Source organism: Rhodococcus sp. KB6 (assembly GCF_001445685.1).
In the GTDB taxonomy this organism is placed as follows: Bacteria; Actinomycetota; Actinomycetes; order Mycobacteriales; family Mycobacteriaceae; genus Rhodococcus_F; species Rhodococcus_F qingshengii.
On the sequence record NZ_LNAK01000043.1, the window covers coordinates 514468 to 745153 of the forward strand.

225 protein-coding genes, 1 tRNA gene and 1 riboswitch (2 of these 227 running past the window's edge) are annotated in these 230686 nt (G+C 62.7%); of the genes, 115 read left to right on the top strand and 111 right to left on the bottom strand.

Going from position 1 to position 230686, the window contains the following annotated elements:
* Positions 1-905 carry the 5' portion of a DMT family transporter gene (locus ASU23_RS09520; RefSeq protein WP_003940332.1) on the bottom strand. 43 nt of this gene lie to the left of the window's left edge, so only the first 905 of its 948 coding nucleotides appear in the window; the start codon lies at positions 903-905; the stop codon falls past the left edge of the window.
* Between the two features lie 68 nt (positions 906-973).
* On the opposite strand from ASU23_RS09520, the gene ASU23_RS09525 reads away from it, so the two are divergent.
* On the top strand, positions 974-1519 hold the full coding sequence (locus ASU23_RS09525; protein WP_003939872.1) for a CGNR zinc finger domain-containing protein: 546 nt from the start codon (positions 974-976) through the stop codon (positions 1517-1519).
* Positions 1520-1632: 113 nt separating this feature from the next.
* Positions 1633-2931, top strand: coding sequence for an NtaA/DmoA family FMN-dependent monooxygenase (locus ASU23_RS09530; protein WP_058037793.1), 1299 nt, complete (start codon positions 1633-1635; stop codon positions 2929-2931).
* Here the strand turns inward: ASU23_RS09530 and ASU23_RS09535 are convergent.
* Complete coding sequence (locus ASU23_RS09535; protein ID WP_003940479.1) at positions 2928-3893, bottom strand: proline dehydrogenase family protein; 966 nt, start codon at positions 3891-3893, stop codon at positions 2928-2930. The genes ASU23_RS09530 and ASU23_RS09535 overlap by 4 nt on opposite strands.
* Positions 3893-5554: an L-glutamate gamma-semialdehyde dehydrogenase gene (gene pruA, locus ASU23_RS09540; RefSeq protein WP_058037794.1), complete on the bottom strand. Its 1662-nt coding sequence runs from the start codon at positions 5552-5554 to the stop codon at positions 3893-3895. The genes ASU23_RS09535 and pruA overlap by 1 nt, the downstream gene beginning before the upstream one ends.
* Positions 5555-5749: 195 nt before the next feature.
* Between pruA and ASU23_RS09545 the strand changes: the two genes are divergently transcribed.
* From ASU23_RS09545 to ASU23_RS09555, 3 genes are read left to right on the top strand one after another with little or no spacing between them, the layout of a single operon-like run.
* Complete coding sequence (locus ASU23_RS09545) at positions 5750-7420, top strand: CdaR family transcriptional regulator (RefSeq protein ID WP_058037795.1); 1671 nt, start codon at positions 5750-5752, stop codon at positions 7418-7420.
* Positions 7417-7734 (top strand): nuclear transport factor 2 family protein, encoded by a 318-nt coding sequence (locus tag ASU23_RS09550; protein WP_007733586.1) that lies wholly within the window; start codon positions 7417-7419, stop codon positions 7732-7734. Before ASU23_RS09545 ends, ASU23_RS09550 begins: the two co-directional genes overlap by 4 nt.
* Positions 7734-8834 (top strand): hypothetical protein, encoded by a 1101-nt coding sequence (locus tag ASU23_RS09555; RefSeq protein ID WP_058037796.1) that lies wholly within the window; start codon positions 7734-7736, stop codon positions 8832-8834. The genes ASU23_RS09550 and ASU23_RS09555 overlap by 1 nt, the downstream gene beginning before the upstream one ends.
* A gap of 11 nt (positions 8835-8845) precedes the next feature.
* On the opposite strand, the gene ASU23_RS09560 is transcribed toward ASU23_RS09555, so the two are convergent.
* The 3 genes from ASU23_RS09560 to ASU23_RS09570 all read right to left on the bottom strand — a co-directional run bounded on the left by ASU23_RS09560 (position 8846) and on the right by ASU23_RS09570 (position 10849).
* A complete protein-coding gene (locus tag ASU23_RS09560) occupies positions 8846-9292 on the bottom strand; it encodes a DUF2752 domain-containing protein (protein ID WP_051649551.1) in 447 nt (148 codons plus the stop codon).
* Positions 9293-9342: 50 nt separating this feature from the next.
* Entirely contained in the window at positions 9343-9633 is a 291-nt protein-coding gene (locus ASU23_RS09565; RefSeq protein ID WP_058037797.1) for a CD225/dispanin family protein, read from the bottom strand.
* A gap of 166 nt (positions 9634-9799) precedes the next feature.
* Positions 9800-10849, bottom strand: a complete 1050-nt coding sequence (locus ASU23_RS09570; RefSeq protein ID WP_039973352.1) for an ABC transporter substrate-binding protein — start codon at positions 10847-10849, stop codon at positions 9800-9802.
* A gap of 373 nt (positions 10850-11222) precedes the next feature.
* Here ASU23_RS09570 and ASU23_RS09575 point away from each other — a divergent pair, with 373 nt between their 5' ends.
* A complete protein-coding gene (locus ASU23_RS09575; RefSeq protein WP_003940571.1) occupies positions 11223-12311 on the top strand; it encodes a 3-deoxy-7-phosphoheptulonate synthase in 1089 nt (362 codons plus the stop codon).
* A 54-nt stretch (positions 12312-12365) separates the two neighbouring features.
* Here the strand turns inward: ASU23_RS09575 and ASU23_RS09580 are convergent, their stop codons facing one another.
* From ASU23_RS09580 to ASU23_RS09615, 8 genes are all read right to left on the bottom strand, one after another.
* Positions 12366-13169 carry a sugar phosphate isomerase/epimerase gene (locus ASU23_RS09580; protein ID WP_054188895.1) on the bottom strand — a complete coding sequence of 268 codons (804 nt, stop codon included), beginning with the start codon at positions 13167-13169 and terminating at the stop codon, positions 12366-12368.
* Positions 13166-14893, bottom strand: coding sequence for an FAD-dependent oxidoreductase (locus ASU23_RS09585; RefSeq protein WP_058037798.1), 1728 nt, complete (start codon positions 14891-14893; stop codon positions 13166-13168). Before ASU23_RS09585 ends, ASU23_RS09580 begins: the two co-directional genes overlap by 4 nt.
* Positions 14890-15984: a Gfo/Idh/MocA family protein gene (locus ASU23_RS09590; protein ID WP_058037799.1), complete on the bottom strand. Its 1095-nt coding sequence runs from the start codon at positions 15982-15984 to the stop codon at positions 14890-14892. Before ASU23_RS09590 ends, ASU23_RS09585 begins: the two co-directional genes overlap by 4 nt.
* Positions 15984-16808 carry an aldo/keto reductase gene (locus ASU23_RS09595; RefSeq protein WP_058037800.1) on the bottom strand — a complete coding sequence of 275 codons (825 nt, stop codon included), beginning with the start codon at positions 16806-16808 and terminating at the stop codon, positions 15984-15986. Before ASU23_RS09595 ends, ASU23_RS09590 begins: the two co-directional genes overlap by 1 nt.
* Positions 16805-18757, bottom strand: a complete 1953-nt coding sequence (locus ASU23_RS09600; protein ID WP_058037906.1) for an FAD-dependent oxidoreductase — start codon at positions 18755-18757, stop codon at positions 16805-16807. The genes ASU23_RS09595 and ASU23_RS09600 overlap by 4 nt, the downstream gene beginning before the upstream one ends.
* A gap of 44 nt (positions 18758-18801) precedes the next feature.
* Positions 18802-19683, bottom strand: a complete 882-nt coding sequence (locus ASU23_RS09605; protein WP_058037907.1) for a shikimate dehydrogenase — start codon at positions 19681-19683, stop codon at positions 18802-18804.
* Positions 19684-19746: 63 nt separating this feature from the next.
* On the bottom strand, positions 19747-21123 hold the full coding sequence (locus ASU23_RS09610) for an MFS transporter (RefSeq protein ID WP_058037801.1): 1377 nt from the start codon (positions 21121-21123) through the stop codon (positions 19747-19749).
* Between the two features lie 139 nt (positions 21124-21262).
* Complete coding sequence (locus ASU23_RS09615) at positions 21263-22180, bottom strand: LysR family transcriptional regulator (protein WP_054831264.1); 918 nt, start codon at positions 22178-22180, stop codon at positions 21263-21265.
* A gap of 134 nt (positions 22181-22314) precedes the next feature.
* Here ASU23_RS09615 and ASU23_RS09620 point away from each other — a divergent pair, with 134 nt between their 5' ends.
* Complete coding sequence (locus ASU23_RS09620; protein WP_003940470.1) at positions 22315-23007, top strand: SDR family NAD(P)-dependent oxidoreductase; 693 nt, start codon at positions 22315-22317, stop codon at positions 23005-23007.
* A 22-nt stretch (positions 23008-23029) separates the two neighbouring features.
* Here ASU23_RS09620 and ASU23_RS09625 read toward each other — a convergent pair whose 3' ends face one another.
* Entirely contained in the window at positions 23030-23803 is a 774-nt protein-coding gene (locus ASU23_RS09625; protein WP_058037802.1) for a hypothetical protein, read from the bottom strand.
* Positions 23804-23908: 105 nt separating this feature from the next.
* Between ASU23_RS09625 and ASU23_RS09630 the strand changes: the two genes are divergently transcribed.
* Positions 23909-24736, top strand: a complete 828-nt coding sequence (locus ASU23_RS09630) for a crotonase/enoyl-CoA hydratase family protein (protein ID WP_003939849.1) — start codon at positions 23909-23911, stop codon at positions 24734-24736.
* The gene (locus ASU23_RS09635; RefSeq protein WP_058037803.1) at positions 24733-26271 is read left to right on the top strand and encodes an AMP-binding protein; all 1539 of its coding nucleotides are present in this window, start codon (positions 24733-24735) and stop codon (positions 26269-26271) included. The genes ASU23_RS09630 and ASU23_RS09635 overlap by 4 nt, the downstream gene beginning before the upstream one ends.
* Here ASU23_RS09635 and ASU23_RS09640 read toward each other — a convergent pair.
* Positions 26264-26896 carry an alpha-ketoglutarate-dependent dioxygenase AlkB gene (locus tag ASU23_RS09640; RefSeq protein WP_007733562.1) on the bottom strand — a complete coding sequence of 211 codons (633 nt, stop codon included), beginning with the start codon at positions 26894-26896 and terminating at the stop codon, positions 26264-26266. The genes ASU23_RS09635 and ASU23_RS09640 overlap by 8 nt on opposite strands.
* A gap of 147 nt (positions 26897-27043) precedes the next feature.
* On the opposite strand from ASU23_RS09640, the gene ASU23_RS09645 reads away from it, so the two are divergent.
* Positions 27044-27460 carry a hypothetical protein gene (locus ASU23_RS09645; protein ID WP_007733561.1) on the top strand — a complete coding sequence of 139 codons (417 nt, stop codon included), beginning with the start codon at positions 27044-27046 and terminating at the stop codon, positions 27458-27460.
* A gap of 94 nt (positions 27461-27554) precedes the next feature.
* On the opposite strand, the gene ASU23_RS09650 is transcribed toward ASU23_RS09645, so the two are convergent.
* On the bottom strand, positions 27555-27782 hold the full coding sequence (locus ASU23_RS09650; protein WP_020970523.1) for a hypothetical protein: 228 nt from the start codon (positions 27780-27782) through the stop codon (positions 27555-27557).
* A gap of 248 nt (positions 27783-28030) precedes the next feature.
* On the opposite strand from ASU23_RS09650, the gene ASU23_RS09655 reads away from it, so the two are divergent.
* Complete coding sequence (locus tag ASU23_RS09655) at positions 28031-28822, top strand: MerR family transcriptional regulator (protein ID WP_042921734.1); 792 nt, start codon at positions 28031-28033, stop codon at positions 28820-28822.
* Positions 28823-28905: 83 nt separating this feature from the next.
* A complete protein-coding gene (locus tag ASU23_RS09660) occupies positions 28906-29370 on the top strand; it encodes a hypothetical protein (RefSeq protein ID WP_042921731.1) in 465 nt (154 codons plus the stop codon).
* A 53-nt stretch (positions 29371-29423) separates the two neighbouring features.
* On the opposite strand, the gene ASU23_RS09665 is transcribed toward ASU23_RS09660, so the two are convergent.
* Positions 29424-29798: a hypothetical protein gene (locus ASU23_RS09665; RefSeq protein WP_050654739.1), complete on the bottom strand. Its 375-nt coding sequence runs from the start codon at positions 29796-29798 to the stop codon at positions 29424-29426.
* 373 nt (positions 29799-30171) lie between these two features.
* Between ASU23_RS09665 and ASU23_RS35090 the strand changes: the two genes are divergently transcribed.
* Complete coding sequence (locus ASU23_RS35090) at positions 30172-30303, top strand: hypothetical protein (RefSeq protein WP_274534915.1); 132 nt, start codon at positions 30172-30174, stop codon at positions 30301-30303.
* Between the two features lie 22 nt (positions 30304-30325).
* Here the strand turns inward: ASU23_RS35090 and ASU23_RS09670 are convergent, their stop codons facing one another.
* The 3 genes from ASU23_RS09670 to ASU23_RS09680 all read right to left on the bottom strand — a co-directional run bounded on the left by ASU23_RS09670 (position 30326) and on the right by ASU23_RS09680 (position 32671).
* Entirely contained in the window at positions 30326-31471 is a 1146-nt protein-coding gene (locus tag ASU23_RS09670) for a HoxN/HupN/NixA family nickel/cobalt transporter (RefSeq protein WP_082661372.1), read from the bottom strand.
* Positions 31472-31611: 140 nt separating this feature from the next.
* Positions 31612-31941: a branched-chain amino acid transporter permease gene (locus ASU23_RS09675; protein WP_003940007.1), complete on the bottom strand. Its 330-nt coding sequence runs from the start codon at positions 31939-31941 to the stop codon at positions 31612-31614.
* Positions 31934-32671: an AzlC family ABC transporter permease gene (locus tag ASU23_RS09680; protein WP_058037804.1), complete on the bottom strand. Its 738-nt coding sequence runs from the start codon at positions 32669-32671 to the stop codon at positions 31934-31936. The genes ASU23_RS09675 and ASU23_RS09680 overlap by 8 nt, the downstream gene beginning before the upstream one ends.
* A gap of 79 nt (positions 32672-32750) precedes the next feature.
* Here ASU23_RS09680 and ASU23_RS09685 point away from each other — a divergent pair, with 79 nt between their 5' ends.
* Together ASU23_RS09685 and ASU23_RS09690 are read left to right on the top strand one after the other, a co-directional pair.
* A complete protein-coding gene (locus tag ASU23_RS09685; RefSeq protein WP_020970517.1) occupies positions 32751-33191 on the top strand; it encodes an Lrp/AsnC family transcriptional regulator in 441 nt (146 codons plus the stop codon).
* A gap of 57 nt (positions 33192-33248) precedes the next feature.
* Positions 33249-33674, top strand: a complete 426-nt coding sequence (locus tag ASU23_RS09690; RefSeq protein WP_003940409.1) for a VOC family protein — start codon at positions 33249-33251, stop codon at positions 33672-33674.
* Here ASU23_RS09690 and ASU23_RS09695 read toward each other — a convergent pair.
* Entirely contained in the window at positions 33671-34681 is a 1011-nt protein-coding gene (locus ASU23_RS09695; RefSeq protein ID WP_030535335.1) for an AraC family transcriptional regulator, read from the bottom strand. The two genes, ASU23_RS09690 and ASU23_RS09695, sit on opposite strands and share 4 nt — an antisense overlap.
* The gene (locus tag ASU23_RS09700; protein ID WP_003939670.1) at positions 34678-35868 is read right to left on the bottom strand and encodes a pyridoxal phosphate-dependent aminotransferase; all 1191 of its coding nucleotides are present in this window, start codon (positions 35866-35868) and stop codon (positions 34678-34680) included. The genes ASU23_RS09695 and ASU23_RS09700 overlap by 4 nt, the downstream gene beginning before the upstream one ends.
* 135 nt (positions 35869-36003) lie before the next feature.
* Between ASU23_RS09700 and ASU23_RS09705 the strand changes: the two genes are divergently transcribed.
* The 5 genes from ASU23_RS09705 to ASU23_RS09725 all read left to right on the top strand — a co-directional run bounded on the left by ASU23_RS09705 (position 36004) and on the right by ASU23_RS09725 (position 39826).
* Positions 36004-36582, top strand: coding sequence for a carboxymuconolactone decarboxylase family protein (locus ASU23_RS09705; protein ID WP_003940090.1), 579 nt, complete (start codon positions 36004-36006; stop codon positions 36580-36582).
* 125 nt (positions 36583-36707) lie between these two features.
* A complete protein-coding gene (locus ASU23_RS09710; protein ID WP_003940157.1) occupies positions 36708-37103 on the top strand; it encodes a molybdopterin-binding protein in 396 nt (131 codons plus the stop codon).
* Positions 37104-37128: 25 nt separating this feature from the next.
* Positions 37129-37938, top strand: a complete 810-nt coding sequence (gene modA / locus ASU23_RS09715; RefSeq protein WP_058037805.1) for a molybdate ABC transporter substrate-binding protein — start codon at positions 37129-37131, stop codon at positions 37936-37938.
* Complete coding sequence (locus tag ASU23_RS09720) at positions 37935-38744, top strand: ABC transporter permease (protein WP_020970514.1); 810 nt, start codon at positions 37935-37937, stop codon at positions 38742-38744. Before modA ends, ASU23_RS09720 begins: the two co-directional genes overlap by 4 nt.
* On the top strand, positions 38741-39826 hold the full coding sequence (locus ASU23_RS09725; RefSeq protein ID WP_007733546.1) for a sulfate/molybdate ABC transporter ATP-binding protein: 1086 nt from the start codon (positions 38741-38743) through the stop codon (positions 39824-39826). The genes ASU23_RS09720 and ASU23_RS09725 overlap by 4 nt, the downstream gene beginning before the upstream one ends.
* On the opposite strand, the gene fadD11 is transcribed toward ASU23_RS09725, so the two are convergent.
* Genes fadD11 through ASU23_RS09760 form a run of 7 tightly spaced genes read right to left on the bottom strand, consistent with a single transcriptional unit; the run spans position 39802 to position 48071 of the window.
* Positions 39802-41604, bottom strand: coding sequence for a fatty acid--CoA ligase FadD11 (gene fadD11, locus ASU23_RS09730; protein WP_058037806.1), 1803 nt, complete (start codon positions 41602-41604; stop codon positions 39802-39804). The two genes, ASU23_RS09725 and fadD11, sit on opposite strands and share 25 nt — an antisense overlap.
* Complete coding sequence (locus ASU23_RS09735) at positions 41601-42563, bottom strand: SDR family oxidoreductase (RefSeq protein WP_058037807.1); 963 nt, start codon at positions 42561-42563, stop codon at positions 41601-41603. Before ASU23_RS09735 ends, fadD11 begins: the two co-directional genes overlap by 4 nt.
* Positions 42564-42567: 4 nt before the next feature.
* The gene (locus tag ASU23_RS09740) at positions 42568-44001 is read right to left on the bottom strand and encodes an aldehyde dehydrogenase family protein (RefSeq protein ID WP_058037808.1); all 1434 of its coding nucleotides are present in this window, start codon (positions 43999-44001) and stop codon (positions 42568-42570) included.
* Positions 43998-44498 (bottom strand): SRPBCC family protein, encoded by a 501-nt coding sequence (locus ASU23_RS09745; RefSeq protein ID WP_042451249.1) that lies wholly within the window; start codon positions 44496-44498, stop codon positions 43998-44000. Before ASU23_RS09745 ends, ASU23_RS09740 begins: the two co-directional genes overlap by 4 nt.
* Positions 44495-45586 (bottom strand): PDR/VanB family oxidoreductase, encoded by a 1092-nt coding sequence (locus tag ASU23_RS09750; protein ID WP_058037809.1) that lies wholly within the window; start codon positions 45584-45586, stop codon positions 44495-44497. The genes ASU23_RS09745 and ASU23_RS09750 overlap by 4 nt, the downstream gene beginning before the upstream one ends.
* Positions 45583-46515 carry a metal-dependent hydrolase gene (locus ASU23_RS09755; RefSeq protein WP_003940129.1) on the bottom strand — a complete coding sequence of 311 codons (933 nt, stop codon included), beginning with the start codon at positions 46513-46515 and terminating at the stop codon, positions 45583-45585. Before ASU23_RS09755 ends, ASU23_RS09750 begins: the two co-directional genes overlap by 4 nt.
* Positions 46515-48071 carry an NAD(P)/FAD-dependent oxidoreductase gene (locus ASU23_RS09760; protein ID WP_042451247.1) on the bottom strand — a complete coding sequence of 519 codons (1557 nt, stop codon included), beginning with the start codon at positions 48069-48071 and terminating at the stop codon, positions 46515-46517. Before ASU23_RS09760 ends, ASU23_RS09755 begins: the two co-directional genes overlap by 1 nt.
* A gap of 183 nt (positions 48072-48254) precedes the next feature.
* On the opposite strand from ASU23_RS09760, the gene ASU23_RS09765 reads away from it, so the two are divergent.
* Both ASU23_RS09765 and ASU23_RS09770 read left to right on the top strand, forming a co-directional pair.
* On the top strand, positions 48255-48911 hold the full coding sequence (locus ASU23_RS09765; RefSeq protein ID WP_007733534.1) for a TetR/AcrR family transcriptional regulator: 657 nt from the start codon (positions 48255-48257) through the stop codon (positions 48909-48911).
* Positions 48908-49534 carry a TetR/AcrR family transcriptional regulator gene (locus tag ASU23_RS09770; RefSeq protein WP_030535343.1) on the top strand — a complete coding sequence of 209 codons (627 nt, stop codon included), beginning with the start codon at positions 48908-48910 and terminating at the stop codon, positions 49532-49534. Before ASU23_RS09765 ends, ASU23_RS09770 begins: the two co-directional genes overlap by 4 nt.
* A gap of 4 nt (positions 49535-49538) precedes the next feature.
* Here ASU23_RS09770 and ASU23_RS09775 read toward each other — a convergent pair whose 3' ends face one another.
* Positions 49539-50717, bottom strand: a complete 1179-nt coding sequence (locus ASU23_RS09775) for an acyl-CoA dehydrogenase family protein (protein ID WP_047271188.1) — start codon at positions 50715-50717, stop codon at positions 49539-49541.
* 187 nt (positions 50718-50904) lie between these two features.
* Here ASU23_RS09775 and ASU23_RS09780 point away from each other — a divergent pair, with 187 nt between their 5' ends.
* A complete protein-coding gene (locus tag ASU23_RS09780) occupies positions 50905-52626 on the top strand; it encodes an FUSC family protein (protein WP_058037909.1) in 1722 nt (573 codons plus the stop codon).
* On the opposite strand, the gene ASU23_RS09785 is transcribed toward ASU23_RS09780, so the two are convergent.
* Positions 52602-53564, bottom strand: coding sequence for a sigma-70 family RNA polymerase sigma factor (locus ASU23_RS09785; protein ID WP_058037810.1), 963 nt, complete (start codon positions 53562-53564; stop codon positions 52602-52604). The two genes, ASU23_RS09780 and ASU23_RS09785, sit on opposite strands and share 25 nt — an antisense overlap.
* A gap of 277 nt (positions 53565-53841) precedes the next feature.
* Here ASU23_RS09785 and ASU23_RS09790 point away from each other — a divergent pair, with 277 nt between their 5' ends.
* Genes ASU23_RS09790 through ASU23_RS09815 form a run of 6 tightly spaced genes read left to right on the top strand, consistent with a single transcriptional unit; the run spans position 53842 to position 60211 of the window.
* Complete coding sequence (locus ASU23_RS09790) at positions 53842-54921, top strand: ABC transporter substrate-binding protein (protein WP_058037811.1); 1080 nt, start codon at positions 53842-53844, stop codon at positions 54919-54921.
* Complete coding sequence (locus ASU23_RS09795; RefSeq protein WP_003940477.1) at positions 54918-55739, top strand: ABC transporter ATP-binding protein; 822 nt, start codon at positions 54918-54920, stop codon at positions 55737-55739. Before ASU23_RS09790 ends, ASU23_RS09795 begins: the two co-directional genes overlap by 4 nt.
* The gene (locus ASU23_RS09800) at positions 55732-56604 is read left to right on the top strand and encodes an ABC transporter permease (protein WP_050654731.1); all 873 of its coding nucleotides are present in this window, start codon (positions 55732-55734) and stop codon (positions 56602-56604) included. Before ASU23_RS09795 ends, ASU23_RS09800 begins: the two co-directional genes overlap by 8 nt.
* Positions 56605-56635: 31 nt before the next feature.
* Entirely contained in the window at positions 56636-57982 is a 1347-nt protein-coding gene (locus ASU23_RS09805) for an LLM class flavin-dependent oxidoreductase (protein WP_058037812.1), read from the top strand.
* The gene (locus ASU23_RS09810; protein WP_058037813.1) at positions 57979-59211 is read left to right on the top strand and encodes an MFS transporter; all 1233 of its coding nucleotides are present in this window, start codon (positions 57979-57981) and stop codon (positions 59209-59211) included. The genes ASU23_RS09805 and ASU23_RS09810 overlap by 4 nt, the downstream gene beginning before the upstream one ends.
* Before the next feature lie 13 nt (positions 59212-59224).
* Positions 59225-60211 carry an LLM class F420-dependent oxidoreductase gene (locus tag ASU23_RS09815; RefSeq protein WP_003940565.1) on the top strand — a complete coding sequence of 329 codons (987 nt, stop codon included), beginning with the start codon at positions 59225-59227 and terminating at the stop codon, positions 60209-60211.
* Positions 60212-60220: 9 nt separating this feature from the next.
* On the opposite strand, the gene ASU23_RS09820 is transcribed toward ASU23_RS09815, so the two are convergent.
* From ASU23_RS09820 to ASU23_RS09840, 5 genes are all read right to left on the bottom strand, one after another.
* Complete coding sequence (locus ASU23_RS09820) at positions 60221-60883, bottom strand: DUF3239 domain-containing protein (protein ID WP_007733514.1); 663 nt, start codon at positions 60881-60883, stop codon at positions 60221-60223.
* 73 nt (positions 60884-60956) lie between these two features.
* Positions 60957-63035 (bottom strand): hypothetical protein, encoded by a 2079-nt coding sequence (locus ASU23_RS09825; RefSeq protein ID WP_058037814.1) that lies wholly within the window; start codon positions 63033-63035, stop codon positions 60957-60959.
* A 102-nt stretch (positions 63036-63137) separates the two neighbouring features.
* Positions 63138-64796, bottom strand: a complete 1659-nt coding sequence (locus tag ASU23_RS09830; protein ID WP_003940219.1) for a DNA repair helicase XPB — start codon at positions 64794-64796, stop codon at positions 63138-63140.
* A gap of 180 nt (positions 64797-64976) precedes the next feature.
* A complete protein-coding gene (locus ASU23_RS09835; protein ID WP_058037815.1) occupies positions 64977-66053 on the bottom strand; it encodes an alcohol dehydrogenase catalytic domain-containing protein in 1077 nt (358 codons plus the stop codon).
* Complete coding sequence (locus tag ASU23_RS09840; RefSeq protein ID WP_058037910.1) at positions 66050-67243, bottom strand: LLM class flavin-dependent oxidoreductase; 1194 nt, start codon at positions 67241-67243, stop codon at positions 66050-66052. The genes ASU23_RS09835 and ASU23_RS09840 overlap by 4 nt, the downstream gene beginning before the upstream one ends.
* A 215-nt stretch (positions 67244-67458) precedes the next feature.
* Between ASU23_RS09840 and ASU23_RS09845 the strand changes: the two genes are divergently transcribed.
* Positions 67459-67770, top strand: a complete 312-nt coding sequence (locus tag ASU23_RS09845; protein WP_003939736.1) for a hypothetical protein — start codon at positions 67459-67461, stop codon at positions 67768-67770.
* Positions 67771-67824: 54 nt separating this feature from the next.
* Entirely contained in the window at positions 67825-68475 is a 651-nt protein-coding gene (locus ASU23_RS09850; protein WP_003940633.1) for a TetR/AcrR family transcriptional regulator, read from the top strand.
* A 424-nt stretch (positions 68476-68899) separates the two neighbouring features.
* Here ASU23_RS09850 and ASU23_RS35095 read toward each other — a convergent pair whose 3' ends face one another.
* Together ASU23_RS35095 and ASU23_RS09860 are read right to left on the bottom strand one after the other, a co-directional pair.
* Positions 68900-69025 carry a hypothetical protein gene (locus ASU23_RS35095; protein WP_007733507.1) on the bottom strand — a complete coding sequence of 42 codons (126 nt, stop codon included), beginning with the start codon at positions 69023-69025 and terminating at the stop codon, positions 68900-68902.
* 87 nt (positions 69026-69112) lie between these two features.
* Positions 69113-71437, bottom strand: coding sequence for a helicase-associated domain-containing protein (locus ASU23_RS09860; RefSeq protein WP_030535357.1), 2325 nt, complete (start codon positions 71435-71437; stop codon positions 69113-69115).
* Positions 71438-71497: 60 nt separating this feature from the next.
* On the opposite strand from ASU23_RS09860, the gene ASU23_RS09865 reads away from it, so the two are divergent.
* Positions 71498-71686: a hypothetical protein gene (locus ASU23_RS09865; protein WP_019744939.1), complete on the top strand. Its 189-nt coding sequence runs from the start codon at positions 71498-71500 to the stop codon at positions 71684-71686.
* Between the two features lie 83 nt (positions 71687-71769).
* Here ASU23_RS09865 and ASU23_RS09870 read toward each other — a convergent pair whose 3' ends face one another.
* Positions 71770-72333, bottom strand: coding sequence for a transglycosylase family protein (locus tag ASU23_RS09870; protein ID WP_003939675.1), 564 nt, complete (start codon positions 72331-72333; stop codon positions 71770-71772).
* Between the two features lie 8 nt (positions 72334-72341).
* Positions 72342-72562, bottom strand: a riboswitch (cyclic di-AMP (ydaO/yuaA leader).
* A 384-nt stretch (positions 72563-72946) separates the two neighbouring features.
* Here ASU23_RS09870 and ASU23_RS09875 point away from each other — a divergent pair.
* Positions 72947-74344, top strand: coding sequence for a YncE family protein (locus ASU23_RS09875; protein ID WP_058037816.1), 1398 nt, complete (start codon positions 72947-72949; stop codon positions 74342-74344).
* A gap of 94 nt (positions 74345-74438) precedes the next feature.
* On the opposite strand, the gene ASU23_RS09880 is transcribed toward ASU23_RS09875, so the two are convergent.
* Positions 74439-74828, bottom strand: coding sequence for a YccF domain-containing protein (locus tag ASU23_RS09880; protein ID WP_003939919.1), 390 nt, complete (start codon positions 74826-74828; stop codon positions 74439-74441).
* A gap of 33 nt (positions 74829-74861) precedes the next feature.
* Complete coding sequence (locus ASU23_RS09885) at positions 74862-75089, bottom strand: hypothetical protein (RefSeq protein ID WP_003940194.1); 228 nt, start codon at positions 75087-75089, stop codon at positions 74862-74864.
* Positions 75090-75304: 215 nt separating this feature from the next.
* Here ASU23_RS09885 and ASU23_RS09890 point away from each other — a divergent pair, with 215 nt between their 5' ends.
* Entirely contained in the window at positions 75305-75718 is a 414-nt protein-coding gene (locus ASU23_RS09890) for a cold-shock protein (RefSeq protein WP_007733502.1), read from the top strand.
* Between the two features lie 88 nt (positions 75719-75806).
* On the opposite strand, the gene ASU23_RS09895 is transcribed toward ASU23_RS09890, so the two are convergent.
* From ASU23_RS09895 to ASU23_RS09905, 3 genes are all read right to left on the bottom strand, one after another.
* Entirely contained in the window at positions 75807-76301 is a 495-nt protein-coding gene (locus ASU23_RS09895) for a DUF2771 domain-containing protein (RefSeq protein ID WP_207624414.1), read from the bottom strand.
* Positions 76301-77995: an MFS transporter gene (locus ASU23_RS09900; RefSeq protein ID WP_223304424.1), complete on the bottom strand. Its 1695-nt coding sequence runs from the start codon at positions 77993-77995 to the stop codon at positions 76301-76303. Before ASU23_RS09900 ends, ASU23_RS09895 begins: the two co-directional genes overlap by 1 nt.
* A gap of 69 nt (positions 77996-78064) precedes the next feature.
* Entirely contained in the window at positions 78065-78895 is an 831-nt protein-coding gene (locus ASU23_RS09905) for a glutaminyl-peptide cyclotransferase (RefSeq protein ID WP_253741268.1), read from the bottom strand.
* A gap of 38 nt (positions 78896-78933) precedes the next feature.
* Here ASU23_RS09905 and ASU23_RS09910 point away from each other — a divergent pair, with 38 nt between their 5' ends.
* From ASU23_RS09910 to ASU23_RS09920, 3 genes are all read left to right on the top strand, one after another.
* Positions 78934-79755, top strand: coding sequence for a DUF3027 domain-containing protein (locus ASU23_RS09910; RefSeq protein ID WP_030535360.1), 822 nt, complete (start codon positions 78934-78936; stop codon positions 79753-79755).
* A 68-nt stretch (positions 79756-79823) separates the two neighbouring features.
* Positions 79824-82496, top strand: coding sequence for a molecular chaperone Hsp90 (locus tag ASU23_RS09915; protein ID WP_058037817.1), 2673 nt, complete (start codon positions 79824-79826; stop codon positions 82494-82496).
* Positions 82497-82502: 6 nt separating this feature from the next.
* Entirely contained in the window at positions 82503-83030 is a 528-nt protein-coding gene (locus tag ASU23_RS09920) for a phosphatase PAP2 family protein (RefSeq protein ID WP_058037818.1), read from the top strand.
* Positions 83031-83043: 13 nt separating this feature from the next.
* Here the strand turns inward: ASU23_RS09920 and ASU23_RS09925 are convergent, their stop codons facing one another.
* Together ASU23_RS09925 and ASU23_RS09930 are read right to left on the bottom strand one after the other, a co-directional pair.
* The gene (locus tag ASU23_RS09925) at positions 83044-84084 is read right to left on the bottom strand and encodes an iron-siderophore ABC transporter substrate-binding protein (protein WP_058037819.1); all 1041 of its coding nucleotides are present in this window, start codon (positions 84082-84084) and stop codon (positions 83044-83046) included.
* 90 nt (positions 84085-84174) lie between these two features.
* Positions 84175-84432 carry a DUF2530 domain-containing protein gene (locus ASU23_RS09930; RefSeq protein ID WP_007733492.1) on the bottom strand — a complete coding sequence of 86 codons (258 nt, stop codon included), beginning with the start codon at positions 84430-84432 and terminating at the stop codon, positions 84175-84177.
* A gap of 102 nt (positions 84433-84534) precedes the next feature.
* Here ASU23_RS09930 and ASU23_RS09935 point away from each other — a divergent pair, with 102 nt between their 5' ends.
* From ASU23_RS09935 to ASU23_RS09945, 3 genes are all read left to right on the top strand, one after another.
* A complete protein-coding gene (locus tag ASU23_RS09935; RefSeq protein WP_003940242.1) occupies positions 84535-85989 on the top strand; it encodes an NCS2 family permease in 1455 nt (484 codons plus the stop codon).
* A 65-nt stretch (positions 85990-86054) separates the two neighbouring features.
* Entirely contained in the window at positions 86055-86486 is a 432-nt protein-coding gene (locus tag ASU23_RS09940; protein ID WP_003939901.1) for a MarR family winged helix-turn-helix transcriptional regulator, read from the top strand.
* A gap of 80 nt (positions 86487-86566) precedes the next feature.
* Entirely contained in the window at positions 86567-87874 is a 1308-nt protein-coding gene (locus ASU23_RS09945) for an MFS transporter (protein ID WP_007733487.1), read from the top strand.
* Here ASU23_RS09945 and ASU23_RS09950 read toward each other — a convergent pair.
* The gene (locus tag ASU23_RS09950) at positions 87858-88406 is read right to left on the bottom strand and encodes a hypothetical protein (RefSeq protein WP_003940103.1); all 549 of its coding nucleotides are present in this window, start codon (positions 88404-88406) and stop codon (positions 87858-87860) included. The genes ASU23_RS09945 and ASU23_RS09950 overlap by 17 nt on opposite strands.
* 70 nt (positions 88407-88476) lie before the next feature.
* Here ASU23_RS09950 and ASU23_RS09955 point away from each other — a divergent pair, with 70 nt between their 5' ends.
* Genes ASU23_RS09955 through ASU23_RS09965 form a run of 3 tightly spaced genes read left to right on the top strand, consistent with a single transcriptional unit; the run spans position 88477 to position 90179 of the window.
* Entirely contained in the window at positions 88477-89067 is a 591-nt protein-coding gene (locus ASU23_RS09955) for a TetR/AcrR family transcriptional regulator (protein ID WP_037128521.1), read from the top strand.
* 48 nt (positions 89068-89115) lie between these two features.
* Positions 89116-89922 carry an RNA methyltransferase gene (locus ASU23_RS09960; RefSeq protein ID WP_003939731.1) on the top strand — a complete coding sequence of 269 codons (807 nt, stop codon included), beginning with the start codon at positions 89116-89118 and terminating at the stop codon, positions 89920-89922.
* Positions 89919-90179 (top strand): DUF2537 domain-containing protein, encoded by a 261-nt coding sequence (locus ASU23_RS09965; RefSeq protein WP_030535366.1) that lies wholly within the window; start codon positions 89919-89921, stop codon positions 90177-90179. The genes ASU23_RS09960 and ASU23_RS09965 overlap by 4 nt, the downstream gene beginning before the upstream one ends.
* 20 nt (positions 90180-90199) lie before the next feature.
* On the opposite strand, the gene ASU23_RS09970 is transcribed toward ASU23_RS09965, so the two are convergent.
* The 4 genes from ASU23_RS09970 to ASU23_RS09985 form a co-directional block, all read right to left on the bottom strand.
* Positions 90200-90985 (bottom strand): hypothetical protein, encoded by a 786-nt coding sequence (locus ASU23_RS09970; RefSeq protein WP_042451221.1) that lies wholly within the window; start codon positions 90983-90985, stop codon positions 90200-90202.
* 52 nt (positions 90986-91037) lie between these two features.
* Positions 91038-91997, bottom strand: a complete 960-nt coding sequence (sepH, locus tag ASU23_RS09975) for a septation protein SepH (protein ID WP_058037820.1) — start codon at positions 91995-91997, stop codon at positions 91038-91040.
* Positions 91998-92197: 200 nt separating this feature from the next.
* Positions 92198-93319: a phosphoserine transaminase gene (gene serC, locus ASU23_RS09980; RefSeq protein ID WP_058037912.1), complete on the bottom strand. Its 1122-nt coding sequence runs from the start codon at positions 93317-93319 to the stop codon at positions 92198-92200.
* Positions 93320-93382: 63 nt separating this feature from the next.
* The gene (locus tag ASU23_RS09985; RefSeq protein ID WP_003940025.1) at positions 93383-94510 is read right to left on the bottom strand and encodes a citrate synthase 2; all 1128 of its coding nucleotides are present in this window, start codon (positions 94508-94510) and stop codon (positions 93383-93385) included.
* A 244-nt stretch (positions 94511-94754) separates the two neighbouring features.
* On the opposite strand from ASU23_RS09985, the gene pdxH reads away from it, so the two are divergent.
* The 5 genes from pdxH to ASU23_RS10010 all read left to right on the top strand — a co-directional run bounded on the left by pdxH (position 94755) and on the right by ASU23_RS10010 (position 99777).
* A complete protein-coding gene (gene pdxH, locus ASU23_RS09990; protein ID WP_042451217.1) occupies positions 94755-95468 on the top strand; it encodes a pyridoxamine 5'-phosphate oxidase in 714 nt (237 codons plus the stop codon).
* Positions 95465-96730, top strand: a complete 1266-nt coding sequence (locus ASU23_RS09995; protein ID WP_021332219.1) for an MFS transporter — start codon at positions 95465-95467, stop codon at positions 96728-96730. The genes pdxH and ASU23_RS09995 overlap by 4 nt, the downstream gene beginning before the upstream one ends.
* A gap of 41 nt (positions 96731-96771) precedes the next feature.
* A complete protein-coding gene (locus ASU23_RS10000) occupies positions 96772-97719 on the top strand; it encodes an aldose 1-epimerase family protein (RefSeq protein ID WP_003939677.1) in 948 nt (315 codons plus the stop codon).
* 358 nt (positions 97720-98077) lie between these two features.
* Positions 98078-99376, top strand: coding sequence for a citrate synthase (locus tag ASU23_RS10005; RefSeq protein WP_020908786.1), 1299 nt, complete (start codon positions 98078-98080; stop codon positions 99374-99376).
* 38 nt (positions 99377-99414) lie between these two features.
* Positions 99415-99777 (top strand): FKBP-type peptidyl-prolyl cis-trans isomerase, encoded by a 363-nt coding sequence (locus ASU23_RS10010; RefSeq protein WP_003940440.1) that lies wholly within the window; start codon positions 99415-99417, stop codon positions 99775-99777.
* Positions 99778-99869: 92 nt separating this feature from the next.
* On the opposite strand, the gene ASU23_RS10015 is transcribed toward ASU23_RS10010, so the two are convergent.
* Together ASU23_RS10015 and ASU23_RS10020 are read right to left on the bottom strand one after the other, a co-directional pair.
* A complete protein-coding gene (locus tag ASU23_RS10015) occupies positions 99870-100631 on the bottom strand; it encodes an ABC transporter permease (RefSeq protein ID WP_058037821.1) in 762 nt (253 codons plus the stop codon).
* Positions 100628-101581 carry an ATP-binding cassette domain-containing protein gene (locus ASU23_RS10020; RefSeq protein ID WP_058037822.1) on the bottom strand — a complete coding sequence of 318 codons (954 nt, stop codon included), beginning with the start codon at positions 101579-101581 and terminating at the stop codon, positions 100628-100630. The genes ASU23_RS10015 and ASU23_RS10020 overlap by 4 nt, the downstream gene beginning before the upstream one ends.
* 93 nt (positions 101582-101674) lie before the next feature.
* On the opposite strand from ASU23_RS10020, the gene ASU23_RS10025 reads away from it, so the two are divergent.
* Entirely contained in the window at positions 101675-102478 is an 804-nt protein-coding gene (locus tag ASU23_RS10025; RefSeq protein ID WP_007733476.1) for a TetR/AcrR family transcriptional regulator, read from the top strand.
* On the opposite strand, the gene ASU23_RS10030 is transcribed toward ASU23_RS10025, so the two are convergent.
* Positions 102413-103396, bottom strand: coding sequence for a sugar-binding transcriptional regulator (locus ASU23_RS10030; protein ID WP_007733475.1), 984 nt, complete (start codon positions 103394-103396; stop codon positions 102413-102415). The two genes, ASU23_RS10025 and ASU23_RS10030, sit on opposite strands and share 66 nt — an antisense overlap.
* A 239-nt stretch (positions 103397-103635) precedes the next feature.
* Between ASU23_RS10030 and ASU23_RS10035 the strand changes: the two genes are divergently transcribed.
* From ASU23_RS10035 to ASU23_RS10045, 3 genes are all read left to right on the top strand, one after another.
* Entirely contained in the window at positions 103636-104463 is an 828-nt protein-coding gene (locus ASU23_RS10035; RefSeq protein WP_003940085.1) for an MIP/aquaporin family protein, read from the top strand.
* A gap of 64 nt (positions 104464-104527) precedes the next feature.
* Positions 104528-106036, top strand: a complete 1509-nt coding sequence (gene glpK / locus ASU23_RS10040; RefSeq protein ID WP_058037823.1) for a glycerol kinase GlpK — start codon at positions 104528-104530, stop codon at positions 106034-106036.
* A 48-nt stretch (positions 106037-106084) separates the two neighbouring features.
* Positions 106085-107800, top strand: a complete 1716-nt coding sequence (locus ASU23_RS10045; protein WP_058037824.1) for a glycerol-3-phosphate dehydrogenase/oxidase — start codon at positions 106085-106087, stop codon at positions 107798-107800.
* Positions 107801-107867: 67 nt separating this feature from the next.
* Here the strand turns inward: ASU23_RS10045 and ASU23_RS10050 are convergent, their stop codons facing one another.
* The 4 genes from ASU23_RS10050 to ASU23_RS10065 are packed head-to-tail and all read right to left on the bottom strand — an operon-like array spanning position 107868 to position 111044.
* Positions 107868-109145, bottom strand: a complete 1278-nt coding sequence (locus ASU23_RS10050; protein ID WP_050654708.1) for a HAMP domain-containing sensor histidine kinase — start codon at positions 109143-109145, stop codon at positions 107868-107870.
* Positions 109142-109819, bottom strand: a complete 678-nt coding sequence (locus ASU23_RS10055; protein ID WP_003939990.1) for a response regulator transcription factor — start codon at positions 109817-109819, stop codon at positions 109142-109144. Before ASU23_RS10055 ends, ASU23_RS10050 begins: the two co-directional genes overlap by 4 nt.
* Before the next feature lie 12 nt (positions 109820-109831).
* Positions 109832-110395: a hypothetical protein gene (locus ASU23_RS10060; protein ID WP_054781865.1), complete on the bottom strand. Its 564-nt coding sequence runs from the start codon at positions 110393-110395 to the stop codon at positions 109832-109834.
* Positions 110388-111044 (bottom strand): hypothetical protein, encoded by a 657-nt coding sequence (locus ASU23_RS10065; protein ID WP_003939689.1) that lies wholly within the window; start codon positions 111042-111044, stop codon positions 110388-110390. The genes ASU23_RS10060 and ASU23_RS10065 overlap by 8 nt, the downstream gene beginning before the upstream one ends.
* A 253-nt stretch (positions 111045-111297) precedes the next feature.
* Between ASU23_RS10065 and ASU23_RS10070 the strand changes: the two genes are divergently transcribed.
* The 7 genes from ASU23_RS10070 to ASU23_RS10100 all read left to right on the top strand — a co-directional run bounded on the left by ASU23_RS10070 (position 111298) and on the right by ASU23_RS10100 (position 118878).
* Positions 111298-111864, top strand: coding sequence for a hypothetical protein (locus ASU23_RS10070; RefSeq protein ID WP_042451198.1), 567 nt, complete (start codon positions 111298-111300; stop codon positions 111862-111864).
* 63 nt (positions 111865-111927) lie between these two features.
* The gene (locus ASU23_RS10075; protein WP_007733468.1) at positions 111928-112389 is read left to right on the top strand and encodes an RNA polymerase sigma factor SigD; all 462 of its coding nucleotides are present in this window, start codon (positions 111928-111930) and stop codon (positions 112387-112389) included.
* A gap of 236 nt (positions 112390-112625) precedes the next feature.
* Complete coding sequence (locus tag ASU23_RS10080) at positions 112626-113549, top strand: thiamine pyrophosphate-dependent dehydrogenase E1 component subunit alpha (protein ID WP_051649553.1); 924 nt, start codon at positions 112626-112628, stop codon at positions 113547-113549.
* A 10-nt stretch (positions 113550-113559) separates the two neighbouring features.
* The gene (locus tag ASU23_RS10085) at positions 113560-114609 is read left to right on the top strand and encodes an alpha-ketoacid dehydrogenase subunit beta (RefSeq protein WP_007733466.1); all 1050 of its coding nucleotides are present in this window, start codon (positions 113560-113562) and stop codon (positions 114607-114609) included.
* A 2-nt stretch (positions 114610-114611) separates the two neighbouring features.
* Entirely contained in the window at positions 114612-116129 is a 1518-nt protein-coding gene (locus tag ASU23_RS10090) for a 2-oxo acid dehydrogenase subunit E2 (protein ID WP_058037825.1), read from the top strand.
* A gap of 6 nt (positions 116130-116135) precedes the next feature.
* Positions 116136-117533, top strand: coding sequence for a dihydrolipoyl dehydrogenase (lpdA, locus tag ASU23_RS10095; RefSeq protein ID WP_058037826.1), 1398 nt, complete (start codon positions 116136-116138; stop codon positions 117531-117533).
* 106 nt (positions 117534-117639) lie between these two features.
* Positions 117640-118878, top strand: coding sequence for a helix-turn-helix domain-containing protein (locus ASU23_RS10100; RefSeq protein ID WP_082661373.1), 1239 nt, complete (start codon positions 117640-117642; stop codon positions 118876-118878).
* Positions 118879-118888: 10 nt separating this feature from the next.
* On the opposite strand, the gene ASU23_RS10105 is transcribed toward ASU23_RS10100, so the two are convergent.
* Positions 118889-120100 (bottom strand): low temperature requirement protein A, encoded by a 1212-nt coding sequence (locus ASU23_RS10105; protein ID WP_058037827.1) that lies wholly within the window; start codon positions 120098-120100, stop codon positions 118889-118891.
* Positions 120101-120185: 85 nt separating this feature from the next.
* Between ASU23_RS10105 and ASU23_RS10110 the strand changes: the two genes are divergently transcribed.
* The 4 genes from ASU23_RS10110 (at position 120186) to ASU23_RS10125 (ending at position 123057) form a co-directional block, all read left to right on the top strand.
* Complete coding sequence (locus ASU23_RS10110; RefSeq protein WP_007733461.1) at positions 120186-120995, top strand: helix-turn-helix transcriptional regulator; 810 nt, start codon at positions 120186-120188, stop codon at positions 120993-120995.
* 94 nt (positions 120996-121089) lie between these two features.
* Positions 121090-122256, top strand: a complete 1167-nt coding sequence (locus ASU23_RS10115) for an LLM class flavin-dependent oxidoreductase (protein WP_058037828.1) — start codon at positions 121090-121092, stop codon at positions 122254-122256.
* 49 nt (positions 122257-122305) lie between these two features.
* Positions 122306-122755 carry a flavin reductase family protein gene (locus tag ASU23_RS10120; protein ID WP_007733458.1) on the top strand — a complete coding sequence of 150 codons (450 nt, stop codon included), beginning with the start codon at positions 122306-122308 and terminating at the stop codon, positions 122753-122755.
* A gap of 11 nt (positions 122756-122766) precedes the next feature.
* Entirely contained in the window at positions 122767-123057 is a 291-nt protein-coding gene (locus ASU23_RS10125; protein WP_058037829.1) for a hypothetical protein, read from the top strand.
* Positions 123058-123066: 9 nt separating this feature from the next.
* Here the strand turns inward: ASU23_RS10125 and ASU23_RS10130 are convergent, their stop codons facing one another.
* Positions 123067-125484, bottom strand: coding sequence for a lysylphosphatidylglycerol synthase transmembrane domain-containing protein (locus tag ASU23_RS10130; RefSeq protein ID WP_007733454.1), 2418 nt, complete (start codon positions 125482-125484; stop codon positions 123067-123069).
* Between the two features lie 210 nt (positions 125485-125694).
* Between ASU23_RS10130 and ppk2 the strand changes: the two genes are divergently transcribed.
* Complete coding sequence (gene ppk2 / locus ASU23_RS10135; RefSeq protein ID WP_003940295.1) at positions 125695-126660, top strand: polyphosphate kinase 2; 966 nt, start codon at positions 125695-125697, stop codon at positions 126658-126660.
* Positions 126661-126673: 13 nt separating this feature from the next.
* Here ppk2 and mgrA read toward each other — a convergent pair whose 3' ends face one another.
* Positions 126674-127705: an L-glyceraldehyde 3-phosphate reductase gene (gene mgrA, locus ASU23_RS10140; RefSeq protein WP_007733451.1), complete on the bottom strand. Its 1032-nt coding sequence runs from the start codon at positions 127703-127705 to the stop codon at positions 126674-126676.
* 324 nt (positions 127706-128029) lie between these two features.
* On the opposite strand from mgrA, the gene ASU23_RS10145 reads away from it, so the two are divergent.
* Positions 128030-130306, top strand: a complete 2277-nt coding sequence (locus ASU23_RS10145) for a bifunctional SulP family inorganic anion transporter/carbonic anhydrase (protein ID WP_058037830.1) — start codon at positions 128030-128032, stop codon at positions 130304-130306.
* A gap of 5 nt (positions 130307-130311) precedes the next feature.
* Here ASU23_RS10145 and ASU23_RS10150 read toward each other — a convergent pair whose 3' ends face one another.
* From ASU23_RS10150 to ASU23_RS10160, 3 genes are read right to left on the bottom strand one after another with little or no spacing between them, the layout of a single operon-like run.
* Positions 130312-131655, bottom strand: coding sequence for a sensor histidine kinase KdpD (locus ASU23_RS10150; protein ID WP_003939972.1), 1344 nt, complete (start codon positions 131653-131655; stop codon positions 130312-130314).
* Entirely contained in the window at positions 131652-132356 is a 705-nt protein-coding gene (locus tag ASU23_RS10155; protein ID WP_003939853.1) for a response regulator transcription factor, read from the bottom strand. Before ASU23_RS10155 ends, ASU23_RS10150 begins: the two co-directional genes overlap by 4 nt.
* A 40-nt stretch (positions 132357-132396) precedes the next feature.
* Positions 132397-132972 (bottom strand): TetR/AcrR family transcriptional regulator, encoded by a 576-nt coding sequence (locus ASU23_RS10160; RefSeq protein WP_058037914.1) that lies wholly within the window; start codon positions 132970-132972, stop codon positions 132397-132399.
* Positions 132973-133061: 89 nt separating this feature from the next.
* Here ASU23_RS10160 and ASU23_RS10165 point away from each other — a divergent pair, with 89 nt between their 5' ends.
* Entirely contained in the window at positions 133062-134057 is a 996-nt protein-coding gene (locus ASU23_RS10165; protein ID WP_058037831.1) for a hypothetical protein, read from the top strand.
* Here ASU23_RS10165 and ASU23_RS10170 read toward each other — a convergent pair.
* Entirely contained in the window at positions 134054-134431 is a 378-nt protein-coding gene (locus ASU23_RS10170; RefSeq protein ID WP_003939721.1) for a DUF952 domain-containing protein, read from the bottom strand. The genes ASU23_RS10165 and ASU23_RS10170 overlap by 4 nt on opposite strands.
* A 76-nt stretch (positions 134432-134507) precedes the next feature.
* Between ASU23_RS10170 and ASU23_RS10175 the strand changes: the two genes are divergently transcribed.
* Together ASU23_RS10175 and ASU23_RS10180 are read left to right on the top strand one after the other, a co-directional pair.
* The gene (locus tag ASU23_RS10175) at positions 134508-135095 is read left to right on the top strand and encodes a TetR/AcrR family transcriptional regulator (RefSeq protein WP_058037832.1); all 588 of its coding nucleotides are present in this window, start codon (positions 134508-134510) and stop codon (positions 135093-135095) included.
* Positions 135096-135105: 10 nt separating this feature from the next.
* Entirely contained in the window at positions 135106-136452 is a 1347-nt protein-coding gene (locus ASU23_RS10180) for a deoxyribodipyrimidine photo-lyase (protein ID WP_047270918.1), read from the top strand.
* Positions 136453-136456: 4 nt separating this feature from the next.
* Here the strand turns inward: ASU23_RS10180 and ASU23_RS10185 are convergent, their stop codons facing one another.
* From ASU23_RS10185 to ASU23_RS10195, 3 genes are all read right to left on the bottom strand, one after another.
* Positions 136457-136825: a VOC family protein gene (locus ASU23_RS10185; protein ID WP_003939994.1), complete on the bottom strand. Its 369-nt coding sequence runs from the start codon at positions 136823-136825 to the stop codon at positions 136457-136459.
* A 155-nt stretch (positions 136826-136980) separates the two neighbouring features.
* A complete protein-coding gene (locus ASU23_RS10190; RefSeq protein ID WP_058037833.1) occupies positions 136981-137427 on the bottom strand; it encodes a hypothetical protein in 447 nt (148 codons plus the stop codon).
* A gap of 134 nt (positions 137428-137561) precedes the next feature.
* On the bottom strand, positions 137562-138800 hold the full coding sequence (locus ASU23_RS10195; protein WP_003940229.1) for an MFS transporter: 1239 nt from the start codon (positions 138798-138800) through the stop codon (positions 137562-137564).
* A 113-nt stretch (positions 138801-138913) separates the two neighbouring features.
* Between ASU23_RS10195 and ASU23_RS10200 the strand changes: the two genes are divergently transcribed.
* Complete coding sequence (locus tag ASU23_RS10200; protein ID WP_058037834.1) at positions 138914-139504, top strand: TetR/AcrR family transcriptional regulator; 591 nt, start codon at positions 138914-138916, stop codon at positions 139502-139504.
* On the opposite strand, the gene ASU23_RS10205 is transcribed toward ASU23_RS10200, so the two are convergent.
* A complete protein-coding gene (locus ASU23_RS10205; protein WP_058037915.1) occupies positions 139462-140082 on the bottom strand; it encodes a GNAT family N-acetyltransferase in 621 nt (206 codons plus the stop codon). The genes ASU23_RS10200 and ASU23_RS10205 overlap by 43 nt on opposite strands.
* A gap of 57 nt (positions 140083-140139) precedes the next feature.
* Positions 140140-140724, bottom strand: a complete 585-nt coding sequence (locus ASU23_RS10210) for a TetR/AcrR family transcriptional regulator (protein WP_058037835.1) — start codon at positions 140722-140724, stop codon at positions 140140-140142.
* Between the two features lie 87 nt (positions 140725-140811).
* Here ASU23_RS10210 and ASU23_RS10215 point away from each other — a divergent pair, with 87 nt between their 5' ends.
* Positions 140812-141198 (top strand): DUF1304 domain-containing protein, encoded by a 387-nt coding sequence (locus tag ASU23_RS10215; RefSeq protein ID WP_003939752.1) that lies wholly within the window; start codon positions 140812-140814, stop codon positions 141196-141198.
* A 7-nt stretch (positions 141199-141205) separates the two neighbouring features.
* Here ASU23_RS10215 and ASU23_RS10220 read toward each other — a convergent pair whose 3' ends face one another.
* The 3 genes from ASU23_RS10220 to ASU23_RS10230 form a co-directional block, all read right to left on the bottom strand.
* Positions 141206-141715 carry a hypothetical protein gene (locus ASU23_RS10220; protein WP_235808376.1) on the bottom strand — a complete coding sequence of 170 codons (510 nt, stop codon included), beginning with the start codon at positions 141713-141715 and terminating at the stop codon, positions 141206-141208.
* Between the two features lie 301 nt (positions 141716-142016).
* Positions 142017-142862 carry a mycofactocin-coupled SDR family oxidoreductase gene (locus ASU23_RS10225; protein ID WP_007733421.1) on the bottom strand — a complete coding sequence of 282 codons (846 nt, stop codon included), beginning with the start codon at positions 142860-142862 and terminating at the stop codon, positions 142017-142019.
* A 92-nt stretch (positions 142863-142954) separates the two neighbouring features.
* Positions 142955-144871 carry a propionyl-CoA synthetase gene (locus tag ASU23_RS10230; protein ID WP_058037837.1) on the bottom strand — a complete coding sequence of 639 codons (1917 nt, stop codon included), beginning with the start codon at positions 144869-144871 and terminating at the stop codon, positions 142955-142957.
* Positions 144872-145049: 178 nt separating this feature from the next.
* Here ASU23_RS10230 and ASU23_RS10235 point away from each other — a divergent pair, with 178 nt between their 5' ends.
* Positions 145050-146321, top strand: coding sequence for an MFS transporter (locus ASU23_RS10235; RefSeq protein WP_058037838.1), 1272 nt, complete (start codon positions 145050-145052; stop codon positions 146319-146321).
* 4 nt (positions 146322-146325) lie between these two features.
* Here ASU23_RS10235 and ASU23_RS10240 read toward each other — a convergent pair whose 3' ends face one another.
* The 6 genes from ASU23_RS10240 to ASU23_RS10265 form a co-directional block, all read right to left on the bottom strand.
* A complete protein-coding gene (locus ASU23_RS10240; protein WP_058037839.1) occupies positions 146326-147366 on the bottom strand; it encodes a hypothetical protein in 1041 nt (346 codons plus the stop codon).
* Positions 147363-148850: a carboxyl transferase domain-containing protein gene (locus ASU23_RS10245; RefSeq protein WP_058037840.1), complete on the bottom strand. Its 1488-nt coding sequence runs from the start codon at positions 148848-148850 to the stop codon at positions 147363-147365. Before ASU23_RS10245 ends, ASU23_RS10240 begins: the two co-directional genes overlap by 4 nt.
* Before the next feature lie 94 nt (positions 148851-148944).
* Positions 148945-150138, bottom strand: coding sequence for an ABC transporter permease (locus ASU23_RS10250; protein WP_007733417.1), 1194 nt, complete (start codon positions 150136-150138; stop codon positions 148945-148947).
* Positions 150135-151031: an ABC transporter ATP-binding protein gene (locus ASU23_RS10255; protein ID WP_003939757.1), complete on the bottom strand. Its 897-nt coding sequence runs from the start codon at positions 151029-151031 to the stop codon at positions 150135-150137. The genes ASU23_RS10250 and ASU23_RS10255 overlap by 4 nt, the downstream gene beginning before the upstream one ends.
* 43 nt (positions 151032-151074) lie before the next feature.
* Complete coding sequence (locus tag ASU23_RS10260; RefSeq protein WP_003939943.1) at positions 151075-151620, bottom strand: hypothetical protein; 546 nt, start codon at positions 151618-151620, stop codon at positions 151075-151077.
* On the bottom strand, positions 151613-151963 hold the full coding sequence (locus ASU23_RS10265; RefSeq protein ID WP_042952669.1) for a helix-turn-helix transcriptional regulator: 351 nt from the start codon (positions 151961-151963) through the stop codon (positions 151613-151615). The genes ASU23_RS10260 and ASU23_RS10265 overlap by 8 nt, the downstream gene beginning before the upstream one ends.
* A 109-nt stretch (positions 151964-152072) precedes the next feature.
* On the opposite strand from ASU23_RS10265, the gene ASU23_RS10270 reads away from it, so the two are divergent.
* From ASU23_RS10270 to ASU23_RS10280, 3 genes are all read left to right on the top strand, one after another.
* Complete coding sequence (locus tag ASU23_RS10270) at positions 152073-152492, top strand: hypothetical protein (protein ID WP_253741270.1); 420 nt, start codon at positions 152073-152075, stop codon at positions 152490-152492.
* A 70-nt stretch (positions 152493-152562) separates the two neighbouring features.
* On the top strand, positions 152563-152976 hold the full coding sequence (locus ASU23_RS10275; protein ID WP_021332241.1) for a VOC family protein: 414 nt from the start codon (positions 152563-152565) through the stop codon (positions 152974-152976).
* Positions 152977-153552, top strand: a complete 576-nt coding sequence (locus tag ASU23_RS10280; RefSeq protein WP_058037841.1) for a TetR/AcrR family transcriptional regulator — start codon at positions 152977-152979, stop codon at positions 153550-153552.
* 12 nt (positions 153553-153564) lie between these two features.
* Here the strand turns inward: ASU23_RS10280 and ASU23_RS10285 are convergent, their stop codons facing one another.
* The 3 genes from ASU23_RS10285 to ASU23_RS10295 form a co-directional block, all read right to left on the bottom strand.
* Positions 153565-154404 carry an aldo/keto reductase gene (locus ASU23_RS10285; RefSeq protein ID WP_058037842.1) on the bottom strand — a complete coding sequence of 280 codons (840 nt, stop codon included), beginning with the start codon at positions 154402-154404 and terminating at the stop codon, positions 153565-153567.
* A 145-nt stretch (positions 154405-154549) separates the two neighbouring features.
* Complete coding sequence (locus ASU23_RS10290) at positions 154550-156181, bottom strand: ABC-F family ATP-binding cassette domain-containing protein (RefSeq protein WP_058037843.1); 1632 nt, start codon at positions 156179-156181, stop codon at positions 154550-154552.
* Between the two features lie 66 nt (positions 156182-156247).
* Positions 156248-156844: a class I SAM-dependent methyltransferase gene (locus ASU23_RS10295; protein ID WP_030535396.1), complete on the bottom strand. Its 597-nt coding sequence runs from the start codon at positions 156842-156844 to the stop codon at positions 156248-156250.
* A gap of 130 nt (positions 156845-156974) precedes the next feature.
* On the opposite strand from ASU23_RS10295, the gene ASU23_RS10300 reads away from it, so the two are divergent.
* Positions 156975-157823 (top strand): aldo/keto reductase, encoded by an 849-nt coding sequence (locus ASU23_RS10300; RefSeq protein WP_037128502.1) that lies wholly within the window; start codon positions 156975-156977, stop codon positions 157821-157823.
* Between the two features lie 64 nt (positions 157824-157887).
* Here the strand turns inward: ASU23_RS10300 and ASU23_RS10305 are convergent, their stop codons facing one another.
* On the bottom strand, positions 157888-159039 hold the full coding sequence (locus ASU23_RS10305) for an NADH:flavin oxidoreductase (protein WP_054188856.1): 1152 nt from the start codon (positions 159037-159039) through the stop codon (positions 157888-157890).
* 202 nt (positions 159040-159241) lie between these two features.
* On the opposite strand from ASU23_RS10305, the gene ctaD reads away from it, so the two are divergent.
* The 3 genes from ctaD to ASU23_RS10320 are packed head-to-tail and all read left to right on the top strand — an operon-like array spanning position 159242 to position 161990.
* On the top strand, positions 159242-160996 hold the full coding sequence (gene ctaD, locus ASU23_RS10310; RefSeq protein WP_020970441.1) for a cytochrome c oxidase subunit I: 1755 nt from the start codon (positions 159242-159244) through the stop codon (positions 160994-160996).
* Positions 160997-161041: 45 nt separating this feature from the next.
* Positions 161042-161515 (top strand): MarR family winged helix-turn-helix transcriptional regulator, encoded by a 474-nt coding sequence (locus ASU23_RS10315; protein ID WP_003939892.1) that lies wholly within the window; start codon positions 161042-161044, stop codon positions 161513-161515.
* A gap of 55 nt (positions 161516-161570) precedes the next feature.
* On the top strand, positions 161571-161990 hold the full coding sequence (locus tag ASU23_RS10320) for a DUF5313 family protein (RefSeq protein WP_042451127.1): 420 nt from the start codon (positions 161571-161573) through the stop codon (positions 161988-161990).
* A gap of 9 nt (positions 161991-161999) precedes the next feature.
* Here the strand turns inward: ASU23_RS10320 and ASU23_RS10325 are convergent, their stop codons facing one another.
* On the bottom strand, positions 162000-163022 hold the full coding sequence (locus tag ASU23_RS10325; protein ID WP_058037844.1) for an NAD(P)/FAD-dependent oxidoreductase: 1023 nt from the start codon (positions 163020-163022) through the stop codon (positions 162000-162002).
* Between the two features lie 39 nt (positions 163023-163061).
* On the opposite strand from ASU23_RS10325, the gene ASU23_RS10330 reads away from it, so the two are divergent.
* Both ASU23_RS10330 and ASU23_RS10335 read left to right on the top strand, forming a co-directional pair.
* Entirely contained in the window at positions 163062-163688 is a 627-nt protein-coding gene (locus ASU23_RS10330; RefSeq protein ID WP_007727793.1) for a helix-turn-helix domain-containing protein, read from the top strand.
* A 56-nt stretch (positions 163689-163744) separates the two neighbouring features.
* On the top strand, positions 163745-164203 hold the full coding sequence (locus ASU23_RS10335; RefSeq protein WP_058037845.1) for a GNAT family N-acetyltransferase: 459 nt from the start codon (positions 163745-163747) through the stop codon (positions 164201-164203).
* Positions 164204-164215: 12 nt separating this feature from the next.
* Here ASU23_RS10335 and ASU23_RS10340 read toward each other — a convergent pair whose 3' ends face one another.
* From ASU23_RS10340 to ASU23_RS10365, 6 genes are all read right to left on the bottom strand, one after another.
* The gene (locus ASU23_RS10340) at positions 164216-164752 is read right to left on the bottom strand and encodes an AAA family ATPase (RefSeq protein WP_054781217.1); all 537 of its coding nucleotides are present in this window, start codon (positions 164750-164752) and stop codon (positions 164216-164218) included.
* Between the two features lie 63 nt (positions 164753-164815).
* The gene (locus ASU23_RS10345; RefSeq protein WP_003939865.1) at positions 164816-165610 is read right to left on the bottom strand and encodes an MHYT domain-containing protein; all 795 of its coding nucleotides are present in this window, start codon (positions 165608-165610) and stop codon (positions 164816-164818) included.
* 40 nt (positions 165611-165650) lie between these two features.
* Positions 165651-166238 (bottom strand): ATP/GTP-binding protein, encoded by a 588-nt coding sequence (locus ASU23_RS10350; RefSeq protein WP_003940118.1) that lies wholly within the window; start codon positions 166236-166238, stop codon positions 165651-165653.
* Entirely contained in the window at positions 166219-166593 is a 375-nt protein-coding gene (locus ASU23_RS10355) for a DUF742 domain-containing protein (RefSeq protein WP_058037846.1), read from the bottom strand. Before ASU23_RS10355 ends, ASU23_RS10350 begins: the two co-directional genes overlap by 20 nt.
* 5 nt (positions 166594-166598) lie before the next feature.
* Positions 166599-167015 carry a roadblock/LC7 domain-containing protein gene (locus tag ASU23_RS10360; RefSeq protein ID WP_003940329.1) on the bottom strand — a complete coding sequence of 139 codons (417 nt, stop codon included), beginning with the start codon at positions 167013-167015 and terminating at the stop codon, positions 166599-166601.
* A complete protein-coding gene (locus tag ASU23_RS10365; RefSeq protein ID WP_253741272.1) occupies positions 167012-169858 on the bottom strand; it encodes an ATP-binding protein in 2847 nt (948 codons plus the stop codon). The genes ASU23_RS10360 and ASU23_RS10365 overlap by 4 nt, the downstream gene beginning before the upstream one ends.
* Before the next feature lie 377 nt (positions 169859-170235).
* Between ASU23_RS10365 and ASU23_RS10370 the strand changes: the two genes are divergently transcribed.
* Positions 170236-170745, top strand: coding sequence for a hypothetical protein (locus ASU23_RS10370; protein WP_058037916.1), 510 nt, complete (start codon positions 170236-170238; stop codon positions 170743-170745).
* Between the two features lie 4 nt (positions 170746-170749).
* Here the strand turns inward: ASU23_RS10370 and ASU23_RS10375 are convergent, their stop codons facing one another.
* On the bottom strand, positions 170750-172192 hold the full coding sequence (locus tag ASU23_RS10375) for a phospholipase D-like domain-containing protein (RefSeq protein ID WP_058037848.1): 1443 nt from the start codon (positions 172190-172192) through the stop codon (positions 170750-170752).
* Positions 172189-173292, bottom strand: a complete 1104-nt coding sequence (locus ASU23_RS10380; protein ID WP_058037849.1) for an NAD(P)-binding domain-containing protein — start codon at positions 173290-173292, stop codon at positions 172189-172191. The genes ASU23_RS10375 and ASU23_RS10380 overlap by 4 nt, the downstream gene beginning before the upstream one ends.
* Before the next feature lie 112 nt (positions 173293-173404).
* Here ASU23_RS10380 and ASU23_RS10385 point away from each other — a divergent pair, with 112 nt between their 5' ends.
* From ASU23_RS10385 to ASU23_RS10395, 3 genes are all read left to right on the top strand, one after another.
* On the top strand, positions 173405-174136 hold the full coding sequence (locus tag ASU23_RS10385; RefSeq protein ID WP_003940192.1) for an enoyl-CoA hydratase: 732 nt from the start codon (positions 173405-173407) through the stop codon (positions 174134-174136).
* Positions 174137-174198: 62 nt separating this feature from the next.
* A complete protein-coding gene (locus ASU23_RS10390; protein WP_058037850.1) occupies positions 174199-175314 on the top strand; it encodes an MBL fold metallo-hydrolase in 1116 nt (371 codons plus the stop codon).
* A 76-nt stretch (positions 175315-175390) separates the two neighbouring features.
* Entirely contained in the window at positions 175391-177895 is a 2505-nt protein-coding gene (locus ASU23_RS10395; RefSeq protein WP_003940410.1) for a cation-translocating P-type ATPase, read from the top strand.
* Between the two features lie 6 nt (positions 177896-177901).
* Here the strand turns inward: ASU23_RS10395 and ASU23_RS10400 are convergent, their stop codons facing one another.
* Positions 177902-179044: a diguanylate cyclase gene (locus ASU23_RS10400; protein WP_003940053.1), complete on the bottom strand. Its 1143-nt coding sequence runs from the start codon at positions 179042-179044 to the stop codon at positions 177902-177904.
* A gap of 180 nt (positions 179045-179224) precedes the next feature.
* On the opposite strand from ASU23_RS10400, the gene ASU23_RS10405 reads away from it, so the two are divergent.
* The 12 genes from ASU23_RS10405 (at position 179225) to ASU23_RS10460 (ending at position 191435) form a co-directional block, all read left to right on the top strand.
* Positions 179225-179416: an antitoxin gene (locus tag ASU23_RS10405; protein WP_003940164.1), complete on the top strand. Its 192-nt coding sequence runs from the start codon at positions 179225-179227 to the stop codon at positions 179414-179416.
* A gap of 121 nt (positions 179417-179537) precedes the next feature.
* Entirely contained in the window at positions 179538-181184 is a 1647-nt protein-coding gene (locus ASU23_RS10410) for a Na+/H+ antiporter (RefSeq protein ID WP_003939739.1), read from the top strand.
* 15 nt (positions 181185-181199) lie between these two features.
* Positions 181200-182417, top strand: coding sequence for a lipase family protein (locus ASU23_RS10415; RefSeq protein WP_050654687.1), 1218 nt, complete (start codon positions 181200-181202; stop codon positions 182415-182417).
* Positions 182418-182421: 4 nt separating this feature from the next.
* Positions 182422-182808 (top strand): MmcQ/YjbR family DNA-binding protein, encoded by a 387-nt coding sequence (locus ASU23_RS10420; RefSeq protein ID WP_042921394.1) that lies wholly within the window; start codon positions 182422-182424, stop codon positions 182806-182808.
* Positions 182805-184022 carry a sensor histidine kinase gene (locus ASU23_RS10425; protein WP_030534943.1) on the top strand — a complete coding sequence of 406 codons (1218 nt, stop codon included), beginning with the start codon at positions 182805-182807 and terminating at the stop codon, positions 184020-184022. The genes ASU23_RS10420 and ASU23_RS10425 overlap by 4 nt, the downstream gene beginning before the upstream one ends.
* Positions 184023-184034: 12 nt before the next feature.
* Positions 184035-184865 (top strand): LytTR family DNA-binding domain-containing protein, encoded by an 831-nt coding sequence (locus ASU23_RS10430; RefSeq protein ID WP_202425847.1) that lies wholly within the window; start codon positions 184035-184037, stop codon positions 184863-184865.
* Positions 184862-185233 (top strand): hypothetical protein, encoded by a 372-nt coding sequence (locus tag ASU23_RS10435; RefSeq protein ID WP_082661374.1) that lies wholly within the window; start codon positions 184862-184864, stop codon positions 185231-185233. Before ASU23_RS10430 ends, ASU23_RS10435 begins: the two co-directional genes overlap by 4 nt.
* Positions 185234-185243: 10 nt before the next feature.
* Complete coding sequence (locus ASU23_RS10440; protein ID WP_037128497.1) at positions 185244-186995, top strand: cation acetate symporter; 1752 nt, start codon at positions 185244-185246, stop codon at positions 186993-186995.
* A gap of 162 nt (positions 186996-187157) precedes the next feature.
* A complete protein-coding gene (locus tag ASU23_RS10445; protein WP_007727754.1) occupies positions 187158-187517 on the top strand; it encodes a DUF485 domain-containing protein in 360 nt (119 codons plus the stop codon).
* A complete protein-coding gene (locus ASU23_RS10450) occupies positions 187517-189154 on the top strand; it encodes a cation acetate symporter (RefSeq protein WP_007727752.1) in 1638 nt (545 codons plus the stop codon). Before ASU23_RS10445 ends, ASU23_RS10450 begins: the two co-directional genes overlap by 1 nt.
* A gap of 73 nt (positions 189155-189227) precedes the next feature.
* The gene (locus ASU23_RS10455; RefSeq protein WP_003939735.1) at positions 189228-189659 is read left to right on the top strand and encodes an SRPBCC family protein; all 432 of its coding nucleotides are present in this window, start codon (positions 189228-189230) and stop codon (positions 189657-189659) included.
* A gap of 120 nt (positions 189660-189779) precedes the next feature.
* A complete protein-coding gene (locus ASU23_RS10460; RefSeq protein ID WP_058037851.1) occupies positions 189780-191435 on the top strand; it encodes a substrate-binding domain-containing protein in 1656 nt (551 codons plus the stop codon).
* Between the two features lies 1 nt (position 191436).
* On the opposite strand, the gene ASU23_RS10465 is transcribed toward ASU23_RS10460, so the two are convergent.
* Positions 191437-192342, bottom strand: a complete 906-nt coding sequence (locus ASU23_RS10465; RefSeq protein WP_003940429.1) for a transporter substrate-binding domain-containing protein — start codon at positions 192340-192342, stop codon at positions 191437-191439.
* Positions 192343-192407: 65 nt separating this feature from the next.
* On the bottom strand, positions 192408-192680 hold the full coding sequence (locus tag ASU23_RS10470) for a WhiB family transcriptional regulator (protein WP_037128762.1): 273 nt from the start codon (positions 192678-192680) through the stop codon (positions 192408-192410).
* 115 nt (positions 192681-192795) lie between these two features.
* On the opposite strand from ASU23_RS10470, the gene ASU23_RS10475 reads away from it, so the two are divergent.
* On the top strand, positions 192796-195078 hold the full coding sequence (locus ASU23_RS10475; protein ID WP_003940540.1) for an ATP-dependent DNA ligase: 2283 nt from the start codon (positions 192796-192798) through the stop codon (positions 195076-195078).
* Here the strand turns inward: ASU23_RS10475 and ASU23_RS10480 are convergent.
* Positions 194978-196519, bottom strand: coding sequence for an MFS transporter (locus ASU23_RS10480; protein WP_058037852.1), 1542 nt, complete (start codon positions 196517-196519; stop codon positions 194978-194980). The two genes, ASU23_RS10475 and ASU23_RS10480, sit on opposite strands and share 101 nt — an antisense overlap.
* Positions 196520-196596: 77 nt before the next feature.
* On the opposite strand from ASU23_RS10480, the gene ASU23_RS10485 reads away from it, so the two are divergent.
* On the top strand, positions 196597-197244 hold the full coding sequence (locus ASU23_RS10485; protein WP_003940096.1) for a TetR/AcrR family transcriptional regulator: 648 nt from the start codon (positions 196597-196599) through the stop codon (positions 197242-197244).
* Positions 197245-197248: 4 nt separating this feature from the next.
* Here the strand turns inward: ASU23_RS10485 and ASU23_RS10490 are convergent, their stop codons facing one another.
* Positions 197249-197971 carry a TioE family transcriptional regulator gene (locus ASU23_RS10490; protein ID WP_042921385.1) on the bottom strand — a complete coding sequence of 241 codons (723 nt, stop codon included), beginning with the start codon at positions 197969-197971 and terminating at the stop codon, positions 197249-197251.
* Between the two features lie 108 nt (positions 197972-198079).
* Between ASU23_RS10490 and ASU23_RS10495 the strand changes: the two genes are divergently transcribed.
* Positions 198080-199303: an erythromycin esterase family protein gene (locus ASU23_RS10495; RefSeq protein WP_003940531.1), complete on the top strand. Its 1224-nt coding sequence runs from the start codon at positions 198080-198082 to the stop codon at positions 199301-199303.
* Between the two features lie 5 nt (positions 199304-199308).
* On the opposite strand, the gene ASU23_RS10500 is transcribed toward ASU23_RS10495, so the two are convergent.
* Complete coding sequence (locus ASU23_RS10500) at positions 199309-200418, bottom strand: serine hydrolase (protein ID WP_058037853.1); 1110 nt, start codon at positions 200416-200418, stop codon at positions 199309-199311.
* A 250-nt stretch (positions 200419-200668) separates the two neighbouring features.
* Between ASU23_RS10500 and ASU23_RS10505 the strand changes: the two genes are divergently transcribed.
* From ASU23_RS10505 to ASU23_RS10520, 4 genes are all read left to right on the top strand, one after another.
* The gene (locus ASU23_RS10505) at positions 200669-201202 is read left to right on the top strand and encodes an NlpC/P60 family protein (protein ID WP_020970417.1); all 534 of its coding nucleotides are present in this window, start codon (positions 200669-200671) and stop codon (positions 201200-201202) included.
* Between the two features lie 65 nt (positions 201203-201267).
* Entirely contained in the window at positions 201268-201954 is a 687-nt protein-coding gene (locus tag ASU23_RS10510; protein WP_058037854.1) for a response regulator transcription factor, read from the top strand.
* Positions 201951-202946 carry a HAMP domain-containing sensor histidine kinase gene (locus tag ASU23_RS10515; RefSeq protein WP_050654680.1) on the top strand — a complete coding sequence of 332 codons (996 nt, stop codon included), beginning with the start codon at positions 201951-201953 and terminating at the stop codon, positions 202944-202946. Before ASU23_RS10510 ends, ASU23_RS10515 begins: the two co-directional genes overlap by 4 nt.
* Positions 202947-203054: 108 nt before the next feature.
* Positions 203055-204557 carry a DUF4153 domain-containing protein gene (locus ASU23_RS10520; RefSeq protein ID WP_367646118.1) on the top strand — a complete coding sequence of 501 codons (1503 nt, stop codon included), beginning with the start codon at positions 203055-203057 and terminating at the stop codon, positions 204555-204557.
* A gap of 73 nt (positions 204558-204630) precedes the next feature.
* On the opposite strand, the gene ASU23_RS10525 is transcribed toward ASU23_RS10520, so the two are convergent.
* Positions 204631-206967 carry an arylsulfatase gene (locus ASU23_RS10525; protein ID WP_058037856.1) on the bottom strand — a complete coding sequence of 779 codons (2337 nt, stop codon included), beginning with the start codon at positions 206965-206967 and terminating at the stop codon, positions 204631-204633.
* 205 nt (positions 206968-207172) lie between these two features.
* Here ASU23_RS10525 and ASU23_RS10530 point away from each other — a divergent pair, with 205 nt between their 5' ends.
* Together ASU23_RS10530 and ASU23_RS10535 are read left to right on the top strand one after the other, a co-directional pair.
* Positions 207173-207841 carry a TetR family transcriptional regulator gene (locus ASU23_RS10530; RefSeq protein ID WP_058037857.1) on the top strand — a complete coding sequence of 223 codons (669 nt, stop codon included), beginning with the start codon at positions 207173-207175 and terminating at the stop codon, positions 207839-207841.
* A gap of 35 nt (positions 207842-207876) precedes the next feature.
* The gene (locus ASU23_RS10535) at positions 207877-208794 is read left to right on the top strand and encodes a TauD/TfdA family dioxygenase (protein ID WP_058037917.1); all 918 of its coding nucleotides are present in this window, start codon (positions 207877-207879) and stop codon (positions 208792-208794) included.
* Position 208795: 1 nt separating this feature from the next.
* Here ASU23_RS10535 and ASU23_RS10540 read toward each other — a convergent pair whose 3' ends face one another.
* Complete coding sequence (locus tag ASU23_RS10540; RefSeq protein ID WP_058037858.1) at positions 208796-209758, bottom strand: formylglycine-generating enzyme family protein; 963 nt, start codon at positions 209756-209758, stop codon at positions 208796-208798.
* A gap of 49 nt (positions 209759-209807) precedes the next feature.
* Positions 209808-209883, bottom strand: a tRNA-Arg gene (locus tag ASU23_RS10545).
* A 242-nt stretch (positions 209884-210125) separates the two neighbouring features.
* Here ASU23_RS10545 and ASU23_RS10550 point away from each other — a divergent pair.
* Positions 210126-211505, top strand: coding sequence for an LLM class flavin-dependent oxidoreductase (locus tag ASU23_RS10550; protein ID WP_058037918.1), 1380 nt, complete (start codon positions 210126-210128; stop codon positions 211503-211505).
* A 9-nt stretch (positions 211506-211514) separates the two neighbouring features.
* On the opposite strand, the gene ASU23_RS10555 is transcribed toward ASU23_RS10550, so the two are convergent.
* From ASU23_RS10555 to ASU23_RS10575, 5 genes are all read right to left on the bottom strand, one after another.
* The gene (locus ASU23_RS10555) at positions 211515-212513 is read right to left on the bottom strand and encodes a helix-turn-helix domain-containing protein (RefSeq protein ID WP_003940366.1); all 999 of its coding nucleotides are present in this window, start codon (positions 212511-212513) and stop codon (positions 211515-211517) included.
* Between the two features lie 81 nt (positions 212514-212594).
* Positions 212595-213461, bottom strand: coding sequence for an acyl-CoA thioesterase II (locus ASU23_RS10560; protein ID WP_058037859.1), 867 nt, complete (start codon positions 213459-213461; stop codon positions 212595-212597).
* Positions 213458-214282: a DUF1295 domain-containing protein gene (locus ASU23_RS10565; protein WP_042451087.1), complete on the bottom strand. Its 825-nt coding sequence runs from the start codon at positions 214280-214282 to the stop codon at positions 213458-213460. The genes ASU23_RS10560 and ASU23_RS10565 overlap by 4 nt, the downstream gene beginning before the upstream one ends.
* On the bottom strand, positions 214279-215202 hold the full coding sequence (locus tag ASU23_RS10570; RefSeq protein ID WP_058037860.1) for an SDR family NAD(P)-dependent oxidoreductase: 924 nt from the start codon (positions 215200-215202) through the stop codon (positions 214279-214281). The genes ASU23_RS10565 and ASU23_RS10570 overlap by 4 nt, the downstream gene beginning before the upstream one ends.
* Positions 215199-216410, bottom strand: coding sequence for an acetyl-CoA C-acyltransferase (locus tag ASU23_RS10575; protein WP_030534917.1), 1212 nt, complete (start codon positions 216408-216410; stop codon positions 215199-215201). The genes ASU23_RS10570 and ASU23_RS10575 overlap by 4 nt, the downstream gene beginning before the upstream one ends.
* A gap of 123 nt (positions 216411-216533) precedes the next feature.
* Between ASU23_RS10575 and ASU23_RS10580 the strand changes: the two genes are divergently transcribed.
* The 3 genes from ASU23_RS10580 to ASU23_RS10590 are packed head-to-tail and all read left to right on the top strand — an operon-like array spanning position 216534 to position 220055.
* On the top strand, positions 216534-217766 hold the full coding sequence (locus tag ASU23_RS10580; protein ID WP_030534916.1) for an acetyl-CoA acetyltransferase: 1233 nt from the start codon (positions 216534-216536) through the stop codon (positions 217764-217766).
* Positions 217767-217809: 43 nt separating this feature from the next.
* On the top strand, positions 217810-219327 hold the full coding sequence (locus tag ASU23_RS10585; protein ID WP_058037861.1) for a carotenoid oxygenase family protein: 1518 nt from the start codon (positions 217810-217812) through the stop codon (positions 219325-219327).
* Positions 219324-220055 carry a hypothetical protein gene (locus ASU23_RS10590; protein ID WP_058037862.1) on the top strand — a complete coding sequence of 244 codons (732 nt, stop codon included), beginning with the start codon at positions 219324-219326 and terminating at the stop codon, positions 220053-220055. Before ASU23_RS10585 ends, ASU23_RS10590 begins: the two co-directional genes overlap by 4 nt.
* 74 nt (positions 220056-220129) lie before the next feature.
* Here ASU23_RS10590 and ASU23_RS10595 read toward each other — a convergent pair whose 3' ends face one another.
* From ASU23_RS10595 to ASU23_RS10610, 4 genes are read right to left on the bottom strand one after another with little or no spacing between them, the layout of a single operon-like run.
* Positions 220130-221788 (bottom strand): long-chain-fatty-acid--CoA ligase, encoded by a 1659-nt coding sequence (locus ASU23_RS10595; RefSeq protein ID WP_058037863.1) that lies wholly within the window; start codon positions 221786-221788, stop codon positions 220130-220132.
* Positions 221785-222840, bottom strand: coding sequence for a dihydrodipicolinate reductase (locus ASU23_RS10600; protein ID WP_058037864.1), 1056 nt, complete (start codon positions 222838-222840; stop codon positions 221785-221787). Before ASU23_RS10600 ends, ASU23_RS10595 begins: the two co-directional genes overlap by 4 nt.
* Positions 222837-223607: an SDR family oxidoreductase gene (locus tag ASU23_RS10605; RefSeq protein WP_042451076.1), complete on the bottom strand. Its 771-nt coding sequence runs from the start codon at positions 223605-223607 to the stop codon at positions 222837-222839. The genes ASU23_RS10600 and ASU23_RS10605 overlap by 4 nt, the downstream gene beginning before the upstream one ends.
* The gene (locus ASU23_RS10610; protein ID WP_042451074.1) at positions 223604-224191 is read right to left on the bottom strand and encodes a nuclear transport factor 2 family protein; all 588 of its coding nucleotides are present in this window, start codon (positions 224189-224191) and stop codon (positions 223604-223606) included. The genes ASU23_RS10605 and ASU23_RS10610 overlap by 4 nt, the downstream gene beginning before the upstream one ends.
* Positions 224192-224305: 114 nt before the next feature.
* Here ASU23_RS10610 and ASU23_RS10615 point away from each other — a divergent pair, with 114 nt between their 5' ends.
* The 6 genes in view from ASU23_RS10615 to ASU23_RS10640 are tightly spaced (at most 58 nt apart) and all read left to right on the top strand, a layout consistent with a single transcriptional unit that may run on beyond the window.
* Positions 224306-225109: an ABC transporter ATP-binding protein gene (locus ASU23_RS10615; protein WP_003940309.1), complete on the top strand. Its 804-nt coding sequence runs from the start codon at positions 224306-224308 to the stop codon at positions 225107-225109.
* A complete protein-coding gene (locus tag ASU23_RS10620; protein ID WP_003939931.1) occupies positions 225106-225819 on the top strand; it encodes an ABC transporter ATP-binding protein in 714 nt (237 codons plus the stop codon). The genes ASU23_RS10615 and ASU23_RS10620 overlap by 4 nt, the downstream gene beginning before the upstream one ends.
* Positions 225820-225822: 3 nt before the next feature.
* A complete protein-coding gene (locus tag ASU23_RS10625; RefSeq protein ID WP_058037865.1) occupies positions 225823-226719 on the top strand; it encodes a branched-chain amino acid ABC transporter permease in 897 nt (298 codons plus the stop codon).
* Positions 226716-227804 (top strand): branched-chain amino acid ABC transporter permease, encoded by a 1089-nt coding sequence (locus ASU23_RS10630; RefSeq protein WP_030534909.1) that lies wholly within the window; start codon positions 226716-226718, stop codon positions 227802-227804. The genes ASU23_RS10625 and ASU23_RS10630 overlap by 4 nt, the downstream gene beginning before the upstream one ends.
* Before the next feature lie 58 nt (positions 227805-227862).
* On the top strand, positions 227863-229146 hold the full coding sequence (locus tag ASU23_RS10635; protein ID WP_003939841.1) for an ABC transporter substrate-binding protein: 1284 nt from the start codon (positions 227863-227865) through the stop codon (positions 229144-229146).
* A gap of 13 nt (positions 229147-229159) precedes the next feature.
* Positions 229160-230686 carry the 5' portion of a class I adenylate-forming enzyme family protein gene (locus ASU23_RS10640; RefSeq protein WP_030534908.1) on the top strand. Its footprint extends 195 nt past the window's final position, so only the first 1527 of its 1722 coding nucleotides appear in the window; the start codon lies at positions 229160-229162; its stop codon lies beyond the right edge, outside the window.

Here is a 230686-nt window from a genome sequence, read left to right on the forward strand (position 1 = left end):
TGTTTCGGTGCAACCTGGCCGAGGCGCGCGAGGACCAACCCCGCGATGATTGCTGCGCCACCTACAGCTTGGAGTGCGGTGACGGATTCCCCGACCAGGATCCACGCGGCGACGACCGCGCACAGCACTTCGGTCAGCGCTACCAGAGACCCGATTGTCGGCCCCAGCAGCGTGATCGCGGCGATGCCGGTGAGATAGGCAATGACGGTGCTGACCAGGACCAGGACCACCACCGGCAGCCACACGTTCACCGAATGGTCTGCCACGACTGCGTTCGAGGCCGAGAACTGGAGGGGGAGGACGCCTACGAGTCCGAGCGCGCCGATGACCACTGCACTGACCGTGAGCCCCGATGCCGCGAGAACAACTGGATGGAGATCACCGTCCGCACGTTCGGAAATGACGAAATAGACTGCAAGGCATGCCGCGGCGGCCAGTCCCCAGGCGACTCCGACGGCACTGATCTCTGCCGATCCGAAGACGTCGATCACCACGGCGGCGCCGATCAAGGCCACCGCCGCACCGAGAAGCGTCTGCACGCTCGGACGTGCGCCCTTGGTTATCCACACCCACCCGATGACGATGATCGGTGCAAGGTACTCGAGAAGCAATGCGACGCCGACCGAAAGATGTTGCACGGCATTGAAGAAGCACAGTTGAACGCCCGAGATCGCGAACACCCCGTACAGCAGTACCGTTCGCGTGTGGGTGCTCACCTGTCGTAGGCGAGGCCATTGGGTGGCTACGGCGATCACCATCATCACCAGTGCGCCGCCGGCAACGCGCGCGAACACTGCGCCGCCGGGGGACCACCCTGATTCGATGAGAGATTTCGCGAACGGGCCCGATACGCCGAACGTTGCCGCGGACAGCAGAGCGAAGATCAAGCCGTTGCGAGAGTTCACGTCGTCACCCGTCAGGAGTAAAAGCGATTACGATGCTGACATTAGGTTGATACGGCTCAGGAGTCAAAGTGCATTTTGCTGGTGACACGGAATCGGCGCTCGTCTTCGCCGCGTCGTTGGTCAACACGGCCCGCGGCGGGGCCGAACTGCTTCCGGATCAAGAGGAGCTGACACGGTTTCTCGACGCGGATCGCTGGACCGGCAGGCGGGACGGCACACCGGAGGAATTGACGGCGGTTCGTGCGCTGCGTCCACGACTGCGAAAGTTCTGGGAAGCCGCGGGAGTGGACGACGCCGTCGAGGTGGTGAACACACTGCTACTCGAATCGGGCGCGAGGCCGCGGCTCACCAGGCACGACGACCTCGGCTGGCACCTGCACGTCACCGCTGACGATTCGCCACTGGTGGACCGGATGGCCGCAGAAGCGGCGATGGGTGTGCTCGATCTGATCCGAACCGACGAATTCTCGAGGTTGCGATGGTGCGAGGCCCCGGACTGCGAAGCGGTCTTCGTGGATTTGTCGCGCAATCGTTCGAAGCGATACTGCGACACCGGGAACTGTGGGAACAGGGCGCACGTCGCCGCCTATCGTGCCCGTAAATCCGGGGCGTGACCAAGCGGCGTTCGGAGGGATAGAACCAGGCTGAGTGAATACCTTGTCGGGAGCCAGGATCGGTCTAGCGTTGTGAATTCGGAACAGATTTCGCGAAGCCAGGAGGATGGTCGGTGGCCGATCGTAGGCGTCCACTCAAGACGGTGACCGGTGTCAGCGGGGCGGTGAGTATCTACGACGCCGCGATCGATCCGACGACTTCGACGGTCGCGTCCGCGATCGACGTCGCAAAGACGGCCGAGGCGAACAAGATCGACGGACTGTTTGCCGCCGACCTGCTGAGTTTCGGTGCGCAGGGCGCGATCGGTGCGCAGGAGCCGTTGATCTTCCTTGCCGCGCTGAGTGCGGTCACCACCCATGTGGGGCTCATCGCCACCGTCACGACGACGTTTCATCACCCATTCAACCTGGCACGGTTGTTCGGCACCCTGGACCACGTCAGCAATGGTCGAGCCGCATGGAATGCCGTCACTTCCTCACTCGGAGAAGAGAACTACAGCGACCTGGACCTGCCGAGTCCGGAGGAGCGGTACGCCCGAGCGGCCGAATCGCTCGAGGTGGTCAACGCGCTCTTCGACAGCTGGAAGCCCGGCGCCTTGATCCGGGGAGAGGGCTCTGCGGTGCTGGATCCGTCGAGGGTGGTCCCCATCGAGCACCGAGGCAAGTACTTCACCGTGCAGGGGCCGTTGAACATTCCATCCCTGCCGCAGCGTCGTCCGGTCCAATTCCAGGCAGGCCAATCTGCCGGAGGTATCGAACTGGGTGCTCGCTTCGCCGAGGTCGTATTCACTTCTCTCGCAACCTTCGAGGACGCGGTCACCTACACGAAGACGATCCGCGCCAGGGCGGCAGAGTTGGGGCGTGGGGACGAACTGCCACTGATTTTCAGCTCGTTCCACGCAACGTACGGCGCTACCGAAGCCGAAGTCGAACGATTGGTCAGAGAAGCCGAGGAATCGACGGACTTCGACGCCGGACGCACCAGGCTTGCCGACATGTTCGGCGGTGACGTGGATTTCTCGGAATTGCCGCTGGATCGGCCGATCCCGGAGTCGTTGTTGCCGGACCCGTCGTCGGTGAATCGACGACGGGGCCGGGTCGAGATCTTCGGCAAGCTCGCATCACAAGGAAAGACTCTGCGTGAGTTGATCATCGCGTCCAAGGACACCGGCCACTGGGCAGCGGCGGGCACCCCGGAACAGCTCGCGGACGCGATCGAGGAACGATACGACGCGGGCGTACTCGACGTCATCACGCTCGGTGACCTTGCCGATCCGCGTACACGCGATTTCGTCACGAACGGGCTGCTGCCGGAGCTGCGCAAGCGCGAAATCGTGGGATCCGACTACGTCGGCGGTACCTTTCGCGAAAACCTCGAGTTGCCACCGCTGCCACCGGTTTCCGGTGTCTAGTTGTTGGAAGCGAGTGAGCGCATGAAGAACATGAGGTTGGCCGGTCTTTCCGCCAGGCGACGCATGAAGTAGCCGTACCACTGGCTGCCGTAGGGAACGTAGACCCGCAGGTGATTGCCTTCGGCTACCAATCTGCGTTGTTCGCCGTCGCGGATGCCGAAGAGCATCTGGAACTCGAAATCCGCGGCTGTCCGCTCGGTCAGTGTGGCGAGTCCGAGGGCGGCGTCGATCATGGTGGGATCGTGGGAGGCCACCATCGGGTATCCGTCACCTTCCATCAAGACCTTCAGGCAACGCACGTACGACGCGTCGACTTCGGCGGCCTTTTGGAACGCGACGCCGGCCGGTTCCTTGTATGCACCCTTGCACAGCCGAATTCGTGAACCTGATCCGGAGAAGTGCCGGCAGTCGGCCTCGGTGCGGTGTAGGTACGCCTGCAGGACCGTGCCGAGCGTCGGGAAGTCGCGGCGCAACTCTTCGACGATGGACAGTGTCGAGTCGGTGGTGGTGTGATCCTCCGCATCGACGGTGACCCACGCGCCCACTTCGTCTGCCGCTGTGACGATTCGGTGAGCGTTCGCCAGGGCGATCTTCTCGCCGTCACCGGGAAGCGACTGCCCCAACGCGGAGAGCTTGAGCGAAACCTCCAGGGAGTGTTGCGTCCCGGCAATCTCGGAAAGCGTTGCGTACGAGCGGAGAAGGGAGAGATAGGCATCGACGGTAGCTGTTGCCTGAGCCGGATCGGTGGTGTCCTCGCCGAGGTAGTCGACCGTCACGAACCGGCCACTGGTGAGGATGTCGCGCACCGCTGACATCGCTGCGGGTTCCGCGTCCCCGGCGACGAACCTGTCTACAAGCTTGCGGGTCAAGGTCATCCCGGAGACTGTCTTCTCCAGTCGCGACGAGCGTGCCGCCGCGAGGAGCACCGGGCGCAGTGGGTTGCTCAGCGAGACGGCACTCATCAACGGTTCTCGCTCTCGGCTGGATCGACGTCCTGGTGGGGGTAACGATGATCGGTGGGAGGAACGAAGGTTTCCTTGACGGTGCGTGTCGACGCCCAACGGAGCAGATTCTGCGGCGAACCGGCCTTGTCGTTGGTACCCGAAGCCCGCGCACCTCCGAAGGGTTGTTGTCCGACAACCGCTCCCGTCGGCTTGTCGTTGACGTAGAAGTTTCCGGCGGCGAACCGCAGACCATGATGAGCTTGATCGACGGCCGCACGGTCGGTGGCGATCACGGCACCGGTCAGGGCGTAAGCGGATCCGCTGTCGATACGAGCGAGGATGTCGGCGTAGGCATTCGGTGCGGAGTCGTCGTAGACGTGAAGCGAAAGGATGGGGCCGAAGTACTCGGTGCTGAAGGCCTCGTCACTGGGGTCGTCACCGAGCAGGACCGTCGGCGAGATGAAGAATCCTTCGCGGTCGTCGTAGTCGCCGCCTGCTGCGATGGTGAGGCTGCTGGTCGACTTGGCGCGGACGATCGCGGCGGCGTTTCGGTCGAACGAACGTTGGTCGATGACGGCGCCGCCGAAGTTCGTCAGGTCGGTGACGTCTCCGTACTTCAACGACGACACAGTGTCGATGAACGTGTCGCCCATCTTGGCCCACACCGACTTCGGGATGAACGCCCGTGATGCGGCCGAACATTTCTGGCCCTGGTAGTCGAAGGCCCCGCGAATCAATGCCGTCGTGAGTACGTCCGGGTCAGCGGAACTGTGTGCGAGTACAAAATCCTTGCCGCCGGTTTCGCCGACGAGACGCGGATACGTCCGGTAGTTCGAGATGTTGGCTCCGACCTCACGCCACAAACGCTGGAACGTTGCGGTGGATCCGGTGAAGTGGATACCCGCCAGTCGGGGGTCGGCAAGCGCGACCTCGGACACCAAGGGGCCGTCGCCGAGAACAAGATTGATCACCCCGGGCGGGAGGCCGGCAGCTTCGAGTAGTTGCATTGTCAGGTACGCCGCGACGGCCTGCGTGGGTGACGGCTTCCAGATCACGGTGTTGCCCATCAGAGCCGGTGCTGTGGGGAGATTTCCGGCGATGGCGGTGAAATTGAAGGGAGTGATCGCGTAGACGAAACCTTCGAGTGGACGATATTCGACGCGATTCCACACTCCCGGAGCGGAAACGGGTTGGTCGGCGAGTATCTGACGTGCGAACGCGACGTTGAAACGCCAGAAGTCGATCAGTTCGCAGGGCGCGTCGATCTCGGCCTGGTATGCGGTCTTCGACTGGCCGAGCATTGTTGCGGCGGCGATGGTTTCGCGCCACGGGCCGGAAAGTAGATCGGCGGCGCGGAGGAAGACCGCAGCGCGGTCGTCGAACGAGAGGTCGCGCCAGGCCGGGGCGGCGAGTGTGGCGGCGTCGATGGCATCACGAACGTCCGAGTGGGTTGCGCCCGCATACGATCCGAGCACCGAACTGTGACGGTGTGGTTGAACAACGCTCTCTCGCTTACCTTCCGCAGTTCGGTGGATGCCGCCGATGACCTGCCTGATGTCGGTCGGCGATTCGGCCAGTTCGGTCAGTTTCGTACGGAGGCGCGATCGTTCCGGGCTTCCCGGCGCGTAATTGTTCACCGGTTCGTTGGCTGGGTGGGGGACATTGGTAACGGCGTCCATGACGATCCTTCGGCAGACTCAGGAGTGGGCAGTTGTCGTGTCGTGAACCAGTCAAGTCGAAAGACGTCGGCGAGTAATCCGCTGAGCGGCCAAACATCGGTGTCCGTGTTTGTCCGATCGGCTGAACCGTTTTCGCAGGAAAATGCACTATTCTCGAAGTTGAGGCGTTGCGACGGTCCGGAGAGTGGGGGGTACGTGTCTATCCGTGGGGTCAGGCTCGACGCGGTCCTTCGGGCGCTGGGCGGAGCTTTTGTCGAGCTCGTCCTCGCGCCGTCAGGTGATGACGTCTTCGTCGACTCCGTGGTGTTCGCAGAGGTCGGGGACCTCACGCGCCCCAGAACCGCGGCCGTCGAATCCTCTGAGCTCTGGCTCGCTGTCGGTATCGGCGCAGCCGAATTGGCGGCCTGGCTGAACCGCCTCGATCAGAAGGGATCAGCGCCTCGGGCCGTCATGTCGAAGGAGGCCTCGGACACGTCGGTGCGTGCGGCGGCACAGCGCGCCGGGATCGCCTTGATAGCGGTCCATCCGGATGCTCGTTGGGATCGATTGTTCACGACCATCCGGGGCGTGCTCGATCATTCGGTGTCCCGACAGGATTCGGACGACATCGTATTCGGTAGTGACACAGACTTGTTCGAGCTGGCGCAGAACGTCGCCGCAATCACGCGGGGGATGGTCAGCATCGAGGACGAGCATTCCCACGTCTTGGCCTATTCGGCATCGGGAGATGCTGCGGACGAGCTACGTCGGCAATCAATCCTCGGCCGCGAAGGACCTCGCGAATACCTCCGAAAGCTACAGGAGTGGGGCGTCTTCGAGAGCCTGCGGCGAAGCGACGACGTAGTGGAGGTGCCCGCTCACGACGACCTTGCGATCAGGCGACGGTTGGTGGTTCCGATTCGGAGAATATCCGACAATGTCAAGGGGGAGAGCGGTTTCAGCTCTGATCTTCTCGGCACGATCTGGGTGCAGGAAGGCCCGGTTCCCATTGCCGGCGATGCCGACAGCGTGCTCCGCGGTGCCGCGGCCGTTGCTGCTCGGCTGATTTCGCGCATCCGAGACGCGCCGAGTAACGAGGCGATACAGATTCAGCGGTTGCTCGGGGTTCGCGGCGGCGGTGTCGACGTTCCTTCGCTCGCCGCCTCGTTGACCATCCCGATGTGCGGACCGGCGATGGTGGTCGGAGTGGCGAGTATCGGAAACGGTGGGCTGCCGTCTTCGGGCGAACTCGTGTCGTCTTTGCGACTGCACGCCAGCGCCTTTCAGCGTGAATCGCTGGTGAGTGCCGTCGGCACCCGGATCTATGTGCTGTTTCCGCGAACCCAATCCGTGAAATCCACAGTCTCGTGGACCCGCGAAGTTGTCGCGCGTTTGGACAAGGTGTCGCCTTCGGGGCTACGGGCCGCGGTCTCGTCGCCGGTTTCGACGCTTGCGGAGGTGGCCCAGGCTCGGGCCGAAGTGGATCGGGTCTTGGACGGAACGTCGGGGGATGTTCGTGTGACCACCCTCGCGGACTCGCGCACACCGGTGCTGCTGGGCGAAATCATGGACACCATTGCGGCCGACGAGCAACTGCACGATCCGAGAGTCGACGCCCTGGACGTCTACGACAGACGCAACGGGTCGAACATGCGCGAAAGCATCTCCGTTTACCTCGCACATTCGGGCGATGTCCGACGTGCATCCGAGCAGCTTCGGATTCACCCGAACACCCTCAGGTATCGGATCAAGAGGGTCGAGGAGATCACGGATACCGACCTCTCCGAGCCGTCGGCCAGGCTGTTGATGGAGATTCAGTTGGCGGCGTCTGCTCGGGCAGTGAGTTCGCCGAACCTGTCGGACCCCAGCAGTACTCTTCGCGAATGATCGACTCAGCGAAGGTGCCAGGCGCAGCGCGCGCGTATTTCGACGGCGGCGACGTCCGCGGCGTTTTCACCGAAGACGCAGTGGTTCGTGACGACGGCCGGACGTATGTCGGGATCGAAGAAATCGTGGCGTGGAAGTCCGCCGTGTCGACGGCGTTCACCTTCACCCAGAAGATCGAGTCGGTCAACACCCCAGGCTCGGCCGTTGTCGTGTCGGTGAAGGTCGAGGGTGATTTTCCCGGAAGCCCCGTCCAGTTACATCACCATTTCACTCTCGACGGTGATCGGATTTCCGCTCTCACGGTGTGCCCCTGATGCCCACCGCTGACGAACTGCTCGGGAAATCCGTCGTCGCCGATCTGGCAGGCTGTCTAGAGCGAGCCTCCGGTCACACACGCCTCGCCCTCGTTCGGGGTAGTACATCCGAATTCGACGGTATGAGTCTCGGCGAACGTACGCGCGTCGTGCGGGACGCGATGACTGCCGAACTGCCTCAGGATCTTCCGGCCTTCGCCGAGATCATCCGCCGTGCGCTTTCAGAAGAGACCTTCACCGGTTGGATGATCTGGCCGGTGACCGAAGCCGTCGCCGTCACGGCGACACGAAGTGGCTCCGAGTCGGATTTCGACGAGGGAATGGCTCTGCTTGCCGAGCTGACGTCGCGTCTGACGGCCGAATTCGCAATTCGCACATTTCTCGAAACGAACCTTGACCGTTCGCTGGCGATCGCACTCACCTGGACCGGCCATGAAGACGAACACGTCCGGCGCTTGGCGACCGAAGGCACTCGTACTCGTTTGCCCTGGGGAAGACGAGTGAAAGAATTGACGGCGCGTCCCGAGTCGACAATCGTCATTCTCGACGAGCTGTATCGGGATGATTCGGAATATGTACGACGTTCGGTCGCAAACCATCTCAACGATCTCAGTCGTGCTGACGCTGCGCTCGCAGCATCGACTGCGAAGCGTTGGCTGCAGACACCGGATGCCAACACACTGAAAATCGTCAAACATGCATTGCGGACGTTGATCAAGGCCGGCGATCCAGATGCTCTGTCCCTCTTGGGGTTCTCGCCGCCCACCGACGTCGTGGTCGAGGGGTTCGTCATCGACCGCGAAACAGTTGATGCGGGTGGAGAACTCACCTTCGGCTTCGCCGTCACGAACAATGGCAGCGAGTCCGTCACCGTCGTGATCGATTACATCGTCCACCACGTGAAGGCCAACGGGCAGACGACGCCCAAGGTCTTCAAACTGACAACACGAACGCTGGAACCCGGGGTGCCGGCCCGTATCGCGAAGAGGCATTCCTTCAAACCGATCAGCACCCGGAAGTACTACGCCGGCGAACATGCCGTCGAGGTGCAGATCAACGGCGTACGCCAGGTGCGAGGTGTATTCCGTTTGGACGCGTGAGGAGATCCGGCCTAGACGCGGAGACTGGCAAATATCGGGATCGGGGCTATGCGGACCGTCGTCCAGATCAACACGAGTGTCAAGATCACAGCCGGTGACCAGCGCAACTGATGCCAGAGCACGACGGGTCTTCCACGGGTGCGGGCGGTCGTCCACGAGACGTACGTGAACGCCAGTGCAAGCAGCATCACGAGGCCAAAGGCATTGAAACGCATCGCTGCACCGAAATCGCCGTGGATGAGGCTGTACACCATCCGAGTGCTACCGCAACCGGGACAATTGACGTTGAACAGCGCTTTGGTCGGACAAACGGGAATGACCCCACCAGGTGTGGTGGGGTCACTCCAGGAGATGAAGGCGCACAGCGCAATTGCCGTGAATGCAACTGCCGCTGGCGCCTTCAGTGCGGCGAGTCGTGATATGTCATCGTTCTCGGTGTCACCACAATTCGGTGTCATTGCAGTTCGGTGTTTGGCCGCTAATCAGTGTCGCCGGTCGGCGTCGGCGGTCACAGGGAACTCGATCCGGCAAGGACGACGACAAAAAGGAAGTACAGAACAGCGACGGCAACACCTGCGCCGACTGACCACAAGGCGAACTTCTTGGCATCGTCAGCTGATTTTCGCGCAGCGTCGAACTGACCTTGCGCCCACAAAGTGTTGACCTGGCTTGATTTGACGATCGAGACGATGCCGAGCGGGAGGCAGCAGAACCCTGTCACGAGAATCGCCCAGACCAGATTGTTGTCCGGCGGAGGGCCGACCGGTTGTTGCTGGCCGTAGTACGGGTTCTGCGTCATTGGTCACCTAGCGTTCGGAGAAACAGGGCGTTCGGAGAAACACCCTCTGACGTGCGAAGAGCACGGGCAGGTGACAAGATAATCCGTTTCCGAGTGAGTCAGTATCGACTGTTCGTATGACAGAGAATCCGGTTGATTTCTGATTCGGAAGGCGATCCCGAAGACGTCAGCGCATGACCTGTACCTGCTCGGCGATGTCAGCGGCCAGGGCCATCGCAGTCAGAGCGAGGCCGTTGTTGAGGTCGTATCGCAGATGCCCGACATGGCCGTCCTGGACAGCGCGGACTCGTTTCCACGTGGGCGACTCGGCTTCCACAGCGTCGGGGTTCTGTAGCAAGACGAAGTCGGCCTGGTCGAAGATCGCAAGCTCCTCGAGGCTGTAGAAAGTCGAATCCTTCCGATCAGGTGCGGCATGGGCAGCGTCGGTCAAGACGTTCAAGCCGAGGTCCTGCGCAACCGAGACGGCGAACGTGTTGTTCTGCAGCCAGATCTGACCGCTGTCTGCGCCGGCGATCGCAATCGACTTGCCTTCGAGGAGACCACCGATCTTGGCCCGCGCTTGCGCAAGTTCGGCGTTGTATCGGGCGATGACGCGTTCGGCGACTTCGCGGCGATCGAGAGCCGTGAGCTGCGCGGTCATGGCCTGCTTCCACGACGAGCTCGTCGTGCCCTCGTCGACGACGAGCACCGGTGCGATGTCAGTGCCGAGCAGGCCCTTGTCCTGGTAGTAATCCCACCAGCCTTTCCCGACGACCAAAAGATCGGGGTCGTGGCTCAGTATCGATTCGGCATTCGGTTCGTTGTTCGTCCCACCGAGGCGAGCCGCGCCGGCGGGTACCTGGCGCATGAGTTGAGACTTCGGATCCCAATTGGTCGCGACGATCGGGTACTCGGCAAGTAGTGCAAAATCGAGGGCGCCTCGAGCTTCGAGTACCACGACGCGCTTGGGGTCCCGCGGGAGGCGGTAGGCCTGGTCCGCGACGACGATGTCGACCCACTCGTCGGAGGCTTCGGTGCCGCTGGATTCGCTCGAACATGCAGAGAGTGCGCCTAGTGCACCGAGCGCCGCCGCACCGGCCAGGAATCCGCGTCGTGTCAAGGAATCGATCAGACGGGTGAACTCGCCGTCCACATCTCTTGTCGACTGCAAGGGGGTATCGGTCGCAAAAGGGGACACCGTCGGGTGGAAGGTTTCGGTCGATTCGATCACAGGCATGAGAAGGCGCAGCTCCATCTGATGTTCCGGGCATTGGCAGGTGCCTGACCAACGTATTCGAATTCCGTAGCCGCAGCCTTGCTCGAAAGCGCCAATCGCTCAGCGGATTTGGCCATTCGTCACGGGCTCGTGCCACGGGACTCTCCCCTCGGATTCGGCTCGTTGTGGAGGGGCGCGCCCATCTGATCCGAACTCGAGGTATCGTGGCCGACATGCAGCGCGTCTATTTCTGGTTTAGCAGGCCGGCCCCGGGTGGGCCTGCCGGCGTAACCACGCGCTGACAACCTCCACCCAAGAGCCGGACTACAGACCGGCTCGCTGGAGTTTCTCTTCATCTCTGGGGTCGGCCTGAGAACAGGAAACCGAAAACCCCATGACTGTCACCATCGACACCACCGCAGCTTCGGACAGCCTCGACGATCAGCGCACTGTGAGTATCAGTCCGCTCGTGTCACCGGCGACTGTTCGTGCTCAGCACGCTCCGGACGAGGTCGCGGCCGCCACTGTGCGCACCGGTCGGGCCGACACCATCAACATCCTCAACGGTGACGACGATCGTTTGATCGTCGTAGTCGGTCCGTGCTCTGTGCACGATCCGGAAGCGGCGATGGACTACGCCCGCCGGTTGGCCGCCAAGGCCGAAGAACTGCGGGACGATCTGCACATCGTCATGCGCGTCTACTTCGAAAAGCCGCGCACCACACTCGGGTGGAAGGGCCTGCTCAACGACCCCCACCTCGACGGCACGTTCGACATCAACACCGGGCTCGGTATCGGCCGCAAGTTGCTTCTCGACGTGTCGAGCCTGGGCCTGCCTGTCGGCTGCGAGTTCCTTGATCCGATCATGCCTCAGTACATTGCCGACCTGGTCAGCTACGGTGCGATCGGCGCCCGGACCGCCGCCAGTCAGGTTCACCGTCAGCTGTGCAGCGCGCTGTCCATGCCCGTCGGTATCAAGAACTCCACCGAAGGCGACGTACAGGTAGCCGTCGACGGCACCCGCGCCGCGGCAGCGAGCCACGTGTTCCCCGGAACGGACCTCGACGGCCAGGCTGCCTTGATCCGTACCGCGGGCAACCCCGACTGCCATGTCATTCTTCGTGGTGGTAGCGACGGACCGAACTACGATGCCGAGACAGTCGCGGACACCCTTGCCCGCCTGCGTAAGTCGAACCTGCCCGAGCGCGTGGTCATCGACGCGAGCCACGGTAACAGCAGCAAGGACCATGAGCGTCAGGTCATCGTGCTCGACGACATTGCCCGACGTCTGACCGAGGGCGAGCAGGGAATCGCGGGCGTCATGTTGGAGAGTTTCATCGAGGCCGGCCGTCAGGACCTGACCTTGGGCAAGGCGGACGAGCTCACCTACGGTCAGTCGATCACCGACGCGTGCATCGACTGGTCCACCACCGCAGCGCAGTTGGACCGTCTGGCGCAGGCCGTTGCGGCTCGGAGGGGCTGACGCCCCCGTGCGCCTTTTTGGTAGCGCCAACTACCAAAAAGGCGCACAGGGCCGCTAGGCCAACACTTCTCGCGTGGCCTCGACCAGGCGCTCCAGCCAGGCGTCGGTGCCGACGGCGCGGCGCAGTGGCTCGTTGGGCAGTTCGATGCTGACCGGCAGTCCGGCAGGCAAAGTCGACCAGATGTCGGCCAGGGCGATGCCGCCGGTGCCGGGCACCAGACGCTCCTCGCGGGCCTGACGGATCAGCTCTGCGTCCCCAGTGGGAGCGGGGGTCGAACCGTCGCACATCTGGGCGTAGTGCAACCACTCGCGCGGGATGGACGCAAGATCCTCGAGCGTTGTCGCCGAGCGGTCGGTGTGCAATGCGTCGACGAGGACACTGCGAGCCGGACCGTCTGCCGCCGAGACGATCTCGATGGCCGCACGCGCATCGGGCACCGCAGTCCACGGCATGAATTCGAGCGAGGCGACGATGCCGTAGTTCGCGCACAGTTCAGCGAGGCGGGCATAGGAGTCCGTGAGCCGAGCGCGGTCGCGGTCGTCGCCGCCCACCAGAACGGCTTTGGCTCCGAGCTGTGCTCCGGCTTCGAGCAGCGGAGCGTAGTCGGTGGGGTCGAAGTCGGCTGCAAGACGGATGATTTCGAGGTCGAATACCTCGACCGGTGAATCGCCCAGTCGACGCACCAGTTCGTCCAACGACTGCTTGTCCTCGTGCAGAGGGTAGGCCGTCGTACCTGGTGCCGCGGGCATCAGACGGATACCGATGGTGTCGAAGCCGTGCTTTTCAGCCAAGGCGACGTGCTGCATCGGTGCGGTGTCGAGCACTGTGAGGGCTGCCAGTCCGAGTGAGAGTGTCATGCGTGCGCTCCAACTGTCTTGGCTCCGGCCAGTTCCCGGCCGGCCAGGTAACCGAATGTCATGGCCGGTCCGAGGTTGATGCCCCCGGACGGGTAGTGCCCGCCCATCACGCTCGCCTGATCGACGCCGACGGCGAGCAACCCCTCGATGGGGCGGTCGTTGTCGTCGAGCACATGCGACGACGAGTCCGTGACCAGTCCGGCGAAGGTGCCGAAACTGCCCGGCACGACTTTCACCGCGTAGTACGGGCCCTTCTGCAAGGGCGCGAGCGACGGGTTCGGCCACGGATTGGAAGCATCTCCGGAACCTCGGTTGAACGGTGTTGTACCGCGACCGAACTCGGGGTCTTCACCGGCCACGGCCCCGATATTGAAAGCTGCGACGGTTTTCTCCAACTGCACGGGGTCGACGCCGATCTTCTCGGCCAAGTCCCGAAGAGTGCGCCCACGCGTGAGGTACCCCGAGCGCAGGTACGGCTGGATCGGGATCGGCAAGGGCTTCGCCATGCCCAGCGGGAGGTATCGCACATACTGTTGATCGGCAATCAACCACGAGCACACCTCTTCGCCCTCGGGAACCTGCTCGACCATCGCGAGTGTGTAGTCGTGATAGCCGAGTGCTTCGTTGACAAACCGCTTGCCGTTCGCGAGAACTCCGATGACACCGGGCTTTCCGCGATCGAGGATGTGCGGGAACACACCTTCTTTGCCGTTGCGGTAGCGAACGATGGAGACGGGGCAGTACGCGACGGGAGAGGCGAGGGTGCGGTCGAGTCGGCCGCCCACGGATTCGCCGAGGGTGATGCCGTCGCCGGTGGTTGTCTTCGGAGTGAGTGACCAGTGCTCGTTTCCGGTGGGGGTACGGGGGAACAGTTCACGTCGGCGGTCGATGTCCTGGGCGAAGCCGCCGGTGGCCAGTACGACGCCGCGCGTGGCAGTTACCGAGTACGCGCCATCCGGACCTTCGAGGCGGACACCGACAACGCGACCGTCATCGTCAGTCTGCAGCGATGTTGCCGACGTTTTCACCCGAAACTCGACGCCGAGATCGAGCGCTGAGCGAAGCATCATGCCGACAAGCGCAGTGCCGTTGACGAGTTGCTGACCACGACGCTTGGTGGCGAGATCGAACATGTGCTTAGTCACCCGAACACCACAGTGCACAAAGGCTTTTGGTGAGCGGGTCGAGTGCAGGAAAGCCTGCAGGTCGGGCCCGGCCATGATGCCCATACCGAGGAACGACGTTTCGTACAGCTGCCGACGCAGTAGCGCCGCGACATCTGGTCCGAGCTTTCGCAGACTCACCGGTTTCGGTCCGACGGAACGGTGACCCGTGCCGGCGCCCGGTGTGTCACCGTGAATATCGGCGATCTTGGCTCCGGGCACGAACTTCAGAGCAGTCTTGCGTTCGAAGAACTCGACCATCTCCGGGGCGCCGTCGAGAAGAGCATCAACCTTGGCGGCGTCGAAGTTGTCGCCGAGTCGGTTTTCCAGATATGTCCGCGGTGCCGAGCGATCCTCGACAACCCCGTCGGCGATGGCAAACATGTTGCGTGGGGTCCACATCCACCCGCCCGACCAGGCCGTTGCGCCGCCGCAGGTGTCGGCCTTCTCGACAACGAGTACCGACGCGCCGCCATGTGCTGCGGCAATTGCTGTGGAAAGCCCGCCTGCGCCGGAGCCCACGACAACCACGTCGTAGGTGAGGGGGGTACTGCTACTCATTTCTGCTCCTTGGCAGTTGTTGCGAGGGTCGGTGTCGATGTCAGCTCGACAACCTTGCCCGTTCGTGACGATTCGTAGATTGCGGCGATGATGGCAAGTGACGCGCGGGCGTCCCGGCCGGTGACGGCGGGTTCGCGCCCGGTCAGGACCGCGTCGGCGAAGTCCTGAACCTGCAGGGTGTGGAAATCGGTCAGTGCCGCATTGACCGCTCCCACATTGAGATTGGCGTCGATGTCGGCGGAGTACGGCGACTGGAACTCCACTTCGCCCGGCACCGTCCAGATTTCGTTGACACCCTCGTGCCCTTCAGGAAATTCGAGGACGCTGGCAATGGCGCCGGTGCGCCCGATCACCGTCACGCGGTTACCCAGATTGTGATTGGCACCGGTAGTCGCGGTGACGGTGGCGGTGCCGCCCGAGGCAAAGGAGATCACAGCTGACGCGCTGTCTTCGGTCTCGATGTGCTCACCGTGGGTGTGGGTGCGGATGAAGCCGCTGACCGAGACGGCCTCGCCCATGAACCAGGCCAGCATGTCGATCTGGTGCACGGCCTGTGTCATGAGCACGCCACCGCCGTCGGTGTCCCAGCGTCCGCGCCACGCATCGGCCGAGTAGTAACTAGACGGGCGGTGCAGGATCACCGACGCCTCACCGAGCATGGGTAGTCCGATCCGCCCGTCGTCGATGGCGTCGCGGATCCGACGTGCTGCCGGCCAGAATCGGCGTTGGAAGAGCACCCCGAACGTGATACCGGCGCGGTCGGCGGCCTCGATCATGCGGTCGGCGGCAGCAACATCGACTGCGATGGGCTTCTCGCACAAAACATGTACACCCGCTTCGGCAGCGGCCACGACTACCTCTTCATGTACCGGGTGCGGCGTGCAAACGGTGCAGGCGTCGAGTCCGAGGGCGAGAAGTTGCTCCACTGAACTCACGGCTGCGGGAATGCCGTGCGCTGCCGCGAACTCCTGGGCGCGTCCGAGATCGGGATCGCAGCAGCCGATCACCTCGACACCGGGGACTTGTTGCAGCGCGCGGGCATGGTTGCCGGCGATCTTGCCGCAGCCGACGATTCCGACTTTCAACGTCATCAGAAATGTTCCTCTGCTTCGACGTCCCGCGCGGCAGACTCGCCGCGGTCGAGACTGTTCAGTGCTTCGATGTCCTCGCTGGTGAGGGTGACGTCGAGTGCTGCCAGGTTCTCGGCCTGACGCGTCGGGTTCGCTGATCGCGCGACCGGAACCACACCCTGCACGACGTGCCAAGCGAGGACCACTTGAGCTGGTGTGCAACCGATTCGACCGGCGATCTCGCTCACAACGGCGTTGTCGAGCACGTCACCCCGGCCGAGCGGACTCCACGACTGAGTGAAGATGCCAAGTTCGTCGTTTGCGCGGCGAACCGGGATCCGAGCGAGCGACGGGTCCATCTGAATCTGGTTGACTGCCGGTGCCTCGCCGGTTTCGGCGACGACGCGGCGCAGGTGGTGCTCGAGGAAGTTCGACACACCCACGTACCGAACCAGTCCGGCGTCGCGGCAGGCCAGCATCGCCTCGAACGACGCAACGTAACGATCGATTCGCGGGAGCGGCCAGTGGATCAGGAACAGATCCAGCTGGTCGAGTCCCAGTCGTTCCAGGCTCTGCTCGAGCGCTCCGCGGATGTCACCGGAAACCTGGTCGTTTCCACGAAGTTTGGTGGTGACGAACAGTTCTTCTCGCGGTAGAGCAGACTCCGCCAACGCTACGCCGACGGCGTCCTCGTTGCCGTAGATCGCGGCGGTGTCGACGAGCCGGTATCCGGCCTCGATGCCGGAGAGAACCGAGTTCGTGGCGTCGGCACCGACCAGGGGCCAGGTTCCGAGTCCAATGGGCGGCAATGCAGTTGCCACGGGTGTGGCTGCCTGTGTGGTCATGCGTGAACCTCCTGACGTGCCGCAGCGGCGGCGGTGATCGCGACGGCAACGTCGGCTGCGGTCACGAGTGCGGCATGGATGGACCCGCCGTCACCGCTCGCGTCGCCGACGGTATGTACTCCGAGTCGTGGTGCCAGTGAACGGAGTTCGGCAAGAAGTTCCGAACGCGGCCCGACGCCTTGCGAGATCAGCAGTTCGCCGGGAGCATCGACCTCGCTCAGCACACCGGCCGTCGAAATCGTGACGCGGTCAGCGGCGACTGTGGTGACGATCGAGCTGAGGTAGGTCGTGAGGTTCTCACTTGCGGCCAGGCGCGGCAGCAGCACGATCTTTCCGCGGCGTCCGACGTCGTGCGCGATGGCTTCCTGCGGGCCGATCATCACGACCTGGGTGCCCTTCTGGAGCAGATCGTCGGCGACGGCCGCAGCCTCGCGGTCGGCACCGAAAATGGTGACAGCGGCAGGAGCCGGATCGCCGGAGACGAGGAATTCGCGGACGTCGCGAATGGTACGGGTTGATGCTCCGGGGAGATCGACCACGGGGCCGACGCCGCCGGCGGCAAGAACAATGGCGTCGAAATCGCCTCCGGAGAGCAAAGCAGCATCTGCCCGGGTCGAGGTGTGGCAGTGGACCCCGAGTTCAGCCAGTTCTGCGACGTACCAGTCCACGATCCGCCCGTATTCGGGATATTCGTGCAGCTTCGATGCCAGAGCGAAGTCGCCACCGAGGCTGGGTCGCTCGTCGTACAGGTCGACGCGGTGACCGGCAAGTGCGAGGTCGCGGGCAGCGGCCATTCCCGACGGCCCGGCACCGATGACGGCGACCCGCACGGTGGCATCAGCCGGCTTTGTAGGCTGATCCAATTCGCGGCCGACCCACGGGTTGACGGAGCAGGGAATGGGGCCGGCGGCCAGGCTGTCGATGCAGTAGTTGCAGGCAATGCAAGGGCGGTACCGGCCACCGTCGATGGCACGATTCGGGAAGTCCGGATCTGCGTGCAGCGTACGAGCCATGCTGACGAAGTTCGCCTGCCCGGATTCGATGATCCGCGCAGCGATCTCCGGCGACGTGATGCGTCCGGCCACTCCCACCGGGATGTCGAAGTCGCGCTGGTACTGCTCGGAGTACGGCGCGAGGAGACCGCGCGACCATTCACCGGGCTGGATGATCCACTGTCCCGCTTCGTAGTTGCCGGCCGAGACGTCGAGGAAATCGAGTCGGTCGGTGTCGATGGCGCCGACGCGAGCGCGAGTCATCTCGGCGTCGAGTCCGCCGTCGATGCCTTCGAAGGCTGAGAATCGGAGTCCCAGAGTGATTCCCGGTGCGTGCTCGTGGACGGAGGCGATGACCTTGTTGACGAACAAGGTGGGGTCGGCCCACTCGTCGTCGCGGTGATTGTAAGCAGGGGAGAGGAACTGGTGGATCAGATACCCGTGGCCACCGTGCAGGGAGATGACGTCGACGCCGGCCTGCTGGCAGCGTGCCGCGGCTTCACCGAAACATTCGATGATGTGCTCGATGTCGTCGCCGTCGAGTTGTTCTGGCATCTCGCCGCCGACAACCAAACACGGAATCGGTGTCGGGGCAACGGGAACAAACCCGCTGACAGAACCTTGCGCCGTACGTCCACCGTGGTTGAGTTCGACTCCGACGAGGGCGCCGTGAGCGTGGATCGCGTCGGCCATCTTCTTGATGCCGGGAATCCGTTCGTCGACGTCGACGCCCATCTGCCGGATGCGTCCCTTGCCGTCGGCACGCACGTAGCTCGCTTCGGTGAAGATCAGTGCAGCACCACCTTCGGCGCGGCGGGCGAGGTACGCGATGTACTCGTCCGTCATGGTGCCGTCGACTTCGCAGTAGTTGCGTTCCATCGGGGCGGACACGAACCGGTTCCGGAGGCGGACGCTGCCCATGTCGAGAGGTTCGGCGAACGGCGCAGTCACGTTCATCAGTGCTCCTGGTACTTCGCGAGAAAGTAGGTGTTCGGTTGTGCTCATGCGCGTGCCGTCTCGGAGAGCAGCTCGCTCAGATGGCTGCGCATGCGATCCGTATCGGCTTCGACACCCGTCAGGAGTGTGAAGGTGTCAGAGGCTTGAGCCACCAGCATCTGGCCACCGTCGAGGACTCGACATCCGAGAGTAATTGCAGCGTCGAGCAATTCGGTGCGCATCGGTCGATAGACGATGTCCGCGACCCACAAGCCCGCGTGGAGCGCCGCGGGGTCGAACGGAGTTCCGGGATGGCCGACCATCCCGATCGGAGATGCGTTGACGACGCCGTCGCACGTCGTCAGGTTGACGGCGATCTCATCGATCGCCAAAGCCGTTGTGCGCGTGGCAGGAAAGGCCGAGGCGACGCGAGAACACACATCGGCAGCGCGATTGGGATCAATATCTGCGATGCGAAGATCCGTGGTACCGGCGGCGGCGAGTGCGTACGCCACGGCGGAACCCGCCCCTCCTGCCCCGGCAAGCACCACTCGGTCCAGGGCGGCGTCGGGCAAACCGCGCTGCAGTGCTGTGAGGAATCCACTGTGATCGGTGTTGTGGCCGATCAGAAGGCCGTTGTGGACGACAATCGTGTTGACAGCACCGAGCAGTCGGGCATTGTCGGACAGTTCGTCGAGTGCGTCCACGACAACCTGCTTGCACGGATGGGTGATGTTCAGTCCGGTGAAGCCGGCTGCGACGGCGCTCCGCACCACCTCGCCGGTCTTTTCGACCGAGACCGTCAGGTTCTCGAGGTCTACCAGTTCGTAGCTGTAATCGTCGAGTCCGAGTGCTGATGCTTCGTGCGAATGCAGCGCCGGCGAGAGGGAAGTCGAGATCCCGGCTCCGACAAGGCCGATTCGGTGACGTGTGAATTCGGTAGTCATGACATTCTCCTGCATAAGTGGGGACGGCCCCTCGCGGCAATTCAGCGCGAGGGGCCGGTCCGGTCAAGCGTTGTTGCTGGTGAGCTCCGAGTCCTGCTTGGTTGGCAGGCTCGGCTTCGGTTGGCCCAGTTCTGCTGTGGGCGTGCGGTACGTTTCCGGTCCGGTCATTGCCGCGATGGCGGAGACGACGGCGAAGCCCAGGCACATCCAGGCAACCGGTGTCCAGTTGCTCTTGTCTCCGGCTGATATCGCCTGAGCGATAGCCGGTGTGAAGCCGGCAACAAGGAGTCCGAGCATGAGGCTGACGGCCATTCCGGTGTATCGGACCTTCGCGGGGAACTGCTCCGGGAAGTACGCCGGGTACGTGCCGTTGGGCATCGCGTAGAAGATTCCGATCATGACGATTCCCGAAGCGAAGACCATGGGGACGCTTTGGGTTCCGATCGAATGGAAGAAGACGAAGATCATCAGGCCGGCTCCGATCGCGCCGACGACGAAGATGGGCTTGCGTCCGTAGCGATCCGAGAGGATGCCGAACAGCGGCTGAGTCAGTACGGCAACAAAATTGGCGGTCGCGATAGCCCACAGCATCGTGGAGCGTTCGAAGCCGGATTCGACGGCGTACGCCAGGGCGAAGACGTTGACGATGGTGTTGATCATCGCGAAGGTCGAGCTCATGCTGATACGGATCACGGTGCGCCAGTGCGAGCGGAACATCTCGACGACGGGAATTCCGGCCGTCTCGTCCTGTTCCTTGAGTTCTTCGAATACCTCGGGTTCATCCAGGGCGCGACGTAGCCACAGCGCGACGACGGTCACGATGATGCTGAGCCAGAAGGGAACTCGCCAACCCCACGAGTAGAGGTCTTCGTCGGGCAGGCTCGCCACTGGGATGAATACCAGGCTGGAGACGACGATGCCGAACATGATCCCGCTCATGGTGAACGAGGTGAAGAACGAACGACGGTGATCCGGCGCGTGTTCGAGCGTCAGTGCGGAAGATCCGGGTGATTCACCGCCGGCAGAGAGCCCTTGAAGTAGGCGAAGCAAGACGAGAATGATCGGCGCGGCGATGCCGATCTGGTCGTAGGTCGGCAGGCAACCGACGATGACCGTCGCAACACCCATGAGGAGCAGGCAGGCGAGAAGCGCGTTCTTGCGTCCGTACCGATCGCCGAGGTGTCCCCACAGCACCGCGCCGAGTGGGCGGGCGACGTAGGCCACGCCCAGAGTGCTGATCGAGAGCAGCGTTGCCGTCGAGCCGCCGCCAGGAAAGAAGATCTTGGGGAACACGAGCGCGGCTGCGGAGCCGTAGATGAAGAAGTCGTAGTACTCGAGGGTGCTGCCGAGGAAGCCCGAAACGGCGGCGCGGCGCGCATTCGAATTCGGGTGCTCCGCAGTGGAGTGCGTGGAACCGGTGGAGGTGATCGGTGGTGCCATGTGAAGTCCTTTCGTCCCGATGGGCCGGCCGTGGCGGCACGTTTGGTGATGCACCACGCATCGGTGACGTCCCTCACCTTCCGGCGGCTGAGACGACAGTGCCACGAAGGACTATGGCGCGTCCAACACTAAATGAGTCTCAGATAATGACGTTTTTGGTCTCAATGTCCGGCGTCGGCAGAATCTCCTCGGACGTCTCCAGTGCGACGGCGAGTGCATCGGTCATATGCCGGGGTGACCAGGCAATTCCGTGATTCATGAACGTCGGCTCGCCGGTGAGTGGGACGAACACACTGCCAGGTGGGGTGATAGCAGCCATGCCGGACGTCATCAGCGCTACACCGACGCCAGCGGCAACGAGCATGAGGATCATGTACGGATCGGTGATCTCCTGGACGACGCGAGGCCTGAAGTCTGCGTTCATGCAGGCGCGCATCGCGGTTTCCTGGAGGGCCGAGCCGGCCGAGAGCGGGGTGGTCACGAATCCGTCGTCGGCCAATTCGCGGAGATCGATCGCGTCCCTCTCGGCAAGGGGATGGTCGATCGGAAGTACGGCGCCGAACGCCTCCCGTCGGATGAGTCGGGTAGACAGTGATGCGGATTCCACGGGTAGTCCGACGAAGGCGAGATCGAGGGCGCCGCTCTCGAGTTGGATGACCGCGTCGCGCGTCATGATCCGGCCGAGGAGTGTCAGTTCGACTTCCGGATAACGCTGACGCAACGCGCGTGTCAGTGGCGGAAGTGCTTGATAGTTGAGCACTCCGGTGAACCCGATTGTGACTCGTCCGTAGACGCCTCCCGACGACGCGCGCGTAGCGTGTCGTGCCGTCTCCATGTTCTCGATGACGCGATAGGCGTGGGGGAGAAAGGCATGTCCGCCGGATGTGAGTGCGACGCTGCGAGTGCTTCGTTCGAACAACTTGACGCCGATGTCCTTTTCGAGCTTTCGGATCATCTGGCTGAGCGGCGACTGGGCCATCTGGAGCCGTGATGCGGCCCGCCCGAAGTGAAGTTCTTCCGCAACCGCGACAAACGCGTGCAACCAGCGGGTTTCCATCGGCAAGGCCTCCAGGTATTTGACGTTGACAACAAACGCCATATATTCAGAATTTCTACACAGTGTGACGGCAATTATGCCTGTTTGCAACATAAATTGAGTGCGAAGCGCACAGAAACTCAGGAGTGAATGCGATGCAGGGTTACCCGGAGGGTGTCACCGCGCTCGTTACCGGCGGTGCGAGCGGAATCGGCGCCGCCAGTGCAAAGCTGTTGACGGAGAAGGGGGTTCGGGTGGTAACGGCAGATCTTGCCGAAGGCGCGGACGAACAACTCGACGTGAGTGATCCGACAGCAGTCGATGCGCTTCGAACCAGGCTCGGCAGAGTCGACATCCTGATCAACAGTGCGGGAATCGTAGGACCATCAGCGCCACTCGTCGACGTCGACCTCGCGGTTTGGCAGCGTACGTTCCGCATCAACGTCGAAGGGACATTCCTGATGTGCCGGGCGTTCGTGCCGGGGATGGTTGCGTCGGGGTGGGGGAGGGTTGTCAACCTCGCAAGTATTGCGGCCAAGGACGGAAACCCGAATCAGAGTGCATATTCCGCGTCCAAAGCGGCCGTCGTCGCGCTGACGAAATCACTCGGCAAAGAGGTCGCCACCACCGGTGTGCTGGTCAACGCGATAGCTCCGGCGGCCGTGGAAAGTCCTATGAATGCCGGCACCGATCCGGCCATCCTCGCCCGTTCGCAGTCTTTGACGCCGATGGCACGGATGGGGAAGGCGGACGAGATTGCCGAACTGATCTCCTGGCTGTCGTCGTCGGCGGTAAGTTACTCGACCGGCGCCGTGTACGACGCCAGCGGCGGCCGTGCAACATACTGAATTACCTTCTGGGAGAAATCGATCAGAACTCGAGCAGTGACTGCCACAGTTCGCGAGATGCGTCCTGGTACTCGAGCATGTGCGAGATCAGTTCGCGCAGTGGCTGTGTCGGTTCGAGTTCTTCCGGAAGGAGCGGATTGCGCACGATGACCGCGATCACCGCGCTGCCCAGAGCAAGTGATTCGCGGGCCGCCTCCTCGCGATTCATTGTCGCCAGGCGTGTTTGCGCCTGTGTGAGTGCTTCACGGGCCTCGGCGATGTCGGCCAACAGTGCTTCCGAGTTCCAGAGTGTGCGGATTGTCGAATCATCCTCGGGGGCAAGGTGAGCGATTTCCATGACGGCCGATTCGGGGGCGGCGCCGAGTCGGCGGAGAGTGCGGCGGGCGCTGTCCGTGCCGCCGAGGAGATTGTTCGGACGGACTGCGAGTGTGGGCTTCCACTCCTCGAAACCCGCCAGTCGCAGCGCTTGATCGTGCCGGCGGGCGGCAGTGCGGTCGCTTCGTTTGAGCCCCGAGTGCTCGACGGCGATCCAGGTGCCGTCCCAGGGGCGTATGCGATCGGTACGAGTTCGCCACCCCTCGACCTCGCTGTAGGTGGGGATGCCGTCCGGGTTGAGGACGTACGTTCCACGAGCGGTACGACGCAGTTTGTTCTCTCGGCACAGGCGGCCCGTTGCCACGCGAATGCTCGATGCGCTGACGCCGACGATCTCGCCGGCCCGGGTCAGCACAGCGGTGCTGAACTCGGTGTCCGGGCTCGCTGTTGCGAGGTCCAGCACAACTCGGGTTGCGGACATTCCTCGATCAGTTTGTAACAACTTTTGAACAACTCCTGACAGATTCTGTTACAAGTGGCATGGTGGGTACCGGGAAACCTTATCCGCGAGCAGTGAGGAAATATCGTGACCGACTCCGATCGACCAGGTGGCGATGTCTATGTGGAGCGTGACGGTGGCGTCACTGTCATCGTGATGAATCGCCCTGATCGCAAGAATGCGGTGGACGGGCCGATGGCGGCGCAGTTGCGTGATGCCTTCCTGGAATTCGAGTCGGACGAGAGTCAGAAGGTGGCAATTCTGTGGGGTGCGGGCGGCACATTTTGTGCCGGTGCGGATTTGACCGCAGTCTCCGACCCCGCGCGCGTGCACGAGTTGCATCCGGAAGGCGGCGGCACCGGCCCGATGGGGCCGAGTCGGTTGGTGTTGTCCAAACCGTTGATCGCCGCCGTCAGTGGATACGCAGTGGCCGGAGGGCTCGAGCTTTCATTGCTCGCGGACCTGAGGATCTGCGAGGAGGATTCCGTGTTCGGAGTCTTCTGCCGGCGCTGGGGAGTTCCTCTCATCGACGGCGGGACCGTGCGACTGCCGCGAATCGTCGGGCAGGGGCGAGCGCTCGACATGATCTTGACCGGTCGCCCGGTCGACGCTTCGGAGGCGTTGGCCTTCGGACTGGCCAATCGTGTTGTTCCAGTGGGGCAGTCACTCCAGGTAGCCAAGGAGCTTGCGCACCAGTTGTCCGCTTTCCCACAACTCTGCATGCTCGCGGATCGCGCATCGGCCTACCGATCTTTTGATCTACCACTTGCCGAAGCACTGCGCGCCGAGGGGGTCGCAGGAAATCCCATTGTCATCGCCGAAGGTGTGCGCGGCGCTGCTGCGTTCGCCGCGGGCGCCGGCCGGCACGGCCGATTCGAGAACAACCCGAATTCGAACGAGGAAACTGAACCATGATGCCCGTAACCCGAGATCTGATCGCCCGTGGTGCGCGACAGCACGGACCGCGAACAGCCGTCGTCTTCGGCGATCGATCGATGACGTTCACGGAAGTGGACGAACTCAGCAGCCGATTGGCGCATACATTCATCGCGCTCGGTATCGGGCGTGGCGCACGGGTTGCGTTGCTGGTCAACAACTCTCTTGCCAGCGTGCCTGTCGATTTTGCGTGTGTCAAAGCCGGCATCAACAGGGTTCCGCTCAACTCGCGACTCTCGCTCGACGAGCACGCACGAATGCTCGAGGACACCGACACCTCGCACGTCGTTTTCGGTACTGACCTTGCCGGCCGAGCTGCTGAACTGTCCGCCAGGTTCCCGGATCGGACGTTCGTCGGGCTGGAAACAGGTGCGGAGGGGCAGCTTTCGCTGTTGGATCGAGCACAGGGCATGTCTTCGGCCACTCCGGACGTCGAGGTAGATCCCGACGACGTGATCCTGACGCTGTTCACTTCCGGGACCACGGGAACGCTGAAGGCCGCGCAGCACACTCAGCGCAGCTACGCCGGAATCTGCCGCAATGTTCTGCTCAATCTGCTTCCGGCGACTCAGGACGACACGATGTTGCACGCAGCATCACTGATTCACGCCAGCGGTGTCTTCGTGCTTCCATTCTGGCTCCGTGGCGGTAAGACCGTCATCCTTCCCGGTTTCGACCCGTCGACCTTCTTGGACTCGATAACCGAGCATCGGGCTACGGCAATCAATCTGGTGCCGACGATGATTCAGATGCTCCTCGAACGCCCTGATTTTGCGAGCGCAGACATCTCGAGTCTGAAATCCGTGATCTACGGTGCGTCGCCGATGCCGCTGGCCACCATCGAACGGGCGATGCAGGCGTGGGGGCAACACCGTTTTCTCCAGTACTACGGGCAGACCGAGGCACCGCTGTGTATTGCAGTCTTACGGCCCGAAGATCACACGGAAGATCGCCTGCTGTCCTGTGGTCAGCCGGCCATCGACGTCGAGATCAGGCTGCTCGACGGCGAGGGAAACGAAGTGCCCCAGGGAGAACCGGGTGAAATCGTGATCCGCTCGCCATCGGCGATCGCCGGATACTTCAATGCACCGGAACTGAATGCGGACACCTTCACCGAAGACGGCTGGGTTCACACCCGTGACATCGGTCAGTTCGACGCCGAAGGATTCTTGTTCTTGAAGGACCGAGCTTCGGACATGATCATCAGCGGCGGATACAACGTCTACCCCCGTGAAGTCGAGGATGCACTCCTGACGCATCCGTCTGTCCGTGAGGTCGCCGTGGTGGGTACCGCCGACGCCAAGTGGGTGGAGGCGGTCACGGCTGTGGTGGTGCTCGAGGACGGGACCGTCGAAAACGACGTACTGCAAGCATCATTGGTCGCGCACGTCGGCGAGCGACTGGCGTCGTACAAGAAGCCGCGTCGGGTTGTTTTCGCAGAATCCATACCGAAGACGGCCGTCGGCAAGCTCAATCGGAAGGCGCTGCGAGACGAACTCCGCGACGCTATCTAACTCCGCGAGTGCGGAATTGAACGCTGATTCTCGGCCCGAGGGCCCGCGCACTCTTCGGGACACAGTGTTCCCACGTGCGTTGGCAGGATCCGCCCATGACGAGTAGATCTCCGTGTCCGAGATTGAAGCGGATGGATTCGCCGCCCCCACGAGGGCGCAATAGGAGCGGGCGAGCCGCACCGAGAGACAGGATGGCCACCATCGTGTCCTCGGTGCGACTTCGTCCCGTATCGTCCCCGTGCCAGGCAACGCTGTCGGAACCGTCGCGATAGAAACACAGACCCGACGTGGCGAATGGTTCACCGAGTTCGTCGAAGTAGTGACTGCTCAGCGCGTCTTTGGCTTCGGTGAGAAGTGCGTCCGGCAGTGGTTGATTCTCTGCGTAGAAACACACCAGACGAGGGACGTCGACAACGCGGTCGTACATCTGACGCCGTTCGGAACGCCACGGCACCGTAGCTTCCAGATTGTCGAACACGGCCTCCGATCCGGTCAGCCAGGCCGGGCGATGGTCGACCCATGCGCCGGCTGTGAGGATACGTCTCTGCACCGTGCCCTCGAGATCGCCCAAAGAGACGCCCAGGTCACCGTTGTCGAACAGAGACGGTTGCATCGTGGCGGTCATAGACTCCACCGTACACCGAAATCGAACATATGTTCCCATGAAATTTGATTGCAGTGCTGGACGGCTGTTCATCCTTGCTGGGTGATGTCCGGCGGCGTGAACCTTTGAATACTGTTCTCACGCTATTTCGCCGAAGAAGGGGATGTCATGACTGCTCCGCACCAATCTCATGCGAACCACCCTGTCCGACAAGGCTTTGCCATCGGGACCACGGTGGCGGCAGCATGCCTGCTCTTCGTCGCGGGAATCGTCGCGTTGCTGCAGGGCATCGCGGCTCTCGCGGACAACGATCTGCTGATCGTCGGAGTCAATTACACCTTCGAATTCGATGTCACGACATGGGGTTGGATCCACATCGTGCTCGGAATCATCGGCATCGCGGTGTCGCTGGGATTGTTCGTCGGCATGGCGTGGGCCCGCGGGATGGCATTCGTCATCGCGGCACTTTCGATCGTGGCGAATTTCCTGTGGATGCCGTACTACCCGCTGTGGTCGATCGTGATCATCGCCCTCGACGTCGCTGTGATCTGGGCCGTCGCGACCTGGCGACCTGACGAGGTGTGATCCTCTGACCGAAGTGAGTGGTTCACCTGCGGTAGGTGAACCACTCACTTCGCTGTGTCCGGGCCTCCACGGTTGGCCTCATCCCTACGCGGGGTCAGCGCCGTTTCGGTGACTCGCGATCCTGGTTCTCGCGCGGACGCATGTCCTTCGTCGATCGGTGTGGGAAGCCATGGATCATCGAGCAAGAGATCCAGCAGATCACTACCGTTGCGATTCCGAGTCCGATCGACGCGAATGGTTCCTGCGTAGCCAGCCAGACGCTCAGTCCGATTGCCGTCCCGACGATCAGAATCAGGATGGTGTCGAGTCGTGTCGTTTGCATCGAAATCATCGCCTGGCACAGATAGTTTCTGGCGGCCCGCTGGTTTTGGCGGCCCGCCGCCCGGCGAGTGACAGCCGGGGGCAGACCTTGCGCGGCTGACCCCTCGCTCTGGAAATCGCCGCCGCAAGTGATCAATACCCGCGAAATTCGTCTGCGAAACTCCACACAGGAAGAACAGGACCTTATGCCTCAAGGCCCGACATGCCGGGCCTTGACTATGACGTAGCGTCATAGTTAATGCTGTTCGTATGCGAATCAGCGACGTGGCCAGTGCGGCAGGCACCACTCCGCGGACCGTTCGGCACTATCACCGACTGGGGTTGCTGGCCGAGCCGAGACGACTGTCCAACGGTTACAGAACTTACGAACTTCCCGATCTGGTCAGGCTGATGCGCATTCGTTGGCTCACCGCCGCCGGCATTCCACTCGGATCCATTGCCGCGATGATCGAACCGACGCCGATCGATGCACGAGAACCGGACGACTTCGCCGAAGATCTTTCCTCCCTGATCGCGGAGATAGACCGGAAGCAGCGCGTCCTCGCAGACCAGCGAGTGCGCCTCCAGGAAATGCTCACGGCGCGAGGTGCTGGGAGGGTGGTCTCGCCGCTTCCGATGGAGCTGCTGTCGGCGTTCGACGAGTTGATCGCGTCGTCCCCCACGGGTTCGGTGCGACGCTTGTTCGAGCGCGAACGCGACATGTGGGAATTGGTGGCGATCTCGGGAGCAGCGCCACACGAACTGTTCTCCACGGCTGCGCGATTGCTGTCCGACGAGGGCGACCGGAAGAGAATTGTCGATCTGTACCGTCGTTTCGCCGCTCTGGCTGGGCGCGAGGTAGCCGAGGTTGCAGACGAGATCGCGTACTTGTCGGACGAACTGGAGGAATCACTGGACGGGGTGCTCGGCGATGTGTACGCAGACGGAGACTCCGCAGGCGTGGGATTCTCGGTTGGGATCGCTGATCTGGTGCCTGATTCAGCGCAACGTGAAGTGGTCGCGCGCGTCGCAACACGTCTCATGTCAGGCGGTACGGCGTGATCCGATCACTGTGGTTGCTCTCGACGGGTCGGAGAGACGGAGGTTCCAGTGATACAGCGACTTTCGGCTACGCGAGGGGGACAATGTCGATACCGGTGGCATTTGTTGCGGCGAGTGTGATCGAGGCCGTGGCGATTCACTTCCTGGTGCCGTGGCAGTGGCTTCGCGTCGTGCTGCTCGTTGCAACGGTGTTGTCGCTGATTGCGATTGGCGGTTGGCTTGCCGGACGCGTCGTGCACCCGCATCTCGTCTCGGCTCGAACGGTGGTGTTTCGTTCCGGCACGGGCATTCGAGTCGAGGTGGACCGATCACGGATTTCGCGGGCGAGCATGGTCCGAAGGTTCGGTGAGACAGCAAATGTGATTGTCGACGATCGCTTGGTTCTGCCGGGGCCCGACGGCACTGTCGTGGACATAGACTTCGATCGGCCGCTCTCGGTCACGCTCCCGAAACGGCTGTCGAAGGGATCTCGCTCCACTCTGATCGGTGGGTTGCGGTTGCATGTCGATCAACCCGGTGAATTCTGTGCAGCGTTGTCGCGGGACTGAACTCGCAAAGATCGTCTGGAGTCGGTCAGAGCGGAGACCTAGATGGAAGACCTTCAGGGAATCGGCTCGACAACCAGCCACTGCACCGTGCCACCGACATTCCATAGTGCATCGGGGTTGTCGAGCGAGGCCGCGTACGTTGCCGCAGCTTGGTCGCCGGCGATCTCACCGCTCTCACCCGACGGCGGGTTGGGCTCGAGGAATTCGGAGGGGTGCGGCCCTGGCCATGCAGGCACGTCGAACGGGGAAATGCTGGTGTCGATGAGGCCAGGTCGATGCACGGTCACCCGGTCGGGAACTTGCTTGGTTTCCGCCGCCACGGCAATGCCTGGTCCTTCGGCAGCTTCGCCGTCGCCGCTACCGCAGCCTGCCACTGCAAGAACAAGTCCCGTGATTGCCACACCCACTACCGCATGACGTATCCGCACCGTTTTCTCCTAGCCGGGGCTCACCCCGTTCGAACTCCACTATTGCATCTCGCCAACTCCGCGGGATGCGTCTTTCGATAAATGTGGGAAACGCACTGAATGTGCTCGACAGGAGAATTGGATTGTACTGTGAGCCATGCCGACCCTGCTTCGACGTGCAATCAAGATCGGCGCGGTAGCGCTGGCAACGATTGTGGTGGCGGCCTAACTGTATCTGGCCTTCACTTATCGCAGCGCTGATGTCTTTGCGCCGCCAGGGCGCATCGAGTCTCTCGGCCGGACCTACCTGATCAGCAATTTCCCGCCGCGCACTCGTGAAGATCTCGAACAGCGATTCGCGCAGGGCCATCGTGAGCAGTACACCTTGGAACAAGTGAGTTCCGTATTTCCGTGGCGCGCTGTCTACCAGTGGCAGAACGACCAGATCCGCGGCCAGGCGACGTCGAGCGCGTACCTGAAATGGGGCGAGACGTACATCAGCTATTCGCTTTCGGGTGGCCCATGATTCTGCGTAGACCGAGTCGAACTCACATCGCTTCGTCTGCTGTCGCTCGTCGGGCTACTGCTGCACCGGACTGAGCCTGCCACCGTTCTTCGATGCGGCCGTACCGCCACACGAGGAGGGCGATCAGCCAGGTGACAACAAAGAGTCCGACGATGATGAAGCCCATCGCGCCGAGATCCAAGTTCCCGATTGCGCCGAGAATCCCGTCGTGGATGTCGAGTTTGTCGGTGAAGATCGAGATGATTTCCTGGGACCCGATCAGCAGGGCGACTGCCACCGAGAGTCCGGTGATCACCATGTTGTAGTAGATCTTTCGGACCGGCTGAGCAAATGCCCAACCGTAGGCGAAATTCATGAACGATCCGTCGATCGAGTCGAAAAGCGACATCCCGGCGCAGAAGAGGATCGGCAGAACGAGGATCGAATACCACGGGAGCCCTGTCGCCGCCGCGCCGCCGGCGATCACCAACAGCCCGACTTCGGTGACGGTGTCGAATCCCAATCCGAACAGCAGACCGACCGGGTACATGTGCCAGGGCTTGCGAACCATCTTCATCACCGGGCCCAGAATCTTGTTCAGGGCGCCGCGGCTGTCGAGTTCCTTCTCGAGTTGTTCCTCGTCGAAGGTTCCTGCCTTGTACTTCGTGTACACCCGATGAATTCCGATGAGAGAGAAAAGATTCAGGAGGCCGATCAAGATCAGGAACGTGCCGGAAATGGTGGTGCCGAACAAGCCGGTCCACTTCTCCAGATCGGAGTTGTCGTCGGAAAGGCTGGTGGCCAGTTGCCGCACACCCAAAGCCAAGAGGGCGACGAGTACGAAGACGATGGTCGAGTGTCCGAGCGAAAACCAGAACCCGACGGACATCGGTTTCTTGCCGTCCGCTACCAACTTCCGAGTGGTGTTGTCGATAGCGGCGATGTGATCGGCGTCGAAAGCATGGCGCATGCCGAGCGTGTACGCCGTTACGCCGAGTCCGACGCCGAAGACACTGCCTTCGATCGTGTAGTGGCCGGGGACAACCAGGCCGAGAAGAACTGCCCACCCGACGACGTTGAGCGCTACGACGGTGACGGTCATCCCGATGATGCTTCGACGCTGGCCTCGATCCAGACTGTGCCAAGCACCGGCGATTCGAGTGCCTGTCGTGGTCATTGTCGTGGACATCGAACCTCACCGATCCTTCAGTCGCGGCCGGCGGCCACGCTACTGAAATCGTATAAGTGTTCAACTGTTCAGATAAGCGCCTGGAGGTTACAAATTGCCCATTCGGGAGTAAAGATATTTTGCTCGTCGATGGGAAATGCTCAGGCGAACACGGTATTGACCAGCGCGACGTAGATCGTCGTTCCGACGACGATGCTCAGGACGGCATTCTTTCGCCAGAGGTGCGCGGCGATCGTGGCGCACACTGCAATCAGTTCGGGTAGGCCATGAGAAGGGGCGGTGATCGACACCCCTTTGAGTGAATACATGACGAGAATCAACATGACGCCTGCCGGCATGTAGATGCCGAGGTAGCCGACCAGGGCGGAGGAGCGCAGCGGCATGAGCGCGGCGAAGGGGATTGCGCGCAGCGCGAAGGTGACCACGGCCATGACTGCGACCGCCGCAAAGATGTACGAGGTGTCAGGCATCGATCTTCGCCTTTCGTGAGTCGTAGACAAAGCGCCCGATCAGGAAGAGCACGAAGGCGCCCATCGCAATTGGCAGCACGTGGTCCGGCGCTGCGAGCCGGGCGACCAGAGCGCAGGTGACCGCGGCGACCGGCACCGCGAATCCGTTTTGTGCGCGAATCGCTTCGATCGAGAGGACGACGAACAACGCCGTCAGGGCGAAGTCGAGGCCGACGATCGAGTCCGGAATCCACTGTCCTGCCGTCGCGCCCAGGATCGCGCCACCGATCCAGTAGCCGTGCAGGTACAGCTGGGAGTAGACGATGACGCGTCCGGTGAGTGCCTTGGGATCGGCAGTTACCGACATCGCATAGGCCTCGTCGGTCAGCGCGAACATGCTGTAGAAGCGGGCGAAGGGGTTGCGAATCTTTTCCAGCGGAAAACTCAAGGCGTAGAACACATGTCGAAAGTTGACCAGCAGTGCGGTCAGAGCGACGTACGGCAGCGGTGTCATGGCCGCGACCATTCCGACCGCGAGAAACTCCAGCGACCCTGCGTAGATCAGCGAGGTGAAAGCGACTGCCCACCAAGGGCTGAGTCCTTGTTGGACCACAAGAACGCCAAGTGCGATCCCGAGTGGGAGCAGGCCGAATCCAACCGGTAGCGACAGCTGGAAGGCGTGCCGCCACGCCGGGGTTCGCGGTGGGAGTTCGACGGCCGGTGCGGCCGTCGACGATGCTGGTTCGATCACGACGCAAATCTATAACAAAGATCGAGGTGATCGATTGCTCAGAATGCCCACATATTGAACAGTGCGCAATAATAGTGCGATGGATGCCATGGATGACGCAATTTTGTTTCACCTACGCCAGGACTCGAGTTTGACCAACACCGAGTTGGCGGATCTGGTGGGTCTGACACCCTCACCTTGCCTGCGTCGGGTGAAGAAGCTCGAAGCCGACGGAATCATTACCGGGTACCGGGCGATCGTCAGTCAGGAAGCGCTCGGTCGAGGATTTCAGGTGATCGTCACCGCCGAGATCGGAGTCAACGACCAGGCCACCATCGAGGACTTCGAATCCCAGGTCGCCGCCTTCGACGAAGTGATCGAATGTCGGCGGTTGTTCGGAATTCCCGACTACTTCATTCGGGTCGCGGTGAAAGATCTCGCGACGTATGAGAACTTCATGGTCACCAAGCTCAGCGGGCTTCCGGCTGTCTCGCGGGTGACATCGTTGATCACCATGAAGACCATCAAGAGCGTCGACTGACTCCCGGGCTCGGCTGAACCTTCACTAGGTGTCGGTGGTCGGCGTTAACGTCGGAACATGGGATACGAATTTCAAGTCACAGTAGATTCGGCACATCCGCACGAACAGGCGAAGTGGTGGGCCGCAGCACTCGGGTGGGCAGCGGAGCCCAGCGACGAAGACTTCATCAGGGGCCTCGTCGCCGCTGGTCACGCCAAGGAATCCGACACCACGACATTCGAGGGAGTCCTCGTCTGGCGCGAAGGTGCGGCCATCAGCGATCCGGAGCATCCCGAACGTCCCCGCGTTCTGTTCCAACTGGTTCCGGAATCGAAGACGGTGAAGAACCGGCTCCATTTCGACATACGAGTGGGCGACAAGCGCGAGGATGTCGCAGCGCACCTCGAGACGGTGGGGGCGACGATCCTGCACCGAGGAGCGCAGGGGCCGAGCGTGTGGATCACGATGACCGATCCCGAAGGAAACGAGTTCTGCGTCAGCTAGCGGTACGAACTCGGAGTGTCGCCGGTCCATCGTTTGAAGGCCCGACGGAAGGCGCTGGGCTCGGAGAACCCCAATCGCGCCGAGAGTACTTCGACGGATTCTCCGCGCCGCAAACCAGCGATGGCTACGTCGCGGAGCACTTCCTCGCGCAGTTGATTCAGTGATGTTCCGTCACGCCGCAGCAGTCGACGCAGATGGGGAACGCTGATCGAAAGCATCTCGGCGATCTCCTCGGCCGTGGAGGTTCGCCCCTTCACCCCGAGTTCCAGGACCCGTCGTACCTGCGCCGACGCAGTGCTGTCGTAATCGCGTTCGGACATGAGCTGAATCGGAGATTCTCGGAGGTACTCCTCCAACGTCTCCTCGGTTTGGATGATCGGTGCACGCATGGCCGAGTTGTCGAACTCCAGTGCCGCGCGCTGCGCGCCGAAGGTGACCGGCGCTCCGAAGATGTAGTCGTAGTCCTGCGCCAACCGTGCATCCGGTGCCGAGTACGGAAATTCGACCGCCCGAAGTCGGACGCGCTTTCCGATCAACCATGCGGAAAATCGGTGCAGCAAGATCAGGACGAAATCGGTTGTGACACGTTCTGCGACATCAGGTTCGGCGACGCCTTCGCGAGCTCGGACAGCGAAACTCACCCGAGTGCTTTCCTCGCCCTTCTCGATCGACAGTGGGGCCAGAGCCGGTAGCGCACGGATCACGTCGGACATTCGAGCGAAGGCCGATCCGAGATCAGGGCAATGGATCAACGTCAGGCAGATCAATCGGAAAGTGCCACGGGGGACCGGGGCGGATCCGAGGCCGAACAATTCGTCGTCGGTGATCTGCCAGGTGGATTGGATGAACGTGGTGACCTGAGTCGGGGTCAGCCGGGCGCGCGGGTCGGACAGTGTCTCGAGGTCGATCCCGGCAGCGCGCAGTGCACCCGACAAGTCGACGTCGTTGTCCGGCGAGAACGCGAGATAGCGGTGGACGAATGCGGTCGGGATGGTCCGCGCTGTCATGGGTGCGCTGCTCCTTGGAGCAGGTGGAGACGGCGTGCAGCTTCGGACAGAATGTGGTCCTGCTTGCAGAAGGCGAAGCGCACCAGGTGCTTCCAATCGTCGCGGTTGTCCGCGAACACGTCGACCGGAACGGCCGCGACGCCGATCCGCTCGGGCAGTGCGCGGCAGAAATCTCCCGCATCGGTTTCGCCCAACGGTCTGATGTCGGCAAGGAGGAAGTACGTGCCGCCACCGGAATGCACCGTGAAACCGGCCTCGGTCAGAGCTTTACCGAGCACGTCGCGTTTGCCTTGCAAGCTCTGTCGAAGTTCGACGACCCACGGCTGTTCGTTGGTGAGCGCGTAGGCAACGGCCGGTTGGAACGGTGCACCGGCAACAAATGACATGAACTGCTTGGCGGCACGGACTCCGTCGATGAGTTCGCGCGGGCCGATCGCCCAGCCGGTTTTCCAGCCGGTGACATTGAAAGTCTTTGCGGCACTGGACACCGTGACGGTGCGCTCACGCATGCCCGGGAGCGACGCCATCGGTGTGTGGGTGAGGCCGTCGAAGACCAAGTGCTCGTAGACCTCGTCGCTCAACACGATCAGGTCGCGTTCGCACGCGAGTTCGGCGATCGCTCGAAGTTCGTGATCGGTGAATACGGTGCCGGTGGGGTTGTGAGGACTGTTGACGATCAGCATCTTCGTCTTGGCGGTGATCGCGCCGCGCAATGCATCGAGATCGACCGCAAATCCGTCTCCCGCGGTTACCAACGGAACTGTGCGACGTACAGCGCCTGCCAACGCGACGGATGCAGCGTAGGAGTCGTAGTACGGCTCGATCAGCACTACTTCTTCGCCGGGTTCGACCAGTCCGAGAATCGCAGCACTGATCGCCTCGGTGGCGCCGACGGTGACCAGAACTTCGGAGTCGGGATCACTGTCGAGTCCGTAGCGGATGCGCCGATCCTCCGCGATGGCCTGACGCAAGACGGGCATGCCCGGACCGGGCGGGTATTGATTGACGCCCTCGGCGATGGCTCGGCGCGCTACCTCGAGCATGGCCGCAGGACCGTCGGTATCCGGAAAGCCCTGACCGAGGTTGACCGCGTCGTGAAGTGTGGCCAACGCTGTCATCTCGGCGAAGATCGTGGATGCGAACGGCTGCAGACGCGAGACGGTGCGGTTGCGGGGCGTCGAAGGCATCTTTGCAGCTTAGTCGGCTGACACCGCATCCTCACATCCGCTCGGACGCGGTGCTTGTCACGTTTGAATCGCCGCCATCGTCCAACTCTGTAGAGAGCATCGAATCCGGTGCCCCAGAACATACGGAGGCTTGCCATGACTCGCATTCCCGCAGTGACACCGTCAGAAGCCGGTCCGTTGATCAAAGTGGCATACAAATTCGCCGCCAGGCAGTACGACGAAGTCCCCGAGCCCTTTGCCGTCCTGGCCAACCATCGGAAATTGTTCGTAGCGGCTGCCCGCCACGAAATGGCTGTGCAGAAGGCGTCGAAGGTGCTGCCGTCGAACATTCGTGAACTGGCCGTCTATCGCGTCGCCTGGACTGTCGGCTGCTCGTGGTGTGTCGACTTCGGGACGATGCTCTCGCGCTTGGACGGTTTGGACATCGACAAGTTGAAAGAGATCGCGAACTACCGGGATTCATCGAAGTACAGCGAAGACGAGCGGGCCGCGATCGCCTACGCCGACGCCATGACCGGTGACCCCCATGGGGAGAACGGGGTGACGGACGAACAGGTCGCGGATCTCGAGCGCAGGTTCGGGCGAGCGGGCGTCGTGGAACTGACCTATCAGATCGGGCTCGAAAACATGCGCGCCCGGATGTATTCGGCGTTGGGGATTACCGAGCAGGGGTTCAGCACCGACTCCTGCCGTGTGCCCTGGGCAGAAGAATGATGCGCTGATTCGTCTACGGCAACTATCGACAATGCTCCGCAGATACGTGATCATGATTGACTAGTTCACGCATCTGCGGAGCATTCCGGCTTGTTAGGTCCGCACTTGCGACCTACGATCACCTGGTGCCCAACATTCGAATCCGCGAAGCTGCCGGCCTGCTCGGTGTCAGTGACGACACCGTCCGGCGGTGGGTCGACGGTGGGCTTCTCACCGCGACGACGGACGACTCCGGCCGCAAGGTCATCGACGGTGCCGAGTTGGCGGGCTTCGCCCGGTCCAACGCCGGACCCGCACCGGCCGATCCGCTCACGGGTGCGAGTTCGGCCCGCAACCGGTTCGCCGGCCTCGTCACCAAGGTCGTCACCGACAAGGTGATGGCTCAGGTCGAAATGCAGTGTGGGCCCTTCACTGTCGTCTCGTTGATGAGTACCGACGCGGTTCGGGAGCTCGGACTCGAGGTCGGGAGTATCGGAGTCGCAATCGTGAAGGCCACCACGGTCATCGTGGAAACGCCGTAGTTTTTGAACATACTGGAGGAAATTCGTGAAGCGTGTAGTCGGACTTGTTGCAGCAGGTGCCTTTTCGCTTGCCCTGGTGACCGGTTGTAGTTCCTCCGACAATTCTTCGTCGGAGACGTCGTCGGCCGCTCCGACCACAACCACTTCCAGTGATAGTGCCACGGGAAGCATCACCGTCTTCGCAGCGGCGTCACTCAAGAACAGCTTCACCGAACTCGGCAAGGAATTCGAGTCCGAGAACCCCGGTTCATCGGTCACATTCAGCTTTGCCGGGTCCTCGGACCTCGTCGCTCAGATCACTCAGGGCGCACCGGCTGACGTGTTCGCCTCGGCTGACGCCGCCAACATGACCAAGGCCACCGACGCCGGCGTCGTCGCGGGGTCGCCCTCGGACTTCGCGAGCAACACCTTGACGATTGTTGTGCCGCCGGGTAATCCGAAGGGCATCGCGTCGTTCGCCGATCTGGCAAAGGAGGGGACGCAACTGGTGATCTGCGCTCCGCAGGTCCCTTGTGGCGCGGCTACGAAGAAGGTCGAGACGGCCACAGGCGAGACCCTCTCGCCCGTCAGCGAAGAATCGTCGGTGACCGACGTTCTCAACAAGGTGACGTCCGGGCAGGCCGATGCCGGCATCGTTTACGTCACCGACGCGAAGTCCGCTGGTGACAAGGTTCAGACCGTCGCGTTCCCGGAAGCCACCACGGTGGTCAACCTGTACCAGATTGCGGTGCTGAAGGATTCGAAGAATTCGGGAACGGCAACCAAATTCGTCGATCTCGTGAAGGGGCCCAAGGGCCTGGCAGTTCTGAGTGACGCGGGATTCGCTGCCCCGTGACACACCTAAGACCGGCGGTCCGGGCTCCGCTCGGGTTGCCGGTATGGATTTACCTTCCGGCGCTGATCGGCGGAGCGTTTGTCATCGCGCCCTTGGCGGCGATGCTGGCCACCGTGCAGTGGTCGCAGTTCTGGGAACTCGTGACTTCCGAATCGTCGGTTGCCGCGTTGAAACTGAGTTTGAAGACAGCAGCGATGAGCACGCTGCTGTGCATCCTGTTCGGCGTACCGATGGCCGCGGTGTTGGCGCGCAGTCATTTTCGGGGACTGTCCGTTCTTCGATCGTTGATCCTGCTCCCGCTGGTTCTGCCGCCCGTGGTGGGCGGTATCGCGTTGCTGTACACGTTCGGGCGCAAAGGGTTGATCGGTGAGCAGCTGGAAGTGCTCGGCATCCAGATAGCATTCTCGACAACCGCGGTGGTCCTGGCGCAGACGTTTGTCGCGCTACCGTTCCTCGTCGTCAGCCTCGAAGGTGCGCTACGCACTGCGGGCACACGATACGAGGCCGTAGCCTCGACGCTCGGAGCCCGCCCGACCACCGTGCTTCGCCGGGTGACTTTGCCGCTGGTGCTTCCCGGTCTGGTGTCAGGGGCAGTGCTGGCTTTCGCTCGCGCACTGGGGGAGTTCGGTGCAACGCTGACGTTCGCGGGAAGTCTGCAAGGGGTCACGCGTACCCTGCCGTTGGAAATCTATCTCCAGCGTGAGACCGATCCGGATGCAGCGGTTGCGCTTTCGCTGGTGTTGGTCGTAGTCGCGGTGGTCATCGTGGTTGCGGTGCGTGGACGCGGATCGGCGGGTTCGTTGTGAGTGGCCTCCACGTCGACATCGAGATTCCGGAGCGCGACGTCGTTGCGACGTTCGACGTCGCGGCCGGTGAGGTGACCGCTGTCCTCGGACCGAACGGCGCAGGCAAGTCGACGGTACTGGCGGCGGTTGCCGGACTACATCACCCGCGGCGTGGGTTGATCGAACTGAATTCTCGCGTTCTCACCGATACCGGTAGGGGAGTCGCGTTGGCGCCGCATCGGCGCGGCACTGCTCTACTCGCGCAAGAGGCACTTCTCTTTCCCCACCTCAGTGCGGCCGCGAACGTGGCGTTCGCGCCGCGCAGTGCGGGGCGGTCGCGTCGCGATTCCGCCGATTCCGCGCGCCACTGGCTCGACGCAGTCGACGCCGCCGAATTGGCTGACCGCAAGCCGTCACAGCTCTCCGGCGGTCAAGCGCAACGAGTCGCAGTGGCGAGGGCATTGGCTGCTGAACCCGAACTACTCCTGCTCGACGAACCGATGTCTGCGCTCGACGTCGCCTCCGCCCCGGCATTGCGGTCGTTGCTGCGTAGAGTGCTCCGAACAGGAGATCGCACGGCCGTGCTCGTCACGCACGACGCTCTGGATGCGCTGGCCCTTGCCGACACCGTTGTCGTGCTGGACGGCGGCCGGGTCGTCGAACGTGGTGACGTACGAACAGTTCTGACTCGCCCGCGTAGTGCATTTGCAGCACGCATCGCAGGGATCAACTTGCGCAGCGGCACGATGGCCGGAGACGGAATGCTCAGAAGTCCGGTCGGGGTGGATATCGCGGGCCAGACGGAGACCGACCTTCCGGCCGGCAGTGCCGCCGTGGCAGTCTTCGAGCCGCGAGCAGTGTCGGTCTACCTGGATCCGCCTCACGGGAGCCCACGAAACGCGTTTGCGGTCACGATCGCGGAGATCGAAAATCGAGGCGATGTCGTCCGAGTCCGAGCCGAGGACGAAGCCGGCCAGCCGGGCTTGTCTGCCGACATCACGGCGAGCGCAGCGGCCGAGCTCGATCTGGTTCCGGGATCGGCCGCTACGTTTGTGGTCAAGGCCACCGAGACGCTGATCTATGCGCAGGGCGCAGGCTCGTAGACGTCCTCTACGACCGAATCCGCATAGAGGGCTGCAATTTCGGACGCGTACTTCTCGGCTATCGGCTTGCGCCTGAGCTTCATCGTCGGTGTCAGCTCGTCGCCGCCTGGCTCCCAGAACGTGGTGAGTACGTGAAACCGCTTGATCTGCTCGGCCCTCGACAGACGCGAGTTTCCCTCGGCGACAGCAGTTGCAACGATGTCGACGATCCGAGCGTCCTTGGCGAGTACCGCGGCCTCGGCCGCAAGTCCCAGTGAGCGTGCCGCTCCGACCGCGGCGTCGGCGCTGAGAGTGATCAACGCTGTGTTGAACTTTCGGCCGTCTCCGATTGCCACGACCTCACCGATCAACGACGACGACGTCTTCACTGCGGTCTCGATGGCAGCGGGGGACATGTTCTTTCCCGACGCATTGATGATCAGCTCCTTCTTGCGATCGATCACCGTGAGGTATCCGTCTGCGTCGGCCGTGACGATGTCTCCGGTCGAAAGCCAACCGTCTGCACTGATCGCTTCGGCCGTTTTTGCCGGTTCGCCGCGGTACCCCTTCATGACCAACGGTCCTCGAACCAGTAGCTCACCGTCCGCCTCGATGCGCATTTCCATGCCTGGAAGCAACTTTCCGACCGTTCCCAGCTTGGTCGGCTCGGCCGGTGAGGTGCTCGCAATGCATGTCAGCTCGGACATTCCCCAGATCTCCGAGATCGGAACTCCCAGGGCTGCAAAGAATGCCAAGGTGTCCGGCGGAATCGGTGCGGCGCCAGAGATGGCCCACTTCAGTTCGGCAAAACCGAGTTTCGCACGCAGAGCGGAGAGGACCATTGCATCGGCTCGGGCGTAGTCCGCTTCCAGTTCGGCGGGGACTGTTTCACCGGCTCGCAAGTGTGCGAGCCGAGTGCGACCGACGTCGAGTGCCCACTGCAATGCCGCTCGCCGCGCGTCGTCCGGTTCGTTGGCGACGGCCGATTCGACTGCAACCTTCAGCTTTTCCCACACACGGGGGACGCTGCCCCAGATCGTGGGGCGACAGTCCGGAAGCGCAGCCGCTACCTGGCTCGGATCCGGCACGACAGTGATCTGGGTGCCGAACACCATTTGCATGTACAGGCAGGTGAGCCGATCGGCGATGTGCGCCGACGGCATGTACGAGGTGATGCGGTCACCGAACTCGACGGGGAGTACAGCACTGACGGCGGTGGTTTCGAACAACAGACAGGCATGAGTCGTCTCGACGCCCTTGGGGTTGCCGGTCGTGCCTGAGGTGTAGATCAACGTGGCGACGTCGTTCGGTTTCATCGCACGCCAGGTGCTCTCGAAATCGAAATCGGCGGCAGCAGAGGACTTCATCTGCTCCAGCGTCAGGGTGCCGGACTGCTGGGCAGACGGTTGCGCGTCGACGACCACGATCGTGTCGAGTGTGGCACCGGATCGGCGAACGGTATCCACGTACCGGTCTTCGCAGACGAGCACTCGCGCACCGGAATTGGCGAGGATGTACTGGATGGCTTCGGGTGCCGACGTGTTGTAGATGGAGAAGGATGTCGCGCCGAGGTGTTGGGCGCCGACGTCGATCGGGTAGAACTCGATGCGGTTACTCATCATCAATGCAACCGTATCGCCATGTCCCACGCCGATTCCGGCCAATCCCGCGGCAACATCGCGAACCTGTTCGCCGTACGCGCGCCACGTCAGTGTTCGCGCATCGCCGATGTCTCGCAAAGCCACCGCGTCGGGCGCTACCGCCGACACTCGCTGGAAGGCTGCACACAACGTGGTCATGATGTTCTCCTGGATGCCTTTGTCAGGGCTGATGCATTCGTCGGGGCCGCAGCGGTGGTTCTGTCTTCGAGTTCGCGGATCAGGTCGTGTGCCTGTTTGTCCCTTGCCAGGTAACCGTCGGCAAGGATATTGATGAAACCGCGTCCCCACGCCCAGGGTTCCCAGGCAGCGGGGGCAAGGGTCCGGGCGGCGCGGCGAGCGATCGCGTCGGCGATCACGGTGGCGGCACTGTCCGGGGAGATTCGATGACGGAGGGGACCGGGTAGTCGAGCGTCGAGTTTGCGGCCGATCTCGTCGTCGTCGAGTGTGGCGCGTGCAAGTTGTGTATCCACCATCCCGAAGTACGCGATGCCGGCAGTAGCGCCGTAGCCGGCAACCTCGAGACGCAGCGCCCGGCCGAGCGCTTCGACCCCAGCCTTGCTGATCATGTACGAAGCGCCGCCCAAACCGGGGGCGAACGACGCCGCCGATGACACGACGACGATGTGCCCACTGTTGCGGATCACCTCGTCGATGGTCGGATGCACGGTGTTGAAGACGCCGGTGAGATTGACGTCGAGCACACGATCGAAGGCGTCGGGATCGATCTGGCGCAATGTTGCCGGGGGAGGGGTGATTCCGGCGTTGGCCACTACGACGTCGATTCTGCCCAGCTGCTCGATGATCGTTTGCACGGCTGCGGTCATGCCGTCCCGATCTCGGACATCGGCCGTCACCGTCACGACTCGCTGTGACTCGAATGAGCGCTCGGCCGTTGCCAATGAACTCTCGTTGACGTCGACCAGTGCCACGGTGGCCCCACGCCGGTGGAGAGTGCGCGCCAGCGCTGCACCGATACCGTCGCCTCCACCGGTGATCAGTACGACCTTCCCGGCGACGTCGTAGTCGAGTCGGCGTCCGGGCAGTGGAATGCCCAGATCGCGGACTGTTCCCGCAATTGCGGACAAGCGTCCCGTCATTGCTTCAGTGCCTTCCGTGTAGTGCGCGGATGAGAACCTTGACCAGCCAGTCGATTCGGGCGGTCCTTCGAAACGTCGTCAGTGGTAGGGGCGAACGGAATCGTTGCCGAGTCGTCGAACGAGCGTAGGTGAACTCCTTCAGACCATCTGGGCCGTGAACGCGTCCGAAACCAGATGCTCCGACCCCACCCAGTGGCAGGTTGGGAACCGCGGCATACATCACGTAAGAGTTCACCGACGCTCCTCCGGATCGGAGCCGATCGGCAACAGCCGCTCCGTCCTTGCCGAACACGCTTGCTCCCAATGCGTATGGCGACGCATTGACCAACTCCACCGCCTCGTCCATCGAGGCGACCTTGGTGATCGTCATCGTCGGGCCGAATGTTTCCTCCGTGACGGCGAGGCTGTCTTCGGGGACGTCGACCATGATGGTCGGTTGCACGTACTGGCCGGAGATCGAGCCGAGCCCTCCGAGAACGACACGTCCACCCCGCGACATCGCGTCGTCGATGTGGCGCCGGATTACAGCCACTTGCGAGGGCATGGTGATCGGACCGATCTTGTCTTCGGCACCCGGACCCGCATGAACTCGGGCAGCCAAAGTGATTGTCTTGTCGATAAACTCGCCGTAGACATGTTCGTGCACGTATACACGCTCGACGCCCAGACAGGTTTGACCGGAGTTGGACAATGCTCCCCACACCGCAGCATCCGCGGCGGCACCGACATTTCCGTCGGCATCAAGGATGAGCGCGTCCTTACCACCACATTCCATCAACACCGGTGTGAGGGTCTCGGCGCACGCTGCCATGACTTTCTTGCCCGTCGCGGTCGATCCGGTGAACCCGATCTTGTCGACACCGGCCAGGCACAGTGCCGCGCCGACCGAACCATCGCCCGTGACGACCTGCAGCACAGGATGTTCAGGGACGACCTCGGCGAAGGCGCGGCCCAACCATTGCCCGACTGCCGGTGCGAACTCACTCGGCTTGTAGACCACGGCGTTGCCTGCAGCCAGCGAGAACGAGAGCGAACCGAGTGGGGTGAAGACCGGATAGTTCCACGGACCGATCACACCGATCACCCCGAGAGGTCGATACTCCACCGAGGCGGCCTGATTGACCGTCAACAAACTGGAGCGGACGCTGCGCCTGCCCAATACCTTTCGGGCATTCTTCGACGCCCACGCGAGATGTTCTAGTGCCATGGCGATTTCGAGCATCGCGTCAGGGTGCGGCTTGCCCATGTCCCGGTGCACGACCTCGGCGAGTTCGGATGCGCGACGAGCGATGATTCCTCGCCACCGATCCAGTCGACGAGCGCGTTGCTCGAATGTCAGTTCTGCCCACCATTCGGAAGCAGTACGGGCGTCGCGCACTGCCTGTGTCACCGTGTCGTCGGACGCCTGTGTGGTCGTGTCGATCTCGGTCGCCGTCATCGTGGAGTTCCTTGAAGTGTGTGGTGGACGGCGCCGTCGGCCCAGCCGCGGGTGACGCGTTGGAGGATCGGTCGGGACAGAGTCAGAATGGGGGCGAACCACGGCTGCGCTTGCACAGCGAACGTCCAGGTGAGGCGGCTGCCAGTCGAAGTCGGTTCCAACACCAGATCTTCAGCGAAGCGTTTGAACCCCGGAAGTGACGCCGACTCCACGTAGAAGGACATCCGGTGCCCCTCGTCCCAGCGGAAGAATCGCTCGTTCAGTGCAGCAAAAGCGCCGGCTCGCACGGTTCGCGTAGTCCCGACGCCGAATGGTCTGTCCGAGGTCCAGTCGGCTCCGGTGATCCCGTGCGCCCACGACGTGAGCGCTCCGTCCGAGGTCAACGTCTGCCACAAGCTTTCACATGTCGCTTCGGATTCGATCCGGTGAGTGATCACCAGCGGAGCGGAGCGGATGAAGGCTGCGTCGGCCGCAGAAAGAGAGAATTTTCCCTTCACAGGTCCACCACCAAAGACCCACCGGTGGAACGTGATCGACAGGTCAACATCGAACCAGTACGTTCGGATTCGGTGAGGAGGGTGTCTCGATGCTCGACGGTCCCGGAGAGCACCCGGACCTTGCATGTACCGCAGAAGCCCTGTTGGCATGAATACGCTACTCCGGGAAGTACGCGTCGTATTGCAGCCAATGCACTTTCGGACTCGCCCACATCGACGGTGAGACCGGTGCGCGCCAGATGCACCGTGAACTCCTTGCCGTCGACTACCGGGAGTGGGGAGAACCTCTCGCTGTGCACCGATCCGGTCGGGTTGGCGGCGAAAGTTGCCGCACGCACCGTGTTCATCAGCGGAACCGGTCCGCACGTGTACACCGCGGCACCTGGATCCGCAGCAGCGACGAGTGTTCCGATATCCGTCGGACCCAGCTCGTCGTCGGGTCGGATGGTTACCCGGCCGCTGGAATACTCCTCGATCTCGTTCAGGAATGGCATAGCTGCCCGAGTTCGTCCGAGATAGTCCAATCGCCACGGGACTGCGCGGCGGTGACAGCGTTGCACCATGGGAAGTATCGGAGTGATCCCGATTCCGCCCGCAACAAAGAGGTACGACGGAGCAGTGACAAAAGGAAATGCATTCCGCGGCCCTCGTACGTCGACAACCATTCCGGGTTTCAGCGACTCGTGTATCTCGCGGGAGCCGCCCCCGCCTTCGTCGATCCGCCGGACGGCGATCCGATACGAGGTCAAGTCGTCGGGGTCTCCGCACAACGAATACTGTCGTTGCCTTCCCGAGGGGAGAATGACGTCTAGGTGAGCGCCGGGAATCCACGACGGCAGGGTGATTCCTTCCCTCGGGGTCAAGGTGACACTCAGGACGTCTGCGCACTCGAACCGGACGGACTTCACGTCCAGCGTCATGTCGAATCCGCTGTAGCGGACCGGGTTGGGACGCGAAAGTATCTGCGCTGCAGGACTTGACGCAAAGATTCGACGGTATGCGCTCGTCGCCTGTGCGGCAATCCTCAACGACCGGGTCGGTGTGAAGTCTTGTGCGTCGTGAGGACGGTCGGCAGTCGACTTGTTCATCCTTCACTCTTTTCGGAAGAACGATTGGCGGCAGGTGAGCGAGCGAGGTAGCGCATGGCTACGTCCATGTCCCCGATCTGGGACGGATGGAAGCTCGGCCGCAGATACGGAGGAATCTCGGTGATCAGGAATTTCATGTTCGGGACCAGGCCGCGGCGAGTGGCGCTGATCAGTTGCAGAGGCCACAGGCGGCCCTTCGCCTTCGACGGGTCCTGCCGGAAGAGGTAGTTCATCGAGGCGATGAACAACACGAACAACGTGAAGCTGGCGAGCAGCGCCGTGCGAACACGGCGGGCGTAGCTACCGTCCACGTACATGTAGGCGTCGAAGGCCACGTTGCGGTGCTCGACTTCCTCGGCGCCGTGCCACTTGACCATGTCGAGCATCGTCGGGTGCATGCCGGCATCTTCGAGGGCGGGATCGGTGAGCAGCCATTCCCCGACCACCGCCGTGTAGTGCTCCATCGCGGCAAACAAGCCGAGACGTTCACAGAGCCAGGCGTGCTTGGCTTTTCCGGTCAATCCTTTGTCGCCCAATATCTTGTCCACGAGCCAGTCCATCCGGCGTGACATCGGTTTCATGTCCATGCCGAGGTCCGCAAGATGCTCGCGTGCACCTTTGTGCGACGACGCGTGTGTTGCTTCCTGGCCGACGAATCCCACCACCTCTTCGTGCAGGCGGGGGTCCTCGATGAGCGGGAGTGCTTCGGCGAGCGTTGCGGACATGGCCCGCTCTCCCTCGGGCAACACGAGATGCATGAAGTTGATGACGTGGGTGACCATCGGTTCGTTCGGCACGTAATGCAGTGGTACGCCGTCCCAGTCGAATTCGACGTCACGGGCGGCGATCGCATGTGCTTCGTCGGTGTAGCGGCGCGCGCCGGACGGTGCGACGACGGGTGTGCCTCGGAAGGCGTTGATGCCGAGCATTATCGGCTCCTCACGGTTTCTCGGGCAGTGGTGAGTGATTCGGACGAGACGGGTTGTACCTGCGCGTAGTGAGCGAGGTCGGCTCGTTTGGTCCTGGTGCGGAAGGATCGGTTGAATCCGGGATAGAAGGTGTAATTGCGGCCGCCGTCGACGAGGTAGTAACTACTGCACCCGCCGGCGTTCCACACGCTGGTGGCGAGTCGGCGGTCGGTCGCGCGCACGAACTCTCTCTGCACGTCTGCCCGGACGTCGATACTGCCGATGCCGCCCTCGTCCATTTGAAGAATGCAGCTCACGATGTACTCGACCTGCGCTTCGATCGTGACGACCTGCGAGGTGTAGACCACGGAATTGGGGCCGAGGATCATGAAGAAGTTCGGAAACCCGCTGATGGTGGTGCCGAGGAAGGCCTCGGCACTGCCGTTCCACGTCTGCGCGAGGCTGCGGCCGTCCTTGCCCCGGATGATGTCGAACGACGGGTTGTCTCCCATACGAAAGCCGGTTCCCATGACTATGGTGTCGACTTCCCGGAAGGCGCCGTCCGCGGTGAGGACTCCGCGCTCCTGCACCTCGACGATTCCGTCCGTCACCACCTCCACATTGGGTGACGCCAGCGCGGGATAGTAGGTGTTCGAGAACGTCGGACGCTTGCATCCGAATGCGTAGTGGGGGAGCAGCTTTGCGCGAAGCTCCGGGTCCCGCACCTGCCGGCGAAGGTGTGCTCGGCCGAGTGCGGCCAGCCCTTTGAGCAGTGAAGGCTTGTACACGAATCCGGGTACCAGGGCTTCTTGGAGCAGGTCGAGTCCCTTGCGTGCCAGTCGTTGGGTGAGCGGCACCCGCTCGAAGAGAGCGCTCGGCCAGCCGGTCATCGGCTGATCCGGGTGCGGCAGGATCCACGTCGGTGTCCGCTGGAACACGGTCAACGTGTCCGCGAGCGGTTGCAGTCTGGGGATGATCTGCACCGCAGAGGCACCGGTGCCGACCACGGCTATCCGCTCACCGCGAAGGTCGTGGTCGTGGTTCCAGTCCGCGGTGTGGAACATCTGACCACGAAACGATTCGAGCCCGGGAAGGTCGGGTGTGGCGGGGGCACTGAACGGGCCGGTGGCCGCGACCAGGAACTGTGTCTCCCACACGGTTTCCGCAGTGTGTACCCGCCAGATCTGGGCTTGCTCGTCCCACGAAGCTTCTGTCACGTCCTGGTTGCAGTGGAAATGACCGGCCAGTCCGAAGCGATGGACGCAATCCCGGAGATAGTCGTAGATCTCGGGCTGTAGCGGATACAGCCGCGTCCAGTTCGGATTTGGCGCAAACGAGAACGAGTACAGAATCGACGGGATGTCGCACTGTGCACCGGGGTAGGTATTGACCTGCCAGGTCCCCCCGGGCTCCGCGGCACGTTCCAGAACGACGAAGTCGTCGATCCCGGACTGCTTCAAGCGGACAGCCGTTCCGATGCCGCCGAAACCGGCTCCGATGACGACGACTCGTGTTCGGCGAGTTCGAGTTTCCTCGTCACCGGCCGATGGCCCCGAGGTTGGGTCGATGTCGACCATGTGTGACGCCTCCTGATTGGTGCGTGAACAACTGAACGAAGAGTAAGTCTGACATCAAGTGATGTCAACAGCGGTTGATGTCAGAATTCAACTGATTGACATCGGGCGATGTCAGTTCGCTTGCGGAGGTCGCCGCGATAACCTGAGGTCGAGAGCGCTGCCGGTCAGTGAGAACATGGGGACATGACGGATACCGAGGCTCGGCGCACCGGCCCGCGCAGGTGGCGTGGGCAGGAACCGGAAGATCGCCGCGCCGCGCGCCGGACACAGCTGATCGAAGCCGGGTTGCAGATCATGGGCACCGAGGGAGCGGCCGCCGCGACCATGCGTGCGACCTGCCGCGAGGCCGCGCTGACCGAACGGTACTTCTACGAGAGCTTCGCCAACCGTGACGAACTGCTGGTCGCCGTGCTCGACGAGGTCGTTCTCGGTGCGCGTGACACTATTCTGGACGCTCTCGAGGCGGCGCCTTCCGAACCGTCGGCCCTGATCCGCCACGTGGTGAAGGCCTTCACCAACTACGTATTCAAAGATCCTCGACGTGGACGCATCATGTTCGTCGAATCCCAGGCGGAACCTGCGCTGTGGGATCGAGGGCGAGAATTGATGGCGGAGTTCACGAATCCGATTTCCGCGTCGCTCGAGCTGATGTACGGCGGCGAGGCAACCGACTCCGCGAACTCCGAACTCAATTCGGTGGGGCTGTTCGGTGCCCTCGCGTTCATCTATCAGGCGCACACCCCGTCCTCCAAGATCTCTCGAAAGCGTTTGGTGGAGCACATTTCGCTCATGGTCGAGGCGCAGGCGACGGTCAACAGCACGCCTGCGAGAAAAGAATGACGTCCGCGTCGGCCACAGGCGGAAGGCGTCTCGGTCCCGAAGACCGGCGTGAGCAGATCATTGTCAGCGCGGCAAAGGTTTTCGAGGAGAAGTCTTTTGCCGACGTCTCGATGACCGAGTTGGCCAAGGCGGCTGGGGTCGGACGTCCGCTGCTCAATCATTACTTCGGCTCCAAGCGGGAGTTGTATCTCGACGTCGTGCGGCGGTTCGTCTTCATTCCCGAAGTGGCGGTGGACCGCATTCCGCGATCGGCGAGCCAGGAGAAGCGGATCGGCGCCGTGATCGATCGGTGGCTCGACGTCGCCTGGCGTCATCGCGACATGTGGATCTCGACAGTCATGTCCGACGACCTCCGCCGTGATCCCGAGATGGATCGGATCCTCCAGGATGCTGACGACGTTGCTGCGCGACGCATGATGGATGCGCTCGAGATTCGACCGAGTGAAGGCAGCGAGGCTGCTGTTCATTCGATGATCGTGGCGTACGGAGGCTTGGCGAAGGCCGCCAGTAAGCAGTGGTTGGTGACGGGAGCCCTCGACCGCGAACAGGTGCACCTTCTGCTGGTACGCAGTTTGCTTGCCATCGTGCGTGACGTTCTGCCGGCGTGCGAGGCGGATTCCTGATTGCTCAGAGTGATCTCGCCACGAGGTCCTTCATGACTTCGTTCGATCCGGCGTAGATTCGCTGAATACGAGCGTCGGCATACATCTGAGCGATGGGATATTCGAGTATGTAGCCGTACCCGCCGTGTAGTTGCACGCAGCGGTCGATCACGGCGCACTGCTGATCGGTGAGCCAGTACTTGGCCATCGCGGCGGTAGTCGCATCGAGCTGGCCGGCAAGGTATTTGACGATGCAGTCGTCGATGAACGTTCGTGAGATACGAGCGATGGACGCGCACTCGGCAAGTTCGAAGCGCGTGTTCTGCAGATCGAAGAGCTTTTGCCCGAACATGTTTCGGGATTTGGTGTACTCGACGGTGAGGGCGACTGCACGCTCCATTGCCGCAGTGGCTGCAACTCCGCAGATCAATCGTTCGGGCAGTAGCTGCTGCATCAGCTGGGCAAACCCTGTGCCTTCGCGGTCCCCGAGCAGGTTTGTTGCAGGCACCCGCAAGCGGTCGAAGAACAGCTCGGTGGTGTCCTGGCCCTTCTGTCCGACCTTCTCGAGTATTCGCCCGCGCTCGAAACCCGGTGTGTTGTCATCGACCTCGGCCACGATGAGCGACACTCCACGCGCTCCGAGGCTGGGATCGGTCTTGGCGGCAATAATCACCAGATCACAATTGCGACCGTTGGAGATGAAGGTCTTTGCGCCGCTGATCAGATAGTCGTCACCGTCGCGGACGGCTCGGGTGGTGATGTTCTGCAAGTCGGATCCGGTGCCGGGCTCGGTCATGGCGATTGCGCCCACCCACTCGCCACTCACCAGCTTCGGTAGCCAGCGCAGTTTGTGCTCGTGATCGGCGTAGGCATTGAGGTAGTGCGGCACGATTCCCGAGTGCACGCCGAGTTGGAGTGAATGATCACCCGCCATGACCTGCTCGTGGAACAGCACGGCGTCGTGCGCGAAAGTTCCTCCTCCGCCGCCGTACTCGGTGGGGATCGACATGCCGGCGAGCCCGAGCGCCCCGAGTTCTCGATATGCGGATTTGTCGGGAAAACCTTGGGACGCGAAGCGTTTCTGATGCGGTGTGACGTGTTTGGCGAAGAAGTTCCTTGCCAGGTCGGCCACGGCCTCCAATTCGTCGTCCATCCACGGGGACCGTCGTTCTGCGGTCCGGGTTGCGGTAGATCCTTGCGTCATCGTGATTCTCCTGATCGATGAAGTGCGACCCGCGAGCGGATCCGACTCCACCTATCATCCACACTGTTGACATAGTGTCAATAAAGGGGTGGTCGAATCGACCTCCGGACCCGCCTCGAATTCCACGTCGGCCGCCCGCAAGAATGGGACGACACAGACACGAACAGGCCGGCGCGAAGGATGGGCAGTGGACCCCGAAGAAACATCAGCGGGTCACGAGTCCAACCTCCCGGCTCCGCGGCCGGCGCGCAGCGTCCTGTTCGGATTGCCGCCGGTGGGAAACCGGTACCCCGGAGCGGTTCGCGTCGCCCTCGCCCTGGCGATTCCGGCGGCCATCGCCACACTGCTCGGATTCGGGTCTGCTTCGCTCCTGGTCGGCCTCGGTGCATTTGCATCGATCTACGGTGAGGGTCGTCCGTACCGGAGCAGGTGGAAGGCAGTCGGTATCGCTGCGACGGCGCTGACGATCCTGTCCTTCGTCGGGGCATCGGTGGGTGAGCCCGTCCACCGAGCCATCGCCGAGGGAGCGCCGACGGTGCTGCTCGTCTTTGTCGTGCTGATCATGGCCGTCGTGGTGTCGACCTGCGCCTTCACCGTCGACGCGCTTCGATTGGGTCCACCGGGCGCGTTCTTTCTGTTGCTCACCACCGAGATCAGTTCCGTGATCGCCACTCCCGGTCAGCCGCCGGTCGAGGTCGCGATGTGGACGGCAATCGGTGGGATCAGCGCGGTGGTCGTCTCGATGACGGGAATCCTGTGGGCACCGAGAGCTGTCGAACGCAGCGCTGTACAGGCAGCCGTCTCGGAAGTTGCGGAGTACACGGACGCTCAGGCGAGGTACGCCCCACCCGAACTCACGCGAGACAAACGCCACGCTGCAGCACTTCGGCTGCACGACGCGTGGCAGTGCCTTTACCGCGGCGCAATCGTCGGGAAAGACCACCCGTTGACCCGTGAACTCGAACGAGCGCAGATCTCGATGGCCAGAGCGATCTCCGACGACCACGATCCGGAGCTCATGGCGGACCCCGCGTTCGACGTCGACGAGGTCGGGGCCCACCCGCCTCTGCCCGACCCGACCATCCGATATCGGTTCCTCCGCGCCTGCAATCCGTCCAGCCGAGCGTCGGTGACGGCACTTCGGCTGTCCATTGCCTGTATGGCGGCGGGAACCCTCACCGTCCTGCTCGGCATCGATCGCCCGGACTGGGCGGTGATCGCCGCGGCGATGGTCCTTCATCAAGGACCGGATCGAATACTGGGCACCTATCGCGGAATCCACCGCATCGGCGGAACCGTCCTCGGGTTGATTCTGTTGGGTGCCATCTACGCCTGGAGTCCGACCGGTCTGTGGTTGGTGGCGGTACTTGCAGTCCTGATGGCGGGGATCGAGCTGTTCCTGGTGCGGAATTACGGGATAGCCGTCATCTTCATCACCGCCCTCGCGATTCTCCTCGGCGCGGCCGGTGGTGCGCACGGGACCGTCCGACATCTGATCCTCAGCCGCATGCTCGAGACGGCAATCGGCGTCGTCGTGGCGTTGGTGGTCCTGTGGACGGTGGGGCGCGGTGCGCATCGACGCACTCTGATCTGGGTCGACGAACGGGCGAGTAGCGTCCTGTTCAAGCTACTGACCGAAATTCGCGCGAGGCACTATGCACCACAGGCGAATTGGTCGGAGCTTTCGGAGCTTCGACGGGACCTGGACTTCGAACTGCGAGGTAGCGCGATGGCCGGGATCGACGCCGCCCACAACGAACCCGAGTGGGCGTCGCAGCAGTGGAGGACGCACACCGAATTGCACCATCTGGGATCGGATGTACTGCACCGGCTGTGGTTCGGCACGCAGGTGTCCAGATCACACCTCGAGGAATGGGAGTCTCGCTACTTGCGTTCGGGTTCGGTGTGATCGAGCATCGGCACAGCGCTGAACTTGGCTGGATTCGCAATGTCGTAGGCCGCGCACACGATTCCGTCGCGGACAGTGAAGCCGGCAACGCGAGCGGCGAACTGCGGGTACTGGTCATCCCCTGGTGAGCCGGCGAATACACCGCCGAGCTGTCCGTTGACGAGAACTGGCGACATCGAGAACAACGCCGCCGGTCCGTACTTGCGGGCCAACCCCAGATAGAACCGCGCCACACGATCACTGCCGCGAACGACGTTGACGGCCGTGCGGGTAGTTCCGCCTGCGTCACCGATCAGGACGGCATCGGGATCGAGTGCACCTATCACGGCGTTCAGATCTCCACTCGCGATAGCCGTCACCAATCGCTCGACGGCAGCAGCATGCTCCTCGCTACTGACCGGGACCGGCGCCGACGCTGCGGCTTTACGGGCCCGCGAGGCCAACTGACGGGCAGTGGCTACTTCGATGTCGAGGATGCGCGCAACCTCGGCGAAGGGCACGTCGAAGCCGTCATGCAGGACGAAGGCAACGCGTTGAGCGGGAGTAAGGGTGTCCAGGACGACGAGGGCAGCAAAACGATTCTGTTCCTGCGTCACGACGTACTCCAGCGGATCGGGTGTCGCTGAGGGTGTGCCCGAGGTGGCGTCGACGGGCGTGACGATCGGCTCCGGAAGCCACTGTCCGACATAGCTTTCTCTTCTGACCGCGGCCGATTTGAGATGATCGAGGCAGATCCGACCGACAACAGTGGTGAGCCATCCGCGCAGCTCGCGGATCTCGAGGTCGCTTCCTTGTCTCGATTGTGCGACTTGCAAGCGTATCCACGCTTCCTGCACCGCATCCTGAGCGTCGCTGAAACTTCCGGTGAGACGGTAGGCCACCGACGTCAGGTGGCCACGGTGTTGCTCGAAGTCCTGCGCAGTCGTCGGCGAAAGCATGCCCTCATGATACGGACCTCACACATTAAATCCGGCATGAATGTAACCGTTGACCCAGGTAGTGGGTGCCGACGTATGGTTTCGGCACTGCTCACGGCTCGATCCTGTCTGCACATTCATTGGAGTCTCACGTGTTTCGGTCTTTCCCGCTCATGTCGCTCAACTGTTGTCGTTGAACTGACATTCCCCACACCTGCCTGTGCCGAGCGCCGCACACGGCGCTCCGGACAGGTGTAGCCGAGAACTGAACCAATCATCTTCTACAGGAAGCAACTTCATGATTCGCCCTCGTTTCGCGCGCTCGGTAGCCGCGGTCGTCGCTCTTGTCACTCTGTCCAGTTTTGCCGTTGCCTGCTCGGGCTCCTCCGACGAAGTGGTCAAGACCGCCGACGGCAAGACCGTCCTGCGGTACGAGGGCAGCACCGGACAGGTCATCTACCCCGAACTGGCCGCTGACCTCGGCTACTTCAACGACGTGGAGCTCAACTGGATCGGCGATACGACCAGCGGCCCTCAGAGCATTCAGAACGCAGCGACCGGTCAAACCGAGTTCGGGGGAGCGTTCAACGGTGCGGTGGTGAAGTTGGCTTCCGCGGGTTCACCGATCACCTCGGTCATCGGGTACTACGGCTCGGACAAGGAGAGCTTCAACGGTTACTACGTTCTCGACGACAGTCCGATCAAATCGGCGAAGGACCTGATCGGCAAGAAGGTCGGGATGAACACCCTCGGTGCGCACCACGAGTTCGTCGTGCGTGAATGGCTTGCGCGGGAGGGGCTTACACCGGACGAGATCAAGCAGGTGGAACTGATCGTGGTTCCGCCGGTCAACACGGAACAAGCGTTGCGGCAGGGACAGATCGACGTCGCCACCCTCGGCTCGGTCTTCCGTGACTCCGCGCTCGAACGTGGTGGCCTTCGTGAGCTGTTCACGGACGAATCGTTGTTCGGCTCGTTCACCTACGGCACGTTGGTGTTCCGTGACGACTACATCGCGCAGAACAAGGAGGCGGTCGCCGATTTCGTGCAGGGAACAGCGAGGGCCATCCGCTGGACGCAGACGCACCCACGAGAAGAAGTGATCGCGAAGCTGACGTCGATCATCAACAGTCGCGGACGCAACGAGGACACCAAGCTCATCAGCTACTGGAAGAGCCCGGGGGTCGCCGGTCCCGGCGGAACGATCACCGATGCCGAGATCAGCACGTGGATCGACTGGCTCACCCGTAACGGCGAACTCGAAGAAGGAAAGTTGAAGCCGTCGGACATCTACACGAACGAATTCAACCCGTACGCCAACGGAACGTATTCACCCGACAGCGGCGCTGACGGACAGGCACTGGAGGCAGCAAAATGAGCACAGAACCGAAACTACGGCTCGAGCACGTCACCAAACAGTTCGACATTCGTGGGACCGACGAAGTTTTCACCGCGGTCGAGGACATCAACATCGACGTGGCGCCGGGGGAGTTCCTGGTCCTCGTCGGGCCGAGTGGTTGCGGCAAGTCGACTCTGCTGGACCTCCTCGGAGGACTCAGTTCGCCCACTTCCGGTCGAATCCTTCTGGACGGCAAGCAGATCACGGGCCCAGGCTTGGATCGGGGAATCGTCTTCCAGCAATACGCGCTGCTTCCATGGCGAACTGCACGTCACAACATCGAGTTCGGACTCGAAGCGAAGGGCGTGAAGAAGAGCGAGCGACGCGAGCTCGCCGAGCATTACCTCGAACTGGTCGGTCTGCAAGGTTTCGCGGATCGCTATCCACACGAGTTGTCCGGTGGAATGAAGCAGCGAGTCGCGATCGCCCGCAGCCTGGCATTCGACCCCGAAGTGTTGCTGATGGACGAACCATTTGCAGCGCTGGACGCACAGACGCGAGAGTCGCTGCAGGACGAGCTTCTGCGCATCTGGAAGGCCACCGGCAAGACGATCCTGTTCATCACCCACGGAATCGACGAGGCCATCTACCTCGGGCAACGTGTTGCAGTACTGACTTCGCGCCCGGGGCGCGTCAAGACGATCGTCGACATCGACATCGACCGGTCCGGCGACGACGTGCGATCAGGTGAGGAGTTCCGTGTGTTCCGGCACCGGATCTGGACGCTGCTGCACGGTGAAGTCGAGCGCGCTCGGGCCGGCGAACTCGATCCTGCCAAGGAGGTTGCACATGTCTAGCGCATTGGCGACGCCGGAGGTGGTCGCCACCCCGAAACCGTTGGCCGACAAAACACCTGACGTTGCGCAGCGGAGCCAGGCCGGCGGCAAGGCGGCGCGCTACATTGGTTCCACCGCCTGGCGGATTGCCAAGCCGTCGATTGCGATCGCGATCTTCCTCGGGATCTGGGAAGCGGCACCTCGGCTCGGGCTGGTGGACAAGGTCTTCCTCCCGCCCTTCACCGAAGTTGTGTCCGCATTCTTCACCCTCGCCGAGAACGGACAATTGCAAGAGCATGTTTCCGCCAGTCTGACGCGTGCGCTGACCGGCTTCTTCGTGGCCATCGCGATCGCGATTCCGTTGGGAATTGCGATCGCCTGGTACCGCCCGGTCTCCGACTTCCTCAACCCGATTCTCGAATTGTTCCGCAACACAGCAGCCTTGGCGCTGCTTCCCGTCTTCGTGCTGATTCTCGGAATCGGTGAGGAATCGAAGATCGCCCTTGTGATCTACGCCTGCACCTTCCCGATCCTGCTCAACACCATTTCGGGTGTGCGCACGGTCGATCCGCTGCTGATCAAGTCCGCTGCCTCGCTGGGGTTCTCCTCGATTCGGCTGTTTCAGAAGGTGGTTCTGCCCGCCGCTGTTCCCACGATCTTCACGGGTATCCGCATGGCAGCCGCGTCGTCGATTCTCGTGCTGATCGCCGCCGAAATGGTCGGGGCCAAAGCCGGTCTCGGGTATCTGATCACCGCTTCACAACTCAACTTCCAGATCCCGAACATGTACGCGGGCATCGTCGCGATCTCGTTGTTGGGTCTGACAATCAACGCGATTCTGGTCCTGATCGAACGTCGGCTCTCGCGCTGGCGCGTCACCACCTGACCACACATTCACGGAAAGATTCTGCGAACTCATGTCCGAACGACAATTTCATCTGAACGCCTTCCTGATGGGCGTCGGCCATCATGAGGCGGCGTGGCGCCACCCACGCACAAACGCGGCCAACCTCCTGGACGTCAAGCACTTCCAGGAATTGGGGAGAATCGCCGAGCGTGGAAAGCTGGACTCGGTGTTCTTCGCCGACGGTCTAGCAGTCGGCCCGCGGGTCAAGTACAACACCCAGGCGATCTTCGAACCCGTCACCTTGCTGTCGGCAATCGCTGCGGCCACCGACAAGGTGGGACTGATTGCAACCGCGTCGACCAGTTACAGCGATCCGTACACTCTCGCAAGGAAGTTCGCTTCCCTCGATCACATCAGTGGCGGACGAGGCGGGTGGAACATCGTGACGTCGGCCGGCGCCGACGAGGCCGCGAACTTCGGCCTCGATGCGGTACCGACGCACAGCGGTCGTTACGAGCGCGCCGAGGAGTTTCTCGACGTGACGCTCGGACTCTGGGACAGCTGGGAAGAGGGGGCAGTTGTCCTGGACGAAGAGACCGGAATCTTCGCCGATCCTGATCGTGTCCATCGCATCGACCATGACGGTCAACGATTCACGGTGGCTGGCCCGCTCAATTCGCCGAGGTCTCCACAAGGACGTCCGCTGCTTGTACAGGCCGGTTCCTCCGAGAGCGGTAAGGATTTCGCGGCGAGGTATGCCGAAGCCGTGTTCACCGCTCAACGAACACTCGAGCAGGGGCAGGATTTCTACACCGACCTCAAAGCGCGGCTGATCAAGTACGGGCGTAGTCCCGACGAGATCAAGGTGCTGCCAGGCATCGTTCCCTTCATCGCGGATACGGAAGAAGAAGCCAAGGCACTGGAGCAGTCGTTCACGGATCTCATCTCACCTGAGTACTCGCTGCGCCAACTCTCGAACATGGTGGGCGTCGACCTCACCGAGCATTCGCTGGATGCCCCGCTGCCACCGTTGCCGGACATCGATCGCATCCAAGGAAACAAGAGTCGATACCAGCTCGTCAAAGACCTTGCGGAGAGCGAAAACCTCACCGTCCGTGAACTGATCGGCAAACTCGGCGGTGGCCGTGGGCATCGGACATTTGCCGGGACACCGGAGCAGGTCGCGGACGAGTTGACCGAATGGTTCGACAAGGGCGCCGCGGACGGCTTCAACATCATGCCGCCCTATCTGCCTGGAGGGCTCGAGGTGTTCGTCGACCGGGTCGTGCCGATTCTGCAGGCGCGTGGGATCTTCCGGACCGAATACACGGAATCCACCCTGCGGGGTCACTACGGCCTCGATCGTCCGGCGAATCGGTTTTCGCGGGCCGCTGACGCGGCAGAAGTGAGCGCGTGACGGAAACACTGCCCAAGGAACAGCCGGCGATTGCCGGTCTCAAGCCACTCGTCACAACGGTTTTCGTACCGGCGGCCATCTTCGGGATCGGTCAGGGAGCGGCTGCCCCCATCATGGCCGTCACCGCGCGCGACCTGGGTGCATCGGTTGCCGTCGCCGGCCTGATCGTTGCACTCGGTGGTTTGGGCGCCGTACTCGGTGACCTCCCCGCCGGCAGGATCGTGTCGCGTTTCGGTGAGCGCAGGTCGATCATCGGCGGAAGTTCCTTGGGTGCAACAGGAGTGGTGATTTGTCTCCTTGCGCAGACTCCGTGGATGCTCGGTATCGGCGCACTGTTGACCGGATTGGCGAATGCGGTGTGGGGCCTTGCGCGGCAGAGCTACCTCGCCGAGACCGTGCCACTCGGTCTTCGGGCCCGAGCAATGTCGTCGTTCGCCGCGATGTGGCGGTTGGGTTTCTTCCTGGGACCGCTCATCGGGGCCGGCGTGATTCTCCTGGTGGGAGCGCGCGGAGGATTCTTCGTCCAGTTGGTGGGCGTCGTGCTCGCCGGGGCGCTGATGGCCCGCGTTCCCGACCCGCCACGAAAGGTGCAGGCAGGCAACAGCGATCACGGACACGTCACGCTCCCGGAGATCCTTCGCCGTCATCGTGCCGCTCTGTCGACGCTCGGGACAGGCTCCCTTCTGATGGGCGCCGCCCGCGCTTCGCGTGAGGCCGTTCTTCCATTGTGGGCATTGCACCTCGGATTGGATGCAGCCCAGGTGAGTGTGATCTTCGGTATCGGTGCGGCCGTGGACCTGCTGTGCTCGTACCCGGCCGGACACATCATGGACCGATACGGCCGCAGGCTGGTCGCGGTGCCTTCGCTGACGGTGATCGGTGTGTCGTACCTACTGTTGCCGTTCTCGACGGGTGCAGTGGGATTGACCGTGGTCGCTGTCGTGATGGGGATCGGCAACGGGCTGGGCAACGGCGTGATCATGACCCTCGGTGCCGATATCGCCCCGCCCGAAGAACGCGCCGAGTTCCTCGCTGCATGGCGATTGACTCACGACACCGGCATGTTCGGTGGGCCGCTCGCGATCGGTCTACTCGCCGCGGTGCTCCCACTCGGGTGGGCATTCGCCGCTCTGGGCGCGACGTCGTTCGCCGGCGCGGCGATGATGTTCCGCTTCATTCCGGTCTACTCTCCGCGGGTGTCACCCCGGTCGCGCGTCGGGAAACTGTAGGTAGGCTCGCTACATGCGATTCGGACTGTTCGTACCTCAAGGCTGGCGTCTGGACCTGGTCGGCATCGACCCCGCGAAGCAGTGGGAGGTGATGCGAGACTTCACGCTGCGCGCGGAGGCAGGGCCGTGGGAGTCGGTGTGGGTCTACGACCACTTCCACACCGTTCCCCAGCCGACGGAAGAAGCGACTCACGAGGCGTGGACGTTGATGGCCGCACTCGGTGCGTCGACCTCGCGTATCCGACTGGGCCAGATGTGTACCGCCATGAGTTACCGAAACCCGGCGTACCTCGCCAAGGTCGCCGCGACCACCGATCTCATCACGGGTGGACGCGTCGAGATGGGCATCGGCGGCGGTTGGTACGAGCAGGAGTGGCGTGCGTACGGCTACGGTTTCCCCTCTGCCGGTGAGCGTCTGGGCCGCCTCGACGAAGGAATCCAGATCATGCAGCAGGCGTGGTCGACCGGCAGCTCGACGCTCGACGGCAAGTACTACCAGGTCGACGGAGCGCTGTGCCGTCCACTTCCGTTGCAAGAGGGCGGAATTCCCATCTGGGTTGCCGGTGGCGGCGAGAAGGTCACACTCAAGATCGCGGCCAAGTACGCGCAGTACACGAACTTCGACGGCACCCCGGCCGGCTTCGCGCACAAGTCCGAAATCCTGAAGAAGCACTGCGACACCGTCGGCACCGATTTCGACGCCATCGTCCGTTCGGCCAACTACAACGTGGCCATCGGCGCGACGGAATCCGAGGTGGCTCAGCGGTTGGAGACACTGAAGGACAGACTGACGCCGTTGGTCGGCGAAGCTGCCGCCGATGCGTCGCTCGACGCGTTCCGCGGAATGCCTGCCGTGGGTACGCCCGAGCAGATCATCGAGAATCTGTCGGCGCTCGAGGCACAGGGGCTCGAGTACGGAATCTTCTACTTCCCCGAGGCCGCGTACGACACGTCGGGAATCGAGATGTTCGAGAAGGAAGTGCTGCCCGCGCTCGCGTAACCGTTTGGACTAGCGCAGCGAGTCAGGAAGATCGGCCGGGTTGATCAGAACCCGGCGATCGGGGTGGGTGCGAACTTCTTCGGAATCGGGAATCCGGCTCTGCAGGAAGTTCCACTCGCTCGCACTGACAGCAGCGATCGCGCGTGCCAGCACTGCCGAGTCCTTGGTCCCCCACTCGATCGGCATGGGACTGACCATCTGCCACGTGTCAGCCTTGCTGCGGGTGGAACGATCCGAACGCAGTGCGACCGACGGAATGCGGTCGCCGACTCGCCACTTCGGATTGAGTCGAACGTTGCGGCTGACGAGCGCGTACTGCGGTGCTCCGGCCGCCGGCTTCGCGATGTCGATCAATGCCGTCAAGGTCGCCGCTCGAGGGTGAACCTCGGTGACGATCGCGGGAACCAGTGGGTTGTCCGCATACAGAGATTCGACGCTTCCCACCTTGCGAGGTGCCCACACGGCAACCCACAGGGAACTGGCCGCACCGATGGCGAGGACTGCGCCGATGATGATGGACCACACCTCGCCCATGCTGATCAACCAGGCCCCGACCGCGGCGAGGACGATCGCGAAGATCACCGCAGAAATCTGCAGGCGGCGTACATCGGCCAGTGTGTCGTTGACCGACTTGGCGTGAGCCTTGTCGACGGTGAACTGGAAGTCAGCCACGAAAAATTCCTTCGGTGGTGCCGGACGATCTAGGACCGGCCCCCGATCGCCCGGGGACCGTCCACCAGCGTAGCTAGTTTCGCGCGCGCTCCCACATCTGCAGGTAAGCCTCGGCGCCGCGGCTCATGTCCTCGATGATGGTGTCGCCGTCGGCTCCCGCGGCGATGCGCATGTCCGCGATCCAGTCGGGAATCATCCCGTACTGCGCCACGCCGTCGGTGTTCACGTCGAAAACCCGGGTGCCGGCGCGCTGCTGGTCCATGACCGTGCCGTCGAAGGCGGTGTACGGATATTGCAGCGGATTTTCTGCGGCGTCGCCGCGCGGTGCGGCCTGCGGCCCGAAGCCGTTGGTGTCGGCGCCGTAGCCGAAACCGAAGTAGTAGTTCTCGCTTCGCATCGCCCGTGCGTCCCGCCACTGGTCGATGAACCCACGCTCTTCGGGCTTTTCGTCCGATGCGTCGAGTTGTCCGGCGTACAGGGCGACAAATCCGCCGAGTGCGTAGATCCGCTTGTACAGGCTCGGGTCGCTCCAGCTGTGACTGGAAACGACGCCGGAGTAATTCGCAGCTTCGAGAATATCGAGAGCCGCTTCGGCGGTCTTGACGCTCATGTGATCGATGTCCACGATCATCCCTCGGTCCATCAAACCTCGGATCGTGTACGCGCCGAGGTCGGTCAGGCCGTGCGAATTGCATTGCGGACCAGAGGGGTACACCGGAAGCGTCACTCCGGGTGGGAGTACCGCGAGAAGATTCTGTGCGCCGTCGACCTTGGTGGGCAGCACATTGTCCTCGGCAACGCCGGTGCATGGTTCCGACTGCCAGAACTCCCCGGTGCCCAGGTAGTTGCCGATGTTGACGGCCACTCCGGTGACGCCGCCGTCGAAACGGGCACCGCCGAGGGCGTTGTCGAACTTGTGCGTGACGATCATCTGCCGGACACCGAGGTCGTACAACTCGTCCAGGCCGCGGTCGATGTCGTCCTCGGTGCACTGCGGAATACCGTTGCGCACAGAGCAACCGAAGGGTTCGGACACCTCCACCCCGAGGGTGACGGCCAGCTTTCCGTCGGCGGCCACCTGCCTGGCCTGTTCAGGGGAGCTCACGATGCGGAACCAACCCCGGCCGGGACCGCCATACTGGGCGTCGATGTAGTCCTGGAGTTCGCGTGTCTGCTGCGCCTGGATCCGGACGGTCTCCATCTCGTCACAGGGATTTCGTTTACTCGGATACAGCTCGCACAGGACACGGTTGGCGACAAAGAGGTTGGTGAAGATTCGCAGACCGCCACGCCAGGCCCGCTCGACCCACTTGTAGTACGTCTGCTCGTGTGTCAGTGAATCGTGCGCCGGCCAGTCGGTGAAACTCGGCCAGCCGGTGGTGTCGTGAGTTTCGAAGGGATTGCCGTACGACAGAACGTTTTCGAGGAGCGCCGGTATCCCGTCGGGTTGATGGTCCGGGCAGTCGACGAGCGCTGCGGTGACGCCCTGAGGATCGAAAGGTCGGCCGCAGTGCAGGTTTCCGCCCATGAACTCGGAAGCATTCATGTGCACGTGTGTGTCGATGAATCCGGTGACTTCACCGTTCGGTCCGATTTCTCCCGGAACGCCGTTTGCGCCCACCTCCGCTTCGGGGAAGTCGGCGCAGCCGTCGCGCGGGATCAGCGTGAACGCAGATTCGGGAACGTCACCGGGATCGGACATCGTGAGCATCAAATCTCGCGAGATCAGTTGTCGGCCGTTCGAGGTCGCTGTCAGAACGAAGGACTCGCCAGTGGACATCACGGTCCAGTCGGTGGACGGAGTTGCTTCGGAAGTGGCGAGCACCGAGTCTGCGCCGTCGTGCGAGAGCATCGACCCGTCCGGGCCGTACAGCATGAATCGACCCAACTGGGCCGCATGTAGCCGGAACGGTTCGGCGTCTGCGGCTTTCGTTACGTCGGTGAGGTACGCCGACCCGTCACGACGGACGAAATCACCAGACTCGGTGCGCAGCGCGAAGCAACCGTTCGCAAGTGCGTACACCGAGTTCTGCGCAGTAGGAGCAGGACTCGGTGCCGCGGCGCTGACGCCGGTCGTGGCGACGACGACGGCGGCAGTCAGCAGCGAGATGGTCCCGGCGAGCCGACCCCGTAGACGTGGAACTGAGCGCATGGTGCAGGTGACCCCCGGCCGATGGACACGACTGTGACAGGGGACACTCTACAGATAACTGGACGTATGTCCATTTGATTCTGCAACGTGTTGCAGAAATGCTCAGCCGATTGCAGGTCCGAGCAGGTCATCGGCGTCGGTGATCCGGTAGGCGTAGCCCTGTTCGGCGAGGAATCGCTGACGATGTGCCGCATACTCCGCATCGAGAGTGTCGCGCGAGACCACCGAATAGAAGTGAGCCTGACCGCCGTCGTGCTTGGGTCGCAGTAGGCGTCCGAGTCGCTGCGCTTCTTCCTGTCTCGACCCGAAGGTTCCCGAAACCTGCACGGCGACAGACGCCTCCGGAAGGTCGATCGAGAAGTTCGCGACCTTACTCACCACCAGCGTCTGGATCTCACCGTTACGGAACTGATCGAAGAGGATCTCGCGTTCCTTGTTCTTGGTGGATCCCTTGATCACCGGGGCGTTCAGGGCTTCGCCGAGTTCGTCGAGCTGATCGAGATACGCACCGATCACCAAAGTCGGAGAATCGGGGTGCTTGGCCAGGATCGACTTCACGACCGCAATTTTCGTGTGAGCCGTCGAGCACAGTTTGTAGCGCTCCTCCGGTTCGGCGACGGCATAGGACATGCGCTCGGCGTCCGTCATCGTCACTCGCACCTCGACGCAGTCGGCCGGCGCGATCCAGCCCTGCGCTTCGATGTCCTTCCACGGAGCGTCGTAGCGCTTGGGGCCGATGAGCGAGAAGACGTCGCCTTCGCGGCCGTCCTCACGAACCAGCGTTGCGGTCAGGCCGAGACGGCGGCGCGACTGCAGATCTGCCGTCATCCGGAAGACAGGCGCGGGCAGCAAGTGGACCTCGTCGTAGATCACCAGTCCCCAGTCGCGGGAGTCGAAAAGTTCGAGGTGCTTGTACTCGCCCTTCGTGCGACGTGTGATCACCTGGTAGGTCGCGATCGTGACCGGCCGAATCTCCTTGCGCTCGCCGGAGTATTCGCCGATTTCTTCCTCGGTCAACGATGTGCGCGCGATCAACTCACGCTTCCACTGACGACCGGCAACGGTATTGGTGACGAGGATGAGGGTGGTGGCCTTGGCCTTTGCCATCGCTGCGGCGCCCACCATCGTCTTGCCGGCGCCACACGGCAGCACGACGACGCCCGAGCCGCCGGCCCAGAACGAATCCGCTGCCATCTGCTGGTAGTCGCGCAGTTCCCAGTGGCCCTCTTCGAAAGCGAGATCGATCGGGTGCGCTTCGCCGTCCACGTAGCCGGCGAGGTCCTCGGCCGGCCAGCCCACCTTGAGCAGCATCTGCTTGAGGCGGCCGCGTTCGCTCGGGTGGACGATCACGGTGTCGTCGTCGACCTTCTCACCGAGCATCGGCGAGATCTTCTTGTGTCGCATCACCTCGGTGAGGACTGCGCGGTCGAGGCTGACCAGGATGAGGCCGTGCACCGGGCTCTTGACCAGCTGTAAGCGTCCGTACCTGGCCATCGTGTCGACGATGTCGACCAGCAGCGGTTGTGGAACCGCGAATCGTGAGTACGACACGAGCGCGTCGACAACCTGCTCGGCGTCGTGTCCGGCGGCGCGGGCATTCCACAAGGCCAGGGGAGTGATGCGATACGTGTGGACGTGTTCGGGGGCCCGTTCGAGTTCCGCGAAGGGGGCGATTGCCTGCCTGGCATCGCCGGCGCGCTCGTGGTCGACCTCCAACAGCAGCGTCTTGTCGGATTGGACGATCAACGGTCCGTCGGTCACGGAATCCTCCTAGTGAAGCAAACGCGGCAGCCACAGAGCGTTGCGCCGCGTTGTCGGCTGACGCCAACCCTGCCATTGTCCTGGTATCGGGGCGCAGACGCCAACAGGCGACGCTCGCACAGCCCGAAGTAGAGGTGCCCGAGTGCGAGCACCCCTACGTCAACAGGGCAGGATCGACCGCTATTCCGGGAGGCCCGCGGGTAGTACGAGGATCTTCACGTGTTCGTCGGGTGCGCGCAGAGCTGCGAAAGCGTCCGAGACTCCATCCAGACCGACCCTGCCGGTGATGATCGCTTCGGCGTCGATCTCGCCGTCGGTGAGCCTCTGCAGGGTGATGTCGTAGGCATTCTCGTAAGGACCGTGACCGAAGTTGATCGAGATCCTCCGGAACTGCCCGACGACGGGAATGATCGTCTCGTCGCCGAACGGCGCAGCCAGAACCTGAATCCGCGAGTTGAACGGCAGAGTGTGCATCAGTTCTCCGATGACTCCCGCCCGACCGCTGCATTCGTAGGCGATCAGAACTCCGTTCGCGGCCTGGCCGACAAGCTGGTTGCCTTCGGCGATCATTCGATTCCACAGTTCGATCGGATCCTGCTCGGCCGGATCGACAACGATGTCCGCGCCCATCTTCGCGGCGAGCTCGCGTCGTTTGGGGGAGGGCTCCGACGCGATGACGATCTGCGCTCCGCGCGCTTTCGCGGCGACGATGGCGCCCAGTCCGATCGTTCCGCAACCGATGACGAGCGCCGAATCGGCCGAGGTGAGGCCGGACTGTTGGAGATGCATCTCGCCGACGTGGAGAGGTTCGGCAAGTGTGGCGTGCTCGAGTGACAGGTGGTCGGGAACTTTGCGGACCCAGAACGCGTCGACGACTATGTGATCGCCGAACGCGCCGTGGTACTCGTTCGAGTAGCCGATGATCGTCGGGATCCCGGTAGCGGTGTCGGTGGCCAAGCCGATGCCGGCCACCCGATCGCCGATCGCGAAATCGTCTACTGCAGAACCGGTCTCGGAGACGATACCCGCGTATTCGTGCCCCAGCACCACTGGCGCGTCCGGATCGAAGGTGGCGAGCGGGTAGCCCCCGTCGTGCGCGACCTCGACGAATCGGCACGGGTCCTTCGACATGCTCAGGTCGCTGCCGCAGATCCCGCAGGCGACGACGTCGATGCGGATCTGATGGGGTGCCAACGGCGGCGGGTCGGCGATCTCGGTGACCGCGAATTCTCCCTGCTGGAAACGGACGGCCCTCATGCGCGCACGGCTCCCGTCTCGGCCGGCTGGCCGTAGTAGTCGGTATGGGCTTTGGTGATCGCTCCGACCAGCCCGCCGATCAGGTATTCGCGATTGTCCTCGGCGAACTGCATGCTCGCCTGACGCCCGACATTTCGCTTCCGGAAGTGCGGGACCACCTCGGAGGCGAACAATTCGTAGCTGCGTTTGGTGTCCTCCCAGCTCGCCATGTCGACGTGAAGGATCAAGAACGTGCCGAACCCTCCCGTCTTCTCGATCAGACGCTCGATCTGTGCGATCGCATCTTCGGGGGTACCGATGATCGCCTGACCGAACTCGCCGAGCGTGTCGTTTCGCCACTGATCGATGATTCCGGCAGGTGTATCTGCCCAGGCCGGGTTCTGGCCGGTCTGTCGATTCACGTAAGAAGCCATCGATCCGATCCGCCGGCTCACGGCGCGCTCGGCCTCGGCTCGGGTCTCGGCGATGAACATCGGAGTGACCACACGCCACGTCGCTCGGTCGGCGTGGTGGCCGTGCTCGGCCGAGACCTTCTCGTACACATCCCAGTTGCGATCCAGTGCGTCGAAGCCGCTGGGTGAACTCGCCGCGAGTGAGAGCAGGGAGAGGCCGTTCTTGCCGGCGAGCACCGAACCGTTGGGGGAAATCGTCGACGCTGTCACGGTCTCGATGCCGTCCGCACGGTAGGTGGGCAGTTGCGCACGTGCGTCACGCAACGTGAACCAGTCGGTTTCCATGTTGACGACCTCGCCGCGAAGCAACGCGAGAATGGCCTCGAGCGCTTCGCCCTGGCGACGACGCTGGTCCGACGGGTTGATGCCCATCATGTGCGCATCGAGGGGGATCTTGCCCGGGCCGGTGCCGAAGATGAGTCGTCCGCGCGTCTGCAGATCGAGCTGAGTGATGCGGTCGGCCGTGATCAACGGGTGGTGATAGGGCAGAGACGTCACGCCTGTGCCGAACTGGATGCGCTCGGTTCGCTCTGCGGCGGCCGCGATGAACATGTCCGGGGCAGGCACGATCTCGGCGCCGGTCGAATGATGCTCACCCATCCACGCTTCTTCGAATCCGAGGTGGTCCAGGTGTGTCATGAGGTCGATATCGCGTCTGAGTTGCAGGGCGGGATCGGCGTCGAGCGGATGGTACGGGGCGAGGAAGGCTCCGAAGCGGATGGACGATGCGGACCACACGATGACAACTCCTGTCGACAGGGGAGTGATTTGGATCACTCGCTCTGATCGAGATGTCTAACATGGATCAACTGATCCAATAAGTTGAGCCTCCCGCACAGTGGGAGATTTGTAATCACCTGTAGTTCAACGTTATCTGGTGCAATGACGTCGGATATCGTTGTTGCGAGTCGATCGACTGAACCAAGTACTTTCCGAAGGAGTATTGAAGAGGTATGCAACTGGACGTCACAATCACCCCCGACTCCTCGACCGTCGAACTGAACAGTGTCGACGACTTCACCAGTCTCTCGGTCGTCGTTGGCGGCGACGATCGATCCGAGACTCTGAGTCGGGTACTGGAACCGTGGGGGGAACTCGAGGGGGATCACGTCTGGCTCGACATCGGCCACTTGGAGCAAGCCGTCGCTGCCCGGATCGGAAACACCGAGTGGAGACAGAAGTTCTCCGCGATGGTGGACTACGCACGCGCCCACGGCTGGGTGGATCGCGACAACAGGGTGCGAGCACACCGTGAATCACTCTGACTCCGCGTTCGCCACGGTTGAGACGTTTGTCGAGCCCGTGCGAAGCTCGTTCGTATGACCGACTCCCGGCAGAACCGTCAAGGCGACGCGACGCGTCTGCGTTTGCTCAAAACTGCTGAAAGGCTTTTCGCGACAGAGGGATTGGATGCAGTTTCGCTGCGCTCGGTCAACGCCGCGGCCGGTCTCGGGCCGTCATCGGTCCACTACCATTTCGGAACCAAGGACGATCTGGTCGCAGCGGTGCTGTTGGACATGGGAACGTCGGTGCGAGATCAGATCAGCGCGAACGTCGACGCCCTCTCCGCCGACAAGACGCCGCCGACGGTCGAGGCGCTGGTACGGGCCGTCACTGCGCCCTACAAGGCATTGCTCCTTCGCCATCGCACGCGGGGAATGCGATGGATCAGAATCGTCACGCAGATCTCGCAGCCGCAGATGTCACGACCGGGCCATCCAGCCCTCGAGGCGACCGAGCTGCACCTGCGTGAACATCTTCTCGACCAGGTCCGTCGTACTTTTCCTGCTACCGATCCCGAACGGCTCGAGACTCGCTGGGCGATTGCCTTGATGGGCTTCCTCCAGGCGTTGAGCCGGGCGGACGATTGGAGCGGAAGTGGCAAGCCGCTCGCGCCGGAGCGGCTTGCCGACTTCTACGAGGACCAGGTCGTCTTTCTGGTGGGTGGTGTGCGGCAGTTATTGGGGTGAGCGCCTAATCGATGCGTCTCCTATTTCTGCGCGACCACTGACTTCCGCATTTCCATTACATGAGTAATAGCTTCGGAAATTCCGGACCGGTAACCGATATTCTTTTCGGAATCACCCGGAGTGGAATCAAGCTCCGATTCGAGTCTCGTTTGAATGCGGTCCAGGGTATGGATTGTTCTTTTCACGATGGTTGATTCTCTTTCTGCGGTAAATCCGATAGAAGTATTCCGGATTGCCGAGCGTGTTCGTCGAGGACGCAGAGTGAAGCGAGGGTCATGCCCGCTGCGTACCCGCGCGAGCGTGCGTCAGTTCCTCGATTACGTGACTTGAACAGGTTGAACGTTTCGTGCAGGTGCACGAGGGTGTCGGTGGAGGCAGGCATTGGTCAGCTTCGCAATCAGCTCGTCTTCTCTGGACTTTGCTGTCAGCTCCGCTTCCGCTTACGGATGAACTCGGAAGACTCCGCAGTTTTCGCCCGCTTCTCCGCGCGGCGTTCCTTGATCGACTGGGCGGGTTTCTTCATGTTCTTACCCGGCGCCTTGTCAGCCATTGTCGCTCCTCATTTTTCGAAGTGGCAATCACAAACTGACCTCGACCATACTTCATTTACAGAAAAAAGCCAGTTGCTTCTTTTTTGCTACTTTTTTCCGGAGTCGACGGGGCTGACGGAAGTAATTCGGTGCAACGTGAAACGGCGAACCGCGCCGCTCGCGGGGTCGAAGGCGTCCAGCTGTCCGCCGCCAACGCTGACGGGGTCGACGATGCGATGCGTCGCGACCCCCTGGGCGTCGACGTAGCCGATGTTGACGCTCGAATTGTCTCGGGCCGCCGTGGCCAGCAAGGCGATGGTGGCGGCGTTGTTCTCCCGTGAACCGTCCGTTCGCACTCCGCCGCGGCCGGGGGCGGAAGCACGGTCTCCGGCCCGCATCGTGCGGACCAACGACGCCAGCTGATCCGCCGACGGGCTCGCCGGCATCCTCGACGCCGGTCGGCTGCGACGGTTGGGTACACGTGCCCCGCGTGGGCGGAGATCGACCAACGTGCCCGAGGAGTCCTCACCTGCCGGCGCGAATCCGGCGGCTCGCAGCTCGGTCAGGACTTCGCGGAGAGGGGCCTGCGAAATCGCGACGGTGGGAGCCAAGGCGCGCAGTGCCAACGGCTCGGCCACTGCGGATGCGAGGACCTCCGCCAGCAGTGACGCGTCCTCACATCGAATGAACGACGCCGCCACTCCGGCACGCAGTCGTCCGTGTCGACGGGCGACATCGTCGATCAGATACGAAAGTGATTGGGGGACAGGAGTCTTCGATTTCGAAGCGAACATCGCATGCAGTTCGGTGGCCGTCAGACCGGCGTCGAGCGCACGACGCACGCTGTCCTCGCTGATGCGGTACATGGACGCCGATCCGGCCGACTCGATGTCTGCGACCAGGCTCACCTGCTCGAGCAGGTCCGGTACCAGCGGGCCGGGCGCAACCAGAGTCAGATCCGCCTGGACCAGGATGTAGTCGATGGGCTCGGGTAGGGCGGACTGCATTTCGGCTTCGGCGTCCCCGCCGTGCAGCAAAGCTCGTCCAGGTGACGACAACGCGCCGCGGGCCACCAGCCCGAGCGCGGCGGCCTCGTCCAGAGTCCGCTCGATCGCGAACGTCCGTAGGCGCCCGCTCCATCGCGGGCGTCGCCACGCCAGTAGTCGACTTACCTCGACGGCCGACGCGGTCTGGCCGCTGTCGAGTTCGGAGAGCAGCCCGAGAATGGCCTGACGATCTCGCGGAGCCGCCGGAGCGCGGCCCTCCTCGGACAACGCCGCGATCGGCTTGTCGGTGGAATCGCGCAGCCCGATCATCCACGGAACTCGAGGTACGTCGACCCAGGCGGACGCCAGGACCTCCCACCGTCGCGCTGTGGACGCGTTCAGCCAGCCGTCGACCGCGAGCGTGGGCGTCCAGTATTCGTCCGCGTTGTCCGAGACCGGCGCCGGATCTGGTGTTCCACTGGCGATGAGTCCGGCTGCCGAGAGCAACTCGACAAGTAGGCTCACGCGCGCTTCGTCGAGATCGGCCGTCTTGGCCACGCGTCGTAGTTCTCGAACACCGAGCCCACCGGCTCGCAGTGCGGGAGCCGGCGCTGCGCCCAGAACGGCGATCACGTTCTCGCATTGGCGTACCAACTCGAGCGCCTCGCCGGCTGCTGCGGCGTTCACGTCCGCCGGCTTGAGTTTGTCGCCCCCGATGACAGGTGCGGTCAGCGTCGTCGGATCGAAAACCGGCTCGCCGCGGATGACCTGACGAACCGTCGCCGGAAGCTCGACGGTCTGCTCGTCGAGCCACCGCAGCAGGCCGGCCGCCAGCAGTCGTTGAACCGGGCGCTCAGGCGGCGTTCCGGGGGCAGCGTCGCGGGTGCGACCGATCGGGCTGGAGTTGGCGAGTGTCTCGAGGAGATCCCGCTCGCGGGTGTCCAGAGCGTTGAGCGCAGCCGAGATCTCGGTCTCGGTCATTGCCTCGGCAGGTTCTAGGGCGCGCCCCACACGCCACGGAATCATCCCGATGACTGCCGGGACGACGCTGATGGGATCGACACCCCAGATGAGGGCGGACGCGCGCATCTTCGACAGAGACTTGTCGACGGCCTTCTTGGTGACCTTGCCCTTGCCGGTCAGGGCGCGTTCGGCGATCGCACTGTTGAGCTCCGCCCGCGTCATCGGAGTTTCCTCGGCGCCGGCCAGTGCCAACAATTCGAGAAGACCGAAATCGAGGGTGTCGAGTTCGTCCGCGGCTCGGCTGACCGACGCGCGTTGCTGTGCCCGACCGCTGAGAACCACCATCGTGCTCGGCGGCGGTACGGCCAGATCGGGGCGCAGACGCAGCAACTCCGTCAACTCGGCGTCACTGCGCGCCGAGAGCCAATCGGTCAGACTTTCGGCTGCGGAACTGCCCGCCGGGGTGCCACGTGTTTCGGTCATCAGGTATCAGATTAGAGACCTGGTCTGTACGGCGTAACGGCGTCCTGTCAAAATGACTTCGTGGCCAACAATTCGAAGCAACACTATGTAGATCCAGGATGGCCGGAAACTGCAGACGGAGATCACGCAGTGACCGAATTGTCATCGACCCGCGCAGGTGGACTTTCACCCTTCGGCGAGGACACCACCTTTCCGGTTCCGGTGGAGTCACTTCCTTACGTACACCCGCACACCGTCATCAACCGATAACAACTCGACACGAAGAAGGCCCGCACCGAATCGGTGCGGGCCTTCTTGATGTTCGAGCGTCCGAGCGGACAGTCTTGCCGGTGTTACTTGAGGAACGACTTCGCGGTGTCGGCGACTGCGAGGATCTGCGGGTCGACCGGGATGCCGTTGGCCTCGGCGAATGCGATTGCCTGATCGATGGCGTCGGCGACCGGGTGTGCAACGGTCTGTGCGACCTGCTGCGCCGGAGCCGGAGCTGCCTGAGGAGCCGTCGTGGCCGGAGCGGAACGCTCGGTGGCGCCGCTGCTCAGCCCGAGGCTGGAGGAGCAGGACGGCCATGCGCCCCAACCCTGGTTTGCGAGAACACGCTCGGCAACAACGATCTGCTGCTCGCGAGTGGCCTGGTTTGCGGTGGCTGCGTACTGTCCGCCGCCGTGTGCGTTCCACGTGCTGGGGGAGAACTGCAGTCCGCCCTGGTAACCGTTGCCTGTGTTGATGGCCCAGTTTCCGCCGGCCTCACACTGGGCGAGACGATCCCAGTCGGAGTCGGGGGCAGCGTTTGCGGTTCCGGTGGCTGCAATTCCTGCTACGCCCATGATGGCGCCGGTGACGGCGACCTTGGCGACAGTGCGGCCGGTGGTGGTGGGCTTGCGATGGCGTCCGCTCATGATGGTCGAAATCCTCTCCACACGCGCCTGCGAGGTCAGCTGTCGGGTTCGGGCTGAGAGGTCGCCCGGCCTCGCCTTTCCTGGCTGGAAAGGGTCTGGCTTCACCCCAAGATTCGGTCTTGCGATCGAACCGGTGTCCACTGGAGAACTTTTCTGTTCTCACAGAGGACTTTGGGTCCCCCGTCCTCGTCCCTGGAATGCTCTGTCGGAAGTCCGGTACCCGCGGGACAAGGCTTGGCGCGGCGGGCCGGAGGTGGCCGAGTTTCCCGGCCGAAAACGACGGTAACGGCTCGAGTCGCTCGTGTCACCATTTGATAACGCGGCGTGGCGAAAGACGTACAACGCGTCACACAAAGCGCAGGAGACTCTTCCCAGGTAGGTGGGGGTGCCCGAGTGAATGTCCGGTTGTGTCCGTTCCGTTATCCATCCGTAATGTGAGCAAGGTCACACGCTATGCGGAAATAGAATTTCGGGCGATTGAGAGGTGCGTCGATCCGGACCCAAGGTTGTGGCCCGTGTCTCAACATCGACTTTGAAACTTAGGTTAGGTTTGCCTGACTTGCCTCGCTTGGGCAGGTTTCGCAGAGTCTTCCAAAGAAGTAGGGCACCCCTCATGAAACTGCAATACCGTCGGCGTGCGGTCACCGCGTCACTCGCCGTTGCCGCTGCTGCTGTCGGCCTGGCCGTCACTGCTCCCGCTGCACACGCCTCACCCGAGGATCCGACACACGGTGTTGTCGGAAGCTATTCCGCAACCCAGCCCGGCGACATCGTCGTCGACGCGGCAACCCACCGCGGATACATCACGCAGTACGGCGGACCGACCAGCTCGTTGTCCGTCGTCGACACGAACACCGGCAAGTCCGTCGGCACCATCGACGGCGTCGTCGGTTACCCGTCGGCACTTGCCGTCGACTCAGGCCTCGGACGCGCATACGTGTCCTCCTCCTACGGCGGCGCGATCTCGATTGTCGACACGAAGACCGGCAAGGTCGAAAAGACGGTCACGCTGAGCGAGAAGAACCCCGACGGCTCGCGTCCGCAGATCAACGATGTCGTCGTCGATCCCACAACACACCGCGCGTACTTCTCGGACTACAAGTCCGGCAACATCCGAGTCGTCGACCCCAACGCCGCCGACGCCGTGTCGAGCATTCTGGTCCACAAGTCGGCAACGCCGACCAAGCTCGCCTTCGACAGTGTCCGCGGCTTCCTCTACATCGCGGACACCAACTTCTTCGACGAGAATTACGGCCGCACGCTGTGGCAGGCGGACGTACGCAAGGGCGGAGCACTCAAGTCGATCGTGCGTGCCGACAACCTCTACCCGGTCGACGTCGATGTCGACACGAACACCGGCAACATCTACATGACCGACACCCGGGCAACCAACCTGTGGGCGATCACCCCGGTCGGCGCGGTTCTGTCGAAGACCACGCTGTCTCCGACTGCGATTCCCAACGGCGTGGTCGTCGACGCTGCGGCAGGCATTGCATATGTCGCGGACGTCATGAACGGACACCTGTGGTCGGTCGATCTGACGACCCGCGCCACCACCGCTCTGACCGATACCAAGGTTCCGGCACTGGAGAAGGTCAAAAACCTCGCGCTCGACACCTCGACCGGCGCCATCGCGTCGACGACCAACGGGGGCAAGGTGACAGTCGTTGCTGCGTACCCGCTACCCGCGACCGTCGAATTGCCTGCCGCTCAGGTAGGTAAGGCGTATTCGCACAAGCTCACTGCCGCCGATGCGCGCGCAACCTTTGCACTCACCAGTGGCACTCTGCCCGGCGGACTGTCCCTCGCACAGGACGGCACCATCTCGGGTACCCCCACCGCTGTCGGCAGCGTCACCGTCGAGGTCACTGCGAAGAGCGTGCTTTCGCGTGCTTCGAGCGTGACCATCGTGGTCTCCGAGGGGCCGGTCGGCCCCGTCGATCCGGGCAACCCGGGAACGGGAACCGGTTCGCTCGGTAACCTTCCCGGACTCGGTAGCCTCGGGCGCTGATCCGACCTGATACGAGAGAACCCGACCACAGCAACTGCTGTGGTCGGGTTCTTCGGTCCGCGGGCCCGCTATGCGTAATCGACGCGGTCCACGACTATGCGTAATTCACCCGGTCCACGTCGACGATCTCCTTGCCGAGCGGCATCAGCGAGATCGGAATCATCTTCAGGTTCGCGACCGCGAGCGGAATTCCGATGATCGTGATCGCCATCGCGACGGCGGTGACGATGTGTCCGATCGCCAACCAGATACCGGCGATGATCACCCAGATGACATTGCCGATCATCGAACCGACACCAGCGGTCGGCTTGTCGACGACGGTCTTACCGAACGGCCACAGTGCGTAGATGCCGATGCGGAATGCCGCGATTCCGAAGGGAATCGTGATGATGAGGATGCAGCAGATGATGCCTGCGGCGAAGTAACCCAACGCCAGCCAGAAGCCGCCGAAGACCAGCCAGATCACGTTCAGGAGGATTCTCATGGTCAGTGACCTTTCGGTTGGAGGCGGGAGTGATCAGCGCACCCGTCGACCGGATCTGAGCGTGTAGACGATGGCCAGGAGGAAGCCGATCGGGCACGCGAGTGCTACCAGGTACAACGCCAGGCCGGGTGGGGTGTCGCTGAAGATATGGACTGCGAAGATGGCCACGATCGCCAGGAATCCGACGATGAACAGTGCCATCGCCGTACGGAACAGACCGTTTCCGGTGCCGGAAGTGCGCGGGTTCGGTTGAGGGTCCACACCTACGAGGATAGTGCCTGTAAACCTGGGTGCCGACCCGGGTTCGTCACAGGTAGACTGTTAACAGACTGCGCGCCCCGCTGAAGCAAGTGTGGGGCGCGTTCTTTTGCATTCTTCCACCGGAAGCGATGCGAGCAAGGCCATGAGGCTCTTCCGAGAGCCTCCCGAGCACATTGGGGCAGACGCCCCAGTCGAGTGATGAGCAGGTGAACGCGGTGCCGACCGGCAAGGTGAAGTGGTACGACGTCGAAAAGGGTTTCGGCTTTCTGTCGCAGGAAGAGGGCGAGGACGTCTACGTCCGTGCTTCCGCTCTCCCCGAGGGCGTCGAAGGCTTGAAGGCCGGCCAGCGCGTCGAGTTCGGAATGGCTGCGGGCCGCCGCGGTCCGCAGGCACTGAGCCTGAAGGTACTCGAGCCGGCGCCGTCGTTGCGCGGCGCGACGGCGACGCGTCGTGAGCCCGTCGAGCGTAAGCACACCCCTGATCAGTTGCACGGCATGGTCGAGGACATGATCACGTTGCTCGAGGCGAAGGTCCAGCCGGATCTGCGCAACGGCAAGTACCCGGACCGCAAGACCGCTCAGCGGATCTCCGAGGTCGTCCGGGCCGTCGCTCGCGAGCTCGACACCTGATCGCTCGATACGAGCTGCCATACACGGCTTCGAAACAAAATGCCCTGCACACCAATCGGTGTGCAGGGCATTTTCGACGTTCCGGGGATCAGGCGGTCTTGATCGACCAGATCAGCAGTCCCTGTTCGCTTCCCTCACCGACGGCGAGGTGGATTTCGACGCCGACGAGTTGCTTGACGGGATCGCTCGAAGACTCGACCGTCACTGCCAGGGCCTCGCCGGGCTCGAAGACTCGGGGCTCACCGGTCTGGTTGCCGTCGGCATCCTCGTAGACGGCGAGCAGTGCCCACTGCGCATCCGAGACGTCCGTCGACAACGACAGCTGCAGCGGGTAGCCCGCTGGAACGTCGAGTGCGTAGATGTCGCCCACCTGGGCGCACTGGGACAGGTCGATGGTGCAGAAACCGGCAGGGTTCGTTTCGATCGTCTTGCCGTGTGCGTATGCAGTGATGACCGGTAGCTTGTCGGGGTCGTCGTTGATGTTCTTGATGATCACGAAAAGAACGGAGACGTAAGCAACCAGTGCCACCACCATCAGGACACTGATCGCTGCCACGATCTTCTTTGTTCTCGAGCGCATCATCACTGCGGAGTACTTCCTTGTCCTCGGTTGGATTTACCGGTGTAAATCACTTCGGTCACTTCTTGTTCGGCCAGATCGGGTCGCTTCCCGCCGAGGCCGGGCAGGAGGCTGCTTCCTCGGTAGCTCAGGAAGGTCTGCAGAAGCCCGATCGTCAGGAACACCGATACAACAGTGAACCCGATCCAGTATTCGGTCGGAAGCAGAACCCCCAATGCGCCGCCGAGTACCCAGCTCAGCTGCAGAACCGTCTCGGATCTACCGAATCCGGACGCGATCGATTCCTCGGGCAGGTCGTGCTGGAGTGACGCGTCGAGTGAGACCTTGGCGAGTGCGCTGGCGGCCGATGCGATGAGCGTGGCAAGCGCTGCCGTCATGAGGTTGTCCGTCAGCGCTGCGATCACCGCGATGATCCACACCGACGCAGTGCACCGGAGCACGATCAAGGCAGGCCGGCCGAGCTTGAGGCGCGCACCCGTGGCATTTCCGGCGAAGTTACCCAGACCGGCTGCTGCGCCGACCAGGCCGAGCATCATGGCCTGCTGGAGCGGCTCGTGATCGGTGCGTGATTTGGCGACGAACGCGATGTAGAGCGTCAGGAAGCCGGTGAGCACGCGAATGGTGCCGTTGCCCCAGAGTCCGATGATCACGGCGCGTCCGAGAGGCTGACGGACCTTGGCAGGTTTGGCGTCCGGCTGCGGTGGGGCGCTGCCGGCGTGATGCGCTTCGTCCGGGTGGTAGGTGATGGTCGCGGGAACCTCACCTTCGGTGACCTCGACCCACGACGGGATTCGCATGCTCAGATATGCGCCGAACACGGTGACGGCGACCGCGAACCACAAGGCGCCGGTGGAACCGAAAGCCAGCGCGAGCGCACCTGCGACAGCGCCGGCCCCGATCGTTCCACCGATCAGCCCGAAGACCGTCAGACGCGAATTCACGCGCACCAGGTCTATTTCCGGTGGTAGGACGCGTGGTGTCACTGCGCTCTTGAGCACCGAGAACGATTTACTGAGCACCATCATGCCGAGCGCGGCCGGATAGAGGATCCAACTGTCGAAGTTGAAGACCAGGATCACCGCGAGGAGCGTCCGGATTCCGAACGACGACGCGAGTGCGATGCGGCGTCCGCGCTGCAACCGGTCGAGCATGGGGCCGATGAGCGGTGCGATGACCGCGAACGGTGCGATCGTGATCAGGAGATAGAGCGCGACCTTGGTCTTGTCCTCGCCCGTCGCGGCCGAGAAGAACAGCGTGTTGGCCAGAGCGACGGAGATCGCCGCGTCGGTCGCGTTGTTCGTCATCACCGCGTAGGTGAGAGCGGTCAGACCGGACTTGTCCGCGCCGTCGGCCTTCGCCGCGCGCTGGAAGGTCGCGATGCCCTTGTTCGTCAGTTCGCGGCTGCGCATCGCTGCGACGCGAGTGACGGTGAGCTTGCGAGGCATCGGTGGAGCCTTGGGAGCGTCCGCCCCCGGCGTCTTCGAACCGGCCGCGGATTCGGAGTCTCCCCGCGATTCGGGAATCGGATGCAGCGGTGGCAAAGGCGTGCGACGGGCAGCGGGACGGGCCGAAGGTGGGTAATTGTCCGGGCGGGCCGCGGGTGGGTAATTGTCGTAACCGGGGTGCACCTGTTGCCCCTCCGGCTCGTCGTGGATTCGCCGAGTTTCGGGGTCGTAGGGTTCGCGCGGTCCGGTCACCACTCAATTCTGTCCTAGTGTCGGCGCGGCTACCACGCACACCCCTGCGAGTCCTGTGTCATGTCGGACTCAGTTAACAAAACGGACTTCGAACATCTGCGGCCAATACTTGCCGGTGAGCAGGAATCGATCGGTACCGGGAATCTGCGCGATGCCGTTGAGAACGTCGACGGTGCTGGTCGATCCGTCCGCGACGAGATCTTCGCGTAGCGGCGAAGCGTCGTACACGTTCGTGACGCTGCCGTCCGACGGGTCGATTCGGACGACGGTGTCCGTGGTCCAGACATTGGCGTAGACGGAGCCGTCTTCGGCGCATTCCAATTCGTTCAGCTTGCCGACGGACTCCGAAGATCTGGTGACGTCGACGGTCGAGATCGACGCGAAGGTTTCGGGATCGCGAAAGGTCAACGTGGCCGAACCGTCGCTCGAGACCAGCCGATCCCCGAGCGAACAGATTCCCCATCCCTCGGTGTCGAGTGGGAACCGCCCTCGTTCGGTCAAGGTGTCCTTGTCACGGGCGATGGCAACGCCGTCTTTCCAGGTGAGTTGCCACAGTGTGTCTCCGGCAACCGTGATGCCCTCACCGAACAACGGCGGGTCGAGATCGGCACGCGCAACTTCCGGTCCCGAAGCGGGGGACTGCTCGTCGGAGATCTCGCTCGAGCGCACCCAGGACTGCCCGACGCGTCCGGTGCTTTCGTACAACCGGTTTCCGTCGATCTCGAGGCCCTGCGTGAACGCGTCGGGATCGTGCGCGGACACTCGAACGATCTCGACGGAGCCGGTTTCGGACGTGAGGTTGTCGGGAGCGCCGGGGGAATCGGAGCACCCCGCCAAGGCCGAGGCGATCACGGCGACCACTGCAAAAGTGCGCACGGAATTGGCGTGTGACCTACTCATCTGCCCAGCATGGCAGCCCAGTGCGTTGCGGACTTGCGGTGGTGCGGCAAACTGGAGGAGTGAGTGTTGCTACTTCTCCAGAGCGTGCAGTGCCGCGCCCAGTACTGGCCGATGCGGTCGAGCTTGCCCGAAAGGCAGTCGTCGACCTGCATGAAGGCGGTGTGGGGGCATACCTCGGCGTGACGTCGGAGGACGAATTTGCCGCCACCCATCGATTTGCAGCAGACATTCCGGGATACCGCGGTTGGCAGTGGGCGGTTGTCGTCGCTGCCGGACCGGAGGACACCCACGCCACGATCAGTGAGTTGGCGCTGTTGCCGGGTCCCGACGCGTTGGTTGCGCCGGAATGGCTGCCATGGGATCAGCGGATTCGTCCCGGCGATCTGTCCGTCGGTGACCTACTCGCCCCGCCGGCCGAGGATCCTCGCCTCGTTCCCGGCTACGTCGCCACCGGTGACCCGGAAGTCGACGAGGTAGCTCTCGAAATCGGGCTCGGCCGCAAACAGGTCATGAGCCGCGAGGGCCGACTCGATGCCGCGCAGCGTTGGTTCGACGGTGACTTCGGCCCGGAGTCGGAGATGGCGAAGGCCGCGCCGTCGACGTGTGGACTGTGTGGATTCTTCCTTCCACTCGCCGGTTCGCTGCACGCAGCGTTCGGTGTGTGCGGAAACGAACTCTCCGCAGACGGCCGTGTGGTCAGCGTGTCTTACGGTTGTGGCGCGCACTCGGACACCAGCTTGCCGCTCGGTGCGGGCTCGCCGCAGTTCGACGCATTCGACGACGGGGCCGTCGAGCTGATTGCGGTGCCCGCTCGCCCGTCGAGCGCTGTTGCAGTTGAGGATTCGGTATCCACCGAGTAGAAGATCCGTTCGGTACGGACGCACTCCGCGAGGCGACGCTGCGCGCGTGGTCGGAATCTCCGACGCGATTGCGTGAAGACGCGGCTGCGGAATCCGACCTCGCAAAGGCCGGGTACCGCGACCGTCTGCTCACCGAACTGGCGCAGAACGCTGCCGATGCAGCTGCACGCGAGGGCGTCCAGGGCTCTTTGTGGGTGGACGTGGACGGTCGGACGATGACGGTGGCGAACACGGGCCGTCCACTGGACGAATCCGGTGTACATGCGCTGACCGCGCTGCGCGCGTCGAACAAGGTCGACGCCGACGAAGGTGTGACGGGACGGTTCGGCGTCGGATTCTCGGCAGTTCTCTCGGTCAGTGACGAGGTGGAACTGCGCTCGTCGACGGGATCGATTCGATTCTCTGCCTCGCACACTCTGCGCGAGATCGAGTCTCGCGAACTCCCGGTGCCGGAAACCGGTGTCCCCGTACTTCGTTTGGTGTGGCCGTCTGGCGAATTGCCGAGCGATGGTGCTGATTCGGAAGTGGTGCTGACGCTTCGGCCGGACGTCGATGCCGCGGCGCTGCTTTCGCAGATGACACGTGAGGCAGTCGACCTGCTGCTCGAACTCCCGGCTCTCGGATCAATTCGTCTGGGTGAGAGAACTTTTCGGCGATCGGAACGGGTGCTGGATTCCGGCCTCGTCGAGATCGCGATCGGTGATCGCACGTGGTGGCAGTACACCGCGCCGAACGCGCGATGGTTGGTGCCGGTCCGCGACGGGGTCGTCGAGCCGGTCGCAGACGACGTCCTGCGGGCGCCGACGCGATCCGACGAGGAGCTGTCGATCCCCGCGATCATCATTGCCGACATTGCAATGCAACCCGATCGGCGACGCATCATGCCCGCTGCACCGATCGCTCCGCTTGCCGAGGGGTACGCGAAGTTCCTTGCTGCACTACCTCCTCGGCAGCGAACGGCACTCGTCCCGATCCCTGCCTTTGCCCGCAGCGAAACCGATTCGCTTCTGCGCGAAGCGCTTCTGAAGGAGCTGCAGGAAAACGAGTGGCTTCCGGTGGTCGGTGAACCCGACCGCGCGCCGCAGCGAGCATCCGTGGTGCCCGGGCTCGGTGATGACCTTGCCGAGTTGCTCACCGACATCATCGGCGGCCTGGTTGTCCCCGAGCTCTCCGGCCCCAAGCACGAGCGAGCACTCGCGGCAGTGTCGACGCACCGCATCGGGCTCGCGCGCATCGCGGAACTGCTCAGCGGTTCGGAACGTGAACCGAAGTGGTGGAATCGACTCTATTCGGCTCTCGAGCCCTTGGTGATCGACACTCTTGCGGTGGAAGAGCTTGGAACACTGCCGGTTCCGCTCTCCGACGGACGGACGGTGACCGGGCCGCGGACCGTCGTCGTCGGCGTCGAACTGGGTGAAGACGCGCCGTCGGTGCAGTGGACGAGGTTGGTTCATCCCGTCGCGGTTCACCCGTTGCTCTCTCGATTGGGAGCGCAGACCGCGAGTGCCACCGACCTGCTGTCCGATCCGGCGCTGCGCGCATTGATCGAAGATGCTGCGGACCAAGATGATTCGGTAGCGACGGAGTTGGCGCAGGTTGTACTCGGATTGGCGGCCCACGTGGCGCCAGGAGCGCTGCCGTCGTGGATCGGTGAAGTGCTGCTTCCTGATTCGGAAGGCGAATTGCGGTCCGCCGACCAACTTCTGCTTCCGGGAGCTCCCCTTGCAAGCGTCCTGGTCGAGGATTCTCCCTTCGGCATCGTCGACGCTGATTTTGTTCAGCGGGTGGGGGAGCAGGCGCTACGGGTAGTCGGTGTCGGGTGGGGTTTCACGGTGGTCCGTGAGGAATTGCCGTCCGGCCCCGATCACGATCTCGACGCCGAAGACGCATGGTGGGACACCCTCGACGAGGACCCCGAATACATCGAAGCCGTGCGCGATCTCGACCTCGTGGACGAAGACCGCTGGCCGCAGGCGTTGTCGCTGCTGGTCGAGTCGCCGGCGACGCGGGCGCTGCTCACCGACCGTCGTGGATACACGGCGTGGTGGTTGCGTTCGAATGCCGAACTCGGCGGTGAGGTGCTGGGCTTGCTGCGCGCTCCGGGCGATCGCACCTTCGAGGGCTTGCTCGATGCTGCCGAACACCCCGACGCCGGATTCTTCTCCGGATTGCTGGCATCGGATACCGTCGACGATCCGGAACTGGCTCAGCTGCTGCTCGATCGGCTTGCGGACCCACTACGGATGCCGGCCTCCGCCGTCGTCGCGCGGACGCACCGGCTACTGGGTGAGGCAGCGCAGCGACGGGTTCTCGACCTGGAGGAACTGCACCTGCCTCCGTTCGTGCGAGGCCTTTCCGGCGATCTGGTCGATCCCGGCGACGCCCTTGTTCTCGACCGACCGTGGCTGGGAGCGGCACTACCTGCACAACGAGTGGTGCTCGGCAGCTTCGAGACGGCCGACGCACTGGCAGATCTACTCGACGTCGCGACGGCGTCTGCATCCGTTCACGGACGAGTGAGCAGCACCGGCGTCGTCACGACGTGGGCGAACGAACCGCAGGCAGTTCTCGGCTTCGCAGCCCTCGGCCGTGAGGTACCCAGCGGCGAGGTAGTGATCCATCACGAACTGACGGTGGAACTGACGGGGGCGGTCGAGACGACGGTGATCGTGCCGTGGTGGGTGGACTCGGACGGCGTTCATCACGTGATGCGTACGTGGACTCTGCCGCAAGGAATGTGAGGGCAGATGTCTTTTGATCAGTGGGTACTCGACAGCGCAGTGAGTCAGCGGACGGCGTGGCTCGTGGACGTCGTCGACGTCATCACCGACAGCGGCGGAACCCTCGCGTCGTGGCTGATCGCGACGCTGCTCACGATCGTGCTTCTGGTTCGGAGACTGCGTACCGAAGCTCTGCTGATCGCCGGATCGATGTTGACCGGTCTGCTCGTGATGAGCGGATTGAAGCGCATCTTCACGCGAACCCGCCCACCCGTTCCGGAGAGATTGATCGAAATCGATTCGTATTCGTTCCCGTCGGGCCACGCGATGATGAGCGCGATACTCGCGACTTCGGTTGCCGCCGTGATCCTTCGTCTTGCCTTGCCGAGGCTCGCGAAGATGGCAATGCTCGCGAGCCTCGGCCTGTACACGATCGCCGTCGGATTCTCCCGCGTCTACCTGGCTGCCCATTGGATGACCGATGTACTGGCAGGTTGGGCGTTCGGGATGATGTGGGCCGGGGTGTGGATCTGGGGAACCGCGCAGATCAGATAGCGCCGGGCGCTGGTTACTTCGTGAGTTCGGCGAGTAGTTGGCTCGTGGCCCACGGCAAGCTCAGTGCCGAGCTTGCGGTCAAGGCCGCACCGACCTGCGGAGCCTGATCGTCGTTGACGTAGACGACGCGATTGTCCTTGACCACGTCGAGTTGCTGGAAGCCAGGGTTGTTTCGGACCGCCTGTGCGGCATCGGGATTGCCGATGACAACGAGACGGTCCACGTCGAGAAGATCCAGTCGTTCGGTGGAGATCGGCGCGTAGAACTCACCGTTCATCAAGGCCTCGACCGCGGGAGCAGGTTTGAATCCGAGACTGCCGAGAACCCGTCCGCGGGCGTCCTCGGAGGAGAAGGCGTAGAACTCCGGGGTCGCGTCGACGCTGATGATCACCGCGGTCTGGTCTGCAAATTCCGGGTGAGCGCTTCTGGCGTCGGCGAACTGCTTGTCGATATCGGCGACCAACTTCTCGCCGTCGGCTTCGCGACCCACTGCCTTCGCTGCGGTCTTCGTCGTGATCTGCCACGGAGTTGCGTAGTCGCCGTAGGCCGGATCCTTCGCGACGGTCGGGGCGATCGCGGAAAGTGTGCTGTACAGGTCTTTGTCGATGCTCGAGTAGAGCGCGAGGATCAGGTCGGGCTCGAGCGCAGCGATCTTTTCGACGCTGATCGTGGTTTCGGGATTGCTGCCGACGACGGTCGGTTCGGTTCCGCCCCAAGGGCCGGTGACCCATGGCCACGTGCGGTTGACGTCCGGTTCGCCCGGGTACTGGTTGACCATTCCGACGGGCTTGATGCCCAGAGCCAACAGAGCCTGCTCGTCGTTGTAACCGACGGTGACGATCCGTTGTGGTTCGGAATCGATCGTGGTGCTGCCGAAAGCGTGATCGATCGTGACGGGGAAGGCGCCACCACCGGAACTCGACGGACTACTTGCTGCGTCGTCGTTCGAACTGCAGGAGACGAGTGCTGTGCCGACCAAGGCGACCACAGCAACGGATGTCAGTCTCGTCCAACGTCCTCGGCTTTTCCAACGATTTCGGTGGGAGATCTTCACGGCTACGTGGTTCCTTTCAGCATTGACAAGCTAAGACCGACACTGGAGTGCAGGGTAGGCTTACCATACTGAAAGGGTGAATCGACCTGCTCAGTCGACCAGACCGGCGCCCTGTTGTGCGCCCTTGTCACCGCGCACAGCTGCGCGTCGTTGAATGGAGAACAGAGCGAAGCCGAGGAAGCCGACTCCGATACCCGCGTAACAGATCGGGAGTGCATCCGACCAACGATCGCCGCTCACCGCGACCACGATCGTGGCGATCACCCACAACGCGGTGCCGATGATCAGTGCCGGCGCGGGTGCGGACAATTTGCCGATCAGGCCTGTTGTGTTGCGAGTCTCCGTCACAAAATTAACGCTACCCGTACCCCGGTGGCCTACTCTCCCTAGTGCGACCGGCTTCATGTGCGCCGGCACACGGCGACCTACAGCGATGGGGAAAGAACAAACATGGCGGCACCCGGCAAGATCCTCGACACCTATTTCAAGATCAGCGAACGAGGGTCGACGATCTCGACCGAGATTCGCGGCGGTGTCGTCACCTTCGTGGCGATGGCCTACATCGTGGTCCTCAACCCCCTGATCCTCGGCAGTTTCTCGGCTGACGACGCTGCAGCGAAGACCGACGTTCTCGGCAACATCCTTCCGGTCAACCAGGTGGCTGCGGTCACCGCTCTGGTTGCGGGCCTGATGAGCATCGTCTTCGGTGTCGTTGCCAACTATCCGTTTGCCATCGCCGCGGGTCTCGGCATCAACAGCCTGCTCGCCGTCACAATCGCACCTCAGGTCACCTGGCCCGAGGCGATGGGCCTGGTGGTCATCGACGGTGTGATCATCGTTCTGTTGGCACTCACCGGTTTCCGAACTGCGGTGTTCAATGCGATTCCCTCGGCATTGAAGTCCGCGATCGCGGCCGGTATCGGCATGTTCATCGCCTTCATCGGACTGGTCGACGCCGGATTCGTCCGCCGTATCCCCGATGCCGCCGGTACGACGGTTCCCGTCGGACTCGGAATCAACGGCTCGATCGCTTCGTGGCCGACCGTGGTGTTCATCTTCGGTGTGCTGCTCATGGGTGTTCTGGTAGTGCGCAAGGTTCGTGGTGGACTGCTGATCGGCATAGTCGTCACGACGATCCTCGCCGCGATCATCGAGGCAGTTGCCGACGTCGGACCCTCGCTCGGAACCAACCCCAAGGGCTGGAACCTCAGCATCCCCGCGATCCCGGAGATGCTCGGTGGTATGCCTGATCTGAGCCTGGTCGGCGACGTCAGCATCTTCGGCGCATTCACCCGCATCGGTGTTCTGGCCGCCAGCCTGCTTGTCTTCACCCTCGTGCTCGCGAATTTCTTCGACGCCATGGGCACGATGACGGGTCTCGGTAAGGAAGCCGGCCTGACCGACAAGGACGGAAACCTCCCCAACGTCGGTCGCGCGCTTGTCGTCGAAGGCGCGGGCGCGATCGTGGGCGGTGGCGCTTCGGCGTCGTCGAACACCGTGTTCGTGGAATCCGCGTCGGGTATCGCCGAAGGCGCCCGCACGGGCCTGGCAAACGTCGTGACCGGACTGCTCTTCCTCGTCGCGATGTTCCTGACGCCGCTCTACTCCGTCGTGCCGATCGAGGCAGCTGCGCCTGCCCTCGTCGTCGTCGGTGCGCTGATGATCGGGCAGGTCCGAGACATCGATTTCACCAAGTTCTCGGTTGCTCTCCCGGCGTTCCTGACCATGATCGTCATGCCGTTCACCTACTCGATCGCCAACGGCATCGGCGTCGGCTTCATTTCATGGGTGGTCCTGCACGCTGCCAGCGGTGGTATCAAGAAGATCCACCCGTTGCTCTGGATCGTGGCGGCACTTTTTGTGGCCTACTTCACTGTCGGACCCATTACCGACGCCCTTACGTGAAATCAGGGTTGACCGGTATTCGATTACGTGAGCTACCGGCCAGCTCTTGACGTATTGTCTGACGCGTGACCACCGAAACTCGTGCGCTGGCCAGCGATCTTTCCCTGGCTGTAGTGCGTCTCACCAGGCATCTGCGCGGCCGCAGAGTCGACGCTCAGGTATCGCTGACGCAACTGTCCGCCTTGGCGAGCCTGGATCAGTACGGCCCGATGACTCCTGGCGTACTCGCAGCACGTGAGAAAGTGCAGCCGCCGTCGATGACGCGCGTTGTTGCTTCTCTCGCCGAGCTCGGTCTGGTCGAGCGCTCGCCGCATCCCACGGACGGTCGTCAGATCATCGTGAATCTGTCCGACGCCGGGCAGGCGTTGCTCGCGGACGAAACCCATGCGCGTGAGGCGTGGATGAACGAGCAGCTGGCCGGGCTGGGTGGCGAAGAACTCGCGACACTGCGCGGTGCCGTCGAGATCATCACCGAGATGGTCAACAAGACGGAGTAGCTCCGCTACCTAGAGGTCGTTGCCCAAACGAATTACTCGAGGGGCAAGATAGTGGGGTGCCCCGAGACCCCGATTCCGGCATGTTTGCCGCGCTCCACAACCGCAACTACCGCCTTTGGGCTTCCGGACAGATCGTTTCTCTGGTCGGCACGTGGATGCAACGCATCGCCCAGGACTGGCTGGTACTGACGCTCTCGGACGGCAACGCGCTGGCGGTGGGCATCGTCATGGCCTTGCAGTTCGGCCCGACGCTGTTCTTGTCGGTGTGGGGTGGGGTGCTGGCCGATCGGTACGACAAGCGTCGGATCCTGATCTTCACGCAGTGGGCGAGTGCGGTATGCGCACTCGTGTTGGGCCTGCTGGACGTCGGTGGGCTCGTCGCGTTGTGGCATGTCTTCCTGATTGCCTTTGCCCTCGGCTGTGTCTCGGCGCTCGACGCACCCGTGCGTCAATCGTTCACCATCGAAATGGTGGGCAAGGAACACCTGTCCAACGCCATCGCGCTCAACTCCATGACGTTCAACACGGCCCGCATCGTCGGTCCGGCCATCTCGGGTGTGCTGATCAACCTGATCGGAACAGGGTGGGTGTTCCTGCTCAACGTCGCGACATTCGGTGGGGTGCTCATCGCGCTCTACCTGATGAACAAGAAGGAGTTGATCCCGTCGGAACCGGCCCCGCGCACCAAGGGGCAGGTGCGCGACGGGTTCCGATATGTATGGGGCCGCAAGGACCTTCGCGTGATAATGGTGTCGGTCTTCATGGTCTCGACCTTCGGCCTGAACTTCGCGATCAGCCTGGCGGTGATGGCGCGCAACACGTTCGGCCTCGAGGCCGACGGTTACGGATTGCTGTCCACGACGCTCGCCGTGGGCACCCTTGCCGGCGCTGCGTACGCCGCAAGACGGAAGGAAGCGCCGCGGTTGCGGACGTTCCTCGGTGCCGCCGTGGCTTTCGGTGTGTTCGAGGTCGCGGTGGGATTGATGCCCACCTACGCGTTGGTGGCGCTGATGTTGATCCCCACGGGCGCACTGACGTTGACGTTCACGACGTCCGCGATGAACATCCTGCAGATGTCGGTGCCTTCCGAGATGCGCGGGCGGGTGATGGGTATCTACATGCTCAGTTTCCTCGGTGGCACACCGCTGGGAAGCCCGTTGCTGGGTTGGCTCGCCGACTCCGTGGACCCACGTGCGCCCTTGATCGTGGGCGGAGTGATCTCGCTCGTCTCGGGCACTGTGGCCGGGGTGTACCTGCTACGCAGCGAAGGGCTGAAACTTCGTCTTGCGCGACCCGAAGACGGGGGCAGGCTACCGGTTTTCGTCCTGCGTCCGGTGATCGTATGCGACGCGACCGAACAGGCAGTCGAGGCTAGCCGCGCGCCGTGACCTTCTCACGCTTGGGAAACACCGTGTAGCTCAGGGCGATTGCTCCCCAGATTGCGAGTACCACTGTCAGCTTGCTGATCCATCCGTCGAGGGCTCCAGTACGGGTGGGGTCGTCGACGAGGAAGATGGCCGCGCCGAGAAGTCCGCACGCGACGGCCCAGGCGATCGCGGCTTTGCCGAACTCGCGCCATTCGCGCAGTGCTCGCGCACTCCCGTACTTGGGTGGTGCGACGGGAGCCGGGCCGCCGGCGAATCGGTAGGCGAACCTGGCGTCGGCCCAGGAGATGAGGCTGTGTCCGAACGCGACGGAGAATCCGATGTAGGCCGCGGCAAGCCCATGGGTGAAGTTCGCCTCGCCACCGCCACGAAGATCGAGGGCTGTGGCGACGAGCAGCACGACATCCACCAGGGGCGCGCAGATGAGCAGTGCGGCGCCCAGCGTTTTGCGGCGCAGTAGATAGCGGGCCGCGAGACCTGCGGCGATGAACACCCAGAACATGATTTCGCACGCGATGATCAAGTGGACGATCATGACATCAGCTCATTTCTAGTACGACTGTGTTAGTGATTGAAAACTAGCACAGCTGTGTTAGTTTTGTGAAGTGGTGAAACGTAGCAGTCCGGATGAGCGGCGTGAAGAGATCGCCGAGGCCGTGTGGCGTGTGATCCGTCGAGACGGTGTGGCGAGCGCCAGCGTCCGGGCGGTCGCGGACGAGGCGAAGATGTCGACGGGGTCGCTACGGCACTTCTTCGCGACGCAGTCCGAACTCTTGCTGTTCGCGATGACGCTCGTGACCGTCCGGGTGGAGGAAAGGATTGCCGGCATCGACTTCGATCCCGACATCCGCCGCGCGATCCGTCAGTTCACCGATCAGTTCGTTCCCCTCGACCAAGATCGGCGTGAAGAAATGCAGGTTTGGGAGGCCTTTGCTGCTGCCGCCCAGACCGATTCGGCGTTGACGGCGGTGCGTGACGAGACAGACCGGACCTTGTTCGAGCACTTTCGTTCGTTCGTGGAAGCGGCGCATCGAGCGGGTTTTCTACGGCCGGGTGCCTCGGTCGACATCGAGGCGATGAGATTGCATGCGCTCGCCGACGGGCTCGCGTCGCACGGCGTCGACAATCCCGAGCGAACCAATCCAGAGGTGATCAGCCAGGTGCTCGACGCGCATTTTGTCACGCTGTTGCGTTAGGTCGGGAGTAGTGGTGGGGGCTCGCGGTGCGTACGGCACGATAGACCCGTGGTTCACGTCATCGACATCTCAGATCCCGCCGACCCCCGGCTGGATGACTTTCGCGATCTCAACTCTTCGGATCGGCGCCCCGACCTCCCGGAGGGCAAGGGACTGGTCATCGCCGAGGGAGTGTTCGTCACTCAGCGACTGCTGACTTCGCGGTTCGAGCCGATCAGTCTCCTCGGCGTCGAACGACGGCTCCTGGAGCTCGCTGACGATCTCGACGGTGTGGACGTGCCGTTCTACCGTACGAGCGCCGAAGTGATGGCCGAGGTCGTCGGATTTCACCTCAACCGCGGCGTCCTCGCTGCAGCAGCGCGCCCGGCACCGCTCGCGGTCTCGGACGTGTTGAAGGACGCGAAGACCGTCGTGGTTCTCGAAGGCGTCAACGATCACGAGAATCTCGGCTCGATGTTCCGCAACGCGGCGGGGCTCGGTGTCGATGCAGTTCTGTTCGGGAAGGGTTGTGCCGACCCGCTGTACCGGCGGTCGGTCCGTGTGTCGATGGGGCACGTGCTGCGAGTGCCCTTCGCGCATGTGGCAAAGTGGCCACACGACTTGGATGAGCTGCGTGGCAACGGTTTTCAGCTCATTTCCTTGACTCCGAATCCGGAAGCGGTCACTTTGGCCGAAGCGATGACCGGGGAGAAGGTAGCGCTACTGCTGGGCGCCGAGGGGCCAGGTTTGACCGAACATGCGATGCGGGCCACCGACATTCGTGCCAAGATACCGATGGCGCCCGGCACCGACTCGCTCAACGTCGCGACCGCAGCGGCGATGGCCTTCTACGAACGTGTCAGGACCGGCCGGTGACTCAGGACCGCACGCCCTGGTTCACCGGAATCGCGGTGTCGGTGTTCGCAGCCATGCTCTCGACCAGTGCCGTCGCGGCGTTCTGTGTCGCGCTGGGCAACGTGAACGTGCTCCTGGCGGTTGTCGTCAATGTCATTGCGGTAGGCGGACTTGCGCCGACCGTCTGGCGCTGGCGAGCCGTCCCCGTCTGGCGATGGGTGGTCTACGGCGCGGTAGCCGGCGTACCGCTCGGGTGGATCGCAGCGATAGCCGCGTGAACCTGTGAGGCTGCTCGGCGCTACTTGAAGCCGAAGTACCGAGCGAGGCGGCCGCGCGGCTTGGCCACCGGTGCGTCGTGGATCGGCGGCATGTTTTCGGGCATGGGTACCTCTGTCGGCGCCTGCTCGGGCATCGGCGCGGGGGCTGGGGGTGCAGGTTTGGGTGCCTCGCCGGGTCGGTGAATCTTGAAGCCCCACAGGAGAATCTGCGTTGTGTCGAGTTCGTGTTCTCGCGGCGCGCCGGTGTATCGAAATCCCAGCCACTCGAGGTTGGCGGACTCCGCGAACTGTTGCGGGTGGAACGGAAGTGACTGCGGATCAGGCAGGATCCCGGGCGGGTAACGCAGGGGATGGTTGCCGGCCCAGAATTCCAGTTCCCAGGTCTGCGGGATCCCCAGATTTTCGACGATGTCGATCGGGATGGCACTGAACGAGCGTCGTAGCTCGCCGTCCTCCCACAGTGCAAACGAACCCTGCGCGGTTTCGGGGACGGAGCTGATCAACAGCGTCGAGCCACCCTCTGCCGAAAGGTGCCAGGAATCAGGCAGTTTCGAGGGGACGAAGGTGCTGAGTTCGGAGCTGCAGACGACACTCACTCGACCGTACGCGCCGACGAAGACGTAGCCGGGGCTCACCGTCGCGGCCATCGACAGCGGCTGAGGCCCGAGCGACTCGAACTCCTTGTCCGGGTACAGCGACATGGCGATTTTCAGGGCCTCGGTCTGATCCGGCTGTGGGTACCTGCTCAATTCGGTGCGAGCGTCTGCGCCGCCCAGAAACCAGATCGTCGATACCCGTGCAGCCACCGGCAGCCCTCTCTCCTCAGCCTCGCTCGAAAGAAGAATACTTTCCTTCGGGTCAGCGACCGCTGCTGCGGACCCCGAGGAGTACGTCGTCCCACGAGGGAAGAGCAGGCCGTCCGCGCTTGTCCTTGGTCTGCGTCTGCTGCGGAGCGGTTTTCGGGGTCACATCCGGTGCGGGTTCGGGAACCTCTTCGGTGACGACGGTTTCCGGCTCGACAGCAATCGGTTCGGGCGCCACGATCCGTTCCGCCACCACCGTCCGCTCGGGGACTACTGTGCGCTCGGAAACTGCTGTCCGCTCGGAGACTGCTGTCCGCTCGGAAACTGCTGCGGGCTCGGGCTCGATCTCCGCCACCGGTTCGACGTCGAATCGGGACAGTTCGAGCTGCTGCGGCTCGTTCGAGACCACCGGTACCAGGCCGCGGAGTGGGCGACCGAAGTCAGGATCGATCAAGTCGAATGCCGCGTCGTCGAGTGCGACGATCGTTCCGCCGTGCGCGTCGGGCTGGTAGCGCCAGTGCGCGGCGTTGGTGGTGCGGCCGGCCTGCCACTGCAACTGCGCGACCCACTGATTGTCCTCGTCGCGCCAGGCATCCCAGGTGGCCTCGTCGATACTGTGGCCGCGGGCGCGGAATGCGTGGGTCACGATTTCGGAGAGGGTGGGAACTGTCGGACCGTTGTCGCGCACCGGGTGTCCGCCCTGCGCCATTTCCGCGGCGCGGGAGCGCTCGAGCAGAACGGGGTACGCAAAGCGCTCGACCTTGCTGATGGGGATCTTCGCTTCTTCGGCGACCTGCTCTACGGAAGCACCGGAACGAATGCGCGCCTGAATTTCGCGGGGACGGAGTTGGCTTTCCATTTCGATCTCAATCTGGCCGAGTCGAGCCACGTCTCCGCGGGAAGCTGCACGAAGTTTGTCATCGGCGGGAAGCCGGAATTTCTGGCCGGTTTCAGCATCTGCGCACACCACATGCGATCCATCGGGTTCAAGTCCGATCACTCGAAGCTCTCGCACATTGACCTCCTTATCGCGCCGGCTCGCGACTTTGCGCCGCGCTCAACTGTAATTCATTCGTGACCATGGACTCGGCAGGACACGCAGGGCGAGATGACCTCGGATCCGCCCACCGGTGTGGTAGCTCACAAGGCCTGGCGCAAACGACGCTCGGCCCCCGACGTCATGCCGGGGGCCGAGCGGTGAAGCAAATGTGAAAATCAGCCGAGCTGAGAAACGACCCAGTCGATGCTCTTGGTGAGAGCGGTGACGTCATCGGGGTCGATGGCCGGGAACATGCCGACGCGCAGCTGGTTGCGGCCGAGCTTGCGGTACGGCTCGGTATCGACGATTCCGTTGGCGCGCAGGATCTTTGCCACCTCGGCAGCGTCGACGTCGTCGTTGAAGTCGATGGTGCCGACAACCTGCGAGCGGTGTGCCGGATCAGCGACGAACGGCGTTGCGAACTCACTGGCCTCGGCCCAGTTGTACAGGCGCGAGGACGAATCCGCGGTGCGAGCGGCAGTCCAGTCGAGGCCGCCGTTGCTGTTCATCCACTCGATCTGGTTGGCGAAGAGCAAGAGGGTGCCCAGGGCCGGGGTGTTGTACGTCTGATCCTTGGAGCTGTTGTCCACGGCGATGGGCAGCGAGAGGAAGTCAGGCGTCCAGCGTCCCGAATCCTTGATCTCCGCGACGCGTTCGAGGGCGGCCGGGCTCATCAGCGCGATCCACAGTCCGCCGTCTGCAGCGAAGCACTTCTGCGGAGCGAAGTAGTAGACGTCGGAATCGGCGACATTGACCGGAAGTCCACCGGCGCCCGAGGTGGCGTCGATGGCGATCAGTGCGTTCTCCGAACCCGCGGGACGCGAGACGGGGATCGACACACCGGTGGAGGTCTCGTTGTGCGCCCAGCCGATGAGATCGACGGACGGGTCGGAGACCGGCACCGGTGCGCTGCCCGGATCGGCGGAAACGACGATCGGGTCACCGATGAACGGGTTGGCCTTGGCGACCGAAGCGAACTTGGAGCTGAATTCGCCGTTGGTCAGGTGCAGCGACTTCTCGCGGATGAGGCCGAATGCGGCCGCATCCCAGAACGCAGTGGTTCCGCCGTTGCCGAGGACGACCTCGTAGCCCTCGGGCAGTGAGAACAGATCGGCGAGGCCGGAACGAATGCTGGCCACAACGTTCTTGACCGGCTTCTGGCGATGGCTGGTGCCGAACACCGAAGCGCCCACCTCGACCAGGGACTGCAGCTGCTCGGGGCGAACCTTGGAAGGACCGCAGCCGAAGCGTCCGTCGGCGGGCTTGAGGTCGGCGGGGATGATCGGTGTGGAGGTCATCGCTTCTTTCTGTTCCTTCACTTGTGTTCTGTACTACCGTGATTGGCGAATTCGAGCGGGGTACTACGCGTGGCTGATCTGGTCCCAGCCCTCGACCGACTCCGGAGTACGGGGCGCCGGGCCGGTGTAGATGGCGGCCGGGCGTACCAGCTTACCGAGACGCTTCTGCTCGAGGATGTGTGCACACCAGCCGGCGGTGCGGCCACAGGTGAACATGGCGGGCATCATGTGCGCGGGAACCTCGGCGAAGTCGAGGATGACGGCGGCCCAGAACTCGACGTTGGTCTCGATCGCGCGATCGGGACGACGCTCACGCAGTTCTGCCAGTGCAGCCTGCTCGAGAGCTGCGGCAGCCTCGTAGCGGGGAGCGTTGAGGCGCTTCGCCGTGGCGCGGAGCACGCGTGCACGGGGATCTTCGGCGCGGTAGACGCGGTGTCCGAAGCCCATGAGCTTTTCCTTGCGGTCGAGGATTCCCTTGACCAGTGCGCGGGCGTCGCCGGTCTTCTCGGTCTCTTCGATCATCGGAAGAACTCGGGCCGGTGCGCCGCCGTGCAGCGGGCCGGACATCGCGCCGATGGCGCCGGAAAGCGAAGCCGCGACGTCGGCGCCCGTGGAGGCGATGACGCGGGCCGTGAAGGTGGAGGCGTTCATGCCGTGCTCGGCTGCCGAGACCCAGTACGCGTCGATTGCCTCGACGTGTGCCGGATCGGGCTCACCCTTCCAGCGAACCATGAAGCGTTCGGTGACGGTCTTGGCCTCGTCGATGCGGCTCTGCGGGACTGCAGGCTGGTAGATGCCGCGAGCGGACTGCGCGACGTACGACAGCGCCATGACGGATGCGCGGGCGAGCTGGTCGCGGGCGGTCTCGTCATCGATGTCGAGGAGCGGCTGGTAGCCCCAGATGGGAGCCAGCATCGCCAGTCCGGCCTGAACGTCGACACGGACGTCGCCGGTGTGAATGGGGAGGGGGAACGGCTCGGCCGGCGGGAGGCCGGGGCCGAAGCGGCCGTCGACGAGAAGGGCCCATACGTTGCCGAAGGTGACCCTCTGGCCGACCAGGTCTTCGATGTCGACTCCGCGGTAGCGCAGTGCGCCGCCGTCCTTGTCGGGTTCTGCGATATCGCTGGTGAAGGCGACGACGCCTTCGAGTCCGCTCACAAAATCGTCCGGTATTGCTGCGCTCGCTGCCATTCTCGTGGACTCTCCTCGTTCGAGTGCGCCAGGTCTACAGTCGCACTGCCTCAGCTTCAGTGACTGCGCCTCGGTGCTCGCAGGGATGAGCACGCACCGTGTTTTGTACTGCGCAATCGTCTCGTCCCGATTCGGCGCTGTCGCTGGTGCGGCTCGCGGTCCGGGTCGGGTCTAGCCACGGCAAACTTTAGCGCGTGCCGCGTAGCCGTTGGCCAGTGAGTACCCGGGAGTAGCGTTCTCGGCTGTGTCGAATGAACGTCAGGACCCGCAGGCGGTGGACAACGAACTCGCGGCCATGCGTGTGGGCTATCCGCAAGCAGGCAGCGAATCGGAGTCCGTCGAGGACCGCATGAGTGCGGAATTGGATACTTCGGTTGTCGAAACCGGTTGGCTGCCCCTCATGCGCCAATGGCTCGTGGACGCCGTCGAAGCTGACGCGCCGGAGCCCAACGCCATGACTCTGTCGACGGTGGACGACGGTGGCCGTCCGGCGTCGCGCACCGTGCTCTGCAAAGGGCTCAGCGAGGACGGCGTCCTCTTCTTCACCAACTACGGATCCGACAAGGCTCGTCACCTCGACGCCCACCCGTACGCGTCGGCGAACTTCACGTGGCTGACCCTTGCCAGGCAGGTGATCGTCCGCGGCACCACCGAGCGGGTGAGTGCTCAACTGACGCAGGAGTATTGGCGAACCAGGCCTCGAGGTTCACAGCTCGGCGCGTGGGCGTCGTCGCAGTCTCGTCCGATCGACTCGCGTGCCGATCTCGACGGGCAACTGCGTGAGGTCGCTGCTCGATTCGGCGTGGACGGTGAGATTCCGGTGCCACCGAACTGGGGCGGGATTCTGATTCGGCCCGAGTCCGTCGAGTTCTGGCAAGGACGCGCGAACCGCATGCACAATCGAGTTCGCACGAGCCTGGTCGACGGACAGTGGTCCGCCGTCCGTCTCCAGCCGTGAGCCGGCTACTCGCGGACACGACTCCGCTCGAGAATCGCGACTATCGACGGCTGTGGACGGCCGGCATCGTCACCGTCATCGGCGCTCAGCTCAGCGTGGTCGCCGTACCGCAACAGGTGTACGAGATCACCCGAAGCTCGGCCTACGTCGGTCTGACGGGAATCTTCGGTCTGGTCCCGCTGGTCGTTTTCGGTCTGTGGGGCGGCGCACTGGCCGACGTCATGGATCGACGACGGCTGTTGATGATCACCTCGATCGGACTCGGCGTCACGTCGGTGCTGTTCTGGATCCAGGCTGCCCTGAACGTGAACAACGTGTGGTTGGTGCTCGGATTGTTCTCGGTTCAACAGGCGTTCTTCGCGGTGAACCAGCCGACGCGAGCGGCGATCATCCCTCGGTTGATTCCGGGCAGGCAGTTACCGGCCGCGAACTCGCTGAACATGACTGTCGTGCAGTTCGGTGCGATAGCCGGCCCGCTACTGGCGGGTGTCCTCATACCGTCGGCCGGTCTGCAACTGCTGTACCTGCTCGACTCGATCTTTCTTCTCGCCACACTGTGGGCGGTATGGAAGCTCCCGGCGATTCCGCCGACCGGAACGTCTCGGCGAGCCGGATTGAGCGAGGTCCTCGGCGGTTTCACGTATCTCGCGACGCAGAAGGTTCTGCTCGCGTCGTTCGTGGTGGACATCATCGCGATGGTGTTCGGGATGTCGCGAGCACTGTTCCCGGAGATTGCCCACGAATCCTTCGGTGATCCCGCCAGCGGCGGTTTTGCGCTGGGACTGCTGTTCGCGGCGATGTCGGTGGGAGCCGTTCTGGGCGGAGTCTTCTCGGGTTGGTTGCCACGGGTTCAGTACCAGGGGCGAGCCGTTCTGGTCTGCATCGCGCTGTGGGGGCTGTCCATGGTCGGCTTCGGCGTTGCCGTGTACTTCGCGAGTCCCGGTTCCAGTGTGATTCTGCTCTGGGTGGCGGTCGCGTTCCTGGCATTCGGCGGAGCCGTCGACATGGTCTCGGCGGCTTTCCGCAGCACGATGCTCCAGCAAGTGGCAACCGACGACATGCGCGGACGACTGCAGGGCGTGTTCATCGTGGTCGTGGCAGGTGGTCCGCGTATCGGTGACGTGCTGCACGGCGGTGCAGCCTTCCTGTTCGGGACCGGTGTCGCGGCAGCGGGCGGCGGCTTCCTGGTGATTGTCGGTGTTGTCCTTTCTGCCCTCGCATTTCCGGCATTCGTTCGCTACAAGGTGGGACGCGCCGTCTGACGTCCTGGTTAACCGGTCGCTCGTGGTGGAAACTGGTACGTATGACTGCGCCGCACAGCACGGGTAGGGGAGGGTTCGAGATCCGTGGTGGAGGCTATCGAGCCGAGATCGCCGCGGCCGGTGCCGGGTTGCGGCTACTCGATCACGAAGGACCGAACGGTCAGCGCGCGCTGACCGAGACCTGGGCACTCGGATCGAAGCCACCGCTGTCGGCCGGATTGGTTCTCGCGCCGTGGCCCAACCGAATTCGCGACGGGCACTTCATGTTCGACGGGATCGAGCATCAACTCGAGATCACCGAACCTGCGCTGGGGAACGCGAGCCACGGGTTCGTCCGGCGTCGCAATTGGAGCCTCGTGGACCACACGTACGAGCGCGTCGAACTGTCGGTCGACGTGGGACTTCACAAGGGTTGGCCCTATCCGTTGCAGCTGACGGTCGCCTACGAGGTCGGTGCCGACGGACTGACCGTCACGCACACGGCCACGAACAAGGGTGCGACCTCGTCGCCGTTCGGGCTCGGAATGCACACCTTCATTCGCGCCGGCGACTTTCCGCTCGACGAATGTGCTCTGCATCTGGCAGCAGGCACACGGTTGCCGATCGATCCGGCGAGGATGCTGCCGAACGCGTATTCGCAGGCAGTCGCCGGTACGGACTACGACTTCCGGACACCGAGACTGCTTGCCGGGGTGCAGTTGGACACTCCGTACAGCGCATTGGACGTCGTCGACGGCAGTGGTCGCACGCAACACGAGCTGCTGGCTCCGGATGGAACGGGCACTGCCCTGTGGACCAACCGCGAGTTCCCGTGGATTCAGGCCTTCATCGCAGATCCCGCCAACGACAAGGGGTATCCTGATCGCGGCCGCGCATTGGCTTTGGAGCCGATGACCTGCCCGCCTGACGCCTTCAACTCGGGCATCGATCTCCTGGTGCTTCATCCGGGTCAGACCTGGACGGGTAGCTGGGGCATCAAGGCGCTGTGATCCGGCTCTCATACCGTGGGATCGTGTAACACCAGGTAGGCATCAGCCGATAACAATCGGTTTTCAGTACCCCGTGTCAGTGGTCCGGAAGGTCCGACGTTGCTCCCATTTGCGAATTGCAGCCGAGATTTGCAGATCAGTGTGGGTAAATGCGCGATTCCGTAGACTGGAGTACCGGTCACGCGAGTGGGAAAGCCCAGACTGGAACATGTTTCAGTTTCGGTGGGTATGTCGGGTTCGTGAGTACCCGAAAAATAGCCGTGGAGCGACCCTCCTTCGGCACGATCTCTCCCGTGCGACTAGTTTCTAGTTGATCGCATGTAGTTACTCGTTGGTTCGAGCTTGAGAGGGATCCTTCGTGCCCGCTGACAATGACACAAAGCCCACGCTTACTTACCCCGGTGGTGAGTACACGATGTCCATTGCCAGGGCAACAGAGGGCAATGACGGCATCGAGCTGGGAAAGCTGCTGGCCACAACGGGGTACACCACCCTTGACCCCGGTTTTGTGAACACTGCATCCACCAGTTCTGCAATCACCTACATCGACGGTGAGAAGGGAATCCTGCGTTACCGCGGATATCCCATCGAGCAGTTGGCAGGTAAGTCGACGTTCATCGAGGTCAGCTACCTGCTGATCTACGGCGAACTGCCGACCGACGCCCAGCTCGAGTCCTTCACGGACCGCATCCGTCGACACACCCTGCTTCACGAGGACCTCAAGCGGTTCTTCGACGGATTCCCGCGCAACGCTCACCCGATGCCGGTTCTCTCGTCCGCAGTGAACGCATTGTCGGCGTACTACCAGGATTCGCTCGATCCCGAGGATCCGGAGCAGGTGGAACTGTCCACCATCCGTCTTCTCGCGAAGCTGCCGACCATCGCTGCGTACGCGTACAAGAAGTCCGTCGGACAGCCGTTCCTGTACCCGGACAACTCGTTGAACCTGGTCGAGAACTTCATGCGTATGACGTTCGGCTTCCCCGCCGAGCCGTACCAGGGTGATCCCGAGGTCGCCAAGGCACTCGACATGCTGCTGATCCTGCACGCAGACCACGAGCAGAACTGCTCCACGTCGACCGTGCGTATGGTCGGCTCGTCGGACGCCAACCTGTTCACCTCCGTCTCGGCCGGCATCAACGCACTGTGGGGCCCGCTGCACGGCGGCGCCAACCAGGCAGTGCTCGAGATGCTCGACGAGATCAAGGCCAGCGGCAGCACCGCAGCCGAGTTCGTCCGCAAGGTCAAGAACAAGGAAGACGGCGTGAAGCTCATGGGCTTCGGGCACCGCGTCTACCGCAACTACGATCCGCGCGCTGCGCTGGTCCGCGAAACCGCGCACACCATCCTCGCCAAGCTCGGCGGCGACGACGAACTGCTCAACATCGCAATGCAACTCGAAGAGGCCGCCCTCACGGACGACTACTTCATCGAGCGCAAGCTCTACCCGAACGTCGACTTCTACACCGGCCTCATCTACCGCGCGATGGGCTTCCCGCCGCGCATGTTCACGGTGCTGTTCGCCATGGGCCGTCTGCCCGGCTGGATTGCGCACTGGCGTGAAATGCACGAGGATCCGGCTACGAAGATCGGCCGCCCGCGCCAGATCTACACCGGCTACACCGAGCGTGACTATCGGGACATCACCACCCGCTAGCCCCTGCCCCCCAATTTTCGCCTCAACGAGGAGGACCCATGAGTAGCAAGCCCGTAATCGAGTTCCAGGAAGGCCCCGCGCCGACCGATCTGGTCATCAAGGATCTGGTTGTCGGAGAAGGCGCCGAAGCCGTTCCCGGTGGCACCGTCGACGTTCACTACGTCGGTGTCGAGTTCGAGTCCGGCGAAGAGTTCGACTCTTCCTGGAGCCGTGGCGAGTCCATTCAGTTCCCGCTTCGTGGCCTGATCAAGGGCTGGCAGGACGGCATCCCGGGCATGAAGGTCGGCGGACGCCGTCAGCTCACCATTCCGCCGGAGCTGGCATACGGCCCCGCCGGTGCAGGGCACCAGCTTTCCGGCAAGACCTTGGTCTTCGTGATCGATCTGCTGGACGCCAAGTAATCCACTGTGCGCCTTTATTAACCCCCCGCGGTTAATAAAGGCGCACAGCACAAGCAGCCCCGCACCGTCAGGTGTGGGGCTTTCTTGTGTGGTCAGCTCGCGGTCTTTCGTCGGTAGAGCCAGTTGGACCACACGAATCCCACGGCGGCGATGCCCAGGCACCACGCGAGGGCGATGGCCGCGCTGTTCCCGATCGGCGTGCCCATCAGGAGTCCGCGCACAGTCTCGATGATCGGAGTCACCGGTTGGTGCCGGGCAAACCCCTGCAGCCAGGACGGCATGGTCTCAGCCGGTACGAAAGCAGTGCTGACGTAGGGCAGGAACATGATGGCGAAGGTGAATCCGCTTGCAGCCTCCGGGTTCTGGGCCAAGAGTCCCAAAGCTGTCGAGAGGTACGACATGGCAAAGACGAAGGCGACGATCACAGCGGCGACGCCGAGCCAGCGCAACGGATCGCTGGTCGGGCGAAATCCCATGATCAGCGCAACGACGACCACGATCGCCGTAGTCAGGACGTTGCGGACGACGCTGGCCAGTACATGACCGGTCAGGACCGACGACGGAGAGATCGCCAAGGTCCGGAAACGGTCGATGATCCCGTCCTTCATGTCGCTCGAGACGCTGACCGCGGTGGTCGAGGCGCCGAAACCGGCGCACAGAAGGATTATTCCGGGCACTACGTAGTCGATGTACTCGCTACCGGTGTTGATGGCGCCGCCGAAGACGTAGACGAACAGCAGCATGAGCATGACCGGAAGGGCTATCGCGGTGATCATCGAATCCGGACTGCGCAGAACGTGTTTGAGATTCCGGCGGAGCATCACCGCGGAATCGATTGCAATGGTGGAGGTCATCGAACGCTCGCAATCTCGGGTTGGCCTGATCCGGTGAGCGCGAAGAACACGTCGTCCAGATCCGGAGTGTGAACGGAGAACTTCTCGACGGTGATCGACGGATCGTCGATCGAGTCGAGGATCGCTTTGATCGACGGAACTGCCCCGTCGGAAGGGATGTGCAGGGTCAAGGTCTCGGCATTCGAATGCGCCTGCGGCAGTGATGCCGCGGCGAGTTCGAGTTGGGCCAGGTTCTCGAATTGCAGTGCGACGTGGCCGCCGGGAACAAGGCGTTTGAGTTCGTCCGGTGTTCCCTCGGCGACGATGCGGCCGCCGCTCAGCACGCCGACCGTATCGGCCAATTCGTCTGCCTCGTCGAGGTATTGGGTGGTGAGGAAGATGGTGACGCCTGACGCTGTGAGTCCTCGAACGATCGACCACATGTCGTGGCGGCTTCGCGGGTCCAGGCCGGTGGTGGGTTCGTCGAGAAAGACGACGTCCGGTCGGGCGACGAGGCTCATTGCGATGTCGAGTCGTCTGAGCATGCCGCCCGAGTAGTTGCCGGCGCGTTTGTCGCCGAAGTCCGTCAAAACGAACTGGTCGAGCAATTCCTCGGCACGGCGACGGGAGTTCTTCCGGCCCAGGTGATTCAGTTCGCCCAGTAGGGTGAGGTTCTCGAATCCGGTCAGCAAGGTGTCGACGGCTGCGTACTGCCCGGTCACGCTGATGCGTCGCCGAACATTCTGTGGATCTCCGGGCAGTGAATGCCCCGCGACCGTGACCTCACCTCCGTCGAAGGGGATGAGGGTGGTGAGAATTCTTACGGCCGTGGTCTTTCCGGCGCCGTTCGCGCCGAGGAGGGCGTACACCGATCCGGCCGGGACCGACAGGTCGAGTCCAGCCAGTACCTGTTGATCGCCGTAGCGCTTACGGAGTCCGCGGACCGAGATTGCGGGGATCGTTCCTGACATCGAGACCTCCAAGTAAGAACTGTGTATGTCATAAACTCGTGTTTATAGCGTACACAGTTCTAGGATGATGGCAAGAGTGAAGAGTGGGAGCTTATGGATCGCGGAGCGCTACCGAGAGCAGTTGAACTGGCCTGGGGACTGGACCAGCCGGGAACGCGGGGTCCGAAGAAGGGGCTCAGTCTCGAGCAAATTCTCGACACCGCGATCGAATTGGCCGACGCAGAAGGCGTCACCGCTCTGTCGATGGGCCGCGTGGCCAAAGCGCTCGGGTTCACGACCATGTCGCTCTACCGCTACGTGGCAAGCAAAGACGAACTGATCGAACTGATTTCGGATCGGGTGATCGGGCCGCCGCCGGTAATTCCCGACGGCGTGACCTGGCGCGTCAAGCTCGAGGCGTGGGCGAATCAGGAGTACGCCACGATGCTGAGTCGACCGTGGTGGCTCAAGCTGCCCATCACGGCTCCACCGACCGGGCCCAACAACATGGCGTGGCTCGACGCGGGTCTGAGCGCCCTCGACGGGGTCGCCCTGAGCGCCGCGTCGAAGTTCCAGGTGGTGACCAACGTGTCGTTGTTCGTCATCGGCCGCGCTCGATTCTCGGCTGACCTGGCGTCTCGTTCAGCGCAGTCGGCAGACGACGACGTCGCATACGGCGCTCTCATTGCTCGTGTCATCAATCGGGAGGGATTCCCCTACCTGAGTGCCGCAATCGAGGAAGGCGGCTTCGAGGACGGCAGCCCGGAGGGTGAGGCCGCCGGCGACGATGCCTTCGATTTCAGTTTCTCGCTTGGCTTACTTCTCGACGGAATCGAGAAGCTGGTGCAGCGGTCAGGACACCAGCGCGGTGGCGCTGACGTCGTCGATGATCAGATCGGTGATCAGCCCGCCCCGTAGTGCTCCCTCCAGGGCCGGCAGTTTTGCTGTTCCGGCGACGATGCACACGCGTCTGGCGACCTTCTCGAAAAGGTCCAGTCGCGGGCCGCTCGCGCGCTCGTTGAGTTCGATTCCGCGGTAGCTCCCGTCCGACCGGAAGAAGACGGTTGCGATGTCGCCGACCACTCCGTCGCGTCGAAGTGCTTCTGCTTCATCGGGTTCGAGGTATCCGGCGGTGTAGACGTGACTCGGTACGTTGCCGCCCGGTACGCCGATGCTGAAGACTGCCAGGTCCATTCGCTTCTGCATGTCCAAGACGCGTTTGATGCTTCGTTCGCGCCACAGTTGCTCCCGGGTTTCCGGGTAGTCGAAGAAGGCAGGCACCGGAAATCCTTGTGGCAGAGCACCGTAGGCGTCGGCGATGGTTCTGATGATGTCGCTGGCGTAAGAGATTCCGGTGGTGCGAGTATTCGCGGCGCCGTTGAGTTGCACGACGTACGAGTTGTACGTGCGTTTGGGGGCAAGGTGCTTGCTGACTTCACTGAGTGTGGTTCCCCAGGCGATCCCCATCACCATGTCGCTGTCGAAGAACGACGCCAGCAGGCGTCCTGCAAAGGTTGCGACCTTTTCGAGTCGCTCGAGATCTCCCACCAGTTCCGGCACGGTCACCACGTGGGCGCGCACTCCGTACCGTTCCGAGAACTCGCGTTCGATGCGAGGAGCCTGGCCGTGCGGGGTGCTGATCTTGATCTCGACGAGACCCGAGGTGCGCGCGTAGGTGATCAATCGGGAGACGGTGGATCGGGACACCCCCATGTCGCGGCCGATGGCAGCCATGGTCTGGTCCTGGAAGTAGTAGAGGCGTGCGGCCTGAACTGCGTCGGCGATGCGCGGGTCCGCCGGATCGGAGGTAGCGGAGTCCGAAGTGGGAGTTTCCATGGGTTCGTCCTGTCTGCACGTACGTGCAAGAGCATTGAACCGAATCTTATCCGAGTAGGCCCAGGCCGAGGCGCTCGATCACGCAAAGTCCCAGAAGTGTGTCTGTTACCCGCGTTACGGTGCGCAAATGGGGCAATTGCACATATGTGCACGAGCTATGCGTGAATGTGCAAACGGCCTTACGCTACGGGTGCAGCAATCCAAACTATGACATGCATCACAACGAAGTGAGGGTGGGGATGGAGAAAGCCAAGCGATTAGGGCTTCCAGGCGAGTTGGCAGCCGAGTTCGCCGGAACGATGATCTTGATCTTGTTCGGCGTCGGAGTTGTGGCGCAGGTTGTGTCCGGCGGGAGCGGTGGGGGTCTCGGCGGACACGACAGTATCGCGTGGGCCTGGGGACTCGGCGTCATGTTCGGCATCTATGTCGCAGGCCGGGTGACGGGTGCTCATCTGAACCCCGCAGTGACCTTCGCCTTTGCGATCTTCCGGGGATTCTCCTGGCGCAAGGTCCTGCCCTACACGCTGGCGCAGACCGCTGGAGCCTTTGTCGCGGCCCTGATCGTCCGGTGGAATTACAACGACATGCTCAATGCCATCGATCCCGGACACACAACGGCGACTCAGACGATCTTCTCGACGATGCCCGGAAACGGAACGCTCCCGGTCAGTCTGGGATCAGCGCTGATAGATCAGATCATCGGCACGGCGATCCTGTTGTTCCTCATCGTTGCGGTGACCGATACTCGGGGAACTCCGCCGCTCGCGAATCTTGCGCCCTTCGTCGTCGGTTTGATCGTGGTGGCAATCGGATTCGCATGGGCGACCAACGCGGGTTACGCCATCAATCCGGCCCGTGACTTCGGTCCGCGGCTGGCGTCGTATCTCACCGGTTACGGCAGCGCCTGGCGAGATCAGTACGGGAGCCTGTATTTCTGGGTGCCCATCGTGGGGCCGCTGATCGGCGCTCCGATCGGGGTGTTCCTCTACGACAAGCTGATTGGTCGATTCCTGCCTGACGAGTCGGTGGAGAAGGCAGCCGAGGAGCCGGCCACGATACCGGCCTGATGGCGAATCATCATCTCTGACAGTAAATCTTTCGCACTTTCTTCGACACCAAAGGGGTAGCACGATGGCGCAGTTCGTAGCCGCGATAGACCAGGGAACCACCTCCACGCGATGCATGATCTTCGATCACAGTGGGCACGTAGTCGCTGTCGAACAGCACGAGCACACACAGATCTTTCCGCAGGCAGGCTGGGTCGAACACGATCCGATCGAAATTTGGGACAACGTCCGCAACGTCACCGCGGGCGCCTTGGCCAACGCAGATCTGACCGCGGCCGACATCGCATCCGTCGGCATCACCAATCAGCGTGAGACGGCAGTGGTCTGGGAACGAGCAACCGGAAAGCCCGTTTACAACGCCATCGTCTGGCAGGACACACGCACCGATCGAATCTGTACTGCACTCGCCGGCGAAGACGGCCCCAGGAAGTACACCGAAGTCACCGGATTGCCGTTGGCCACGTACTTTTCGGGCCCCAAGGTCAAGTGGATTCTCGACAACGTCGAGGGCGCGAGTGAGAAGGCCGAAGCAGGCGAGTTGTGCTTCGGCACGATGGACACCTGGGTGCTGTGGAACATGACCGGCGGCGTCGACGGCGGAGTGCACGCTACCGACCCCACCAACGCGTCGCGCACTCTGTTGATGGATCTCGACACTCTCGCTTGGGATTCGGCGATCTGCGCCGACATGGGCATCCCCGAATCGATGCTCCCCGAGATTCGCAGCTCGTCCGAAACTTTCGGATTCGTGCGCGAACGCGGAACGTTGTCCGGCGTGCCGATCGCCGGAATCCTCGGCGATCAGCAAGCAGCGACTTTCGGTCAGGCCTGCCTCTCGCCCGGAGAAGCGAAGAACACCTACGGAACCGGCAACTTCGTGCTCCTCAACACCGGCACCGAAAAGGTGATGAGCAAGAACGGCTTGTTGACGACGGTCTGTTACAAGATCGGTGAGCAGCCAACGGTTTACGCACTGGAAGGTTCGATCGCCGTGACCGGTTCGCTGGTCCAGTGGCTTCGGGACAACCTCGGCATGATCGACAACGCGGCCGACATCGAGGTGAACGCGCGCTCTGTGGACGACAACGGTGGCGCGTACTTCGTGCCCGCGTTCTCGGGCCTGTTTGCACCGCATTGGCGCGCGGATGCACGCGGTGCGATCGTCGGTCTGACAAGGTTCGTGAACAAGGGGCACCTTGCCCGGGCGGTGCTCGAAGCGACTGCGTACCAGAGTCGTGAGGTGATCGAGGCGATGAACCTCGACTCGGGTGTCGACTTGAAGGTTCTCAAGGTCGACGGCGGAATGGTCGCGAACGAACTCCTCATGCAATTCCAGGCCGATTTGCTCGACGTCGAGGTGATCCGCCCTGTCGTTGCGGAGACCACGGCATTGGGCGCTGCGTACGCCGCTGGTCTCGCGGTCGGGTACTGGGAGAGCGAGGACGACATTCGCAGCAACTGGGCGAAGGACAAGAGCTGGACGCCGTCGATGGATTCGGCCGAGCGTGAGCGCCTGTATGCAGGCTGGCAGAAAGCCGTCACTCGGACACTCGACTGGGTCGACGCAGACTGATCGCGGCGCCCCCATTTCTACCTATTTTCAAGTGAAGGAACAGTTTTCATGAGCACAGCACAAGCATTGAGTCCGTCCTCGCGGGCGGAGTCGCTGAAGAAGTTGGAAGAAACCGAACTCGACGTCCTCGTTATCGGCGGTGGCGTGGTCGGAGCGGGTAGCGCGCTCGACGCCGCAACTCGCGGTCTGAAGGTGGGCTTGGTGGAGGCTCGTGACTTCGCGTCCGGAACCTCGAGCAGGTCGAGCAAGCTGTTCCACGGCGGACTGCGTTACCTCGAGCAGTTCAATTTTGCGCTCGTGTTCGAGGCACTGCGTGAGCGGTCGCTGGTTCTGAATTCGCTGTGCCCGCATCTCGCGAAGCCGGTGCCGTTCATCTACCCACTCGAGAAGTTGATCGACCGGCCGTACGTCGGTCTGGGCATCGGCGTCTACGACGTGATGGGCGCAGGCCGCGGGGTTCCCTCACACCACAAGCATGTGGGCAAGAAGAAGACTCTCGAATCGTTCCCTTCCGGAAAGCGCTCTGCTATCCGGGGTTCGGTCAAGTTCTACGAGGGTCAGGTAGATGACGCCCGCCACACGATGATGCTGGCGCGCACGGCGGCCGAGTACGGCGCGCTGTGCGTCAACAGCACCCGCGTAATCGGCTTTCTCCGTGAGGAGGACCGCGTAGTCGGGGTGAAGGCCGTGGATCTGGAAACAGGTCGCGCGTTCGAGATCCGTGCTCGTCAGGTCATCAACGCCGCCGGTGTGTGGACTGACGAGATTCAGGAAATGGTAGGTGGTCGAGGACAATTCCAGGTTCGCGCTTCGAAAGGTGTGCATTTGGTCGTCCCGCGAAACCGCATCAACTCTGCGACCGGAATCATCACGCGGACCGAGAAGAGTCTGCTGTTCGTGATTCCGTGGGGAAGCCACTGGATCATCGGTACGACGGACACCGACTGGAACCTCGACCTCGCCCATCCGGCAGCGAGCCGAAGCGATATCGACTACATCCTCGGACATGTCAACAAGCTCCTTCAGGACGAGTTGACGCACGAGGACGTCGTCGGTGTGTACGCGGGGTTGCGTCCGTTGCTGTTCGGCGAATCGGATTCGACCAGCACTCTCTCGCGTGAGCATGCGGTGTCGAGTCCGGTCCGAGGTTTGACGGTGGTCGCCGGTGGCAAGTACACCACTTACCGCGTGATGGCCAAGGACGCTGTCGATTCCGCGGTGCACGGATTGGAACAGAAGGTGCCGAAGTCCTGCACCGAGCGTATCCAACTTGTGGGTGCCGACGGCTACTTTGCCGCGCACAACAATCGGCATCTCACCGCTGAGCGCACGGGACTGCACGTTTCGACCATCGAGCACCTACTGGGTCGGTACGGCACTCTGGCTGACGAGTTGTTCGAACTCGTCGAGGCGCGACCGGAACTGGGGCAGCCGTTGGACTCCGCCCCCGAGTACCTCAAGGCGGAGATCCACTACGCTGCGAGCCATGAGGGTGCACAGCATCTCGACGACATCCTTACCCGTCGTACCCGCATCTCCATCGAGGTTACCGATCGCGGCGACGCGGCAGCAGCGGAAGTAGCCGAACTGGTTGCGCCGGTGCTGGGTTGGACTCCCGAGCACATTGCCGAGGAGATCGAACACTACCGGTTGCGTGTCGCAGCCGAGCGGGAATCTCAGGAGCAGCCCGATGACCTGACCGCTGATGCGGCGCGCCTCGGTGCACCGGACGTTCGAACCGGAGTCGCTGTCGGACAGGTTTGAGTCCGAGACACCACCAATGATCGGCCGGGACCCTGTGTCCCGGCCGATCGACCGAACTGCCTCGGTGTCAATCGAACTCGTCTGCCGAACATTCGGGGAGGTCGATCGTCACCACCGCGCCCCCGTTCGGATGGTTCGCGAAGTCGATACGAGCGCCGATGACCGCCGCTTGTCCCACTACGATCGTCAAGCCGAGGCCCAGGCCCGAGTTCGGGCCGCGTTCGACGGAGTTGGTCTGAAATCTCTTCGGCCCCTGGCGAAGCCACTCTTCAGTGAACCCGACGCCCCGATCCCGGACCGTGATGCGGGAGTGGTCGACGTGGACATTGATCGGCGACTTTCCGTGATTGCGAGCATTCAAGATCAGGTTGGCGATGATCCGCTCCAGTCTGCGCGCGTCGGTGTACGACACGGGGGTGCCGTGAACACTCACTTCACACTCGACTCCTGTGGTGGAAATCGCGTGACGCACCACCGGTGCCAGTTCCACCGATTGGATGTCAGCCTGCTCGGAGGTGGTGTCGAGGCGTGCCACTTCGATGACGTCCTCGGCGAGCCTCCTGAGTTTATGGACGCCGTCGCGCACCAATTCGGTTGGCCTACCGGGTGGCAGGAGCTCTGCGGCGCCGACCAGTCCGGAGATGGGTGTTCTGAGATCGTGCGCGATGTTGGCTGTCACGCGCTTCTCGGCGTCCAATTGTCCCCGTAGAGCATCGGACATCGCGTCGACCGCATCCGCCAGCTCGGTGATCTCGTCGTCGAAAAGCGACCAGGTGACCGAGCGGACGCGGATGTCCGCTCCGGTAGACACTTTGCGAGCCGCACGGGCGGCCGAGCGCAATCGATACGACATCGCGAGTCCAAGCAGAACACCCAGGACGGCACCCGCTGCGATCACTGCGATGGTGGCGTTGCGAAGTGTCCGATCGACGCTGGCGATCGATTCCCGCTGCGCGGTGTACGGGACGCGAATCGCCACCACCTGAGTGTTGACGTCGGCAGCAGCCCAGACGAATGGCTGGTCCCCGCTGTCGACAAGGTAGGTGGCACGTTTGCCGCCCGCCACGGCCTGACGCAACTCTTCCGGAACGTCGAGACCATCTGTGGTGGCGCGGAACAGTGCACGCATGCTGCCCGTTTCGTCCTGCAGCACCAGTTGGAGATTGCGATCAGCTGCCGCCCGCGCTGCATCCTCTTGGTTGTGTGAAAAGGTTTGATGCATCACGGTACTGAGCGTGATCGAGGCGACGGCAATCACGAACGTGATGGCCGCCGCGATCTTCCACTGAAACGACAACCGCCTCCCGGTGGACGGGAGCTTGGCGGCGAGATCCCGCGATCTCACCGATGGTTGTCCATCGTGTAGCCGAACCCCCGGACGGTCCGGATCTGTTCGGAGCCGATCTTCGTGCGCAATCGCTGAACGTGAACGTCGACGATGCGCGTATCGCCGCCCCAGTCGTAATCCCAGACGTCCGAGAGCAGTTCGGAGCGAGACCAGACTTTGCGCGGCACACTCACCATGACCAGGAGCAGCTTCATTTCGGTGGGTGTGAGAGCCACTTCGGCGCCCGAACGCGTGACGGTCACCAACTCGCGATCGATCTCCAGATCGCCGAGAGTCACGATGTCTTTCTCCGTACCGGAATGGGATTCGACCCGCCGGAGCACACTTCGGATACGGGCCACCAGGACACCGCTGTCGAAGGGCTTGGTGACGTAGTCGTCGGCACCGGCTTCCAATCCGAGAACAATGTCGACCGGGTCGTCGCGCGCGGACAGCATGATGACCGGCACCGACAGTTCCTCACGAATGCGTCGGCACAGGCTGATTCCGTTCAGGTCGGGAAGCATCACGTCGAGGACGGCGATATCCGGCTTGGCGTCGACCGCCATATCCATTCCGGTCAACCCACCCGATGCGGTGATCACCCGAAACCCGTTGCGTTCGAGATTCAATTGCGTTGCTTCGCGGATGACAGCGTCGTCTTCGACCAGCAAAATCAACGGATCGGTCATCGGCCTTCGCTTTCATGGGAACGGAACACTCTCAAACCCTTCACCGGTCCACTTGTATGCAGTCGACGATTGACAGAACTCCGGAATGCCGGGGTCTTTGCACAGGTCGACCATGACCGACAATCCTCCGGTTGAGCCGACGACGTAGCGTCCTGGGTCTTGCACTCCGAAGACTTTGTGAGCGCCCGATTCGTCGATCTGGTAGACGAATCCGGCGACCATGAAGCTGACCGGTGGGGCGGGTCGTCCCCAGATGCCGACAGACTCGCAGGTGAAGACATTGACGACGGCATCTTGCCAAACGGCGCCTGTCACGGGGGAGTACCGGATTTCGTAGGGGAAGTTCGCATCACCGCACAGTCGGAGACTGTCCTTGACCGCATCGGACACTTCCGGGTCTGCTCTGAGGAGGGCAACAGGATCGATGCTCAAGCCCTGTGAGAGATCCGAGGGGTCGAGTGATGCTGCGATATTCGGAGTGGGTTCTGATTCAGGCTCGGTGGAACAGGAGGCGAGAGCAAACGCGACCGGCAGGCAAACACCGGCGAGCATTGCGCGGCGACGGCGATCAATCACGGATGAACTCCATTCCATCCCAGTGGAACTCGGTCCGAAGCGGTGGACGGGGGCAACATTCGAACTCCGGTGGCCGCGGATCCGTTTCCAGGACAGACAAACTCGCGGCGCGTTGACCGCTGACGATGAACTTTCCGCGCTCTTCGACGGAGAACAGGCGCTCACCCAGTTCGGGATCGTCTTCACTCGAACCGGCCTTGCCGCTGCGGTAGACGTAGCCGGCAAGGTTGACCGAAATCGACACTCCGGTCCCGGGTTGGTGGGCCGGTTGGCACGGATACACATTCATGACGACGAGTTCGGTCTCCGGCACGATACGCGGTGCGCCTGGATCGAGAAGGATGGACCCGACCGAGATCGGATACCAGTCAGGGCACGACCGAAGTTCTGTCTTCACTCCCTCGGACACCCCAGGATCGTCGAGGAGCGCCCGGCCCAACCTCGAGTTTTCGGCAACCCGTCTGGCCAGGTCTGCAGGTTGTGTGACGGGCAACCCGGTGGAAGCGACATCGCCTTCGATCACAACGCCCTGGGTGGACGCGCAGCCGGTGATCACGGACGCTCCGAGGGTTGCTGCCGCGAGCGCTGTACCGAACAGGCTGCGAGTACGGTCTGATCGACCGCCGCAGATGTCACTCCGATACAACACGTTCCCCTCCCCGGCCGCTGCGAACCCTCTCATCGGCATGTGCGTTTTCATACGATCACAGGTGATCTCGATATCGGAGTTTTGCCACCCACCGTTACGTAATCGTATGAATGTCAGGACCGTCGAGAGTTGGTACGCGACCGACGGAATTCTGTTACGAAACCGATGGAATCAGGCTCCTAGAGTGAGTCACGTCGGTGTTCACCGCTTGGGCGGAACGACCTGATCCGCGTATCGAGGAGTGTGAGAGCAAATGCCTGAACTATTGCTGACCAACAAGACTCGGCGTCTGCGAGTGCTGCTCGCCGTACTGACGATCGGGGTGGTGTGCGCGATGACAGGGTGTTCGAGTGATGACAACAGCGCTCCAGGAGACGAACCGACGACTACATCGGTGGTTGCGGCGTCTACGACCCCACCGCCGCTGACCGCAGCGACCACCTCGGAGACAGTCGAAGGCTCGAACTCGGTGGGCGGCGGTACGGACGCATCCACCCCCGGAGTCCCGGCGGGCGGAGCAGCGCCGGCCTGGACCCCGGTCTCGACCAGCGCGGTTGCCCCTGCGGCCCCTGGTCCGGCTACCGAGTCGACCAAGTGCACCGATCAGATCAACTATGTGGGTGACCCTCGTTCGAATGCGGAGATCAACAGCATCGGAGAGCAGATGGGTTCATGCCCGGCGCCGCTCCCGCCCGATGCCGTCGAGCCCTCCGAGAAGTGCACCGACCAGATCAACTACGGCGCTGACCCTCGTTCCAACGCCGAGATCAACATCATCGGGGAACAAACCGGGATCTGCCCCGAGCCGATACGCCCCTAGCGACTTCAAAACCTGAGCAGTAGTCGGGAATTCGACCAAGAGCCGAAGCAGGGGGAGATCGGAATGACAAGCAGGGCAGGTGGACGTTCGATCGACAGTGTTGCCGACGATGCGTCCCGAGGGGATCGGGACGCGATTGCAGAACTCCTTCAACGCATCGTGCCTCTGGTGACGCGGCGCTGCCGTGCCGAACTGCGACCGCTCGACGCTGATCGTATTGCCGTCGGTATCTGCCGATCCGTCCTGTCCGACATTCGGCGACGTAGACGTGCCGGAGAAGCGTTCCTCGCGCATCTGTACGACGCGATCAGTCGCGAAATCGATTCGCTACCCGCCTCCAGTCGACTCACTCTGCCCTTCGGTGATCTGTCGGCCGCAGAACGCAACGTCTTGGTAGCTCGCATCGTTGTCGGCTTCGACGTGCGCGAGACGGCGCTGTCACTGCGAACGACAACGAGCGCCGTCGAACTCGCCCAACACCGCGCGCTGGCCAAGATCAGACGCGACAGCCTGAGCGGCGCCTGAATCAACGCTCGAAAGTCAACAGCTGCAACCCTTCGCAACTCCCGGCAACCTCACGCAACTCTTTCCCTTCGCCCGTGACCTGCACGACACTGCATGGCGACGAGTGATCGAGAACGAGGAGTGTGACTGTGGTTCAACGGACGGCGCAGAAGCCGACAACCCCAGGATCGAAAAAGACCGGCGCCAAGCCTCATTCGGGGCTGGACCGGGATGCATTGCTGAAGGCGTACGAGAAGATGTCGCGCATCCGTGCGTTCGAGGATCGACTGCACGAAGAGAATGCAACCGGTGACATCCCCGGCTTCATTCACCTCTACTCGGGCCAGGAAGCCATCGCGGTGGGAGTGTGCGAGAACCTGAGCGACGCCGATTACATCGGATCCACTCACCGCGGTCACGGGCACTGCATCGCCAAGGGCTGCGATCTGAACGGCATGATGGCCGAGATCTTCGGCAAGGACGACGGCCTGTGTCGCGGTAAGGGCGGCTCGATGCACATCGCCGACCTGTCCGTGGGAATGCTCGGCGCCAACGCGATTGTCGGCGGAGCCCCGTCGTTGGCGATCGGCGCTGCACTGAGTGGTAAGACGCTTCGAAACGGTGTCATCGCAGCGTCGTTCACGGGTGACGGTGGATCCAACCAGGGAACCGTCTTCGAGGCGATGAACATGGCTGTGGTGCTGGATCTTCCGATCGTCTTCGTGATCGAGAACAACGGATTCGGTGAGGCCACCGGAACCGACTACGCAGTTGGTGCACCCGACATCGCCGCGCGCGCCGCATCCTTCGGCATGCCTGCCGTCAAGGTGGACGGCACCGACTTCTTCGCGGTCTACGACGCGATGGCGGAAGCATCCGAGCGCGCCAGGACCGGCGGTGGCCCCACCACGATCGAGGCGGCGGCATTCCGTTGGCACGGCCACTTCGAGGGTGACGCGCAGCTGTACCGCACGGCGGAACAGGTTGCGCAACTACGGGAAACCAAGGATCCGCTCAAGAATTTCCGTAGCAGCGTGGATGTGAAGAAGGTCAGCACCGCTGATCTGGACGCGGTGGACGAGCAGTCGCGAGTGCTGGTGGACGAGGCGGTAGCGAAGGCGCGTGCCGCGGCGTATCCACCCGTCGAGAATCTGCTGACCGATGTCTACGTGTCGTACTGAGGAGCCCGAGATGACAAGCGTGGAAGCCGAGAACGTGTCGAAGAAGACCTACCGCGAGGCCGTCAAAGAGGCCATCGCCCAAGAAATGCAACGCGACCCGAGCGTCGTTCTCATCGGTGAGGACGTACGGGGTGGGCATGCCGGTACCAATCCCGATCTGGAGACGAAGAAGATCGAGGCATTTGGCGGTGTCCTGGGTGTCACCAAGGGATTGTGGACGGAGTTCGGATCGGAGCGTGTAATCGATACCCCGATCACCGAATCCGCGATCATCGGAATGGCTGCCGGAGCCGCACTGACCGGACTGAGGCCGGTCGCCGAGCTGATGTTCATGGACTTCTTCGGAGTCTCCTACGACGCGCTCTACAACCAGGCTGCCAAGTTCCGCTACATGTTCGGTGGCAAGGCCAGAACCCCGCTGGTGGTGCGAGGCATGATCGGCGCAGGCTTCTCCGCCGCTGCGCAGCACTCTCAGTCTCCGTACAACGTGTTCGCGGCGGTGCCTGGTCTGAAGGTAGTCGCTCCGTCCAATGCCTACGACGCCAAAGGCCTTCTCATCCAAGCCATCCGGGACGACGATCCCGTCGTCTTCTGTGAGCACAAGGTTCTCTACGACCTCAAGGACGAAGTGCCGGACGAGCCGTACGCGATTCCGTTCGGCGTCGCCAACTACACCAGGCAGGGCGACGACGTCACGATCATCGCGTTGTCCGCAATGGTGAACCGCGCCAACGACGTAGCGGACAAGCTGGCCGCCGAGGGTATTTCGGTCGAGGTTGTCGATCCTCGTACCGTCTCACCATTGGACGAGGACGGCATCCTCGAATCCGTCGCATCGACTGGAAGGGTCGTGATCGTCGACGAATCCGCCGCCCGCTGCGGTTTCGGGCACGACGTAGCCGCGCTGATCGCCACCAAGGGATTCAACTACCTGAAAGCGCCGATCGAACTGATCACGCCGCCGCACACGCCGGTTCCGTTCTCCCCAACCCTCGAAACTGCCTGGCTGCCTGACGCGGCGCGCATCGAAGAGTCGGTTCGCAAGCTGGTGAGAGCCTGATCATGGCTGACATCAAAGCTATCGACATCCCCAAATGGGGGCTCTCCATGGAGGAGGGGTTGGTCAACGCCTGGCTCATCGGGGAAGGTGACTCGTTCACCAAGGGCCAGTTGATCTGTGAGATCGAGACCAGCAAGATCACCAACGAGCTCGAGGCGCCGTTCGACGGTGTTCTCCGCAAGATCGTCGGCACGCCTGGGCAGACTCTGCCCGTCGGCGCCGTGATCGGTGTATCCGCCGATGCGTCCGCGACGGATGCGGAGATCGAGCAGTTCCTCGCCGCCCGCGGCGCAACCGCGCCGGCGGAAGAGCCGGCACCGTCACCAGCTGCTGCGCCGGCGGCTCCCGTGACACCTGCGGCTACACCGGCTGCGAAGGTGGTTGTTGCAGCGAAACCTGTACCAACCGGTTCCACCGTCGTACCGAGCGTTCTGCAAGGCACGACGCAGGACGATGTGTTTGCGAGTCCTCGCGCACTCCGACGTGCCGAATCGCTCGGAATCGATCTCGCCGCCGTAGTGGGTACCGGTCCCCTCGGGCGGATCAGTGTCCGCGACATCGACGACGCGATTCGTGACGCCGGTGGCACTGTTGCGCCGGTAGTGCCGGCCGCGAGATCCGGCCTCCCGCTGCGATCGACCGCCGACGACAGTGCCGTGCCTGCCACCCCGGTCGCACGCAGAACTGCCCGATCACTGGGCGTCAACCTGCATGACTGTCGTCCGACGGGTTCGCGGGGGCGCGTCTGCGTCGCCGACGTGCACGACGCCGCTCGTTCCGCGCAGCTCCTGCCCGAGGCGGCGGCTGAGACCGAATCTGTTGCGGCCGAACCCGATTACGACACAATTCCTTTCACCCCCATGCGATCGGCAATCGCCGGTAGGTTGCAGGCGTCCAAGCAGCAGGCACCCCATTTCCGGCTCACCGCAGACCTCGAGCTCGATGCGCTCCTCGCTCTGCGCAAGGAGATCAATTCGACCGTCCCGGCGGTCAAGCTGTCGGTCAACGACTTCATCGTGAAGGCTTGCGCCGCTGCACTGATGAAGGTGCCGGACGTGAACGTCCAGTTCGATGCCGCGAACGAATCGGTTCTTCGATTCGCGTCGGCGGATGTCTCGGTGGCAGTTGCACTTCCGACCGGGCTGATCACGCCCATCGTGCGTGGCGCGAATACCAAGTCGTTGGCGGACATCTCGGGTGAGGTGCTCTCGTTGGCCACCAAGGCGAAGACCGGCAAACTTCGTCCCGAAGAATTCCAGGGCGGAACCTTCACGGTGTCCAACCTCGGCATGTTCGGGATCAAGGCATTCGACGCGATCATCAATCCGCCCCAGGGAGCGATCCTTGCCGTAGGTGCGGGGGAGAAGCGCGCGGTGGTGGTCGGTGACAGTGTTTCTGCCCGGACCGTGATGACCGTGACCCTCTCGTGCGATCACCGGGTTATCGACGGAGCCCTGGGTGCGACCTTCCTTCGGGAGCTCCAGCGCTTTGTCGCTTCTCCCGCGCTGATGTTGGTGTAAGGGGCTGTGGTGGAAAACAATACGTCGCATAAGTACGACGTTCTTGTCATCGGTGGCGGCCCCGGTGGTTACGTGGCGGCGATCCGGGCTGCCCAGTTGGGGTTGAGCGTCGCGCTGGTAGAACGTGATCGCCTCGGAGGTATCTGCCTCAACTGGGGTTGTATCCCCACCAAGGCGATGCTGCACGGCGCGGACGTTGCGCATACCTTGAGTGAACTCGACACATACGGATTCAGTTCGGCGTCTGTCCAGTTCGACATCTCGAAGTTGGTGTCGTTCAGCCGAGGGGTTTCGGAGAGGTTGTCCGGCGGTGTTGCCTATCTGATGAAGAAGAACGGCGTCGACGTCATCTCAGGCGCCGCTAAGTTGGTGGACAAAGGCGTCGTATCCGTGGGAGGACAGACGTATCGAGCCGACCACGTGATCATTGCAACCGGTGCCCGGCCGCGTTCGATTCCCGGCGTTGCCCCCGACGGTGATCGGGTGTGGACCTACTTCGACGCGCTCGTCCCGAAGGAACTGCCGAAGTCGCTGCTCGTGATCGGGTCCGGCGCGATCGGAGTCGAATTCGCCAGCCTGTACCGCGATCTCGGAACCGAGGTGACCATCGTCGAGATGGCACCACACATCATGCCGGTCGAGGACGAAGAGATCTCGGCCTTCGTTCGCAAGCAGTTCGAGAAGCGTGGCATCACGATTCACACCGGAGCCTCGGTGTCGGCGGTGACCGTCGGCGACGACGCCGTCCAGGTGAATGTGCAGACGAGCGACGGTGTCGAGTCGTTGACCGTGGACCGGGTGTTGGTGGCGGCCGGAATCACCGGCAACGTCGAGGATCTGGGGTTGGAGGCTCTGGGCGTCGAGATCGAGCGCGGTGCGATCGTCACCGACCAGTGGTGCCGTACCAGCGCTTTCGGGATCTATGCGATCGGTGACGTCGCGGGCGCTCCATGTCTGGCGCACAAGGCAAGCCACGAAGCTGTCCTGTGCGTCGAAAAGTTGGCAGGCGTGCCCGACGTTCATCCGCTCGATCGCGACTACGTTCCGGGATGCACGTATGCCCGCCCACAGGTGGCGAGCCTGGGTCTGACGGAGAAGCAGTGCGCCGGTACTGGTCGCGCGCTGCGGGTCGGACACTTCGACCTGCAGGCGAACGGCAAGGCACTGGCGATCGGCGAGGCCGAAGGCTTCGTCAAGACGATCTTCGACGCCGATACCGGGGAACTTCTCGGCGCGCACATGGTCGGTCCGGATGTGACCGAGCAGATTCAGGGTTTCGGTATCGCTCGATCCCTCGAAGCCACCGGCGAGGATCTCGCCGAGGTCGTGTTTGCTCATCCGACGCTCTCGGAGGCAATGCACGAGTCTGTGCTCTCGGCGCTGGGGAGACCCCTCAACGCGTGAGTACCGTTCGCGTGCGTGAACGCCGTCCTTTCGTTCACGCACGCGAACAACTCTGCAACCGGGTGCAACGCTCGCTTTCGATGACCCCGTCACATAGGACTGGAGTGTGATCGGCGAAACGAATCGACTCGAACCGGCCCTGGCCAGTGGTGAAGACCCGGCGCAGTACGCACGTGTTCTCGAATCCGTGTACGAAGCAACGATGTCGGGACGCAAGCCGCCTGCGCGTCCGCGCTCCGTCATCGCGAATTCGTGGTCGCGTTTGCGTGCGCTCGGACTCGATCCGGACCGGTGCTCGATCACCGAGACGGGCCGCGAATCCGAGATCGAAGAAGGCAGACGCGCAGCCGGCATGGCGGAGATCTTCGGCGAGGCGGTGCACGGTCTGGCACCACTCGTCGGCCCGGACGACGCGAATCTGATCGTGGTGGCGGACCGCTACGGACGTATCCTCTGGCGACACGGGTCCAGTCGAATGCTGGATCGGGCCGAACGGCTCGGGATGATCGAGGGTGCGTCGTGGACCGAGGAAGCTGTTGGTACCAACGGGATCGGCACTTCCTTGGCATCAGGTTCGGCAGTGCAGGTGTTCTCGGCCGAGCACTACTCGCGCTCGCAGCATCCGTGGACCTGCTCCGGGGCGACGGTTCGAGATCCGCGTAGTCGCCGGGCCATCGCCGTCGTGAACGTCGCCGGCGCAGCAGACACGGTCCACCCGTCGACTCTCGCTCTGGTGGACAGTGTGGCCAGGCTGGCGGAATCCGCACTGCGGGAGAAGCATCGAATCGGATTGGATCAGCTCCGGATGATCTCGGCATCGACGCTGGCTCGTGCGAGTCAGCCGACAGTGGTCGTGGACCGCAGTGGCTGGGTCGCGGCGGTGGACTCGATGGCGCCGATCTACAGAATCGCACTGCCGAAAGTGATGAGCAGCGGCGAGCATTGGCTCCCGTCGCTCGGACTATGTATGTGCGAGCCGCTTCCGGGTGGTTGGCTCGTCCGCCCTCAAATGGATCCGGCGTCCGGAACGGTTTGTGCCGAAGTCGAATTGGATGTGCAAGATCCGAATGCGATGGAATTGCGGTACTCCTCGGCAATGGGGAGCTGGAGCATCGACCTCAGCCCGCGCCATTCGCAGATCCTCGTGGCTCTGACACAGGCGCCCGAGGGGCTCACGGCCGCGCAGCTCGCCTCACAGTTGTTCGGCGATCCGCGCAAGACGGTGACGGTCCGGGCCGAGATGTCGAGGTTGCGTAAGCGATTGGCCGGAATCCTGTTGGCTCAGCCCTATCGCTTCGACCCGGCGGTGAGGGTAAAAACCGCCCCTGCTGTGCCCCTTTTATAACCGCGGGGGGTTAATAAAGGCGCACAGCAGAGCGGCGCGAACGCCGCACCTGCGCGTACTCGTAGCCGTTCTGCCAGGTCACGGTGGCCACCAGCACCCAGATGATCCACGTGGCGCTCATGTGCGTGCCGACGATGCCCATGACGATGGGGACGGCGGTGCACGGGAGCGCCCAGCCGAGCAGCCACCGTCGGTCCGATCGCGCGAACAGCCCTGCCACCAGGCTGATTCCGAAATAGACTGCGATGCTTCCGCACAACAACCACCGCAGGTTCGCGGGCGTGTGCTCCGCACCGTGTTCGGTTGCCGCTCCGAGCCCCGCGACCAGAACCGCGATAGCGCCGGTGGTGAAACAGTGCAGCGCCATGTCGATGCGAGCGGGAAACTTCTCGGGCTGCAGGTGCGGAACACCGGCGTGGCCGTAGAGAAGCGAGAGAGCCCACATGCCCGAGAGCAGGACAAACGATCCGATTGCGAGGCTGACCACCGTCGAGTCCCAGGTGAGCTTCGAGGCCGCAGAAATCACGAGGATCACACCCTCGCCCAGCACGATGATGACGTACAGGCCCAAGCGCTCGGCAAGGTGAGCCCGATCGGAGTGCAGGGCTTCGAGTTCGGGCATCCGGTCGTCCTTGAACCCCCGAACCTTGATGATGCGGTCGAGCTTTTCCTGCGCGTCTTCCATGATCGCGCTGCCGGAGACGACGAACATGATCAGCAGGTCGATGGCCACACCGGCGGTCCAGAGCCAGAACCGAGTTTCGCCCTCGAACCAGAACGAGACGATCCACGGGATCACACCGAGAGACATCTGGGCGATCGGCCAGTCCACGACTATCTGGCCGTTGTGCCACACCCGACTCGCCAGCAGACGTACGGCCACGTAGGCGACAGCGAAGGCCAGCGCATGGTTGTCGTGGATGCCGGCCACGGCCGCCATCATGACGGCCAGTCCGAACATGGCGATCAGCATGCTCGGGATCCGGACACGGTCACCGGCAACGTTGCCGTACATCGTGAACGTCGCCCACGCGGTCCAGAACGCGAGATAGAGCAACGCGTAGAGCGCGACATCCGACCACGACGGCGAACCGTGGAGCAGGTGAGCCAACTGACCGATACCGGCAACCACGACGAGGTCGAAGAACAATTCGATCCACGACGCGTGTCGCTCGAGCACCGCCTTCTGCTTCGAGTCTGGTTCATTTCCGAGTTCCGACATACAGCTCAGTATCGGCTATCGGCATCAACAGTGCTGGTAGGCGGCGAAGTTGTCCGTTTTCTCGAAGTAATGCATATGCTGTCCGATGAGTGATCTGGATCATAGTTCGGGTGAGGTGGTCGACGTGCACGGTAGCGGTGACGTCGCTCTGTCCGCTGCGGACTACGACCGTGTCTTCGCTGTATTCGACTACTGCTCGGCCGCGAGAACGCTCGATCAGCTCAAGGATCTCCTCATGGTCGCGCTCCATGATCACTACCGCTGTCCCAACACCACCTTCCTTGCCGGCCCGACCTTCACGACGGCTTTCGCCGACCCGGATCCGGTGACGACCGGGCGGATCACGCCGATCCTCGACGAGTACCAAGCGCACTGGTACCTCGACGACGTTTTTGCGACGGCGCAATCGCGGGCAACGCTGTTGGCATCTCCCGCCATCACGCACACTCAGTTGGCCGACGTCCCTTCACAGTCGGCGACGTACCTGCGAGATTTCCTCTATCGCAAACGCCTTCACAGCGCGTCGGTGATGCATCTCCAGTTGGCCCACGGCGGTCACGGTCTGGTGGGGATTTTCGATTCAGAAGGCAAGGATCTGTCGGGGCGCGACATCGTGGGCTTGGGCATTCTGGGCAAGCAATTGTCGCTGTTGTGTCAGACGCTGCCCGGGCAACGCGAGCCGGGATGGCGAGAGAAGCTGACGCCCCGGCAGATCGATCTCGCGGAGTTGTTGGCGGACGGCCATACCAACGACGAGATCGCGGTGATCCTGTCGCTGAGTCCGGACACGGTGAAGAAGTATGTAAGCCGCATCCTTGCTCTTCTGCGCGTTCGCAACCGTGCCGAGTTCGTGAAGTTGGTCTACGCGCAGAAACTTGCCGATCAACGCGCTTGAGATTGTCCACTTTCGTGCACTGTGACCGCGGTCACGGCACGGATAGCGTTTTCGGTGCACGGCCAGGAGTTGGCCCACAGCACTAGGAGAACTCATGAGTAGGCTTCGTTTCGGGTATTTCATGGCACCGTTCCACGTCCCCGGACGCAATCCCACCGCCGCACTGCAGCGTGATCTCGAACTGGTCGAGTACCTCGACCGGTTGGGCTACGACGAGGCGTGGTTCGGTGAGCATCACTCTGCCGGAAGCGAGATCATCGCGTCGCCGGAAATCATGATCGCTGCGGCCTCGCAGCGCGCACATCGGATTCGTTTCGGCACGGGTGTCACGTCGTTGTCGTATCACAACCCGCTGTGGGCAGCGGATCGAATCATGCAGTTGGATCACCTGACTCAGGGGCGCACCATCTTCGGAGTCGGGCCCGGTTCGTTGCCCACCGACTCGGCGATGATCGGTCTGAACCCGACGGACACCCGAGAGTTGTTGCAGGAGAACCTCGACATCGTCGTGCGCCTTCTTCGTGGCGAGACGGTTTCCGCGAAGACACGAACCCACGAGCTGTACGACGCCAAGCTGCAGCTCGCTCCGTACTCGGAGAACGGCATCGAAATCACCGTGGCCGCAGTGGCCTCCCCGACAGGACCTCGCCTGGCCGGTACGCACGGTCTCGGTCTGCTCTCCATCGGAGCAACCTTGTCCGCCGACGGTTTCGACGCCTTGGCGCACCACTGGAATGTGATGGAGGAACGCGCTGAGGTCAACGGGACGACGGTGGATCGTCGGCAGTGGTCTCTTGCCGGACCTTTCCACATCGCCGAAACCGAGGCGGAAGCACGCAAGCAGGTCGAGTACGGCATCGAGGAGTGGTTCGACTATTTCCAGCACGTCGCGGCCTTCCCTCAGATGGCGGTCTCCGGTGCGCGTCTGAGCGAGATGATCGACTTCATCAACGAGGCCGGGATCGGTGTCATCGGCACACCGGAGCAGGCCAGACGTCAGGTACAACGGCTGTGGGACCAGTCCGGTGGTTTCGGCTGCATGCTGCAGATGGGTCACGATTGGGCGAACCCGCAGGACACCCGACGTTCGGCAGAGTTGTTCGCGCAGGAGGTCTTTCCGCACTTCCAAGGGCAGGCGCAGGCGACGCTCGACGCGGCAGCTCACGCGCGCGCTGTCAGGGAAGGGCATGCAAAGGCGCAACTCGACGCCGTCGACCACATGACGAAGAAGTACGCACAAGAGTTGGCAGACAAGGGCTGACATCGTGAATGTCCCACAGGGCAACCGGGCGTTGCGTTTTCGAGAAGCCATGGCGCACGTGTGCTCACCGGTCGCCGTCGTCACGGCAATGGACGGCGACCGGCCGCACGGCACGACGGTCAGCGCATTCATGTCGTTGTCGATGGACCCGCCGATGACCGCGGTGGCTCTGGATCGACAGTCGGAAGTTCTCGGCCTCATCGAAGGAACGCGGAGGTTCGCGATCAATGTCCTCGGGACCGCGCAAAGCTCACTGGCGGTTGCCTTTGCGAGGAAGGGCCGTGCGAAGTTCGACGGTGTCGAGTGGGCGGAGCATCTCGGTGTTCCGAGACTGCCGGACGTATCCATCTGGATCGCGTGCACCGTTGATGCCGTCGTGGACGGTGGTGATCACAAGATCGTGACAGGATCGGTGGACGAGGTCGAGCACCGCGAGTCGAATCCACTGACCTACCACCGGCGTGTATTCGGTACGCACGCACCGACGTCAGTGCTCTAGGAAGGAGAGCCATGTATGTACTGGTGGACGACGGCCGCGTCAGCATCCACGATGTGGACAACCTGAAGGCCTTTCACGTCGAGGTGAGTGACGACATCTCCGAAGCCGAACTGGACGAACTCTTGCGCCTTCAGGATTACGGATACGTCAGCGGTGGTAGTGCATTCATCTCGGTAGCCCGCGTTCGCGAGAGCACCACGGACGTCGAAGGTGTTGCCGCGATGGTCGACTACGCCCAGAGCAAAGGCTGGGTGGACGAGGACGGTGAAGCACTGCAGGTTCACGTCGTTCGCCAAAAGTAGCGGAACGGCTCAGACCATGTCGTTCTTCTGCAGCCACCGCAGTGTCGGCCAACCGCAGAACACAGGGAGCCAGCAGGTCAGCACTCGGTAGAGCAGGACCGACGGGACCGCGATACTTGCCGGCAGTCCGAATGCGGACAGACCACCGATGAGGGCGGCCTCGACGGCTCCGACGCCACCCGGTGTCGGAGCCGCCGAGGCGAGCGTCCCACCGATCATCGTCACGATGGTGACGGTGATGAACGTCGTTCCGCCGCCGAATGCTTCGACGCTCGCCCACAGAGCCAGGGCGGCACCGAGAGTTGTTGCGGCGCTGCCGCCCACGATGATGAGGAAGCGCGTGGGATTTCGCGCGAGTTGGCTCAGTTCACCCAACACCTCGGTGATCTGAGGACGCAGGTCGTCGCGCAGCCACCCACGGAGTTTCGGGATGAACATGAATGCACCGAGAACTCCGAGCGCGACGCCGCCCGCCAGATACAGAACAGTGGATCCCGGGATGAAGTGCGAGAGGTTCGTATCACGTCCGGCGACGATCGAGAAGAAGATCAGCAAGCCGACGTGGGTGACCACCTGGACCGTCTGTTGCAGCGCGACTGCGGCCGTTGCACGGACGGTACCGAGCCCGCCCTTCTGCAGGAACCGCACGCTCAGCGCGAGCCCGCCGACTCCGGCCGGAGTTGTCGTCGCCGCAAAGGTGTTGGCCACCTGCATGATCAAGAGGTTGCGGTAACTGACCATCGACGACGCACAGGCCCACAGGGCCGCTGCCGCGCCGACGTACGTCAGTGCGGAGACGCCGAGGCCGAGCAGTGCCCACCACCAGTTGGCCGTCTTCAGTTCGGTGATGAACGCGGGGACCTGGCTGATGAAGGGGTAGGCGACGTAGACCAGACCGATGAGCAGAACGAGCTGGATCAGCTGGTTGCGACTGAATCGGGTGACCTGTGCGGGAGCGACCTTTTCGATCCCGTTCTTGGCACCGACCTCGTCTCGGATCTCGGTCATCAGTTTCGCGGAATCCGTGACCGTTCGCCGAATTCGGTTGGGCAATGCAGCGGTGGTCAATCGGCCGGAGGCGGCGAGAATCGTGTCTGCGCCTTGCGCTCGAATCGCGGCGTCCACCGCTGCATCGACCCCGAACAATGATGCGGTGGCGAAGAGAAGTTGTGCGTTGTCGGACTGCATCTGAACTTCGGTGGCGCCGAATTCGGAGTACGCGTACCCGCCGAAGAGGATGGTTCCGCCTTCGACACGAATTTCGGAAGCGCGCAGGTCGCCGTGCGCCATCTGGTGCACGTGAGCGGTATGCAGTGTCTGCCACAGCGCGTCGATCAGTTTGGTGGATTCTTCCTCGCCCGCCTGGTTCTCGACGGCGACGGCAAGGGGGATGCCACGAGGACTCGGGCGCGCGTACATCTCCCACCCGCGATCGAGTACCGAGATTGCGACGGCCTTGGAACTGGCCAGACCGATGTCGGCGAACGCGATACCCATGAGCGCTCGGTGTTCGACGGCGCGACGAAGTGATCCGTAGGGCGGCGGAGTTTCACGGTTCCGGAACGAGATCCAACGGAACGTCTGTCGAATTGCTCCGCTGCTTCGCTGGTTCTGCCCGTACAACTCGACGACGAGTTCGTCGAAAGGTTCGTCGTCCGGTGCTTGGTCGATGGCTGCGGACATGACAAGAGGCCCGATTCCCGAGGGACTCACGACGCGGAACGCGGTGACGCGGTAACCGCGCCGCGCGAGTACGCGTACTGCCGAGTCCAACGGCACTTCGAGGGCAGGGGTGCCGACGGCGAGAACGATCACCGCGCCGATCAGGTAACCGACGGCGAGACCCAGCATCGATCGTGCGGGAACGATCGAGCTGACGATCAGATGGATGGGAGCGAAGAGCAGAAGCAGCGTCCACCAGGCTCGTCGCCACTTCTTCGGAAGCCACGGGCCCGAGACGGTGAGCACCGCCGCGAGCATCGCGATCCATCGCGGATCGTCGAGGAATTGCGACAGGAAGGTGGCGTCGAGTCGGTCCGGCACGTCGAGGTGCCATTTCGGTGCCGCCAGGCCTGTTCCGGTGAAGGACAGCGCGACACCGGCGCACAGGCCGGCGGCGGCGTATCCGGCCAGCAACTTCCACCGGCGCCCGACGATCAGGCCGATCAGGATGGCGAACGGTAGCGCCAGAATTGCGATGCCGTAGAGCAGGTACACAGTGTCTGACAGGCTCGGCGACAGAACACCGACGATGTTGGACACCGACGTTTCGAGCGCGTCCCACTGACTTCGAGTGATCAGAGATCCCGCGATCACGCCGCCGAGCAGCACAGCAGCGATCGCAACCCGCATGATGTCGCTCGTACGGCGGTGCAGTGGTGGCAGGAGGCTTCCCGTTACCGGGATCTCCCGTCCGTCTACTCGCATCTCGCCAGAACTCTCTTCTCTCGGGGTTACCGACCGTCTCAGTTACCTCGATCAAGGTACCGCGTGAGGGTTCGGCGACTGGGAAGCCGGACCTGTCGTTACCTCCTCGATGCCAAGCAACATTCTCTTCGGACCCGCGGGAGCGGGCTTCGGCGCGTAAAATTCACTTTCCGGACGTTCGTTCATTTCGACGACAGGGAGTGCGTATTCATGAGCCCCGACGCCAGCGGTGTGGACGGTCGGGTTCCTGACCTGCCGACCCCGTCGACCAGAATTTCCGTCACCGAGGATTACGCGGCCGAGATCGACGAGCTGTCGAGTCTCAAGCACAAGCTCGGCGTGCTGGAGCCTTCGGAGTTCGCGGATGCCTGGAAGCAGGGTTACCCCTACGAGAAGAAGATGTCGCGCCGCGAGTACGAGCGGAAGAAGCGGCGTCTGCAGATCGAGCTGCTCAAGCTGCAGTTGTGGGTCAAGGAAACCGGTCAGAAGGTGCTCATCATCTTCGAAGGTCGCGATGCTGCCGGTAAGGGCGGGTCGATCAAGAGATTCACCGAGCATCTCAATCCCCGTGGAGCCCGCGTGGTCGCGCTCGAGAAGCCCACCGACATCGAGCGGACGCAGTGGTATTTCCAACGCTATGTCGCACACCTACCCAGCGGCGGCGAGATAGTGATGATGGACCGGTCCTGGTACAACCGCGCCGGCGTCGAACGAGTGATGGGTTACTGCACGCCGACGCAGTATCTCGAGTTCATGAGAGAGACCCCGGACTTCGAGCGGATGCTCGTCAACTCCGGGATTCATCTGCACAAGCTGTGGTTCTCGGTCAGCCGCGAAGAGCAGTTGGCGCGGTTCGCGGCCCGCCGAACGGACCCGGTGCGTCAGTGGAAGCTCTCACCGACCGATCTGGCTTCGCTCGACAAGTGGGACGACTACACCCAGGCCAAGGAAGCCATGTTCTTCTACACCGATACCGGGGATGCGCCCTGGACGGTGATCAAGAGCAACGACAAGAAGCGCGCTCGCCTCGAGGCGATGCGTCACGTGCTCGCCAGCTTCGACTATCCCAACAAGGATCACCGGGCTGTCGGTACTCCGGATCCCTTGATCGTCGGGCCGGCGTCGGCCGTATTCGAAGAGGGCGAGCACGTGAACGTGGAGTTGCCTCAGCTCTAGCGCAGGTGATCGCTCAGATCGAACTGGCCTCTGCCCACAGATTGATGCCGCTGTCCTTGGCGTGCTGATCTATGGAGGCCAGTTCGGCGGCGCTGAATTCGAGATTGTCGAGCGCGCCGACGTTGGCTTCGAGTTGGGCGACACTGGACGCACCGATCAGTACCGAGGTGACCCGCGAATCGCGGAGTGCCCAGCTCAGTGCCAGCTGAGCCAGCGACTGGCCGCGGTCTGCCGCGATGTCGTTGAGCGCGCGGATGTGGGTGAGAGCGTCGTCGGTCAACCACGACGGATCCAGTGACTTACCTTGAGCTGCACGGGAATCCTCGGGGACGCCGTTCAGATAGCGATCGGTGAGCATGCCTTGAGCGAGTGGTGAGAACGCGATGACGCCGACGCCGAGATCGTCGACAGCCGACAGCAGGTCCTGCTCTATCCAGCGGTTCAGCATCGAATAGCTCGGCTGGTGGATCAAGAGCGGAACCCCCGCAGCGGCGAGCAGTGCGGCGATTTCACGGGTGCGCTCCGGCGAGTACGAACTGATACCCGCGTACAGGGCCTTGCCCTGCTGGACAGCGCTGATCAGGGCGCCTGCGGTCTCGTCGATCGGAGTTTCGGCGTCAGGGCGATGGCTGTAGAAGATGTCGACATAGTCGACGCCGAGTCGTCCGAGCGACTGATCGAGGGACGACAGCAAATACTTGCGGGAACCACCGAATCCGTAGGGGCCGGGCCACATGTCCCAGCCGGCTTTGGACGAGATGACCAATTCCTCGCGGTACGAAGAGAAATCCTCACGCAGGATCCTGCCGAAGTTCGTCTCGGCGCTTCCGTACGGGGGACCGTAGTTGTTCGCAAGATCGAAGTGGGTGATTCCGAGATCGAATGCCCGCCGCAGAACTGCGCGCTGGTTCTCGATCGGTACGTCGTCGCCGAAGTTGTGCCAGAGGCCCAGCGAGATGGCCGGGAGTTTGAGACCGCTCCGACCGGTTCGGCGGTACGGCATGGCTTCGTAGCGGTCCTGCGCGGCGACGTACTGATCGGACATGGTGCCTGCCTTCACATCGTTGTGTTTGCGGTTGAGCGTTCACTCCCGACCATTATCGCCGACGGCGCTCAGGTGTGCCGGCCGCTGGAGGTGTGTCAGTCAAAATGCTTGCGGTTTAAAGCAATTCGATCGATCTTTTGGACCGATGTTCAGGTTCGAGTCACAGTGCCGGGCGGCGGTGACGTCGACCACGTCTGGGCTCGCATCTAAGGGAACGGTAAGGAATCGCGGTTACCATGGTCACAGTCGATCGGCGATACCGATCGCCGATTCGCTTCGAACATGTTGCCCAGCAGCCGGATCCGGGGTCCGGCGAGGAGATCTATGTCGACGCAGTCCGTAGTGCACGCACAATCATCCGCAGACGAGAGCGTCGTGGGGGATTCGTCTCCGCCGGGTGGTGGAAGCCGGCGATATCTCGAGCAACTGATCAGATACGACGTGCCGGCGTCGCTGGTCGTATTCCTGGTGGCGCTTCCCCTGTCATTGGGAATTGCGATCGCCTCCGGGGCGCCGATCATGGCAGGTCTGATCGCCGCAATCGTCGGCGGAGTGGTGGCCGGAGCTGTGGGAGGTTCACCGCTGCAAGTCAGTGGTCCCGCAGCCGGCCTGACCGTGGTGGTCGCCGAACTGATCGGCAAGTTCGGGTGGAAAGTCACCTGCCTGATCACTGTCGGCGCCGGAATTCTGCAGATCGTGTTCGGGCTCAGCCGAATTGCCCGTGCGGCGCTGGCTATTGCTCCAGTGGTGGTGCATGCGATGCTCGCCGGTATCGGCATCACCATTGCGCTACAACAGGTTCACGTGTTGTTGGGTGGAAGCTCGGCCAGCTCGGCGCTGGACAATCTACGGCAGTTGCCCGCACAGATCGGTGCCTTGCATGTCGAGGACCTGATGATCGGACTCGTCGTCATCGCCACCCTTCTCGGGTGGCGCTATCTCCCTGCCGGTGTCCGCAAGGTTCCGGCGGCGTTGGTGGGCATCGTATTGGCAACTCTCGCTTCGCTGGCGCTGCCGATCGACGTCGAGCGTATTGCTCTCGACGGATCTTTGCTGGACTCGATCGGACTCCCCGCTCTGCCCGACGGCCAGTGGCTCGGCGTCGCAACCGGCATCCTGACCATCGCGCTGATCGCCAGTGTGGAGAGTCTGCTCTCGGCCGTGGCCGTGGACAAGATGCACTCGGGCCCGCGGTCGAACTTCGATCGCGAGATGCTCGGCCAGGGCACCGCGAACATGGTGTCCGGGGCCATCGGCGGCCTTCCGGTCACCGGGGTGATCGTGCGCAGTGCGACCAATGTCGAGGCCGGGGCGAAGTCCCGCGCGTCGTCGATCATGCACGGCCTGTGGATTCTGCTGTTCTCGGCTGCGCTCGCCGGGTTGGTCCAGCAGATTCCGAAGTCTGCACTGGCCGGACTGTTGATTGTCATCGGTATTCAACTGGTCAAGCTGGCGCACATTCGGTTGGCGCGACGGACCGGTGATCTGTGGGTGTACGGCATCACGGTGGTCGGCGTCGTGTTCTTGAATCTGCTCGAGGGCGTCCTGATCGGGTTGGCGCTGGCCATCGCCCTCCTGGTGTGGCGTGTCATCCGCGCAACTGTCACCGCAGAAGAGTTGGGCGACAACGATTCCGGGAAGTGGCGCGTCCTGGTCGAAGGCTCGTGCACCTTCCTGGTGCTGCCCAAGCTGACGTCGGTTCTCGCCGGAATCCCACCGCGGTCGGACGTCACCGTCGAGCTGTCCGTCGACTTCCTCGACCATGCCGTCTTCGACGTCATCGAAGAGTGGGCGAGGCAGTACGAGTTGGCAGGTGGTTCGGTGGTCATCGAGGAAGTCGGCTCGGTGAGTATGGAGAGCGCGACCACCGGTCCGCCGAAGCGCGGCGCCGCAGTCACCGACCTGCGCGGCTTGCTCGCGCCGTGGGGCAGTTGGCAACCACAGGCTTCGGGGAGGAATCTGAGCAGCCCGCCGGCCTTGCGGCCCATTCTCGACGGGGTGTCCAACTATCATCGCCATCGCGCCGAAGCGATACGGCCGCACATGGATCAGTTGCGCGACGGGCAGAACCCCGACTCCCTTTTCCTTACCTGCGCAGATTCGCGAGTGGTGCCGAACATAATCACGAGCAGTGGCCCCGGCGACCTGTTCACCGTGCGCAATGTCGGAAACCTGGTTCCTGCCGGCGGCCGCGATACGTCGGTGGAAGCGGCACTGGCCTTCGGGATCGACGAGTTGGGTGTCAGCTCGGTGGTCGTGTGCGGACATTCGGGCTGCGGCGCGATGCAAGCACTCCTGACGAACGGTTCGTCGGAATCGGGAGTCGTCGGGGAATGGCTGCGGCATGCGGAGACGAGCTTGCAGGCCTATACGAGTGGCCATCCGGTCGCGCGTGCTGCGACCGAGGCAGGTTTCTCGGAGGTCGATCAGCTCGGAATGGTCAATGTCGCAGTCCAATTGCAGACTCTCGAACGCCATCCTCTCGTCGGTCAGGCCCGAGTGGATGGTCGCCTGCGTATCGCCGGACTGTTCTTCGACATCGGCTCGGCTCGGGTCATCGAAGTGACAGCGTCAGGGATCGGCCAGTTGATCGAGACCTGAAGGGGCTATTCGGGTCCGGGCTGATCCCTGAGTTCGACCAGCAGGCGAGCCCCGCCGAGTGGACTGTCGTGAAATGTCGTCCGTCCGCCGTGCAGGGCCGCCTGCTGCGCCACCAGCGCCAGGCCCAAACCGGAGCCTGTCTTGCCTGCCGTCGATCCGCGAGTGAAGCGCTCGAACACGCTCGAGCGTTCCTCGGCCGGTATTCCGCAACCGTTGTCGTCGATCGTGATCGTGACGGTGTCCGGTGAATCGGCCGGGCGAGCGAGGGTGATGCGCACCGCGCTCGCGCCGCCGTGGCGGACTGCATTGGTGATCGCGTTGTCGAGGATCAACCGGATTCCGCCGGGAAGGGCCCGGATGCAATAGGGGAGTGGGGAATCCACCGTGACGACGCCGACGTCGAGCCCAGGATGATGTCGGCGTGCGTCGTCGGCAGCGATGTCGCAGACCTCGGTCAAATCGGTGTCCTTGAAATCCTCGGCCGTCGAGAGTTCACCCTTCGCCAGGCGCTCGAGGTCTCTCAGAGTTGACTCGACGCGGCCCTGCGCGCGGGCCAGATCTGTGAGGATCTCGCGTCTTTGTTCGTGATCGAGGTCGTGAATGGACAATACTTCGATGTCGGTTCGCATTGCTGTCAACGGAGTTCGGAGTTCGTGAGCCGAGGCGGACGCAAAATCTCGGGCGGCGGCAAGGGCGGAGTTGGTTGCGGCTTGCGCTCGAGCGACGTCGCTGAGCATCGATTCTGCTGCCGCGGCAAGCTCGTCCGCTTCACGGATTCCGGAAACCTCGGTGGCGAGATCGGGATCGCGCCTGGCGATCCGGCGGGTCAACTCCACGAGGGGGCGCACCGCCGGGCCACCGAACAACCATCCCAACGCAGCTGCGGCCGCTACGGCCCCGACGCCGAAGAACGCGACCTGTCGCTGTTGGTCGACTGTGATGTCTCGCGCTTCGGCATAGGGAACCGCCAGCGAGACAAGGGCATTGATCCCGTCGGCCTCGGCGGTATATGCCCGGTACTTCGTACCGTCCACGTCGACGGTCGCCGAGCCGACCGGTAGTTCGGGCAGTCGCGTCGGGGTACTGGATTTGACGGTTCCGTCGGTGTCGGAGCGGATGGTCACGGAAAAGGCGCCGCCGTCTCCGAACGCGCCGAGAAAAGGTCCCGCTGTAGCCGCATTGGCCACGATGACCGTCGATGCCGTCTCGAGTCGGCGGTCCAATTGCGCTAGATTATTTCGTGCGATAGCCAGTGCAACGACCACACCGAGTGCGATGACGATGAACGTCGCCCCCAGTGCCGCGGCCGCGGCAACGCGAGTTCGTAGTGAGAAGCGGCGACGCTTCACGGGTTCTCCCGAAGCACGAACCCGACGCCGCGAACGGTATGCAGCAGACGAGGTGAACCGCCGGATTCGAACTTTCGACGCAGATAGCCGATGAAGACGTCCACGACGTTCGTGTCGGCGACGAAGTCGTAGCCCCACACCAGTTCGAGGAGACGTTCGCGAGTGAGCACGATGCCGGAATTGTGTGCGAGCACTTCGAGTAGCTCGAATTCGCGTTTGGTGAGCGGTACTTCCTTGCCGTCGACACGAACCCGGCGACCGGAGAGATCGATGTCGAGGTTTCCGACCCGCAGGGTATTCGTACCCTCGGAGTGATCGCCGGCCGGAGTGTTGCTGCGACGGAGCATTGCGCGGATCCGGGCAACCAGTTCGGCAAGAACAAACGGTTTGACCATGTAGTCGTCCGCACCGGATTCGAGCCCGGCGATGCGATCGTCGACCGAGTTGCGCGCACTGAGCACGCAGATCGGGATTTCGTTGCCGGCGGCACGAAGTGCCGTCACCACACCGGTGCCGTCGAGCACCGGCATGTTGATGTCGAGGACTACCGCGTCCGGTCGCTTGTCGGAGATCACTCGGAGCGCGTCGGCGCCGTCCACCGCCGTCAGTACGGTGAATCCCGAGAGCCGCAATCCGCGTTCGAGTGAGGTCAGGACGTCTGCGTCGTCGTCGACTACGAGGATTTTCGGTATCTCGGTCACAGCCCCATTGTGCCTTGCCTGGTACGTCGGGTTTCGCCGATCAGACCGGCAAGTCGGTACCGTCCGGACGCAGACCGGCCATGAACACCGCGACCAACCGCGGGACCAGGTTCGGCATGGCCTCGTCGGACAACTCGATTTGCGGGCGCGTCAGTTTGGCCAGAGCCATGACGAATTCGAGCGGTTGCAGATCGGCGCGAACCAGTCCGGCGCTCTGAGCGGCGCCGATCGTCGCGGTCATCTTCGTTTTCGTCACCTCACGCACCGCCAGAACTTCGGGCGCCAGCTCGGTGAAACTGCGTTCCACCAGTGCAGGAATGAGCGCACCCAGGCGCAGTTCCACGAGGCGGTCCACCAGCGTGTGCCACCCGTTTGCCGGATCGGTGGACATTGCCGTGAGTGCGATGTCGGCAGCCTCGCGGACATCGGTCAGTGTTGCGACGGCGACGGCGGTCACGAGGTCCTCGCGCGTCGGAAAGTTTCGATACAGCGTGGCGATGCCCACTTTCGCGAGTTCTGCGACTGCATCGAGCGGCGCGTCGTGCCCGCGTTCGGTGAACACCGCTCGTGCGGCGTCGACTATTGCGTTTCTGCGTTCACGTGCATCGGCTCGCACATCCACCTCCGGTATTGACAGTTCATCATAACCGGAGGAATATCTTCCACAAATAGTGGAGGAAAAACTTCCACTTAGGGTGGGTAGTTATGAACGCCGAAGTTGAAGCACAGGACCGCAAGAAGTTGGTGGCTGTGGTGTTGGGCTTGTCCGCCGTGATCGGGCTGATGCTGCTTGCCTTCGTACTGCCCTCGGTCAACAGTGGCCCGCACGAACTGAAGTTGGGCATCGCCGGTCCAGTTGCGACAACCGAACAGATCAGCACCTCGCTCGAGGCGAGTAAGCAAGGCGCCTTCGATACTCGAGAATTCGCCGACGCCGACGCCCTGCGTGACGCGATTCGGAATCGCGACGTGGTCGGCGGAATCGCCGTTGATGCCAACGGTCCTCACGTGTTGATCGCGACTGCAGGCGGAACCCCGATCGCCCAGACCCTGACCGGGGTGGCCAACGGCCTCTCGGAGGCCTCGGGGGCAAAGGTTCCCGTCGAAGACGTTGTGCCGTTGACGGCGGACGACCCGACCGGTGCTGGGCTCACGGCATTGGCCTTGCCCTTGGTGTTCGGCGGAATCATGCCCGCTGTTGTTCTCGTGCAACTGTTTCCGCGCAGCATCGTCAAGCGAGTGTTGGGCGCTGCCGGCGTCGCGGTGGTCGCGGGTTTTGCACTGACTGCCATTCTGCAGTTCGGCACCAACAGTCTTGACGGAAACTACCTGCTCACCGCGCTCGCACTCACCATGGGCATGTCGGCCATCTCGCTTCCCATTTTGGGGCTCGAATCCCTGCTCGGGATGAAGGGGTTCGCGTTGGGCGCCGTCACGATGATGTTCATCGGAAACCCACTCTCGGGGATGGCGACAACTGCCGCGTGGTTGCCCGCAGGCTGGGGCGCATTGGGGCAGCTGCTCCCACCTGGCGCCGCAGGAGCATCCGTCCGTTCGATGGCGTTCTTCGACGGCCATGGCGCCACCACGCCACTTCTGGTGCTGGTGTGCTGGATTGCCGTCGGGATCGCGCTGTGCGTGGCTGCCGGCCGGAAGAAGGCGTCTGCGCCGGTTATCGAACCGGAGGCTGCGCTGGTCTAGCCGGCGCAGCTTGCGTACGGGGTCAGGTCGGGAATCGGCCAGACCCCGTCAACGCGTTCCACGGCCAGTTCGGCGACCACGGTGTCCTCGTCCATCGGTAGAGGTCGGAGGATTCGGGGCTTTTCCGCCTCCCATTCGACGTCGATGCCCGCGGAGGTCAGGGCGTCCTGATCGATGACGGCGACGACCAGCGGCAATGTGAGGTCGCCGAACACCAGATCGAGCACCGAAGCGAGTGCGTCCGGGGTCGTTGCGCGAATGAATCCTGCCTCGTCGTAACTGATTCCGCGCGTCGAGACCTCGTACTCACCGAAACGCTTGCATGCTTCCCAGTCGTCGGCGATGGCGACGTGGACGAGTCGTTGTCCGGTCATGCAGTGCTCCTGTAGTATTCGAATTAATGAAACGTCAACGTAGCATTAATTCACCGGCACGGTAACAGGGGACTTGATGGAGCAACCGCGCAGACGTGGGAGAACCAGTGACGCCGAGCGCGCCGAACGACGCAACGAGATTCTCGACGTCGCTGTCGACTCGTTTCGAGATGTCGGGTTCGCCCGAACTACCATCGAGGGCATTGCCACGGTGGCCGGCGTCGCCAAGCGCACCGTGTACAGCTACTTCGGCGACAAGTATGCGGTCTTTGCAGCTGCGGTTGCGCGTCAGCACGCGTACGTCGACAATGCCGGCGAGGGCCAGTCCGACCTGCTCGCCGCTGCAGTGGACATCGTCATCGCCCTGCACAGCGACAACTCGATTGCGCTGCACCGCATGATGATCGGCGAGGCAGTGCAGTTCCCTGAATTGGCCGCAGCGTTCTACGAATCCGGCCCGGCCAAGTCGATTGCCTTTCTGGAGAAGATATTGATCGATCAGCACGGCCAGAAGGCTGCGCTGTGCGCGGATCAGTTGTACACCTTGCTGCTCGGGGAGGAGCACCGGCGGCGACTGCTCGGGCTCACCTCCGAACCGACAGCCGAAAGAGCGGCGCAACTGGCGGCCCGCGCGGTGGGATGCGTTCTGAGATCTGATCGGTAGGCTCGACTGGGTGAGTAACTCTGTGATCTGGTTTCGACGCGATCTGAGGGTCGGTGATCTTCCGACTCTGACCGCAGCGGCGGATGCCGGCGGACAGACGTTGGGTTTGTTCGTCCTCGACGAGAAGTTGCTCGGACCGGCAGGCTCACCCCGCCAGAATCAACTGTTCGCCAACTTGTCGGCACTCGACAACCAGCTCGACGGACGATTGATGGTTGTTCGAGGTGATCCGGCAGACGTGGTGCCCCGCGTGGCGGAATCCGTTGGCGCCGAAGAAGTTCACATCAGTGCCGACTACGGGCCCTACGGCCGACGGCGCGACGCGGCCGTGGCCGAGAAGGTGGAGTTGATCGCCACCGGGTCACCATATGCCGTGGCGCCCGGACGCGTCACCAAGGCGGACGGTGATCCGTACAAGGTGTTCACGCCGTACTTCCGTCAGTGGATGGAACATGGTTGGCGGGGCCCCGCGTCGACCGATGCGGGGACGGTCCGTTGGTTCGATCCGAGCGAGAAGGACGGTGGCCCGCGCCGGGTGAGTATCCCCGCGCCGTCCGGCACCGTCAGCGATGTCGTCGGTGAGGCCGGTGCGCTCGAACAGTGGAAAGAATACTGCGAGAACGATCTTGACCGGTACGACGACGAACGAAATCGACCCGACCTCGACACCACGAGTCGGATGTCGATCCCGCTCAAGTACGGCACGATTCATCCGAGAACCATGTTGGCAGATCTCTCCAAGCGACTCGGAGACGGCGCTCAGGCGTACCGTCGCCAGCTTGCTTGGCGAGACTTCTACGCAGACATCCTGTTTCAGCGCCCCGACAGCGCGCGGAAGAATTACGACGACAAGTTCGACCGTTTACGTCACGACGGGGGAGTCGACGCAGACGCCGCCTTCACGGCCTGGTGTGAAGGCAAGACCGGCTTCCCGATCGTGGATGCCGGCATGCGGCAACTCGCCGCCGAGAACTGGATGCACAATCGGGTCCGAATGATCGTCGCGTCATTCCTGGTGAAGGACCTGCACATTCCGTGGTGGCGCGGCGCACGGTACTTCATGTCGCAACTGGTGGACGGTGACTTGGCCTCCAATCAGCACGGGTGGCAGTGGACTGCCGGGTCGGGTACGGATGCTTCGCCTTTCTTCCGCGTCTTCAACCCGATCACGCAAGGGGAGAAGTTCGATCCCGACGGCACATACGTCCGTCGGTGGGTCCCCGAACTTCGCGATGTTCCCGGGAAGGCCGTCCACTCGTTGAAGGCGATGCGCCCGGTCGACTACCCGGACCCGATCGTCGATCACGCGCACGAGCGTGAGGAAGCCTTGCGCCGGTACGGCGAGATCAAAGGCTGAGTGCTCAGTGATCTGCGGGCGCTACGCGGACGCGGTTTCCGTCCAGATCTGAAATGACGAACGTCAGACCGAAGACATCTTCGTTGGGTTCTTCGACGACCTCGACTCCCTTGGCCACCCACTCGTCGTGGATCGCCCGAATTTCGTTGCTCCCACCGTCGACCAAGATGCCGACTTCGAAATTGCGCGGTGTCGCGGGATCGAGGTCGCGGGACTTGCCGCTCCACAGTGCAAGGACCACACCGCCGCCGAGGTCGAAGGTCATGTACCGAGGGCTGAGGACCTCAGGCTTCGCGTCGAACAATTCGCCGTAGAACGCTGCTGCGGAGGCGGCATCGCTGACGTAGATCAGAAACTGGTTGGGTAGTCGCACTGTGGTTTCCCTCTCCCGTTGATTTTCGGGCCACCGGCAGCGGGGCGTGTGCCTGGTCGTGCGGGGCTGCGTTCAACAATCCCCGCGCGCCGGACGAATGTCCAAGAACAAGTGCGTCTGAGTGGCAGATGGATTACTTATGACGACTGCTGCAGTCACACCACACTGAGGTGGTACCCGACGCTCAGGTTCGGGTAGTAGCCGTCGATGTAGCTCGAGATGAAGTAGTGATCAGGGTCGGTGGTGCGAGTTCCGTCGGTGTCGAACTGCCGATAGTCGTTGGCCGTGAAGACTGCTTGTCCGCCGTCGGGAGTGGAATAGACGACGTCGACCGTCAGGCCGCGCGGGTCCTGGTTGTATGCCGTGACGATCTCGGTCTCGTGAGGCGCGAGCGACTGGCGTGGGCTCTGCATCCACTGTCCGTAGGGGTTGTCGGCGCCTTCGAGATGAATTGTCTGTTCGGTGTCGTTGCTGATCGTCATCGTGATGCTGTTGCCGGTTGTGGGAAGGGTTCCGGCACTGGCGATTCCGCTCAATCCCAAAGTGAGGGCGCCGGCGGCCAGAGCTGTGATTGCGGCAACTACGTAGCGTGGGTTCGTCATCGTCGGTGTCCTTTGTCCGGGTGAGCGTTCGGTTGGCTCTCTCGAAGACAACTATGTCGGAGCAGATCGATGTCGTATGTCCACTCCCCGGACCCTGTGCAGGCGGAACGGTGTGTCCACCGATCGGGGGACACCTACTCCGACACCGAGACGGCTTCGACCTTTCGCTCGCCGGTGACCAGCAGTCCGATCAGTGCGGCCGCCGCGAGCACCATGACGAGTGCGCCGTAGCCACGCGTCGTATCCACCAATCCGACCTTGCCGACCAGGTAGCCGGCCAGCAAGGCGGGAAGACTGTTGGCCAGATATGCGATGACGTAGACGGTGGACAACAAACCCGCGCGTTCGTGGTTCTCGGCCAGCGGCATGACGGTGAGGATAGTTCCTTGGAATCCTGCTCCGAAGCCGATACCTGCAACAGCCGTACCGACCAGAATCAATACGGCAGAGGATGTTTCAGCACCGATGAGTGTGACGGCCACCCCGAGCACCAAGGCGGTGGTTCCGATCAGCATCACGGTCCGGCCGCCGAGTTTGCGGAAGGTGAGTACTGCTGCCGCTCCGAATCCTGTCAGTGTTGCGACCATGATGGCACCGATGAGGGAGCTGTGAACGTCAAGTGCGTTGCGCGCCAATGCAGGTCCGAGTGAGAGGTAGAAACCTCCCAGTGCCCAGACCGCGATCAGGCACGGTGCGGTCAGGGCAATCATCGTGCGCGCCTGACGAGGAACGGCCAGTGTGGGGCGCAGGGACTGCCAGGCTCCGGGGCGTCCGCCCGAAGTCTCGGGAGCGGCCCATACTCCGAAGATCTCGAGAATGACAAGCACGAGAAGGACCAGGTAGACAGTGCTGGTGGGCCGGGGCAGGTGCTCGCTGATGAGGCTCGAACCCACTGCTCCGACTGCAAGCCCCATCGTCGGAGCGACGCTGTTGATGATCGATCCTCGACCCGGAGTGCGTTCGAGGTCGATCAATGCCGAACCCAGAGCACTGATTGCAGCGCCGGTGGCAACACCCTGTACGACCCGGGCGATGAGCAGGATGGTCAACCCGTCGGCCGAGGCGAACAGCGCGAGCGAGACTGCCTCGAGCGCGAGTGCTCCGAGCAGGACCGGGCGCCTGCCGATGTGATCGGACAGGGATCCGGCGGTCAGGAGCGTGGCGAGCAATGCGAGAGCGTAGATGCCGAACACGAGCGTCGACGCGAGCGAGGAGAATCCCCACAACTGTTGATAGTGCTCGTACAACGGTGTCGGGGTCGCGGATGCGCCCAGGAACGTGGCGATGATGACGGCGATGAGTGTGAAAGCGACGCCTCGCCCAAGGCGTGGGCGTGAAGTGCTCTCGGTCTGTGGTGAAACGGTCGTTGTCATTGTCGTAGCGCTTCCCGTGCGGGTGGTGAAGACTTCAAACGCAAATACTTTGCGTTTGGGACGCTACGCCTGGCCGTAGCCTAATGCAACATCTTTGCGTTAGTATTGGATTTATGAGTCCGTCCGCAGGTCCGCGCCCCGGTGGCCGTAGTGCGCGCATCCAACAGGCCGTGCATGCGTCGGCGCGCAAGTTGTTGGAACAGCGTGATCGAGCCGAGATCACGGTGCCGATGATCGCGACCGATGCGGGAGTGACCCCGTCGACCATCTATCGGCGGTGGGGTGACATCAACGAAGTCTTTGCCGACGTCTCGATCGAGAGATTGCGCCCGGACGCCGACCCGCGTGAAACGGGCTCGCTCCGAGGGGATCTGACGATTTGGGCGCAGGAGTACCTCGAGGAGATGTCTGCGCCTGTCGGTCGTGCTTCGTTGCGTGACGTGTTGATGAGCGACGATCAGACGCATGCACCGGACGGTACGAAGAAGTTCAAGTGTGCCTTCTTCTGTCGGACGCAGATCGACGTGATCCTCGCGCGTTGGCCGGAAGCTGCCGGCGTGGATGGTGATTCGGTGGTCGACCATGTAGTGGCGCCGATCATCTACCGAATTCTGTTCGACCTCGAACCGGTCGTGCCGCAGCGAGTTGCGGAATTGGTGGATCAGACGCTTGCCCTCGCGGCGCGGGTCGTTGCCCAAGGCTGATCGCTACGTAGTCGGGCGTGGACGTGCATGTCGTGCCAGCCGTCGGCGTGCCTGGCGGAGCTTCGTCGAACACCTTCTTCGCTGAACCCTGCTTTGGTGGCGACTCGGCACGATCGTGGGTTGTGGATCGAGTGCTCGAGTTCCAGTCGATGAAACCCTACTTCGCGGAATGCCCACTCGGACAGTGCGGTTACAGCCTGGGTGCACAGTCCGCGGCCGCGCGCCGCTGGGGTCACCCAATACGCGAGCTCGGCAGTGCCGTCCCACAAATTCACCCCCTTTGCTGCGATTCGACCGAGGAGTTCATTTGTCTCGGGAGCGGCGATCGCCCAATGGCATTCGGATTCGCTTGCCCACCCGTCTCTCCACTGGGTGAGCCAACCCCGTGCTTCGTCGATCGAGTCGGCGCGGCGGATGTGCCAACGCTGAATCGACGGATCGCGAAAGGCTTCCATGACGGCCGGTGCGTCGTCGCGGGTCCAGGGTCGGAGAATCGCGGAAGTCCCGACGTGGATCGAGGGTTGGTCCATTCCCCGGAGATATCCAGCGGCGATAGCGGGCGTGGTCAACTTGGGCACGTGAAGCATCATCGCCTACCCGCCTGATGGCGGGCAATGGCGTGAGCTTTCCGGTCATTATCCCTGCCACTCTGCGTTCAGTCGGCGCGCAGATTCCAGAGTTGCGATGGCCTCTTCGGTGTCAACTCGTGCGAGTACCAATGCACTTACCGTGCAGGAGAGAAGGATTCGAGTGCGATCTGAGAGCGTGGCGTCTGTCTCGGTTGGAAACGCGGCGTGTAATCCACTGTTGATCGCGTCGGCGAGCTCTCGGCGGTAAGCGCGGATCACTGCGGCCACCGCATCGTCGTGCGCGCCGAGTCCGGCAGCCGTATTGAGAAGTAGGCAACCGCGCCGAGGTGAGTCGGCGGTCCTGGTGCCGATCGCGTGCGCAAGCGAGGAAAGGTAGTCGTCGACGGCGTCTGCCCCGGGATTTGTCGTGAGGCTGCGCAGACGTGGCCGGATGACATGTTCGAGGTACAGCTGCACGGCGGCGTCGAACAATCCGCGCTTGTTGGTGAACGAGTTGTAGAGACTTGACCGACTCAGCCCCGTCGCGGATTCGAGGTCGCCGAGTGAGGCGCCTTCGTATCCGCGTGCCCAGAAAACGTCCAAAGCGGCAGCGACCACGGCTGTTGTGTCGAATTCTTGTGATCTGCCCATCAAAGCCTCGCTCTTTCTGTATCGTTCGGTCCAGTATATATTGGACCGAACGATACAGAATTCACTCGAAGCAACAGGAGCTCACCGATGAACGTCGCCGGCTACATCTTCGCGGGACTGGCCGCAGCAGTGCACGTGTACATTTTTGTCCTCGAATCGATTCTCTGGACGGCCCCGAAGACCCGCGCCACGTTCGGCGTGAAGTCCGAGGAAGAGGCGATCACCACGCAGCCGCTCGCCTTCAACCAGGGCTTTTACAACCTTTTCTTGGCGATCGTGTCGGCGGTCGGCATCGTGATTGCGGCGACCGGCTCCGCGTCGGTCGGAATTGCCCTCGTACTGGCAGGCACAGGATCGATGGTTGCCGCGGGATTGGTGCTGATTCTCTCGTCTCCCGACAAAGCCCGCGCAGCCGTCGTACAGATGCTTTTCCCAGCTATTGCCGTTGTTCTGCTGGTAATCCACCTGCTCTGAGTGGTCTCTATCCGCCGCCGAGCACCAGTGATTCGATCAACGCAAAAGCACCGTTGAGTGCTCCGCAATCGAAGGCTTCGGCCAGGGCGTAACCGATGACAAGTTCGTCGTTGCTCGGCGTGCTCGACCAGACTGCGTCGGTCTGTCTGGGATCGGATTCCTCGTTCTTGGAGAAGTGCCCGATCCGCAATCCGTCGCGGGTGAATGCACTGTTCGCGTCGTCGACTGGGGCGAAGTTCAAACTCACGCCGTCGACGAGTGCCGAGACAGAGTACGAGCGACGGGACAGAAACCCTTTGCCGACAGTGAGTTCGACTTCGTCGCCACCGACAGTGAAGAACAAGTCGGCGGCGGCGCGCGTTCCGATGGGTGTGCCTTCACGGCGCGGGGCATCGACTCGACGCGTCAACAGAGCGTGTGAGTTGCCGTTTCGGACGTCGACGACCCCCGTGTCGACATCGAACGAGATCTCGACTTTTCCGTGAATCGGGTCCATTACGGCGTATTTGACCGTCACTGTGCCTACCCCCTGTAAGTGTGAACTCGGGTCCATAATACGTGGTGGGAGCGTTGCCCAGTATGCCCGAATCCAAAAAAATAGTGCCGAATGACGCGCGTTTGCGGCCAAATGCTTCTACGCTGGGTCTTGGGTTTGTTGCGCATCCCACAACGGTTTTTCCCACACCAGACGAGGAGCGCCTATGAGGTTGTCGACTACTTGTTCTGTTGCTACGAAGGCTTGATCAAGCCGGAATTGCCTCTGCCGGATGGTGCTCGAGACCCATCCGGCAGAGGCAATTCTGCATCGGTTCGGGCCTTCAGCCGCCGGCGAATTTTTCCGAGGTACCGAGATCGATCGGCAACGCGATGCCGGTGATCCCGCGCCCGGCCGGCCCCACCAGATAGAACACCGCATCCGCAATCACTTCGGGGTCGACCCACGGGTGGGGCAGCAGATTCAGCTTCGACATGATCGGAGCGGTATCGGCGAGGACAGGATTCTCCAAGTCTGGACGGAACGCACGAACCATCGGTTCGTTGTCGATCATCGTCGTTCGCACATTGCCCGGGTGTACGGAGTTGACTCGGATGTCTGCCCAGCCGAGTTCGTTGGCCAGAGACTTCGCCAACCCCCGAACGGCGTGCTTGGACGCGGAGTAGTGTGCAATCCCCGGCACGCCTCGAAGCCCGGCCATCGAGCTGATCAACACAATGGATCCACCTCGATTGCCGTTCATGATGTGCGGAATCGACACCTTGGTCGTCAACCAGACGCCGGTGACGTTGATATCGATCAGCTCGCGGAACTCTTCGGCGCTCAGGTCCCAGGACAATTTCGCCGACGCCGCGATTCCCGCGTTGGCGATCACGATGTCCAGTCGGCCGAGTTTCTCGACTCCGGCGTCGACCGCTGATTTCAGGGCATCGAGGTCGCGAGTGTCCGCGACGGATGCGACGATACGCCGGCCCTGAGCTTCGACCAGGGCGACGGTCTGGGCGAGGTCGGCTTCGGTGGCCATGTCGTACCCCGCCGTTGCGACCGGCGCGCAGAGATCCACCGCGATGATGTCCGCGCCCTCGGACGCGAGCTTGACGGCATGCGCGCGCCCTTGACCACGCGCCGCTCCGGTGATGAATGCGACCTGACCGTCCAAATTGCCCATCGAACTTCCCCTGCCCGTGTGAATCGCCGAAACTGGAACGTGTTCATACTGCTACGTCCGGAGGCAGACAGACAGGGGAATTCGCTGAATCCTTATCCGCGAAGGAGTTTGGACAACTCGTCCAATACGCTCGCGTCCTCGATGGTCGACGGGACCGTGTACTCCTCGTTGTCGGCGATCTGCCGCATGGTCTTGCGGAGGATCTTGCCGGAACGAGTCTTCGGTAGTGCGGCGACGACGGTGACGTCCCGGAACGTGGCGACGGCACCGATCTGGTCTCGCACCCGCGCGACCAGTTCCTGTCGGAGTGTTTCGGGATCGATGTCGACGCCGGACTTGAGCACGACGTAACCGCTCGGCCGTTGCCCCTTGAGTTCGTCGTGAATGCCGATGACCGCGCATTCGGCGACAGCCGGGTGGCCGGCGACGACGGCCTCCATGCTTCCGGTCGAAAGGCGATGTCCGGCAACGTTGATCACGTCGTCACTTCGTCCGAGCACGAAGACGTAGTTGTCCTCGTCGATGTACCCGGAGTCGCCGGTGAGGTAATACCCTTCGAAAGTCGACAGGTAGGACTTCACGTACCGGTCCTCGTCACGCCACAGTCCGGCGAGTGTTCCGGGAGGAAGCGGCAGGCCGATCACGATGTTGCCCTCGGTGCCCGGACCCACGAGTTCGCCCTTGCCGTCGACGATTTCGACGCGGTATCCGGGGCAGGCGACGGTGGGTGAGCCCGCTTTGATCTCCATCGGTTCGAGGCCGCGCAGGTTCGCGCAGATGGCCCAACCGGTTTCGGTCTGCCACCAGTGATCGACCACCGGGCGATCGAGAATCCGAGTAGCCCACTCGTAGGTGTCGGGATCCAAGCGCTCGCCGGCCGCGAACAGTGTGGCGAGCGACGAGATGTCGTACTTGGCAAGCTCTTTTGCGTCCGGGTCGGCCTTGCGGACCGCGCGGATCGCTGTCGGAGCGGTGAAGAGTGCCGACACGTTGTATTCGGAAATGATGCGCCAGAACGCACCGGCGTCGGGGGTGCCGACGGGCTTGCCTTCGTACATGACCGTCGTGGCTCCGGCGAGCAACGGTCCGTAGACGATGTAGGAGTGGCCGACCACCCAGCCGACGTCGGAGGCGGTCCACCACACCTGTCCTGGGCTGATGTCGTACAGATTCTTCATGGTCCACGTCAGCGCAACGGCATGGCCACCGTTGTCCCGGACGACGCCCTTGGGCTTACCGGTCGTTCCCGAGGTGTAGAGGATGTAGAGCGGATCCGTCGCGGCGACCGACACCGGGTCGGCCGGGGTGGCGTCGGCGATCAGCTCGTCCCAGTCGAACCAGGCTGCGGCACTTGACTTGTAGTCGGAAGCTGCACCGGGAATCTGCTCGCGATTCTTCACGATCACGGTGTGCGCGGGAGTGGCGGACAGTTGCAGAGCCTTCTCGACCATCGGCAGGTACTCGATTGTTCGTCCGGGTTCGAGGCCGCCGGACGCCGTCACGAGCACCACTGGACCGGCGTCGTCGATTCGCGTTGCGAGCTCCTTGGCCGCAAAGCCGCCGAACACCACCGAATGCACCGCGCCGATTCGCGCACACGCGAGCATCGCGATCGCAGCCTCGGGGATCATCGGCATGTAGATGATCACGCGGTCGCCCGCCACCACACCCTGATCTTTCAAGACGCCGGCGAAGAGTGAGACCTGCTCGAGCAATTCGGCGTAGGTGTAAGTGGCTTTGGTGGGGACCATCGCGGAGTCGAAGATCAACGCGGTCTGATCGCCGCGGCCGTCGCGGACGTGCCGATCGAGGGCATTGAAGCTGGTGTTAAGCGAAGCATCCGGGAACCAGCGATAGATCGGCGCGGCAGAGTCGTCGAGAGCCTTGGTGGGGGCGACATCCCAGTCGACGGCCCGCGCAGCGTCGAGCCAGAACTTCTCCGGCTGATCCATGCTCTCGCGATATGCGTCGGCATACGTGGTGTGGGACGCCTGCTCGGAAGAGCTCATCGACGTGTGTCCTCTCGTGAACTTCGCTTACCGGTGACCTGAAACACCTTAGGTCACCGTCAGTGCGGTGCGCCTCAGTAGCGGTGCGGGTACCGTCCCTTTGCGCCGGGCGGGCCTGTCCCGTCGGCCAGTGGCGCGCAGGGGTGGGATAGGGCAGGGACTGAAAGGGGGGATCGATGTGACAGGTGCAGCGCAACGCGCAGGCTTCTGGGGAGTCCTCGCTCTGCGTGACTTCCGACTTCTGTGGACCGGCGACGCAGTCAGCGGTATCGGAAACGGTGTCACGACCGTCGTACTGCCGCTGATCGCGCTTCGCGAACTGGACGCGAGTAGCTTCCAGATCGGTGTGCTGGCATCAGCAGTGTGGTTGCCGTGGTTGATCGTCGGACTACCAGCCGGTGCCTGGATCGACCGGCTGCCTCGGCGCCCGATCATGATGATCGCGAACGCTGCGTGCGCTCTGTTCTTCGCGAGCCTCGCGATCGCCGGCTTCCTGGAGGCGATGACATACGGCCACCTGCTCCTGGTCGCGCTGCTCACCGGTACAGCCACCGTCTTCTTCCAGGCGGCCTATCACTCGTATCTCCCCACGGTGCTCGCCGAAGCGGATCTTGTCGAAGGGAACTCGAAGATTCAGGGCGCTGAGGCCGCAACTCGGGTGATCGGCCCAAGCGTCGGTGGGCTGGTGGTTGCAACTGTCGGGCTCGCGGCCGGTCTGGTTGTCGACGCGTTCACGTTCGCCTTCTGCTTTGTATGCATCTGGCTGATTCGTGTGCAGGAGACCGTCCATCGCGGACAGAATCAGCGAGAACCGTTGCGACGCCAGATTGCGCTCGGACTGCGATTCGTCGCCGGTGATCCGTATCTGCGGTCGATCGTCGTCTACGGCACTCTGCTCAATTTCGGTCTCACCGGGTACTCCACGATCCAGATCGTGTTCCTGGAAAAGACGCTTGGCGTGGGGGAGTTCGGACTCGGGCTTCTCTTGGCGATTGCCGGGGTGGGCGGAATTGTCGGATCGATGATCGCGCGCCCGCTCGGCCGCAGATTCGGCACTGCCCGAAGCGTTCTCATCTGTCAGTTGGTGACGGGACCGTTCATCCTGTTAGCACCTCTGACGACGTACGGTGCCGGCCTGTTCTGGTTCTGCATCGGCGGCATGGTGATGGTTGCGGGCGTCGTGTCGTGCAACGTGGTGCTCGGCAGTTTCCGTCAAAGTTACTGTCCGCCGGACCGCCTCGGACGAGTGGTGGCAACGAGTATGTTCCTGCTGCACAGCAGCATTCCGCTCGGTGCGCTGACGGCAGGCTACCTCGGCGACGCAGTGGATCCGCGCGGGACGATGTGGATCATGGCCTGCCTGATCGCGCCGTGCGGATTGGTCCTGCTCTTCAGCCCGCTCCGCGGGATCCGCGATCTACCGAGTCGGCCTGCGGTCCCACTGCGGTAGAGGATTACTGCGGTAGAGCTGCGGCGGACTCTTCGCTTCGAATCGCGATGCGGAGAGTCGCGAGCATGAACAGTGACACCGCGAATCCGAAAAGCGCGCCGAACTGGTCCTGTGTGAACAGATAAACCTGCGTCACCAGGAGGCTCACGATGAGGGATGCACGCAGGAGCCTTAATGCTCGCAGGTACGGACCGCGGAAGAGGAACCACACTCCCAGAACCACAAGAACTCCGGTTGCGACGGTGGAGATCTGGACCACCAGGTCGGAGACGTCGTCGGCCTCGACGACGTTCTCGGAAACCAACGCGTAGATCACCTGGACAATCGCCAGAAGAGCCTGCAGTACGAACAGGGTCAGTACCAGTCGGCGGACGACCCGGTGCCGGAGCAGTTCCTCGGCACGGTGGAAGAACGCGTTGCGGCCACGAGTGATCTTCGATTCGATACCGCCGGTCGGCGGAGTCTGTGAATGCAGGCCGGCTTTGATCGAATCGACGAGGTCGGTGAGGCTGCGGTCTTCGACGCCGTCGAGTACGCGGAGGGCGTGGTTGTACTGGATCTCGTCGAGCTGACCGAGAGCGAGGTCCGAGAGCGCTCGCGCCCCGATGGCGAGCCGATGACGATCATTCATTCCGCGCCGAATCACCACCTCGCGCGCGGCAAGATAGAAGAGAACGAAGACGACGTACATGATCGCGATGGCAGGCTGGTAGAAGTAATCGACGTCGGCGGTGACGAATTTTCCGACCTCGTCGATAAAGAGACCGAATCCGAGTCCGCCGACGAGCGTGGCCAGGTCACGCGTGCGAGAGCCTTCGGTGATGGCGGTCGCGACGATGGCGACGGCCATCAGCAATCCGCCCCAGAGAACGTGTGCGATGTGGAGGGCGCCGCCCCCGATCTGGGGATAGCCCGTTGCCGCCAGATAAGCGCGGGTGATCAGCACGGTGGCGATGCCCGCGAACAGGAACAATTCGAAACGAGCGAGTGCCGCGCGGTCGTAACTGTGCGGCAGCGTCAGCGCATTCCGGTCCTTCGTCGTCATTGCGGAACTCCCAGGTTTCGATAGCGCGCGATACGGGAGGACTGGCGATCGGTGTCCGACTCTTCGGCAAGCACGAAGAGTTCGTGCGCTATCGCAGCCCCTACCCTCTTGGAGAATTCCACGGGTTCGTCGGCCGCGTCAGGCGTTTCGGGAATGATCGCGTCGACCACGCCGTCTCGAAGCAGATCCAACGAACGAATGCCCTGCGCTGCCGCCATCTCCGGTGCGTGACTGATGTCGCGATGGACGATCGCGCTTGCGCCTTCCGGTGGCAGGGGAGCGAGCCACCCGTTCTGTGCCGCGAGTACCCGATCGGCGGGCAGCAGCGCGAGAGCCCCACCGCCTGTTCCCTGGCCGAGCAACACCGACACTGTCGGGGTCTTCAGCGTCACGAGGTCGGCGATGCAACGGGCGATCTCAGGGGCCAGTCCACGTTCTTCAGCTTCTTTGGACAGCGACGCGCCCAATGTGTCGATCACGAGGACAAGCGGGAGTTGTAGTTCTTCGGCAAGTTTCATGCCCCGTCGCGCTTCCCTGAGCGCGGCCGGTCCCATCGTGGTGAGCGCGGATTGGCCACTGCGGTCCTGGCCGAGCAGGATGCACGGAAAGCCCCGGAAGCGGGCGAGCGAGAGCAAGATCGTCTTGTCGGTTTCACCCTGCCCGGTGCCGCTGAGCGGTACCTGTTCAGTTGCGGCATGGCGGAGCAACTGCCGGATGCCGGGTCGATCGGCCCGGCGCGAGAGCATCACCGACTGCCAGGCGGGAACATCGGGAATCTCGGGTGAGGGAATCGGGTCCGTGGCCGCCGGGGCCGGGGGATCGGTGAGCACGCACAACGCTCGGTTGACCAGCAGACGGAGGCGGTCGACGGGTACGACGCCGTCGATAACGCCGTTGCGATACAAGTTTTCGGACGTCTGGATACCGTCGGGAAACTTTTCGCCGTACAGGGATTCGTAGACACGGGGTCCGAGGAATCCCACCAGAGCACCGGGTTCCGCGACGGTGATGTGGCCGAGGGATCCCCACGAGGCAAAGACCCCGCCGGTGGTGGGATTGCGCAGGTAAACCAGGTAGGGCAGGTGTGCCGCTTTGTGAACAGCCACTGCCGCAGCGATCTTCACCATCTGAACGAACGCCACGGTGCCCTCCTGCATCCGCGTTCCGCCGGAGGTTGGCGAGGCCAGCAGCGGGAGTTGTTCTGCCGTAGCACGTTCGACGGCGGTCACGATCCGCTCGGCCGCAGCGACTCCGATGGAACCGGCGAGAAAGCTGAATTCACAGGCAATTACCGCGACCCGACGTCCCCGAACGGTACCGACACCGGTGACGACGGACTCGTCAACTCCGCTCTTCTCGCGGGCCTTCGCCAGGTCTTCCGCGTATTTCGCGCCAGGTCCGACGTCGACGGGCGGGGAGTCCCAAGAGACGAAGCTCTCGGGATCGAGTACCGCAGTGAGTAGTTCTTCGGCCGAGATTCGCACAACGTCCTCCAAGTAAGCAGCACCCCGTCCAGGATGAACCTACCTGGGCGGGGTGCTGCCGTGATCGTGTGGCGTCAGTTGTGCGCCGGATAAATCAGCGTCCGAACGCCTCTTTCCACGAAACGACCTTGCCGATGCGAAGGATGGAGCGCTGGTAGATCTTTGCCGCGATCATCGACAGCGCAGCAGTCACGACCAGCATCAGCAGAATCGTTCCCACGATCTGGAACGGAGAAGCAACACCGGCGGAAATGCGCAGGGGCATGAGGATTGCCGAGAACGGCGGAATCCAACTCAACACGTTGCTCAGGGTTCCTTCTGGATTGCTCACCGAAACGAAAGCCACGCTGACCATTGCCATGACGAGCAGCGCGAGAGGCATCGCGGTGGCGTTGACGTCTTCCTGTCGCGAGACCATGGACCCGGCCGCGGCGTACAGCACGGCGAAGAAGAGGAAGCCCAGAATGAACCACCCCAGTGTGCCGAACAGAACGCCGATTGCGGTGCCCGTCACGGTCAGGACGCCCGTCGCCAGTCCGGTGGCGACGCCCGCGACAGCGTAAGCGGCCATCTGCATCAAGCCGACAGCACCGATTCCGAGAACCTTGCCCCACAACAACTGCAGTGGACGGAGAGTGGAGAGCAGCAACTCGACGACACGGCTGGACTTCTCCTCGACGACGCCCATCGCCACGTACGTTCCGAACAGCAGGATCTGCATGTACAGGAGCACCACAGCAGCGATCGACATCGCTATACGTTGGCCCTGTTCGGGATCCGGGGGATCGATGGCATCGATGGTGACCACTGCGGTGGACGTGGCTTCGGCGAGCTGAGCCGGGTCGATCCCCGCAGCGGAAAGCGCATTCGATTGTGCCTGCTGTGCAACGGAACTCTCGATGACGGCCCGCAGATTCGTGGCTACTTCCTTCTTGGTCACGACAGTGACGCCGCCGCCCGATCCAGCGATCACGGCCACGTCGAGGTCGCCGTCCTTGACTTGATCACGCGCGGTGCCGTCGTCGGAAACCTCCGTTACCGTCACCGGATTTCCGAGGGTGTCGCCGATGGACACCATCGTGGCACTGAGTGATTGGTTGCCGACCAAGCCGATCTTCGACTTGTCCTCGTCGCCGCCGGAGAAGAGCGAGAAGGCGATGATGCCGCCGATGATCGCGACCAGAATGATGACGTTGCTGATCACAAAACTCTTCTTCGAGATCTGCGTCATGAATTCGCGTCGGGCGACCAACCCGATGGCTCGACCTCCGCTCAACTGGTTGCTCATGCGGCTACTACCTCTCGGAACAGATCGGTCAGTGACGGACGTCGTAGCGTGAACTCGTGCACCGGCCCGGTTTTCAACGCTGCATGCAGGATCTGCTGATCGTCGGCGGTTCCGTCGACGCTCAGGAGCGTTCGACCGTCGAGGTGGCTCAGTGTGGTGACACCGATCAGATGGTGTGCCCAACCGACCGGCGCGTCAGGGGCGAAGACTTCGATTCGGCCGTCACCCTTGCCTCGTAGCTCGTCGACGGTTCCGATCTCTCGCATGCTGCCGCGGCTGATGATGCCCACGCGATCGCACAAGCGCTCCACCAGATCCAGCTGATGGCTGGAGAAGATTACGGGAACACCGGTGCGAGCCTTCTCGACCAACACGTCACTCATGACATCGACCGCTACGGGGTCAAGGCCCGAAAACGGTTCGTCCAGAACGAGTACCGATGGGTCGTGAACCAGCGCCGCTGCGAGCTGCACACGTTGCTGATTACCGAGGGACAGGGAATCGACGGTGTCCTTGACGCGTTCGGCGATGCCCAGACGTTCGGTCCACCGCTCAGTGGCCGCGTGCGCGTCGGCCTTCGAGAGTCCGTGTAGCTCGGCCAGATAGGAAAGTTGCGCTCCCACCTTCATCTTGGGGTAGAGGCCGCGTTCCTCCGGCATGTATCCGATAGTGCGACGCACGTCGAGGTCGACAGGTTTGCCGCCGAGGCGAACTTCTCCCGAATCTGCTCCGAGCACACCCAGCGCAATGCGCATCGTGGTCGTCTTGCCGGCGCCGTTGCTGCCGACGAATCCGAAGATCTCGCCTGGGCGCACTTCGAAACTCAGGTTGTCGAGTGCGACGACGTCGCCGTAGCGTTTCGAGATGCCGTCGATCGTGAGGGTGGCTGACATGGGTCCTTCCCATCGGTCGAGTGGTGCGCTTCGGTAATACGGGTCAGAGATCGAACTCTTCCGAATCAATCGGATCCGGGTCTGGATTGGTCCACGAGAGAATCATCGCGGGCGTGCACGCGCCGATCAGCATTGCAGTCAGTGCCAATAAACCTCCCGTGTAAGGCAGCCTCTCTACATTCCACTGCACCGACGAGGTGAAAATGAGGAAAATGGCGACAATGAAGACCAACGTTTGGGTCACGCTGAGCCCGACGGAGCGAGCGTCGTTGCGTTGCTGGATCTCCCATTCGTCCAACGCCTGCCGCGGAGCATCCCCTTGCCGGCCCGACACGATTTGAAGTGAGGACCACGTCGGCAGGAACAGCAGGGTGAGGACCGGCCATGCCACGGCGAAGAGCGGATTGAACAGGCATGCTGTGCTGACGGCAACCATCGTGGTGAACAGGACCGCCAGGGCGACGACGAGTACGCGCCGACGTCGACGGGTTCGCCAATTCGGGAGCCAATGTCGGAACGTCTCCTCGTTCTGCAGGAACCGCCGAGTGCGGTGGGCCTGGTAGCGGTCGATCAGATTTGATTCAGGCACTTGGCTTTTCACTCCCCTCGGTAGTGCGGTCAGATCGGTAGACCTCCGTCGACGGTGCATTCCGGTAGACCTCCGTCGACGGTGCATTCCGGTAGACCTCCGTCGACAGCGGCCCGAACTCCGTCCGGGAGAACACCGCCTCCACCGGGAGGTCGAACACCCAGCAGATTCGGAATGCAAGATCCAGGCTGGGGTAGTGGTCACCGCGTTCGAGTGCCCCCACCGTCTGCGGATTCACGTCGACGAGTTGCGCAAGCTGTGCCCGGCTCATCTTCCGCTCGGCGCGAAGCACTCCGATGCGATTGAAGATGGGGAGCGCGTCTCCCCGCCGGACTGGGCTCATGCATCAAAGTGTTGTAAAAACCCAACAGTTTGTCAACACGAACCGCGATTGTTCCGCTTCTGGGGCGTGCCGGCGGATAAGGTTCGGGCAACGGAAGGGGCTTGGCATAGTGGTCGAACAGTTGGTGCTCGAAGAGTCCGGCCTGGTCGTGCAGGTGTGCGAGGATGGTAGCTACTGCGTGGGACCGCAAGGGCGCGAAGCGGTCTGGCGCGATCCGATGGAGAAGGGTGCAGTCATCGGTATCGGGCAGCACACTCCGGGGGATGTGGAAGGCGAATCGTGGTGGGTCGTGTACGGCCAGTCGGACATCGGGGCGGACGTCACCGTTCGACTCGAGGACGGGTCGCACGTGCCGGTTTCGCGCCTCGGTGAGATCTTCGCCAGTGAATGGGTGAGTACCCCGCAGCAGGCGTTGCTGTACCGGTCCGATCGCCCGGTGGAGTCGCAGCCCACTAAACTGTCTGTGCTGTTCGCCAGGCCGAAGTTCATGCCAAGGCGGCGTTTCCGGAGAATGATCGCTTGTAGTTGAAGCGAGCTGCCGTCGGGAGGCTGGCAACCATTTTCTCGAAACATTACGGTACGTACTGTACTGTTTTGGAATGACAACTTGGCCGAACGACCTCGCAGTAGTGCAAGTGCGCGTAGCGCGACCCACCGACAGGCTCGACGACGTGATTGCGTTCTATCGCGACTGTCTGGGATTGCCAGAGCTCTACCGGTTCTCCGGTCATGCCGGGTACGACGGAATCATGCTGGGTCTGCCGGATTCGAACTATCACCTCGAATTCACGACCCACGAAGACGGAAGCCCGTGCCCGGCGCCGACGCAGGACAACCTGTTGGTGCTCTACTTCGCCGGCGAGTCGGCGATGTACGAGGTAGTTCAGAGGTTGGGGGAAGCAGGGCACGAACCCGTTGGCGCCGAGAATCCGTACTGGGAGGAGAATGCGGGGATGACTTTCGAAGATCCCGACGGCTGGCGTCTGGTGCTCATGCCGCGGCCGGTGCTGTAGATGGTGCGCGCCCGCGACGAGCGGATCGACGAAGCCGTTCTGGCGGCAACCCTGGAGTTGTTGGGGGAGAACGGATATGCGGAGCTGTCGATCGGTTCGGTGGCGACGAGAGCGGGCGTGCATCGACCCGCCATCTACCGGAGATGGCCGTCGAAGCGGCATCTGGTGGTCGACGTCGTCGTGGCGCACATCGGCACTGATCCAACGCCGGACACCGGCGATCTCAGGGCAGACCTGGTCGCCGGCATCACGACATTGGTTGTGGGGCTGAGCGAAACGGTAGTCGGGCGGATCCTGCCCGCGTTGGTCGCGGATCTGGCGGCGGACCCGGAATTGGCGCGGGATTTCCAGTCGGCATTCTTTCAGCCTCGACGCGATTCCACTGCGGCAGTGCTGGAATCGGCGCGCCTACGCGGCGACATACGGAGCGACTTCGACCTGGACTTCGTCCTGGACGCGCTGGCGTCGCCGATCTATTACCGAGCGTTGTTCCGTCACTTACCGCTGGACGCGCTCCTGGCCGAGCAGTCCGTCGATTCTGTGCTGCTGACGTTGACTCCCCACGAAAATTCTTGAAGCCGTTTCGATTCAGTTCAATTCGACTGGATCAGGCCCGACACGGCTGTCGGTGTTCAGCGCTGCGATGGCCGCTGACTCGTCGGCATCGAGTGCGAAGTCGAAGATTGCGGCGTTGTCGCGCATGCGTGCAGGCGTGACCGACTTCGACAGAACGGTGTGACCCTGTTCGAGATGCCAGCGCAGAATTATCTGTGCCGGGCTCTTGCCGTGTGCTGCAGCAATTTTCCCGATGGCCGGGTCGTCGAGGATGGTTCCTTGTCCCAATGGGCTCCAAGCCTCGATTTCGATGCCGCGACTTCGCGCGTACTCCCGTGACGCGTGCTGTTGCAGTCTGGGGTGCAATTCGATCTGGTTGACGGCCGGGGTGATCGAGCTGTGCTCGGCCAGCAGTTCGAGGTGCTCGGGCAGGAAGTTGGACACACCGATCGCCCGGGTGCGGCCGGAGGCGAGAATTTGCTCGAATGCCGCCCAGGTCTCGACGAACAGGCCCTTTGCCGGCGCGGGCCAGTGAATCAGATAGAGGTCGACGTAGTCGAGTCCGAGCTTGTCGAGGCTGGTGTCGAAAGCGGCGAGTGTTCGGTCGTGGCCCTGATCGTCATTCCACAGCTTGGTGGTGACAAAAAGCTCTGACCTAGGGATATCCGAACCTGCGATGGCGCGGCCGACCCCGGCTTCATTTCCGTAGATCGCGGCCGTGTCGATGTGGCGGTAGCCGATCTCGAGAGCTGCGGCAGTGACCTCTTCGGTCTGTGCGTCCGGTACCTGGAAAACGCCGTACCCGAGTTGCGGGATGGTGATCGGCTCGCCGGTGGTTCCGTGGGTCAGTGTGCGGTCGGGGATCGACAACATTGAAGAGTGCCTTTCGGGACTGGGATGTGGCAGCTCGACGGGGGATCATGTCATCCGCGGGCCACCTATGCCGCGCATGCAACTATTGCGTGCGCCTGATAAATAGTTGCACACGCGGGTTGTCTGCGCAAGCAGAGTCGATCGGCTACTCCTCGAAGAGCTGTCCGTTCTCCATTCTCCACCGGCGCGTGCTTCGGGTGGACTGCAGCATGCGTCGATCGTGAGTGACCAGAAGGAGGGTTCCCTCGAACGACTCCATTGCCTGCTCGAGCTGTTCGATCGCCGGAAGGTCGAGATGGTTCGTCGGCTCGTCCAGTACCAGTAGGTTCACGCCGCGAGCCTGGAGCAAAGCAAGTGCAGCCCTTGTTCTCTCGCCGGGGGACAGGGAAGCGGCAGATCTGAGTACGTGGTGTCCGCGCAGGCCGAACTTGGCGAGGAGAGTGCGGACATCGGCATCGGGCAAGTCCGGAACCTGCGCACCGAAGGCCTCCACGACTGGTTGATCACCTTCGAACAATCCACGCGCCTGATCGATCTCACCGATCGCGACACCGGAACCCAGCGACGCGATGCCCTCGTCCGGGACGAGTTTGCCGAGCAGGACGTTGAGGAGGGTGGTCTTGCCTGCCCCGTTCGCGCCCGTGACGAGAATTCGATCGCCCCAGTCGATCTGCGTCGTGACCGGACCGAACGTGAACTGACCGCGAGTTACCTTGGCGCCGTTCGTGGTCGCGACAACGGATCCGGACCGCGGCGCCGCCGCGATCTCCATACGAAGTTCCCACTCCTTGCGCGGTTCCTCGACCACTTCGAGTCGCTCGATGCGGCGTTGAGTCTGGCGGGCTTTCGCGGCTTGCTTCTCCGTCGACTCGGTCCGCAATCCGCGTCCGATCTTGTCGTTGTCCTTGGCTTTACGACGCGCGTTGCGGACGCCGTGTTCCATCCAGTTGCGCTGCATCTGTGCGCGATCTTCGAGATCGGAGCGGGTGCCTGCATATTCCTCGAACGCCTCGCGTGCGTGCTGGCGGGCGATCTCGCGTTCGGCGAGGTACGACTCGTAGCCGCCGTCGTACACGGCGATGTCCTGTTGTGCCAGATCGAGTTCCACGATGCCGGTGACGGTGCGCGAGAGGAACTCGCGATCATGGCTCACGACAACCAGTGCTGCGCGCGTCTCGGCGACAAATCGCTCCAACTGCTCGAGACCGCGTAGGTCGAGATCGTTGGTGGGCTCGTCCAACAAGAGAATGTCGTAGCGCGAAAGCAACAGTGACGCGAGGCCGGCGCGCGCGGCCTGACCGCCGGACAATGCCGTCATATGTGCATCGAGTGGAACTCCGAGACCGAGTTCTTCGACCACCTTCTCGGCGCGCTCGAGCAGGTCGGCGCCGCCTAGAGCGAGCCAGCGTTCCAGTGCCGGGGAGTACAGATCCTCTTCGGCTTCGGCCAGGGTTTCGGCTGCGGCGTTCATGACTTCCTCGGCGTGGGCGACGCCGGTGCGGCGGCCGAGGAACTCGAGGACGGTCTCACCCTCGATGCGATCGGGTTCCTGCGCGAGGTAACCGACCGCAGCATCCGGCGGGCTGAGGATGATCGAACCTTCGACGTCGGCAGTTCCGATTCCGGCCAGTGCGGTGAGAAGCGTCGACTTGCCGGCGCCGTTCGCGCCGACGAGGCCGATGACGTCGCCGGGGGCAACGGTGAGATCCAGGTCGGAGAACAGGGTGCGTTCTCCCCGGGAAGCAGAGAGGCCGCTGATGCGCAGTGTTGCAGTCACCTGAGAAGTATCCCCGGTGCTGTGCGCCTTTATTAACCGCGGGCGGTTAATAAAGGCGCACAGCAGTCAGCCACGGACCAGGTGATACCAGCACGGATGTGCCGCACGGACCGGAAGTGGCGATTCACTCACGTCCGCGGCCATGCTCGAGGCCATCGACCAACCGTCGAATGCACGCATGACGTCCTCCTCCGAGACGCCGTGTGGCATCGGCCAACGGTGCCCCGGTCCGAATGCGAACATCACCATGGACGCCCCGGGTGCGGTGATCGCGTTTACGGATCTCCCGTAGTCCCGTCGTTGATGATCGGTGAGCCCGTGAAAACAGCCGATGTCGAGCACCAGCATGTGCCCGCCGTCGACAGCAATGTGCAGGTCTGCCGCGTCCTCGTGGAGGAACCGGACGTCGACGTGTGCTTCACGCGCGTGTATGCGCGCTTTGTCCAGCGGTTCCTGTTCGGCGTCGACGCCGGTGACGTGCCACCCGCGTTGCGCCAGCTCGATGGAATGGCGTCCGGTGCCGCAACCGATATCGAGTGCACGGCCACCTTCCGGGACGGGAATCGCATCCAGAAGGCCGGACAGTTGAGCGTCGAAGCCGTGACCGGTGTGCTCCCACGGAGTGACGCCGACCTTGTAGGCGAGACGATATGAAAGATTCATCGCTCTCTCTTTTATCGAGGCGATTCCAATACTTGTCTTCCAAGGTAGACCGGCATTTCGGGCGGTACAAGGGCACTGCCCGGAGGTTCGGCGGGGAATGCCTCCCGGCCCTCGCGCGTTGGATCCATATATGACCGAGACCAACGATGTGACCTCTGTACCGACCATTGTTCTGAACGACGGTAAGACGATCCCCGCACTCGGATTCGGTGTGTTCCAGGTTCCGGACGACGAGACGCAGGAGGCCGTCTCCACAGCCCTGAAGACCGGCTACCGCAGTATCGACACCGCCAAGATCTACGGCAACGAGGTGGGCGTCGGCCGCGCGATCGCCGAATCCGGCATCGCCCGCGAAGACCTCTACATCACGACAAAACTGTGGAACGACGACCAAGGCTACGACTCGACGCTTGCGGCATTCGACGCCAGCCTCGACAAGTTGGGTCTCGAGTACCTCGACCTGTACCTGATCCACTGGCCGGTTCCGTCCAAGGACCTGTACGTCGAGACGTTCAAGGCATTCCAGAAGCTCAAGGCCGACGGACGGGTTCGATCCATCGGCGTTTCCAACTTCACCATCGAGAACCTCGAGCGCGTCATCGGCGAAACCGGTGAGGTGCCGGTCCTCAATCAGATCGAGCTTCACCCCAAGTTCAACCAGGCCGAACTGCGCGCCTTTCACACCGGCAAGGGAATCGCGACGGAAGCGTGGAGCCCGCTCGGACAGGGAACCGTTCTCGGCGACCCCGTCATCACCGCTATCGCCGACGCTCATGGCGTCACCGCGGCTCAGGTGATCATTCGCTGGCACCTGCAGATCGGAAACGTGGTGATTCCGAAGTCGGTGACCCCCGAACGTATCGCCGCCAACTTCGATGTCTTCGGATTCGAACTGACACCGGAACAGATCAACGCAATCGGTGCTCTCGACGACCCGGCCGGCCGCATCGGCCCCGACCCGGTCACGCTCGGCAGCTAGTACTTCCGGCAGACCCACAAACGGCACTCCCACAATTGCGGGAGTGCCGTTTTGTCGTGCGAGGTCAGTTCAGGTGTGTGCGATGTTCTGCGGTGAATGCGATGTGCTCGTCCGCGCGTCCGGTGCGGAGCTTCTCGACCCACTCGGGATCGGCGAGCAGCGCGCGCCCGATGGCAACCATGTCGAATTCACCCCTCTCGTACTGAGCTTCGAGACGCTCCAGTCCGGTGACAGCAGATGCAGCTTCGCCGGTGAATGCCGTCGTGAACACGGAATCGAGTCCGACCGAACCGACGGTGATGGTCGGCAACCCGGTCAGCTTCTTCGTCCAACCGGCGAGGCCGAGTGTGCCGTCTTCACCGTCGAGTTCAGCGAATGCCGGTTCCCAATGACGCCTCGTGGACGGATGCAGAACGTCGACGCCGGCGTCGACCAGGGGAGTGAGGATGCGGCCGAGTTCTGCCGGGCTCTGGGCGATACGAGCGTCGTAATGGCCGGACTTCCACTGCGAGAATCGGTAGACGATCGCGAACTCGTCCCCGACGGCCTCTCGGATTGCGGCGACGACCTCGGCCGGGAAACGGGTGCGGGCCTCGAGTGATCCGCCGTAGCCGTCGGTTCGGACATTGGTTCCCGCCCAGAGAAATTCGTCGAGCAGGTAGCCATGTGCTCCGTGCAACTCGAGACCGTCGAACCCGGTGTTCTTCGCGTTGAGTGCGGCGTCGACCCACGACTGCTTCAAGTTGTCGAGGTCAGAGGTGGTGAATTCTCGTCCCAGGCGGGTGCCGTCCAGTGCCAGGCCGGAGGGGCTGACGGTTTCGACCTCGGGGTTCAGGCGCGAGTTCTCGCCGCGTTCGACTCCGAGGTGCCACAGCTGAGGAATGATCGATCCGCCTTCGGCGTGGACGGCGTCGACAACCGACTTCCAGCCACCCAGGCTCGAATCGCCGTAGATGCGCGGTACGCGGGTGTGCGGGCCGGCTGCCGGGTCCGGGATGTACGTGCCTTCGGTGATGATCAAGCCGACACCCCCTGCTGCGCGACGACGGTAGTACTCGGCTACGTCGGCGCCGGGGATTCCGTCCGGCGAGAAGGCGCGCGTCATCGGGGCCATGGCGAAACGGTTACGCAACGAGAGTGATTTGACCTCGAAAGGCTCGAAGAGGCCGCGCAACGCGGAGGCCTCGGGTGCTGTCGATGTGTCGGGAAGAGTCACGGGTTTGTTCAACGCGGCGGACCCTCGACCTATTCCGCCGCCTGACTTTATCTCACCGAAATCTGCAAAAGGTTGCGTACGTTCGGTTTTCGATAGTTGCTCACGTCGACCACACTTAGTTTGTGCATTAACTATTAACATGCGATATGGTCGTGCGGAAAGTTCTTGAGGCGGTATCGAGCACGAAAGAGGACGCGCGAGCATGACGACAACGGTGCCGGACGAGCGGACCGGAGAGTTGGAGCCGATTCCGGAGCGGCCGTACCCGAAGCGCCGTGATCCCAAGGGGTCGTGGATGTTCGACATGATCAAGACCACCGATCACAAGAAGATCGGGATCATGTACATGATCACGGCTTTCGTGTTCTTCCTGATCGGCGGCCTGATGGCCCTGTTCATGCGTGCGGAACTGGCTGTCCCCGGGATGCAGTTCCTCTCGAACGAGCAGTTCAATCAGTTGTTCACCATGCACGGCACGATCATGTTGCTGCTGTACGCGACGCCCGTCGTTTTCGGCTTCGCGAACTACATACTTCCGCTGCAGATCGGTGCCCCGGACGTGGCGTTCCCGCGTCTGAACGCATTCGGATTCTGGCTCTTCACTTTTGGTGGTCTCATCGTTCTCGGCGGATTCCTCACGCCGGGCGGCGCTGCCGACTTCGGTTGGACCGCGTACACCCCGTTGTCGGGCGCGGTGCACAGTCCCGGCGTCGGCGCCGACCTGTGGGTCTTCGGTCTGACGGTCGGTGGCCTCGGCACCATTCTCGGTGCGGTCAACATGATCACCACCGTGATCTGCCTGCGCGCACCAGGTATGACGATGTTTCGGATGTCCATCTTCACGTGGAACATCTTCATCACCAGCATTCTGATCTTGATGGCGTTCCCGCTCTTGACCGCTGCGTTCATGGGTCTGTTCGTCGACCGTCATCTCGGTGGGCACATCTTTGACCCGGCGTCGGGTGGAGTTCTGTTGTGGCAGCACCTGTTCTGGTTCTTCGGTCACCCCGAGGTGTACATCATCGCGCTGCCGTTCTTCGGCATCGTCTCGGAGATCTTCCCGGTCTTCAGCCGTAAGCCGATCTTCGGGTACACCGGATTGGTCTATGCGACACTGGCGATTTCAGCTCTGTCGATCGCGGTGTGGGCTCACCACATGTACGCGACGGGTGCTGTTCTCCTGCCGTACTTCTCGTTCATGACGTTCCTGATCGCCGTGCCGACAGGTGTGAAGATCTTCAACTGGATCGGCACGATGTGGAAGGGGCAGTTGACCTTCGAGTCGCCGATGCTGTTCTCGGTCGGCTTCTTGATCACCTTCCTCTTCGGTGGTCTGTCGGGTGTCATTCTCGCGAGCCCGCCGATCGACTTCCATGTCACCGACACGTATTTTGTCGTCGCCCACTTCCATTACGTGGTCTTCGGTACGGTCGTGTTCGCCACGTACGCCGGTATCTACTTCTGGTTCCCGAAGATGACCGGTCGCATGATGGACGAGCGTCTCGGCAAGTGGCACTTCTGGACCACGTTCGTCGGTTTCCACGGCACGTTTCTCGTTCAGCACTGGCTCGGCGGCGAGGGGATGCCGCGTCGCTATGCCGACTACCTGCCCTCGGACGGGTTCACGGTGCTGAACTCGGTGTCCACGATCTTTGCCTTCGTGCTCGGTGCCTCGACGCTTCCGTTCATCTGGAACGTTTTCAAGAGCTACCGCTACGGCGAAGTTGTCACCGTCGACGATCCGTGGGGTTACGGAAACTCGCTGGAGTGGGCAACCACCTGCCCGCCGCCGCGTCACAACTTCACCGAGTTGCCGCGCATCCGCAGTGAGCGTCCGGCGTTCGAGCTGCACTACCCGCACATGGTGGAGCGAATGAGGGCGGAAGCGCACGTGGGTCTCACCGGGCAACCCACGTCGACGTTGGAGAAGAGTGACGATCATCGCCAGATTGATTAGTGCAATAATAGTTGCTGCACTAATTAATCTGATAACATCGGATTCATGACGACGAAGGCTCCGCAGACGCAGATGGATGATCCGCTGGCTCTCGACCGGCAGGTGTGCTTTGCACTTGCGGTCGCGAACCGGGCGGTGCTGTCCGTCTACCGGCCACTGCTCGAGCCGATGGGCCTCACGCATCCCCAGTACCTGGTGATGCTGGCACTGTGGGGAAAGTCGCCGATGGCGGTCAAGGAAATCGGGCAGGCACTGCAACTCGATTCGCCGACGCTGTCGCCGCTCCTCAAGCGACTCGAGGCGTCCGGGCTGATCACGCGAACCCGTAGCCGCGCCGACGAACGGCAACTGGACGTGGACCTCACCGAAGCCGGTGTGGCACTGCGCGCGGAGGCGGAGAAGATCCCGCCGGCGGTTGTCGCGAAGCTCGGCGTCAGCCTCGCCGAACTCGAAGAACTCCACAACGTTCTGACGCGGGTCAACGAGGCCGCGCTCCGCGCCGGAGCCTTGGACCAATGAGAGAAATGTGATGACTGCATCCGAAAGAAACGTGATGACTGCGTCAGTACCGTCGATGCGTACCGAACAGGTGACTTCCGTGACTTCCAAAAAGCAACGTACGAGCCCGAATCCTCTTCAGTGGTTGGGTTATTCAGTGGGGCGCAAGCTGCCCGATTCGATGCAGGACTGGGTACGAAACGACCTGATCGGTGACTGGGCCGTGCCGCGTCACCTGATCCGAAGCATGGTGCCGTTCATTCCAGTGTTCGCGGCTTTCATGCTCTTCCCCGGACCGTGGGCCCTGCGGGCATCGATGGTGCTGCTCGGAGTGCTTCTGGCACTGTTCTATTCGGTCTCCTACATGGCTCAGAACAGGTCGCGTCGCCTCGAGCGTCACGGTTTGCCTTCCGACCTCGAGAACCCGAAGAAGATCTCGCGCCACGACGCCGAGAAGGCCGCCTACGAGAAGTTGCACGGCGGCCCCGCGACGTAGACACCTCGGTCACAAGCCGTGGAGGGCGCTGCCGCCGTTCAACTCGCAGACGCGTTGCTCCACGGTCGCCGAGAAGCCCCCTTCCGGCTCGGTCGAACGGAGAGCCGATTCGACATCTTGCTCGACCAGATATCCGTTGATCGCGATTGCCGCGGTCGAACCTGCCGCCGCAGCATTGATTACCTGGGCGCGAGGGTCGACGACGTTGCCGGCGCCCCAGATACCAGGAACACCGGTGGCGCCGGAACGATCGACAGCCACGAATCCCGTGGGGCTGGTTTTGCAGCCGAGTCGCGTCAGATGTGCGTCGTTCGGAACGAAACGCGGCGCAACGAACAGTGCTGAGCGCGCAACAAGTTGGCCGTTGTCGAGTTCGACGGCTTTCAGTTTGCTTTTCTCGCAGACCAATCCAGATACCGATCCGTCGGCAACCGTCACTCCTCGGGCAGCCAGTCGCGCGCGTTCGTCGGGGGTGAGCGAGATCTTGTCGGGGAAGAACGTCACATCCGACGACCACTGTCGGAGTAGAAACGCCTGGTGAAGTGACATCTCGCGAGCGTCGCCGCCGAGAACGCCGATCGGTTGGTCGCTGATCTCGTACGCATGGCAGTACGGGCAATGGAGCACGCTTTGTCCCCAAAGCTCCTGGATGCCTGGTATTTCCGGGAGTGAATCCCGTAGACCGGTGGCAACCAGCACAGTACGAGTTTCGAGCGTCGTGCCTCCTGAAAGTTCGACGACAAAGCCGGGTTCGATACCGCGCCAGGAGATGTCGACTACGTCATCTTGTGTCAATTCCACTCCGTACGTCTGCAATTCGCTGCGTCCGACGGCGAGCAACTCACGTGGCGCCATGCCGTCGCGCGAGAGGAAGCCGTGCATGTGTGCTGCCGGTGCGTTGCGCGGTTTGCCGGAATCGATGAGGGCGACCGAGCGCCGAGCACGACCCAACACCAGGGCTGCGCTGAGTCCGGCGGCGCCACCGCCGACGATCACGGCGTCGAGGATCTCAGTTTCAGTGTGTGTTCGCATGAGCACAGATTGCTCGCGGAGGGGGTTCTTCAGCAACTAATGTTGCCATTTCTGGGAATCGTCGTCAGACTCGGCACCATGAATGTCAACGGTCCGCACATCGATGCCGCCATCTCGCAGATCGGCGCGCGCCTCAAACGCATTCGTACACAGAGGAACGTCACGCTCACAGCGCTGTCCGAGTCCACCGGTATTTCGAAGAGCACCCTGTCGAGGCTCGAAGCGGGGGAGCGTCGCCCGAGCTTGGAGTTGCTGCTTCCGATCGCGCTTGCCCACCAAGTGCCGTTGGACCAACTGGTGGCGGCACCGCAGGTCGCCGATCCACGCATCCAGAGTGCGCCTCGAAGCGTCAGTGGGCGAACGGTATTGCCGCTGACTCGGCAACCGGGTGGGTTGCAGGCATTCAAGATGACCATCCCGGCAAGCCAGACGGAACCGGATCCCCAAGTGCACGACGGCTACGAATGGCTGTACGTGTTGTCGGGGAGGTTGCGGTTGGTGTTGGCCGATCACGACATCGTGATGGGTACGGGTGAAGCTGCTGAATTCGACACCCGAAACCCGCATTGGTTCGGCAGTGACGGGCGCGGCCCGGTCGAGGTACTGAGTCTGTTCGGCCCCCAAGGAGAACGCATCCACGTTCGGGCCAGGCCTTCGGCGAAGTGACGGACAGTCATACTTTCATTCGATGCTGCCGGAAGCGAAGAGGACAGTGAGGGTCTGTGCGAATCGAAATTGACGACCTGAGTCGGGATGCGGTCCGTGCTCTACTCACCGAACATCTCGCCGACATGCACGCGACCTCGCCCTCGGACAGCGTTCACGCGCTGGACGTCACGGGGCTGATGGATATCTCTGTGACCATGTGGACGCTGTGGAGCGAAGGTGACGAGTTACTCGGTTGCGTCGCGCTCAAGGAACGGTCGTCGGCGGGCGGCGAGATCAAGTCGATGCGAACGTCATCGGCAGCAAGGGGGCGTGGCGTGGGAACGCGACTTCTTCAACACGTCGTGGACGAGTCGAGACAACGAGGTTACCGGCAACTCGAATTGGAGACCGGTACGCAAGAGTTCTTCGATCCAGCTCGCCGGTTGTACGCGAAATTCGGGTTCGTGCCTTGTCCACGGTTCGGGAACTACCGCGAAGACCCGAACAGCGCATTCTTCGTTCTCACCTTGTGAGCAGCTCGCACGCTACAGCATCTTTGCTGTGATGCGTCGTACTGCACTGTCGGAGTCCATGATTGCGGTGTCGAGCACCAGCCGTTCCGTAGTCCACGGCTCGTAGTCTCGATCCAGAATTTCCTGCCACGTCGGTGGTACGAGATCCGGGATGTCGACGACTCGCCGTTCAGCGCGTCTGCGATGCTCGTCGGGATCCGAACAGATGACCTCGACACCGAGCAGGCGCGCCGAATTATGTTGTGCGGTAGCGGACCAGGCGTCTCGTGTCGCCTCGACGGGGTTGACGCATTCGACCACGACCGAAAGTCCGAGTCGCAATTGTTCGGCGGCGAGCGCGTACCCGGTGATGTATCCGGCGGTCCCGGACCCGTCAGCGATACCGCTGCGGATCAGCGCCTGTTCGATGGTATCGATCCGCACGAAGGGGATTTGGTGACGCTGCGCAAGCGCCCGCGCGATCGTCGACTTGCCGGTGGCCGGCAAACCACCGATCACGACGAGCGTTGCGCGAGTCGATGGCTGGGGGTTGTGTCCGGCATCCACCATCCCCGAAATGTACGGGGCGTTGTCGATTTACGTGAACTCGCCCCGTACTCGCCCCGTACTCGCTCAGTTCGAGATCGCGAACTCTCGTGCTTCGAACGCCAGATCGTCGGCGGCGGATTCCATTCGTGCCGTCGCGCGGTTGGGTGCTGTCAGCACTGCGACAATCGGAACTGCCAACGCCAGCAGGCCGAGAACGAAGACAGGGAAGAGGAATGAGAACACTTCGAGTCCCTGTGGCGCCGGGGCTGCCGCGTCGTGAACAACCTCGACAGCGGCCATTCCGGTGTAGTGCATACCGACGACAGCGATGCCCATGATGATTCCGGCGACAAAACGCAGAATCGTGGACTCGAGCACCATGGTGAACCACAGTGCAGCGGTTCCGGCGACGACTGCGATGAGAACCGACAGTGCAACGAAGAGCAGGTCGTAGTGGATCTCGCCCTGAAAGCGCAAGGCGCGCATACCCGTGTAATGCATGATGTTCACGGCGAGACCGGTTACCACGCCCCCGATCAGAAGCCGCGTCCAGCGAAATTCGGTCCCGATGATCAGCAGGCCGACAAACACGGCCCCTACTGAGATGATCGCGGAGATCACGGTCCATCCGAGGTTGTATCGAATGGGACTGCCGGGGACCGCGAAGCCGAGCATGGCGATGAAATGCATGAGCCAGATGGCGACGCCACCGATCGACAAGGCAGCCATGGCGAGCCATCGCATGCGTGTGGCGGTTGTCGTCGCCGACGCTGAATGCCTGGTGCACGCCAGGCCGACTACCGACCCGACCACGGACACGACGTAGGCGAGTCCGAGCAGCCAGATTCCCATCGAGAAATGGTGCATTTCATCCGACATGCCAGTTCCTTTCGGCGACGATTCGCATCTGGTGATTCATCTAGACGACTGCTTCAGCTGCAAGTCGTTCGAGGGAGTATTCGGTGACGGCGATCAGCGCGCGTTTGGCTGATTCGCGGTTTCGGGCGTCGATCTCGATCATGGGAACCCGGTTGGGTAGAGCCAACGCCTGGCGGAGATCGCTCGCCGAATGGATTGGTGCGCCGTCGAAACGGTTGACCGCCACGATGAACGGGAGGCCTCGCGCCTCGAAGAAGTCGACTGCGGCGAAGCTGTCTTCCAGGCGACGCGTGTCGACCAGAATGACCGCACCGATCGCACCGGTGATCAGGTCGTCCCACATGAACCAGAAGCGGCGCTGTCCCGGGGTTCCGAACAGATAGAGGACCAGGTCGTCGGCGAGAGTGATGCGCCCGAAGTCCATCGCGACCGTCGTGGTGCTCTTGTCGGGAGTGGATCCGAGATTGTCGATACCGTCGCTGGCGTCGGTGACCATGGCCTCCGTGCGAAGGGGGACGATTTCGGAGACGGTCCCCACAAGTGTTGTCTTGCCAACACCGAAACCCCCGGCGATCACGATTTTTGTCGATTTCACGCGAGACGATGAGTCAGAGTGCCCGAAGTCCACTGAGGGTCCTTTCGATCAGTTCGCGTCGCTCGACTCGAGATGCGTCGCTTCGCAGAGTGGCATGTATTTCCAGTGATCCGGCTACTACGAGGTCGGCGACCAGTACCCGCACGACTCCGATCGGAACACCCAGGTGGGCAGCGATCTCGGCAACCGAGATCCGCTGCTCGCAGAGTGCGACGATCGATGCACGAATATCCTGCGGTGCAAGTTTGTTCGAGACCGCGTCTTCGATCGTCGCGATGATCGCTTCGAGTGGGAGGTCGATGGACGGCAGGGTCCGACCTTCGGTGAGCGCGTACGGCCGGACCAAGCTCGGTTCGGCGTCGTCGTACTCGGATTGATGGTGAGGCATCGAACTCAAATACCCTGCGATGTTCTCGGGGCAATGTCCATGGTGGTGCCGACGCGATCGACGAGAGTCGCCATTTCGTAACCGATCTGGCCGATGTCGCATCCGGCGACAGCGAGAGCGGCAAGGTAAGCGCCACTACCGACGCCCATGAGAAGCAGGTAGCCGTTCTCCATCTCGACGACGGACTGCATGACGGCTCCACCGTCGAAGAGGCGTGACGCCCCCGCGGACAGGCTGGCGAGTCCGGAAGTGACAGCGGCTAATTGATCGGCCCGATCGAGCGGAAGATGTGTGCTCGAGGCCGTCAACAACCCGTCGGCTGAGACGATGATCGCGTGACTCACACCCGGCACGTCTCGGGCAAAAGCCGATACCAGCCAGTCGAGTGCGCGGGGAGTCTCTTGGGCTCCGACAGTGTTCACTGTTCTCCTTCATCGTTGTGCAACATCGTGGACGATTCGAAAGACTGTCCGCCATCGGGCTCATGGTCGGCGGCGCGCCGACGCCCTCGTTGTACGCCGGATTGGTAACTGCTCCAACCACGTTGGACGTCCGCCGGATTGGATGCATGGCGCTGTGTCGTTCCGCCTCTCCCGACGGCACCGGGAACCAGGCGGGCTCCGCGGTCTCGAATGGGAAGTCCGGAATCGGCGATCTTGGTGACCGGCATCTCGAACGAGGTCCGAGCGGCCAGCCAGCCTTGATCCGCGTCGGTGGTCCAAGCACTGCCGGTGGAAGCAGCTGAAGTCTCCGCCGTCGGGTCCACGAGCCACTCGGACACCATCCGGGCGAAAATCGGCATCGTGGTCGGGGCAGCGAGTACGCCGTTCGAGTTGCCCTCTCCCGCGCCGTCAGCGCGCGCCGATGCGCGAGCAGAGAGCCCGTCACGGGTGCGCGAGGAGAAGAACGCCGCAGTATTTGTCGGCGTCGGGGCTGAGAGCCGGTGCCGTGGCGGCGGGGTTGTCGACGGGTGTGGACCCACCGGGATCTCGGGACCCTGTGCCGGCGAGGTGAATTCCGGCGAAGGAGTACGCACGGGAAGGGACGTCGATGCGCTTGTGCCTTCGGGATCGGGCAGAGGAGCGAAGGACGACACGGAGGTGGCGGGTGCAGCAGTGGTCGGAGTCGAGGTACTGACCGCCGGTACTCCACTTGTGCCCGGAGTGCGACGTGGCAACCCCGAAGGCGCTGTTGTCGTGGGAATGGATTGCGGTGTGATCGGGGCGAACGTCTCAGTCCGGTCGGTGCTGTTGCTGGGCGTTCGACGCGGGAGATCTGCGAAACTTCTGGTCGCAGGCTGCGGGGGTGCCAATTCGGTCGGGACGGGCTTTGACCAGGACGGTTCAGACGGTGCGGGCGGCGGAGTCCGATCGAGCGTGGGCACGGGTCCGGTTCGCGGCGTGCGGATCTCGGGTCCCCGAGAAGAATCGAGTATCGACGTCGGTAGGAGCACCGTTGCGGTGATGCCGCTGTGCGTCGACGACGTTGCCGTCGGGCGCAGGCGCACAGAGATGTTGTAGCGACGACTGATTCGGCTCACGACGAACAAACCCATGCGACGCGCTGTATCCGCGCTCATCTCGCCGCCGGCGGCGAGGCGCTCGTTGGCATCGAGGATATCGGCAGGCGACATGCCGATACCGAGATCTGCGATCTCGACGATCATGGAGCCGTCGATGGTGCGGGCAGCGTTGATGGAGACGGTGGTCTCCGGCGGGGAGTACCGCAGAGAATTGTCGAGCAGTTCAGCGATGAGGTGAACGACGTCCGGGGCAGCATGACCGGTGACGACTCCGGGCGGTATCTGCCCGAGTTCGACGCGTCGATATTCCTCGACGCCTGATACCGCCGCACGAAGGATATCGCCGAGAGCGACGGGGGCGGTTCTGGCGCGGCGTACATCGGTTCCGGCGAGAACCAACAAGTTGTCGCCGTTTCTACGCATTCTCGCGGCGATGTGGTCGAGCCGGAACAGATTCTCGAGGCGACGAGGGTCGTCTTCGTCCTGCTCCAACTGTTCGATCAAACCGAGTTGCTGGTCGACGAGGGACTTGTTACGCCTCGACAGCGTTTCGAACATGTCGTTGACCTGGCGCCGCAGGGTGGCCTGCTCGCCGGCCAGCGTGATGGCCTGACCGTGCATGTCGTCCACCGCGCGTGCAAGCTCGCCGATTTCCTCGTGGGTGCGGATCGGTACACGGGCGAAGTCGACGTCGTCGATACTGGCACCTGCGCGAATTCGTTCGATCGCGTCGGGGAGTCCGCGTCGTGCTGCTTGCAATGCGGCAAATCGCAGCCGACGGATCGGATCGATGAGCGATCGGCTGATGACGAGGGCGATGGCCAGTGCCAGCAGGACCGCGCCGAGCACGATTGCAGTGTCACGAAGTGCTGCGGCTCGTGCTGCATTGGATTCAGCGGTGACGGTATCGCCGAACTCGGTGACGGTGGTGTCGGTCAGGCTGTTGTACTGGTCGTTTCCGGATTTCAGATCGGTACCGACGCGGCTCCCCAGAGGAGAGGTCGACGGGGTTGATCCGAGTGCGTTGATCCGGTTCTGAGCGGAGTTGCTGAGGGTCCGGACGGTGTCGTTGCTCCCGTCGATGGCGAGAATGTTGTTCAGAGCGACCAGTTCGGCACCGGCGGCACTGACCATCGAGGTACGAGCCTGCTGGTCCGGATCACCTGAGCCGAAGAGGATTCGTTGTTCGGCCAGTGCTCGTCGCGCATCCCAGAGTGCTGAGAGTCGGCCACCCTCTTCGCGCAGCGCCGGACGCTGAGAATGCTCGACGACGCTGGTGAAGATGCTCGAGAGTGCGCGAGAGACTTCGCCGACCCGCGAAACCAAGCGTGCGGGAGCCACCGCGCCGGCGGCGACCTCCTCCGTGATGGAACGGCTCTCTGCGAGCGCCGAAGTCACTTGGTCGTTGAGATCGTCGTCGGACTGGAACGCGCGCGCGGCGTCGACCAGTTGATCCATTGCGTCCGAAACCGCTTGTGTGGCGGGGCCGGTGTCAGTGCGTGCCGATGCGGCTTCGGCGAGCTCGTACAGCGCGGATTCGAGATTGATCGCGGCGGGCACAGCGAGGGCGCGCTCGGACGAGGAACTCAGCTGTGCGGCTTCTTCGAGTTCCGTCTGAACGCGAAGGGCTCCGAGGACGACGGCGACGATCATCGGCAATGCGAGAACGGCGATGACCTTCCATCCCAGGCGCCATTCGCCGATCGACCACCAAGAGGTTGTCGTGTGTGAATCGTGTTTCATGCGGAACATGGCCCCTTCACGTCAACCCCCGTGGGTCATTGCCCGAACCCCTTCGATCCGGTTTGACCAGAAGGGGTAGTTAGCTGAACGGTAACAGACTGTTCGCTGGCTCGCTACATCCCAGTTGGCTTCTCGGATCGCCGATGACTATATCCGGATTGTAAGGCCAGGTGAAAGGGTAAACGGACAAGTGCGGCGAATGGGATAGCCGGATAGTCCAATTTGGTAGCTCGGCGAGTAGTGCTGCCCGGGAATTCGCGGAACTCACGGCAAGCATCTGGCTCGTGTCCCGACATCGAGGACACGTCCGAACGAGGCGCACACGCATGTCAGAATGTGGAAACCGCACCGATGACCGAATTGAACTTGGAGCCATAGTGAGTGGAACTGCTCGCGACGCGTTGCGCGCGATCGCCGAACTGCTCGCCCCTGACAGCGCTGTTGTCATCGATCGTGTGACTCTCGCGATCGACCAACCGGAACGGTATGTCGAAGTACAGAACGAGTTGTACTCACAGACGCTCGAGAAGCCACACCCGGAAATGGCGTGGTTTGCTCTCGTCGACGCATTGCACGAACAAGAACGCCTGGTCTGGGTGGACTGGAACGAGGATGCTGCCGAGGTTCTGGGTCAGCTGCGAGTGCTCACGTCGGCGCCGGCGGGATCGTGGGAGTGGTCGGACAGTCTTGTCGTGGCCTTCGATCGAGCTGCCGGACTCGAATCGCTTCTCGCCCGTATCGGCGACAACATCACCGATACGGGCGTTTCACTTGCCTGGCTCGACAGCGACAGCGATACGTTTCTCCTCGCGCTCGTCCCGAGTGTTCACGGTGCAACGCTCGTCGAACTCGCGCTGGCAACCGGGCACTGCGTGCGCGTGTTCTAGAGTCTCAGCGTTTGCCGAGCAGGCGGCGCAATCCTTCGATTCGATCGCTCAGTCTGGGCGGCGTGCGCTCGGGATCCATCAGTGCATTTTCAGCGAGCACGTGGTCTTCGCCGTCGACTGTGTTCCGGTCGAATTCGCGCAGACTGCGAGCGTCGGAGGTCGAGAGAGCGCGAACCGTCGACAACAGTGACTGCTCGCCCAACGCGTCGTCGACTTCTTCCTCGGTGACGTCGAGGTGCTCGCTGAGTAGGTGGCGCCTCAATCCGATGATCGAGGCGCGCAACTCGACATCTGCGTCGTCGTCGGATTCGACGGCGATGTCGCACTCGGTGTCGAAGCCCATCGAACGGTTGTTGAGATTCGACGACCCGATTCGCAGGAGGCGATCGTCCATCACGAGAACCTTGGCGTGTACGTAAATAGGTGCGCCAGAAGAGGTCACGGGATAAAACGCACCGAAACGGTCGTGGATATCGGCCGACCACAGCAAATGCAGCAGGTCGTGGCGTGCCCCGTCCATCGCCTTTTGTTCGAGCCATCCATCGGCATTGCGGGGAATGACCAGAACGATTTCCGGCCCGTCGGCCTCACGTAGACGCGCGGCAATCGCCTCGGCCAGCGTGCGTGATGCGAGGTACTGGCTTTCGATGTACAGCGTGTGTTCGGCGCCGGCGATGGCCGCGAGATACAGCGCCTCGATCTCACGAACCTCCGCGCGCTCGCCGAGTTCCGGCAATGTTCTGGCGACGGCTACGTCGACCACCCGCAAGGTGGGAGCCAAATTGACGGGCCACGGAGTCGCAGTGCTCTTGACCGGTGTCAGATCCTCGCCGGTTGCGGATTTCCAGCGTGCCCGCGCCAATTCGCCGATGGCCGCAGCCGCATTGCCGTCGACCGCCGTGGTTGCGTCATGCCAAGGGCCGTAACGCCTTCCGCTCGGCGTGATTCGATAATTGTTTCGGTCGACGTGATCCGAGGTGTCCCAGCGGTCCACAGTCATGTCGATGCCGCCGCAGAACGCCAGAGCGTCGTCGATGACGATGATTTTCTGATGGTGCGCCGCACCAACCGGGTGGGCGCCGTCGATCTCGAACCGTAGGCGCTCGTCGGTCAGCCAGTTGGACACGAAGACGGGAGTCATGCCGCGGCCGATTGCGGTGAACGCGCCGATGTTCCATTTGAGTACGAGGATTTCGAGGTCGGGTATCTCGCGGACGAGCCAGCGGAGGAACATTCCCAACCGGTTGGGGCCGTCGAGAGTCTGCTCGCCTGGTTCGAGTTTGATGCGCGTGTCGAAGTCCCAGCCGATCAACATGATTCGCTTTTCAGCTTGCAGCATTGCGGACTTCGCATGATGAAAGTAGTCAGCGGCGTCGACGATGCAGGCAAGATTGTCCGCCGGTTCGATGCGCCAGCAGGTTTCGCCCGGAACAAGGATTCTGTTCATTCGCCGATTCCCAGGTACGCGGTCAGTTCGCGCGCTGCCGCTTGGCCGGCGCGGTTGGCTCCGATCGTCGACGACGACGGTCCGTATCCCACCAGGTGCACGCGAGGGTCGGCTTCGACCTGCGTGGCGAGGCGCCCGGTCATCGGGATTCCGCCACCCGGTCCGCGCAGGTGCAACGGCGCCAGGTGATCGAGTGAGCTACGAAAACCGGTGCACCACAAGATGACATCGGCGTCGGCGACGGTACCGTCGGCCCATTTCACGCCGTTCGGAAGAATTTCGGAGAACATCGGCAGTCGATTCATCACACCACGCTCACGTGCTGCCCGGATGGCAGGCGTTACCGGGAGGCCGGTCACCGAGACAACGGATCCCGGTGGCAGGCCGCGTCGTACACGATCTTCGACCATGGCAACCGCAGCGCGGCCGATGTCCGGCGTGAACGGCTCGTCGCGGAACTCGGGTTCGCGCGGCGTCACCCAGGTAGTGGTCGTGACGCGTGAGATCTCGTCGAGCAGTTGGACAGCCGAGATCCCGCCGCCGACCACGACGACATGTTTGCCTTCGAACTCGGCAGCGGTTCGATAGTCCTTCGTGTGCAGTTGTCGGCCACGGAACGACTCGGCCCCGCGATAGTGGGGGATGAAGGGCCGCTCCCAGGTCCCCGTCGCGTTGATCAAGCCTCGCGCCGCGAATACTCCCTGGTCGGTCTCGATCCGCAGGCGCTCTTCCCTCGGACACACCACTCGCGTGTGTACCGGGCGGTGGACGGGAAGTTCGAATTGCTTTTCGTACAGTTCGAAGTAGTGGGGGACCGCCACCGATGCAGGCACCTGTTCGGCGTCTGTACCGGTGGTTTCCGCGAAGGACATTCCCGGGAGGTCATGGACGCCGTTGACGGTGCTCAGTGTCAGGCTCGGCCAACGGAACTGCCACGCCCCGCCCGGCCCCGACGCATGATCGAGCACCACGAACCCCGATTCGGGCTCGATTCCGAACTTGCGCAGGTAGTACGCGGCGGAGAGTCCGGCCTGTCCGGCGCCGATCACCACCACGTCAACCGGGTGTGGTTGCTGTGCGGCAAGGTCGTCTGTACTCATCGGTAATCTAACCTCCTGATGTACAGAACTTAGCTGCAGAGAAGTATGCGGACGGTATCGGCGCCTCGGAACATCCCTGTGTCGAGCCTTCCAGAAACGAAAGTGAGCGGACATGATCGGGTTCTCCCGTGACGGCAACGTCGTGACCATCGAGTTGCAGCGTCACGAGCGTCGTAATGCGCTCAGCGCGGAACTCTGCATCGCAATACGGGACGCGATGAACGCGGCGGTAGCCGAGCACGCGCACGTCGTCGTCATCACCGGTGAGGGATCGGCGTTCTGTGCAGGCGCGGACCTTTCCGGCGACGTCTACATGGAGGGCTTCACCGATCGTCTGTTCGAGATGCTTCGCTCTATCGACACGGCGCCCATCCCCGTCATTGCCGCTGTCAACGGTCCGGCCATCGGCGCGGGCACGCAACTGGCCATCGCGTCGGATCTTCGCGTCGTAGCGCCGAGCGCTCGCTTCGGAATCCCGGCCGCCACCCTCGGTGTCTCGGTGGACAAGTGGACGATGCGTCGGCTCGCGTCGCTGGTCGGCGGCGGTCCCGCGCGCACCATTTTGCTCGGCATCGAACAGATCGGCGCCGAAGAAGCCTTCACTCGCGGCCTCGCCAACAAAATTGGAACCCTCGACGACGCTCAGGAATGGGCACACCGCATTGCAAATCTCGCACCGCTGTCGTTGCGGCACATGAAGATGGTTCTCAACGACGACGGCACCATGGAGGAGCAGTCTCCCGAGCAGCTCGACGCGCTTCACGCCGCCTGGCTCAGCGAGGACGTCCAGGAAGCCCGCGCTGCCCGCATCGAGAACCGCCCTCCCGTATTCAAGGGTAAGTAAAGCTGGTTGCAGGGAAAACAGGCGCCGGGCACGCAGGGCAGATAGTGGCTACGCTCGTCTGAATGAAGAAGACGACGGTTCTCGGAGTTGCTGCTGTTGCCGCGGCGACGGGGTGGGTGGCGCGAGCCGCATGGGGCATCCCGACGCAGATCGGGGCCTCGCGAAACACGGTGCAACCGTATGCGGCGATGTCCCCGCGATACCGGGACCGCCAGTTCCACAACTCGGAGCCCAGCAGCACACTGGTTCCGGGCACCGATGTCGGAATGTTCAAGTCGATGGCCACGCGAGGGTCGACGGGTCGGCCGCGTCGGCCGATTCCGTTGGCCACTCCGCTGGCACCGGCGGCAGCCGGCGACGCGGCGGTGACGTGGTACGGCCATTCGAGCGTTCTCGTCGAGGTCGACGGCTACCGCGTTCTCGCCGATCCGGTGTGGAGTGAACGCGTATCACCCTCGGCCACAGTAGGTCCCGCACGCATGCACCCCACTCCGGTGGCTTTGACCGAACTGCCTGCAGTGGATGCGATGGTCATCTCTCACGATCACTACGACCATCTCGACATGGCTACGGTCAAGACCCTGACTCGTACACAGACCGCTCCGTTCGTCGTGCCGATCGGTATCGGTGCGCACCTGCGGCACTGGAAGGTGCCCGAGAACCGGATCGTGGAACTGGACTGGGACGAGTCGACCAAGATCGGCGACCTGGTCCTCACGTGCACGGAGGCTCGTCACTTCTCCGGTCGTGGCCTTGTCCGGAACACGACCCAGTGGGCGTCGTGGGTATTCGCCGGGCCGAAGCACCGGGTCTTCTTCGGTGGTGACAGCGGATACACATCACGTTTCGAACAGCTGGGTGAAACCTATGGGCCTTTCGATCTGACGCTTCTCCCCGTCGGTGCGTACGACGTGCGCTGGCCGGACATCCACATGAATCCGGAAGAGGCAGTGCAGACGCACATCGACCTCAACAAGGGCGACGGGTCGCGCGGTGTCTTCGTCCCGATTCACTGGGCGACGTTCAACCTCGCGTTTCACTCGTGGTCGGAGCCGATCATTCGCCTCGACGAGTCGGCTGCAGATGCGGGCACAACAGTGTCGGTCCCGATGCCGGGCGGCAGGATCGACGCGTTGTCACCGACACCGCCGTCGAAGTGGTGGATACCGCTGGGCTGAGCGGCGAAGTGTCGCGGACGTGGTTGCCTGTCGAGTCGCACCCTGATTAGTTGCTCCGGGTGCGTAATCTTTGACCATGGCTCACGAGCACACCAGTTCAGAAGAGACAGCAGTGGCGGTAGCGCCTGAGCGATTGCCGGACGACGTCGACGTCGCCCGCGGTCTGACCGCCGATCAGGTTGCAGCAAGGATCGCGTCGGGACAAACCAACGATGTACCGGACCGGGCGTCCCGCTCGGTCAAGGACATCATTCGCGGCAACGTCTTCACTCGCATCAACGCGATCCTGACCGTGTTGTTGGTGATCGTGCTCGCGACGGGTTCGATCATCGACGGCATGTTCGGACTGCTGATCATCGCGAACAGCGGTATCGGCATCATCCAGGAGATCCGCGCCAAGCGCACGCTCGACGCTCTGGCCATCGTGAGTCAGGCCAAGCCCATGGTCAGGCGTGACGGCGTCGCCGTGGCGATGGCGCCCAAAGATGTTGTGCTCGACGACATTATCGAACTCGGATCCGGTGACCAGATAGTAGTCGACGGTGAGGTGGTCAGTTCGGCTGCACTCGAGGTCGACGAATCGCTGCTCACCGGTGAGGCCGATCCGGTTCACAAGGCGAGTGGCCAGCAAGTGTTGTCGGGCAGTTTTGTTGCCGCGGGCAGCGGTGCATACCGCGCCACCAAGGTCGGCGGCGATGCATACGCGGCCAAGCTGGCCGAAGAGGCGAGCAAGTTCACCCTCGTGCATTCCGAACTGCGTAGCGGCATCGACAAGATCCTGAAGTTCATCACCTACCTGATGATTCCGGCGGGTGCGCTGATCATCTTCAATCAGCTCTTCACGATCGGCCTGCCGATCCGACCGGCACTCAACGGCATGGTGGCAGCTCTGGTTCCGATGGTTCCCGAAGGCCTTGTGCTCATGACGTCCATTGCATTTGCGGTCGGTGTGATCCGGTTGGGCAAGCGCCAGTGCCTCGTTCAGGAGTTGCCGGCGATCGAGGGTCTGGCCCGTGTCGACGTGGTGTGCGCGGACAAGACCGGAACGCTGACCGAGAACGGCATGCGCCTGTCCGAGGTCGACGTCGCACCGGGTGGATCGGGGGAGACTGCGGTCAAGTCCGCGTTGAGCGCGATGGCCGCGTCCGACCCTCGCCCCAACGCGAGTGTCCTGGCGATTCGCGAGTCTCTCTCCGACGACTCCGGGTGGGGCGAAGCGACAGCGGTGGCGCCGTTCTCCTCGGCGAAGAAGTGGAGCGGCCAGTCGTACGGCAGTCACGGCAACTGGGTACTCGGTGCCCCGGACGTGCTGCTCGATCCCGACTCGGAAATGGCCCGCAAGGCCGAGGAAGTGGGTTCGAGCGGACTTCGTGTCCTCATGCTCGGCAGCAGCGACCTCCCCGTCGACGACGCCGACGCCCCTGGCACCGTCACCCCCGAAGCTCTGGTCGTGCTCGAGCAGAAAGTGCGCCCGGACGCCCAGGAGACGTTGGAGTACTTCGCCAGCCAGAAGGTCGCGGTCAAGGTCATTTCCGGCGACAACGCGGTTTCCGTCGGCGCCGTTGCCGGATCCCTCGGACTCGAAGGCGGCGACCGCCCCATCGACGCGCGAGAGCTGCCCAGCGATCAGGAAAAGCTGGCGGACACTCTCGACGGAGCAACGACGTTCGGTCGAGTGCGACCGGATCAGAAGCGGGAAATGGTCGCGGCCTTGCAGTCTCGCGGACATACCGTCGCGATGACCGGTGACGGCGTCAACGACGTGCTCGCCCTCAAGGACGCCGACATCGGAGTCTCGATGGGGTCGGGCAGCCCGGCTACCCGAGCCGTGGCCCAGATCGTGCTGCTGGACAACAAGTTCGCGACGCTCCCGTACGTCGTCGCGGAAGGCCGCCGAGTGATCGGCAACATCGAGCGTGTGTCGAATCTGTTCCTGACCAAGACCGTCTACTCGGTGGTGCTTGCGTTCCTGATCGGCATCACCGGCGTCCTGTCCCAGGTCTTCGACTTCGAACCGCTGCCGTACCCGTTCCTGCCCCGCCACGTCACGATCGCAGCGTGGTTCACGATCGGTATCCCGGCCTTCATCTTGTCTCTGGCACCCAACAACGAGCGCGCGCGAACCGGTTTCGTCTCGCGCGTGATGCGTCTGGCGTTGCCGTCGGGCCTGATCATCGGCATCACCACGTTCATCTCCTACGTATTGGCTTACCAAGGCCCGGACCAGACGGAAACCCAGAAGATCCAGGCCGGAACCAGTGCGCTCATCACGTTGATCATGATCGCCGTGTGGGTTCTGGCCGTCGTGGCTCGGCCGTACGTCTGGTGGAAGCTCGTTCTGATCGGCGGGTCGGTGGCCGGATACCTCATCCTGTTCGCGCTGCCGTTCACCCGCGAGTTCTTCAAACTGGATCCGAGCAACGTCGCTGCGACGACGCTCGCGATCACCCTCGGCGCGATCGGCGTTGTACTCGTGGAACTCTCGTGGTGGATCAGCGCACGCCTGCACGGGGAGAAACGAAAGATGTTCGCGACACCCGACGACCTGCCCGGCGAGCATCACCATGCCCACAGTGAGTGAGTAGTTTCAGCGCCTGAACATCTGCACCCAGGCAATGCGATCGCCGCCCCGCTTCTTGGCTCGGTACATCGCATTGTCTGCGTGCTCGATCAGTTCGTTGACAGCCCGATCCGGTAAGTCCGTCTCGGGACTCAGATAGACACTGACGCCGGTACTGGCGGACACAGGATAGGGATCGGAGTCGGACGAAACCGCCGAATGTATCTCGGTGGCGACCTGCTCGATATCTCCTCGATCGACTCCGCGCAGGACGACGAACTCGTCTCCACCGATTCGAGCCACCACCGCATCGGGGCCGGCGGCAGCGATGAGGCGGTCGGCGACAGCGGTCAACGCGTCGTCGCCCGCGACGTGCCCGTGCGTGTCGTTGAGGTTTTTGAACGAGTCGACGTCGATGAGTAGTGCGATCAGAGCCTGCGTTCGATCACTGCGCAGCAGATGCTGTGCCTCGTCCTGGAGTCCGCGGCGATTGAGTGTCGCGGTGAGGTAGTCCCGGTGGGCGTTGCGTGCGTCGTCGGTCAGGCGCAGCCAGACGATCTGCAGAATCCATGCGGTGGAGAAAACCACACCGGCAACCATCAGATAGAGATTCACGACCACCCAGTCGTCGTTGACCGGCTCGGACATCGCCATGGCAGCGAGCGTCGTGCAGACAGCAAGAGCCCAACCGATGTGGCTGATGGCAACGCGAGGGCTGTGAACTATCGCCGCATAGAAGCCGATCATGATGAACAGGATGCAGCCGATGGTTCCGACGAAAGCGGTGCGTACGGCGAAGAAGAGAGTGACGGCGAGCCACAGGTCGGCCCAGACGACAAAGGCCACGGATTGTCGCCAAGTTGGCCACGATTCATTACGCGCCCAGCGGTAGCCCGCATAGGCGCCACTGATAGTTCCGAGGGCGAAGATCGACCGCGCCAGGGCGGTGTCGGAACCGAAGCGGCTCAACTGCATGGTCGCCGCGATCAGGGCGAAGAGAAAACACCACACCGCGACTAATTTGCGTCCGGGAACGGTCAGCCCGCGAGTGTCGAGGAATCGGGGGAGCCAGGTGTAATCGGTGCGATCCGACCACCACCGGGACAGCAGTTCACGCGTGGGGTAGGGGTCGCTCCCCGTCCCGCGCAGTCCTGCATTCAAACCGGGCACCTGTCGATGTCGATGGGTGGTCAATCAGCTATTGGCGGGTTAACGCTACCTCGAGTTGCGCACGGCTCGAACGCACGGACCTGCTTTCTGGCGCAGAGGCCGTCGACCTGTGAGAATCGAAGGGCGCGGAGGAACGATTCCGCCGAAGGATGTGCGTCAGCACCGGGAGAGGACACGGACATGGGTTTCTTGGACAACGTCAAGGGATTGGTCGAAAAGGGCCAGGAGCTCGCAGCGGAGAACTCCGACAAGGTTCACGACGCTATCGACAAGGTCGCCGACATCGCCGACGACAAGACCGGCAACAAGTACGGCGATCAGATCGACAAGGCAGCTGAGGCCGCCAAGAAGGCTGTTCCCGAAAAGCAGTAATACCGGATTCGGCATACCGTTTTTCGGTAGCACCGTTGCTCAGGGGCCCGTCACCGAAAAGGTTGCGGGCTTCTGTGCGTCCGCTAGGTGAACTCCCAGGGTCGGCGGGCAGAATGAACGCGTGAACTTCACCTGGATTCTGCTGGTCGTCATTGCCGCCATCGCAGTCACCGGGCTGTCCAATCGACGAAACCTGCAGGCTCCGCTGGTTTTGGTGACGGTAGGTTCGGTCGCATCCTTCATACCCGGTATGCCGCGGCCGGAACTCGATCCCCACGTCATTCTCGGTGTGGTCCTGCCGCCGCTTCTCTACTCGGCCGCTCTGAAATTCTCGGTGGCGACCTTCAAACGCAACTTGGCCCCGATCTTGCGCCTCGGCGTCGGAATGGTGTTGGTGACGGCGTTCGTGGTTGCCTTCTTCGCCGAATGGATGGTGCCCGAGTTCACGATCGGCGCCGCCCTGGTGCTCGGGGCCGTGATCGCGCCGACCGACGCCGTCAGCGCGGTGGCGGTCGGTCAGAAGCTCGGGCTCCCGAAACGGGTGATCGCCATCCTGACGGGCGAGGGGCTCGTCAACGACGCCACCGCGCTCACGCTCTTCACCGTCGCCGTCGCAGCAGTGACCGGAACGCGAATTGCCACCGATTCGCCCCTGTTGTTCTTCGCGTATGAAGTGATCGGCGGCGTTGTCGTCGGCTTGGTGCTCGCGTTTGTCGTCAAGTTCGTTCGTGCCCGCATGTACGACTCTCCACTGGAAACCGGCTTGGGGTTGGTGCTTCCGTTCGCTGCCTACCTGGCCGCCGAAGAACTACACGCGTCCGGTGTTCTGGCCGTTGTGGTCGCTGGTCTGGTGATCGGGCACTATTCGACGGACGCGTCGATCATGACGCGATTGCAGGAGCGCTCGGTGTGGTCGAGCCTGGACACTCTTCTCGAGATGTTCGTCTTCGCATACATGGGGCTCCAGCTGAGCTTTGTGATCGACGATGTTGTCGCCGACGGACTTCCGGTGCTTCACGTGTTCGCGTACGGTCTCGCAGTCCTGGCCGTTGTCATCGTGATTCGGCCGGTGTGGCTGTTCCTGAGCTACTCGCGTGTGCGATTCGGTGTAACCCTGCGCCGTGATCGCGAGAATCAACTGACGTGGAAACAGAATCTGGTGGTCTCGTGGGCTGGAATGCGCGGCGTCGTCACTCTTGCTGCGGCCGGCGGTATCCCGTTTGCACTCTCGTCCGGCGAGCCGTTCCCCGGACGCGGCGTCATCCAGGCGATCGCGTTCATCGTCGCGGTCGGGACATTGCTCATCCAGGGATCTACCTTGCCGTTCATGATCCGTCGCCTCGACGTCGCGGATCCTTACGAGCAGTTGCGCACGCAGGAACAGATGGAGTTGGCCCGCAACATTTCTCGCAAGGCGGGAGAGAAGGCGTTGGCAGACGCGGCCGCGCACCCTCCGCCGGGGATCGACGGGAAGGAACTGCAGGCGATCGTCGAACGCGTACGACGCTCGATGCAGGCGAGGCTTCAACTCCAGGAGGTCGACGAGGACGCCGATCGCGAGGCCGCCTTGTGGAATGCGGGAGCTCTGTTCGACAAGTTCCGGCATCAGTCACTGCGCTCGCAACGAGTTGCGCTGATCGCCGCACGTGACGACGGAGATCTCGACGACGAGGTATTGCGTACCGTATTGGAAGGACTCGACATCGAAGAGGCCGCAGCAGAGGAACGTGTCAGGCGTCGCCGAGCAGGTAGCGGTGCGGGCAAATAGAGGGGAACACTGCGTATGACTGTTCGGAGTTCGAGGGTTCGCGCAGTCTGGGGAGTCGTGGTGGCGAGCGCACTTCTCGTGAGCGTCGGCTGCGGATCGGATGCCTCGCCGGATGTCTCCGTCACCGACACCTCGACCACGACAACCCCGTCGGTCGAGAGCAGTGCGCAACGTGGCGTCGTGTTCGACAGTGAACCCTTCACCAGCACAGCCGAAGTGGCGGCGTCCGGAGCAAGCGCGGTGAAAATCCTGTACGGCTCCACCTCCGGTATCGACGGCCGAGAGACTCAGGTGTCGGGAACGGTGTTCACGCCGCCTGGAACTCCGCCGGAGGGCGGTTGGCCGATCGTCTCCATCGGCCATGGCACGACGGGTATTTCGGACGACTGCGCGCCGTCGGCCTCGCCGACCCTGTTCGGCACGATCGGCCTGGTCGCGCCGTTCCTCGACTCGGGATACGTGGTCGCTGTCTCCGACTTCGAGGGCCTCGGCACTCCGGACCCGCATCCTTACCTGCAACCGGACACCGCGGCGTTCAACGTCATCGACGCGGTTCGAGCGGCGCGCAACGTCGTTCCGGACACCTCGACTCGTTGGGCAACTCTGGGGCTGTCCCAAGGCGGGCAGGCATCCTGGGCGGCAGCCGAGGAAGCCGACACCTACGGCGACGGACTCGAATTCGTCGGTGCAGCAAACCTGTCCCCGGCAGCGGACATCTCGCCGATCATCTCGAGTGATTCCGAGGTGAATCTGTCACTGCCTCAGCAACTGCTGCTGCCCTATGTACTCGAAGGGCTGTCCCTCACCCATCCGGACCTCGAACGAACCGACTACGTGCGCGGCGCATTCGAGCAGAACTACGACCTGCTCACCTCGTGCCTGACCGCTCGGGCGACGGAGAAGTTGGGTCTGGTCGGAAAGGTGACGCCCGCCGACACGCGGCCGGCCACCGCCGAGGATGCGGACCGAATTCACGCGTGGCTCAGCGATGTTGCTCTTCCCCGTCAACGCGCGAGCGGTCCGATGTACGTAGTCGTCGGTACCAACGACAACCTGATCCGTCCGGAATGGACCGAGGCGGCAGTCGAACGCGCCTGCGCCGACGGTGACGTCATCGAATTCCAGGCGCGACCGGGTGAAGGTCATGCGGACGGCGCCGCTGTGCCGGGAGCTGTCGCGTGGGTGAAGGATCGATTTGCAGGTGTTCCGGCACCGAATACCTGCGGGTCGTGAATCGATGACGCCGTTGGAGCGAATCCGCGCTCTTGCACTGGCATTGCCGGAGGCGACCGAGCGGGTCAGCCACGGTGAAGCGTCGTGGTTCGTGCGCAAGGCGCCGCAGTTCGTCACCATGGCAGATCACCACCACGACGATCGCGTCGCGATCTGGGCCGCGGCCCCACCTGGGGCGCAGGCAGATTGGGTCAGTCGTGACCCGTCGAGGTTCTTCGTCCCTCCGTACGTGGGTGGCCGGGGATGGATCGGCGTGTACCTCGACGTTCCGAGTGCCGACGAGACCGAGGACGAGAAATTCTGGAACGACGTAGCCGACGTCGTCGAAGATGCGTACCGCACGGTGGCTCCGAAAACACTGATACGGAAACTGGACGAGGACTCGCGGTGAGTCCGGCCGTGGTCGCGCTTCTCAGCGTGCTGATTCTCGCAGTGGCCGGGGCGCTGACGGCTGTGTGGATGCGCACCAGACGTGAGGTGACCACCCCCACCGAACGTGCCGTCCATGCCGCTCTCCATACGGCTTCGCTTGCCGCGCGGCCACTTCGGCGTGGACTCGACGAGAATTCGGCCGCCGAGGCGGCGCCTCACCTACGTGAGCTGACCGGCGGCTCCGGTCTGGGCCTGGCAGACGCGTCGGGAAACCTGTTGGCGTGGGACGGCCGTCACGAAGCGTTGTCCGAACAATTCCACGACGCCGCCATTCGTGCGATCGAAGGCGAACGCCGGGTACTCGTCACGCACTCGGACCTGGTGCGCGGACCGAGCGATCACCATGTGCGAGCGCTGATCGCTCAGCCCCTGCTGATCGAGGACATCGGCGTGGTCGGCGTACTGGGAATCGTCACCAGCGAGGACCCGTGGCCGGGAATGCTCGGAGCGGTCACCGAGGTGGCACGATATGCCTGCAGTCAGATCGAACTCGCCGACCTCGACGCGTCCAGAGCCCTGTTGGATCGAGCCGAAGTGCGTGCCCTGCGCGCACAGATCAGTCCTCATTTCATCTACAACGCGCTCAACACGGTCGCATCGTTTGTTCGAACCGATCCGGCGCGGGCCAGAGAACTGATCCTCGAGTTCGCGGACTTCACGCGGTACTCGTTCCGATCTGCGGGTGAGTTCACCCTGCTTGCCGACGAGCTGCGCAACATCGATCGTTACCTGACCCTCGAACGCGCGCGATTCGGGGAGGCTCTGAACGTCCGCCTTCAGATAGCACCCGAAGTGCTCAACGTGGTTCTTCCTTTCCTTGCCCTCCAACCGCTGGTCGAGAACGCGGTTCGTCACGGCATTTCGAGTAAGCCGGAGGGCGGGACCGTGAGCATCGTGGCTGCGGACGAGGGACCGGACTGCATCATCAGCGTCGAGGACGACGGTGTGGGGATGGACCCCGAACTACTGCGCTCCGGTTCGCTCGACGCCATCGAGTCGGGATCGGGGCGACCCAGCGCACGAGAAGCTGCTCACGTCGGTTTGGCCAACGTCGACGACAGACTTCGTGCCGCGTTCGGCAACGACTACGGACTCGTGGTGGAGACAGCGCCGGGTGCCGGTACGAAGGTCAGCATGCGTGTTCCCAAGTTCAAGCAGGGTATTCACGTCTGATTCTCGCCTTCGATGATCAGGCTGAAACCGTCGTGGGAACATGGACCTGTTGTGAACGAGACTGACACTGATGCCCAGCTGACCGTCCTTGCCGTCGACGACGAGAAACCAGCCCTCGACGAGCTGGCCTTCTTGCTGCGCGCCGAGGACTCGGTGGCGCACGTTCACACGGCATCGGATGCGACGACAGCGTTGCGGATACTGCGCGGTGGAAGCATCGACGCGGTGTTTCTCGACATCAACATGCCCGGACTCGACGGTCTCGAACTGGCCGGCATCCTCTCCAATTTCGCGACGCCACCGCCCGTGGTGTTCGTGACAGCGCACGACGATCGAGCGGTTGACGCATTCGATCTCGGCGCCGTCGACTACCTACTCAAACCGCTCCGGGAGGAGCGTCTCGCTCAGGCCGTTCAGCGGATCGTGGGGCTCGCCGGGCGCACCAAGAGTGAGAGCAAACCCGAAGCTGCGCCCACGGACGAGGTGATCCCGGTGGAACTGGGCGGTGTCACGACGCTCGTTCAGCGTTCCTCGGTGGAGTGGGTGGAAGCCGACGGGGACTACGCGCGTTTGCACACCGCTGGAAAGTCGCACCTGGTGCGCATCCCGATCTCGACGCTCGAATCACGCTGGGCCGACGCGGGCTTCTTGCGTGTGCACCGCTCCTACCTGGTGTCTCTGGCGCTGGTCACCGGCATCCGCACAGTAGGCAGTGGATTGGTGGTCTGTCTGCGCCCGCACGGTGACAAGCCTCCCGTCGAGCTTCCGGTCAGCCGCAGACACACCCGTGAACTCAAGGATCGACTGGTTCGTGCGCCCAAGCAGAGTTGGTTGTCGCGGTGACGTCGCAGTCCGATCCTCCGCAGCGTGAGCGCGTTGTGTTGGCGCAACGTAGTGGCGCACGGATCGTGCGAACACGGGTGGAGGTGCAGGAACAGACCGAAGTCGGTGACGCCATGATCCGCGGTCTCGTTCGCGCGCAGTTGGGACTGGCAATTCGCCTTGCCGTCGTCGCGGCCGGGCTCCTGTGTGCGGTGCCGCTGCTGACGCACCTCTTCCCGACGCTGTCGGAGGTCGCGATCCTTGGCATCCGGTTGCCCTGGCTCGTGATGGGCGGCGCCGTGTATCCCTTGCTGTTGACGACCGGTTGGGTGTTCGTGCGTCGTGCGGAGCGAAACGAGCAGGACTTCAACGACATCGTGGACGACTGAGCGCGGCACTGTGGGAGGACAACCTATCCCGGTGTTGACGGTGCTCGGCATCGTGGCAGCAGCTGTCGCGACGGTGGCTATCGGAATCTACGGCGTTCGGCTCGCTCGTACCACCTCGGACTTTCTCGTCGCGTCCAGAACCGTCAGCGCGCGGTGGAATGCGACGGCCATCTCCGGCGAGTACCTCTCTGCTGCTTCGTTTCTCGGTGTTGCGGGGCTGGTCGCCAAGTACGGCGCCGACGCACTCTGGTATCCCATCGGCTTCACCGCCGGATACCTCGCCCTGCTGCTGTTCGTCGCAGCGCCGCTTCGGCGTTCCGGTGCGTATACCGTCCCCGATTTCGCCGAGTTCCGTCTCGGCTCACCGCGATTGCGCAAGCTCGCGATGCTCGTGGTCGCGATGGTGTGCATCCTGTATTTGATTCCACAGTTCCAAGGCGCGGGACTGACGCTCAATATCTTGCTCGGGGTTCCCAGTTGGATCGGCGGCGTAGCGGTCGGGGTCATCGTCATCGCCAACGTCGTCGGCGGCGGGATGCGCTCGATCACCTTCGTTCAGGCCTTCCAGTACTGGCTGAAACTGACTGCCGTCGCGATTCCCGCTGTGGCACTGACCTTCTACTTCTTCGGCGATCACCACGACGTCGGCGCGTCGATGCCGCCGACGGTCACCACTGCGACGACCGTCGACATCACCACCGACGTCGTCGTCCAGGTGTCCGAGCCGGTGACGGTCAGCGGCGGCACAGTCGACGGGCGAGCGGTCGAAGGCACGATGACCCTGGGGCCGGGGGAGCACACTCTCGGTGAAGGCATGTCCATGGTCCTCGACGCGGGAGCCGCCGTCCCTGTCGTCGCCGGAGCGCCCGCGCAGAACTCTGACTGGATCACCCCGGGTTGGGGTTTCGGTGGGCCGCACCCGATGTACCAGGTGTACTCGCTGATGCTCGCGACCTTCCTCGGAACGCTCGGCCTTCCTCATGTTCTCGTCCGGTTCTACACCAACCCCGACGGCCGGGCAGCCCGTCTGACGTCGCTCGCCGTTGTCGGTCTGGTCAGCGTTTTCTACCTGTTTCCGACACTCCTCGGCGTCTTCGCTCGCCTGTACGTTCCGCAACTTCTGATCACCGGCACCTCCGACGCGGCGGTGCTGCTGCTGCCGGGCTCGGTGTTCTCGGGGTGGGGCGGACAACTGCTGGCAGCCCTCGTCGCGTCCGGTGCCATTGCCGCCTTCTTGTCGACGTCATCCGGATTGCTCGTCAGCATCGCGGGCGTCGTCAGTACCGACGTTCTCCGTGGGCGAGTTCGAGACTTCCGAATTGCAGCGCTACTGGCCGGGGTCGTTCCTCTCGTGCTGTCGCTGGCGGTGGTGTCGGTCGACCTCTCGAGAACCGTCGGTTTGGTGTTCGCAGTCGCTGCGTCGACGCTCTGCCCACTGCTCGTATTGGGTATCTGGTGGCGCGGTCTGACTGCCGTCGGCGCGGGGGCGGGGATGGTTGTCGGTGGATGTGTTGCGGGCACTGCCGCTACTGTCGCCGTCCTGGGTGGTTTGTCGGAGGACGTCCTCGGTGGCTGGCCGGCAGCCATTTTCGCGTTCCCGGCCGCGGTGAGCGTGCCGCTGGCGTTCCTCACGATGATCGTCGTGAGCAAGGTGTCGTCGAAGCAGATACCGGCAGATATTGCGCGAATCTTCACGCGGATGCACGCCCCGGAACGTCTCGGAATGGGCTCCGATCGCGAAGACGATCTCCGCCGACCCTGACTTTCACCGCCCGAACCCTCTGCCGTTGGTCGCGCCTGCCTGACCGTTCGGCGCAGCGCGCGACTGCTCACCGTGTGACTGGCGCCACAGCGTCTTCATGTGACTCCGATCTCACTAACGTCTGTGCGTAGTTCACTTCACACGCGAGGCGAGGAGCCGGCAGTGTCCACAGCAGAAATCAGTGAGGGGTCGCCGCAAGAGCGACGCACCCCGGATGCCCAGGCATTCATAGACATGCAAGCGAGTCCCGAATTCCAGGAACTCCGAACGCGTCTGCGCAAGTTCGTTTTCCCCATCACTGCATTCTTCCTGCTCTGGTATGCGGTGTACGTCGTCCTGGCTACCTATGCCCACGACTTCATGGCCACCAAGGTCCTCGGCAACATCAATCTCGGCATCATCCTCGGCCTCGGGCAATTCGTCACGACCTTCGCCATCACCGCGTGGTACGTGAAGTTCGCCGGTCGTGAGCTCGATCCCCGCTCCGCCGCCATCCGTGAAGAACTGGAAGGTCCCGCATAGTGATCACCACACTCGCCGCGTCCGGAACGGACGTAGGAAACCCAGCCTTCAACATCGCGATCTTCCTCGCTTTCGTCGTCGTGACCATGACGCTGGTGATCCGCGCCAGCCGGACCACCAAGAAGGCGTCCGACTTCTACACCGGTGGTGGGCAGTTCACCGGCCCGCAGAACGGGTTCGCCATCGCCGGTGACTACCTCTCGGCGGCATCGTTCCTCGGTATCGCAGGTGCGATCGCCGTGTACGGCTACGACGGCTTCCTGTACTCCATCGGCTTCCTTGTCGCCTGGTTGGTTGCACTGCTCCTGGTCGCCGAATTGCTCAGGAACACGGGCAGATTCACGATGGCCGACGTGCTGAGCTTCCGACTCAAGCAGCGTCCGGTGCGCATGGCGGCGGCCCTGTCCACTCTGGCCGTTTCCCTCTTCTATCTTCTTGCCCAGATGGCCGGCGCCGGTGGACTTGTCGCGCTGCTGCTCAACATCGACGGCAAGGTGGGACAGTCGATCGTCGTCGCGATCGTGGGTGTGCTGATGATCGTGTACGTCTTGGTCGGCGGCATGAAGGGCACCACCTACGTACAGATGGTCAAGGCAGTTCTGCTGGTTGCCGGAGCCGGAATCATGTTCGTACTCGTTCTGTGGGCAGTGCGCGGCAACTTCTCTCAGTTGCTCGCCAATGCGCAGGACATGGTCAACAGTTCCACCACCAAGGGTGTGCAGGGACGCGACATCCTCGGGCCCGGTGCCAAGTACGGTCTTTCCGGAATGACGAAGCTCGACTTCATCTCTCTCGGAATCGCTTTGGTGCTCGGCACGGCGGGCCTGCCGCACGTGCTGATGCGCTTCTACACGGTGCCCACTGCCAAGGAAGCTCGCCGCTCGGTGACCTGGGCGATCGCGCTGATCGGTGCCTTCTACCTGTTCACACTGGTTCTCGGCTACGGCGCGGCCAGCATGGTCGGACCGGACAAGATCTTGGCAGCGCCTGGTAAGGAGAACGCGGCCGCTCCGCTTCTCGCCTTCGAGCTCGGTGGCACCATCTTCCTCGGCATCATCTCCGCGGTGGCGTTCGCGACCATCCTCGCCGTCGTTGCCGGTCTCGCGATCACTGCTTCTGCGTCGTTCGCTCACGACATCTACGCCAGTGTCATCAAGCGCGGCAACGCAACCGAGGAGCAGCAGGTTCGAGTTTCTCGAATCACCGTCGTGGTCATCGGACTCGTCTCCATCGTTCTCGGCATCATGGCGATGGGGCAGAACATCGCCTTCCTGGTGGCCCTCGCCTTCGCAGTGGCGGCCTCGGCGAACCTGCCCACACTGCTGTACTCGCTGTTCTGGAAGAAGTTCAACACCACCGGTGCGCTCTTCAGCATCTACGGCGGTTTGATCAGCTGCTTGACGCTGATCGTGTTCTCCCCGGCGGTGTCGGGTAAGCCGTCGTCGATGTTCCCGAACTCCGACTTCGCCTGGTTCCCGCTCTCGAACCCCGGCATCGTCTCGATTCCGCTGGCATTCGTCCTCGGCATCGTCGGTACGTACATCGGACGTAACAAGATCGAAGATCCGGCAAAGCAGGCGGAGATGGAAGTTCGCTCCCTCACCGGCGTCGGCGTCGAAAAGGCTGTCAGCCACTAAGAGGGGCAAAGCCCCGTGCGTCTTTCTGGTACCTCTGGTTACGGAAAAGGCGCACGGGGCTTATTGTTCTGCCATGGCAAAGCTCACAGTGAAAATCGACGTTCCGCTTCCTCCTCAGGAAGTGTGGGACAAGGCGTCCGATCTCAGTGGATACGAAAACTGGCTCGTGGTTCACGACGGATGGCGCAGTGAACTTCCCGAACAACTGGGTGTCGGCACCGAGATCAGCTCGGTCGTGACTGTGAAGGGCCTGCGCAACCGCGTTCGGTGGACCATCAAGAAGTACGACGTCCCGAAGGCGATCTCGCTCAAGGGAGACGGCAAGGGCGGGGTCAAGCTCGGTCTCGAACTCGACGTCAAGGCAAAGGGCGACGGGTCGGAACTCGCGCTGACAGTCGAGTTGGGCGGCGCGCCGTTGTTCGGCCCGATCGGTTCGAGTGTGGCGCGGGCGCTCAAAGGCGATGTGGAGAAGTCGCTGGCCCAGTTTGTCCAGATCTACACCTAAGTTGTGGAGATTTCCACATCGAGCTACTTCACCGCTAACATGAGTTAGGATTCTTTTCGGCGGGATAAACCGGGCATCGGTTGGTTATTGATGCGGGTCCCGCCGGAAAGGATTCGATCAATGTCGTCTCGTCATGGGTACGGCGCACCACCTGCGTCCATGCCTCGATCCGTGCAGGTTCTGATCGGACTCTTGGCAGTAGTCGCAGTCGGTGGAACCGCAGCATTCGCCGTGACGTTCAAAAGCGTCCGCGACAAGGGAGAACTCGGTGCGAGTGCTGTCACAGCTGCGACGGCAACCAGCTGTGAGAACCCGGAAACCGTGACCGTGGCCGCCGATCCGTCGATCGCCTCGGGACTCGAAGCTGTCGCCGCTGCCATCCCCGCTACGGAACTCGGGTGCAGCTCGCTCAGCGTGACGCCGCAAGATCCCGTGCTCACCGTCGCGGCGATCGCCGACGGTTCGGCACCCGCACTGTGGATCCCTGATTCGAGCGAATGGTTGGACAAGGTTTCGGCTAGCGGGCAGGAGATTCGCCGGATCAGCAACTCGGTCGCGTCCACCCCTGTTGTCACTGTCTCGGCGCCGGGTAGCGAGGCACCCGCCGTTTGGACGGATGTCCTCGGCGCTCCAGCACTGCACATCGGCGATCCCCTCACCAGTGCCGTCTCCAGCGCACCGATCGTGGCAGCCTTTGCCGAGGCCCAGTCGCGGGGCGGGGACCTCACGTCCATTTCGGCAGCCCTGGTCCCGGTGGCGCAAGCGCAGTACGGAAATCTGAAGGAAACCGGTTCGACCGGACGCATCCAAACCGTGGACGCGGACGGCGGGACCGCGGTGACGACCGAGCAGACCTTCGAGGCTTATCTCGCCGCACATGCGGACAGTCGACTCACCGCGTCGGTACCGTCTTCCGGTTCGGTCTTCATGGACTACCCGATGGCAGGTGTGGGTGCAGACTCGGCGGCGGCGGTCGACGCCGGCAAACTGCTGGCGGCAGCGCTGACATCGGACACCGGGCGCTCCGTACTTGCCGGCCTCGGGTTCCGCGGCGCGGATCAGGCCCCACCGGTAGCCGGTGGAGTGGGAAAGGTTGGCTCGCTGGTGCCGTCCGATCCGACTGTGGTCACCAAAGCGCTTGCGCGGTACGAGATTCTGTCCAGGCCTTCCCGTGCACTGGCAGTTGTCGACGTCTCGGGGTCCATGGACTACATGCAGGACGGGGTCACTCGAATGGCCGCGACTGCACAGGCCGGTGACATTGCGATCCGAATGTTTCCCGCCAACGCACAATTGGGTCTCTGGGCATTCTCCATAGACCTCGGCGAGGGCACGGACTACCGCGAACTCGAACCTGTCGCCCGTATGGATGCAACTGAAGGCGACACGGATCATCGGAGCAAACTGCTGTCTCGGATCGACAGCCTCTCTTCGATCGTCGGCGGCGGAACAGGTTTGTACGACAGCGTTCTCGCCGCGTATCGGTCCATGCAACAGACCTACGATCCGGCCTCGATCAATTCGGTGATTCTACTGACCGACGGTGCGAACGATGATCCATCGAGTATCTCGCTGCAGGAACTTCTCGACACCCTGACTCGCGAGCAGGACCCGACGCGGCCGGTACCGATCATCACCATCGGTGTCACCGATGACGCCGATACCGATGTGCTCGAGCAGATTTCGGCTCTCACCGGCGGCAACAGCCACTTCGCTCCGACACCGGCAGACATCCCGAAGGTCTTCGTCGGCGCGATCAGTGGGCGCGCCGGCTGAACTACTCGAGGACTGGCGCGTCGGCGCTGTCCGTGATCCATTCGGTTGCGAGTCTCTCGAGGGTGCCGTCGGCGTAGAGCGCATCCACGGCGGCAGAGACGCACGCCGTCAGAGGACTGTTCTTCTCGAGCACGAACCCGAAGAATTCGGTGACCGCGTTGGGCCGCGGAAACTGACCCACGATGACCGACCCGGGCAGTTCGTTCTCGGTGATGTGAAATCCGGTCGGGATGTCGACGACCAGTGCGTCGATCTCGCCTGCGGCCAGCGCAGCTTTCGCATCGTCCGTGGTCGCGAACTCGCGTGGCGCAGTGGTCGGAACAATCGTGTCCGTGATCGCCGCGAGGCTGGTGGAACCGGTCTGAGCGCCCAGTCGGTAGCCGGCAAGATCCGCAAGATTCTTTGCCTCAGCGGCTTTGCTCCCGCGCGAGGCGATCACCGACTGCGCCACTGCGTAATACGGCGAGCTGAAGTCGACGTTCTCGCGGCGATCCCCGGAAACCGTGAACTGATTGACGTCGAAGTCGAAATCCTTGGGGCCTGGTTTCAGTGCGTCGTTGAAGGCGGCCGTGGTGAAGCGAACCTGATCGGCGTTGTACCCGAGTTTGCCGACGACGGCCCGGGCCACCGCCCCCTCGAAGCCCTTGCCGTTGGACGGAGTGTTGTCGACGAACCACGGCGCGTACGCCGGCGAATCGGTGGCGATGGTCAAGACACCGTCTTCGAGGGTGGTCCCGCTCTGTGGTCCGCACTTGTCCACGGCGGTGGTCGAGGGCAGTTTGGTGAATGCCTCGGGAACCGTGGTCGTGGTGTCCGCTGCCGCAGGTGCCTCCGGCTGCGACGAACACGAGCCCAACAAGATCGAGGAAGCGAAGATCGCGGTCACGGCAACAGCGCGTCGTGTCATAGGCACAAGGCCATCTTGCCTGTTTGTCCGGTACGAACGTGACGGGGGTCTCGTGTGAGCGGAGTTCACGCAGCTGAGCGTCGTAGTGCAAGGCGCTCCGACGGTGTCGTCCCACCCCATACTCCGTGTGGTTCAGCGGTGTCGAGTGCAAAGGTCAGGCAGTCCCGAATGACCGGGCAGCGGAAGCACACCTGCTTCGCGGAATTTTCCCGTGCAGCCCGATTGCGTCCGCGTTCTTCACCCGGCGAATAGAACACGGCGGGGTCCACCGTCTTACAGGTGGCGAACATCCGCCAGTTGTTGTCGACCAACGGCTCCACGGAACTGCGAACTGTCATCGTGGTCTCCTCTCCCATCGAGAATCCAGTCTTGCCCGTGGCCTGGCGCAGCGGCAGGTTTCCGATCCACCAGATTTCTACTGCCAGATGCAGCACTATCCAGCACAATGAGGAAATGGCAACGACGGATCGGGGTCAGATCACGCTCGACGGCACAACGGTGTCCGTGACCAATCTGGGCAAGATCCTCTACCCCGAGAGCGGCACCACGAAGGCCGAAGTCATCGACTACTACACCCGTATCGCCGCAGTCATGCTTCCGCATGTCGTCGGTAGACCGGGCACTCGTAAGCGTTGGCCCAATGGCGTGGACGGTCAGTCCTTCTTCGAGAAGAACCTTGCGTCGTCTGCCCCGCAGTGGCTCACGCGTGCGTCGCTGCAACATTCTGATCGTGTCGTCACTTACCCGGTCTTCGATTCCGTTGCATCCCTGGCGTGGCTGGGGCAGCAGGCCGCACTCGAATTGCACGTTCCCCAATGGCGATTCGACGGTTCCGAGCGTGGTCCGGCGACACGACTGGTATTCGATCTCGACCCGGGCGAAGGCGTCGGATTGACCGAGTGCGCCGAGGTGGCGAGGTCGATTCGAGATCTGGTCGCAACTCTGGGGTGGACTGCCTATCCGGTAACCAGTGGTAGCAAGGGAATTCACCTCTACGTTCCACTGGATCGAGCCTTGGACGGCAGCGGTGCGTCGACTGTCGCCAAGCAGATCGCCACCGGACTCGAGAAGCTTCACCCGGATCTCGTCACCGCGACGATGGCTCGAAATGTGCGGGCAGGCAAGATTTTCGTGGACTGGAGTCAGAACAACGCAGCCAAGACAACCATTGCGCCGTACTCGATGCGCGGTCGCGATCAACCCTATGTTGCCGCGCCGCGCAGTTGGGACGAACTCGACGATCCGAAACTACGACATCTGTTGTTCGACGAGGTTCTGGAGCGCGTCGAATCCGATGGTGATCTGCTGGGCGATCTGGATCCGCCGGTCTCGGCGGCTGTAGCCGACACGTTGACGCACTATCGCAACAAGCGGTCGGCCGACCGGACGCCGGAGCCGATCCCTGCTGCGGTGACCAAGGAGACAGCGGGCAATACCTTTGTGATTCAGGAACATCACGCCAGACGATTGCATTACGACGTTCGCCTGGAGCGGGATGGTGTGCTCGTGTCCTGGGCTGTTCCGAAGGGCGTGCCGACCAGTGCCGGAGAGAATCGGTTGGCCGTGCACACCGAGGATCACCCGCTCGAGTACGCCACGTTCTCGGGCACGATCCCGAAGGGGGAGTACGGCGGCGGTTCGATGACGATCTGGGATTCCGGGACGTACGAGACCGAGAAGTGGCGTGAAGACGAGGTGATCGTGCGCCTCAGTGGGAAACGGGTGCAGGGACGCTTCGCGCTGATCCGGACGAAGGGTGACCAGTGGTTGATGCATCTGATGAAGGATCAGAACGCGAGTTTCGGAACGGAGTTTCCCAAGAATCTCGAGCCGATGCTTGCCACCGCTGGAACGCTCGAAGGTCTCGACTCGCAGGAGTGGGCTTTCGAAGGAAAGTGGGACGGGATCCGAGTGATTCTCGAATATCATTCGGGCACAATGTCACTTCGCAGTCGCGCGGGTAACGACAAGACCGGGGACTATCCCTCCCTTGCCGGGTTGGCCGAGGTGCTGGACGGTCATGACGTGGTTCTCGACGGTGAAGTGGTGGCGTACAACGACGCGGGGGTCACCGATTTCGGTCTTCTCCAGCGAGGTGGGGAGCCGGTGTTCCTGGCCTTCGATCTTCTGTACCTCGACGGAGTGTCTTTGCTGCGGAAATCCTACTCGGACCGGCGCACCGTGTTGAATGCGTTGGCGGGCAAGGTCGGTGAGCTCGAGGTACCTCCACAGATCGAGGGCACGGCGGAGAACGCGTTGGAGGTGAGTACCGATGCCGGATGGGAAGGGATTGTCGCCAAACGTCGTGCATCGGTCTACCTTCCGGGGCGGCGTGGGTCGAGTTGGATCAAGGTGAAGAACTGGCGCACTCAAGAGGTGGTGATCGGAGGGTGGCGCACCGGGCAGGGCAATCGAGCACAGGGGATCGGGGCGCTGCTCATGGGAATTCCGGGTGAGGATGGATTGACCTACGTTGGGCGCGTCGGTACCGGCTTCAGTGATCGCGACTTGGAGTCTTTACTTGCGACACTGGAACCGCTGCGTCAGAAGGAAAGTCCGTTCGGGGAGGAACTTCCAGCAGATGACCGCAAGGGTGCGGTGTGGGTGAGGCCGGAACTCGTCGGTGAGGTGCGGTTCATGGATTGGACGAAGACCGAGCGTCTGCGTCATCCGAGTTGGCGAGGTCTGCGGGAGGACAAGAAACCGGGCGACGTGGTGCGGGAAACAGTGCAATGACGGCCAACGCACCGACGAACGCGACTGCGGCACAGATTTGGATTCCGGTACTCATCGCCGAGGTGTAAGCCTGGTTCGCTGCGTCGGTCAAGGCACTCGCGGGGGGAGCGCCGGCATGGATCTGCGCCGGATCGGCTGTGGAAGTGCCGACTCCGGGTTCGAAGCGGGACCGGAAAACGGTGGCTACGACCGTCCCGATGACGGCGACGCCCAGAACTCCACCCAACTCTCGCACGACGCTGTTGATCGAACTGGCCATCGAAGCCTGCTGGGGCGCAACCGAAGACATCGACGTGGTTGTGGCCGGAGCCATGACCAACCCCATCCCCGCGCCGACCAGTGCCATGATCGCAGCCAGGATTCCGAACGGTGCGTACCTATCTGCTGCGATCGACAGGACCAACAGTCCCGCGGACATGACTGCGAGACCGGTCGCGATCGAACTGCGCACGCCGAATCGGCCGACCATACGATCGCTGCTGGAGGCGACAGTCGCCATCACTATCGCAAACGGAACTGCACCGACGCCGGCGACCAATGGACCGTAACCACGAACTAATTGGAGGTATTGCGTGTACGTGAAGAGAACTCCGAAAAGGGCGAAGAATGTTACGGCCAAGATGGCATTGGAGGTGCTGAACACTCGACTGGTGAAGATGCGCACGTCGGTCATCGGCGCCGAGGCCCGCAGCTCCCACCAGACGAATCCGGCGAGAAGTGCTGTTGCGCTGACGATCTCCAGCACCGTGACGGGCGACGACCATCCGCGAAGGCTTGCCTGGGTGAGGGCATCCACGATCAAAGCCAGTCCGCCGGCGGACAGCAGGAGTCCGGGGATGTCGAACGAACCCTTCGTGATCCCTCTTGCCGGGGGCACAAGAAAAACCGTCGCGGCGATCACACCGGCGACCAGTGGGACGTTTATCCAGAAGACGCTTCCCCAACTGAAATGTTCGAGAAGTACGCCACCGGCCACGGGGCCGATCGCGATTCCCAGTCCGGCGGTTGCAGACCAGATTCCTATCGCCCGGCCTCTCTCGTGCGGGGCGAACATCGAGACGACAAGTGACAGCGTCGCCGGCATGACCAGTGCGGCGGCTGCCCCCATCACTGTTCTCCATCCGATCAGCTGCATTGACGTGTGAGAGAGGGCAGCGAAGGCTGACCCGAGGGCGAACAAGGTGAGGCCGGTCAGAAGTATCCGACGGTGACCGAATCTCGCGCCGAGTCCACCTGCCGTGATGAGCAAGGCGGCGAACGCCAATGTGTATGCGTTGGTGATCCATTGCAGGTCGACGGTGGTCGCCCGCAGTTCGCGGGCAAGGGTCGGGATAGCGGTGTTGAGGATGGTGTTGTCGATCGTGACTACGACGAGGGATGTGCAGAGGGCGCCCAGTGCTGCCCATCGTCGCCGGTCAGTGGGTTCGAGGGAATTCATCATGTCCTTACGAATGTAACCTTACGAATGTTTAGTGATGAGAACGTACCCCCTCGCCTTACATGTGTAAAGTTTGTCGGGTGAGTGATGTTTCCGAAGATGCCGATGAAACTGGGACGAGTGGTTCTCGGAGTACTCGCGCCCGAAATCCGAGAGGAAGCGGCGCACGGCTCCGCGGAGAGATCGTCGCCGCAGCGGCGACGCTCATCGCCCGCACCGGATCGGATCAGGCGGTGACGCTCCGATCAGTCGCTCGCGAAGTCGGGATATCCGCACCATCTATCTACGGACACTTTTCCGATCGCGATGCCATTGTCGAAGCGGTGGTCTCCGAATCGCTGGAGCAGTTGCATCTCGCCGTGGCCGACGCCGTTTCCGCACACCCCGACCCGGTCGAGGGTCTGTATGCCGGGTGCTCGGCATACGTCGAGTTCGGCATTTCCGAGCCCGCTCGGTATCGGGTCTTGTTCGGGTGGTCCAGGCCGAAAGGTCAGTCACCACAATCGGATACGCGAGGACTGGCCGCCTTCAACACACTGGTGACCAACCTCGACGCGTGCGTCGCCGCTGGGAGGTCGGCCAGCACAGACACTTTTGTCGATGCGGTATCGATCTGGACTTCGCTGCACGGACAGGTGATGTTGCGGGCCGATCTCCCGGAATTCCCGTGGCCGTCGACCGACACCGTCGGTGAGATGGTGAGGAGCCTTGCACGGCTTGTGAACTGACGCCTCAACCGTTTGCTGATCGGCAACCAGGCGAGGTCTGATCCAGCATCGTGAGATAGGCATCGAGCTGAGCTGCGCCGGCGAGAAGGTTGCGACTGCGTGTGGTCAGCCGGTCTTGCCAGGATTCGAGGAACGCTGACAATGCGTCTGCTCCGCCGGCCTCGCGCAGCGAATCGAGAAACTGAGCGACTTGCGACAGCCGATAGCCACCGCGCCGCAGCTGCCGTGCGATCTCGGCGTCGCGCACACACTCCGGACCGTATTCGCGATAACCCGTTGCTCGTTCGCGCTCGGGGCGCAGGATGCCGTGCTCTTCCCATGTGCGCAGTGTCGCCGGGTGAACGCCGAGACGGCGCGCCAGCTCACCCACCGTCAGCGCTGGACCGTGCACCAGTGCCGGTGCCATGGTGGACAGAGTCCCCAGCGCTGTGGCTACCTCGGTGCGAGTTCCTCGCTCGGCGAGCAGCGTCATGTGCGCACTGTCGATCAGGCGATAGGCGGACTCGGTGTCGCCCTGGTTGGTCGCCCGCATGATTTCCGTGGCCCGCTGGTGCCCGTGACCGCCGCGCAATGCGAGGAAAGTGCGCAGGGCTTGCGCGTGCACTGGGGTGTATCGCCGGTAGCCGTAAGTGCTGCGCTCGGTCGGAGGGAGGATGCCGGCATCGTCGTAGTTGCGGATCGCCTGTGCGGACAACCCGTGTTCACGGGCAAGGTCTATGGGCCGCACTGATCACCTCCGATTGAGGCTTTTCACGGTATACCCCAGGTAATTGCCGGTGAAAGTTTCACCCGAATCTTCAACGATACTGTCGAAGGCAGTCCACCTTCGAAAGGGATGATCATGTCCACTGCCCCAGCGCTGAGTGAGTTCGGCCGCCAACTCGAAGACGCGGCAAGTCTTGGTCGTGCCGTCGACGAACTGCTCGCAGCGCGAACCGAGGTGCCGGCTCTGCTCGCTCTCGGCGAGCCGACTCATGGGATCAAGGCTTTTCCGTTGCTGCGCAACGAACTTCTCGGCCAACTGGTCGAACGAGGATATCGGTCGATCGTGCTCGAAACAGATGTCTTTGCGGCTTTGCTTGTCGACGACTACGGAAACGGGGGAGAGGCGGACATCGAGAAGGTGCTCGCCACAGGCTTCAGCCACGGATTCGGTGCGGTACCGGGTAACCGCGAACTCGTCGAATGGCTACGCGAGTACAACCACGGCCGCGCTCCGGCCGACCGAGTTCGCTTCTACGGCTTCGACGCTCCGGTGGAGTATTCCGGCGCACCGAGCCCACGTGGCGCGCTGTCTGCAGCAGGTGACTTCCTGCCCGCTGCGATGCGGCCGCACTCGTTCGACGACATCGACCTTCTGCTCGGGCAGGACACCGACTGGACCAACCCGGCGGCGATGTTCGAACCGGCTGCGTCCGTCGGCAACTCCGATCAGGCTCGTGCCCTGCGCATCATTGCGGACGACCTCGCCAGCGTCCTGCGGCGCGCCGCACCTGTGCTGCGGCCCGCCGACCCGGCCGGGTACGACCTGGCCCTTGCACATTCACGCACCGCTCTGGGGCTCTTGCGCTATCACTCCGCGATGGCGAGTTCCGCTCCTGATCGCATCGGCACTCTGCTCAGTCTGCGTGCCGAGATGATGGCCGAGAACCTGTTGGCGGTCGTCGTCCAGGAGCAGCGACGCGGGCCGATCCTGCTCTTCGCACACAATGCCCATCTCCTGCGAGTGCCGTCCGACATGCCCGTCAACGGCGACGTGGTCAGCTGGGGGAGCGCCGGCTCACTTGTCGGACTTGTCCTCGGGGAGCGCTACGTATTCGTGGCAACCGACGCCAACCCCGACAGTGATCCGGGCACTCTGCAGGGAGCGTTGGCCGATGCGACCAGTCGGCGTGCCCTGTTTCTGGCGCCCGCACTTCGCGCAGCACTTGACCCGTCCGTCACCGCGGGAGAGGCGATCCTGCCCGGCCACCTGCCGCTGAAACCTTCGGAGTTGGACGGCGCCGACGCGGTCATTTTCGTCGCGGACACTGATGGAAAACGTTATCAATACTGGTAACAGCGTCAGGGGCAGAGTGCGTGCGAGAGTATCGCGACGGTGTCCGGCTGGTCCTTCGGCGTCGACGTCAGCGTCACAGTGAACGCGCGGTCCGGCGTCGCGCCGGACAGTGTGTAGTACCCGTAGATCCCGCCACTGTGGCCGGTATAGGTGACGCCGCAGGGAAGTTCGGTGGCGCCGACGCCCATCCCGTACCCGAGTCCCTCGGCTTCGGTGGCGGCGACCTGAGGGGTGGTCATCTCGGCAAGCTGCTCGGCCGGCACCACCTGCCCGTCGAGTAGTGCACGCCAGAAGGTGTTCAGGTCTGTGCCCGTCGAGACCATCGCTCCGGCAGCCCAGGGGATCGACGGTTCCGTGCGGGAAACGTCGGTCAGGCCACCGTCGAGATCCTGATAGCCCGTCAGGTGATCGCCCCTGATGTCGAGCTCACCGGCCGGCGGGAGGTACGTGTCTTCCAAGTCCAGCGGATCGAGTATCCGAGACCGGAGTTCATCGGCGTAGCTGCGGCCGCTCACGGATTCGACGAGCATTCCGAGAACGATGTAGTTGGTGTTGGTGTAGACGAACGACGTTCCGGGGACGAATTGCGCCGGTTTGCCGAGGGCGATGGCGACCGCGGCGGACGGCGTCAGCGTTCGGTTCTCGTTAGCTGCAATCCATTCGTCGGCGCCGGGTTCTCCGGCGAACTCGGGAAGGCCGCTGCGATGTTGCAGCAGTTGCCGCACGGTGATCGCGCTACCGTCGATGCCACTGCCGTCCATGTCACTGCTGTGCAGTAGGCCCGGGAGATACCGCTCGATCGGTGCGTCGAGGTCGACCTTGCCCTCGGCGACCAACTGCAGAACGAGTGAAGCTGTGAATGTCTTTGTCACACTTCCGATCCGGACGCGATCATTCTTGCCGATCGAATCGCCGTTGGTCCGGTTGGGCACGCCGCTGGTCATGACAGCCGTCGTGGTGCCGTCGTCGAGTGTTGCGATCGACCCGACGACACCCGACCTGGTGAGTCCGTCGAGATCCGATTGAATCTCCACTGCGCGCTGGAGCGTCGAGCAACCGACGAGTGCCGTGGTGGCTCCGATGATGACCGCGGCGACGAGCAGGTATGGGCGCATGAGTCGAATCTATGGACCTTGTCGTGCCGCGGGATCCAGGAAATCCCCCATCATTCCCTGATCTTCTGCCAGCCCGGGACGTAAGGCCCGTTTGTTCAAAACCGACAAATCGGATCAATCATTCCTGTCCGAACACCACGTCCACGCCGTTAACATCCGAACGAAGTGTTTGTTTTCACGTGTCTTACCAGTTCACGGCTATCGAGGTGCGCTGCCGCGCGCCGAAACGACTCCCACGAAGGACGGATGCATGAAGAAGTCGACACTCCGCACGGGAACGGTCGCGGCTTTGCTGACCGGAAGTGTCCTGTTGCTTTCCGCTGCCCCTGCCTCAGCCGACCCGGGAAGCCTCGGTAGCGGTGGCAGTAGCGGGAGTTCCGGAAGCTTGGGAAGCACGGGCAGTATCAGCAGCGGATCAGCCGCCCTTCCGATTCCGAGCCCGGCAGGGCTGATCGCGCTGGCAGCGGCGAGCACTCAGACCGGAAAGCCCTACCAGTGGGGCGGCGTCGGGCCGAACTCGTGGGACTGCTCCGGGCTGGTGCAATGGGCGTTTCGGCAGGCCGGCGTGAATCTGCCACGGACCAGCCAACAGCAGGCCAACGTCGGACAGCCGGTTCCTCGGTGGGCCCTCGCGCCCGGCGACGTCATCACCTTCTACCCCGGTGCGACGCACGTCGGCATCTACGCCGGATTCGGAATGGTGTTCAACGCCTACGGAGTTGGTGTTCCGACCGGACTGACGCCGCTGGCGGATCTGCCGATCAACAACATCCGCAGGTTCTAGAACCTGCACAGAACCTTCACAAGTCCTCCCAGGTTCATCCACGAGGGCCGAATACAGTCAGTTCCATGAGTCAGCGAAGAGTGCTCGTGGTCGACGACGAGGTCAGTATCTGCGAGTCCATCGCAGCGAGGCTGCGTGCCGAGGGCTACGACGTCGAGTTGGCATTCGACGGCCCCAGCGCTGTGACCCGCTGCGAGCAGATGGATGCCGACCTAGTGGTGCTCGACGTGATGATGCCGGGATTCGACGGCCTCGAAGTTTGCCGCCGCATCCAGGCCGTGCGCCCGGTGCCCGTGCTGATGCTGACCGCTCGCGCCGATGAAACGGACATGCTGATCGGTCTCGGCGTCGGGGCCGACGACTATCTGAGCAAGCCGTTCAGCATGCGTGTGCTCGTCGCCCGGGTGCAGGCTCTGCTTCGGCGTGCGGATCGCGCGGAGCACGCTGCTCGCCCGGTGGCCGACCTCCTCGAGTTCGGTGACGTCGTGATCGACCTGACCGAACGTCGAGTGCGCCGTGATGCGCAAGAAGTTCACCTGACTCGCACCGAATTCGATCTCATCGCCTATCTGGCGGAGCGGCCGCGAGCCGCGATCCCGCGGGAGTCGCTGCTCGAGGAGATCTGGGGCTGGGGTGAGGGAGCGGGCAGTCGGACCGTCGACAGCCACGTCAAGGCACTGCGACGCAAGCTCGGACCTTCCGTGATCCGGACCGTTCACGGCGTCGGGTACGCCTGGGACGTGCCGCGATGAGCGGCGTCGACCGACTCTTTGCACGGTGGCCGCGGCCGCTGGACCCGATGCGGTCCTTCAAGGTGAAGGTCGGCCTCCTGGTTGTCGCAGCACTGGTGTTCGCCGCGGGTGGTTTCTGGCTGACGTCGCAACAACCGTTTCGTTTTGCTCTACTGACGGCGTTGGTTGTCGCTCTCGGCGTTACGCAGGTGCTCGCACACGGGATGACGTCACCGCTTCGCGAGATGACGGCCGCGGCGAAGGCGATGGCGCGCGGCGACTATTCGCGGCGAGTACGAGCGACTTCCAGAGACGAAGTAGGCGAACTCGCCCATGCGTTCAATCGGATGGCCGAGGACCTCGGGGCCGACGACCGGTACCGCCGCGAGTTGATCGGCAACGTCTCCCATGAACTGCGCACGCCCATCACCGCTTTGCAAGCCATGCTCGAGAACGTCGTCGACGGTGTCGAAGAACCGGATCCGGCGATGATGAAATCGGCGCTGCGGCAAACGGAACGACTGGGCGCGCTGGTAGCCGACCTTCTCGATCTCTCGAAACTCGAGGGTGGCGCAATGCCGTTGAAACGCCGCCGTTTCGAGGTCGAGCCGTTCTTACGCGAGCTGTCGAGTGTGAGTGCGGGCGACATCGAGATAGACGTCAAGCCTCCACAATTGTCCGTGGTCGCCGATCCGGATCGCCTCCACCAGGTGGTGACCAACCTGGTGGACAATGCGGTTCAGCACGGGAACGTCGACACCAAAGTTGTCATCCGAGTACGTACCGGCAGCGCGGGGGAGTTGGTGCTCGACGTCCACGACGACGGCCCCGGCATCGAACCACAGGCCCGTGAGCGAGTGTTCGACCGCTTCATCCGCGGCGGCTCGACCGACGGAGGCACCGGACTCGGCCTCGCGATCGCGAAGTGGGCGGTCGAATTACATGACGGCAGGATTGCCGTCGTCGATGCCCCGTCGGGTTGTTGCATTCGAGTAGTGCTGCCGCAGAACTGAATCAAAGTCCCTGACGAGATCGAGAGATCTCGCGATGGCGCATGTCTTCATCGGCATTCGTCTGTACTTCCGACCCTGAAAAATTGAACCAGACACATAGGAGATCACATGAGCGCTCCGATAGTAATTCCACCGAAACCGCCGATGCCGGCCGTAAAACCCAAGCGTTCCAGCCGGTTCTGGCGTCCCGATCGCACTTCGATGGCCACCCGCTCGATGCTCCTCGGCGCGGCCGCAGTAGGGGTGCTTGCGGCCCTGATCCTCGACCCAGGGTTCGCGAGTATCGCGTACGTGATCGTGGGTGCCAGTGTGGTGATCGTCTTCGGGATTCTGACGCCGCCGCGGATGACCGTGACGCAGTGGGTCGCCGCCATCGGGATGCTCGCACTGCTGGGTGTTGCCGCCGTTCGCGGTGCGGAGTGGTTGGTGTTCCTCTGCGTCGTAGCTGCGTGGGTTCTGTTCACGTGGACTCTGATCGGCGGGCGGACGTGGACCGGAATACTTCTGGGAACGGTCGCTCCCTGGCGGGCACCCCACCGGACGGTCAACTTCGTTCGTCGTCGAAAACTTGCTACCCGCTCTGCTCCGCGGGTGCCGGCGGCGCGAGTTGTCGTCGTAAGCGCAGTATCGATTCTTCTCCTGCTGATTTTCGGATCTTTGTTCGTGAGTGCGGATCCGGAGTTCGCGAAGATCTTCGGCGGCTTCGCTCCTGCCATCTCGGTGTCGAACTCGGGAGCACGGATCTTTGCCGGCGTCGTGATGGCGTTCGGCACGCTGGTTGCGGTGTATCTGCGCCGCAGAACGCCGACGGTGGACGCGTTTGCACCTGCGCAGGCGACGCCGTTGCCGATGTGGGAGTGGGCGGTCCCGCTCGGAGTACTCAACGTGCTGTTCCTCGGTTTTGTTGCAGTACAGACGAAGACGCTGTTCGGGGGAGACGAGCACGTACAGGTGACCGATGGACTGACCTATGCGGACTATGCGCGTGAGGGTTTCTGGCAGCTCATGGCGGTTACCGTGCTGACGCTGCTCGTCATCGCCGTCGCAGTGCGGTACATCGACCGCCGCGACGCTGGATCGAGGCGTCTTGCCCGCGGACTGCTGGGTGCCCTGTGTGTTTTCAGCCTGGTGATCGTGGCGTCCGCTGTGCACCGGATGTGGTTGTACGAGAATCAGTACGGTTTCACGGTGCTCCGGGTCAGCGTCTTCGCGACAGAGCTGCTTCTTGGCTTCGTGTTCGTGTTGTTGCTCGTCGCAGGTATTCGGATGTCCGGGAAGTGGCTGCCCACAGCTGTTCTCGCCACTTCGGCCGTCGCACTGCTGGCCTTCGCGGTGTTCAACCCCGACGCGTACATCGCGCAAAAGAACATGGAACGGTTCGAGGGCGGCAAGAGCATCGACGTTTCCTACTTACGCGGGCTCTCCGTGGACGCGGTACCTGCCTTGGATCGTCTACCGGAACCGCAGCGTTCATGTGCCTTGAGCAGATATCGACTCGGAGTGCCGGGCACCACTGCGCCCTGGGAGTTCAACGCAGCGCGTGAGAAGGCCCGCGACATCCTGGAAGCTCGCCCGGTGGGGCCGTGCCTGCAGATGTACACGGTCGGATAGACGCAGGGCGATTGTGCAGCCGCACGGCAGATATCGCGCGCGGCTGCACAATCGGCGAGCGTCACCTGGTCGATCAGTGCACGGCGAGTGAGATTTTCTCCCGTTCCTCTGCGGACACCACCTCTCGGGTGGATCGTAAGTCGACGGTCACGCTGTGGAGTTTGCCGCCGTAGCGGAACGTGCCCTTGTCCGCGAACTCTTCCGCGACCGGGCTTCCCCGGTTGATGCCGACGTCGAGCTGTTCGTTCATGCTGAAGATCGCCCGAGTGGTCTTCTCGATCCGGCCTTCGGAGACCACCTCGTCGTCGACGCTCAGGGTTGCGGTTCCACCCTTGCCGATTCCGCCGCCGTCGTACTCGAAGTGGACGGACACCTCGCGCGTATCGGGTGCCAGCGGGTTGCGCCCACGCACGAAGGTCCGACCACCGCCGCTGAAGTTGTAGCAGTAGACGGGGACGGAATCGAGTATGTACAAAGCGAATCCGCCGAACCGGCCACCGAGGCTGACCAGCATGCCGTCGGCGACGCTACCCAGACTCGCGGTCAGCGTGTACGAGCGGTTGAAGAACGTCGGCGCGGCTTTCTCGACCAGACCGTTCATGTGTGGGTACAGAGTGAGGGTCTTGCGGCCCATCATCGGATGCGGGGGTCGTGATTCCGCGGTGGCGTGGCGACCGACCGTTCTGTCGTCCAGCGGCAGCACCTGATATTTGGCCGCCTCGACGAGGAACTTTTCCTTGAGCCGGGCCAGGATCTCGGGATGCTCGTCTGCGAGATCGCGGGCCTGCGACCAGTCGACCGAGGTGTCGTACAGCTCCCAACGGTCCTCGCTCATCGGTGTGAGCTCGAGGCCGTGAGTGGCCATCAGCCAGGGTGCGCGGTGGGCCGTGACTGCGGTCCAACCGTAATCGTAGATTCCGCGGTTGCCGAAGATCTCGAAATACTGTGTGGTGTGGCGCTCTTCGGCGTCGGGCTCGGCGAAGGTGTAGTTCATCGCCACGCCTTCCATCGGTTTCTGGGTCACCCCGTCGACGCTGGACGGTGCCGGAATACCGGCAGCTTCCAGGATCGTCGGCGTGATGTCGACGCAGTGATGCCACTGCTCCCTGATTCCTGGCTTGTCGATCCCCTTGGGCCAGTGGGTGATCAGACCGTTCCGGGTACCGCCGTAATGGGACGCAACCTGCTTGGCCCACTGGTAAGGGGTGTCGAGAGCCAGAGCCCACGACGCCGGATAGTGCGGGTAGCTGGTTTCGGTCCCCAATTCGTCGTAGCGCGCCAGTACGTCGGATGTCGCACTCTTGTAACCGTTGAGGCCGGCGAGGTAGTTGAACGAGCCCTCCATTCCGCCTTCCGCGGAAGCGCCGTTGTCACCCATCATGTAGAGCACCAGAGTGTTGTCGAGTACACCCATGTCCTGCAACCGGTCGACGAGCCTGCCTACCTCGTCGTCGGTGTGCTCGAGAAACGCCGCGTACAACTCCATCAAACGGGCCGAGACCTTCTTCTGGTCGTCGTCGAGTTCGTCCCAGTGTGGGAGCCCTGGAGCCCAGGGGGCCAATTCGGTGTCAGGAGCGACGACGCCCAGTTCCTTCTGCTTTTGGAGGGTGATCTCGCGTTGGCGATCCCACCCGTGATCGAATTCGCCGACGTACTTGTTCAGGTATCGGTCCGGAACCTGCAGTGGAGCGTGGCACGCGCCGAAGGGGAGATAGCAGAACCACGGCTTGTCGGGGTCCATCGTGTTGACACCCTCGACCCATTCGATCGCATGGTCGACCAGATCCTCTGACAGGTGGTAACCCTCCTGCGGCGTCTTGGGTAAGTCGACCATCGTGAAGTCCTCGTAGAGAACCGGGGTGAACTGGTCGGACTCGGCACCGAGGAAACCGTAGAACTTGTCGAAACCCTCACGGACCGGCCACCGATCGAACGGCCCGGCAGCGGTGGTCTCCCACGTCGGGGTCTGGTGCATCTTGCCGAAAGCACCTGTCGCATAGCCGTTTCCCTGCAGGACGCGTGCGACCGTGGCGGCAGAGGCGGGGCGGGTCCCGTTGTATCCCGGTGCCGCGTTGGCCATTTCGGAGATGACACCCATACCGACACTGTGGTGGTTGCGCCCGGTCAGTGTGGCTGCACGCGTCGGCGAGCACAGAGCCGTGGTGTGGAATCGGCTGTATTTCACGCCGGTTTCGGCCAAACGCTCGGCGGTGGGGGTGCGGCACGGGCCACCGAACGCGGAGGGTGCGCCGAATCCGACGTCGTCGATCATGATCAGCAGCACGTTCGGGGCCCCGGCCGGCGGGCGAAGCGGTTCCGGGCGGGTGTACGGGGGATTCTGATCGGGGTAGTACACGGCGGCCGCGACGTTCGGCGTCTCGGGAATGATCGGAATGGAATGGCGATTCACCAGCAGGCTCCTTGGCGTGTGCAAAACCGGGTCGGTTAAGCAGTTGTCTTAATCGGGAGCGTATCGATTGGGGTTCCGTTGGCGGCGTATGTCTCGTTGACTGGGACAACTACCCCCGTGAGTGGCTAAGGAGTCCCTGCACTCCCTAACCGCGCACGGGGGGTGGGCCTTGCGGAATTAAGACAATGACTTATATGGTCGGTGTATGCCCGCCTCGTTGGATGCCAAGAACGCCATGATCGCCGTCGCCGAGCGGATGTTCGCCGAGCAAGGTATTCACGAAGTGTCCATGCGGGACGTGGCGACTGCGGCCGGGCAGCGCAACAACTCTGCAGTTCAGTATCACTTCGGTGGGCGAGACGGTCTGGTGCTGGCCGTATTCCGGCATCGGATGGATCAGATCAACGCAGCGCGACTGACGTATCTCGACGACATCGACGCCAGTGGGCGGACCGACTTGGTCCGTGCTTTGGTCGAAGCCTTTCTGTACCCGCTGGCCGATTTCATGGCGACGGTCGACGGGTCCAACTATGCGAGATTCATTGCCCGAATCTCACCGTCGGTGGATACGCAGAGTGCTGAGTTTCGCGAGGTCAGTGAAGGAATCAACGAGGTAGTCGGCAGGTTGACGCGGGCGTTGCCGCATCTGCCCCGCCGCGTCGCGGTTGAACGGATCGATCTGACGTTCAACATGAGCGTCTCTGCTCTGGCCATCTTCGAGCAACGCCGGGAAGACGAAAACCCCGTTGTGCAGGCAGATTTCGATACGACGGTGGATCATCTGGTCGATCTCGCGGTAGGAGCACTGACCGCGCCCCAAAGCGCACACAAACGCACACGAGCAAAGCGGGTGCACGCGTCGATTGACTTGTGACCCCGCGACACGACACGACAGGACGGAGTCATTCGATGGCTACCCTTACATCATCACGAACAGTCCAAATCGGCAATCACACAATCGAATTCGGACCACGCGGAATGAGGCTCAATCCGGAAGGCGTTGAATCGAGGCCGTACGAGCGGTTCACTCTGACACCCGTCACACCGTTCATCGGTGCCGAGATCAGCGACATCGACCTGCGTGATCCGTCGGAGGAGCAGATCGAGGATGTGCGTCGGGCCCTGCTCGAATGGAAGGTCGTGTTCTTCCGTGACCAGCCGATTTCGAGCGTGAATCATCGTGACTTCGCTGCCCATTGGGGCGAACTCGAGGTCCATCCACTTCTCCCACAGGGAGAGGTTCCGGCAGTCGTCAGATTCGAACGCGGAGAGGACAGTCCAGGAACCGAGAACATCTGGCACGTCGACGTCACCTGGACGAAGACGCCGCCGCTCGGTTCAGTACTTCGGGCGATCGACGTACCGCCTGCCGGTGGTGACACGCTCTGGGCTGATATGGGGAACGCCTTCGACTGCCTCCCCGACGAGATCAAGGAATTGATCGACGGCAAGGACGCCATCCACGATTTTGTGCCGTCCTTCGGACGCGGCATGAGCCCGGAGAAGTTGGAACAGATGAAGGAGCAGTACCCGCCGGTTCTGCACCCGATGGTGCGTAAGCATCCGGAGACAGGGCGGAAGACGCTGTTCGTCAACAGCCTCTTCACCACCCACATTCCGGACATGGATCCTGTCGAAGGCAACGATCTGCTCAATTTGCTGTTCGCGCAGGTCAAGGTCCCGGACTTTCAGTGCCGCTTCAAGTGGGCGCCGAATTCCATTGCCTTCTGGGACAACCGGGCTACCCAGCACTACGCAGCGAGTGATTACTTCCCTCATCGCCGCGTGATGGAGCGGGTGGCAATCCTCGGAGACGTGCCCTTCTGATTTACGTCTGCGGAATGCGGATGATGCACCGGAAGCCGACGTGGCAGGTCGAGGACTCCTCGGATTCGCCCTGCCGCGCGGCAGGGCGGTAGCGCAGGCAGTAGTTCGGTGCACACAGATGTGAGCCGCCCTTGATCACCCGTCGTGCGTAGGGTTCGCCCGCCAACGCCTCCGTGGCGAACTCCGCTCGGGGATTACGAGGAATGCAGCACGACGAGGCCGGCGCGACGTTCTTGGAACTGTGGGCGTGGTCGGACGTGTAGTGATCGGCCGTCCATTCCCACACGTTCCCGGCCATGTCGAACAGTCCGTAGCCGTTGGGCCGGAACTTTCCGACCGGAGCGGTGCGCTCGTAACCGTCCTCGAGCAGGTTCTCCCAGGGGAACTGGCCCTGCCATACGTTGCCACCGGGCCGCCCGCCCGGAGAGTCGTGATCGCCCCACACGTAGGCCTGGCGATCGAGTCCGCCGCGGGCGGCAAACTCCCACTCGGCCTCGGTCGGGAGTTCCTTGCCGGCCCACGCGGCGTAGGCCTGGGCGTCGAAGTACGACACGTGGGTGACGGGGTGCCGTTCACGTCCCCCGATGTTGCTGTCAGCGCCCTCGGGATGGCGCCAGTCGGCGCCGGGAGTGAACGACCACCACTGGGTGTAGTCGTCGAGTGAGACCGGGCCGGGTGGCGAAGTGAAGACCAACGATCCCGGAACGAGGAGGGCTGGATCGGCATCGGGATAGTCGGCGGGATCCGGGGCGATTTCCGCAGTGGTGACGTGGCCGGTTGCCTTCACGAAGCGTCGGAACTCGGCGACCGTCACCGCCGTCGTGTCCATCCAGAATCCGTCGACGGTGACCTGGTGAACTGGGCGTTCTTCCGGATAGAAATCTTCGGAGCCCATCCAGTACGTCCCACCCGGGATCAAAGACATGTTCTTCGGGGGAGTAGCCGTGGAGTGAGGCGTCGTCATGAATTCAAGAATGGCACGTTGGTCGCGCCGATGTGGGGAGAGTCCCACCTGGTGCCCTCGGCAGGATTCGAACCTGCGACCCTTCCTTTAGGAGAGGAATGCTCTATCCCCTGAGCTACGAGGGCGGGGAGCGTACCGACAAGCGCTGAAAACCCTGTGCTGCCGGGGTTTTCGCTTCCCGATACTGCTGTTGCATCCGCTCGACCTGTCGGCACGAAGCCTCGGGCGTCACAGCTGCGCTAGTCAGTGTAGCGGCCCGCCGACGAGGTCGCGAAGTCGACGGTATCGCCGGGTGCAAGCAGGAGCCGAACCGATCGCACTGATCGCAATGGTGTTCACCGCGGAGCAGGCACGGCATCGTGCGGGAATGACCCGCAGAATCCGATTCAACGCCTTTGCCATGAACTGCGTCGCCCACCAATCGCCAGGTCTGTGGCGCCACCCGGAGGATCAGTCGTCCAGGTACACGGATCTGAGGTACTGGACGGAATTGGCGAAGCTCCTCGAGCGCGGACGATTCGACGGGCTGTTCCTGGCCGACGTGTTGGGAACGTACGACGTGTACGGCGGCAATCACGACGCAGCGCTGCGGCAGGGCGCGCAGGTACCGGTCTCGGACCCGCTACTGCTGGCGTCGGCGATGGCTGCCGTGACCGAGCACTTGGGCTTCGGGATCACCGCGGGTACAGCTTTCGAGCATCCCTACCCGTTCGCTCGGCGATTGAGCACCCTCGACCACCTGACGAACGGGCGAATCGGGTGGAACGTGGTCACCGGATACCTCCCCTCGGCCGCACGGAACATGGGCGAGGACGACCAACTCCAGCACGACGATCGCTACGACCACGCGGACGAGTACCTTGAAGTTCTCTACAAGTTGTGGGAAACGTCGTGGGAAGACGACGCGGTGGTGCGTGACAGAACCACCGGGGTCTACACAGACCCCGCCAAGGTTCATCCGATCGAGCACGAAGGCAAGCACTTCACCGTTCCGGGCATCCACATCTCCGAACCTTCTCCGCAGCGGACGCCGGTCATCTTCCAGGCCGACGCGTCGCCTCGCGGGGTTCGGTTCGCCGCCGAGAATGCCGAAGCAATTTTTGTCGGTGCACCGACAAAGGCGATTCTCAAAGACACCGTTGCCCGAATCCGAAACGAACTGACGAAGGTCGGGCGCGATCCGTACTCGGCCCGCATCTACACACTGTTGACGATCATCACCGACCGAACCCCCGAGTTGGCCCAGGCGAAGCTCGAGGACTACCGCAGTTACGCGAGTAGTGAAGGCGCGCTCGTTTTCACCTCGGGGTGGATGGGAATCGACCTCTCCGGATACCGAGCGGACGAGCCGATCGGGAACGTCGAGAGCAATGCCATTCAATCCGCGGTCGCATCGTTTCGTCAGGCCGACGAGAAAGGTGGCGAATGGACGGTGGGGGACATCGCGGAGTGGGCGGGCATCGGCGGGCTCGGCCCGATCGTTGTCGGTTCCGGCGCGGAGGTCGCCGACGAATTGCAGGAGTGGGTGTCCGAGACCGACGTCGACGGTTTCAATCTCGCGTACGCGGTGACTCCCGGAACCTTCGAAGACATTGTGGAGCATGTGATTCCGGAGCTGACCAAACGAGGTGCCTACCAGAGCGACTACGACGAGGGAACGCTGCGCAACAAACTGTTCGGGCGAGGGGACAGGCTGCCGCTCGAACACCGAGGCCGGAGCTTCGACCGGATCCGCACTGCCGGCTGAGCGGGGACCTCAGGACCAGCCGGACCCGGGTACGTGAACCGAGGTGGTGAGGTCGACGGCCTCGATGTCCGAAGACCTCAACTCTTCACCGCACACACTGCAACCCAAGCGTGCTTCGAACCGTTTACCGCAGGCCTTGTGATGGAGAACGATGTCCGGGCCGTCCGCGGATCTGAACCAACGCTGACCCCAGGAGATCATGCACATCACCACGGGGAAATACGCCGTGCCCTTGGCGGTGAGTCGATACTCCGACCACTGTGGGCGATCCGGAAGCGGACGCGTTTCCATCACACCGATCTCGGTGAGGTGCTTCAAGCGATCCGCGACTATCGCCGGTGGTGCACCGGTGATCTCGGCGAACTCTCCGTAGCGGCGAGCGCCTCGGAAAGCTGCACCGATGATCGCCGCTGACCAGCGATTGCCGACAAGTTCCATCGTGTGAGCCAGAATTTCCGGACGGCGTTCGGACTTGGTGGAGCGTCGTCGCGATGTTGCTTCCGGGACACTGCGTGAGAAGTCCCCACTCGGACCCATTTGGGAGTCCAGGGATCGTACGTCCACGTCCTCGCCGCACTCCTTGCAGCGCAGGATCGGGGTGAAGTCGTTTCCGCAGGTGCTGTGCCGCAGTGGTGGAAGCGGCTGGGTTTCGTTGGGCGCCCACTGCTTCTCCCACGACCACATGGTGATGAGGACGGGCCAGATCGACTGCCCTTTGCGGGTGACCGAGTATTCGTGTCTGGGCGGGTTCTGCTGATACTCACGACGCTCGAGCATTCCGCCGGCCGTCAGGACCGCCAACCGTGAGGACAATACGGAGTTGGAGATTCCCCCGAGGGCGAGCCAGTCGTTGTATCGCCGCGACCCCAACAGGGCGAATCGCAGAATCCAGAGGTTCCACTCGTCCCCCAACAACCCGAGCGTGACGGCCAGTGCGTTCGGGCCGCCGGCAGGCAACTCGGTGACGCCCGCCGACGCGGTGGGTGTCGAAGATCCGGCTGCATTCACTCGTACCACCCCGAAATCATAGGCCGCGCACCCTGCGGCACCGCGAGACCGTACCGAATGGTCTGCAGAAAGAGTCGGGAATCACTCGGTGCGGGCAATGAGTAACGCTTCCTGAGTGATCTGGCAGATCTGGAGTCCGGATCGATCGAAGACCGCCGCATTCACTACTGCTCTGCCGGTGTGAGCTGTGGGGGTCGAGTGCTCGAAGAGCAGCCACTCGTCCGCCCGCACAGGGCGTTGAAACCACATCGTGTGATCGAGGGACACACCAGTCCAGTCCGTGTCGAGCGAGTGCTCCTGCCCGATGTCGTAGCCGTGCGGAGTCAGCGCGGTTGCCATCAGCATCAGATCACTGGCATAGGCGAGAGCAGCCACGTGAATCAGTGGATCGTCGCTCAGCCGCTGAGCCGAACGCATCCAGATGTTGCGCGGAGGCGCCGCCGAATGCGTCGTGGGGGACTGCGAATCGATGGGGGACACACGAATCTCGATGGCGGAGAACTCCTCCCACACCTCTCCCAACCCACCGTCTGCCTCGGCCAACTCCTGCAACGTCACGCACTCAGCGGGCGGGAGTGCGGCGGGTACTGCGCGACTGTGAGTGATGCCCTCGTCGATCGAGGAGGCAGAGACCGTCGAACGGCAGACGAGTCGTCCGTCCTGGTGGACGTCGACGCCTCTGGTGGACAGGCGTTTTCCGTCCCGAAGGCGATCTACCGAGAACTCGGTCGCGCGATTCGTCGACCCCGGGCGAAGGAAGTGGGTGTGGACGGAACTGATCGCTTTGCCGTCGGTAACCGTGTGCCCGGCTGCGAGAATCGACTGGGCTACCAGTTGGCCGCCGAACAGCTGAGGCAGCCGAACACCGTCGTTCGACCCTTGCCACCGGTCCGGGCCGGTCGATTCCAGATCGAAGACGTCGGCGAGACCACTCGTGGGGGCGCTCACGACGCGTGGTTTCGTGCCGGACGGGGTGGACGAGGTAAGAATCCGCTGGTCCGGGCGACGTAGTCGTCGTAGGCCTGCCCCTTGCTCTTGCGCATGCCGCGTTCGAGAAGGGCCTTACCGCTGTAGCTCACCAGCAGTTTGATCATGACGATCGGAGAGACGATCGTGATCAGCGCCAATGGATCACCAAGCGCGAGGATGAACAGTCCGACCCAGACGCATGCATCACCGAAGTAGTTGGGATGGCGGGTCCAGGCCCAGAGCCCACGGTCCATCACCTTCCCGGCATTGGCCGGATCAGCTTTGAAGCGGGAAAGTTGGTAGTCTCCAACCGATTCGAAGACGAAGCCGACGGTCCAGACCGCGATGCCGATCGCGCCGAGGACTCCGAGGGCGCGAAACTCGTACATCGCGAACTGGACGGGCAGCGACACCACGAGAATGAGAACGCCCTGGAGGCCGTAGATTTTGCGAATCAGGAACGGAACCAGCGGTCCCTGTTGATGTTTGAGCAGGGCAGTATAGCGCTTGTCCTGCCCGTGCCCACGGTTTCGGAAGCCGATGTACAGGCCGAGTCGCATTCCCCACACCACGGTCAGAGCCAGCACGACGAGGCGACGCAGATCGTTGCCGTCCGACCCGATGGACGTCAGGTACGAGACGACGGCGACGACGGCGAAGCCAGGCCCCCAGCAGATGTCGATGATCGAGTGATTGTTCATCCGGATGGCGACGGCCATCACGACTGCGATGAAGACGAGGACGGCGAGTGCGCTCACACCGAAGTTCAGTGCAAGGTCGCCCAGTGGGATGTCGGTCATGCGCGCGCTTTCTGATTGTGGTGGTCGAGCAGTTCGGAAGCGAAGTCCGCGAAGGCTTCCTGTGCGCTCGGATAGGTGTGAGGAGCGCCGAGTCGGCTGGTCACGAGTAGCGCGTCGAGCGCTTTGGCATCGAGTTCTGTGGTGGTGGGCAAGAATTCGGTCGAGCCCTCGACGGCGTCGGCCGAACGCACCCCGTTGCCTGCCGTGACGATCACCTGCCCGTTGGTCGTGGACTCGGGATCGACGAGGGCGGTGACCACCGGGGCTACCAGGTCGGCCCCCATGATGTCGATGAATCGTGGATCCATTCCGGATTCGGTCATCTGCGTAGTGGCATAGGGCAGTACGACATTGGTGAACACATTGCGACTCGCACCTTCGCCGGCTGCGGTGCGTCCCAATGCGATGACGGCACCCTTGCTGGCGGCGTAGGCGGACACGGTGGGTTCTCCGTGCAGTCCTGCGGTCGAGGCAATCATCACGATGCGCCCGAATCCGGCTTCGCGCATCACTCGGGAGGCTTCGGCGGCGACCAGTGCGGTTCCGACGACGTTTGTCGTGATGACGGTGCTGAGGTTCTCGGCGGTGGTGCGATGAAGCATCTGTGGACCGCTGACCGCGGCGCTGGTGATGCAGAAGTCGAGTCGTCCGAACCGAGTGAGAGCGTCGTCCACCAACTTTCGGCCGACCTCGGGGTCGGTGACGTCGTCGTGGTTGGCGACGGCCTGTCCACCGGTTTCGAGGATTTCGTCGACAACCTGATCTGCAGGCCCTCGGCCGCTCCCGTCGAGTGTGCGATTCCGATTGTTGACGATCACCGTGACCCCTCGGCTCGCGAGATGCAGTGCGACGGCACGGCCGAGGCCCTTACCCCCTCCCGTGACGACGGCAACGCGGCCGGAGAGTGAACTGACGGTCATGAGGCGATCCGTTCGACGAGCACCGCGACTCCGACACCGGCGGCGCCGCTGACCGCGGCCACACCGTAGCGTCCGTCGCTCCGTACCAGTTCGTCGACACATGCGCCGACGAGAATTGCTCCGGTGGCGCCGAATGCATGGCCCATCGCCATCGTGCCTCCGTTGGGGTTCATGCGGTCCGGCCCGGCGTCAAGATCGCGGCGGAACCGTAGGCATAGTGCGGAGAACGCCTCTGCGAACTCGAACACGTCGATGTCCTGTGGACGAAGCCCGGCTCGCGCGATGACTGCCTCCACGGCGCTCTGGCCCGCAGTGAGCATGAGGACCGGATTCACCGAAGTCGAGGCGGATCCGATGATCCGTGCGCGAGGGGTCAAGCCGGCTCTCGCCGCGGCTTTCTCGGATCCGAGGAGTAGGAGCGCTGCGCCGTCGGCCATGGCGGGAGAGGATCCGACGGTGTGCAGGTGTTCGATCTTGCCGACCTCAGGGTAGGCGGCGAGCGCGAGTGCATCCTGACCGGCGGCGCCGAGCCCTTCGAAGGCCGGAGGCAGCGCGGCGAGTCCCTCTGCCGTCGTCTCTGCCCTGACCAGTTCGTCGTGCGCGATTCCGGCTTCACCATTTCTGCCGGGGACAGGCACAACGGACCGCTCGAATGCGCCGTTGCGCCAGGCCTCGGCAGCCTTGTGCTGGGTTTCGACGCCGTACGCATCCAACTCGTCGCGGGAGTACCCCTCGATCGTGGCATTCAAGTCGGCGGCAACACCCATATGGATGGAACCGATCTGCGCGATAGTTGCCGGATCGGTCCACAGCGGTCCTCGATCACTGAACATCGGAGTCCGGGAGACGCTTTCGACGCCACCGGCCACGACGAGGGACACGTCGTCGCCGCGAATGCGGGCCGCGCTCTGGCCGACTGCGTCGACGCCGGATGCGCAGAATCGGTTGAGGGTTGCGCCGGGGACGGAGTCGCCCCAACCGGCAAGGAGTGCGGCAGTTCTCGCGATGTTCGCGCCCTGCTCGTCCACCTGCGATGCGCAACCGAGAACGACGTCGTCGATCTGTTCTGCGGCGAGGTTCGTTCGACCCTGCAAAGCCTTGGCCAGGTGGACGACAAGATCGACTGGGCTGTGTTCGTGGAGGGCGCCTCGCGCCGATGCTCGACCGCGCGGCGTTCGCACGTAGTCGAGGACAAAAGCATCAGTCATTTTCAACCCTTCAATTAGTAGAGTTACTCTGCTAGTTGTAGTACGGTTGCGGTGAAATTACAACCGCCGTTGCGCGGGTATCTCGGTGACGTCACCGAGGCCGGATCGGCAAGGGGAGAGGTCATGACTGTTTCGAACATTTGGATTCTCGGCGGGTACCAATCCGACTTCGCACGGAACTTCACCCGTGAGGAACTCGATTTCGCGAACCTTGCCGAAGAGGTGGTGAACCACACCCTGGACGCGGCGAAGGTTCCTGCCACCGACATAGAGGTGATCCACGTCGGTAATGCCTTCGGGCAATTGTTTGCCGGCCAAGGTCAGCTGGGCGCGATGCCCGCCACCGTGCATCCAGACCTGTGGGGTGTGCCCTCGTCTCGGCACGAGGCGGCGTGCGCATCGGGCAGTATCGCTGTACTTGCAGCGATGGCAGACCTGCGCGCCGGCAACTACGACGTGGCTCTGGTGATGGGTATCGAACTGGAGAAGACGGTTCCGGGTGATGACGCGGCTGGCCATCTGGGCGCTGCAGCCTGGGTCGGACACGAAGGTCAGGAAGCAAAATTCATGTGGCCGTACATGTTCGACCGTGTGTCGAAGGAGTACGGGCGGCGTTACGGGATCGACGAATCTCACCTTCGCGCGATCTCGCAGATCAACTTCGCTAACGCGAAGAACAACCCCAACGCGCAGACACGCGGTTGGGCGGTGCCCGATCTACTCGGAAATGCGGGTGGTGACGACACCACCAATCCCGTTGTGGAAGGTGGTGTTCGACGATTCGATTGCAGTCAGGTGACCGACGGTGGCGCCGGGGTTGTGCTGGTGACGGACAAGTACCTCCGAGAGCATCCTGATGCCGCGGCGACTCCGCTGGCCCAGATCGCGGGCTGGGGTCACCGGACAGTTGGTTTAGGTCTCGAGCAGAAGCTGGCCCGCGACGCCGATAATCCCTACGTGATGCCACACGTTCGGGATGCGGTGATGGGTGCCTTCTCCCGGGCCGGAGTCGACCTGGCCGGGATAGACGGGATCGAAACACATGATTGTTTCACGGCGAGTGAGTATCTCGCGATCGACCACATCGGTCTGACCGCGCCCGGCGAGTCGTGGAAAGCCATCGAGAGTGGTGACATCGCCATGGGCGGCAAGCTACCGATCAACCCCAGCGGCGGTCTGATCGGCGGTGGTCATCCGGTGGGTGCCAGTGGTGTTCGAATGCTTCTCGACGCGGCCCATCAGGTGACGGGAACGGCCGGCGGTTTCCAAGTCGAGGGTGCGAGCCGCTTTGCGACGCTCAACTTCGGTGGAAGTACGGCCACCACCGTCAGTTTTGTCGTCGACGCAGTTTCCTGAAAGTGCAGCCCGGCCTTTCCCCATCAGTCGAAAAGAGAATTCCATGGACGTCGAAATCGTAGGCAAGTTGTTGTCCACCCTTCCCGCCGATGACGATCACCCGTATCGCACCGGCCCGTGGCAACCCCAGACCACCGAGTTCAAAGCGGACAACCTCGAAGTCGTATTCGGTGAGGTTCCGAAAGACCTCGACGGTGTCTACCTGCGTAACACCGAGAATCCGCTCCATCCCTCGATGAAGGCGTATCACCCCTTCGACGGTGACGGCATGATTCACATCGTGGGCTTTCGCGACGGAGAGTCGTTCTACCGCAACCGATTCGTACGTACCGACGGCTTGGCGGCCGAGCAGGACGCCGGCGCTGCGTTGTGGGCCGGGCTTGCCGAGTCTCCCAAACTCAGTCGCCCCGAGGGCGGCAAGGGTGCGCGCACCCGAATGAAGGACGCGTCCAGCACCGACGTCGTCGTTCACCGGGGGACTGCTCTCACCAGCTTCTACCAGTGCGGAGATCTGTATCGTCTCGATCCGATGTCGGCGGAGACACTCGGCAAGGAAAGCTGGAACGGCAAGTTCCCCTTCGAATGGGGTGTGTCCGCGCATCCGAAGGTGGACGACAAGACCGGAGAAATGCTGTTCTTCAACTACAGCAAGGAAGCGCCGTACATGCACTACGGCGTCGTGGACTCGGCCAACGAGTTGGTCCACTACGTCGACGTCCCACTTCCCGGTCCGCGCTTGCCGCACGACATGGCCTTCACGGAGAACTACGCGATCCTCAACGACTGCCCCTTGTTCTGGGATCCGGTTCTGCTGGAGAAGGGCGCGCACGTCGCGAATTTCCATCCCGATATCCCGCTGCGTCTCGGAGTCGTCCCACGCCGCGGAAATACCTCTGACATCAAGTGGTTCGAAGCCGATCCGACCTATGTCCTGCACTTCGTGAACGCCTACGAAGAGGGCGACGAGATTGTTCTGGACGGTTTCTACCAGGGTGATCCGGAACCGTCGGACAACGGTATGGGCAATCAGTGGGAGCGCGCCTTCCGTTTCCTCGCTCTCGATCGTATGCAGACCCGGCTTCACCGCTGGCGTTTGAACCTGGTCACCGGAGCCACGCGTGAAGAGCAACTCAGTGACTCGATCACCGAATTCGGGATGATGAACGGGAATTTCGCCGGCGAGAAGTACCGATACGCCTATGCGGCTTCGGGTAAACCGTCGTGGTTCCTGTTCGACGGCTTGGTCAAACACGACCTGCTGACGGGGAACGAGGAACGATTTTCCTTCGGTGACGGCGTGTATGGAAGCGAGACCTCGATGGCGCCGCGCGTGGGTGGTACCGCTGAAGACGACGGCTATCTCATCACGTTGACCACCGACATGAACGAGGACGCGTCCTTCTGCCTGATCTTCGACGCTGCCCGCGTCGGAGACGGACCGTTGTGCAAACTTCGCCTTCCCGAACGGATTTCGAGTGGCACCCACTCGACGTGGGCGCCGGGTGCCGAGCTCCGACGCTGGCAGAGTACGGACACAGCCGCCGAAGCGGTCGGACTGTGACGGGCACGCACGACGGGGGCACGTGGGAGATCCTGCGGCAGGTGGTGATCGGTGCACGAGACCTGGACAAGACCGGTCAACAATTACGTGAGGCGTTGAATCTGGCGCCAGGATTCGCGGATCCACTGCTCGAAGACATCGGTTTGGCCGACGAGACCTTGGCCGTCGGGCCGCAGGCATTTCTCGAGATCGTCGCGCCGCTCGACGAGACGGTCTCGCTGGCGAGATGGATCCGCAAGGGCGGAGGGGAGGGCGGCTATGCACTCTCGATCCAGGTTTCGAACATCGAGCCCTATCTGGAACGTGCAGCTGCGGCCGATGTTCGGACGGTGGCAGATCTCGAGGCCTACGGTCACCGGATCGTCCAACTTCATCCCGGTGATCTCGGACTGCTCGTAGAACTCGACGAGATTCCCGACGCCGACGAGTGGTTCTGGGATGAGACGGAGAAGGAGGTTTCCCTCGATCCCTGGGTCGACGACATCCTCGGCGTCGACGTGTCCTCGTCCGATCCGGCCAGGACGGCGACGCTGTGGGCCGAAGTGTTCGGAAAGAAACCGGTCTCGGCGCAACCACTCTCGATCAGGCTGGGATCACGCGTCGTGTCGTTCGTTCCGGGGGAGCGGTCGATGCTCACTGCAATCGATCTGGCGGCGTCGAGCGGCGCGTCTGCCGTCGAGCCCGGGCTGAGTGTCGGCGGCGTGGAATTCCGGATTCACCCACGCTGAGCGTGCTTCACATCGAACGACAGAAATCGGGGCCGATCGCTCGAAGCGACCGGCCCCGAATTCGTGTCATGGACTCAAGCGAAGTCCTGTCGCAAACGAGTCTTGAGCAGCTTCCCGCTAGCGTTGCGTGGCAGCTCCTCGATGAACCGAACCGCACTGGGGCACTTGAAGTGAGCCAGTCGCTCGCGTGACCACTCGATGATCTCCGCTTCGGTTGCATCCGAATCAGCAGCTCGAACGACCACGGCAAGGGGAGTCTCACCCCACCGATCGGAGTGAACGCCGACTACCGCGACCTCGCGGATGCCGGGGTGCCCGGAGAGAACACTCTCCACCTCGGCCGGATAGACGTTCTCACCGCCGGAGACGATCATGTCCTTGAGGCGGTCGTGGAGGTAGAGATAGCCGTCCTCGTCGAACGATCCGCCGTCTCCGGTGCGAAGCCAGTCGCCGTCCAACATGGTGGCCGCAGTTGCTGCTTCGTTACGCCAGTAACGCTTCATGACGTGAGCGCCGCCGATGACGACCTCGCCGCGGGTACCGACCGGGACGTCTTCGAGCGTCACGGGATCGACTATGCGGATGGGCACTCCGAACATCGGCTGCCCGACGGACTTCAACCGATGCGCGGTCGACTCGTCGGTCGCCCGATGATCTTCCGGGGTCAGCATGGTGACGCCGCCGGTCGACTCGGTGAGTCCGTATGCCTGCAGGAAACTACACCCGAAGACCTCGGTCGCGTCTTGCAACAGGGGAAGTGGCATCGGCGCGGCTCCGTAGACCAGGAACTGCAGGGCACTCCAATCTGCCTCGCGCACAGCCGGAAGGGAGGTCAGGACGCTGATCACCGCGGGAACGGCGACCGCATGCGTGACTTTGTACTCCTGCATCAGCGCGACGAGTTCGAGAGGTCCGGCGATGGTCTCGAGCAGTAGAGCGCCACCGCCGAGCGTCGTGACCAGGGCGAGACCCAGTCCGGCCACATGGAAGAACGGAACCGGGCACATAGCCACGGAGTCGGTGTCGAGATCGAGCAGGTGATACATGGTGGCGAGGGCACGGCCGAGGTTGGCGCCGGTGAGTTCGATTCCCTTGGGGTGACCGGTGGTTCCCGACGAGTAGAAGATCAGCGCTGTGTCGTCGGGGCGGCGCGACGACCCCGGATCGTCGTCGCCGACACCGGAAAGCCAGTCGTTCCACGAGATCGAGTTTCCGGCGCCATCCACCGTGACGACGGTCCGGACGCTACCGACCGCCGCGGCGACGTCGGAGAGGCCCTCATCGCCTGCTCCGAGTACGACGACGGTCGGCTCGCTGTTGCTCAGGATGTAGCCGACCTCGCCCGGTGCCAGCCGATTGTTGACGGCCGTCAGAATCGAGCCCATCTTCGAAGATCCGTACAGGACGGAGAGGAAAGACGGTGCATTGGCCCCGATGTACGCCACCCGGTCGCCGGGTCGAACACCATCGCGCAGAAGTGCATTCGCGACACGATTTGTTTCGATGTCGAGTTCACGGAAACTGGTACGCCCGTCATCGGAGATGACGGCGGTGCTCTCCGGACTGGCAATCGCCCGGCTGCGCAGCAAGTCTTCCAGATTCTGCACGGGGCGACCGTCGGGCAGGAGCGCGTTCACGGAAGGTTCACGGACGGCAGGTTCACGGACGGCAGGTTCACGGGTGGCAGGTTCACGGGTGGCAGTCGAACCTACGGCCGTCGGCTGAGTTGTCATGCTGAATGCTCCAATCTGAAGGGGGCAAAGACAGGGGGTTCGAAAATGCCGACGGGAGCAGCGAGTACATGCTCGACGGCGCGTAGTGCCGGGCCTGCAGTGATGAACTGACCGGCTGTTGTGCGACTGTTCGGATCTTGTGGTTCGACCAGGTTGACGGTCATCACGATCTCGGGTTTGCCGAAGAGGTGGACTTCCCATTGGTCCCGTCCCGCGTATTCGTCGCGATCAGGTTCCATGGTCCAGATGATGGCGAGGGTGAGGAACTGCTTTCCGTCGACCATTGCGTGCCAGCGCCATTCGGTGGTTCCGACGGTTCCCGCGGCGATGCGTCCGGCGGCGACGTCGAGATCCGTACGTGCCGGAACGACCCTGTGATCGGACACGACCTCGTCGTAGGTGACGCCCAGGCGCTCGCACATGAACGCGATGGTCTCGAGGTACAGCGACGCGTACAGCGAGGGCAACGGCCCGGTTCCGTCCAGTTCCTCCGGGGGCGAACCCATTCCCATGACGGTGAACGCGAAGTCGGGGTCAGGCATGCCGCGAGCGTCGAGCACCTCGTCGATCGTAATTCGGTCGAGTTCGATCGATGTTCCCGTCAGCGCCAACGCCAATCGCTCGCCGATGACACCTGGGCTCACGCCGACCCCGTAGAGCGTCGAATCGCCTTCCTTGCATGCTTGGGCGAACATGTGCTCGCGTTCGGTGCCGTGTGCGCGGGGGAAGTGCTGCCCGGCCGTCGTGATCACGTTGATCCCGGCGCGAAGCAGACGGCACAGATCGTCGTCGTGGCGTTCGTACGGAATCTGCAAACGCGGACTGTGGATGAGAACCTGTGGGCGCGAGCGGATGATCTCGTCCACGTCGCGTGTAGCGATCACCCCCGTCGGTGCTCGTCTGGCGATGTCACCGGCGTCTCGACCCGCCTTGGCGTCGCTGTACACGTACAGGCCGACCAACTCGAGGTCGGGACGATCGATGATTCCGCGTAGCGCTGTCTTGCCGATGGCACCGGTCGCCCACTGGGCAACACGAATCGGATCGCTCATGATCGAGTGGTCAGTTCGCCGGCGAAGAGGAGCTTGCCCAGACCGCGTTCGTACCGAATCGGGTCGCGTGCCAGACGCGCACGGGCATCGATTGCCATGAAATCTGTGTCGCACGTCCACTCACCGCGTTGCGTGGCGGCGAGTCCGGTCGCGGCGATGTCCAGAGGATTTTCCTTGTGGCCCTGAACATGTGACGCCATGCGGGTATCGACGCTGCCGACGATCAACGACGTGACGGTGATGCCGTGCGGTTCGAGTTCGGCGCGAGCGATGCCGCCGAGCGACAGAGCAGCCGCCTTGGCCGGTGAATAGCCACCCATGAAGGCGGTCGGAGCGATTGCGGCCACCGACAGGACGTTGACTATCGATCCTCCGCCGCGGGCGGCGAGTACCGGCGCGAAGGCGCGGATCATCGTCAGAGGCCCGAAGTAGTTGACCTCCATCTCGGCTCGCGCAGCCGCTTGGTCGTCGGCCTCGATCAACCGATTCCCGGTGAACAGTCCGGCATTGTTGACGACCACTGTGGTGTCACCGCACGCCCTGGCCGCTGCATCGACGAGTCCTGGATCGGTCACGTCGAGTTCGACGATGTGTGCTCCGGTGGATCGCAGCTCGGCGGGCGCCTCGTCGGGATTTCTCACCCCTGCATAAATTTTGGCGGCACCCATCGACTTCGCCTGTTGGACGAAGGCCAAGCCGAGCCCTCGATTGGCGCCGGTGACGAGGACAGTCGCGCCCTCTATCGGCGTTCCGCGAAACCTTGTCATGAGTGCTCCTGTGTCTGCCGTGTGTAGATGAGGTCGTCGGGAAATTTCTTGCTCTTCTTCAAAGACGTTTCAGGCGCGAGCATCCCGAAGATCCAGCCTTCGGCTGTGGCCATGTCGTGGTTCCAGTCCCACCGCAGTGCGCGGTGGCGGATTCCCCACCTGCCGTCCTCGTAGCCGAAGCGGTCGATCAGGCGCGCCGCGGTGAGTGTGTCGGCTATGCCGTCCGAGTGCTTGATTCGCGCGAAGGCAAGCACGTAGGACTCGACGTGTGCTGTGGCCCCGTCGAGTTCGATCAGGACGTTGGTCATTGCGTGGGTCGTCAGTGACCGTGGGTGAGTGATGGCCCCGGCGATGTGGTCGATGTAGTCGTCGGCGGTGCCGGTGAAGACACCCCCGTGGTCTTCGGTTGCGCCGGGTAGATAACACCGCCTGGCGTCCTCGACGTCTCCGCGATCGGCAGCTCGGAGGAAACGAGCCAGAACCTCGTAGATTTCCTGCTTGGCGACGAGAGCGTCGACCCGGCTGTAGTCCCTGACGTCTGGGCCCCCGCCGCTGTCGACTGCGTGAATGTTGTTGGACCTCACGATGATGTCCCTTCTCGGCTCCGGATCGGGGGCCGCACGTTGACGGAGTGCCTCTGTTTACTGTAGTAATCTCTATCACACTGTTAATTGAAGTGTCACGAGGAGGTGAAACCAATGCTTGGAAACACACCACCCGCACAACCTGCGAATGACCCGGTCGTACTCACGCTCTCCGATGTATCGATCGAATTCGGCGGAGTCACGGCTCTCGACGACGTCGGCTTCGACGTCCACGCCGGCCAGATCTGCGGACTCATCGGGCCGAACGGCGCTGGTAAGACCACGCTGTTCAACTGCATCACAAGGATTTACGAACCGAGTCGCGGTGTCATCACCTGGCAAGGAACCGACCTCTTGGGATTGCGGCCCTATGCATTGGCATCTGCAGGGATCGCTCGGACCTTCCAGAATCTCGCACTGTTCAGCGGCATGAGCGTCTTCGACAACACCATGGTCGGCGGATCGTCTCGGGGCCGCTTCGGACTGGCGAGCGGGCTTCTCGGCTGGCCTCCAGCGCGCGCCCGAGTCCGAGAACTGCGAGAGAAGGCCTGGTACCTGCTCGAACGCCTCGAACTCGTCGACGTCGCGAACGCGCCGGCAGCAGGCCTTCCGTTCGGAACACTCAAGCGCGTCGAACTGGCACGAGCATTGATGTCCGAGCCTTCGCTGCTTCTGCTCGACGAGCCCGCCGGCGGGCTCACACACAGCGAAGTCAAGGAGTTGGGAGAACTGATCGTCTCGCTCCGCGACGACTTCGGCTTCGGAGCGCTTCTGGTCGAACACCACATGGGATTGGTGCTGGGTATCTCCGATCACGTTGTCGCACTGAACTTCGGCCACAAGATCGCTGAAGGTACTCCGGCGGAGATCCAGCAGAACGACGCCGTGATCAATGCTTATCTGGGGCGAGCGGCATGAGCCTGCTGAGCGTCGATGATCTGCATGCCGGTTACGGGCGAGGCAATGTACTGCACGGGGTGTCGCTCGACGTGGAACCCGGCGGGGTCGCTGTTGTTCTCGGCGCGAACGGTGCCGGCAAGACCACCATGATGCGCGCGCTTGCCGGATTGATTCCGCACCAGGGAACGATCACCTTCAACGGTTCGCCGCTCGGATCCAAACCTGAACGCGCCGTGGCCGCCGGCGTCAGCCTTGTCCCACAGGGCCGTGGAACTCTCGGTCAACTGTCGGTACGTGACAACCTGCTCGTCGGCGCTGCGCTTCGCAACGACAAGGCGGAGATCGAGGCCGACATCGAGCGGTGGTGTGAGACATTTCCGGTGCTCGCGAGGAGGTCCACACAGTTGGCAGGTTCGCTGTCAGGCGGTGAACAGCAGATGCTCGCGGTCGCGCGGGCATTGATGAGCCGTCCCACCCTTCTTTTGTGCGACGAACCGAGCCTGGGTCTGGCGCCCATCGTCATCGCCGAATTGTTCGACACGCTCGGTGCGATCAACCGGAGCGACGGAACTGCACTGCTGATCGTGGAACAGAATGCCGATCTCGCGATGAAACTCGCGTCGAAGGTCTTCCTGCTCGACGTAGGCACCATCGTCGCTGCCGGCACGCCCGAGGAATTTCGTTCGGACGACGTCGTGCGCAGCGCCTATCTCGGGTACCAGGAGTAAACGGTGACACTCTTTCTCGAACGACTCATCTCCGGATTGACCAACGGCTCGATCTACGCAATTCTCGCGCTGGCACTCGTGGTGGTGTTCCGTGCCACCGGCACGATCAACTTCGCTCAGGGCGAGTTGGCCCTGTTCACAACCTTCGTGGCGTGGTGGCTCACAACGATGTCCTGGCCGATCTGGGCCGCGATCGGAGCGGCTCTCGCTCTCGGCTTCCTGCTCGGGGCGTTGATGGAGCGTCTGCTCATCCGGCCGGTTCAACGTAGAAGTGACATGGCAGTGCTGATAGTGGCACTGGGATTGTTCACCGGGCTCAACTCGTTGGCCGGAATGCTGTGGGGGAGCGAAACGAAGATCATGCCGAGCCCGTTTCCCAACGGTCCCACCGACTACATCTCGGTGGGCGGCGCGCGCGTGTACGGCGACGCACTGGGCGTACTGGTTGCGCTCGTTGTCCTACTTGTGTTGATGTCCTTGCTCTTTCGCAAGACGAGAGTCGGTCTGCACATGCGTGCCGTCGCGGACAATGCCGAATCTGCCACTCTCGCCGGAGTTCCGACCAGCCGGATACTCGCAATCGGCTGGGGTGTTGCGGCAGCGATCGGCGCACTGGCCGGTGTCCTGGTCACTCCGCTCTCGCCGCAACAACTCGGCCTCACGACCATGTTCCCGATCTTCATCGCAGCATCTGCGGCAGCGCTGTTCGGCGGTCTGGACAGTCTTGTCGGCGCAGTTGGGGGTGGGTTGACGATCGGTGTTCTGGAATCGATGCTCAGCGGCTACATTTCGGTCATCGGCGGTTCGCTGCAGCAGACATCCGCGCTACTGATCATCGTGGTGATCCTCTTCGTTAGACCCAATGGACTGTTCGGTACCAAGAAACTGGAGCGGGTATGACGACGCTTGCCGAGAGAAATGAACCCGCGGTCGCCGAAAAGGCAGTCAGGCAGCCGCGCGTGGTGGTTGCCGGATCGACGTCGTACCGGATACTCCAACTGGTTCTGCTGGTGGCTGCCGTCTGTGCCCTGCTCCTCGTGTCGCAGAGCGCGCCGTTTCGCGTAGGGCAGTTCACGAGTGTCTTCATCATCGCGATTGCCATCGCCGGACTGAATATCGTCAGCGGGTACACCGGACTTCTGTCGATCGGCCATTCTGCCTTCTTCGGCCTCGGCGCGTACACGACCGGCGTTCTGATCGTCGATCGCGGATACTCGCCGTTGACCACAATCCCGATGGCAGTCGTATTGTGTTTCGTACTAGGACTTCTCGTCGGGCTTCCCTCCTTGCGGATCAAAGGGCTGTATCTGGCCCTCGTTACCCTCGCCGTCGCTGTGGCGTTTCCCGAAGTGATCCGCAAGACCGGGGATCTCACCGGTGGCGCGGCCGGCATGGTCGTTCGTGCGAATCTTCTGGTCCCGCCGAAATGGACGGGTTTGACCCGCGCGGACACCTATCTCTGGATCTTCTGGGTTTCGGTAGTGACGCTGGCAGTGGTCATGCTCCTGATCCGCAATCTCGTCAAGAGTCGATTCGGTTTGGCAATGGTTGCGGTGCGCGACAACGAGATTGCGGCGAGTGCAAACGGCATCAACGTCGCGCGGGTCAAGATTCTCGCTTTCGGACTTTCCGGCGCGATCACCGGTCTGGCAGGTTCGCTGTTCACGATGTACATCGGCGCGCTCTCACCCGAGTCCTTTTCGTTGATGAAGTCGATCGAGTTCATCACCGGACTGGTGTTGGGCGGAATCGCAACGCAATTCGGCCCGATCGTCGGGGCGACGGCAGTGGTGTTCCTGCCGTACTACACCGGAAGCGTCACCGACGGCCCCGTGTCGGGAGTGGTGTTCGGCGCGGTGCTGATCGCGATCGTGTTCTTGATGCCGGACGGAATCGTCGGCCGGATCAACAGCGTTCTCCGACGGTTTGTCCTCGTGGTTCCCGCAGATCATCCCAAGTATCGCGAAGGTGAACCCCGCACCTGAGCGCCGTCTCCCTCGCCCACTCTCGTTTCTCTCAACTCACAGCAAGGAACTGGACGATATGAAAAGGCAGACCACGATTCCCGCAGTCATCGCCGCTGCGGCACTACTCCTTTCGGCCTGCGGAGGTAACTCCGACGCAGAGAGCAACACGTCGACCTCGGCCGGAGCAGTATCGGTCGACGACTGCAGCGATCCCAGTGGTGCCGCGGCGCCGATCACCGACAAACTCACGGTGGGGTGGAGTGGGCCGACGTCCGGCCCGCTCGCCGACGCGGTCGGCAACGTGATCGAAGGAATGCGAGCACGGTTCGAGGTCGAGAACGCGGCCGGCGGCGTCGGCGGCGTCAAGCTCGACGTCGTGGTCAAGGACGATGCCTTCTCCCCGGAGCGCGCCAAAGCCAATGTCGGAGAGTTCATTCAGAAGGACAAGGTCGACGTTCTGGGCACGTTCGGAGCAGGCCAGTTGAACGCCATCGCGGACGACCAGACCACTGCCTGTGTTCCACTGCTCTTCGCGCAGGCAGGCATGCCCGAGTTCCGGGTGATCGAAGACTTTCCGTGGACCACGGAGTATCTACCGGATCCGGGCGTCGAGATGGAGGTAGTGGTCGAAAGCCTGAAGAAGAAGTATCCGAGCGGCGCCAAGGTTGCCTTGGCCACGAACCAGACCGAGTCCGGACAAGGGATCGCCAACGGCTTCAAGTCCGCGATCGAAGGAACGAACTTCGAGATCGCAGCCGAAGAGGCGCTGACCGACCCCAAGACGGCGGCATCGACCCTCAAAGCCAGTGGCGCCGAGGTATTGGTGGTGGCCGGTGTCACCACCGATTGCCTCGCGATCACCCAGGCGATCGGACGTGTCGGATGGAAGCCCGACACCGTGATTCAACCGTCGAACTGCGTCGACGGTGCGACGCTGTATGCGCCCGCCGGTGATGCTGCCGACGGGCAGCAGGTGATGGTGTGGCTCAAGGATCCCAACAACGCCCTCTACAAGGATGACGCGGCGGTACGTGACTACCTGGCCGGTGCGGCTGCTCACGGTGCCGATTCCCCGACCAACAGCTACACCGTGAACGGCTGGGCCATCGGTGACCTGTTGGTGGACAACTTCACTCGGGCCTCTGAGTCATCCGACGGACTCTCACGCGCCAGCATCATGAGTGCCGCACGAACGCAGGACTACCACCCGCCGATGTTCATCGACGGAATCAAATTCACGATGACCGCGGACCATGCATTGGGAATCCTGGCATTCCAGCCGTTCGAGTGGAACGCCGCTACCCAGGCGTTCGAGAAGCAAGGCGACGTGATCGACATTTCCGGCCGTTACGAGAACTGAAACGAGTACGCGAATGAACAAGGCACACAGGGGATTGCACCCTCGCGTCAAGGTGGACGAATACACCTCGAAGGGGTGGTGGTCCGACGAGACGATCGATCAGGTGTTCCGGGCGCAGGTGCGGGTACGCGGTGACGAACTTGCCGTGGTTGATCCGGCGAACCGGAGCGAGTTGTCCGGCGGAGATCCGCGACGCCTCAGTTGGAACCAACTGGAGAGCGAAGTCATCGCGCTCGCTGCCGGCTTCTCCGAGGTGGGTTTGGGCCGGGGAGATGTTCTGGGCGTGCAGATGCCCAATACCGTCGAATTGGTCGAGGTCTACCTTGCAGCGTGGTCTCTGGGGATCGTGGTCTCGCCATTGCCCATGCAGTACCGCGAACGTGAAGTGGAAGGAATGGCAAACCAGGCGGCGTTTGCAGCATTTGTCACCGTACCCAGTTTTGGTGACCGACTCCCTGCTACGGAGATCGCTGCAATCAGATCCCGGATTCCCTCTCTGAGATCGGTGTTCGCCTACGCTCCCGCATCCGAGCTTCCGGCCCAGTTGCCGGCCGGTGTCGTGGGGCTGAGTCCTCGGGCGGCCACCGAAACACAGCGCAGTGAATTGGATGTCCGAATCACCGAAGATCCCAACGACCCCAACGATGCGATGACGATCTGTTGGACCTCCGGGACCGAAAGCGAACCGAAGGGGGTCCCACGTTCGCACTACGAGTGGCTGGCCATCTGCTGGGCCACGATCGACGCTCCCGACATCGGCGTCGGCGACGTCTTGCTGAACCCGTTCCCGATGGTCAACATGGCCGGAATCAACGGAATGTTCCTGCCGTGGCTCCGCACGGGATGTGTACTGGTACAGCACCACCCGTTCGATCTTCGAGTTTTCCTCGGGCAGATCGAGGCCGAGCGCGTGACGTACACGGTAGCGCCGCCTGCGCTGTTGTGGATGCTGCTCGCCGACGAGTCGATGCTCGCGGCGGTCGACCTGTCGAGCTTGACTCGGATCGGTTCGGGTTCGGTGCCACTGCAACCTCCGATGGTCCGGGGATGGCAGGAGCGATACGGAATCGGAGTCATCAACTTCTTCGGATCCAACGAAGGCATCAGTCTGCTCTCCTCGCCTGCGGACATGCCGGATCCGGACGACCGCGCACGGTACTTCCCCCGCTTCGGTGTCGAGAACTTTCGCTGGAGCACCAGAATCTCCGACTGGATGGACGTGCGCTTGGTCGACGTGGTCACCGGCGAGGACATCACCGAAGTCGGGCACCCGGGTGAGTTGCGAATCAGCGGACCGACGGTCTTTGCCGGCTATCTCGGCGATCGGCCGTCTCCGTTCGACGAACGCGGATTCCTCTGCACCGGAGACATCTTCGAGATTGCCGGTGATCACGGGCAGTTTCTCCGCTACCTGGACCGGGGGAAGGACCTCGTGATCCGCGGCGGAATGAACATCGCCCCAGCCGAACTGGAGGGATTGATCGCCGAGCATCCGGCCGTCGCGGATGTGGCCGTCATCGGCGACCCCGACGAAGTACTC

Coding starts and splice junctions, on each gene's coding strand:
- ASU23_RS09535 (WP_003940479.1), bottom strand. CDS start 3,893: ATGAGTGCCGTCTCGCTGAGCAACCCACTGCGCCCGGTGCTCCTCGCG.
- pruA (WP_058037794.1), bottom strand. CDS start 5,554: ATGGACGCCGTTACCAATGTCCCCCACCCAGCCAACGAACCGGTGAAC.
- ASU23_RS09550 (WP_007733586.1), top strand. CDS start 7,417: ATGATCGACTCAGCGAAGGTGCCAGGCGCAGCGCGCGCGTATTTCGAC.
- ASU23_RS09555 (WP_058037796.1), top strand. CDS start 7,734: ATGCCCACCGCTGACGAACTGCTCGGGAAATCCGTCGTCGCCGATCTG.
- ASU23_RS09560 (WP_051649551.1), bottom strand. CDS start 9,292: ATGACACCGAATTGTGGTGACACCGAGAACGATGACATATCACGACTC.
- ASU23_RS09565 (WP_058037797.1), bottom strand. CDS start 9,633: ATGACGCAGAACCCGTACTACGGCCAGCAACAACCGGTCGGCCCTCCG.
- ASU23_RS09570 (WP_039973352.1), bottom strand. CDS start 10,849: ATGCCTGTGATCGAATCGACCGAAACCTTCCACCCGACGGTGTCCCCT.
- ASU23_RS09575 (WP_003940571.1), top strand. CDS start 11,223: ATGACTGTCACCATCGACACCACCGCAGCTTCGGACAGCCTCGACGAT.
- ASU23_RS09580 (WP_054188895.1), bottom strand. CDS start 13,169: ATGACACTCTCACTCGGACTGGCAGCCCTCACAGTGCTCGACACCGCA.
- ASU23_RS09585 (WP_058037798.1), bottom strand. CDS start 14,893: ATGAGTAGCAGTACCCCCCTCACCTACGACGTGGTTGTCGTGGGCTCC.
- ASU23_RS09590 (WP_058037799.1), bottom strand. CDS start 15,984: ATGACGTTGAAAGTCGGAATCGTCGGCTGCGGCAAGATCGCCGGCAAC.
- ASU23_RS09595 (WP_058037800.1), bottom strand. CDS start 16,808: ATGACCACACAGGCAGCCACACCCGTGGCAACTGCATTGCCGCCCATT.
- ASU23_RS09600 (WP_058037906.1), bottom strand. CDS start 18,757: ATGAACGTGACTGCGCCGTTCGCCGAACCTCTCGACATGGGCAGCGTC.
- ASU23_RS09605 (WP_058037907.1), bottom strand. CDS start 19,683: ATGACTACCGAATTCACACGTCACCGAATCGGCCTTGTCGGAGCCGGG.
- ASU23_RS09610 (WP_058037801.1), bottom strand. CDS start 21,123: ATGGCACCACCGATCACCTCCACCGGTTCCACGCACTCCACTGCGGAG.
- ASU23_RS09615 (WP_054831264.1), bottom strand. CDS start 22,180: ATGGAAACCCGCTGGTTGCACGCGTTTGTCGCGGTTGCGGAAGAACTT.
- ASU23_RS09620 (WP_003940470.1), top strand. CDS start 22,315: ATGCAGGGTTACCCGGAGGGTGTCACCGCGCTCGTTACCGGCGGTGCG.
- ASU23_RS09625 (WP_058037802.1), bottom strand. CDS start 23,803: ATGTCCGCAACCCGAGTTGTGCTGGACCTCGCAACAGCGAGCCCGGAC.
- ASU23_RS09635 (WP_058037803.1), top strand. CDS start 24,733: ATGATGCCCGTAACCCGAGATCTGATCGCCCGTGGTGCGCGACAGCAC.
- ASU23_RS09640 (WP_007733562.1), bottom strand. CDS start 26,896: ATGACCGCCACGATGCAACCGTCTCTGTTCGACAACGGTGACCTGGGC.
- ASU23_RS09645 (WP_007733561.1), top strand. CDS start 27,044: ATGACTGCTCCGCACCAATCTCATGCGAACCACCCTGTCCGACAAGGC.
- ASU23_RS09650 (WP_020970523.1), bottom strand. CDS start 27,782: ATGCAAACGACACGACTCGACACCATCCTGATTCTGATCGTCGGGACG.
- ASU23_RS09655 (WP_042921734.1), top strand. CDS start 28,031: ATGCGAATCAGCGACGTGGCCAGTGCGGCAGGCACCACTCCGCGGACC.
- ASU23_RS09660 (WP_042921731.1), top strand. CDS start 28,906: ATGTCGATACCGGTGGCATTTGTTGCGGCGAGTGTGATCGAGGCCGTG.
- ASU23_RS09670 (WP_082661372.1), bottom strand. CDS start 31,471: ATGTCCACGACAATGACCACGACAGGCACTCGAATCGCCGGTGCTTGG.
- ASU23_RS09675 (WP_003940007.1), bottom strand. CDS start 31,941: ATGCCTGACACCTCGTACATCTTTGCGGCGGTCGCAGTCATGGCCGTG.
- ASU23_RS09685 (WP_020970517.1), top strand. CDS start 32,751: ATGGATGCCATGGATGACGCAATTTTGTTTCACCTACGCCAGGACTCG.
- ASU23_RS09690 (WP_003940409.1), top strand. CDS start 33,249: ATGGGATACGAATTTCAAGTCACAGTAGATTCGGCACATCCGCACGAA.
- ASU23_RS09695 (WP_030535335.1), bottom strand. CDS start 34,681: ATGACAGCGCGGACCATCCCGACCGCATTCGTCCACCGCTATCTCGCG.
- ASU23_RS09700 (WP_003939670.1), bottom strand. CDS start 35,868: ATGCCTTCGACGCCCCGCAACCGCACCGTCTCGCGTCTGCAGCCGTTC.
- ASU23_RS09705 (WP_003940090.1), top strand. CDS start 36,004: ATGACTCGCATTCCCGCAGTGACACCGTCAGAAGCCGGTCCGTTGATC.
- fadD11 (WP_058037806.1), bottom strand. CDS start 41,604: ATGACCACGTTGTGTGCAGCCTTCCAGCGAGTGTCGGCGGTAGCGCCC.
- ASU23_RS09735 (WP_058037807.1), bottom strand. CDS start 42,563: ATGACGGGACGCTTGTCCGCAATTGCGGGAACAGTCCGCGATCTGGGC.
- ASU23_RS09740 (WP_058037808.1), bottom strand. CDS start 44,001: ATGACGGCGACCGAGATCGACACGACCACACAGGCGTCCGACGACACG.
- ASU23_RS09750 (WP_058037809.1), bottom strand. CDS start 45,586: ATGAACAAGTCGACTGCCGACCGTCCTCACGACGCACAAGACTTCACA.
- ASU23_RS09755 (WP_003940129.1), bottom strand. CDS start 46,515: ATGCTCGGCATCAACGCCTTCCGAGGCACACCCGTCGTCGCACCGTCC.
- ASU23_RS09760 (WP_042451247.1), bottom strand. CDS start 48,071: ATGGTCGACATCGACCCAACCTCGGGGCCATCGGCCGGTGACGAGGAA.
- ASU23_RS09765 (WP_007733534.1), top strand. CDS start 48,255: ATGACGGATACCGAGGCTCGGCGCACCGGCCCGCGCAGGTGGCGTGGG.
- ASU23_RS09770 (WP_030535343.1), top strand. CDS start 48,908: ATGACGTCCGCGTCGGCCACAGGCGGAAGGCGTCTCGGTCCCGAAGAC.
- ASU23_RS09775 (WP_047271188.1), bottom strand. CDS start 50,717: ATGACGCAAGGATCTACCGCAACCCGGACCGCAGAACGACGGTCCCCG.
- ASU23_RS09785 (WP_058037810.1), bottom strand. CDS start 53,564: ATGCTTTCGCCGACGACTGCGCAGGACTTCGAGCAACACCGTGGCCAC.
- ASU23_RS09790 (WP_058037811.1), top strand. CDS start 53,842: ATGATTCGCCCTCGTTTCGCGCGCTCGGTAGCCGCGGTCGTCGCTCTT.
- ASU23_RS09795 (WP_003940477.1), top strand. CDS start 54,918: ATGAGCACAGAACCGAAACTACGGCTCGAGCACGTCACCAAACAGTTC.
- ASU23_RS09800 (WP_050654731.1), top strand. CDS start 55,732: ATGTCTAGCGCATTGGCGACGCCGGAGGTGGTCGCCACCCCGAAACCG.
- ASU23_RS09805 (WP_058037812.1), top strand. CDS start 56,636: ATGTCCGAACGACAATTTCATCTGAACGCCTTCCTGATGGGCGTCGGC.
- ASU23_RS09815 (WP_003940565.1), top strand. CDS start 59,225: ATGCGATTCGGACTGTTCGTACCTCAAGGCTGGCGTCTGGACCTGGTC.
- ASU23_RS09825 (WP_058037814.1), bottom strand. CDS start 63,035: ATGCGCTCAGTTCCACGTCTACGGGGTCGGCTCGCCGGGACCATCTCG.
- ASU23_RS09835 (WP_058037815.1), bottom strand. CDS start 66,053: ATGAGGGCCGTCCGTTTCCAGCAGGGAGAATTCGCGGTCACCGAGATC.
- ASU23_RS09845 (WP_003939736.1), top strand. CDS start 67,459: ATGCAACTGGACGTCACAATCACCCCCGACTCCTCGACCGTCGAACTG.
- ASU23_RS09850 (WP_003940633.1), top strand. CDS start 67,825: ATGACCGACTCCCGGCAGAACCGTCAAGGCGACGCGACGCGTCTGCGT.
- ASU23_RS35095 (WP_007733507.1), bottom strand. CDS start 69,025: ATGGCTGACAAGGCGCCGGGTAAGAACATGAAGAAACCCGCCCAGTCG.
- ASU23_RS09860 (WP_030535357.1), bottom strand. CDS start 71,437: ATGACCGAAACACGTGGCACCCCGGCGGGCAGTTCCGCAGCCGAAAGT.
- ASU23_RS09870 (WP_003939675.1), bottom strand. CDS start 72,333: ATGAGCGGACGCCATCGCAAGCCCACCACCACCGGCCGCACTGTCGCC.
- ASU23_RS09875 (WP_058037816.1), top strand. CDS start 72,947: ATGAAACTGCAATACCGTCGGCGTGCGGTCACCGCGTCACTCGCCGTT.
- ASU23_RS09880 (WP_003939919.1), bottom strand. CDS start 74,828: ATGAGAATCCTCCTGAACGTGATCTGGCTGGTCTTCGGCGGCTTCTGG.
- ASU23_RS09895 (WP_207624414.1), bottom strand. CDS start 76,301: ATGATGCGCTCGAGAACAAAGAAGATCGTGGCAGCGATCAGTGTCCTG.
- ASU23_RS09905 (WP_253741268.1), bottom strand. CDS start 78,895: ATGAGTAGGTCACACGCCAATTCCGTGCGCACTTTTGCAGTGGTCGCC.
- ASU23_RS09920 (WP_058037818.1), top strand. CDS start 82,503: ATGTCTTTTGATCAGTGGGTACTCGACAGCGCAGTGAGTCAGCGGACG.
- ASU23_RS09935 (WP_003940242.1), top strand. CDS start 84,535: ATGGCGGCACCCGGCAAGATCCTCGACACCTATTTCAAGATCAGCGAA.
- ASU23_RS09945 (WP_007733487.1), top strand. CDS start 86,567: ATGTTTGCCGCGCTCCACAACCGCAACTACCGCCTTTGGGCTTCCGGA.
- ASU23_RS09950 (WP_003940103.1), bottom strand. CDS start 88,406: ATGATCGTCCACTTGATCATCGCGTGCGAAATCATGTTCTGGGTGTTC.
- serC (WP_058037912.1), bottom strand. CDS start 93,319: ATGACCTCCACACCGATCATCCCCGCCGACCTCAAGCCCGCCGACGGA.
- ASU23_RS09985 (WP_003940025.1), bottom strand. CDS start 94,510: ATGGCAGCGAGCGCAGCAATACCGGACGATTTTGTGAGCGGACTCGAA.
- ASU23_RS10000 (WP_003939677.1), top strand. CDS start 96,772: ATGACTGCGCCGCACAGCACGGGTAGGGGAGGGTTCGAGATCCGTGGT.
- ASU23_RS10010 (WP_003940440.1), top strand. CDS start 99,415: ATGAGTAGCAAGCCCGTAATCGAGTTCCAGGAAGGCCCCGCGCCGACC.
- ASU23_RS10015 (WP_058037821.1), bottom strand. CDS start 100,631: ATGACCTCCACCATTGCAATCGATTCCGCGGTGATGCTCCGCCGGAAT.
- ASU23_RS10020 (WP_058037822.1), bottom strand. CDS start 101,581: ATGTCAGGAACGATCCCCGCAATCTCGGTCCGCGGACTCCGTAAGCGC.
- ASU23_RS10025 (WP_007733476.1), top strand. CDS start 101,675: ATGGATCGCGGAGCGCTACCGAGAGCAGTTGAACTGGCCTGGGGACTG.
- ASU23_RS10030 (WP_007733475.1), bottom strand. CDS start 103,396: ATGGAAACTCCCACTTCGGACTCCGCTACCTCCGATCCGGCGGACCCG.
- ASU23_RS10035 (WP_003940085.1), top strand. CDS start 103,636: ATGGAGAAAGCCAAGCGATTAGGGCTTCCAGGCGAGTTGGCAGCCGAG.
- glpK (WP_058037823.1), top strand. CDS start 104,528: ATGGCGCAGTTCGTAGCCGCGATAGACCAGGGAACCACCTCCACGCGA.
- ASU23_RS10045 (WP_058037824.1), top strand. CDS start 106,085: ATGAGCACAGCACAAGCATTGAGTCCGTCCTCGCGGGCGGAGTCGCTG.
- ASU23_RS10055 (WP_003939990.1), bottom strand. CDS start 109,819: ATGACCGATCCGTTGATTTTGCTGGTCGAAGACGACGCTGTCATCCGC.
- ASU23_RS10070 (WP_042451198.1), top strand. CDS start 111,298: ATGCCTGAACTATTGCTGACCAACAAGACTCGGCGTCTGCGAGTGCTG.
- ASU23_RS10075 (WP_007733468.1), top strand. CDS start 111,928: ATGACAAGCAGGGCAGGTGGACGTTCGATCGACAGTGTTGCCGACGAT.
- ASU23_RS10080 (WP_051649553.1), top strand. CDS start 112,626: ATGTCGCGCATCCGTGCGTTCGAGGATCGACTGCACGAAGAGAATGCA.
- ASU23_RS10085 (WP_007733466.1), top strand. CDS start 113,560: ATGACAAGCGTGGAAGCCGAGAACGTGTCGAAGAAGACCTACCGCGAG.
- ASU23_RS10090 (WP_058037825.1), top strand. CDS start 114,612: ATGGCTGACATCAAAGCTATCGACATCCCCAAATGGGGGCTCTCCATG.
- ASU23_RS10105 (WP_058037827.1), bottom strand. CDS start 120,100: ATGTCGGAACTCGGAAATGAACCAGACTCGAAGCAGAAGGCGGTGCTC.
- ASU23_RS10110 (WP_007733461.1), top strand. CDS start 120,186: ATGAGTGATCTGGATCATAGTTCGGGTGAGGTGGTCGACGTGCACGGT.
- ASU23_RS10115 (WP_058037828.1), top strand. CDS start 121,090: ATGAGTAGGCTTCGTTTCGGGTATTTCATGGCACCGTTCCACGTCCCC.
- ASU23_RS10120 (WP_007733458.1), top strand. CDS start 122,306: ATGGCGCACGTGTGCTCACCGGTCGCCGTCGTCACGGCAATGGACGGC.
- ASU23_RS10125 (WP_058037829.1), top strand. CDS start 122,767: ATGTATGTACTGGTGGACGACGGCCGCGTCAGCATCCACGATGTGGAC.
- ASU23_RS10130 (WP_007733454.1), bottom strand. CDS start 125,484: ATGCGAGTAGACGGACGGGAGATCCCGGTAACGGGAAGCCTCCTGCCA.
- ppk2 (WP_003940295.1), top strand. CDS start 125,695: ATGAGCCCCGACGCCAGCGGTGTGGACGGTCGGGTTCCTGACCTGCCG.
- mgrA (WP_007733451.1), bottom strand. CDS start 127,705: ATGTCCGATCAGTACGTCGCCGCGCAGGACCGCTACGAAGCCATGCCG.
- ASU23_RS10145 (WP_058037830.1), top strand. CDS start 128,030: ATGTCGACGCAGTCCGTAGTGCACGCACAATCATCCGCAGACGAGAGC.
- ASU23_RS10165 (WP_058037831.1), top strand. CDS start 133,062: ATGAACGCCGAAGTTGAAGCACAGGACCGCAAGAAGTTGGTGGCTGTG.
- ASU23_RS10170 (WP_003939721.1), bottom strand. CDS start 134,431: ATGACCGGACAACGACTCGTCCACGTCGCCATCGCCGACGACTGGGAA.
- ASU23_RS10175 (WP_058037832.1), top strand. CDS start 134,508: ATGGAGCAACCGCGCAGACGTGGGAGAACCAGTGACGCCGAGCGCGCC.
- ASU23_RS10190 (WP_058037833.1), bottom strand. CDS start 137,427: ATGACGAACCCACGCTACGTAGTTGCCGCAATCACAGCTCTGGCCGCC.
- ASU23_RS10195 (WP_003940229.1), bottom strand. CDS start 138,800: ATGACAACGACCGTTTCACCACAGACCGAGAGCACTTCACGCCCACGC.
- ASU23_RS10200 (WP_058037834.1), top strand. CDS start 138,914: ATGAGTCCGTCCGCAGGTCCGCGCCCCGGTGGCCGTAGTGCGCGCATC.
- ASU23_RS10210 (WP_058037835.1), bottom strand. CDS start 140,724: ATGGGCAGATCACAAGAATTCGACACAACAGCCGTGGTCGCTGCCGCT.
- ASU23_RS10215 (WP_003939752.1), top strand. CDS start 140,812: ATGAACGTCGCCGGCTACATCTTCGCGGGACTGGCCGCAGCAGTGCAC.
- ASU23_RS10225 (WP_007733421.1), bottom strand. CDS start 142,862: ATGGGCAATTTGGACGGTCAGGTCGCATTCATCACCGGAGCGGCGCGT.
- ASU23_RS10230 (WP_058037837.1), bottom strand. CDS start 144,871: ATGAGCTCTTCCGAGCAGGCGTCCCACACCACGTATGCCGACGCATAT.
- ASU23_RS10240 (WP_058037839.1), bottom strand. CDS start 147,366: ATGACGACGAAGGACCGGAATGCGCTGACGCTGCCGCACAGTTACGAC.
- ASU23_RS10250 (WP_007733417.1), bottom strand. CDS start 150,138: ATGAGCAACCAGTTGAGCGGAGGTCGAGCCATCGGGTTGGTCGCCCGA.
- ASU23_RS10255 (WP_003939757.1), bottom strand. CDS start 151,031: ATGTCAGCCACCCTCACGATCGACGGCATCTCGAAACGCTACGGCGAC.
- ASU23_RS10265 (WP_042952669.1), bottom strand. CDS start 151,963: ATGAGCCCAGTCCGGCGGGGAGACGCGCTCCCCATCTTCAATCGCATC.
- ASU23_RS10275 (WP_021332241.1), top strand. CDS start 152,563: ATGACAACTTGGCCGAACGACCTCGCAGTAGTGCAAGTGCGCGTAGCG.
- ASU23_RS10280 (WP_058037841.1), top strand. CDS start 152,977: ATGGTGCGCGCCCGCGACGAGCGGATCGACGAAGCCGTTCTGGCGGCA.
- ASU23_RS10285 (WP_058037842.1), bottom strand. CDS start 154,404: ATGTTGTCGATCCCCGACCGCACACTGACCCACGGAACCACCGGCGAG.
- ASU23_RS10295 (WP_030535396.1), bottom strand. CDS start 156,844: ATGAATCTTTCATATCGTCTCGCCTACAAGGTCGGCGTCACTCCGTGG.
- ASU23_RS10300 (WP_037128502.1), top strand. CDS start 156,975: ATGACCGAGACCAACGATGTGACCTCTGTACCGACCATTGTTCTGAAC.
- ctaD (WP_020970441.1), top strand. CDS start 159,242: ATGACGACAACGGTGCCGGACGAGCGGACCGGAGAGTTGGAGCCGATT.
- ASU23_RS10315 (WP_003939892.1), top strand. CDS start 161,042: ATGACGACGAAGGCTCCGCAGACGCAGATGGATGATCCGCTGGCTCTC.
- ASU23_RS10320 (WP_042451127.1), top strand. CDS start 161,571: ATGCGTACCGAACAGGTGACTTCCGTGACTTCCAAAAAGCAACGTACG.
- ASU23_RS10325 (WP_058037844.1), bottom strand. CDS start 163,022: ATGCGAACACACACTGAAACTGAGATCCTCGACGCCGTGATCGTCGGC.
- ASU23_RS10330 (WP_007727793.1), top strand. CDS start 163,062: ATGTTGCCATTTCTGGGAATCGTCGTCAGACTCGGCACCATGAATGTC.
- ASU23_RS10340 (WP_054781217.1), bottom strand. CDS start 164,752: ATGGTGGATGCCGGACACAACCCCCAGCCATCGACTCGCGCAACGCTC.
- ASU23_RS10345 (WP_003939865.1), bottom strand. CDS start 165,610: ATGTCGGATGAAATGCACCATTTCTCGATGGGAATCTGGCTGCTCGGA.
- ASU23_RS10355 (WP_058037846.1), bottom strand. CDS start 166,593: ATGCCTCACCATCAATCCGAGTACGACGACGCCGAACCGAGCTTGGTC.
- ASU23_RS10365 (WP_253741272.1), bottom strand. CDS start 169,858: ATGAAACACGATTCACACACGACAACCTCTTGGTGGTCGATCGGCGAA.
- ASU23_RS10375 (WP_058037848.1), bottom strand. CDS start 172,192: ATGAACAGAATCCTTGTTCCGGGCGAAACCTGCTGGCGCATCGAACCG.
- ASU23_RS10380 (WP_058037849.1), bottom strand. CDS start 173,292: ATGAGTACAGACGACCTTGCCGCACAGCAACCACACCCGGTTGACGTG.
- ASU23_RS10385 (WP_003940192.1), top strand. CDS start 173,405: ATGATCGGGTTCTCCCGTGACGGCAACGTCGTGACCATCGAGTTGCAG.
- ASU23_RS10390 (WP_058037850.1), top strand. CDS start 174,199: ATGAAGAAGACGACGGTTCTCGGAGTTGCTGCTGTTGCCGCGGCGACG.
- ASU23_RS10395 (WP_003940410.1), top strand. CDS start 175,391: ATGGCTCACGAGCACACCAGTTCAGAAGAGACAGCAGTGGCGGTAGCG.
- ASU23_RS10405 (WP_003940164.1), top strand. CDS start 179,225: ATGGGTTTCTTGGACAACGTCAAGGGATTGGTCGAAAAGGGCCAGGAG.
- ASU23_RS10415 (WP_050654687.1), top strand. CDS start 181,200: ATGACTGTTCGGAGTTCGAGGGTTCGCGCAGTCTGGGGAGTCGTGGTG.
- ASU23_RS10420 (WP_042921394.1), top strand. CDS start 182,422: ATGACGCCGTTGGAGCGAATCCGCGCTCTTGCACTGGCATTGCCGGAG.
- ASU23_RS10430 (WP_202425847.1), top strand. CDS start 184,035: ATGATCAGGCTGAAACCGTCGTGGGAACATGGACCTGTTGTGAACGAG.
- ASU23_RS10455 (WP_003939735.1), top strand. CDS start 189,228: ATGGCAAAGCTCACAGTGAAAATCGACGTTCCGCTTCCTCCTCAGGAA.
- ASU23_RS10460 (WP_058037851.1), top strand. CDS start 189,780: ATGTCGTCTCGTCATGGGTACGGCGCACCACCTGCGTCCATGCCTCGA.
- ASU23_RS10465 (WP_003940429.1), bottom strand. CDS start 192,342: ATGACACGACGCGCTGTTGCCGTGACCGCGATCTTCGCTTCCTCGATC.
- ASU23_RS10470 (WP_037128762.1), bottom strand. CDS start 192,680: ATGACAGTTCGCAGTTCCGTGGAGCCGTTGGTCGACAACAACTGGCGG.
- ASU23_RS10475 (WP_003940540.1), top strand. CDS start 192,796: ATGGCAACGACGGATCGGGGTCAGATCACGCTCGACGGCACAACGGTG.
- ASU23_RS10480 (WP_058037852.1), bottom strand. CDS start 196,519: ATGATGAATTCCCTCGAACCCACTGACCGGCGACGATGGGCAGCACTG.
- ASU23_RS10495 (WP_003940531.1), top strand. CDS start 198,080: ATGATCATGTCCACTGCCCCAGCGCTGAGTGAGTTCGGCCGCCAACTC.
- ASU23_RS10500 (WP_058037853.1), bottom strand. CDS start 200,418: ATGCGCCCATACCTGCTCGTCGCCGCGGTCATCATCGGAGCCACCACG.
- ASU23_RS10505 (WP_020970417.1), top strand. CDS start 200,669: ATGAAGAAGTCGACACTCCGCACGGGAACGGTCGCGGCTTTGCTGACC.
- ASU23_RS10510 (WP_058037854.1), top strand. CDS start 201,268: ATGAGTCAGCGAAGAGTGCTCGTGGTCGACGACGAGGTCAGTATCTGC.
- ASU23_RS10515 (WP_050654680.1), top strand. CDS start 201,951: ATGAGCGGCGTCGACCGACTCTTTGCACGGTGGCCGCGGCCGCTGGAC.
- ASU23_RS10520 (WP_367646118.1), top strand. CDS start 203,055: ATGAGCGCTCCGATAGTAATTCCACCGAAACCGCCGATGCCGGCCGTA.
- ASU23_RS10530 (WP_058037857.1), top strand. CDS start 207,173: ATGCCCGCCTCGTTGGATGCCAAGAACGCCATGATCGCCGTCGCCGAG.
- ASU23_RS10535 (WP_058037917.1), top strand. CDS start 207,877: ATGGCTACCCTTACATCATCACGAACAGTCCAAATCGGCAATCACACA.
- ASU23_RS10540 (WP_058037858.1), bottom strand. CDS start 209,758: ATGACGACGCCTCACTCCACGGCTACTCCCCCGAAGAACATGTCTTTG.
- ASU23_RS10550 (WP_058037918.1), top strand. CDS start 210,126: ATGACCCGCAGAATCCGATTCAACGCCTTTGCCATGAACTGCGTCGCC.
- ASU23_RS10565 (WP_042451087.1), bottom strand. CDS start 214,282: ATGACCGACATCCCACTGGGCGACCTTGCACTGAACTTCGGTGTGAGC.
- ASU23_RS10570 (WP_058037860.1), bottom strand. CDS start 215,202: ATGACCGTCAGTTCACTCTCCGGCCGCGTTGCCGTCGTCACGGGAGGG.
- ASU23_RS10575 (WP_030534917.1), bottom strand. CDS start 216,410: ATGACTGATGCTTTTGTCCTCGACTACGTGCGAACGCCGCGCGGTCGA.
- ASU23_RS10580 (WP_030534916.1), top strand. CDS start 216,534: ATGACTGTTTCGAACATTTGGATTCTCGGCGGGTACCAATCCGACTTC.
- ASU23_RS10585 (WP_058037861.1), top strand. CDS start 217,810: ATGGACGTCGAAATCGTAGGCAAGTTGTTGTCCACCCTTCCCGCCGAT.
- ASU23_RS10595 (WP_058037863.1), bottom strand. CDS start 221,788: ATGACAACTCAGCCGACGGCCGTAGGTTCGACTGCCACCCGTGAACCT.
- ASU23_RS10600 (WP_058037864.1), bottom strand. CDS start 222,840: ATGAGCGATCCGATTCGTGTTGCCCAGTGGGCGACCGGTGCCATCGGC.
- ASU23_RS10605 (WP_042451076.1), bottom strand. CDS start 223,607: ATGACAAGGTTTCGCGGAACGCCGATAGAGGGCGCGACTGTCCTCGTC.
- ASU23_RS10615 (WP_003940309.1), top strand. CDS start 224,306: ATGCTTGGAAACACACCACCCGCACAACCTGCGAATGACCCGGTCGTA.
- ASU23_RS10620 (WP_003939931.1), top strand. CDS start 225,106: ATGAGCCTGCTGAGCGTCGATGATCTGCATGCCGGTTACGGGCGAGGC.
- ASU23_RS10630 (WP_030534909.1), top strand. CDS start 226,716: ATGACGACGCTTGCCGAGAGAAATGAACCCGCGGTCGCCGAAAAGGCA.
- ASU23_RS10635 (WP_003939841.1), top strand. CDS start 227,863: ATGAAAAGGCAGACCACGATTCCCGCAGTCATCGCCGCTGCGGCACTA.